Genomic DNA, 228,725 nt, shown 5'->3' with positions numbered 1-228,725 from the left:
GCCTGGCGCGAAAGCGAGCGTATGCGGAAGGCATCGCCGGTCCACTCCCAGACGTTGCCGGCCATGCCGAAAAGGCCGGAGCCATTGGGCTCGAAAGCTTTGACCGGGCTGGTGCCGAGATAGCCGTCAACCTCTGTATTGGTATGCGGGAAAACTCCCTGCCAGATATTGGCATAGATGGTTTCGTCGTCAGGCTCCGCGTCGCCCCAAGGAAAGCGCGGGTTCTCGAGCCCGCCGCGCGCGGCGAGCTCCCATTCGGCCTCAGTCGGCAAGCGGCCGCCGCACCAGGCGGCGAACGCCCGGGCGTCGGACCAGGAGACCTGAACCACCGGATGATCCATGCGATCGCTGACGTGCGACCCGGGGCCCTCGGGCGCCGACCAGCAGGCACCATCGACTTTGACCCACCACGGCACCGGCCCCTGCGAGGGAGGCAGATTGCTCTCCTTGGGCAAGAGGCCGCGGAAGACCGGTGCCCAGCCGAAGCGTTCAGCTTCAGTCACGTAACCGGTTTCGGCGACGAAGCGGGCAAAGCGCGCATTGGTCACCGTCGTCGCTTCCAACCGAAAGGCCGCCAGTCGGACCGGTCGGCGCGGGCCTTCCCCATCAGCTTCGATCATAGGGCGATCGGTCCCGACAAAGCTCTGCGCGGCGGGAAAGAAGACGCGCTCGGGCTCGTCGACTGAACCGGGCACGACCGTGGCGGCCGTAGCAGGCCGGTCAATTGTCTCGCCGTCGCGCGACGGTGCACAGCAGGACATTGGGACTCCTAGCTAAACCCCGGCCAGCACTACCCGGCTGTCGTGCTCGGGCAGATCGCCGATTTCCGCCATTTTGGCGTCCAGCTTTGCCAGCATGCGCACGAAGACCTCACGGTAGGCCGGATCGCCGGCGCGGTTGTGGAGCTCGAACGGGTCCTCCTGGCAATCGAAGAGCTCCCATTCGGGCGGCTCCTCGCCCGAAAAGGCGCCGAGCTGATCCAGGGGATCGTTGTACCAGTAGATGAGCTTGTAGCGCGAGTCGCGCACGCCGTAGTGAGCAAAGGCGTTGTGGATGAAGTCCTTGTGCATCCAGTACCGGTGATAGGCGACATCCTGCCAGTCGCCGCCGGCGGCGTCTTCGAGCAGTGGTCGCATGCTGGTGCCCTGCATGTAGCTCGGAATGGGCGCGCCAGCATAGTCGAGGAAGGTCGGCGCGAAATCGACATTCATGGCGATACGGGCGGAAACGCTCCCGGGCGCGATCGCTTTCGGATAGCGGACCAGGAACGGCATCCGCAGCGATTCCTCATACATGAAGCGCTTGTCGAACCATCCGTGCTCGCCGAGAAAGAACCCCTGATCGGAGGTGTAGATGACGATCGTGTTGTCGGCCAAACCCTCCTCGTCGAGATAGTCGAGCATGCGCCCGACATTCTCGTCGATCGATGCGACAGTGCGCAGGTACCGTTTGATGTAGCGCTGGTATTTGAACTCGGCGAGTTCCCTTGGATCGGTGAAGGTGAAGTTCTTGCCGGTTGCAGCGTCGATCAGGGTCAGCGTGTCGCCGGGTTCGAGCTCAGGAACCTTGCGGTTGTTGACCATGGGATGGGGGAACATCAGATTGCCGACCTCGCTGCCGCCCTCGGGCTGCACGAGGCCGAGGTCGTCATAGGTCATGTCCGACTTGATGCGCATCTTGGCCGCCGCGGCGGCCGCGGCGCGGTTGGCGTAGTCGTCGTTGAAGCTCTCGGGCAGAGGCAGGTCCTCGTTCTCGTAGAGCGAGGCATGCTTGGGATGACAGCCGAAGTTGCGGTGAGGCGCTTTGTGGTGGCACATCAGGAAGAACGGCCGGGACCGGTCGCGGCGCTCGAGGAAATCGAGGCTGAGATCGGTGATGATATCGGTGGCGTAGCCCGGATGGACCTTGGGACCGTTCCGGTCGATGAAGGTCGGATCGTAGTATTGTCCCTGCCCCGGCACCACCGCCCATTCATCAAACCCTGTCGGCTCGTGCGCCCTGCCCTCGCCCAGATGCCATTTACCGAAGATGGCCGTCTGATAGCCGGTCTGGCGCAGGTGCTTGGCAACATTGGGCAGGCGATTGTCGATGTGGGTGTCGAGGGTGGTGACCTGGTTCACATGGTTGTAGGTGCCGGTCAGGATGGCGGCGCGGCTCGGCGTGCAGATCGAATTGGTGACGTAGCAATTGTCGAGCCGCATGCCCTCCTCGGCCAGCCGGTCGAGGTTGGGCGTGTGGTTGAGCCCGCTGCCATAGGCGGAAATCGCCTGGGCGGCGTGATCGTCCGACATGATGAAGAGGATGTTGGGCTGCACGGTCAGATACCTTGGAGCTAAAGGGACAAATTCAGTTGCGGGTGAGCGATAGGCCTTCGATGGCGAGGCCGTCGCCAGTAAAGAAGTGGGTGCGTCCGCTGAGGACAACGCCGACGGTAGTGCCAACGGGCGTGTTGGAGCCTCCCTCGACCCGCACGACGATCTCCTGGTCCCAAGCGGTTCGCACATAGACGAACTCGGCGTCGCCGAGCCTTTCGACCACGCTGACCTCGCCCGAGAAGGCCCCTTCGCCCGCCGATGCGAGACGCATCTGATCGGCCCGGATGCCGAGGACCGTGGGCACCGCCTTGGTCGTACCTGTCAGGGCCAGGCTGCTGCCGTCCTTGAGCACGACGCTACCGTCGGAGACGGTAACATCGAGGAAGTTCATCTTGGGCGAACCGATGAAACCGGCAACGAAGAGGTTGGCGGGCTTGTCGTAGAGATCCATGGGCGCACCGATCTGTTCGACCACGCCCTTCCTCAGCACCACGATCTTGTCGGCCAGGGTCATCGCCTCGACCTGATCGTGCGTCACATAAATCATGGTGGAGCCGCCGAGCTGGCGATGGAGCTTGGCAATCTCGAGGCGGGTCGCAACGCGCAGCTCGGCGTCAAGGTTGGAGAGCGGCTCGTCGAAAAGGAAGACCTCCGGATCGCGCACGATGGCCCGGCCGATAGCGACGCGCTGGCGCTGGCCGCCCGAGAGCTGGCGCGGCTTGCGGTCCAGCAACTCCTCGATCTGCAGGATACGCGCCGCCTCGGCGACGCGGGCCGCGACCTCTTGCCTTGGGCGCCCGTTCATCCGCAGGCCGAAACCCATGTTCTGCTCGACGCTCATATGCGGGTAGAGCGCGTAGGTCTGGAAAACCATGGCGACGCCCCGGTGCGACGGGTCGACGTCGTTGACCCGCTGGTCTCCGATATAGACGTCGCCCGCGGTGATCTCCTCGAGCCCGGCGATCATGCGCAGCAAGGTCGACTTGCCGCAGCCGGAGGGGCCGACGAAGACGACAAATTCGCCCTTTTCGATCTCGATATCGACACCGTGGATCACGGGCGTTGCGCCATAGTTCTTTTTGACGCTCTGGAGGCTTAGGCCAGACATGGGGAATCTCCGTATTCGACGACGCGGTCAGCCTTTGACGGCGCCCGCGAGCCCGTCGATGAAGTAGCGCTGGAGGAAGAGGAATAGGATCACCACCGGCAGGATGGTGATGGTGGAGGCCGCGGTCATGCCGCCCCAGTCGACGAAGTTCTCGCCCTTGAAGGCATAGACCCCGACCGAAAGGGTACGGATGGCGGGATTAGCGAGGGTGACGACTAAGGGAAGCAGGAAGTCGTTCCAGGCATAAAGCGTCTGCATGACCACGACGGTCACGATGATCGGGCGTGAGAGCGGGAGCATCACGTACCAGAAGGTCTTGACGAACCCGACGCCGTCCATCTTGGCGGCTTCCTCGAGCTCGTTGGGCATCTGGCTGAAATAGCCGGCAAAGAGCAGCACGAAGATGACGAACGAGCCACCGGAGGTCGCCAGCATCACGCCCCACAGCGATTGACCGATCCCGAGGCGTGTCAGGAGATCGAACACGGGAATGATGGTGTAGCCCTGGGGCACGAAGATCGTGAAGATGATGAGGGCGAAAATCAGCCCGCGCCCGGGAAACCGGCGGCGTCCCAGCACATAGCCCATCATGGCCGTTGAGATGGTGACGATCGCCACCGAGCCGACGGTGACAAAGAGCGTGTTGAAGAAATAGGCGCCGATGTTGGCTTGGTTCCAGGCCTTCACATAGTTCTCGAAGGTCGGCTGGCTGGGGACCAGGCCCTCGTTGGCGAAGATCATCGCGTTGGACTTGAGCGACGCCGAGACCATCCACAACAAGGGATAGATCCAGATGCAGCACACGGCCGCCAGCCCGGCCGAGACCAGCCAGCGGCGGACGCGCGGCGTGACAAGCGGCTGGCGGATGCCTTCGACAGCCTCAGCGGCCATTGGTCTTCTCCCGGTTGCGCAAATGCCGGACGGCCAGGATCTGCAGGATGGTCAAGCCCATGATGGAAGCTCCGAAGAAAACGCCTGCGGCACTGGCATAGCCGAGGCGCGGGATCGCGCCGGCCGTGGCAAAGGCGTTGCGGAAGATGTAGACCTCCATGACTTCCGAGGCGAAATAAGGCCCGCCCTGGGTCATCGCCTGGACCAGCGGGAAGACGTTGAGCGCGCTGATCGCCGAGATCAGTGCAATGACGATGGCGAACGGCATGATCATGGGCAGGACGACGAAGAGGGTCATCTGCCAGCTCTTGACGCCATCTAACCTTGCCGCCTCGTAGAGTTCGGCAGGTACGGTCTGCAGCGCCGCCAGCCAATAGACCATGGTCACCCCGACCCACTTCCAGACATAGATGGCGGCCAGGGTCCAGAGCACGAGCTTGGGATCGCCGAGGAAGTCGAGCGGCCGGGCAAGGAGCTGCAGATCGAGCATGGCCAGGTTGATCGGCCCGTTGAAAGGGCTGAGGATAATGCTCATGACAATGCCGATGACGGCAACGGGCGTAACGACCGGCAGGAAGATGAGTGTGCGGAAGAGCGCCGAGAGTCTCAGCAGCTTGTCGTTGAGTATGATGGCGAAGACGAGCGACACCAGCATCTGGATCGGCACCGTACTCGATGTGAAGAGGAAAGATCGTCCGAACGCATCCCAGAAATACTTGTCGGTCAGCAGCTCGGCATAGTTGGCCAGCCCGATGAATGTCTGATTGGCGTCAAACCCCGACCAGCGCAGCAGCGAGAAGTATTGGGAGGCGAACAGGGGATAGAGGATGAACATGCCGAAGATCAGCATGCCCGGCACAAGGAACAGATAATCTATCCGGCTCTGCCAAAGTCGCGCGGCAAAGGCCGGCCGCGTGGCCGTGGAGGAAGTGGTTGCCATCGCGAAACTCTTGTCATCATGGCCTGCCCGCCGAGCGGCGGACAGGCCATTTCCCTGGGAGGAAGGCTTAGAGCGCCTGGTAATCGGCAGTGACATAGTCTCTGCTCGGATCCCAATTGCCAAAGACGAGATCGTCGCGGCTGACCTGAGCCCCGCTTTCCTGCGCGGTCTTGAAGGCGGCATCCAGCGCCTGATTGGTGGCCGAGGTCAGCGCCGTCAACTGCTCCCTGATACCGCTCGCCTGGGCGGTGAACAGCCCCTGGACGGTCAGCGCCAGGCTCGGCGTTGGCTCCTGGTAGACACTGGCGACGGCAGCCAGTTCCGGATTGCGGGCAAAGGGATTGGGGCCAACTTTGATCAGGTCCTCAAACATGGCAAGCGCCCGCTTTGAACGTTCTGACATGCGCGACTGCGCCGCCGCTGCCGGGAAGACCGGCGGATCGGACGGTCCGACGACGTTGCCCCACTGGATCTGGCCCTGCTCGGTGCCGAGGTAGTGGAACACGTCAGCGGCGATCTGAGCGTTCTTCGACCTAGCGTTGATGAACATGGTGTTGGCCTGCGAGGCGAGACCGCCGGCGATGAGATTGGTACCCGTTGTGCCTTCGGGCGCCGGCGTCGGAGCGAGCCCGAAGTCGAAGTCCGGATTCTCGCGCTCCCATTGCGGCACGTTCCATGGGCCCTGGAGGATGAGGCCTGCAGCACCCTGCGGCATCATGGCACGCGCCTGCGGCGCATTGAGGCTCATGATGCCCGGGAAGATCGAACCGTCCGTGTTCATCGCCAGCAGCAGCTCGACGGCACCGACGAATTCGTCGCTGTCGAAGACAACCTCACCGGTACGGAAATCGATACCGAGACCGATTGAGGTATCGCCGCAGGGCTGGCCCGCCATCTGGGCGAATGCACGGGTGATGTCGGCCCAGCGGTTCACCTGATTGCCGCCCATGATCAAGCCATAAGCCCGACCGGCATTGTTCTCAGTCACCTTGCGTGCAGCCTCGCGGAAGGTCTCCCAAGTCAGCGGCGTCTCTTCGGGGTCGAAGCCGGCATCGTTGAGGTACTGGCGATTATAGAGAACATGGGCGCTGGTGACGCGTGCCGACGTGTAGGGCAGGCCATAGGTCTTGCCATCGAAGACGTTCAAGCCGTCGAGGAACGCGCCGTCGGGGAATCCTGCTTTCCAGCTCTCGATATCCGGGATCAGGTCGTCGAGCGGCTGGACCCAGCCTTCGTTGACGGCATAAGCCGGCGGCATATTCAGCGGCAGGCAGAAGGCGTCCTGGGCGGTGTTGTTGCGGATGCCGAGCGGCAGAACCTGGTTGATCTCGTTCCATGGCAGGCCGTCATAGACGACCTCGATGCCACGCTCCTGCGCATACTGGGCAAAGAACTCGCGGAAGAACACGGCCTTCTGGTCGCCGCTGTCGATCCAGCGGAACGGACCATCGGCGGAGATCGGCGCGATCGGTTCGGGAATGCCGAACTCCTGGGCCAACGCGCGGCCGGCGCCGGTCAGCGCCAAAGCGCCGAGCGCGGTCGAGCCTGCCAGGAAGCTGCGGCGGCTCATGGATGGAAATGGGGCTCTCTTCATGGGTTCCTCTCCCTTGCAAGGGGCAAACGAAGCGCGCTCGCCCTAGATTGTTTCGATGGGCGGCGACAGCAGGACTTGTCTGGCTGCATCTTTCGGGCTCCTCCTACCACGCTCCTGGCCTACGTCTTCGCCTGCGGCCCGGCACGGATTGATCACCGTCTTGGCCTTCGCCGCGATCTTCGGGTAGCAATTGCAGCTATAGAAAACAAATGCCATTGTGGGTGCAGCTGATACCGAAAGTTTATCGCTATGCTCGACCGAATGAACCTGCTGTTCCGCTTCCAGGCGATCGCCGAGGCCGGTAGCGTGCGCAAGGCCTCCGAAGTGCTCAACATCACCCAGCCGGCGCTCTCCCGTTCGCTCGGCCAGCTCGAACAGGCCTACGGCCAGCCGCTGCTGGAAAGGCATGCTCGGGGCGTCAGGCCGACAGGTTTCGGGCTGCGGCTCCTGTCCATCATCTCGCGCCTGTCGCGGGATTGGGAACTGGCCGAGCATGAGCTTGCGAGCGGCAATCCCGGCGCGGAAGGACGCTTGCGGATCAACGCGGGTCCGCTGTGGTCGGCGGTCGTCCTGCCATCGGTGATGGGTCAGTTGCACCGGATCCACCCTAACCTCACCATCGAGCTTAACCAGGGCGCCATGGAATCGGTTGCCTCGGAACTGCTGCTCGAGGGACGTATCGACGTGACATTCGGCGGTCTTTACGTGCATGAGCGGGACAACGACCAGCTCGCCACCCGGGCCTTCACCACCGTGCGGGACCGCATCATCGCGCGCGCCGATCATCCCATCCAATCCTGCGCGCCGGACGACTATATGGCTGTGCTCGACTATCCCTGGATCGTCTACACGGCCGATCCGATCTACGAAGCCGAGACGCTGCACGCGATCGTGGAACGCACCGGCTCGGCGCCCCCGGTGCGGGTTCGCTCGATGTCGCTGCTTGCAGTCATGCGGCTGCTCCAGGATGGAGACTATCTTTGCATTCTGCCCGACGTTTCGGTGCTTGGCCTCCCCGGCCGGCTCATCAGGCCCATTCCCCTCGAAATGGGTCGCCGCACGTCTCCTTCCGGCGCGCGCTACCGGCGCGCGATCGCCCAGTACGAGCCGCTGCAAAGGCTGCTCGACCTCTGCGCCGACTATTTTGCGAACGTGGAGAATCCGGCGTGACATGCTCCTCCTCCAACACATGATCGTCACTTGATTTTATGTCCTACATAATCGATTATGTCCAACATAAATTCAAGGGTGTTGATTTGTCCTTTCGAACCGAAGCTGTCGTCCAGGAGACAGGCGCTGCAGCAATCGCTCGCCAGTTGGGCAAGGAGATCCTGTCGGGACGATATCCGCCCGGGGCTACCCTCCCCGGTGAGATCGAACTCGCCCTGCAGTTCGCCGCCAGCCGCAACCTGGTGCGCGAGGCGCTCAAGTCGCTGGCGGCCAAGGGGCTGGTCGAGGCGCGCAAGAAGGCCGGCACCCGCGTGCGCCCGCGCGCCGAATGGCAGATGCTCGACCGGGAACTGTTGAGCTGGCGGCTGGAGAGTGGTCCCGAATTCGGTTTTGCCGTCGATCTCCTGGCCCTGCGCGAGGCGGTCGAGCCGGCGGCGGCAGCAGCAGCGGCTACGCATCAGGACAAAAGTATGATCGCCGAAATCCGTACGGCCTTCGGCGAGATGGTCGCGGCCGGGGCCGATAGACAGCGCTTCGCCGCGCCGGACTTGCGCTTCCACAAGGCGATCCTCGCCGCGTCGGGCAACGAGTTCATGATGGCGTTCGGTGGGATGATCGAGGCGGCGCTCGCCGCCTTCATCCGCATCTCGCTGCGCCACCGCGAGGCCCCCGGGCCCTCGATCCCGCTGCACGAGGCGGTGTTGACCGCCATCGAGGCGGGCGACGCGGAGGGCGCGCGCAATGCCATGCTCGCCCTTCTCTCCCGCACGCGTGAAAATATCGACAAGGATGCCGTCAGGTGACGTACAGCCGTCCGCATATCGTTCTCGTCATGACCGACCAGCAGCGCTTCGACACCATAAGAGCGCTGGGCGCCGGTCATATGGAGACGCCCAATCTCGATCGGCTGGTGCGCGAAGGGGTTTCGTTCGACAACTGCTTTGTCAACGCACCGAGCTGCGTGCCGAGCCGCGCGGCCCTGTTCTCGGGTTACAGCCCGCACAGCTCGGGCGTTTTGCGCAACGGCCAGACATGGGGCCGCACCTGGGTCGAGCTGCTGGCGCAGACCGGCTTCCATTGCGTCAACGTCGGCAAGATGCACACCATCCCCTACGACGCCCCGGCCGGCTTCCACGAGCGGTTCGTCGTCGAGAACAAGGATCGCTTCTATGAGGGGCGATGGTTCGCCGATGAGTGGGATAAATCCCTCACCCACCAGGGCGCCATCAAGCCCTCACGCGCCGGCTACCGGTCCCTGCCCGACTATCGCGACCGCCTCGGCGCCTTCGACTGGCCGCTCGAGGACCGGCAGCACTCGGACGTCTTCGTTGCCGAGACGGCCAAGTGGTGGCTGGAGACCCGGCCCAGGCCGGAAGCGCTGTTCATGCAGATCGGCTTCCCCGGTCCCCACCCGCCCTACGATCCGCCGGCACGATATGCGCAGGCCTATCTCGACAAGCCCGACCTGCCCGTCCCGACGGTCACGCAAGCTGAGCTCGACGCGCTGCCCGTGGGGCTCAAGGCCAAGCGGGTGCACGACGTCGAGATCGATCACGATGCCATCGCTTGGTCGCTGGACCCCAGCGACGAGCAGCTGCGGCGCCTCAGGGCCCATTACGACGGCAACGTCACCCTGATCGATGAGCAGGTCGGCCGGCTGATCGAGACGCTCGACCAGCGAGGCTATCTCGACAACTGCGTCGTCATTTTCATGTCCGACCATGGCGATAACCTCGGCGAGCACGGCCTGTCGCAGAAATGGTCGATGTACGACATGGTCACCCGTGTTCCGGCAATCGTCTGGGCGCCCGGGCGGTTTGCCGGCGGCCGGCGGCTCGACGGGCTCTGCCAGCTCTTCGATTTCGGCCCCACCATCCTGGACCTCGCCGGCATCACCCCACCTGCCGACTTCGAGGCGCAGAGCCTGCTGCCGGCGCTCGAGGGCGAGGCCTGGACCGGACGCGACGCGGTGTTCTGCGAGCAGGCCGGTGACGTCGCCATGGCCGACACCCGCCTGATCAGCATGATCCGCACCAGGACCGAGAAGGCCGTGCTGTTCCTCGGCTCCGAAGAGGGGCAGTATTTCGACCTTGCCGCCGATCCCACGGAAGTCGACAACCGGTGGGATGACTCTGCCGCACAGCCGCGCATTGGCGAGTTGCGCCGGCGGCTGCTCGAATGGCGGCTCGAGAGCTCGGTCCGGACCATGGACCGGACCGCCGCCTTCCGCTAAGCGCCAGCAATCCGCGCCATGCGCGTCGGCTCGGAGCGCATGACCGCTTGGACCATCTTTTGCAGGAGCTCGGCCTTGAGGCCCACGGCCTGAGGTTCTGACCAGAGATTGCAGATCTCGCCTGGATCCTCGACAAGGTCGAAGATCTCCCCGAAGTCAGCTTCGCGATAAACAGTGATCTTATGCCTTGCATCCACATAGGTCTCTACGTGTGGCATCACCGGGTTGTGCCGGTTCTCGCACAGCACGAAATCACGGGCGCGGGCCCCTCCGCGCCAGTTCTCCCACTGGGAAACGCCCTGCATCTGCCCCGGCACCGGCAAGCCCGCGGCGTCGAGGAAGCTGGGCGCCAGGTCGACGAGGCTCTGCAAATCGTCTGACACCCTGCCCGCCGGCACGGCCCCCGGCTGGCGCACGATCATGGGGATGCGCAGCATGTCCTCGTAGTGGAACGGGCCCTTGGCGATGAGACCATGCTGCCCGAGGAAATGGCCGTGATCGGTGGTGAACACTACAAGCGTATCCTCGGTCAGTCCCAATGCGTCCAGCTTGTCCAGGATGCGACCGATCTCAGCATCGAGGAAGCTCATCATGCCGTAATAGGTCGCTTTGTCCTTCTTCAGTTCCTCGACGGGATAGAGGTGACTTTCGCAGCCATGGGCGTTGAAGGGCTTATGCCAGTCGCCGAAATCGGGACTTGGCTGCTGCGTCTTGGCGAAATGCGGTGGGTTGCGGTCGTGCTCACCGGGCGTCACCTGATCGACGTCCATGTCGGCCGGGTCATACATCGAGGCCCACGGCTCGCTCAGCGTATAGGGCGGGTGCGGGTCGTGGAAGCTGGCCCAGAGGAAGAAGGGCTTGTCCGCTCCGGCCTGGGCGTCGAGATAGGCGAGCGTTCGCTCGCCGGTCCAGTGGGTATAGTGCAGCTCGGCCGGGAGTTGCCAGGACCTGTCCTGGCGCAGATATCCCCCGCGACCGACCACCCTTGGCGCCTTGCGCGAAGTTTCGCCGGCAACCGGTTGGAAATAATCCCTCCAGTCCGAGAGCCCCTGCTCTTCCAGCCAGATGGCGTAGTGCTGACCGGCATGGCTTTCGTCGGCGTGGTTGCGCGCCAGTTCCAGATGCTCGAACCCGTACCAGACGCGATTGAAGCCACGCCAGAAATCGAGGTCGCGCAGGACCGGCTGGCACTCGAGCGATTCCGACCCGGGCGCCGATGCCAGCGGCTGGAAATGCGCCTTGCCGATCAACGCGGTCGAATAGCCGGCGGCAATCAGCGCGTCCCCCAGCGTCGGGACGTCCTCGGGCAGCTTGACGCCGATCGTCCAGGCGCCGTGATGGGAGGGATACTGTCCCGTGATGATGCTGGCGCGCGACGGCGTGCAGACGGGCGCCGGGCAATAGGCCCGATCGTAACGGGTTCCTTCCCGACACAGCCGGTCGAGATTGGGAGTCTTCAGCTTGGGGTCGTGCACGCCCAGCGCTTTGTAGTGTTGCTGATCGGTGGTGATGAGCAGCAGATTCGGTCGTCTCATGTGTCTCCTCCACTGAGCCGCAAGCTAACTACAACGGCCCGAATGTGGATTCGAATTCCTCGCGTCAGTGATAGAGTTCGGTGATCGGTCCGACAGCTGCCTAAATTCTAAGCCAGTGGACACGGAGCGCAAATTTCCGGCATCAGGCCCGCGTCGCGCTCTTGTCACGCAGACAGGAATTTGTCAGACATATGTCATTCGACAGATCGGGAGGGAAGCCGGTCGGTCGAAGAATGGCGGCCTCAGGATTGCGGCACCCCCCTGGTGACGCCGCCACAACAGGGACGCCGGGACTTGGCTCTTCAAGACTTGGCTCAACAGGAGGGAACCTCATGAAAGCACTGCTCACTGTGGCCAGCGCGCTGGCGATGACGGCAGCGTTGTCCACGTCGGCGCTGGCGCAAACCACTGTCGTCGCGCCCGGCGGAGACACCAGCGGCACCTACATGGATTACATGAAGACGGTCTATGCCCGCGCCACCTTTGCCGAGTTGCTGCAAGTGCCGCTGACCAGCTTCGACAAGGACTATGAATTGACCGCCCTTGCCGCCGAAAGCTGGAGCCAGTCCGAGGATGGGCTGACCTGGACGTTCCAACTGCGGGACGGACTGGTGTGGAGCGATGGTGAGCCGCTCACTGCCGAGGACTATGTCTTCGCCCTGCAGCGCGCAGCCAGCACGGGGTATGATTTCGCCTGGTATTGGGACTTCGCTGGGGGCATCCAGAACTGGAAGGAAGTCACTGAAGGCACGATGGATGTCTCCGAGCTCGGCCTCAGGGCCGTGGACGACAAGACCATTGAAGTCACGACCACGGCGCCGAAACCTTACCTGCCGAGCGTCGTCAGCCTGTGGTATCCCGTGCCCAAGCACAAGGTCGACGAACTCGGCGACGATTGGGCGCTCAATGTCGACACCGTAGTTTCGTCGGGGCCGTTCCTGCTGGAGAGCTGGGAGAAGTCCAACAACTCCGTCGTCCTGACCAAGAACCCGGACTACACCGCGCCCTGGCAGCCTCAGGTCGACCGGCTCGAGGTCGACCCGACTCTCGCCGCGCCAGAGGTCGGCCTTCCAGCTTTCCTAGCCGGCGAAGTCGATTACACCACCCTCAATGCCGGCCAGGTGCCGGTTGCGCAGGCGCAGTTCCCGGATGGCATCCGCACCAATGCGGTGTTCGCCGTTTCCTACATCTCGTTCGACCTGGCGTCGGCGCCCTTCGACAATCTCGACGTGCGCAAGGCCTTCTACTATGCGATCGATCGCGATGAACTGACGTCGACCGTTCTTAGAAACATCGCCATTCCTGCCGGCTCGATCCTTGCGCCCGGTTACCCCGGCTACAACCCCGACACCGTCGCCCAGGCCGTGTTCGACCCGGACAAGGCTAGGGAGCACATGGCGGCGGCCGGCTATCCCAATGGCGAAGGATTTCCCGAGATCGAGATCTGGTACCGCGAGGAAGGCGGCTACAACGGCGCCATCATTCCCGCCATGTCCCAGTACCTGCAGGCTGAGTTCAAGGAAATCCTCGGCATCACCATGAACATCCGCGTCCTGCCCGGCCAGGACTGGATGCAAGGCCTCCTCAACAAGGAGAACAACATCTTCATCGCACCCTACGAGTACGACTATCTCGACCCATCGAACTTCTTCGGCATCTTCTACAATGGCGGTCGCCACGACCATCATGTGCCCGAATATGACGAATTGGTCGCGGCCGCCGACGCCAATCCGAACTGGGAAGAGCGTCTCGAACTCTACGAGCAGGCCGAGCAGGTGCTGATCGATAACGCCTCGATCGTGCCGCTGGTGCATCCGATCACCACGTCGGTCTACAGCGATGCGCTCGCGGGCGAGGCCGCCCAGCCCAATGCGGAAGGATTCACGCCGGCCGAACGTCTCGGCCACTATTTCTTCACCCACATCACGAAGTAGCCTCGAGGCAAAACCTGGTTTCCGGCCCTGCGGCCGGGAACCCCAGCTCAGGGCGGACGGATGAACCTTGTCGACATCAGCGGACTGACGGTCACCTTCAGCCAGTATGAAGGGCAGGTCCAGGCGGTGCGCGGCGTCAATCTCCACGTGGCCGAGGGTGAAAGCGTCGGGATCGTGGGCGAATCCGGCTCGGGCAAATCGGTCACCTGCATGGCGGTGATGCGGCTCCTGCGAGAGCCACAAGCCCGGATCGCCGCAGATCGGCTAGAACTCGCCGGTACCGACGTGCTCGCGGCCGACCGCAGGACACTCGCGAGCCTGCGCGGGCGGGCCGCGGCTATGATCTTCCAGGACCCGATGACCGCCTTCGATCCGGTCTTCACCATCGGCCACCAGATCATCGAGACCATCCGTGCCCATCGCCGGGTCTCGAAACCAGAAGCTCGTGCCGAGGCGGCGGACCTCCTGCGGCGGGTCGAGATCAAGAACGCCGAGACTGTACTCGGCTACTATCCCCATCAGCTTTCCGGCGGCATGCTGCAGCGCGCGATGATCGCCATGGCCCTCTCCTGCCGGCCCAAAATCCTCTTTGCCGATGAGCCGACGACGGCGCTCGACGTCACTATCCAGGCCCAGATCCTGCAGCTCATCAAGGAGCTGCAGGCTGAGTTCGGCATGGGCCTGGTCATGGTCACCCACGATCTCGGAGTCGTTGCCGAGACCGTCGACCGCGTCGTCGTCATGTATGGCGGGAAGATCATGGAACAGGGACCGGTCGAGGCGATCTTCGATGATCCCAAGCACCCCTACACCAGAGCGCTGCTCGCCAGCATGCCCGGCCAGATCGGCGGGCGCCGGCGTCTGACCGAGATAAAGGGAGCCTCGCCCAATCCGGCCAATCCGCCCTCAGGATGCCCATTCCATCCGCGCTGTAGCCTCGCCGATGCCGGCTGCGCCCGCGCCATGCCGGCGTTCGATGTGCTGACGCCCGGCCGTGAAGCCGCGTGCTGGAGGCTCCAATGACCGTTCCGGCTCTGGAGCTGCGCAACGTCAGCAAGGACTATCTCATCAAGGCAGGCGGTGGGCTCATCCCGTCCTACCGCAGGCATGCCGCCGTCGCCGGCGTGAGCCTGACCATTGCCCGCAACAGCATCGTGGGGCTCGTGGGTGAATCCGGCTCGGGCAAGACGACGACGGGGATGATGGCTTTGCGTCTCGTCAAGCCGACGAGCGGTCGCATCCTCGTCAACGGGGTCGATATCTCACAGCTCGACCACAAGGGCCTGAAACCCGTCCGCCGACAGATGCAGGTCGTCTTCCAGGACAGCTATTCAGCGCTCGACCCGATGATGACGCTCGCCCAGATCGTCGCCGAACCGCTCGACATCCACGGGGTCGGCTCGCCGCGCGAGCAGACCGATGAAGCGCTTTCCTGGCTGGAGCGGGTCGGGCTCGACCGCAGCTATGGCGGGCGCTATCCGCACGAGCTTTCGGGCGGCCAGCGCCAGCGCGTCGCCATCGCCCGGGCGCTGATACTCAAGCCAACGGTCCTCATTGCCGACGAGCCGACCTCGGCGCTCGACGTCTCGGTCAAGGCCCAGATCATCAACCTCCTGCAGGATCTGCAGGAGGAGATGGATCTTTCCATCCTCTTCATCAGCCACGACCTTTCCGTCGTCCGGTCGCTGACCGACCGTGTCGTTGTCATGTATCGCGGCCAGGTTGTCGAAGAGGCGGAAACCGAAGCCATTTTCAGCGACGCCCGCCATCCCTATACGCGCGCACTGCTCGACGCGATTCCGGCCGCCAACCCACGCGACCGGCGCGTGCGCCGGTTTCTGAGCGTCGAGGAGATCGAGGCGGCAACGCCGCGCCTGGCTCGCTCGGAACTCCCTGAGGCGGCCGAACCGTCCCAGACGCCGCAGCTTGTTTCGATCGGCCCGGGCCACCGCGTCGCCGCCATCGTGACACCCTAGGAGGAGATGCAGGAATGTTGCTCTACATCATCCGCCGGCTGATCTCGGTCGCCCTCACCTTCTTCGTCGTCTCGGTCATCATCTTCCTGATGATGCATTCCATCCCTGGCGGCCCGTTCGACGGCAACGACATGCCGGTTTCCGAGGCCGTGCGCGCCAAGCTGATGGCCCGCCTCGGGCTCGACCAGCCGCTCCATGTCCAGTACCTCAACTACATGTGGGGCGTTCTGCACTTCGATTTCGGCGTGCCCTATCAGAGCCCCGGGGAATCGGTCATCCAGCTTCTCTCCCGCGCCTGGGTGCCGAGCCTAGTGCTCGGTGGGCTCGGCGTCATCCTCGGCGCACCGCTCGGCATCCTCCTCGGCATGGCCGCCGCCTTGAACCGCAATTCCATCATCGACTATTTCGCCTCGACCTTCGCCACGCTTGGCCTGACCATCCCGGTGTTCGTGATCTCGATGCTGCTGATCCTGGTCTTTGCCGTCTGGCTCGACTGGCTGCCGGCGAGCGGATGGGGCAGCCCCGACCGCTGGATCCTGCCGATCGCCGCCTATGCCGCGATCCCGATCGCGACCTACGCCCGCTATACGCGCTCGGCCATGCTCGACTGCCTCAACCGGCCGTTCGTCACCGTGCTGCGGGCAAAGGGACTGAGCGAGAACCGCATCATCTTCCAGCACGTGCTGCGCAATGCGGCGATCCCCATGGTCACCGTGTTCCTGCCGATGTTCATCGGCACGGCCACCGGTTCGATCTTCGTTGAAACCATGTTCCGCGTGCCCGGACTCGGTGCCTATTTCGTCTCCAGCATCGAGGCGCGCGACTATCCGCTCGAGATGGCCCTGGTGCTGATGGTCACCCTGATGTTCTGCCTCGCCTATTTCCTCGCCGACATCGCCTATGCCTGGCTCAATCCGCGTATCCGTGTCGGGGGCGACCACTGATGGCTGTCGCCTTCGAGCCCGCCGCCGCTTCCGAGCCGGGAGCCACTCCCTACCGGCAGCGCAGCCCGTTGTGGTTCGCCTGGCGGCGCTTCGCCTCAAACAAGGCTGCGCTCGCCGGCGGCGGTGTGCTCCTCGTTCTCATTGTCATGGCGGTCCTTGCTCCGCTGATCACGCCGGTGCCGCCCGATGCGCAGCTCTTCCTCACGCAAGCGCTCGCCTTCCCCTCCTCGCAGCACTGGTTCGGCATCGACGATCTCGGGCGCGACTTCTATACGCGCATCGTCTACGGGGCGCGCGTGTCGCTGACCATCGGCTTTGCCGCGGCCGGGTTCAGCGTTCTCATCGGCATTCCACTCGGGGCGCTGGCCGGCTATTTCGGCGGTAAGACCGACTGGGTCATCATGCGCATCATCGAGCTCTTCTCTGTGGTGCCTTCGTTGCTTGCCGCCATGCTGCTGGGGGCGCTGACCAGAGGCGGGTTCTTCACCATTGTCTTCATCGCGGCGCTATTCGGCTGGGTGAATGTGTGCCTTCTGGTGCGCGCGCAGGTCAAAGCCTTTCGCGAGAAAGAGTTCGTGCGCGCCGCCCAGGCGCTCGGGGCCTCGCCCTGGTACATCATCCGCCGTCACCTCATCCCGAATTCGGTCTCCCCGATCATCGTCGGTTTCGTCCTCGCCATCCCGCTCGCCATGATGCTGGAGGCCAGCATGAGCTTTCTCGGCATCGGCGTGCCGCCGCCGACACCGAGCTGGGGGCAGATGATCAACATCGGGCTGAATTTCATGTTCTTCTACTGGCATCTGGCCGTCTTTCCGACGGCGGCGCTCGCCGTCACCGTGCTCACCACGACGCTTTTCGGCGACGGCCTGCGTGATGCCCTCGATCCGACCTTGAAGGGACGCTGAATTGTCTGAAAACCTGGCCCGACACTTCCTGCTGCGCGAAGATGTCGTCTTCCTCAATCACGGCTCCTACGGCGCCTGCCCCCGTCCGGTCTTCGAGGCATATCAGCGCTGGCAGCTCGAGCTCGAGCGCCAGCCGGTGGCTTTCTTCGATCCTGCGCGGGGGGCAACGGCCCGGATGCGCGACACGCGCGTGGCGCTCGCAGCCGAGCTCGGCACCGACCCCGACAACATCGTCGGCCAAACCAATGCCACCGCCGCCCTCAATCTCGTCGCCCGGTCTCTCGAGCTAAAGCCCGGAGACCAGATCCTGACGACCGACCACGAATATTCGGCGCTGGAAAAGACCTGGGCCTTTATCGTGCGTCAGACCGGTGCCGAGGTGGTGACGGTCGAAATCCCGCTGCCGCTCGTGAGCGAGGCAGAGTTCACCGAGACGGTTGTTGCAGGCTTCACCGATCGGACGCGCGTCCTCTACCTCAGCCATATCACTTCGCCCACGGCCCTGCTGTTTCCCATCGAGCGGGCTGTCGCAGCGGCGCGCGAGCGCGGCATATATACCGTGATCGACGGCGCCCACACCCCGGGGCACCTCCCGCTCCGCCTCGACGCGCTCGGCGCGGATTTCTATGCGGGAAACTGCCATAAATGGCTGATGAGCCCGAAGGGCTCGGCTTTCCTCTACGTTCGTCCCGAGTTGCAGAAGCTGATCGATCCGCTGGTCGTCAGCCATGGCTGGACCGCCGACAATAAGGTACCGGGGGTCACTGGTCCCTTCGGCAACACGCCTTTCGTCGACCAGCTCGAAATGCAGGGCACGCGCGACCCGGCCGCCTGGCTCACTGTCCCGGCAGCTCTTGCCTTCCGCCGGGACCACGACTGGGCGGAGGTGGCCCGACGATGCCAGGCTCTTGCCCAGGAGACGGCCCGGCGCCTTGCCGCACGCACCGATCTCGCACCGCTGTCGAGCCCGGAGTTCTGCGCCCCGCAGCTCGTTGCCATGCCTATTCCCGACTGCGACACGCTGGCCGTGCATCGGGCGCTGATGGAAAAGTACAGCATTGAAATGCCCGTATTCAAATGGCGGAACCGAGCCATCGCCCGGCTCTCGGTGCAGGGCTACAACTCGCCGGCCCAGATGGATCTCCTGCTCGACGCCCTGACCGAACTGCTCGACCTCGAGATGAAAGCGACGCTCATGGCCTGATGGCTGACAAGTCGGCGAAACTGTGGTGAAGGTGCCGGGACAAGGCACCTCGCCGGTCCAAGGAGGAGTGGGCGTGAAACGTGAAAGCCCGTTGAGCTATCTCGAGCCGCTCGACACCCGCGCGCGGGGCGTGGCCGTGCTCGACGCCCTCGCCGACATGATCGAGCGGGCGGGGCTTGGCATCGGCGACCGCCTGCCGCCCGAAGTCTCGCTCGCCGAAACGCTCGGGGTCGGCCGCTCGACTATCCGCGAGGCGCTCAACCGCTGGGAGGGCCTCGGTATCATCAAGCGCCGCCAGGGCGACGGCACGTATCTGACCGCACGCGTGCAGACCTCGCACGGGCTGGTGCCGACCATGGTGCGGCTCGAGGGCGAGGCGCTGCTGCGCCTCATCGAGGTGCGCCGCGCGCTCGAGAACGACGTTGTGCGCAAGGCGACCGTCCATGCCACTCCTGCCCAGCGCCGTCAGATTTCCGAGCTCTGCGCGCTGCTGCTTGCCGAGGTCGACGCCCGCCGCCCCTGGCGCAAGGCCGACGCCGCCTTCCACGGCGCCATCTACGATGCCTCAGGCAACCCGATGTTCGGCCAGATCCTCTCGCGCCTCGATCTGGCGCTGGAGCGGGCACACGAATCTCCGTTCGGTCGCGACGAATTCGGACTTGCCTCCTTTCCGCCGCACCGCGCCCTTGCCGATGCGATCCTCGCCAGCGATGCGGACGGGGCGGTGGCGGCGGTCAATGTCATCCTCGACAGCGTTGCCGGCGAGATCCGCAGTATCATCGCCGACACGCCCTCACGAGGCGGCTGACGCCCCGGCGGGTCACAATCAATCACCCATTCACCATCCGTAACCCTCCTGGCTCACCCTCGCACTGTCGAGCATCAACCGGGGAGCGGTTCCATGGAAGACGAGATCAAGCGCCGGGCGTACGAACTCTGGGAAGCCGATGGACGGCCGGCCGGGCAGGACCAGACCTATTGGTTCAAGGCCATAGCTGAGCGTGCCGAGGCCACCGCCAAGTCGATGAAGCCCGCGCGCAAACGGGCGCCGCGGGTGAAGAAAGCCGCCTGAGACTTGAGCCCATTCGCTTTAGCCGTGCATTGGGCAATTTCCGGTCACGGCAGATGCCTCGGCTCGGGCCAATCCGGCCCGAAGGCGTCCGCGACATATTGCCTCATAGAGCCGATACAGGCGCGGCAGGGCCTGTTGCGGACGACCCGAGGCCGTTCTGCCGCTTTGGCAAAAGATTCAATGTCGGCTATCGTTTGACCGGGGAGATTGTAGACCGGCGCCTATAAAGCGCCGACCGTCGGGCCGACACCGATCTGGAGGGACACAGGGGTCGTCGGCTTTCTATTCTCGTTGTCGCAGCGTCAAGCGAAGGGCGGCAGTGTCTCGTCCTTTCGCGCGTTGCCAGGAGAGGAGGAGAGTATGCAAGCAGCCTCGAGATTTCGGATCGGTGCGGTCGGCCTGATGCTGACCATGCTGGCGCCTTTTTCCAGCCATGCGCAGGAGCTCACCGGAGACCCGGCGAACGGCGAAACGGTGTTCCGCAAGTGCATGTCCTGCCATCGCGTGGGCCCGGATGCCCGCAACATGGTGGGGCCGGCTCTCAACGGCGTCGTCGGCCGCCAGGCGGGCAGTGTCGCTGATTTCAACTATTCCGACGCCATGAAAAATTCCGGCATCACCTGGGACGCGGCGAGCCTCGATGAATTTCTCGCTGCGCCGCGAGAAGTCGTTCAGGGTACGAAGATGGTCTTTCCGGGCCTTCCTGATGCCCAGGACAGGACAGACGTGATCGCCTATCTGGCCCAGTTCGATGAAGAGGGAAACATGACGGCGCCCGCACAATAAATCGCCGGCATATACTGTCGCGGGGATAATTCCCCTCCGCGGCAGAACTTCGCATTGACAAGCCATCAAGTCAGTGTGAGCATTCAAGATTATATGCCGCGACTCTCTTTGGTTGCGGATTACTGTCGTGCCTAGAGTCTGTTCCAAGCATACAGGTCACCGGGAGGGGTGATGCAAGGAGCGTGGCCATGCGAACGACCACATCGGCGATAGACAGCTGTCAAAGCTGGCTGGGACATCACCTCTTGGGGCTGGTCCTGGCGTTCGAGCCTCTCCCGCGGGAAGGGAGGTGAAGGCACGATGTTTTTTGCCATCGTCATGGTACTCATCGTCGTCGGGTCGGCAGCGTTTCATTTCTTGAGCCCCTGGTGGTTCACGCCGCTCGCCTCCAACTGGGGATATATCGACGACACCACGGTGCTGACCTTTGCCATCACCGGCGTCGTCTTTTCCGCCGTGGTGCTGTTCGTTGCCTATTGCCTCTGGCGCTTCCGGCATCGGGAGGGGCAGAAGGCGCACTATGAACCTGAGAACAAACGCCTGGAAGGTTGGCTGACGGCGCTGACCGCGGTCGGCGTCATCGCCATGCTCACCCCCGGGCTCTTCGTCTGGGCCACTTTCGTCGACGTGCCGGACGAAGCCTCCAGCGTGGAAGTCATCGGCCAGCAATGGCTGTGGAGCTACCGCCTACCGGGTGCCGACGGCACGCTGGGCGCCGCGGACAACCGGCTGGTCGGCTTCGACAACACGCTGGGGATCAGTCCCGAGGATCCGGCTGGGCAGGACGATCTCGTCATCGAAGGCGGCGAATTGCTGCTGCCGATTGATCGGCCGGTGCGGTTCCTGTTGCGCTCGGTCGACGTGCTGCACGATTTCTACGTCCCGGAATTCCGGGCAAAAATGGACATGATACCCGGCTCGGTCACCTATTTCTGGGTCACGCCGACCAAAACCGGGACTTACGAGATCCTCTGCGCCGAACTCTGCGGCACGGGGCATTCCTACATGCGCGGCACCGTCACGGTCGTTACCCAGGAGGAGTACGACGAGTGGCTGGCCGGGCAGATGACGTTCGCCGACCTTTCCACATGAGCGCGGCGAGGACATGAGGGGCAAGCCCCTCACGAGGAGGAATCGAGGAGACATCTATGGTCGACATTCCCCATGAAGCGAGCGAGAGTGCCCCGCCCGCCGAAATCGAGGAAATGGAGCTGCCGCACGCCCATGGCTGGTGGAGTACCTATGTCTTTTCTCAGGACGCCAAGGTCATCGCCGTGCAGTACGCGGCAACGGCCCTCGCCATCGGCGCGGTGGCGCTCGTCCTCTCCTGGCTGATCCGCATGCAGCTCGGATTTCCGGGCGTCTTCACCTTCATAGATGCCGAGCGCTACTACCAGTTCATCACCATGCACGGGATGATCATGGTGGTTTACCTGCTGACGGCCCTGTTTCTCGGCGGCTTCGGCAATTACCTCATCCCGCTGATGGTCGGCGCCAGGGACATGGTCTTCCCCTACGCCAACATGTTGAGCTACTGGATCTATCTCCTTGCCGTCATCGTGCTGGTCGCGAGCTTTTTCGTGCCCGGCGGACCGACGGGTGCAGGCTGGACGCTCTATCCGCCGCAGGCGATCCTCTCGAACACGCCCGGCCAACAGGGCGGCATCGTCCTGATGCTCGTTTCGCTGATCCTCTTCATTGCCGGCTTCACCATGGGTGGGCTCAACTACACCGTCACTGTCCTGCAGGCGCGCACGCGCGGCATGACATTGATGCGCATGCCGCTGACGGTGTGGGGCATCTTCGTTGCTACGATCATGGCGCTGCTCGCCTTCCCGGCGCTGTTCGTTGCGGCGGTGATGATGCTGTTCGACAAGCTTCTGGGCACCAGCTTCTTCATGCCGACGCTGGTCGAGTTCGGCGAGCAGATGAGCTATGGCGGCGGCAGCCCGATCCTCTTCCAGCACCTCTTCTGGTTCTTCGGGCACCCGGAGGTCTATATCGTGGCGCTGCCCGCCTTCGGCATCGTCTCGGATCTCATCTCGACGCACGCCCGTCGCAACATCTTCGGCTATCGGATGATGGTCTGGGCCATCGTCATCATCGGGGCCCTGAGCTTCATCGTGTGGGCGCACCACATGTATGTCTCGGGCATGAACCCCTATTTCGGATTTTTCTTTGCCACGACGACGCTGATCATCGCCGTGCCGACGGCGATCAAGGTCTACAACTGGGTCCTCACCCTCTGGCGGGGCGACATCCATTTCACTCCCCCCATGCTCTTTGCGCTGGCCTTCATCGTCACCTTCGTCAATGGCGGACTCTCGGGGCTCTTTCTCGGCAATGTCGTCGTCGACGTGCCGCTTTCGGACACAATGTTCGTCGTTGCGCATTTTCACATGGTCATGGGCGTGGCACCGATCCTCGTGATCTTCGGGGCGATCTACCACTGGTACCCGAAGGTCACCGGGCGCATGCTCGATGATACGATGGCCAAGTTCCACTTCTGGGTGACGTTCCTTGGCGCCTATCTCATCTTCTTTCCGATGCACTATATCGGGCTGATGGGCGCACCGCGGCGTTACTTCGAGTCCTCGGACATCATGTTCATGCCGGAATCGGCTATTGGCCTCAACGCGTTCATCTCGATCATGGCGTTTATCGTGGGCTTTGCGCAGATCGTCTTCGTCTTCAACCTGCTCTGGAGCTGGAAGCACGGCAAGGACGCCGGCAGCAATCCATGGCGGGCGACAAGCCTCGAGTGGCAGACGCCGCAGACGCCGCCGGGCCACGGCAACTGGGGCAAGGAACTGCCGGTCGTCTATCGCTGGGCCTATGATTACAGCGTGCCCGGAGCGGCCGAGGATTTCATCCCGCAGAACCAGCCGGCGACCGTAACCCATGAGGCGCCGGCATGAGTGCCATCCTCGTTTTCCTCGCCGTCCTGGCGCTTGCCGCGGGCTGGTGGCTGGCCCGGCAGGGGCTCATGGTCAAGCCATGGCTCCACGCCGATGCGGCTGGCGCCATCGCCCATGCGCCGCGGCAGCCCGCAGCGCAGATCGGGCTCGGCGTATTCCTCGCCGTCGTCGGATCGCTGTTCGCGCTCCTTATCAGCGCCTATGTCCTGCGTGCCGAGATGGGCGACTGGCAGGCGGTCGCCCTGCCCGCGATCGTTTGGCCCAACACGCTCTGCCTGCTCATCGCCAGCCTTGCTTTGGAATGGGCGCGCGTCGGCATCACACAGGATGACCTGGCCCGGGCAAGGACGAGCGTCCTCGTCGCTAGCGCGGCGGCACTGGCCTTCCTTGCCGGCCAGCTCTTCGCCTGGCGGCTGCTCGCGGCAGGCGGATATTTCGTCAACTCCAATCCGGCGGTCAGCTTTTTCTACCTGATGACCGCCGCGCACGGCCTCCACGTCATCGGCGGCATGTTCGCGCTGGCCAGGACCTTCGAGCGCATCTGGAACGGTGACAAGACGCAGCGCATACGTCTCAGCGTCGAGCTCGCGGCCACCTACTGGCTTTTCATGCTGTTCGTCTGGGTGATCCTGCTGCTGGTGCTTTCCGGATGGGCCGGCGAGTTCCTTTCGATCTGCGGACAAATCCTGTCGGGGAGTGGCATCGGATGAGCGACACGGGCACAACGCAACCGCACGCGGCTCCGACCCTCGAGCCGGGCCTGAAAGGCATCGTCGACGACTGGTCCTCGGACCAGCGCTCGTTCAAGACCGCCTCCTGGGGCAAGGTCATGATGTGGGTGTTCCTCCTAAGCGACACCTTCATCTTCGGAACCTTCCTTCTGTCGTACATGACCGCGCGCATGTCGACGACCATACCCTGGCCCAATGCCAGCGAAGTCTTTGCGCTCGAGATCGCCGGCGCACATTTCCCCTTGCTTCTCATCGCCATCATGACGTTCGTGCTCATCACGTCGAGCGGCACCATGGCCATGGCGGTCAACTACGGCTACCGACGCGACAAGAAGCGCACCACCGTGCTGATGCTCATCACTGCCTTTTTTGGAGCGATGTTCGTGGGCATGCAGGCCTTCGAGTGGACCAAGCTCATCCAGGAAGGGGTCAGGCCCTGGGGCAATCCCTTCGGCGCCGAACAGTTCGGGGCGAGCTTCTTCATGATCACCGGGTTTCACGGCACACACGTGTCGATCGGGGTGATCTTCCTGCTGATCATCGCCCGCAAGGTGTGGAAGGGCGACTTCGACACCGGCAAGCCCGGATTCATGACCGGCCGCAAGGGCCGCTACGAGATGGTCGAGATCATGGGCCTCTACTGGCACTTCGTCGATCTTGTCTGGGTCTTCATTTTCGCCTTCTTTTACCTCTGGTGAGCGCCATGGATCATGCAGCCACGACCGACACCGTCGCCGTTCCGCAAGAGGAGCACCAGCAGCATCCGATCAAGCTTTACCTCACGGTCTGGATCTGGCTGTTCGTCCTGTCGGTCGGCTCCTACATGGTCGACATCGTCAACTTCGAGGGTCTGTTGCGCTGGGGGCTGATCGTTACGCTGATGCTCCTGAAGGCCGGCCTCATCATCGCAGTCTTCATGCACATGGCCTGGGAGCGGCTGGCGCTCTCCTACGCCATCCTCGTGCCTCCGGTGCTCATCCTGGTGTTCGTCGCCATGATGGCCGTCGAGGCGACCTATACCGAGTGGATGCGGGTGTTTTTCCTCAACGGCGGGACCTGAATCCTGGAGCACGAGCTACCCGGGGTAAGGCCGCTTAGAGCCCGACGCGATTTGATGAAGTCGAACCGCGTCGGGCTCTACGTTTTTGTCAGGCGGGCTTCGCCGAACTTGCGGAACGCGCCGCGCGTGAACCGCGGGTGCGGGCGACGCGCCCGGCCTGCGGCACGATCATCTTGCGGTAGATGTGCCAAGTCGCGTGTCCCAGCACGGGCATGACGATAACGAGGCCGACGAAGGCCGTTGCCATGCCAAGCGCCAGCAGCAGCGCGACGATCAGGCCCCAGAGCAGCACCGGCATGGTGTTGGTGAGGGAGGCCTTGAGCGAGGTTTCGATGGCGGTGCGGGCGTCGATCTGCCGATCGAGCAGCAGCGGGAAGCTGACGACGGAGATGAACAGCACCAGCGTTGCAAAGAGAAAGCCGATGAGGTTGCCGAAAATGATCAGCGTCCAGCCTTCACCGGTGGTCAGGATTTCATAGAAAAGGCCGGTCAGGGATGCGGGCGTCTCGGAACCGAAGAGCCCGGTAAACAGCACTTGCGCGGTGACCAGCCAGGTGACGAACAGAGCGCCGAGAATGATCCCGACGGTTGCGATCTGTGGCAGGTTGGGCGAGCGTAGCGCCTCGAAGCCATATCTCCAGGAGGTGTCCATGTGCTGTTCCTGCCGACGGCTGATCTCGTAGAAGATGAGCGCTACGAAGGGTCCAAGCAGGGCAAAGCCGGTGGCCAGAGGATAGAGGAGCGGCAGGATGTTTTGCCCCGATACCCATACGGCCGCAACGACCATGACGATGGGATAGATCACGCCCGCAAAGGCGTAGTGCGAAGGATGTTCCCAGAAGTCGTCGAAGCCGTGCCGCAAGGCATCCCAGACATCGGCCGTGGTGATGTTGCGTATCTGCGGGGTTTCTACCGCCGCCACGGCGGTCGTACGCGATTGAGCCATAACCGTTCCTCCCAAACGAGCCATCGTCGGATGGTCGCCGGCTACGGGCCTAGCAAAACGCGCGGCCACGTAACCGCGACCTCAGCACACACCTCAGTATAGACAAATTGTCGCATCGTGCCAGCGGGGTAGCCTATTTCCAGCGCCTTTCTAGCGCCCGCCGAAACCGCCTGCGGTCAAGCCGGCAATGAAGGAGCGGTTGCCGAGGATGAAGACGGCGATGACCGGCGCCACGGCCAGCACGCTACCGGTCATCAGCAGCGGCCAATCGGTATTGTACTGGCCCTGCAGGGTGCTCAGCGCCACCGTGACCGTCTGCATCTCGACCCTGGTGGTGGCGATCAATGGCCAGAGGAAATTGTTCCACTGGCTGACGAATGCGAAGATGGCGAGAGCACCGAGCGCGGCGCGCGACAGCGGCATGACGATAAAGAGGTAGATCTGCCAGTGCTTGGCGCCGTCGATGCGAGCGGCTTCGATCAGTTCCCTGGGGATCGTCTTGAAATACTGCCGCAGCAAGAACGTGCCGAAGCTCGAGAAGGCGAACGGCAGGATCAGGCCCTGGTAGGTGTCGATCCAGCCCAGGGTACGCACCAGGATGAAGTTGGGAATGATCGTCACCTGCGGCGGCACCATCAGCGCGGCAAGGTAGATGAGGAAAAGCGCTTCGCGGCCACGGAACTCGAGGCAGGCGAACGCATAGGCCGCCATCGAGCAGACGATAAGCTGGGCAAGGGTGATGGCGATGCACACGATCATCGAATTGAGGAAGGCCCGGCCGAAGGGAATGGCCGAGAAAATCTCGCTGTAGTTGTCGAGTTTCGGATCGCCGGTCAGGAGCGTGGGCGGAAACTGAAAGACCTCGGCGTCGGGCTTGATCGACGTGCCCAGCATCCAGGCGAAAGGCCCGCAGGTGAGCACGACGCCAGTCAGCAGCACGGCGAAGATCAGCCATTCGACAGCGGTCTTGCGCCCTGCCCTAGCCATAGTGCACCCACCGAGTCTGCAGCCGGTACTGGACGAGAGTTGCCACGAGCACGATGAGGAAGAGCACCATGGCAGCGGCGCTGGCATAGCCCATCTGATAGAACTGGAAGCCGTTCTGGTAGATGTAGAAAACAAGTGTGTTGGTGGCGTTGGCCGGGCCGGCATTGGTCATCACGAACACCAGTTCGAACACCTGAAAGCTGCCGATGATCGAGATGATGAGAACGAAGAACGTCGTCGGCGACAGCAGCGGCAAGGTTATGTAGATCAGCCGTTTCCAACCCTTCGCTCCATCGATGGCGCCAGCGTCGTAGAGTTCCCTCGGGATGTTCTGCAGGCCCGCGAGGAACAGCACCATGGCGTAGCCGACGTTCTGCCAGACGGAGACGGTGATCACCGCGGGCATCGCCCAGGCGGTCGAGCCCAGCCAACGCGGCGGATCGCTGACGCCCACACTGCTCAGCAGGGCATTGATCAGGCCGAAATTGGTATTGAACAGCCAGGCCCAGACGAGCGCGGCGGCAATGGTGCTCGTCACCACTGGCAGGAAGTAGGCTACCCTGAAGAAGGTCTGTCCCATGATGCCGCGGTTGAGTGCCAGCGCGCAAAGCAATCCGAGGATCATCTGGGCGGGCACCGAGGCGAGGACGAAATAGGCGGTGTTGCCCATCACCTTGCCGAAAATGCCGTCGCGCGCCAGCGTCAGATAGTTGCCAAGGGCCACGAAGCGGGGCGGATTGAACAGGTCCCATTGGGTAAAGGAGATGAGGAAGGCCGCCAGCACCGGCAGGCCGGTGAAGGTCGTGAACAGGATGAGACTCGGGGCGAGGAACAGCCAGGCTACCCTCTCGTCCTGCCTGCCCAGCGGGACCCTTCGTGCCATCGATCAGGCGTCCAGCCCGAAGATGTGCGCGGCGTTGCGATAGAAGATCATGTCCTGCTGGTCTTGCGTCAGGCCCATCTTGTCGAAGGCTGCCTTCCAGCGCAGGAGGTCCGCCTTCATGCGCTTGAGGTCGCAGTCCGAGCCGTAGAGGAGCTTCCTCGGGCTGATCTCCTTACCGATATAGCCGCCCTCGATGATGTGGTGGTGCACCACGTCGCCGCCCGAAATGTCGAAATAGAGACGCGGGCGCCAGCGGGCGATGGCACAGGCTGTGCGGTAGTCCGGCCAGCCGAGGTGTGCGCCGATAATGAAGAGCTCGGGAAAATAAAAGGCGATGGTATCGAGGTAGATCGGCTGCATCCGCGCGCTCGAGAAGCCAAATCGCTCGCGCCGGATCTGTTGGCCGAGACGCTGCACCAGCTTTTCCTCCTCTTCCCCCTCTGGGGGCGCTTTCCAGGCGTCCTCCTTGTCGCCTTCGAGATAGTCGACGGGACCGCCGAGGATGCCGGTATGGAAGAGCAGCCGCAGGCCGCGTGCGGCGGCGGCTTCGTAGAAGGGATAATAGTCCTCGTGGTCGTAGTTCCTGGACACCCCGATCATCTTGATGCCGTGGAATCCGCGCTGATAGAAATCCTCGACCAGGGTCACCGGGTCGCGGTCGAGCTCCAGCCGGCCCATGGCGATCACGAGGTCAGGGCGCTGCTCCAGGGCCCGGGCAAGCTTTTCGTTGCCGCGTCCGGGATTGGCCAGGAGCGCGATCTTTTCAATCCCTGCGTCCTCGCAGAGGTCGGAAAGCGCCTCGAGAAATCCGCGCTCGGCGTCGCGGGTGAAGAGCTTGTCCCAGAATCCATAGTGGACGTGGGTGTCGATAACACGCATGGGAAAATCCTATGGCTTGAAGCTCAGGGCGGACCCGCGGCATGCCGCGAGCCCGGTTCGGTCACTGTGCGAGCCGCGCGTTGACATCGCCGGCGATGGCGGTGAGTGCCTCCTCGGCCGTCGCCTCTCCGCTCCAGACCAGATCGAGGGCCGGCTGGATGTAGAGATTGGTGACGTCGACGTAACCGTCGAATTGCGGCAGCGACACGCCGTGCTCGCTTTCGGCCACGAACACCTCGGCAAAGGGCGCGGTAAAGGCCTCTCGCACCGTCTCGCTGCCGGTCATGGCAGGCACGGCGGCGGCCTTGGCCGAAGCGAATATGACCTGCCCCTCTTCACCGGCGAGGTAGGAGAGGAAGTCCCACGCGGCTTCCTTGTTCTGGCTGAAGGCGTTCATCCCGAAGCCGGCGCCACCAATGCGGTTGACCCGGGTACCGTCCGGCCCGGTCGGCAGCGGCGCCACGGCCCACTCGAACGGCGCTTCTGCAAACGTGCCGAGCCGGGCCGCGTTGGTGATCGCCATGGCCGCCTGGCCGCTGACGAAGAGCTGCGTGGTGCCGCCGCTCTGGGCAGATTCCTGGAAGCTCGGCATGACCTGGTCCTCGTTGATCAGGTCGCCAATGAACTGGATGGCTTCCACGGCCTCAGGTTCACCCAGGAGATACTCGGTCGGTGCGAACGAATCATCGAAATCACTGCCGCCGTTCTGGCGCACCCAGATCGGCCAGTCGTTGGATTCCATCACCAGTCCATAGCGGGCAATGCGCCCGCCGTCGCGTTGCGTCAGTTGCAGAGCCGCTTCGCGCAGCGCGTTCCAGTCCCAACTCTCATCCGGATAGTCTATGCCGGCCTCATCGAAGGCGTCGCTGTTGTAGTAGAGCGCAATCGGAGCGCTGTCGCGCGGGATCGAATAGAGCTGGCCCTCGTAGGAGTGGCTCTTGAGCCCTTCCTGGTTATAGAGGTCAATCGGAAAACCGCTGTCCGCGATCCACTGGTCGAGCGCCTCCAATTGCCCGCGCGCGGCATAGGACGGCACGTTGGTTATGAAGAACACGTCCGGCCCCGCCCGCGCGGCGAGCTGAGTGTCGAGACGGGTGAAGTAGCCTGACCAGGGCGCATGCTGGACGGTGATGTCGATATCCGGATGCTCGGCCTTGTAGGTCGAAACGATCTCCTCGAAGGGCGGCAGTTCGGCGGGATCGCCCCAATAGGCGAAGACGAGATTGGTTTGCGCCTCCGCGGCGGTCATGGAAGTCGCCATGGCGGCAAGCGAAGCGGCAGTCACGAGTAGCAGTCTGTTCATCGCAGTTCCCTCCAAAAGTCAGTTCGTCGTTCCCGTTGCGGCCGGGCGATCCGGGCGCGGTCCGATCGCCCACGCTCCGGCTGGCATCGGCGCGAAGCGGGCAAGTTCCTCGGCCGTCGGGCAGGCGCGGCTGCCGGTGCCGGTCGTCGAGAGCGCGCCGCACGCCACCGCGAGCCGGGTCGCGGCAGCAAGGCCAGCCCCATTGACCATGCCGAACACGAAGCCCGCATTGAACGCGTCGCCCGCCCCTATCGTATCGACGACTTCAACGGACGGCGGCGCGATCTCGGTGGTGTCTTTCCCCGTCACCAGCAGCGCCCCCTCTGCACCGCGCTTGACGAGGAGGACGGGGACACGTTCGGCAAGCAAGGCAACGGCACGATCGAGATCGCGCGTGCCGGCAAGCGCCATGGCCTCCTCGGCATTGGGCGAGAACACGTCCGCCAGCGCCAGCAGTTCGCGCACGCCCGGTGTATCGAGAGTGAAGTCGCCGTCGCGGCAGTCGAGGAACACGCTGGCGCCCTGCTGCCTGGCGATATGGACGAACTCGATCCAGTCGGGTTCGAACCGGAACGTCTGCAGAAGCCAGTTCGGACGATGCAGGCGCAGGCAGGACAGGTCGGGCGGGCGCGGTTCGGGCGCGCTGTAGCTGATGAAGCCGCGCTCCCCGTCGCCCGAAAAAGCGGCGGAGACGCGCGGCAATGGTCCGTCGATCAATCGGAAGCCGCGCAGGTCGAGGCCATCGATGCGTGCCTGGTCGAGCACGTGAGTGCTGAAGATGTCGGAGCCGAAATCACAGCACCAACGGGTCGCGAGTCCCAGGCGCGTGGCGGCCAGCGCGATGTTGTAGGTGCCACCGGGAACGATCGACAGACCCGTGGCAAAGTGTTCAGCGCCGAGCCGGGGTGCGTCGCCGAGGCCGGAAAAGATGAGATCGCAGAAGTATTCGCCCGCCACCAGGACATCGCAATTGCTCGCCGACGTGATCATGGTCAGGCCCATCCGGTGGTGTAAGCGGCGTGTGCCTCGAGGTAACGGTCCACCAGCGGGCGCGCGCGCGAGTATGAGAGCACCAGAGGGTGTGCCACCAGGGCATCGACCGCAAGCTCGCGGTCGCGCTTGCGGATCGCCTCCACTGCCAGGCGTTCGTAGTTCTTGACCGATTGGACGAGGTAGGACTGCCTTTCAGGCATGCGGCCGAAATGCACCGGCTGAATGCCACAGGCGTCGACGTGGCAGTTGACCTCTACAACGTCGCCGTCGCGTAGGTCCTCGATGGCGCCGGCATTGGCCACGTTGAGGCCCGTGCGGACGCGCCGCCCCCCCGAGAGGGCCCCGATGACGTCGAGGGCGACGCCGGCATAGCCCTCGCCGTCGTCCGGATGGACGGCCGCGGTGCGGCTTCCATTTGCACCGCGCATGTAGGAGGCACTGCGCTCGCGCTCGTAGTCGAAGTAGAGGTCGAGCGCGGCCCCCGGATCTCCCGCCGTTTGGAGGCGCGGCAGCAGGCGCTCGTTGAGCGCCCTGATCTCTTCGCCGCGGCTGGCGTTCCTGAAGGAGGCCACGGCTTTCTCGGCATGAAAGAAATAATAGAGGTATTCGTTGAGCCACATGCCCTGCCGGCGCACAACGTCGGGCTCGAAGACGCGCTGCACGCTGCTGTTGAGGAACGCATCGTCGGCCAGCGCATCGGGCAGCAGGTCGCTGCCGGCGACCACCGCCGAACGTGTAAAGGAGAGGTGGTTGAGCCCAAAGAGTTCGGTGACGACGGTTTCCACTGGAACGCCCGCCCAGCGAGCGACGGCGCGCTGGGCGCTATTGGCGCTGTCGCAGATGCCGACCGCGCGCTCGAACCCCTCGTCGTAGAGCGCCTGGGTCACGAGGCCGGCTGGATTGGTGAAGTTGATGAGCCAGGCGTCGGGACAGAGATCGGCCATCAGCCGCGCATAGTCGAGAATGGCGGGGATCGAACGGAGCGCCATGGCAAAGCCCCCCGCCCCCGTGGTCTCCTGGCCCAGCACCCCGATGTCGAGGGCGATGCGCTCGTCGGCGATGCGCCCGTCGATGCCGCCCGGCCGGATGGTGGTGATGACAAAGTCGGCCCCGGTCAGCGCCACTGCGGCTTGCGTCGTGGTGGTGATGGCGACCCCTGCCCCTTCGCGCCCTCCCAGTTCGCGGCTGAGCGCCCCGAAGAGCTCAAGCTGACGCGCGTCGACATCCATCAGGCAGATTTCATCGAGGCCGATGTGCGCAGCGCGGCGCAGCGCGGACTGCACGAAGAGCGGCGCGCGAATACCCCCACCACCGATCAGCGCCAGCTTCACGACCAACCCCTGTTCTTGATGCTGCATATCTGGTTATATCCAGTTAGCTCGGACAGGAAAAGAGGACGAAGAGGCAATCCACAGCCATCGACTGGACCTTGCGGCCGTGCCGCTTCGCAAGCGAGGGCATCCGGGCTATGTGCTATCAAGGTGTTGAAGGAACCGGCGTGACGCTGGTCAGTGTTTTCAATGGCAAAGGCCATCAGCCGCGACGATCCGCGTCCGCTCTACAAGCAGGTCAAGACCCACATCCTCAACACGCTCTATGGTGACGGGATGCCCACCCACGCCAAGATCGCCTCCGAGCGCGAACTGGTGGATCAGTTGGGGGTGAGCCGGATCACCATCCGGCAGGCCATGAAGGAGCTGGTGCTCGAGGGGCATCTGCAGGCTCAGCCGGGTAAGGGTTTCTACGCCACAGGCCGGCCGCGGCGAGGCTACGAGCTGGAGCTCTTGCGCAGCTTTACTGAAACGGCCCTGGCCCACGGCAAGACGCCGGGCAGCACGTTGCTGACGGCCGAAACAACCGTGCCGCCTCCAGCGATCGTAGAGGGATTGGGGCTGACGGCAAGACAGCCGGCGATCTCGCTCAAGCGCCTACGGCTCCTCGACGGCAAGCCCGTCGCCATATCGCACGACTGGATCCCGGCCGAACTCGCGCCGGACCTCCTTGCGCTCGATTGGCGCACGGGCAACCGCTCGCTCTACGCGGAGCTGCGCACCCGCTACGGGATCGTGCCGCACCACGGCCAGACCCTTTTGAGCGCCGCCCTTGCCGGCAAAGAGGAGGCCACGCTTCTGCGCCTCGAGCGTCCTGCTGCCGTGCTGACGGTCGAGCAGATTGCCTATGACACAGCCGAACGGCCGATCAACATGACCTACACCGTCCACGAGCCCGCAACCTACCCGTTGCGGTTGGAGCAGGGTTAGATCACGCGTCCATCGGCAGCAAAGAGATGCGACCGGCCCGGCTCGAAGGCGAGGCCCACCGCATCGCCGATCCGAGCCTCGGACTCGCTTTCGTCCTCGACGACGATGTTGCCGGCTGCAGTATCCACGTAGAGGATCGTGGCATTGCCCAGACGTTCGACCATGCTGATCCGTCCGTCGATGACGGCCGAGGGATCAGCCGGTGCCGTAGGCGAGACGTGCTCAGGGCGGATGCCGAGTTCGAGTGTCCCGCTGGTTTTGCCGGCGCCATCGTGCCGGGTTTCGACCGACAATGATCCGGCGCCGGCAAGATCGACCGACACCGCCCTGCCCTCGCCGCCATTGGCGGCGGCGGGCAGGAAGTTCATCGCCGGCGAGCCGATAAAAGCGGCGACGAACTTGTTCTCGGGGCGGTGGTAGAGGTCGAGCGGCGAGCCGACCTGGGCGATGCGGCCGGCATCGAGCACGACGATCCGGTCGGCAAGCGTCATCGCCTCCACCTGGTCGTGGGTCACATAGATCATCGTCGTTGCCAGCTCCTGGTGGAGCTTGGCGAGCTCGAGGCGCATCTGCACGCGCAGCTTGGCGTCGAGGTTGGAGAGCGGCTCGTCGAACAGGAACACCTCCGGGTCACGCACCAGCGCCCGTCCGATAGCGACGCGTTGGCGCTGGCCGCCGGAGAGCTGGGCGGGCTTGCGCTCGAGATAGGGCTCAAGCTGCAGGAGGGTTGCCGCCTTTTGGGTTTTCTCGGCGATCTCGGCCTTGGGCGCACCGGCGATTTCGAGGCTGAAGGCGATGTTCTGGCGCACGCTCATATGCGGGTAGAGGGCGTAGGACTGGAAAACCATCGAGATCTGCCGCTTGGCCGGCGGTACCTGCGTCACGTCGCGCCCGGCGATCACCACGTTGCCGGCGGTGACCGTCTCCAGACCGGCGATCATGCGCAGCAAGGTCGACTTACCGCAGCCGGACGGGCCGAGGAGAGCGCAGAACTCACCGGCCTCGATGGCAAGGCTCAAGTCGCGGATGACCTCGACGGTGCCGAATTGTTTCGACAGGCTCTTCAACTCGACGTGCGGCATCGATCCCTCCCGCAGCTAGTTCTCGCGGATCCAGACGGCCATCGGCCCCGGCTCGCGATTGGCCCAGATGTAGTAGGGCACGGCCGTCAACGTCACCGGCTGCGGCGTCGGCGGCGTGGCCCGGTAAAGATCGCCGTTCCAGTCGTCGGCCGCAACCGTTACGCCTTCAGCCTCGAGCACGGTGATGCCGTCGAAAAGATCGGCACGTTCCCTGGCGGCAATGCCAGCCGACCGCGGTAGGACGAGATCCGGCACTGCGATGGGATTGTCTACCTGCTCGAGGCAATAAACCAGCGGACCGCGCTTCAATGTCACCCTGTCCTGGTCCATCCTGACCTTCGGATTGGCGAAGACACGATGGGGGTGCATCGGCAGGTCGAGCTCGACAACGTCGCTCGCGCGCCAGTCGCGACTGATGGTGAGGTAGCCGCTACGCGTATTGGCGGCGACATCGATCTTCTCGCCGTTGATTGTCGCCGTCGCGCCCTCGGCCCAGCCGGGAATGTGCAGCTTCAGATCGAACGCTCCGCTTCCCTCGGGGTCGAGCGCGATGCGGATCCGGCCCGACCACGGATAGTTGCTCGTCTCTTCGACCCGCACTTTGCGGCCGTCCATATCGAGGTCGGCGCGGTTGCCGCCGTAGAGATGGACAGCGACGACGTTCTCGCCGACCGAGTAGAAATAGCCGCCGATGGAGGCCACCAGCCGCGAGACGTTCATCGTGCAGCAGGGGCACGGATGCCAGGGCCAGCGGCGGTGGGAGCCGTCGCTCTCGAGCTTGTTCTCGTAGAAATAGTGCTCGCCGTCGCGCGAAAGACCCGAAAGCGCCCCGTTGAACAGGGCCAGTTCCATGATGTCGGCATATTTGCCGTCAAGGTCGAGGTTGAGCATGCGTTGCGCCCAGAAGATCATCGCGACGGACGCGCAGGTCTCGGCATAAGCGGTATCGTTGGGCAGATCGTAATCGGTGGTGAAACCCTCGTTCGAGGCCGAGGGACCAAAGCCGCCGGTCACGTACATGCGGGTCGAAGTCACGTCGTTCCACAGCACCTCGCAGGCGCGCTTGAGCTCTGCGTCACCGAGTTCGGCGGCAAGGTCCGCCATGGCCGTATACATGTACATGGCCCGAACGGCATGGCCCACGACCTTGTCCTGCTCGCGCACGGGCTTGTGCGACTGGCTGTATTGGTGGTTGCCGAAGCGGTAGAAATGGTAGTTCTTCGGGTCGTCGCCGCGCGCCACGGCCTCGATGTCGAAATAGTGCGGCTCGCGTCCGCGCTCGTTGATGAAGTAGGCGGCAAGGTCGAGCTGCTTCTTGTCTCCGGTCAGGCGATAGAGCTTGACCAGCGCGATCTCGATCTCCTGATGGCCCGGATAGCCGCGCTTCTGTCCCTCACCAGTGCCGAACGTCGTCCGGATGTGATCGAGGTACCGCTCCATGACGTCGAGCATCTTGCGTCGACCGGTCGCCTGGAAATAGGCGATCGCACCTTCAAGCAGATGCCCGCAATTGTAGAGTTCGTGCCGGTCCCGCAAATTGGTCCAGCGGTTCTCTATCTCGTGGCCCTGGTACCAGAGGTTGAGGTAGCCGTCCTTCATCTGGGCGGCTTCGAGCTTGTCGACGATGTCGTCGATCTGGGCTTCGATCGTCGCATCGCGCCGGTGGCGCAGGGCATACCCCGCCGCCTCGATCCATTTGCCGATGTCGGAATCCCAGAAAAACTGGGTGGTGAAGCCCTGCGCGTTGCGGGGAATGCGTAGCGCCGGGGGCGGATCGAGAAGCGCCAACGACTCGAGCAGGCCCTCACTCTCGAGCTTTTCATACTGGCTGGGGATGGTGCGGGTCAGCACGGTTTCCAGCCGTTCGCGCCAGAACGCGCCCGTCAGAGAAACCTTGGTGAAATCGACCGGTGCGAACTTTCGCATTCAGGTGCTCCTGGCCTCTTGGAATAGTGTCTTGGCTTGCGCGCCGCAGCTCTCGCGCACCATCAGGGTGCAGGGCAGCCGCTCGACGCCGGAAAAATGCTCGCCGCCGATCATGCGCAGGATCCGCCGTCCGGCCTCCTGTCCGAGCGTCGAAAGATTCATGTCGATGCTCGTCAGGCGCGGCCGTGCGGCTTCGACCATCACGCCCCAGTTGTCGAAGCCGACGACGCCGACTTGCCCTGGAACGTTGAGGCCGCGGTCGCGCAGTGCATCCAGAATGCCCCGGGCGATCTGGTCGTTGCCGGCGAGAATGCTGTCGGGCGCGGCAGCGGTACTAGAGAAAAGAATATCGACCGCTTGCCGGCCCCACTGCTCGGACCACTCGCCTGGGAGGAAGAAGTCGTCGCGCCAATCGAGACCTGCCTCGGCGAGTGCTCGCCGATAGCCGTCGCGACGCAGGCGCACAGCCTCAAACCGCTCGGGACCGGTCACGTGGGCGATCCGGCGGCCGCCCGTTGCGACAAGGTGCCTGGCGCCCAGATAAGCGCCGCCTTCGTCGTCGGGCAATAGACAGAAGGAGCGCGGGTCGTCGCTCTGGGAAAAGACAAAGACGGTTGGAAGGTCACCGAGATTGACCCCGACGCTCGGCCGGCGGTCGGCCCTGCGGGCGGTGAACACCAACCCGTCGACGCGCTTGCCCATCAATTGCTCGAGATGCTCGCGCTCGCGTTCGGGATCGTCGGTGGCGTTGCACATGAAGACGGCGATCCGCTCGTCATGGAGCACGCTTTCCAGCCCTTCGAGGATCGGCATGGTGAAGCGCCCGAAACTGTCGTTGGAGATGAGCCCGACGGTGAAGCTCTGCCCGCGATGCAGCGCCTGGGCGAGATCATTGGGGCGAAAACCCAGCGCCCTTGCCGCCTCGGCCACCCGCTCGCGCGTCTCCTGCTTCAAAGTGCCGGCATTATTGAGCGCCTTGGAGACCGTACCGATGCTCACCCCCGCCGCGCGCGCCACGTCGCGGATGGTCGGACCCGACCGCTGTGAGCGGTCGAGGCGCGTGGCCGGTGCCGGATCGGGAGGAAGCTTGTTCATGGTGATCGGGCTACTTCACCGCGCCGCTCAACAGCCCCGAGACGTAGTAGCGCTGGAGCAGCAGGTAGACGCCGATGCACGGCACCACCGACACGATGACGCCAGCCTGCAGCGCGCCCCAATCAACGACGCCGAAGATGCCGGTCGACACGCCCGTCAGCATCACCGGTACGGTGAAGCTCGTCTCGCGGCTCATGAAGATGAGGGCGGCGATGAACTCATTCCAGGACATGATGAAGGCAAAGAGCGAGACGGTGACCATGCCCGGCAGCACCAGCGGCAGGAACACGCGGCGCAGGATCTGCAGGGACGAACATCCGTCCATCACGGCCGCCTCCTCGAGCTCGCGCGGAATGCCCTCGAAGCTGTTGCGCATGAGATAGACCGAGAACGGGAGTTGGAGGATAGTGTGGACGATGGCGAGGCCCACATGGGTATTGGTGAGCTTGAGCGTTGAGAACATCAGGTAGAGCGGCGTCAGCATGGCCTGATAGGGGATCATCATGCTGGCCAGGATCAGGAGGAAGAACACCTCCTTGAAGGGAATTGCATAGCGCGCCAGCGCGTAACCGGCCGGCACAGCCAGCGCCAGGCAGAAGAGGATCGTCAGCGTCGCAACAACCAGACTGTTGGCCACATAGGTCCACAGACCCGCCTGGTAGTTCGCGACCGTCTGGTAATTGGCAAGGCTCAGCGAGCGCGGCAGGTATTGCGGCGGCACGGCCGCGGCTTCCGCCGGAGGCTTGAGTGATGCCAGGAAGGAAAGCACGAGGGGCGCCAGCATCAACGCGATGATGGCGAGGCAAAGCGCGCCCACCAGATAGCCGACCGAGCGGCTGCCGCCGACGACGCGGGCGTCGGTCGCGCCGGTCGCAATATTGGTTGCGGGAGAAGCGATCTCGGTCATGCGGATTCACCCCGGCGCTGCAGGGCGATCTGTAAGGCTGCGCCCGCCATGATGACGACCATCAAGATGACGGAGAGTGCGCTGCCGTAGCCCAGTTTGAAGTAGACGAAAGAGTTCTGGTAGATCCAGTAGACCGAGGTGAAGGTCTGGCCACGTGGCGCGCCGCCGGTCATCAGGTAGAACTGGTCGAAGGCGAGCATCGAGCCGATGGCGCTGATGAGCGTGGCAAGCAGGATGGCGCGCGCGCTCAACGGCAGGATGATCCGCCTGACCCGCTGCCAATACGTGGCTCCGTCGATCATCGAAGCCTCGACGATCTCATGGCTGATCGATTGCATGCCGGAAAGCATGATGATCATGCCGAAGCCGACCACCTTCCAGACCACCGACACGATGACTGCCGTCATGCCCAGATGCGCGCGGTTGAACCAGACCATCGGCTGCTCGATGGCGCCGACGTCGACCAGCGCCTTGTTGAGGAGACCCACCTGCTGGTCGAAGAGCCACACCCAGAGAAGGCTTGAGCTGGCAAGCCCGATGACCACGGGCAGGAAGACGACGCCGCGCGCTATCTGATTGAGCGCCCGGTTCTGCATGGTGAGCAGGGCCAGGAGAAAGCCGAGGACCATCAGGATCGGCGTGATGATCAGCGTGTAGCGAACCGTGAACCAGAACGACGTCCAGAACGAGCGGTCGGAAAAGGCAAGGAGGTAATTGTCGAACCAGACGAACTCGCCGCCGCCGAGAAGCGACTCGCTCGTCATCGAGATCATGACGAGCTGGACGAGTGGGTAGAGGACGAACACCGCGACAAACAGCAGCGCCGGCGACAGATAGAGAAGGCCCACATACTTATTGTTGGTGGCGAGCATCGGCTGCGCTCTCCCAAATCGGTCGGCTCAATGCGATGCTCCGGCCGGGCCAAGCCCGACCGGAGCTGGTGCGTTACTCACTGGCGATCTGGAGCATGCGTGCGCGCGCCTCTTCGATCGCGCCGTCGACGTCCCCGTCGAAAATGGCTTGCTGGAGCATGTTGATCCACGGGCTCGAATCCGAGTTCACCATGTCGGCGAAGTGGAACACCCACGGCACGTAGCCGACCGCAAGCGCTTCGGCGGTCTTCTGCACCTTCTCGTTGCCGGCGAAGTATTCGTTGTCGGCAAGATCGGTGCGGGTGGTGAGAATGGCGTTCTTGGCGAGGCCTTCGAGCTGGGCTTCATCGGAAAGCACCCAGGTCACGAACTCGCGGGCCACTTCCTCGTTTGCCCCACCCGTCGGGATGGCCACCACGTCGCCGCCGACGAACGCTGAGACCTGACCCTCCTCGAGGCCGGGCAGCAGACCGACGCCATAGTCGAACTCCGGAAATTGCCGCTCCATCAGCGAGAGCAGGAAGCCGCCGGAGCCGGCAATGCCGATATTGCCGGCCGTGAAGGCCGAGACGAAGTTCTCGCCCGCATCGACCTCGGCGCTTTCGGGGATCAACCCCTCTTCCCACATCATCCGATACTCATCGAGCACCACGCGCACCGCTTCGCCTTCGAGAGCGGCGTCCTCGCCGTTGCGGGGCAGGATGTGGGCGCCTCCGGCCACCATCAGCGGGGAAGTAACGAAGATGTTGCAGCCCGGGCAGGAGCCGGCGAAATAGAAGCCGTAGGTGTCATCGCCCAGCGCGCCGATCTGCGTGGCCATCTCGTGAATCTCATAGATGGTCTTGGGCGGCACGTCAGGATCGAGCCCAGCCTCGCGGAAGAGCTCCTTGTTCCAGACGAGGATCGACACGTCGGGCGTAAAGCCCACGCCATAGATGCGATCCTCATACGTGGCGATGTCCTTGTAGGCCTCGACGTGAGTCTCGTAGTTGGGGTCCGAGCTCAGTTGATCGGTGAGGTCGGCCAGGAACCCGGCACGCATGAAGTCGGGCATGTAGATCAGATCGAACGAGATGAGGTCCGGCGCATCCCCTGCCCGCACGCTCGTTGCGAGCTTCGTGACGAGCTGGTTGTCGGGAATAGCAGTCAGCTCGATCTGGGCCTCGTGGGTCTGGTTCCAGAGGTCCACCATCAGTTGACCGGGATCGGCGGCGCTTTCGCGCACCCACATCGACAGGTTCTGGGCAAAGGCAGTGGTTGTCATCATGGCGGTCAAGCCTGCCGCAACGAGCGGCAGCGCGACGGCCAACGTCTTGGAACGTCTCATAAATTCCTCCCATGGATGCGCGGCATGGCATCGCCATTCTCGTCCCGCGCATATTTTTTCGGAAAAGCTTTTCCCTCGTCACACAGTACGCGGCAGTGCCTCCTCAGCTTGCCGTCACGTGTCGAAATAGAGTTCGGAAAAGCTTTTCCGAAATAAGACTGGCATAGTGGGCAACGACTGGCAAGGCGTTTTCACCAGAGCGAGATACGAATTTGACCGAATAAGTTGGTTGCCATAACTCTTTGTCGTCACGGGATTTTTTCCATCCCCTCTAAGATCATGGCACTTTTTGACAGTCTCATCGCCTCAGTGACAAGCCTAGGGTGCGTCCCCAAGTTCGCGCAGACGCTGCTGCAGGAATCGCCGTTCCGGCTCCTGCAGAGCCAGGGCAAGGGCTCTCTCATAGGCCTGGCGCGCGGCATCCGTTTCACCCGCGCGGCGATAGAAGTCGGCCTGAGCGGCATAGGTCAGGTGATAGTCGGCAAGGTTCCCCTCCTCGATCAGACCATTGACGAGGGCGAGCCCGGCCCGGGGTCCGTCGCGCATGCCGACGGCGACCGCTCGGTTGAGGCGCACCACCGGCGAGGGCGCCGCCCGCATCAGCACGTCGTAGAGGCCGACGATCTCGCCCCAATCGGTGTCCTCGGCCGTCCCTGCCCTTGCGTGGACGGCCGCAATCGCGGCCTGTAGCGTATAGGGGCCGATCTGACGCGTGGCGAAAGCCCGGTCGATGAGGTCGAAACCTTCGGCCATCAGTGCCTGATCCCAAAGCGTACGGTCCTGGTTGGCCAGAAGCACCACTTCGCCGTCGGGGGTCGTGCGCGCCGGCCGGCGCGATTCGTGCAGCAGCATCAGCGCCAGCAGCCCCATCGTCTCGGCCTGCGGCAGGAGATCGAGCATGAGCCGCCCGAGCCTGATCGCCTCGCCGGAAAGGTCGGTGCGGGTCAGCGCCTCGCCCGAATGAGCCGAGTAGCCCTCGTTGAAAACCAAATAGATGACGCGCAGCACGGCATCCAACCGTTCGGGCAGCGCCGACAGCTCCGGCACCTCGTAGGGGATCCTCTCCTCGCGGATCCTGGCCTTGGCCCTCACGATACGCTGGGCGAGCGCCGGCGGCCGGGCGAGGAATGCGCGGGAGATCTCCTCGGTCGTCAACCCGCAGAGTTCGCGCAAGGTCAGCGCCACCTGCGCCGGCTGCGGCAGCACGGGATGGCAGCAGGTGAACATGAGCCGCAATTGGTCATCCTTGATGGAGGTCGCCTCCATGTCCTCCCCCTCCTCCGCGTCGGCGGTCAACTGATCAGCGATTTCGGCTTCCATGGCGTTGAAACGGGCGCGGCGGCGCAGCTTGTCGATGGCCTTAAAGCGCCCGGCCGAGACGAGCCAAGCGCTCGGATTGCCTGGCATCCCCTCTCGCGGCCAGCGATCAGCGGCTGCGACGAACGCATCATGCAGCGCCTCCTCGGCGAGATCGAAATCGCCGAGGAGACGGATGAGCGTCGCCAAGACCTTCCGCGAATGCTCACGATAGGCGCTTTCGATCAGGCCGTCGCTCGCAGTGGAGGCCGCCGCGCCCATGGTCATATCGGGCGCACCTCGACGGCCCCGATGCGCGCGAGCGGGATGCCCTTGGCGATCTCGATGGCCGCAGCCATGTCCCTGGCCTTGATGAGGATGAAGCCGGCAACATGCTCCTTGGTCTCGACATAGGGACCGTCGGTCACGCTCGCCTCTCCCTGGCGCACGCGCACCGTCACGGCGGTGCCCAGATCCTGCAGCGCTTCAGAGAGGATATAGTTTCCCTGGGCTTCCAGCTGCTTGTCATAAGCCATCGAGTCGCGGTCGATGGTCTTCCAGTCCTCCTTGCTCAAGGTGGCTTCGATCTCGGAGTCGGCGCAAACGAGACAGAGGAACTTCATTTTTCGATCCTTTCGAGATGACCGACGGGGCGGACCTCGATCGAGCCGACACGCGCGAGCGGCATGCGGGCGGCGAGCGCCACGGCTTCGTTGAGATCGCGCGCCTCGATGATGTGGAACCCCGAGAGGTGCTCTTTGGTCTCGGCGAAGGGACCGTCGGTGGTCGAGAGCGTCCCGTCCCAGGTCCTCACCGTGATAGCCTCATTCGGCATCTTCAGCGGCTCCGAGAAAAGATAATTGCCGCTGGCGCGCAACTCGTCGTCGTAGTCGAGCATGGCATTGCCGAAGCCATCGCGCTCGTCCTGCGACATTGGAGCGAATTTGGCATCGTCGAGATAGATCAGGAACATGTACTTCATCGGCGCCTCCACGGGTGAACGATATCCCTGGTCGAACGGCCTCGGCCACATTCGACATGAGCAGTTCCGATTTTTCTTTTGTTTTTTATCGGCGTCGACTGTCGAAAGCAGCATCGCTCATTCGGCCAATTGCGAAACTCATCGCAAGGAGATGACCGATGCTTGAGATCCTGCTCGCTACCCACATCAACCAGATCGACACGTTCTATCGTCCGGCCCAGCGCCAGCAGATGGAGGAGGCCTTTTACCGCGCGGGCCCGGATATGGCCGTCTTTGGACGGGTCGCCCGGTTCGTTGTGGCCTGCCTGCTGCTGACGCCGCTGGTCTCGCTACTAGCCGACAACATCAGATAGCGCGGTCGCTTTCGACGTCGAAGAGATGGATGTTCTCCGGCGCGATCGAAAGACCCATTGTGTCACCGGCCGAGAGCGGGCTGCGCCCGTGGACCACCACGGTGATCTCGGGATCGGTGTCACTCGAGATATAGGTCACCGAGCCCGTCGACTCGACGACCCCAACCGGCAGGCGCAGAGCCGCTTCCTGGGTCTGCGTCACCGTCAGGTGCTCGGGGCGCAGACCGGCCGATACATTTCGGCCGGGTTCAAGCGAACGTCCGAGGGAAAGGCGCGACGCACCCGGCAGGTCGAGCACGATCCCCTGCCCGTCCTCGCTGACTGTCGCGGGCACGAAGTTCATGGCCGGCGAGCCGATGAAGCCGGCAACGAACCGGCTTGCGGGCTTGTCGTAGAGATCGAGCGGCCGGCCCTGCTGCTCGATGACCCCATCGCGCATGACGACCACGTGGTCGGCCATGGTCATGGCCTCCACCTGGTCGTGCGTCACATAGACGGACGTCGCGCCCAGCCGGTCATGAAGCGCGCGGATCTCCTTCCTCATATGGACGCGCAGCGCAGCGTCGAGGTTGGAGAGCGGCTCATCGAACAGGAACGCCTTGGGGTGGCGGATGATCGCCCGGCCCATGGCGACGCGCTGGCGCTGCCCGCCGGAGAGCTGGCGCGGAAAGCGACCGAGAAGTTGCGACAGGCCCGTCGTCCTTGCCACATCCTCGGCCGCTTTCAGCGCCTGGTCTTTCGGTGTGCCCTTGAGGCGCAAGGAATAAGTGAGATTCTCGGCCACCCGCATATGCGGGTAGAGCGCATAGCTCTGGAACACCATGGCGACGTCGCGTTTCCTCGGCGGCACGCCATTCATCACCTCGCCGGCAATCTTCATCGTGCCGCCTGTGATGCTCTCGAGGCCCGCGAGCGAGCGCAAAAGCGTCGACTTTCCGCAGCCCGAGGGACCGACGAGCGCGACGAAAGCGCCCTTCTCGATCGTCAGGCTGATGTCCTTCAAGGCATGGAACTGCCCGTAATGCTTGTCGACCCCGACTAGTTCGATCTGCGCTTCATTGCTCATTTGAGGGCTCCCGAGGTCAGGCCGGACACGATGCGGCGCTGCAAGAGGACGAAGATGGCGAGGATCGGCGTCACATAGATCGAGGCGTAGGCCATTATGTTGTTCCACTCGGTGGTGTTGGGGCCCATGAAGGCATTAAGCCCCACACTCGCTGGCTGCAGGTCGACCGCCTGGATGATCGACTTGGAATAGACGAATTCGCCGAACGCCTGCATGAAGATCAGGATGGCCGAGACGAGGATTCCGTTGCGGGCGAGCGGCAGGGCGACGAACCAGAACGCTCCAATGCGCGAATTGCCGTCGACAAGCGCGGCTTCCTCGAGCTCGGAGGGCACGCTCATGAAGGTCGCGCGCACCAGGATCACGAAGAACGGCATGGTCTTGGCCGTCAGCGCCAGGATAACGGCGAAGCGCGGCGTGTCGAGCAGCCCGAGCTGCGAGAAGCCGACGAAGATCGGCGTGATCATCAGGGAGGCCGGCAACACCTGCAGCATCAGCACGAGGAAGAGCGCGATATCGATCCAGATATTCCGATAGCGCGCCAACACATAGGCGCACCCTGTACCGAGGATCGCCGTGAGGACCATTGTGCCGGTGGCGATGACCACAGAATTCCAGAGGAACCGCCCCATGCCGCGCAGCCCCCAGACGTACTGGAACACGCCCCATTGCGGGTCAATTGGCACAAAGGCCGGCGGGGTGGCAAAGATCTCCGAGCCGGTCTTGAGGCTCGTCACGTACATCCAATAGAGCGGAAAGAGGTAGAGCGCCGCGAGCGTTAGGGCAGCGAGCAGCAGTCCGCGCTGGGTCCAGGTCGTTGTCATCCGCGCACCTCATGCCGGGTGGAGCGCACATAGATAGTAGCCGCGATCATCACGACGAGGATCATCACGGTCGAGATGGTTGCGCCGCGCGCGAAGTCGTATTGGCGGAAGGAGAGCTCCCAGGCCCAGTACTGCGCAACGTTCGAGGAGTTGTTGGGCCCGCCTGATGTGATCGAGGCGAAGAGGTCGAACTGCTGCAGCGTGAAGATCAGACCGAGCGAGACCACAGCGCCGATGGTTGCGCGCATCATGGGCAAAGTGATTGTCCAGAACCGCTGCCAGGCATTGGCCCCATCGAGCGCGGCAGCCTCATAGAGGTCCTTGGGGATCGAGGCGAGCCCGACCGCCAGCAGGATCATGTTGAACGCGGTGCCCAGCCAGACATTGGCGATGATCACCGCCCAGAGCGAAAAGGCGATGTCCGAGCGCCAGAAGATATTCTCTGAAATCAACCCGATGCTTTTCAGGACATAATTGAGGACGCCGAAGTCGCCTGCGAGAATCCAGTTGAAGATGGCGCCGACGACGAGGCCGGGCATGACCCAGGAGACGAGGAACAGACCGCGTATATAGCCGGCTCCGGGGAAATCCATGGTGAAGAAGAGCGCCAGCGCGAAGCCGATGAGGAACTGGCCGGCGATGGAGGCGACCACGAAGACCACGGTATTCCTGAGGATCGGCCAGGTCTCTGGTTGCGAGAAGACCGCAACGTAGTTGTCGAAGCCGACCCACGGCCGCCAGAAGGTGCCGAGGCTGAACATGTCGACCTGCTGAAAGCTCATCACCACGTTGTAGACGAGCGGCAGGCCCGAAAGAGCGATCAGAAAGGCGAGCGGCACCGCCACCAGCAGGATGTCGAAGCCCCTGCCGTCGCGCATGCTGGCAAGAAACCGGGATATGGGATTGGCCTCCCGGCGCCGATCCGCGATAGCGGTCTGCGATATATCCATGACCGAGTTCCTTCGTTCGCCTTGGCTCGCCACATCGAGCCAAATTGCCGAATGCCTGCTCCCGCTGAAAATCGGCTGCCGGGTCGCCCCGGCAGCCAGTCGGGAGGAGTGGTTATCCGAGGATGCCGTCGATGGTGGCCTGCGCGTTATCGAGGGCGTCCTGGGCCGACATCTGGCCGGTCAGCGTGGCCTGGATGGCATCCTGGATGGCCTTGGAGATCTTAGGCCATTCTGGGTGCGGGCCGCGCGGCTGGGCGTATTGGAGCTGCTCGAGGAACACCTTGAGGGCGGCGTCCTTCAGCGGCTCGCCGGTCTCGGGCAGCTCGATGTCGGAGCGGGCCGGGAGCTGACCCCATTCCGGGAACAGGCGGTGATCCTGGCTCGCGAAATATTCGAGCGCCTGGAACGCTTCCTCGGGATGCTCGCTGGTCGAGAAGATCGCCCAATTGAAGTCGCCCATGGCCGAGGAGCGCGGTGCGCCCTCTTCCGGGACCGGCAGTAGCGCCACACCCCAGTCGAACTTGGCCTCCTCGAGCATGCGGTTCAGTTCCCAAGGGCCGGATATAACCATGGCCGCGTTGCCGGAGTTGAAGGTGCCAGTCGAGTCCCACTGGCCGCGCGTCAGCGTATCAGGGGAAGCCAGCTTCTCGTCGATGATGGTCTTCCAGATCTCCAGCGCCTCGACGGCGCCTTCGGTATTGATGTTGTCATAGCCGCCGCCGGCCATCTGCGCCCAGGGCAGGAACTGGAACGTTCCTTCCTCGTTCGCCTTGGCCGAGAAGGCGAGGCCATAGACATTGGCGGCGGGGTCGTTGAGGGTGCGAGCAGCATCCACCAACTCATCCCAGGTTTCGGGCGGATCGTTGGGATCGAGGCCTTTCGCCTCGAACATGTCCTTGTTGTAGTAGAGGGCGATGGTGTTGGTTGCCTTGGGCACGCCGTAGAGGCGCCCGTCCCAGGTTACCGAGTTCAGCGGACCGGGATAGTAGTTGTCCGGATCGATGACCTCGGACTGGGCGACCATGTCGGTGATGTCGAGGAAGGCGCCCCGCGAAGCAAACAGCGCGTGCTCGGGGTTGTCCACAGCGATGATGTCGGGGGCCTGACCAGTGGCGAAGGCACGCATGGATTCGCTCACCACGTCGTCGAACTGGATCTGCCGGTACTCAACAGTGATCCCGTTGTCCATCTCGCTGAACTCACGCGCGAGATTCAGCGCCGGCTGGTTCTCGTCATCGAGCGACCAGACGGTGATCGTCACGTTCTCCTGAGCAAAGGCCGGCCCGGCCAGCATGGTCGCGCCGAGCAGCAATGCTCCAAACAGTCTCTTGTCCATGGTTTCCTCCCTTTGGACGATGGACGAATTCCGGCCGTCAGGCCGAAAGCTTGAGCGAGGGATCTCCCCCGCCATAGGCCGCCTCGGCATCGACAAAGTCGCCGCCGCGACAGGTCTTGAGGTAGTTGAGGGCGCGCACCTGGCCGGTCATTTCGAGGGTGTCGCGGTAGACCGGATCGTGCCAGCCCTCGATGTCGATCGAGCCCGACCAGCTGGCAAGGCGCAGTTCGGAGATGATGTCGGTCCAGTTGCTGTCACCGAAGCCGGGCGTTCGCATGAACACGAACTTCTCCTTACCGAAGATGCCGTGCTCGCGGATCACGTCCCAGCGCACCGTCGCGTCCTTGCCGTGGACGTGGAAGAATTTCTTGGCCCACTTCCTGATCTGCGGCAGCGGGTCGATGAGGTAGACCAACTGGTGGCAGGGCTCCCATTCGAGGCCGATATTGTCATCCGGCGTCTCGTTGAAGATCAGTTCCCAGGCGTCGGGGTTGTGGGCGATGTTCCAGTCGCCGGTCTGCCAGTTGCCGTCCATGGCGCAGTTCTCGAAGGCGATCCTGACGCCCTTGTCGGCGGCGCGCTTGGCCAGTTCCGACCACACCTGCCCGTACCGCGGCAGGCTATCAGTCAGCGGTTTGTTACGGATCCGTCCGGTGAACCCAGCAACGCATGTGGCGCCGAAATGGTGGGCGTTGTCGATGCAGTCCTTCCAGCCCTGGAGCGTCTCCAGGTCCATCTCCTGCTCTTCGAGCGGATTGCCGAACATGCCGATGGTCGAGATGGTGATGTCGCGGTCCCCGATCGCCTCGCGGCAGCGCTTGCCAAGCTCGGCAAGGTCCTGGCCGTTGGTCGTCTGCCAGAAGAACGGCTCGAAGCTCTCGAAGCCGAGATTGACGATCTTCTTGATCTCCTCGGGCGCCTTACCCGCGGAGGCTGAGATCATGGTGCCGATGCGGATGGATTTTGCCGGGTCGCTCACGTTTCAAATCTCTCTCAAATCGTTTCGTTCAAATCAGACGGCTATCTCGACGCGCTGCCTCGAGCGAGCGCTCTCGATGGCGCCGAACACCATGGCCAGGCTCTTAATGTTGTCGTTGCTCGCGGTTTCCGGCAGTCGGCCGGCCTCGATGGCATCGAGGAATTCGGCGATGACGCTGGCATGGCCGTGCGTCTGCCGGGCATCCTCGGGATCGGGGACGGCGACTGGCGAGACCTCGCGGAGGAACCCGCCGTCACCGGTCACGGTCTTGGCGTCGAATGCCTCAGCGCCGTCCCAGAGCAGCGTGCCCTTGGTGCCGATGAACCGCCAGGCGCTCTCCCAGCTCGTGTTGGCCCCTTCGGCGACCCAGGAGCCGCGATAGGTAAAGACCACGTCGTCGGAAAACTCGAAAATAGCGTTGGCCGCCGCACCGTGCGCATACCAGGAGCCGCGCGGATTGGTCTCGTGGCAGTAGACGGCGAGCGGCGTCTTGCCGGCCATGAAGCGGGCGGCATCGAGCGTGTGGATGGCCATATCGAGAAGCAGAACGTTCTGCATCTCCTCGCGAAAGCCGCCAAAATGCGCGCCGATGAAGAAGTCGCAGTGCAGGCCCGTGAGCTCGCCGATGGCGCCGCCCTCGAGGAAGCGGCGAATGCGGCGGACGCCCGAAATGAAGCGGCGGTTCTGCACGACAGCATGGATGCGCCCGGCGGCCTCGGCCTTGGCGATCAACGCCTGCCCGGCCGCAAGGGTGGTCGCCATGGGCTTCTCGCTCAGCACGTGGCAGCCATGGGCGAAACCGGTTTCTGCAATCGCCTCGCGTGCCGACGGCACGACCACATCGAACAAAAGGTCCGGGATGGTCTTCGAGAGCACGTCGTCGAGATCCGCACCGATCACGGCATCGGTGAGGCTGAATTCGAGCGCGCGCGCCTCAGCAGCCTTGTGGTCGAGATCGACGAGGCCGACGACCTCTACCCTGCCCTTGAGCAGCTCGCTGCCAACAACGGCCGAAAGCCAGCCTTTGGACATGGCGCCGCAACCGACGAGTACCGCACGAAACGTCACGAAGAACCTCCCACAGGAGCCTTCCAGCGACCCGGCCTGTTGTTGGGGCTCGTTATCGCAGTTGCTCCGTAAACGTTTACGACGCTATATTCGGCAGCCTAGACGTGTCAATAGGGCTTCGTAAACGTTTTTGGCGACACTGGAACGGCCTGTGGGAGTTCGGAGAGAAGTATGAAGGGTATCAAGCGCTTGGCGCAGCATCTTGATATCTCCATCGGCACGGTGTCGCGCGCCCTGAACGGCAAGCCGGACGTCAACGAGGAGACGCGCAAACGCGTATTGGACGCCGCCGCCAAGCTTGGCTACGCGCCCAACCAGGCGGGCCGGTCCCTCCGACGTGGAACCACAAACGCCATCGGTTTCATGATTGAAACGAACGAGGAAACGGAGGCCAACAGCGACAACTTCTTTCTCGGCGTCATCGCGGGACTGACGGGCGCTCTGTTGCGGCACAACCTCGATCTCGTGGTCCTGCCCTGCTCGGTGAACGAGGACCCACACGACTATCTTCAGCGTATCGTCGCGCGGCGTCTGGTCGATGCCGTCATCATCTCGGCCACGCAACGCGAGGATCGTCGGATCGACCTGCTCAAGGCTGCCCACGTGCCCTTCATTGCCCTCGGGCGAACGGGAGGTCCGGACGAGCATGCCTGGATCGACCTCGACTTCGAAGGGGTCGCTCACGAAGCTGTCGCGCGGCTCGTTGCGCGCGGACACAAGCAGATCGCCGTGGCCATTCCGGATACTGACATCAACCTCGGCTATGTCTTCCGCGATGCGTTCATCGATGCGCTTGCGCGCCACGGACTAACGGTCGACCCTTCCTTCATCATTCGCGCCAGGTCGAGCGAGCATGGCGGCTACACCATCGGTAACGCGATCCTGGCCATGGAGGACCGCCCGACGGCCGTCGTGCTCGTCTACGAGATGATGGCGATCGGGCTTTATCGCCGCCTCAACGAGGCCGGCCTGACGCCGGGGCAGGATCTGGCCATCGTCGGCTTTCGCGAGGGGCCTCAATCTCAGTTCCTGTCACCTGCCCTCACCTGTTTCCGCATGTCACTGCGCGATCTCGGCATCGGGCTGGCGGAGGGACTTCTCGCGACAATGCCTGACTATGCAGACCTCTATCCTGCCGGTCCGATGCACAAGCTCTGGCCGATGGAACTGGTTGAAGGCGAAAGCGACGGGATGGTGATAGATAGATAGTGTGGCTGCCTACCAGACGATCGGATGCGTCTCGCCCGTTGCCACGTTGACGAACCCCTCGGGGGCCAACGGCGACGGGGCGACCAGCGCCCAGCGCCAAGGCGCGCAGGTGAGCGTCGCAAATGCCAGCCGCTCAGGAAAACCCGGCCACCAGCGCGGCGAGAAGGTCGGCTCGTACATCCAGTCGATGCCATCGGCGGCCCGATAGAGCGCCTGCATCTCAGCATCGAGCTCTTGTGCCGGCCGGCAGGTCATCAGGCCGCCGACCTCGTAGGGCACAGTCGCGGCGAGCTGTCCCTCACGCACCAGCGCCCAGCCGCCCTGGGTCTGGCGCAGCGCGTTGACCGCCTGCGCCATCGCCGCATCCGATGAACCGACGACCCAGATATTGTGCTTGTCGTGCCCCATGGAGCAGGCAAGTGCGGTCTCGGGTGTACTCGGCCCGGTGCCGAGCCAGAACATTTTGGCGACCCTGCCCTCGCCCGAGAAACGGTCGACGATGGCGAACTTAGTCACGTTTCGGCTGGCGTCGCGCTGAACCTCCCCATCCCGAGCCGGCAGCTCCATGGTGATGAACTCATCCGCCCAGTGGAACGGGCGCAATACCGCGGCCTGCATGGTCTCTCGACCCGGCGCGGCGGGAATGGCGAAGTCGGCGGCGGTTAACTCGCGGGCAATGTTGACCGTCTTCGTCGCCCAATCCGGCCAGTCGATCCTCGGGATGGGCTCAAGGTATTTGCCACCTGCCGCCACTTGCCTGCCGTCCGCCCAGACTTTGGCGATCTCAAGGGTTGGCACGTCGGCGAGCAGCACCATATCTGCAAAGCGCCCCGGCGCGATCGCGCCGACCCAGGGCGTAAGCCGCATGTGCCTTGCCGGGTTGATCGTCACCAGCTGGATGGCAGTCTCGGGCCTCAGCCCCGCTTCGATCGCCAGGCGCACATTGTGATCGGTGGCGCCAATCTTCAGCGTATCGGAAGCAGAGCGGTCGTCGGTGCAGAGCGCGAATTGCGACCAGTCCTCCTGCCCCTCGGTCAGAAGCCCAGCGACGATTTCCTTCAACGAATGCGGGCGCAGCTCCATGAAGAGGCCGCGCCGAAGTTTGTCGCGCACCTCCTCGCCCGTCCAAGCCTCGTGGTCGGAAGCCATGCCGGCCGCCGCAAAGGCATTGATGTCGTTTATGGCGCGCATGCCGGCCGCGTGCCCCTCGACCACGCCACGGGCTTCGAAGGTCGCCCGGATCATGCCCCAGAGCCGCTCGTGCGAGGGGTTCTCCGGGTTCCATACCGCCGGCCAGTCCATCACCTCGTCGAGCCCGGCGACCATCATCTGGCTTTCGAGGAACGCGCGCTGCTCGTCATAGCCGAAATGGCCCCCGCCCCATTCATAGGCAGTGGGCGGCACGGCCGAGCCCGGCAGCGGAAAGATTTTCATCGGGCTGCCGGCACGACGCGCGGTCAGCCAGAATTCCAGGTTTCTGTCGCCATTGACGTTGGAGAATTCGTGGCTTGCCTCGCATGTCCAGGTGTTGCCGTGCGGCAGCACCAGTGCCGCTTCCCATTCCGGCGTCAGGTGGCTGGATTCGATATGCTTGTGCACCTCGCCGAAACCGGGCACCGCGGCAAGATCCGGCTCCTCGACGCGTTCAATAACCTCGCCGGGATAGGCACCGGCCGGCCCGACCCAGGCGATGCGCCGGCCGGAGACGACGATCTCCTGGTCCTCATGCCAGCGGCGGCCATTGACATCGAGGAGTCGCCCGACCCGAAGGCTCCTGTCCGCCGGCCGCTTGCCGAGCGCAACGAGAGCCAGATGCTGGCGGATGGCCACCTCGTCGGTGGCGTTGATAATAAGGTCGTCGGGTAGAGGCGGGATTTGTCTCGACTGTGTCATTTGCACCAAACTTCCGGTCTTCTCGGGGTAAACCGCTTTCCCTGCGCCTGGTCAAATGGGTTCTCGGAACACCGCCATCTTTGTCGTTCCGCCGACGTCATCGCCATGGTCTTTTGGCCGCAGGCAGTTCGTGCGACACGTATGGATCGCCGGAGATCCTTCGTGCATAACCGCACCTCACCCGCGACACCAACATTTCGCTGCCGGTTTTCCTTGATCCACAGGGCATGCTGGATGCGCGTAAGGCAACAAGAAAGGCTGCATGAGTGGTGCATAACCGCCTGATCCTGGATACCGATGGGGGCGTCGATGACGCCCAGGCCCTGTTGATGCTGATCGCCAACGGGCGCGCGCCCGACGCGATCACCACAGTTTTCGGCAATGTGGGGCTCGACGCCGCCACCCGTAACATTTTGTCGACGCTTGCCGTTGCCGATATCGATATTCCCGTCCACGTCGGCGCCGAACGTCCGCTGACGCAGCCGGTCATCGACGCCAAGTATATCCACGGCGAGGACGGCCTCGGCGGTGCGCCGCGTCCGGCCCATGCGCCGCAGACAGCCGGCATAGACGCCATCGGGTTTCTCCGCCGGACCTTGCGCGAAGCGGCCGCCGGAGGCGAGAAGGTCGATATTCTGATGATCGGGCCGCTGACGAACCTGGCGCTCGCCCTGCGCCTCGAGGCGAACATCGTTTCCGGCATCGGCCAACTGACTATTATGGGCGGCTCGGTCTACGGGCGCGGCAACACGACACCAGCGGCTGAATTCAACATCTACGCCGATCCCGAGGCTGCTGCCGTCGTCTTCGGGGCCGATATCGAGACGGTCGTCGTTCCGTGGGAACCCTGCGTCACGCACTATATGGTCGGCGCCGATGTCGACGCCCTTTTCGCGCCCCTGCCCGAGTGCCCGGCCAAGGCGTTTTCGCAGGCGCTTGCCCGTCATGCGCGGCAGACGATCGCCGGCTATGGTGGGGGCGACGCCTTCCGCTTCGTCGATCCGTTCGCCGCAGCCGTAGTCATCGAACCCGAGATCATCACCAAATCGATCACCGCCTCGGTCGACGTTGCGCTCGCTCCCGGCATCACCCGCGGTATGACCGTCGTCGATCCCTCGGGCCGGCTGGGCACGCCCATGGTCACCCTTGTCGAGGAGGCCCGCATCGAGCGGCTGGTGGCGCTCTACCAGGCGTCCATCGCCTACGCTCCCACCCCACGCGCGAAAGTCGCAACCGCATAGTCGCAATGAGCGCTCCTCGGTGCCGCCTTCCAAGGCCGCACCGACGGGCTTCGTCAACCTGCAGACGGGCTGTCTGGTAACACAATGGCTACACTTGCCAGCCGCGGCATTCTCGGCACCTTCTTTCACGCTCCCGACAGGGGCGCGATCGAGGTTCTGGAAGATACTCTCATCCTCCTTGATGAGACGGGCGCGATCACGCAGGTGTTCGGACCCGAGGATCCCGGTTACCGTTTCGAGCTCGACCGGCTGGACAACGAGGTCCTCTACCTGCCCGAAGGCACCTATGGTCTGCCGGGCTTCGTCGACCTCCACGTCCACGCGCCGCAATATCCGCAGCTCGGCCTCGCGCTCGACGAGCCGCTGGAGGTGTGGCTGCACAAATATACCTTTCCGCTGGAGGCGCGGTATGCCGACCTCGATTTCGCGCGGCAGACCTACGAGACGCTGGTTGCGGACCTGCTGGCCACCGGCACGACCACCGCGCTCTACTTCGCCACCGTCCACCGGGAGGCGACGCAGGTTCTGGCCGACATCTGTATCGAAAAGGGCCAGCGCGCCCTTGTCGGCAAGGTGGTGATGGACGATCCGGCCGCCTGCCCCGACTATTATCGCGACGCGACGACGGAGGCAGCGCTGGCGGATACCCGCGCGGTCATCGAGTACATAAAGGGCCACACGCAGAACGCTCAGGGCCGCGTGCTGCCGGTCGTCACCCCGCGCTTCATCGCTTCCTGCACCGACGAAGGGCTCGCCGGACTCGGCAAGATCGCGGCGGAAACCGGCTGCCACGTGCAGACCCACTGCTCGGAGAGCGACTGGGCGCATGGGCACGTGCTCGCCCGCTACGGCCATACCGACGCCGAGGCGCTCGACCGCTTCGGCCTCGTCACTCGCAGATCTGTCTTGGCTCATTCCAATTTCCTGACCGATGCGGACATGGACCGGTTGGTGGCACGCGGCGCGGCCGTCGCCCATTGCGCGCTCTCCAATGCCTATTTCGCCAACAGCGTCTTTCCGTTGCGGCAGGCCCTGGAAAAGCAGCTGCATGTCGGCCTCGGCACCGACATCTCGGGCGGCCCCTCCGCCTCGATGTTCGAAGCCTGCCGCATGACAGTTGCTGCCTCGCGCATGCTCGAGGACGGCGTCGACGCAGCACTCCCCGCCGCGAAGCGTGGCCGCCCGGACTCGCGCATCGACCTTGTCACGGCCTTTCACCTTGCGACCGCCGGCGGCGGCATCGCCCTTGACCTGCCCATTGGCCGTTTCGCCCCCGGCTATCGGTTCGACGCCGTTGCCATCGACTCCACCGCTCCCCAGGGCGGCATCCGCCTCTTCGGCGAGACGCAGCCGCAGGCGATCTTCGAAAAGCTGCTTTATGGGGCAACGCGCGCCAATGTTGCGGCGGTGTGGGTAGACGGGGAACAGGTCGTCGGGAGCCCCTGAGAGCGGGGAATCGCACAAACTATCCCCACCCCCCGAGTCATCCCGGCGAAAGCAGGGATCTCTGTTGGCAATGCCGGCAACGGAAACAGAGGTTCCCGCTTTTCGCGGGAATGACTCCGAGTGGGTGGTGTTTTCGCGGCTAACGCCCAGTCCTCAGGCGATAGAGTGGCTCGCTTGCGTGGTCCCGGTCATCGGCTAACCGCGCATGCGGTCCCGCCATTCCCGCACGCCCACCGGCTCGATGCCGAACTCGGCCATCAGCTCACTCGCACGTCCGCTGCGGAAGAACTCGTATTCGCCGATCCGTATCGCCGCCTCTTCTGCAATGAGCTCGATGTCGCCGGGTGCATTGAAATGCAGGGCCAGCCAGCTGAGGCCTTGGGGCACGAGGGCAAAGAGATCGCGATAGGCTGCCTCGATACCCGCCGGCCACTCCCAGGGCGTTTCGAGCTGCAGGTCGACGACCGGGTTTCCGCGCTGCTGTGCCCTCGCCGATGCCGCATCGAATTCGGCGGTGGTGACGGGCCCGACATAGTCCATCACCGAAAACGTCAGGTAGTCCTTCATGATGAGGATCGGCAGACGGTAGTCGGCGCCCAGCCGCTCGTAGATGGCGACGAATTCGGGCATCATCGCCGTTCCCATGTGGCAATCGAGGTGCGTCACACCGATCCCCGCCGCCAGCGCCGCATCGATCTGGGCGCGCAACTCCCGCTCAACCGCACCCGGATCGGCGTGACGCCGCACGTCAGGCACCTCGGACCAGAAATAGCCGTCCGGATCGGTCAGCCCGTCGTTCGAGATGCCGGTCAGCGGCCGCCAGCGGTACGGTCGCATGTCGGAGTTGAGGGTCAGGTGCACGCCGAGATCGAGGTCCGGGTTATCGCGCGCCAACGCGGCGATCTCCGGGAACCACGGGCACGGCACCATCACCGATCCGGCGGTGCATACGCCTGTGCGGCTCAATTCAAGGAAGGCGGTATTGGCGCCGTGGCTGACGCCGACATCGTCTTCATGGACAACAACGAAACGCGAGGTGGATCGGGAGGACATCTTCGGCACCCTTTCTCGTGGGCCGCAGCGATATGCGCAGCCTTCATCGAGTTCGGGGGACCGGGCGCCTTGGCGCCAGATTCCAGGACGCTTTCTGCCGACGTCCCTTTTTCGCTCCAAGTACAGTTTGAATCTGCAATGGGTGGAATGCAAGGCGGTCGGGACCGGTCCTGTCAGCCTCCTGACAAGCTCTGACAGTCCGGCGTGCCATACCTCCAGCATCGACCGGAAAGGAAGGAGACCGCTATGGCGCAGACACTCGAAATCGTCACCTTTCGGTTACGCGTTGGTCATGAGGCCGGGTTCGCGGCAGCCAACACCGTGGTCAGTGATTGGCTCGCGCGCCAACCGGGTTTCGTGTGGCGGCACCTGGCCTACCGCAAAGCCGGCGACTGGTGGGTGGATACAGTCCTCTGGGAAAGCCGCGCCGCCGCATGGGCCGCGGCTGAGAAAATCATGAAGGAGCTGGGCGAGACGCTGGCCATGCGCGCCATCGACCCGGACAGCATCGATATGTCCCATGCCGACGTGGTGCTTGCCTATCCAAGCCAGACGCTTTCCATTCCGGCCAACGACGCGGCCTGATCCCATGCCGATGTGGCATCACTCTCTTCGTCGCCTGATGTTTCGGATCACTTCATTCGTGCTAAGCCAGCCTGGCTTGAAGATGGAGCGATCCTCATGTCCAAGGCCGAGCGGCTGTTCAATCTCGTCAACCTGCTCAAAGGCCGGCGCACCGCCGTCACGGCCCGGGCGCTCGCCGATATCCTCAGCGTTTCCGAGCGCACCGTCTATCGCGATATCGGCGCACTCGCCGCTCAGGGCGTACCGGTCTCAGGGGATGCTGGTGTTGGCTACCTACTGGCGCCGCACACGCATCTGCCGCCGCTGATGTTCTCGCCCGAGGAAGCCATCGCCATCTCCATCGGCCTCAAATTCGTGAGGGCCTTCACCGATCCGGACCTGGCGAGCGCGGCCACCACCGCCGAGCAGCGCGTCAAGGCCGTGCTGCCGGACGGGGTCAAGGCCGACCTCGAGCGCCTGCCCTATCGCATTCCCGTGCTCGAAAGCGGCGCGGCGGAGCGCGAGCGGCACCAGCGCGTACGACATGCCGCGGCAGAGTACTTGAAGCTGAGAATCGACTACCGCGACGAACACGGCAATCCCAGCGACCGGGTGATCTGGCCTCTGGCGCTGGTCGGCTGGGGCGATCACTGGACGATCCTTGCCTGGTGCGAGACCCGCGTCGCCTATCGCAATTTCCGCCTCGACCGCATCGTCGACCTCACGGAAACCGGCGAGACATTCCAGACGACGGAGACGATCAATGTCGCCCACTACTACCGCACCGAGTTCGGCTGGGATGATTTTTGAGGAGGAGCTCGACGCGCTCGTCGGTGGCCTGGATCCATCGATCGTCGCCCTGACGCGCGACCTCGTCGTCATGCTCCTGCGCATCCGTCCCGATTTCGTTCCCCGGGTGCGGACCGGCTGGCGCTCTGTCAACTTCCGTCATCCGCGCGCCGGGTTCGTGTGCGGGGTCTTCCCGTCTCCCGGCCGCGTCGTCCTCGTCTTCGAGCATGGCCGGCTGCTTTCCGACCCGGATGGGCTTCTCGAGGGGGACGGCAGCCGAGTGCGGTATATTCCACTAGTGCCGGGCGACGCACTTCCTGAAACGGAGATCGCGCTGCTCATCGCCGAGGCCATTGCGCTCAGGGCCTAAATCCAAGAAGAAGGGAGGCCGGAGCCTCCCTATTTGTATTCTGCCCTACTCGGCCGGCGCCGGACTGGCGTCCAGTTCCTCGATGCCTTCGGTCCGGTCGTACGCCTCCTGGTCGAGGATGCCCTGGCGCTTGGCGACAATGGTGGGCACCAGCGCCTGGCCGGCGACGTTGACCGCCGTGCGGCCCATGTCGAGGATCGGATCGACCGCCAGCAACAGACCGACGCCCTCGAGCGGCAGGCCCAGGGTCGAGAGGGTGAGCGTCAGCATCACCACAGCGCCCGTAAGGCCTGCGGTTGCGGCCGAGCCGAGGACGGAGACGAAGGCGATGAGGAGGTAATCCTGCGGTCCAAGTGGGAGCCCATAGAACTGGGCAACGAAGATCGCTGAGATCGCCGGATAGATCGAGGCGCAGCCGTCCATCTTGGTGGTCGCGCCGAGCGGTACGGCGAAGGCGGCATATTCGCGCGGCACGCCGAGGTTCTTTTCGGTCACCCGTTCGGTCACCGGCATGGTGCCGACCGAGGAGCGCGAGACGAACGCCAACTGGATCGCCGGCCAGGCGCCCTGGAAGTAGCGGATCGGATTGAGCCCGTGGAGCGAGAGGAGTGTCGGATAGACTGCGAGCAGCACGATGGCGAGACCGATATAGATCGCGGCCGAGTACCAGCCGAGCTGGGCGAGCGCGTCCCAGCCATAGACGGCGACTGCATTGCCGAGAAGTCCGATGGTGCCGATCGGCGTCAGGCGTATCACCCACCACAGCAGCTTGTGGATGACCTTGAGGAATGAGCGCGTGAAGGCGAGGAACGGCTCGGCTGCCGGTCCGACGCGCAGCGCCGCCACGCCGACGACGATCGAGACCACGAGGATCTGCAGGACGTTGAACGAGAGGCTCGTCGTCGCGCCGCCATCGGTGACACGGGTCGAGGCCTGCAGGCCGAGGACGTTCTGGGGGAAGAGGCCTTTGAGGAAATCGAGCCAGGAGCCGGTGGTCGAAGGCGCCCGTGCTGCCTCCTGGGTGACACCGGCCGTCAGGCCCGGCTGGATGATGAGACCGAGTGCGATGCCGATGACGACAGCGATCAGCGCGGTAATGGCAAACCAGAGCAGCGTCTGCCAGACGAGGCGCGCGGCGTTCTGCAGCTCGCGCAGGTTGGCGATCGAGGCAACGATGGCGGTAAAGATCAGCACCGGCACCAAGGCGCGCAGCAGCTGAACGAAGAGCGAGCCGACCGTCGAAAGCGTCTGGGTCAGCCAGTTGGGGTCACCGGCTTGTGTCGGCCCCATCTGCCTGGCGATGTAACCGAGGACAAGGCCCAGCACCATTGCGGCGAGGACCTGGAAGCCGAAGGAGGCGTAAAAGGGTTTGGGCGCTCGGGCGGCGCGGGATACGGAGGGAGTGGACATGGAAGGCACCTGTTCTTGTCGAGGCAATGCCCAGAAGGACCGCGGGCCGCCTCCAAAAATTGAGCACCAGCATATACTTCCACGGGCTCCTTCGCGCCGTCCAGATTTCCAAGCAATGGGCTACGGGTAAAATTTTCCACCGGCAGAACGGCCCGGCGACGCAACGGCTTGGCGGAATTGGCCCAGCCTATCAAAGACATGAACGACTCGTCGCGGCAAAAGAAAAGGGGCCGGTTTCCCGGCCCCCTCGCAAAACAATTTGCGTTCCAGCTTAGCGCTTGGAGAACTGGAAGGAACGGCGGGCCTTGGCGCGGCCGTACTTCTTGCGCTCGACGACGCGGCTGTCGCGGGTCAGGAAGCCGCCCTTCTTGAGGACGCCACGCAGTTCCGGCTCGTAGAAGGTCAGCGCCTGCGAGATGCCGTGACGCACGGCGCCGGCCTGGCCGGAAAGGCCGCCGCCCGAGACGGTTGCGACGACGTCGTACTGGTCGACGCGACCGGCAACGCCAATCGGCTGCTGGACGATGAGCTGGAGCACGGGACGGGCGAAGTACGCAACGAAGTCCTTGCCGTTGACGGTGATCTTGCCCGAGCCGGGCTTGACCCAGACGCGGGCGACTGCGTCCTTGCGCTTGCCGGTGGCATAGGCGCGACCATACTGGTCGAGCTTCTGGACGTGGACCGGGGCTTCGCTCGCGGCGGGCGCGACGGTCGAGGTGCCGAGGTCTTCGAGGGTATTGAGGGTCTCGGCCATATTATTTCACCTTGACGTTTTTGGCGTTCATAGCGGCCACGTCGAGCTTGACGGGCTGCTGGGCTTCATGCGGGTGCTCAGTGCCGGCATAGACGCGCAAGTTCTTGAGCTGGGCGCGGGTCAGCGGCCCACCCGGCATCATGCGGCGCACGGCGTTCTCGAGCACGCGCTGCGGGAAACGGCCTTCAAGCAGCTCGCGCGCGGTGCGGTCCTTGATGCCGCCGGGGTAGCCGGTGTGCCAGTAGAAACGGTGCTGGTCGAGCTTGCGGCCGGTCAGCTTCACCTTGTCGGCATTGATGACGACGATGTTGTCGCCCATGTCCATGTGCGGGGTGAAGGTCGGCTTGTGCTTGCCGCGCAGGCGGGAGGCGATGATCGAAGCCAGGCGGCCGACGACGAGGCCTTCGGCGTCGATCAGGACCCACTGCTTTTCGATCTCGCTCGGTTTTGCCGAGTAAGTCTTCATTGTTTTGTCCTTGGTCTAGATGCGCTGCTGCCGGCGACTGCGACAGGCGGGCGACGGCGAGTTTCGCGGCCATTTAGAGGCGCAGAGCGAGGTCGTCAAGCAAAAAGATTAAGTCTATATTTTTCAGCGTATTAGGTTGCGGTATTATAGTACCACAAATCTAAACCGTTGCAGTGCGCTGCATATCGGCGATGTAGAGCACAGTCATGCCGACCAGCATGAAGGCCATCGCCTGATGCGTCACGGCCAAATGAATCGGCACGGCAAGAACGAGCGTCGCGATGCCCAGTCCGACCTGCGTGAGGACGATGCCGGCGATCCCTATGAGCCATGCATGGGCACCGGCAAGGCCCCCTGCCCGCGCCCGCCTCCACAGTGCGAAGCCGACATAGGCGACGATCGCGTAGGCGATCAGCCGGTGGTTGAACTGCACGGTCAGCGCATTCTCGAACAAATTGCGCCAGGCCGGCTGCATTGCCCCGAGCCCCTCGGGAATGAGCGCACCGTCCATCAGCGGCCAGGTGTTGTAACCCATGCCGGCATCGAGCCCGGCGACGAACGCGCCGGCCGCGATCTGGATGAAGAGCAGCACGGCCAGGATAATGGCGAACGCATAGTCGCCGCGCCGCACGATACCGCCGACCCTGCCCGGCGTGATCCGGCGCGGCACATAGATCAGCGCCATGAAGAGGAGCGCAGCAGCGCCCAGATGCGCTGCCAGCCGGTATTGAGACACCGAAGTCAGTTCGGAAAGTCCGGACGACACCATCCACCAGCCGAGGAACCCCTGGAACCCTCCCAGCAGGAAGAGGCCGAAGAGCGGCCAGGCGAGCGTTCGAGGCAAGCGCTTCTGAATAAGGAACACGGCGAACGGCACGATGAAAAGGAAGCCGAGGAGACGCCCGAGCAGCCGATGGAGCCATTCCCAGAAGAAGATCACCTTGAAATCCGCAAGGCTCATCCAGGAGTTGAGGACGCTGTATTGGGGAATCTGCTTGTAGGCCTCGAACTCGGCCTGCCAATCGGCCTCTGAGAGCGGGGGCACAATGCCGGAAACAGGCTTCCAGCTGGTGATCGACAGGCCGGATTCGGTCAGCCGGGTGATGCCGCCGACAACAAGAATGAGGAGCACGAACGCCGCAAGCCCATAGAGCCAGATGCGTACCGGCCGCAGACTATCGTCGGCGATCCTCGTCTCGCTCATTGCGGCATTTTGCACGGCGGCCACGGCCAATTCCCGGTATCGGTCGATCCGGGTGAGTGGTATGCCCACCGCCAGACCGATGCAACAGCCGCAATTGACGCACCGTGACCCAATCGAACCGCAAACTCCTTGGTACCTTTCTCCTCGTCGGCTCGATCGTCGCCTGGGCGGTGCTGGCGACCGCCCTCTACCTCGTCGCCCTGGTCGACATGCCCTGGTGGGTCCACATCGCCTATTTCTGCATTGCGGGCTTCGGCTGGTTGTGGCCGGCCATGGTGATCATCGCCTGGATGGCGCGACCCGACAGCGCGCGCTAGCCGCAACTAGGCGCCGGCGCGGCCGAGCCAGGTAAAGAGCGCTCCGCTTGCGAAAACATCGACATAGCGGCGGGACTGGAACAATCCATTGAGCGAAACGCGCGGAAGCGCTGTAGGCGTTTCGAGATGATGCGGGTAGAGCCCGCCCGGTCGAGTGGTGACGGCGGAAGCGAGGCCAATGTCGCTTGCCAGCTGGTATTCGCGCTCGTCGGCCGAGAGTGGTCCGCCCAGTGGATAGGAGAAATGCCTGGGCTTGCGGCCGAACCTTGCGCCGAGGATGTCGACAGAATGGGCAATTTCCTCGCGCGCCGTATCGAGCGGCAACTTGGCCAGTTCGTAGTGATTGACCGTGTGAGCACCGATGGTGCAGAGCGGATCGTCGGAAAACTGGCGCAGCTCCGCCCAGTCCATTATCAATCGACGGCAGTGGGCCTGGAGGTCGAACCTGTAATATCCGGCTAACTGATGCAGCATCCCGAGCCGCTCCGGCTCGGCTTGCTTGCGCATGCGCCAGTAGAGGGTGTCAAACGCCTTCTGCTTGTCCTCGAGCGTGGCTGCGGGAAGACGCTCGGCACCCACGACCACTTCGTCGTTGGCCGAAATGATGTCTTCCAGCGCCTGCCACCAGAGCTCGCCCGTTCCATCTACGAACCCGGTCGGGACGTAAAGGGTGAACGGGCAATCCTGCCGGCGAAGGATCGGCAGCGCATATTCGAGGTTATCGCGATAGGCGTCGTCGAAAGTGAAGACAGCGAAGCGCCGGCCGGGCTTCGCCTCGGCCAGCCGCTCAATCGCCTCGTCGAGGCTGACGATGTCGACGTCCAGCGCCCGCACACGCTCGATGCAATAATCCAGGAAATCCGGCCGCACCTGCAGGATGGCATTGGGTGAGAAGGACGCGGGACGGTCCGGCAGCACGCGATGCAGAGTGAAAATCACGCCGCGGCATTTGGAGAAGCTGCGGGTAATGGCGGGCAGGCGCGAAAGCCATAGCGCCTCGAACATCGCGCGGATAACGGTATATTTGAAACCCACGCTGGCCTCACGCAGCGACGCTGTCTGGGGTGCGCACCAGATCGGCCTCGCCGTAGCCGGCAGCGGCCAGTTCCTGGCGGAGATCCTCGATGTCGCCGGCTTCAGCCTCGTCCCGCGACACCAGGACCAGGCGGTCGGCGACGTCGGCAAAGGCCGGCAGCGTCGAGGCCATGCCGAGCTTGCCGGTCATGACGATGACGACTTCGTAGATGTCGCTCAACGCCTCGACCAGCGTTGCCGGGCGGGTGGAGCGGCGGTCGAAGAACGTCCCCTGCCCCCACGGCACCTCGGCAAAGTTGCCGTCGGCGGACTTGTGGACGACATCGCCGAAGCTCGCCGCGCCGGTGCTGAGATCGGCAATGCCCATTTCGCCGGACGTACCGGCGCCGGCTGCATCGATCAGAGCGACGCTGACGCCGCGCCGCAGCGTTTCATCGGCGAGCACTTCGGCCAGCATCTCGCTTTCGGCAGCGTCACGATGGCCGGCGAGCACGACGATTCGACAGCGCCCGAGCGCAAGGTCCGAGGAGAGCCGCGCATGGTCCTCGAGAAAGGCTCCGCCGGTCGTCGCGCCGACAGTCTCGGAAGCCAAGGACGGCGCAACCGCCGGCTCGTCGGCGAACTCGGCCGACGGTTCCTCTTCATCGCCAAGACTATCGGGTTCATCGGCAAGGGCATCGATATCGGGCGCAAGATCGTCCTCAGGCGCGCCGAATTGTGCGCTGTCCGGGCGGGACTCGTCGCCTTCGTTACCGACCTCCTCCACATCGACCTCGTCGGCCTCGACTTCCTCGACCATCGCCGGCACATAAGGTTCGGCGGGGTAGACGTCGTCTTCAACCGGCTCGCCCACCTCCGGCTCCTCGCGCGATCCGGCATAGAGATCCTGGGAGGGGTGATCGGCCAGGTCGTCAGCATAGACCGGCAGTTCGATCGGGGCTTCCTCTGGAGTGGCATCCTCCACCGCTTGGTCTTCATCGACCGGCCGACCGGTCTCCCGGATGGCGCGGCCGGAGATCAACTCGGAGAAGATGACAATGCCCACCTGGCTGACCAGTGCGACCACGCCGACCGCAGCCAGGATCAGTGTCGTTTGCGGAGCGGCCGGGCTGGCCGATGGCGCCGCCTCGCTGACGACACGCACGTCCGGGAGCGCCGAATTGGTATCGGTGCGCGAGGCAGCTTCACTGTAGCGGCGAAGATAGCTCTCGAGCAGGCTGCGCTCGGCTTCGGCCTCGCGGATCAAGCCCTGGAGAGTGACGGTTTCGCGCGTGGCGGTCGAGGCCGAGCCCTTGAGCGTCTCCAGTTCGGCGCGCAGCGACTGTTCCGTGCTCGCTTCGATCTCAGCTTCCGCCTCTAGGGCAGCAGCGATGCGGCGAGCCTCCTCGCGCAGCTGCGCGTCGAGCTCGCCGATCTGGGCAGCGACTGCCTGAACGCTGGGATGGTTGGGCAGGAGCGTTGCCGAAAGCTGCGCACGTTCACCCTGCAGCCGCGCCCGCTCTTGGGTCAGTTGCTGGATGACTGCCGAATCCTGCACGGCGGGCACGGTCTCGATCGATTGCCCCCGCTCTATCAGCCCACGGATCATCGCGGCTCGCGAAAGCGCCTGGTTCTTGCGTTCCTGGGCTGTGGAGATCTGGGTGGATATCGTCGACAGCTGCTGATCGAGCAGACTGGTGTTGTTGGTGCCACTGAACAGGTCGTTCGCGACCCGGAACTCGGCGACTGCCTTTTCAGCCTCGGCGACGCTAACGCGAAGCCTGTCGATTTCCTCCCGCAGCCAGTCGGACGCCTCAGCGGTGTCGGAAAGGGAAAGCTGCGCGCGCCGCCTGACATGCGCGCTGGCAATGGCGTTGGCGAGCCGTGCGGCAAGATCGGGATCGCGCGAACGCACAGAGATGTTGATGACCCGCGAGTCGCGCTGCTGCACGACGCTCATCCGCCCGAGAAGGGTCGTCAGCACCGCCTCGTCGCTTGCCTGTGTGGTGGCTGGGCTGCGGCCCAGAAGCCGAGTAACAAGGGCGCCGACGGAAAAGCCGCCATCGCCACCATTGAATTCCGGCACCGAGTGCAGGTCGGTCTCCTCGATCACCCCAAGAAGCGTGTCGCGGGATTTCACCAGCTCGATCTGGCTGGAAACCACGCCGGCCTCGCCACCGCTGAGGGTCGGGGCCGGTTCGTCGGTAGCGCGCACATAGATGTTGGCGCGCGGCTCGACGAGGATTGAAGCGGTCGATTCGTAGAGGCGCGGGGTGAACAGCAGCACGACATAGGTCACCGCCAAGGCCAGCAGGGTCAGGACAATGATGCGCGGAGCCCTCGCCAATACGGCCGCGACAATCGCGGCCATATCTATCCTGGCGTCGCGCGCCGCCTGCCAATCGTTGCTCATCGCGGTCCTCTGGTGCGGTTGCAGCACTATCGCGAACCCATAGTAAGCAATCAGTTAAGATCGATGCATTCGGCAACTCCCGGCCGGCGCTGTAAGCAAAGTATTAACCACGAATTGCCGAGAATGCAGTGCCTCGACCCGGCGGGATTCTTTATGCGCTTCATGCACTTTGCCTTTGCCGTCCTGCTGCTCCTGCCGCTCGCTGCCTGCGCGACGACAGGACCGGCGGCCTATCTGGTGGAAACCAGCGGTCCCTATACGCTCGACTCGGGAGACGTGGTGCGGGTGACGGTCTACGGGGATGCCAATCTCACCAACACCTACCGCGTCGATGACAGCGGCGCCGTCGCCTTCCCGCTCGTCGGGCCGGTCAATGTCCGGCACCAGACGACAACGGCGGCCGCCGCCCGACTCGCGGCAGCCCTTGCCAACGGCTACATGCGCAATCCTGACGTTGCGGTGGAGGTCGCCGAATACAGGCCGTTCTTCGTCCAGGGCGAGGTGATCAATTCCGGCCAGTTCCCCTACGCCCACGGCATGAGCGTGCGCGCCGCGATCAGCCTTGCCGGCGGTTTTACCGAGACGGCCGACCGCTCGCGCGCCATCCTCTATCGTCGACAGGGACATGAGATGGCGCGCGGAATCGTCGATCTCGATTTTCCCATCGCGCCCGGCGACACCATCGTTATCGAAGAACGTTGGTTCTGATGGCAGCCACTGGCGGGCGCAGCCTGCGGGTCCTCCAGGTCATGCGGGCGCCCGTGGGCGGTCTCTTCCGCCATGTGGCCGATCTATCGGTCGAACTCAGCCGGCGCGGCCACGAAGTCGGCCTCGTCGTCGATTCGCTTGCCAGCGACTCGCAGACGCAGGAGAAGCTCGCCGCGCTCACCCCCAGCTTGACGCTCGGGGTCCATCCTTATGTCATGCCGCGCCTGCTCGGCCCTGGCGACCTTGTCGTGCCGCTGCAACTTGGCGGTCTTGGCCGGAAGCTGCGAGTGGATATCCTGCATGGCCACGGCGCCAAGGGCGGGTTCCACGCCCGGCTGGCCGCCCGGCCGCGGCGCGACTCAGGCACGCTCTATACGCCCCATGGCGGCGTGCTGCACTTCAGCACCACCTCCTCTTCGGGAAGACTCTTCCATCGCCTCGAACGCCTGCTGATGCGGCGCACCAGCGCCATCATCTTCGAAAGCAATTATGCCCGGGCGACCTATGCGAGTGCCATCGGCGAGCCGACCTGCCCGGCGAGCGTCGTCCACAATGGACTGCGCGAAGACGAGTTCGACCCGGTCACCCCCGATGCCGATGCGGCCGACTTCGTCTTCATCGGCGAATTGCGCCGGCTCAAGGGCGTGCACGTGCTGCTCGAGGCTTTCGCCGGGGTGACGAATGCAGGCGGTGAGCCCGCGAGTCTCTTCGTCGTCGGCGACGGACCGGACCGGCGGGAATTCGAGGCCATGGCAGCCGATCTGGGGGTTGCCGGACGGGTGGTCTTTGCCGGAGCCGGCCCCGCGCGACAGGCCTTCCGGCGCGGACGTTGCGTCGTCGTGCCGTCGCTCGCAGAATCCTTGCCCTACATTGTCATGGAAGCCGCGGCCGCCGGCCTACCGGTCCTCGCCACACGGGTGGGAGGTGTCCCCGAGATCTTCGGACCGGCCGCCGACCGCTTGGTGCCAGCCGGCAACGCCGAAGCACTTCGCAAATCGATGCAACGGGTTATCCTGGAGAGTTCAACCGCTGCGGCAGAAGCAGAGGCTTTACGCAGGAACGTCGAGGAGAACTTTTCTACCTCACGTATGGCCGACGCTATCGAGGCACTTTATTTCGCATCGATCGGTAGAGGCTGAAGGCCCATTTTCACCGACTTTTCACCCATTCTGTCCATAGTGGCTTCGCAAATTTGCGAGTTCACGGCGACAGGATGTTCCGACTAGACCCCAAGCAGGCCGTGATGGAGCACGTCTCCGTTGGCAAGGCGGCCGGCGAACCGATCTCGAAATTGTCCGCGGCCGCCGAAGCGATCATCGCCTCACCCGTCGAGCGGACCGTCTCGGGTGCGGTCATTGCGGGCATCGCCCAGATCGTGGAAGCGGTGCTGTTGTCGCTCCTCGGCTATGCGATCTACCGCGGCTATATCGGCGGGGGCGAGGACACGTTCTACGTTCCCGTCATCCTGGCCACGGCTTTGCTTGCCAACATCGCATTCCATGTCGCCGACACCCACCGTATCGCGTCTTACCGGTTGCTCATCGGTCAGATCTCGCGGGTACTCGCCGCCTGGGCCATTGTCGTCGTCGTGCTGACGGTCGGCATCTTCATTTTCAAGGCCTCGGACCAGGTATCGCGTGTTTGGCTCGTCACCTGGTTCGCAGCGGGCGCGCTGCTGCTTTCGGTCTACCGCGTCGCGCTCAGGGCCCTCGTGCTGCGCTGGACACGGATGGGGCGCCTGAAGCGGCGCACCGTCATTGTCGGCGGCGGCAAGGATGCAGGCGATCTCATCGACCAGATCCACGCCGGCGCCAGCAACGACATCAACCTCCTGGGGCTTTTCGACGACCGTGTCGACGAGCGTTCCCCCGAGACGGTCGCCGGCTGCCCCAAACTCGGGCGTGTTGCGGACCTGGTCGAATTCGCCCGGCGCACGCCCGTGGACCTGGTCATCGTCTCCATGCCGCTGTCGGCGGAAAAACGCCTGCTCGAGATGCTGCGCACGCTCTGGGTACTGCCCGTCGACATACGCCTTTCCGCCCATATGAGCCGGCTCAAGTTCACGGATCGCGCCTATTCCTATCTCGGTGATGTGCCGGTCTTCGACATGGCGGACCGGCCGATCTCAGACTGGAACCTCGTCTTCAAGTGGGTGTTCGACAAGATTGTCGCCATCATCGCGCTGGTGTCGCTTTCGCCGGTGATGGTGGTGACCGCCATCGCCATAAAATGCGAAAGCAAAGGGCCGGTGTTGTTCCGGCAGAACCGGCACGGCTTCAATAACGAGATCATCCGCGTCTACAAGTTCCGCTCGATGTATACCGACCGCACGGACGCGGCGGCTTCGACACTCGTCACCAAGGATGACCCGAGAGTGACCCGCGTCGGCCGATTCATCCGCAAAAGCTCGATCGACGAACTGCCGCAGCTTTTCAACGTGCTGAAGGGAGATCTCTCGATCGTTGGTCCGCGCCCGCATGCGATGGAAGCCAAGGCCGACAACGCCCTCTACTACGAAGCCGTCGAGGGCTATTTCGCCCGCCACAGGGTGAAGCCGGGCATAACCGGCTGGGCGCAGGTCAACGGCTGGCGCGGTGAAACCGATACGATCGACAAAATCATGCAGCGGGTCAACCACGACCTCTACTACATCGAGCACTGGTCGATCCTCTTCGACCTCTACATCCTGCTGATGACGCCGGTCTCGCTGATCTCCAAGAACGAGAACGCCTACTAGAGCGTCAGGGACCACAGGTCACGACCTGCGAGATAGCGGGCGGCCAACTCGGCAGTGCCGTTGGCAAAGCCCGGCTCATGGCCCCTTGCCAGTTCTGTGTCGTTGTGCGAGCCGATCCAGGCGAGAAGAGCCATGCGGCGCAGCAGCACCATGGTATCGAGTGCTGCTATATCCTCACGGGTCACAGCGCGTTGCGGCAGGTAGCCGCGCAGCCACGCGTCCTTGAGCGAGGCGATCTCCGGCTCTGTTTCATGGAACGAAACGGCCGCGGCAAAATCGTAGGCGAACCAACAGAAACCACTGTCGTCGAAGTCGATGAGCGAGACGCGCTCCTCGTCGACGAGCAGGTTGCCCAATCTCATATCCGCGTGGATCAGCCCAAAGCGATCGGCATCGGTTCCGTAGGCGGCAAGATCGGCGCGCAGCCGCTCGTCCAGCCGGTCGAGCACGGTACGGACAGAGCCGTCGACGCCGGGCGCCGACCGCCAATCGCCCCACAGACCGTCCGAGTCTAGCACCTGGTCGGCGCTCCAGACGTGGCGGGTGAAACCGGAGGGTCTTGCCCAGTTCGCAGCATGCTCGTGCATGCGCGCGGCATAGCCGCCCAGGATCTCGAAGATCGGTTCCAGGCCGGAGCCGAAGCTCGGCTCCCTGCCCTCGATGTGGCCAAAGAGCACGCAGTGCCGCAAGTGCCCGTCCTCATCGATCGACTGCAGCAGAAGGTCATCGTGGCCGGCCAGCGGCTGGGGCACGGGCAGGCCGGTGTCAGCCCGCAGCGCGTCAAGCCAGGTAAGTTCGCTTTCAATCGACTGCGTCGACTGATAGCCGGGTCGATGCACACGAAGACAGTAGCGGGCGCCGTCGGCTGCTGTGATCGCGAAGGTGTGATTCTCGGAGAAGTTGACGAGCCGAATACCGACGGCCGGTGCGATCGGCCATTGTTTGAGCGCGCGAACAGCGAAAGCGGGTGAGGGATGCATCTTGAAGGACCGCTCCTGCCTGAAAGCCTGTTGGCCGACAAGCCGGCAGCCCGATCACTGGGCGCGGCGAAGGAAGAATGGTCGGAGCGGCCGGATTTGAACCGACGACCCTTTGTCCCCCAGACAAATGCGCTACCAGGCTGCGCTACGCCCCGACGCCCGGAGACATAAGGAAATGGGCGCTTTGACGCAAGAGGGCAATTTCGGCTCTGTGGAACAAAAGCCGGAAAAATGATCTGCGCGGTAACGCCGTGCTCCCTCGATACGCCTGTTGGCCCAATGCGGCCTCGCGTGTATGACGGATCCATGACAACAACGCTCTTCAAGATATTGGCCTGGTCCGCACTTCTGGCGATCGTGGCCGCAACACTCTCTCCCATAGAAATGCGCCCGAGGCTTGCCATGCCGGTGGATCTGGAGCGGCTGGCCGCCTTCGCAGTTATCGGCCTGCTGTTCGCCTTGGCTTACCCCCGCAGGATCTGGATCGCCGTGGCGATCGTTGCCATTGGCGTGCTCGGCCTGGAATTGCTGCAACTTGTTCGCCCCGATCGGCATGGCCGGGCCGAGGACGCGCTGGTGAAAGCGGCGGGTGCGTTGGCGGGTCTCGGCACCGGGTGGATCATCGTTCAGTTCAGACTGTGGCAGGGGAAGGCTGGATGACAGAACCTTCACCCTGAGCGATTGTCGTCGCTCTTGACCGAAGCTCCAGCGCCGGGGGCAGCGATGAGTCGATTCACTGAAAACTGGGTCTACGGCGGCACAGCGGCAGCTGGCATGCTTTGCCATCGCCGTTGGCCTTTTCTAGCTTATTGGAGCCACGCTGTCTGCCGTGTTTCTGTTGATGCCGGCCTACATGCTCCATCAGTTCGAAGAGCATGTTGACGACAGGTTCCGCAGGTTCGTCGATCAGGAGCTTGGCAACGGACGCCCCGTCCTGACGAGGCTGGATATCTTCCTGATCAACGTGCCGGGGGTATGGGGTATTTTTGCCGGCTCCTTTGCACTCTCTGCCACAGTGGCCCTCGGCTACGGCCTCATCCCGGCCTATTCGGCACTCATCAACGTCTTCATGAACGTTGCGCCAGCGATAAAGATGCGTCGCTACAATCCAGGCCTAATCTCGGCGCTGCTGCTTCTCCTGCCCACCTCAATCTGGGCAATCACGCAGTTGTCGCAGGCCGAAGGCGTCACGTGGCCGTACCACGTGCTTGGCGTCGGTCTGGGTGCCGCCATCCACATGGGGATCATGGCGCTTGCCGCCAAGCGCCTTCGGAGCGGCATGCCACGGCCGGCGTAGACGCCGTGGCCTGTTCAGGCGCGCATCTCTATCCGGGCGGACTAATAGCTGATGACTTTGTCGCACTCGGCGGTGAGTTGCACCAACTTGTTGGGCATGCCGGGCGAAGCGCCGCGCAGGGCGATGTCCTCGGGTGCAATGTTGCGAGCCTTTGCAGACAACCCTGAGAAATAGACCTCCGCAGTACCTGCGTTGATGGCCTCTAAGTGCTCTGAGAGCTTTCCAGTGCCGATGCCTTGCACGCTGGCCGCGCCCTCGGCCGTGAGGAGGCTCACGCCGTCGCCGGCGACAAACAGCACGAGTTGATGTCCCTCTTCGATGACTGTCCGAGCGACGAGGAACGCCAGAGCTGCCTTGGTTGGGTCGCTCGGTCCCACGGTCACATGCACGAGTATCCTAGCCATTTTCTCCTCCTTGTGCGGGCAGAATAGCACCTACCCGCCGATGGAGAAGGCCGGAACTAACCCAACCTGACGAAAGAGCCTGCGGCTCCAGGTGCGTCCGGTATGGCAAAGTCCCCCGCCCGCGCCACCAGGGTGTCGTAGAACACGGTAAGGCCGGGCTCGATCCGGCTCGCCAGGGCCCGGCACTCGGCAAGCAGATCCGGCTCTGGCCTCCTGGCCAGGCGGGCGCAAAGCGCCTCGTGCTTTTCCCTCAGTGCCGTGAACGCGGGCGAGCCAGCCAGATCTTTCCCGCCGACGAGGAGGTGGACGGGCTGGCGCTCGGCGACCCCCTTTAGACTGACGCAGCCGCCAGGCAGCAGCGCCATCTCCGGGACTGCCTCCGCCGTCGTCCCGGCAAGCAGGATGTCGTAGTGAACGTGCTTGCAAGCGTCCTCGATGCGCGCGGCGAGATTGACCGTGTCGCCCACGCACGAATAGTCGAAGCGATCATGCGATCCCATATTGCCGACCAGTGCCTCACCCGAAGCGACGCCGATGCCGATGGCGATCGGCTGCCGCTCCCCTAGATTGTCGCCTGTGTTGAGCGCCGCGACCGCCCGGCGCATGGCCAGAGCCGCCCGGCAGGCGTGCTGCGGGTGTTCGGGCACGGCAAGCGGGGCGTTCCAGAACGCCATGATGGCGTCACCCATGAATTTGTCGATGGTGCCGTTCTCGTCGGTGATGCAGCGGCCGAGCCCATCGAACAGGGTGGTGAGGAGGCGCAGGAGTTCCTCGGGGCGCAGACGTTCGCTGATCGCGGTGTAGTTGCGAACGTCGCAGAACATGACCGAGAGATCCTTGACCTCGCCGCCGAGTTGCAGGGTGTCGGCTTTCTCCTCGATCTCGGCAAGGAGCGAGGGGGCGACGTAGTGGGCGAAGGCATTGCGCAGCCGGCGCCGATCGGCGTCGGTGACGGCGAAGCGGAAAAAGACCATGGCCGCGTAGAGGACGACAGCGCCAAGCAGCAGAAAAGTTGCGTCGAGCAGCACGCCGAAGTTCGAGAAAGCGACCCAGGAGGCAGCGGCGCCGCCGAGGGCGGCGAGAAAAGAGACGATGAGCCCGACCTTGGGGCCGGCAAAGGTCACCGCAAGCACCAGCACCACGCCGACTGCCGCAAAGAGTAACATTTCGAACCCGCCGACCCAGTCGGCGCGGTGGAGATACGTTCCGGCAAGAATCTGCTCGAGCGCCTGGGCGTGGATCGAGACCCCGGCCACAGGCTCGCCGAGCGCGGTGCGCCGGATATCGAAAAGACCCGCTGCCGAGGTCCCGACGAACACGATCCGGCCCGCAACACTTCCGGCAAGGTCGACGTGGCCATCGGCGAGGATATCGCCGGCCGAGATGGTGGTGCCCTGCCCTGCTGGACGATAGTAGAGGCGCAGGGCTCCGGAAGCGGTTGTCGGCACTGTCCACTGGCCGAGACGCACGCTTTCGAGGATGCCGGCGTCCGCCGTATCGCCGAGGACGACAATGGTCGTCTCGCCGGCGGCGACGCGCAGAGCTTCGAGGGCAAGGGTCGGGACAATCGTCTCGCCCTGCCTCCAGACAAGCGGCAAGGTGCGCACCACCGCACCGGAATCGTCCTGGCCGAGGCTGATGACGCCGAGCCCGGTAGAGGCGGTAGCAAGCCCGGGCAGCGGCTGCACGACGCCCCGGAGCGGATGGATGGTCACCGGCTGTGCACCGCTGACGGCAATGCCGGTCTTGAGCGGTACGCTCCCGCTTGCAGCGCCGGGTCGATCGCTGAGCCCCAGGACACTGGGCGTGGCAGCGAGGGCTGCGGCAAATTCGTCATCGAAGTCGGGCCCGCCCGGAATGGTGCGGCTCGGCGAAGCTCGGTCGGGTTCGGCAAAGAGCATATCGAAGGCGATGGCGGCCGCCCCCATCTCCCCGAGCCGTTCGGTGAGCGTTGCCAGAAGGTCGCGGGGCCAGGGCCACTGGCCATGCGCGCCGAGCGAGGTTTCATCGATGTCGACCACCAGAACGGGCAGATCGGCTGCGGGACGCGGCTGCAGCTGTTGATAGTAATCGAAGGCAGTTTCACGCGCGGCGACCAGCGGATAGGGCTCGCTGGCCCGCAAGACCGTCAATGCGGCAACGAGGGCGAAGCCGAAGAGAATGGCGGCAGAACGACCGTTGAGCTTTCGTCTCGGCTTGGACATGTGCCCCTCAACACGCGCCGGCACCAATGCGGCGCTCAATCGGCCCGGATTTCGACGGAGGTCGGCGTTATCGCCGAGAAGACGCGTCCCTCCCGCCGGAAATCGCTCGGCGATTTGCCGGCGATCTTGCGGAAGGCCTTGTTGAAAGCGCTGAGCGAGCCGAAGCCACTTTCCATGGCCACCTGCAATACGCTCGCGCCATCCCTGAGCAGGTGCGCCTGGGCGTAGGACAGGCGCAGGAGCGTCAGGTACTCGTTCATCGTCATACCCGTCGACTTCTTGAACACGCTCATGGCGTATTTGGGATGGAGATCGGCGGCTGCGGCGATATCCATCGAGTCGATGTCCTGCATGAAGTTGGCGGCGATGAAGTCGCAGATGCGCGCTACGGCGCGGGAGGACTGCTGGTCGGATGCTTCGCTCTCGCGCCCATTCTCGCACTCGCCCACGATGCGGTATGGCTCGAAGCGCACGCGTTCTATGCGCAGCAGCAGTTCGTCGACCGCGTGCTGTGCTTGCGCCGTACTGCCATGGCGGGCCCAGCTATACCAGCGGGCGAAGTTCACCCTGTCCGCTTCATCGGTAGCGGACGTTACGAGGACCGCGCCCTTCATCAGGCGGCCAGCAATGTCGGTAGGCAGGCGGAGGCGAAAGAAGTGGACGAGCGGCAAATGCGCCCCGGCGTAGAGGACGTCATCGGAGGTATCGTCCAACTGATGGGGCTGGCCTCCCCAGAACAGGCAGAGTTCGCCAGCGTTGAGAGTCAGATCGTGGTCCCCCATGATGTAGTGGACCGACCCTTCGACGACGAAGTTCACCTCGACTTGGGCGTGCCAGTGCGGCTTCAGCATGATGGGCGGGCGGTTATGGAACATCTGCAGGGCCGTCGGCAGGCCTTCGACACTGCTGGCACCCGGCTGATAGATCGCTCTAGTCGGCAAGGTGAGCTCCACCACGTCCATTTGCCCTGCCCTCGAGTCCAGTTCCGACAGCACCTTACTTTTCGCCAAGTGCTCGCTCTCCTCAACCGATATCCAGCGAATGGGCATCTTACTTTTCGCCCAGTCCGCGTTCCCTTTGTCAGGGACACGTTCCCATAACACGCTACTGTACCCGTGCTTGCAAAACGCGGGCAAACGAAAAGGGAGGACTTCATGTCTAGCATCGCACTTCGGTGGCGCCGCACGCTTGCCGTCGCGCTCACCGGCGTCAGCCTGTTCAGCGTCACCGCCGCTTCGGCAGCCGAAATCACCGTCTGGTGCTGGGACCCGAACTTCAACGGCGCGACCATGGAAGAGGCATTCTCGCGCTATCAGGCCGAGCATCCGGACGACACCATCAATGTCGTGATCTTCGACAAGGCCGCCATGGAGCAGAAGCTTCAGGCTCAGCTCGCTTCGGGCACCACCGAGGGCCTGCCCGATATCGTGCTCATTGAAGACTATCGGGCGCAGAAATACCTGCAGTCGTTCCCCGGCGCATTCGAGCCGCTCAACGATCACGTCGATTATTCGACCTTTGCGCCCTACAAGGTAGAACTGGCGACCGTCAATGGCCAGACCTATTCCTTGCCATTCGACTCCGGCGTTACCGGATACTTCTACCGCTCGGACCTGATGGAAGAGGCCGGCTATACCGCCGAAGACCTCGAGAACATCACCTGGGATCGCCTGATCGAGATCGGTGTCGACGTCAAGGAAAAGACCGGCGAGACCCTGCTGCCGATCGATCCGAACGAGGCCGGATGGCTGCGCATCATGATGCAGTCCGCAGGGACCTGGTATTTCGACGCCGAGGGCAATGCCACCATCGTCGACAACCCGGCGATCAAGGCCGCGCTCGAGACCTACCAGCGCTTGGCTGCCGCTGACATTTCCAAGCCGGTTTCCGGCTGGACCGAGTACACCGGCAGCTTCACCTCGGGCGACACCATCTCGACCTATTCAGGCGTGTGGATGACCGCCACCATCAAGTCCAACCCCGATCAGTCCGGAAACTGGGGGGTTGCTCCCATTCCGCGCCTCGACGGTATCGAGAGCTCGGTCAACGCCTCGAACCTGGGCGGATCGAGCTGGTATGTGCTGTCCTCGGCTCCTCAGAAGGACATGGCGATCGACTTCCTCGCAGAAATCTGGGGCAAGGATGTCGACTTCTACCAGAAGATCCTCGTCGATCAGGGCGCGCTCGGCTCGCTGATGGCGGCTCGCGAAGGCGAGGCCTATCAGGCCAGCGACGAGTTCTTCGGTGGCCAGCCGGTGTGGCAGAACTTCTCAACCTGGCTCAGTGAGATTCCGTCGGTCAACTACGGCATCTTCACCGAGGAAGCCGACGCAGCCGTGGTGGCGCAGATTCCGGCGATCACCGGCGGTGGCAATATCGATGAGATCATCGCCGCCATCGACGCCCAGGTCCGTCAGCAGATCCAGTAACACCTGGCAATACCGGTGGCGGCCAGACCGCCTCCGGCCTCCCGCGATCCCGCGCCAAAAGGCGCGGGATTGTCGGCAATGGTTGGCAAGAGCCACTCCCATTCTGATTGAACCAGAATGGAAGCTCTGAGCTACTGAATTGGCGCGTTTCCGAACCGCAGAGGTGGCACACTTTGGCTGAAGACGCTCTAGAGACGCGGGGCCGACAGGTGACGCGATCGAACCTGGCACGCAGTGAGCAGTTCAATGGCTGGGCGTTCGTCATGCCCGCCCTGGTGCTGCTCGGTATCTTCATGGTCTATCCCATCCTCTGGTCGCTCTGGATGAGCTTCCAGGTCGGGCGCGGGATGAACTTCAGTTTTGGCGGCCTCGCCAACATCATTCGACTGACCCAGGATCCGGTGTTTCTGAGAGCGCTCAGCAACACCATGCTGTTCCTTGCCGTGCAGGTGCCGATCATGCTGATCCTGGCGCTGCTCTGCGCCAGCGCGCTCAACGACAGCAAATTATGGGGCCGCGGCTTTTTTCGCACGGCGATATTCCTGCCCTGCGTCACCTCGCTGGTGGCCTATGCGGTCGTCTTCAAATCCATGTTCGCGCAGGATGGCATCCTCAACCAGATGCTGATGGGCCTCAACTTCATATCCGGGCCCATTCCTTGGTTCTCCGATCCGTTCTGGGCAAAGGCCGTGATCATCTCAGCCATCACCTGGCGGTGGACCGGCTACAACATGATCTTTTACCTGGCTGCCATGCAGAACATCGATCGCTCGATCTATGAAGCGGCCAGGATCGATGGCGTGCCGGCCTGGGCCCGGTTCTGGTACATCACCGTTCCGATGCTCAAACCGGTGATCCTCTTTACCACCGTCATTTCCACCATCGGCACTCTGCAGCTCTTCGATGAGCCTAACCTGCTGACGCAGGGTGGACCGTCGGATTCGACGCTGACGCTCTCGATGTACATCTACAATCTGAGCTTCAGGTTCATGCCCAGCTTCGGCTATGCGGCGACGGTCTCCTATGTGATCGTGGTCCTGGTCGGTATCCTGAGCTTCCTGCAGTTCCTGGCCGCGAGGGACCGGCGCAGATGAGCAATCCAATCGCCCTTCTCGGCCGCACCGCACAATACGTGCTGTTGTCGTTCGCGGCCTTCATCTCGATATTCCCGTTCTTCTGGATGGCGGTGGGCGCGACCAACACCTCGCCCGATATCGTGCGCGGCAAGGCCACTCCCGGCAGCGCACTCCTCACCAACATCGTGACGTTCTTCACGTCCGAAGACCTGCCGCGTGTCCTGTTCAACTCGTTCTTCATCGCCGGCGTCGGAACGGTGCTGACGCTGCTGGTCTCGTCGCTCGCCGGCTACGGCTTCGAGATTTTCCGGTCGCGCGTGCGCGAGAAGGTCTTCGGCGGGATGCTGCTGATGTTGTCGATCCCGTTCGCGGCACTGATGATCCCGCTCTTTGTGATGATGGCCAATCTCAAGCTCATCAACACCTACCAGGCGATCATCCTGCCTACCGTGGCGTCGATCTTCATCATCTTCTACTTCCGGCAGGCGACGAAGGCTTTTCCAACCGAGTTGCGCGATGCGGCGCGCATCGATGGCCTCAAGGAGTGGCAGATCTTTCTCCACGTCTACATGCCGGTGATGCGTTCGACCTATGCGGCGGCGACGATCATCGTCTTCATGACCCATTGGAACAATTATCTGTGGCCGCTCATCGTGCTGCAGACCAACGACATGAAGGTCCTGACCCTCGTGGTGGCAAGCCTCACCTCCGCCTACAACCCCAACTACGGCACGGTCATGGTCGGCGCGATCGTCGCGACGCTCCCCACCCTCGTCATCTTCTTCCTGCTCCAGCGGCGCTTCGTCGAAGGCATGCTGGGCGCGGTCAAATAAGGTCAACACCATGAGCAGCGTTAAGCTAAGGGGCGTGCGCAAGTCCTTTGGGTCGGTCGAAGTCATCAAGGGCGTCGACCTCGACATCGACAGCAAGGAGTTCGTCGTCTTCGTCGGACCATCGGGCTGCGGCAAGACCACGTTGCTGCGCATGATCGCAGGGCTCGAGGGGATCACGACCGGTGATCTCGAGATCGGTGACGCGCGGATGAACGAAGTCGATCCGTCCAAGCGCGGTATCGCGATGGTCTTTCAGTCCTATGCACTCTACCCGCACATGACGGTGCGCGAGAACATGGGCTTTGCCCTGCGCTTTGCCCGTGTGCCCAAGGACGAGATAGCGAGGCAAGTGGAGGGTGCCGCGCGCATCCTGGCGCTCGAGCCGTTGCTCAACCGGTTCCCGAAGGAACTCTCCGGCGGCCAGCGGCAGCGCGTCGCCATCGGCCGGGCGATCGTGCGTCAGCCGGAGGTGTTCCTGTTCGACGAACCGCTGTCGAACCTCGATGCGGAACTGCGGGTGCACATGCGCATCGAGATCGCGAGGCTGCACAAGGAACTGAAGACCACCATCGTCTATGTGACCCACGACCAGGTCGAGGCGATGACGCTGGCCGACAAGATCGTGGTGCTGCGTGACGGCATCATCGAGCAGGTCGGACGTCCGCTCGACCTCTATGACGATCCGGCTAACCAGTTCGTTGCCGGCTTCATCGGCTCGCCGAAAATGAACTTCCTTTCGGCCCAGGTGAAGGAGGTCGGCTCCGGCGGTGTAACTATCGGCCTCGTCAACGAGGGCGATGCTTCGTTGCGCATGCCGGTTGCTCCCAACGGGACCAAGGTCGGCGACACCGTGACACTCGGCATAAGACCGGAGCATTTCGGCGACGCCGGCCAGGGCGGCGCAGATCTCACAGTGGCCGTCGACGTTGCCGAGCACCTGGGCTCGACCAGTTACATCTATGCCAACACCACTTCCAGCGAGCAGATCATCATCGAACGCGAGGAGTCCCGCTCCGAGATCGGCATGGACCAGGTCACGGTCTCGATCTCTGCCGAAAAGGCGTTCCTCTTCGACCAAAACGGCGTCCGGCTGCGTTAAGCCGCGCCACTACACATCTAGAAAAAGGAAATTTGTCATGACTTCCGGCACACAAAAAGTGCGGTGGGGGATCCTCGGGCCGGGCAGCATTGCCAAGGCGTTTCGAGGCGGCGTCGCCGGCTCCAAACTCGGCGAACTCGTGGCCATCGCCACTCGTAACCCCGGCAAACCCGGGCTTGGCGAAGAATTTCCGGGCGCGCGAGTCCTCGAGGGCTATGACGCACTGCTCGCCGATCCTGAGGTAGACGCCGTCTATATAGCCCTGCCCCATCCCTATCACGCGGAATGGGCGATCAAGGCGGCCGAGGCCGGCAAGCACGTGCTGGTCGAAAAGCCCTTGGCGCTCAGCGCCTTCGAGATCGACGCTGTGTTCAATGCTCACCGCAAGGCCGGCACATTCGCGGGCGAAGCCTTCATGTACCGGCTGCATCCGCAAACCCGCAAGCTCGCTGAGCTCATCACGTCCGGCGTCATCGGCGACGTGCGCATGATCCAGTCGAGCTTCGGTTTCCAGATGCCGCGGTTCATGCCCGAACATCGGTTGTTTGCCAATGACCTTGCCGGCGGCGGCATCCTCGATGTCGGCGGCTATCCCGTCTCGATGTCGCGGTTTATCGCCGGTGCAGCCGCTGGCAAGCCGTTCCTCGATCCGGTCAAGGTCTCGGGTGCTGCGCATCTCGGTGAGGAGAAGACCGACGAGTGGGCGGCTGCGGTGCTGACGTTCGAGAACGGCATCATCGCGCAGGTCTCTTGCGCAGTCTTTGTCAATCTCGACAACATGCTGCGCATCCACGGTTCGCTCGGACGCATCGAAGTGCCGGACTTCTGGTTCGCCGGCGGCAATCGCGATCAGGGCCTGGGCAAGATCGACATCATCCTCAACGACGGCAAACGCGAAAGCACCAGTGTCAACGAGACCGGCCACGTCTACTCCTTCGAGGCGGACGCAGCCTCGCAGGCAATCCTCGAGGGTCGGCAGGAGTTCGCTGCGCCCGGCATGACCTGGGCCGACAGCCTTGGCAATGCACGCGTGCTCGACAAGTGGCGGGCCGACAGCGGCCTCACATACGGCATCGAGACGGCGGCCAAACGCGTCAACACGATTTCCGGGCGGCCCCTTGCCGCGCCCGGCAACGCCATTCCGCACCGCCAGATCCCGGGAATCTCCAAGTCCGCATCCGTCGCGGCGCTTGGCTTCGAAGACTTCAAGACCTTCGCCAGCGGCGCCATCCTGCTCGACGGCTACTACGAAGCGGGCGGAAATATCTTCGACACTGCCTTCATCTATGGCGGTGGCTATACCGAGAAGCTCCTCGGCGAATGGCTCAAGAACCGGGGCGTGCGCGAGCAATCGGTGGTCATCGGCAAGGGCGCGCACTCGCCGCTCGTCTATCCCGACGTCATCAGCAAGCAGCTCACCCAGTCGCTGGAGCGACTGCAGACCGACTATGTCGATGTCTATTTCATGCACCGCGACAACCCGGATGTCCCGGTGGGCGAGTTCGTCGATGCCATGGACGCCGAGGTCAAGGCCGGACGCATCCGCGGCATCTTCGGCGGCTCCAACTGGACCAAGAAACGCCTGGACGAGGCCATCGCCTATGCCGAGAAGACCGGCAAGACCAAGCCCGGGGCGCTGTCGAACAACTTCTCGCTCGCCGAGATGATCGACCCGATCTGGGCCGGGTGCGTGCAATCGTCGGACGACGAGTGGCGCAAGTGGCTGATCGAGCGGCAGATCCCGAATTTTGCCTGGTCGAGCCAGGCGCGCGGGTTCTTCACCGACCGGGCGGGACGCGACAAGCGCGACGACGAGGAGATCGTGCGCTGCTGGTATTCGGAGGCCAATTTCGGCCGCCGTGACCGCGCGATCGAATTCGCCAAAAAGATCGGCGCCAACCCCATCCATGTGGCGCTGGCCTATGTGCTCGCCCAACCCTTCCCGGTGATCCCGCTGATTGGGCCGCGCCGCCTGGTCGAGCTCGAAGACTCGATCAAAGCCTTCGGCATCAAGCTGACACTGCAGGACGTGGAGTGGCTGCGCAACGGGTAGGTCTATCCGTGGCGGATATAAAGCAAGTCCCCGCGCAAGCGGGGACTTTTGTTTGCGGCGTTAGAATCGCCAGCCAGCCGGTTACATTCTTGTGTCTTCTTGCGTGTTGCTGCTTCCTGCCCTACCTTCCCTCCGTGCAGATGACTGCACGTGCGTTCTCAGGGCGGGGTGAAAGTCCCCACCGGCGGTGATGGCAGCAATGCCCAAGCCCGCGAGCGCCGAGCCAAATAGCGGTTCGGGACAGCAGATTCGGTGAGATTCCGAAGCCGACGGTCATAGTCCGGATGAGAGAGAACGGGATGCCTGTGCCGGCCTGCCGGCGTTCGGTCACTGCCGGACGCGGGCTACCGCTCCTTCCCGTAACCCTTGGGAAACTGGTTACGGAAAGGACAGGACATGAACCAGGTTTCCTCCTCCAACGCCTCGCTACTCGGGGCCACCTTTATGCTCGGCGCAGGGATCACCTTCGCCATCATCAACGTCATCACCCCGATCGTCACCTGGCAGATGGGTGTGCCGTCGACCGCCGTGGTCTTCTGGCAGTACGTGATCGCCACCGTCTTCGCCCTGCCGCTGATCTGGCGGATCGGGTTCGGAGCGCTCAAGACCAGACATCCGGTCGCGCACGAGGTGCGCGCATTCCTCTCGGCGCTCGGCGTCCAGTTCTTCGCCTTCGGCTTTGCCAGCGGCGTTCCCGTCTGGCAGATGGTGGCGCTGTCGATGACAGGGCCGTTCTTCATCATCGCCGGGGCGACGATCTTCCTCGGCGAGAGGTTGACCGTCCAGCGTCTGGGGGCGACGATCGCCGGGTTTGCCGGCGCCCTGCTCGTCTCGCAGATCGGCTCGGAGCAGTTCACCTGGGCCTCGATCCTGCCGGTGCTGGCCGCCGCCTGCTGGGGGACCGTTTCGGTGATCACCAAGTACCTCACGCGCGACGAGGCGCCGGAGTCGCTGACCCTTTATATGCTGGTGCTGATCACACCCAACCACTTCCTGATCGGCCTCATCCTCGGCATAGCCGTCGCAATCCTGCCGGCAGGCGCCCTGCCCGCCAGCCTCGCGACCGGCTTCGACTTCATGTTGCCGGGAGGCGATGCCCTCGTGCTCATTCTGCTGCTCGGGCTGGTGACGGCGGCAGCGCAGTACTTCCTCAGCCTTGCCTATAAGGTCGCGGACGCCACCTATCTGCAACCGTTCGACGACCTCAAGCTCCCGCTCAACATCATCGCGGGCTGGCTGGTGCTGGGGCAGGTGCCCGGCATCCTCTTCTGGCCGGGCGTGCTGCTGATCATTGGCGCGTCGCTGTTCATCATGCGGCAGGACAGGGGCCGGTTGCCGACCGGCAGGTCGCCGATACCGGAAACCGCCTGAAGCTTCAAACGACCGGACCGTCGTGCAAGGCGGTGCGGTTGTGTTCAACCTCAAACAGGCCCAAGGTTGTCGAGCCCAGAGCGCGATGTGATTTGATTTGATCTAATCGCGCGCTCTAGCTTCTTGTTGTCGCGGGATTTTTCGCAAAAACCGGTTTCCACTTTTGCATCCCGCTCTAACGCCTCGGAGGACGATCATGGCCGAACAGGAACCGACCCCGACCGGCGAATTCCTGCGCCTGCAGCGCTATGGCGCGGCGACCGCGGTGGTGCTGCTGGTCGCCATTGCCGGGTTCTTCACCGGCGAACCGCTCGAAATCATTTTCCTTCGTGTGATGGCAGTGCCGCTCTTCCTCTTGGCCGTGGCCGGCATAGGCTTGATCTTCTCCTCAGAGGCGTCGCGGCGGCCGTGGACGCTCTACTTCATCGAACGCAAGGCGCTGGAGGGACTGGCTTACGCGGCGTTCCTCATCATCATCGTCTGGCAACCGACCTCGCAGATCGTGCCGCTCGCGATCAGCTTCGTCCTCGCCTGGATCGTGCTCGGCGCGGCAACGATGTTCTATGAGTCCAGGCTCTACAAAAGGCGCAATCCGGACAAATAAGCACTTTCTAGCCTTCTACCTCGACCCATCCGCCCTCGCCATGAGAGCGGGCCATGGCATGGACGGTGCGCTCGATCTCGAGACCCTGCGCAAAATCGATGACGCGGGCCGGTTGCCCAGTGATGGCGTTCAACAGCTCATGGGCTTCGACGATCTTCAGATCGTTGAAGCCAAGCCCGTGCCCCGGCGCGGGAATGAAGCGGTCGTAGGGCGCGTGGTGGGGAGCGGCGAGGATGGTGCGATAGCCCTGCTCCGTGGGGCGATCGGCGCTCGTATAGAGCTGCACCTCATTCATGCGCTCTTGATCGTAGACGATGGACCCCGTCGAACCGAAGATCTGCAGGGCGATGCGGCCCTTGCGGCCCCAGGCCGAACGATTGACGCAGAGGACGCCGGAGGCACCGTTCTCGAGTTCGAAAAGAACGCTCGCAACATCATAGGTCTCCACCGCACGACGACCGCCCTCGCGGGTGGGACGATCGGCATAGGGCTTGCTCATGTGGGCAAACACCCGGCGGACGCCGCCGAAGAGCACGCGCAGCAGCGAAAGCGGATGCACGGCGAAATCGTCGAGCGCGCCGTAACCTGAAGAGACCTCGCTCTTCCAATAAAAGAGCGCCTGCGGATCGGCCATGAAATCCTCATCCATCTCCACGCGGATATGGTTGACCGTACCAATGGCTCCTTCTTCCAGGAGCCCGCCGACGTGGCGGATCATCGGGTTCTGGATATAATTGTAGCCAAGGATGGCGATCCTGCCGGAGACCCTGGCAGCTTGCGCCATGCGCTCGGCGTCGGCGAAGGCGGTGGCCATCGGCTTCTCGCACCAGACATGCTTACCGGCCTCGAGGGCGGCAATAGCCATCTCGGCATGGAACGCATTGGGGGTGGTGATGGAAACAACTTCGACCTCGGGATCGGCGATCAGCGCGCGCCAATCGCTGGTTGCGCGAGCGAAACCGAACTCCTCGGCACGCCGGGCGGCGAGATCGGATGACACTTCGGCCAAGTGAACGAGGCGCGGTTTCGGCCCATCGCCAAATACTGCTTTAACCGAATTCCAGGCCAGAGCATGACATTTGCCCATGTAGCCGGTGCCGATGAGGCCAACGCCGATAGTGCCGTTCATTCGATTCTCCACCCTACTGAAATGTTTGATCCGCATATTCACAAATCGAAACGGATTTTCCAGTGATGCTTGATTGATCGTGCGGATTGGGGATGATGGTCCCGGAGCGACGCGATTTGCTGAACTCAAAATCGCGCGCTCTGCCTGTGTGTCGCGGGATTTCTTGCGAAAAACCGGTTCCCACGTTTTCGCATCGCTCTGGTGCTCGTTGAAGGAGATGATTTCGAGATGGCGGTCAACGCAGAAAAGATCGCGCCGCCCCAGGATTTCGAGGCGCTGCGGGCGGCCATTCTGGAGCGGCGGCGGGAATTGCCCAAGCGCCTTGTGCAAGTCGCCGCCTATGCGCTCGACAATCCGGACGAGATCGCCTTCGGCACGGCCGCCAGTATAGCCGAGTCGGCCGAGGTGCAGCCTTCGACGCTGGTGCGGTTCGCCCAGCAGTTCGGCTTCGACGGATTCTCCGGCCTGCAGCAGATCTTCCGGGCACGGCTCAAGGAGCGCACGTCGAGCTATGAGGAGCGACTGCGCACCCTGGAGCAGAATGGAGCCCCGCTTTCGGAGAGCGCTTCGATCTTCAATGGGTTCGTTGCCGCCGCGCATCGCTCGCTTGACGCGCTGGCCGGCAGTGTCAATGCGGCGGCGTTCGAGCAGGCTGTGGAGATCCTGGCAAAGGCCGAAACAATCTACCTCATCGCCAAGCGCCGCTCCTACCCGATCAGCAGCTACATGGCCTATGCCTTCGGCAAGCTGAAGGTCAAAAGCGCCCTGGTGGGGACGTCGGCCGGAATCGACGACGATCTCTTGAGCTTTGCCGGCCCCAGGGATGCCGCCTTTGCCGTGAGTTTTTCGCCCTATGCTTCGGAGAGTGCGGGGCAGGCGCGGGCCCTGGCGCTGCGCGGCGTGCCGGTGGTGTCGCTGACCGACTCGGTCTTTTCGCCGCTCGCCGAGTGCTCGAGGGTCTGGTTCGAGGTGGCAGAGGCCGACCATGCCGGCTTCCGTTCGCTTTCCGCCAGCATGGCCTTTGCCATGGCGCTGACAGTGAGCATCGCCGAGAAGCGACGAAGGGACGCCCAGGAGCGGCCAGGATAGAGGCTCGTGCAAGACAAAGCGGACAGCGATATCCACATTTAGAACGAACATTCCATGTTGACGAATTGTCGGAACCGGTGTTTCATTTAACTAGGCGCTGGCGCGCTCAAAGACACACGGCGGGCCATCCACGCCGCTCCGGGAGGGTTCATTGACCGACACACACCCATTCGAGGGCACGAAGATGCTCGACGTCATCACCATTGGCCGAGCCTCGGTCGACCTCTATGGCCAGCAGATCGGTACCCGACTCGAGGATATCGGGAGCTTCGCCAAATCGGTCGGCGGATGCCCTTGCAACATCTCCGTGGGGACCGCGCGGTTGGGGCTCAAGTCAGCGCTCATCACCCGCGTCGGCAACGAACAGATGGGTCGCTTCATCCGCGAGCAGCTCGCGCGAGAGGGCGTCGAGACAAAAGGAATTGCGACCGACACGGAGCGGTTGACGGCGCTGGTGCTGCTTTCGGTCGAGGCCGAGGGTGTCTCGCCGATGATCTTTTATCGCACCGATTGCGCCGATATGGCGCTCGACGAGGACGACATCGACGAGGCGTTTGTCGCCAGTGCGCGCGCCATCGTCGTCACCGGCACCCACTTTTCCAAGCCTCACAGCGCGGCCGCCCAGGAAAAGGCGATCCGCATCGCCAGGGCCCATGGCGGCAAGGTCGTCTTCGATCTCGATTACCGGCCCAATCTCTGGGGGCTGGCCGGGCACGAGGCCGGGTTCGAGCGCTATGTGGCGTCCGACGCCGTCTCGGCAAAGTACAAATCCGTACTTGCCGATTGCGATCTGATCGTAGGCACCGAGGAAGAGGTGCTGATCGCGGCGGGCGAAGCCGACATCCAATCCGCGCTGAGGACGATCCGCTCCCTTTCCTCCGGCACGATCGTCCTCAAGCGCGGCCCCATGGGCTGCATCGTCTATGACGGCCCCATCCCCGAAAATCTGGAGCAGGGCATCGTCGGCAAAGGCTTCCCCATCGAGGTCTACAATGTGCTTGGCGCCGGCGATGCGTTCATGAGCGGGTATTTGCGCGGATGGCTTAAAGGGGAGGCCCACGCGACCTCCGCCACCTGGGCGAACGCCTGCGGCGCCTTCGCCGTCTCACGGCTTCTCTGCGCTCCGGAGTATCCGAGCTGGGAAGAGCTCACCTACTTCCTGGAGCACGGCAGCACGCACAGGGCGCTGCGCAAGGACGCAGACCTCAATCACCTCCATTGGGCGACCAACCGGCGCCGCGAGATCCCCGAACTGATGGCGCTGGCCATCGATCACCGCAGCCAGCTGGAAGACCTCTGCGCGGGAGACGAACGCAAGCTGGCACGGCTGCCGGCGTTCAAGAAGCTGGCGGTCAAGGCTGCAACGCAGATTGCGGCGGGACGGGCCGGCTTTGGCATGCTGATCGACGACAAGTACGGGCGCGATGCGCTGTTCGCCGCCGGCACGCTCAACGACTTTTGGATCGGAAAGCCGATCGAGCTGCCGGGCTCGCGGCCGCTTACCTTCGAGTTCAGCCAGGATCTCGGCTCGCGCCTCACCGACTGGCCGGTGGAGCACTGCATCAAGGTGCTGTGTTATTATCACCCCGACGATCCGGACGAGCTCAAGCAGTTGCAGACGGAAAAGCTCCGCTCGGCCTATGAAGCGGCGCGCAAGGTCGGACGGGAAATCCTCGTCGAGATCATCGCCAGCAAACACGGGACGATGGACGACGGCACCGTGGCGCGAGCGCTGAACGAACTTTACGATGCAGGCCTCAAGCCCGATTGGTGGAAGCTCGAGCCGCAGGCCAGCCGGGGCGCGTGGAGCGCCATCGATGCGGTGATCGAGGCGCGGGACCGCTATTGCCGGGGCGTGGTGCTGCTCGGCCTCGATGCCCCGCAGGAGACGCTGGAGGCGGGCTTCACGGCGGCGCGCACCTCGCGCAAAGTCAAGGGTTTTGCCGTTGGGCGCACGATCTTTTCCGAGGCGGCCAAGGCCTGGCTCAACGGAACGATGAGCGACGACGCGGCAGTCGCCGACATGGCGACGCGCTTCGGGGCGCTGGTTTCGGTTTGGCAGAGGCTGCGTGAGGTGGAGGCGGCCTGATCCGAAGCCGCTCTACCACCCTTCACCCCGCTTTTGGCACCTCAGGCCAACGGGGTGAGGGTGCGCCATAATGATAGTATGTATCGAGTCATCGGCTTGGCCGGTGACAATCGGGTTGGGAGAGTTTCGGCTATGGGCCAGAAGACGATCAGACTGACAATGGCACAGGCCGTAGCTCGGTTTCTGACTGCGCAGAAGACCGAGATCGACGGAGAAATCGTGCCGATCTTCGGCGGTGTTTTCGCCATTTTCGGTCATGGGAACGTGGCGGGCGTCGGCGAGGCGCTCTATGCGATCAGAGATCAGTTGCCGACCTATCGCGGCCAAAGTGAGCAGGGCATGGCGAACGCCGCCGTCGCCTACGCCAAGGCGAGCTTCCGCCGCCGGTTCATGGCCTGCACAAGCTCCATCGGGCCCGGTGCCCTCAACATGGTGACATCGGCCGCCCTTGCCCATGTCAACCGACTGCCGGTGCTGCTGCTGCCGGGCGACGTCTTTGCCAACCGTACGCCCGACCCGGTCCTGCAGCAGGCCGAGGATTTCGGCGACGGCACCGTGTCGGTCAACGACGCCTTCAAGCCAGTCAGCCGCTATTTCGACCGCATCACGCGGCCCGAGCAGATCATTCCGGCGCTGCGCCGCGCCATGCAGGTGCTGACCGATCCAGCCGAGTGCGGCCCGGTCACCCTCTCACTCTGCCAGGACGTGCAGGCGGAAGCCCATGACTATCCGGAGAGCTTCTTTGCCGAGAAAGTGTGGGTGCCGCGCCGGATCATGCCGGATGCCGACGAGTTCGCGCAGGCGGCCGCGGCGATCCGGGCGGCCGAAAAGCCGGTGATCATCGCCGGCGGCGGCGTACTCTATTCGCGGGCGAGCAGGGTTCTTGCCGGTTTTGCCGAAACCTTTGGCATTCCAGTGATGGAGACGCAGGCCGGCAAGAGTTCCCTGCCCCACGACCATCCGTTGAATATGGGGTCGGTCGGCGTGACGGGAACCTCGGCAGCCAATGCGCTGGCGAGCGAAGCGGACCTGGTACTGGCGGTCGGCACGCGGCTGCAGGATTTCACCACGGGTTCGTGGGCGCTGTTCGGCAACGAGAAACTCGAGATCATCGGGCTCAACGTGCAGCCGTTCGATGCGGCAAAGCACGATGGGCTGCCGCTGGTAGCGGATGCGCAGGTCGGCCTCTCGGCGCTGGTACAGGGGCTGACCGGATGGAAAGCCGATGCGGCATGGACGCAGAAGGCGCGGGACGGGAAGGATGAGTGGTTGGTTGCGGCCGACAAGGCCACCGCAACGACCAATGCCGAACTGCCCTCGGACGCGCAGGTGATCGGCGCGGTGCAGCGGGCGCGACCGGAGGCGACGCTGGTCTGCGCGGCCGGGGGCCTGCCGGGCGAGCTGCATAAACTGTGGAAGGCGGGCAAGCCCGGAAGCTACCACCTCGAATACGGTTTCTCGACCATGGGCTATGAGATCGCCGGCGGGCTGGGCGTCAAGCTCGCGCGTCCGGATGACGATGTCGTGGTGATGGTGGGCGACGGCAGCTACATGATGCTCAATTCCGAGATCGCCTCCTCCATCATGCTCGGCGCCAAGATCACCATCGTCGTTCTGGACAATTCCGGCTATGGCTGCATCAACCGGTTGCAGATGGCGACGGGCGGAGCCAACTTCAACAATCTCTTGAAGGACACCCACCATGTGGCTCTGCCGGGAATCGATTTCGCCGCACACGCCGCCTCTATGGGTGCCAGATCCCGCAAGGTCGGCTCGATCAGCGACCTGGAGCAAGCGCTCGACGAGGCGAAGGTCGACGACCGCACTTCGGTCATCGTCATCGACACCGATCCGCTGATCACCACCGAGGCCGGCGGTTTCTGGTGGGACGTGGCAGTGCCAGAAGTGTCCGAACGGCCGCAGGTCAACGAAGCGCGCGAAGGCTACGAGAAGGCACGCAGGGCGCAAAGGGTCGGTTGACCTCGGTCGCCTGCCCCGGCCAGTGCGACCTGACCTTGATTTCCTGTTCTTTTGGAGTGACGAATTGAAAGCCAAGCTTGGCATGTCTCCCATCGCGTGGTGGAACGACGACCTTCCTGAACTAAGCGACGACGTGTCGCTCGAGGAGTGCCTGCGGCAATCCCGCTCGGCCGGGTTCACCGGCATGGAAATGGGCCGGCGCTTTCCGAGCGACCCGCAAGTGATGCTGCCGATCCTCAAAGCCGCCGACGTGACGCTCTGCGGGGGCTGGTTTTCGGGGACCCTGGTCGACGAAAACATCGAGGCGAATAAGGACCGCATCGCGCCTATGATCGAGCTCTTCAAGGCGGTCGATGCTCCGTGCATCGTTTACGGGGAGGTCGGCCGCTCGATCCAAGGGGACCGGTCGAAGCCTCTCGCGACCAAGCCGAAGCTCGCCGATGACGAGATGATGGCCTATGCGCGCAGGGTCACCGCCTTCGGCGAATGGTGCGCCGAGCAAGGCATGCCCCTTGCCTATCACCACCATATGGCTGCGGTGGTCGAGACCGAGACCGAGCTCGATGCGTTCATGCGCAATTCCGGCGAGGGCATTCCGCTGCTGCTCGATGCAGGGCACCTGGCATTTGCCGGCGGAGACGTGCTGCGGGCGATCGACAACCATCACGCGCGCATCACTCATGTGCACGTCAAGGACGTGCGCATGGAGGTGATCGATGGACTTGACCGCACCAGGCAGTCGTTCCTCGACGCGGTCGCGCTCGGTGCGTTCACCGTTCCCGGGGATGGCTCGCTCGATTTCGAGCGGATCGTCCAGAAGTTCGCCGATTATGGCTATGAAGGCTGGTTCGTTGTCGAGGCCGAGCAGGATCCCAGGAAAAACCCGCCCCTCAAGATGGCCGAGGTCGGCCACAAGGAACTGATGCGGGTGATGACGGCGGCCGGCTACACCGTCGAAACGCAGGGCTTTCCGAACCGGTGATCTTTCCCCACGCGGCGCGATGGACTATGTCCTCATCAAGAGCCCAGAGGGCTCCTCAGGGAGGCAGTCTGTTTGAAAGCGAATGATGTCAACTGGTTCCGTCCGCTGTGGCGGCGGGTGCTCATCACCGGGATCGTCGCGGTCTGGTGCGTTTGGGAATGGGTCTTCAACCAGGACCCGTTCTGGGGCGTGCTGACTGCGGCATTGCTGGCCTATGCGGCTTACAACTTCTTCTACGCCTTTCCCAAGGAGGAACCCGAAGATGGCAACGACACCCAACCTCCGCCTCCGCCCGAAGGGTGACCAGGGCCTCGTACACGATGTGACGCCGGAGAACGCAGGCTGGACCTATGTCGGCTTCAAGCTCTACCGGCTCAATGCCGGCGACATGGCTGAGGCCGAGACGAGCGACAAGGAGGTCTGCCTGGTGCTGGTGTCGGGCAAGGCCCGGATCACCGTCGACGGCCAGGATTTCGGCGAGCTCGGCGCGCGCATGAGCCCCTTCGAGGGCGAGCCCTATGCCGTTTATGTGCCGGCGGGCGCGACCTGGCGGGCGGAAGCGACGACCGCGCTCGAGCTTGCCGCCTGCGCGGCGCCGGGGGTGCGTGGTGTTTACACGGCGCGCGTCATCGCGCCCGGGACCAGCCCGCAGATTACTCGAGGCAAAGGCGCCAATACACGCTACGTAACCAACATCCTGCCCGAAACCGATCCGGCCCATTCACTGCTGGTGGTGGAGGTGATCACTCCCGGGGGGAACACCTCGTCCTACCCGCCGCACAAGCACGACGTGGACAACCTGCCGCACGAGAGCCTGCTGGAGGAGACCTACTATCACCGGTTCAACCCGCCGCAGGGGTTCGCCATGCAGCGGGTCTACACGGACGACAGGAGCCTTGACGTTGCCATGGCCGTCGAGGACGGCGACGTATCGCTCGTGCCCAGGGGATATCACCCGGTGGCGGCAGTCGCAGGCTACGACTGCTACTATCTCAACGTGATGGCCGGACCGCACCGGACGTGGAAGTTCCACAACGCGCCCGAGCACGAGTGGCTACTGCAACCCTGAAATCAGCGGAAGGGGTTGAGGACCGACAGACGATCCTTCAGTCTTCGTACAAATCGGCGCGCCCGAATTTCCAGCCCTTGGGCACGGGACGTTGCAAAGCGCGGATTCGCGCAATGAGTTCCTCGCGGCTCGTATCCTTTCGATCGCGGTCGTATCCTTACCGGCGACTCGAACATTTGCCGTGATTTGAACGGTTACCTCGTCACCCACCCGAAGCTGGAGCGTACGCGCGACATCGGCAGGGATGCGAACGGTGAGGCTGTTGCCCCATTTGGCGACCTTCACGCGACACCTCCGGATGTACACTCGGCCAGTATACATCCGGAGCCTCTGACGTTCAAAATCAGCCGACGATCTGGCTCACCTTGACCGCCCTGCCCTCGGCGACGGATTTCAGCGCCGCTTCAGCCAAGGCAAGGGCGATGAGGCCATCCTGCCCGCTCGGAGACGGTTTGGACTTTGATTCAACGGCCTCGATGAAAGTCCTGATTTCGTTGGCATAAGCCTCGGTGTAGCGGGTCATGAAGAAATCGTGCAGCGGCGGCCGGGTGTAGCCCTTGGCCGTGGCGATCTCGATCGAGACGGGGCGCTGGTTTTCGGCGGCAGCGGAGCCCTTGGAGCCGTGCACCTCGATGCGCTGGTCGTAGCCATAGGTGGCGCGGCGTGAGTTGGAGATGGTGGCGTGCCTGCCCGAGGCGGTGGTGAGGATAACGCTGGCGCTGTCGTAGTCGCCAGCGTCGCCGATGGCCTGGTCGACGAGGACGGACGCGTGGGCGGTGACGGTCTCGATGTCTTCGCCCAAAAGGAAGCGCGCCATGTCGAAATCGTGGATGGTCATGTCGCGGAAGATGCCGCCCGAGCGCTTGATGTAGTCGACAGGCGGCGGACCCGGATCGCGCGAGACGATGGTGACCATTTCCACATCACCGATGTCGCCGGCATCGATTGCGGCGCGCACCGCCATGAAATGCGGATCGAAGCGGCGGTTGAAGCCGACCATGAGAGTGGCGTTGGTCTCGGCTACTGTCTCGAGGCACGCCTTGACCCGGGCGACATCGAGGTCGATTGGCTTTTCGCAGAAGATCGCCTTGCCGGCCCTGGCGAAGGCCTCAATGAGGTCGGCGTGGGTGTCGGTGGGGGTGCAGATGACGACGGCGTCGATGTCGTTGGCCGCCAGGATCTCGTCGATCGTGCGCACCTCGCATCCATAGGCGGTCGAGATGTCGTTGGCGGCCTGCTCGAAGGCGTCGGCGACGGCGACGAGCTTTGCCTTTGGGTTGCCGGAAACGGCCCTCGCATGCACCTTGCCGATGCGACCGGCGCCGAGGAGGCCGAAGCGTACAGTCATATTAGTCCTCTCTTTTTTACAAAAAGGAGGCCGCTCGTAAGCGGCCCGGAGGTGGGAGGTGAAACCTGACGACCCTCGATCGGGAGAGATGGATCTCAGCTAAACGAACGCCGCTTCCTCGTCGACACCGGATTTGACGCCAGTGATCAGCGAGACGATCTCGTTGCCGTCGGTCTTGTCGCGATCGACCGCACCGACGATCTTGCCGCGGCGCCAGACCCAGATGCGATCGACGAGATCGAGCACCTGCCGCAAATTGTGGCTGACGAGGATAAGCGGAATACCACGCTCCTTGAGGCCGCGGATGATGTTCTCGACCTGGGCGGTCTCCTGTACGCCGAGCGCAGCGGTGGGCTCGTCCATAATGATGAGCTTGGAGGCAAAGGTTGCTGCACGGCTGATCGCGACGCATTGCCGCTGACCGCCCGACATGTTGCGGATCTTGTTCTTGAGATCGGGAATCTTCACGCCCGTGGTCTTCAAGGCGCTCAGCGCCTTCTGGCCCATGGAGCGCTCGTTGAGGATCGAGAACGGGCCGAGGTTGAAATAGGTCTCCTCACGCCCAAGGAAGAGGTTGGACGGCACGTCCAGATCGTCGGCCAGGGCCAGGTTCTGGAACACTGTTTCGATGCCGTGGTCGCGCGCCTCGATCGGGTTCTTGAAGGAGACCTCTTCACCATCGAAGAAGATCTTGCCCGAGGTCGGCTGCTCGACGCCGGTGATCTGGCGCACGAAAGTCGACTTGCCGGCGCCGTTGTCGCCGACGATGGCGACATGTTCGCCATCGCGCAATATGAAATTGGCATCATCGAGGGCGTGTACGCCGCCATAGTGCTTGGTGAGGGCTTCGGTCTGCAGGATGATCCTGCCGTCGTCAGCGGACATTATCGCCTCCTCCTTGATCAGATCCGGCCGCGCATGCGCTGGCGGTAGACGTCCTGCACGACGGCTATGACGATGATCGCGCCCTTGATCATCTCCTGGTAGTAGGCATCGAGCCTCAGGAAGGTGAAGCCGGAGATGATGACGCCGAAGATCAGCATGCCGAGGGTGGTGCCGATGATCGAGCCGCGCCCGCCCGAAAGCGAGGTGCCGCCGATGACGGCCATGGCGATGGCATCGAGTTCGTACATCACGCCGGCGCCGGCCTGGGCCGTGAGGCCACGGGCGGCAAGCACGATGCCTGCGAGCGCGGCCAGACCACCGGCGATGCCATAAACCAGCATCAGGTGGTGCTCGACATTGATGCCCGAGACGCGGGCGGCCTGCTCGTTGGAGCCGATAGCGTAAGTGCGCCGGCCGTAGACGGTGAAGCGCAGGATAAGCGAGAACAGCACCGCGACCGCGATGAAGATCAGCACTGGGTTCATGCCGGCGCCGATAGCGGCGAAATCGTCGGTCGGGAACGAGACCGGCTGGCCCTTTGTGTACCACTTGGCAAAGCCGCGGGCGGTGACCATCATTCCGAGTGTAGCGATGAAGGGCGGAATCTTGGTGTAGGCGATGAGGGCGCCGTTGACGAAGCCAGCGGCAAGGCCGCAGAGAAGCCCGACGCCGACGGGGACGATGACGGGTAGATCGGTCAGCGCAGGAAAGACGGCGCGCTCATAGGTCGACACCTGCGCCAGGCTCATCGCGATCATGGCGGTTGCCCCGACGAGCGATCCCGACGAAAGATCGATGCCACCGGTGATGATGACCTGGGTCACGCCAACGGCGATGATGCCGACGATCGACACCTGCAGCACCATGATCGACAAGCGCTGAAAGTTGAGGAGGAAGCTATGGCCCTGGAAAATCCAGCCGAGCGCCTCGAAGACCAGGGCGATGAGGATCAACCCGATGAAGACGTTGAACTCGGCCGGCCATTGAGGCCGGGACTTGTCCGGCAATGACGCGGTTGTGCCGGTTGTAGCGACTTGTGCCATGATCTCCCCCCTTCGGGCCCGTGGCCCCGTTCTGCAAGGTGGCCCGTGCATGGCGGCACAGGCTCGGGATCCTATCTTACGCCCGGATGACATCCCGCGCGAACAGGTTCACGGGGCGGACTGCAACTTCGACCTTCCCCGTTTCGATCAATCGGAACGGTGCTCTACGCTATTTGAATTGTCGCGCTTTCGAACCGCAAAAGTGGTGTCCACTTTTGCTGAAAACGCTCTGGTGGATGGCGGCGGAACCGCCGCCATCGCTGGTATCCGCAGTGCCCGTGGGCGCTGCGTCCATCGGCCGATCAGTTGGCCGACATGTACTGGTCCATGTTCTCGGGCGTCACCAGTTCGAACGGGATCCACACCTCGCGATCGACTTCCTCGCCACGGGCGAGGGCAAGGGCGGCGTCGACCGAGCCTTGGCCCTGACCGGCCGCGTTCTGAAAGACGGTGACGTCAAGGTCTCCGGCCTGCATGGCCGCAAGTGCATCCTGAGTGGCGTCGACCCCGCCCACGATCATCTCTTCCATCGATACGCCAGCCGCCTTCAGCGATTGGATGGCTCCGATGGCCATCTCGTCATTGTTGGAGACGACGGCGTCGAACTCGATGCCGGCCGAGAGCCAGTTGGTCATAAGGTCGGCAGCCTGGGTACGCTGCCAGTTGGCGGTCTGCTCCTCGACGATCTCGATGAAAGAGCATTCATCGGTGGCGATGACGTCGTGGACGTCCTGGGTGCGCTGCCGGGCAGCCTGGTTTGAGAGCTCACCCATCAGCACCACGATTCTGGCGCCCTCGCCCTTGCCGGCCTCCTGCAGCAGGCGGCAGACCTCCTGGGTTTCGAGGGTACCCGAATCCACCTCATTGGAGGCAACGAACGCCTGGTTGTCGGGCAGGTTCTCGAGGTTGACCGGCTGGCGATTGACATAAACCAGCGGGATGCCGGCCTGATCGGCGAGCGCGCTCATGGCTTCGGTGGCATCGGTATCGACGGGATTGACGATGATGGCGTCGACGCCAGAGGCGACGAAGTTCTGGATCTGGTTGAGCTGCTTGCCAACGTCGTTCTGGGCGTCCTCGATCTGCACGTCGACGTCGTCGAGGCTATCGGCATAGGTCTGAATGCCGTTGCGCAGGACGGTCAGGAAGTTGTCGTCGAAGAGCGCCATCGAAACGCCGATGGTCTCGGCAGCGGCCGAACCGGTCATCAAGGTCGCGGCAAGGCCGGCCAATACGAACTTCTTCATTGCTTTCTCCTCCACAGAGCGGGCGTCCGGCGGCACCCCCTTTTTCCGGAATGTTCCCTGAAACGGGAATTCTGGTTCAGGCCGCGCGGCGCGCGAGGCCCTCGATGATGTAGTCGGCACTCCGCCTTATGGCGGCGGCCGGATCGGCAAGAGCGCGCAGCTCCTCCGCAAAAGGCTCGAATGACAGGATCGCGTCGCAGCCGGCGGCGCGCAAGGCGGCGATCTGATCGAGATTGCCGAGCCGGTCAGCGGGTCCAACCAGCAGGCGGTGGGCATCGCGCATGTCGGAAACAGCGACCTCCGGATGGTCGACGCCGGAGATATGGACGAGACCTGTCCTGTCCGGGAACATCGCGGCTTCGCCCGCCAGATAATGATGGAACGTGTCATGGGTCAGGGTGAACACCCCGGCCCCGTCTGCTGCCCTTATGGCGGAAACAGCCTCGGACTTGCGACGCAGCGAGCAGGCCTCGAAACCAAGGCACTCGACGAAGCCAGCAAGGCCGCGAGATGCCAGGATCGGCTTCAGCCCAACGAGAGACTCGGTCGCATTGGCCACGCGTTCGGCATCGGCCATGCGTGTGCCGTCATTGGCGGCGACAAGCACCAGCGCCCTTGCGCCGCATTTGGCGGCATAGTCGGCAAGCGCCTCGGCCTCGCTGGCGCGATCAGCTGACCAATGATTGAATTTTTGCAGGGCATTGATGGAAATTATGTCAACGCCTTCATCAGCGGACCATCGACGCACCGTCGAAGCCGGCGTGCCGTCGAGGATCGCCTGGCCGGCGATATCGTTGCGGATCTCGACCGACGACATGCCGAGATTGCGCGCGAGGGCGAAGAACTCCGGCAGGGACAACTGCGGCGCCACCATGTGGTTCAACGCAAAGCGAATGGGCCGGTCGTTCAACGTCGCTGTCTCCCTGTCGCGCCGGGCCTTTTGCACAGGTCCGATCCCTTTCTTGAGTAAATGAAACACAGGTTCCGTTTATTTGTCAATGCGGAATTTTCGTTCCAAAATTCGAGCACGAGCGGGCAGTTCGCGAGAAATCTGCGGAACAAATGGGCGCTGCAACGTTACAAAAAGACGACCTGATCGATCGAGCGGTCTCCCGTTCAAATGTTTTCAGATACGAATATGTCAAACGGCAGAAAGGTCTGGCCGACGGACTCGGCTTGCGGGCGGGCGAGCGCGCCGGCCATCAAATCGACAAGTGCCTGGGAGAGGGCCGCCAAGGGCGTGGCAATCAAGGCGGTCGCGATATTGTCGGCGAGCGCGGCATGGGTCACGGGATTGATCTCGTTGCACACCAGCACAACGCGACCGGCCATGCTCTCCTCGCGCAGGGCCGATATGACGCCCTCGGTACCGCCACCGGCGAGATAGATCGCGACGAGATCAGGGTAGCGCCGCAGGATGTCGAGCGTCGCCTCGTGGGCGAGACCGGCATCCTCGAGTGAGACCTGCGTGTCGATTATGGCAAGGTCCGGAGCGGCCTCTCGCAGATAGGAGCGGAAGCCTATCTCGCGCATTTCGTGGCCATGGAAGCGATGGCTGCCGACGAAAACAGCAACCTTTCCGGCGGTCGGCGCGGCCTTGGCCACCAGCCAGCCGGCAGTGCGGCCGACCTTGCGGTTATTTGTGCCGATATAGCCGCGGCGGACACCCGTGGCGAAGTCCGAGAGCAGGGAAAAGACCGGTTTTCCGGAGGCTTCGACGTCTGCGACGGCCGCGGTCACGGCCGGATGGTCGATCGCCACCATGCCGATCGTATCGACATGCGGCGCCAACTCCCCGAGGTTGGCGACGATGTCCGACGGCTTCTGCGACGGCAGAAACCGTATCGTGGGCTGGGCGCGGAAGTCGGCATGTGGCACGAGCGTCGCCTGATCGAGGGCGCGGGCGAAGTCCTGATAGAAGAGCTGATCAGGGCGCTGGAGCAGGAAACCGAAACGGTAGAGCGGCAGCGCTTCCTCAGCGCGCCGGCGGATGAGCCCGAGCCCGTGATAGCCGATCGCCTCGGCTGCCTCGTAGACGCGGTGGGCCGTCTGCGGGCGTACCGGCAGGCGGGCATTGAGCACCCGATCGACGGTGGCAACGCTCACCCCGGCCTCGCGTGCAAGATCGGCGACGGTGGGGCGTCTGGCCATTGTTCCCTTCCCTGACGGACTCCATCAGAATGATGCTGACGTTCTGAGGGTTTTGATAGAAATTATCATAGCCACATTGCCTCGGCGCGGCAATGTGGCTTAGCAATCGAATGGATGGTTGCGCACCGTCACCGGAGGAGGACCATGAGTACCGTTGCCAGCAAACGAGACTACAGCCTCATCGGGCGCGACGCGCAGGCGGCCGTGGAGAATGGCCTGGCGGCCGCCGAGTGGTACCACACCGACATCGAACGCAAGCAGATGAAGGAGCTGATGAAGCGCACCGACGGCCCGGCCATGCGCGACACCGTCATCTGGCTCGGCTCGCTCGTCGTGCTCGGCGCATCGGGCATTGCGCTCTGGGGCACGTGGTGGGCGGTGCCGGTATTCCTCGCCTATGGCGTACTCTACGGCTCGGCCGGAGACTCGCGCTGGCACGAATGCGGGCACGGCACGGCGTTCAAGACGCGCTGGATGAACGACGTCGTGTACCAGATCGCCTCGTTCATGATGATGCGCAATCCCGTCACCTGGCGCTGGAGCCACGCACGGCACCACACCGACACCATCATCGTCGGACGCGATCCGGAGATCGCGGTAATGCGGCCGCCCGATCTTGCGCGGGTAATCCTCAATTTCTTCGGCATCCTCGATGTCTGGCATGCCGTGATCGACATGGGACGCAACGCAGCGGGAATCGTTTCGGCCGAGGAGAAGACCTTCATCCCCGAGATGGAGCAAGCCAAGGTCGTGCGCGTGGCGCGGATATGGGTTGCCATCTATGCAACGACAATCGCGCTTTCGATCTGGCTCGGCTCGATCCTGCCGCTGATGCTGATCGGCCTGCCGCGTTTCTACGGCGCCTGGCACGCGGTGATGACAGGCCTGCTGCAGCACGGCGGGTTGGCGGACAACGTCACCGACCACCGGCTCAACAGCCGCACGGTCCACATGAACCCGATCAGCCGCTTCATCTACTGGAACATGAACTACCATGTCGAACACCACATGTTCCCCATGGTGCCCTACCACGCGCTGCCGCGGTTGCACGCGCTCATCAAGCACGACCTGCCGGCGCCCAACACTTCGATCATCGACGGGTACCGCGAGATGATCCCGGCTTTCCTGCGCCAGCTGCGCTACGAGGACTATTACCTCAAGCGCGAACTGCCGCCGACGGCCAAACCCTACAGGGACGAACTGCACGCGGACCCTGCCCCGCAGGCGGCCGAGTAAGAGGAGTGACTGCAATGGCGAACTGGATCGAAGCGTGCGCCGCCGACAATATCGAGGAAGAGGACGTGATCCGCTTCGACCATGGCGGGCGCGTGTTCGCCATCTACCGCAGCCCCGAGGACGAGTATTTCGCCACCGAAGGCCTCTGCACGCATGAACATATTTGCCTCGCTGACGGACTGGTGATGGACGAGATCATCGAGTGCCCCAAGCACAACGGGCGTTTCAACTACAAGACCGGCGAGGCCAAGGGCGCGCCCGCCTGCATCAACCTCAAGACCTATCCGGTCAAGGTCGAGGATGGGGCGGTTTTCGTCGCGGTTTAGGGGTTTGAGTTGTCGCAAGACCGTCGGGAGGAGACAGCCGTGAGCGAGCGTTTCGTGATCGTCGGCGCCGGAGAATGCGGTGCACGGGCGGCGTTGGCGCTGCGTGAGCAGGGCTTTGCCGGCGCCGTGACGCTGATCGGGGCGGAAACGTACCTGCCCTATGAGCGCCCACCGCTTTCCAAGCAGGCGATGGCGGGCCTGGAAACCCCGCTTCCCAAGACCATTGCCTCGACCGAGCGGCTGACAGAAGCGGACATCAGTTTTTGCGGCGGCACCTGGGTGACGGCGATCGACCGGCCGAACAAGCGCCTTGTGCTTTCGGGCGAGGAGACGCTCGGCTACGACAGGCTGCTGCTGGCGACGGGCTGCGTGCCCCGCCGGCTGCCGGTGCCAGGGGCGGATGCGGCATCGATCGCCTATCTCAGGACCTATGACGACGCACTGGCGATCCGCTCGCGGATCGAAGGCGGCGCGCATGTCGCCATCATCGGCGGCGGGTTCATTGGACTGGAGCTGGCGTCGAGCGCGCGCCGGCGCGGGGCGGAGGTGACGCTGATCGAGGCTTTGCCGCGGCTCTTGACGCGGGGGGTGCCGGAAAGCCTGGCGCGGCGTGTAGAGGACGAGCACCGAACCCATGGCGTGCGGATGATGTTCGGAGATGGGATCGCGGAGTTGCGGTGCGACGCGGCAGGCACGCAGGTCGTATTGACGAGCGGAAACGAGATCGCCGCCGACCTCATCGTCGTGGGCATCGGGGCGGTGCCGGTGACCGGGCCGGCGGAAGCGGCGGGACTTGTCGTCGAGAATGGCATTGCGGTCGACGAGATGTTGCGCACCAGCGACCCCGACATCTTCGCGGCGGGTGACTGCTGCTCCTATCCGTTGCCGATTTATGGCGGCAGACGCGTGCGGCTCGAAAGCTGGCGCAATGCGCAGGACCAGGGGAACCTCGTCGCCCGCAACATGATGGGCACCAATGAGGCGATCGCGAGCGTGCCCTGGTTCTGGTCGGACCAATACGAGCTGACCCTGCAGATAACGGGACTTGTCGATGAAGGGCACGAGACGGTGACGCGAGCGCTAGGGGACGGCGCGACGATCCACTTCCATCTGGCGACAGACGGGCGGCTGGTGGCGGCGAGCGGCATCGGCCCGGGCAATGCGGTGGCAAAGGACATCCGGCTTGCCGAGATGCTGATCGGGCGCGGCGCACGGCCGGATCCGACGGCCCTGGGAGATGCCGGTGTGCGGCTGAAGGGCCTGCTGGCGGCGTAATAACAATCGACTACATCCGGGGACTGGAGAACATCATGGGTCGCACACGGCCGACGGTAGCTGACATCCGGGCGTTGAAGGGCGTAAGGCAACTCACCATGCTCCGGGTCGAGACGATGGAGGAGGCCGAGGCGGCCGAGAAGGCTGGGGTCGACATGATCTCGGTGCCCCCTGCCCTGGTCCTGCGACCCGACTTTCGGGACGCGGCGCCGAATTGCTTTGCAGTTCCGGGCCTCGAATACGGCGACTTCGTCACCGCCGAAGATTATCTGCGCGGCGCGTTCCAGGTGCTCAAGGCCAGCGCCGACGCGGTCTACTGCGCCGCGAGCTACAAGACCGTGCGGCGGCTGCGCGAGGAAGGTATCCCCGTCTGCGGTCATTCGGGCCTGATCCCGTCGCAGCGCACCTGGACGGGCGGGTTCAAGGCGGTGGGCAAGACGGCCGAAACCGCCATGCTCGTTTGGCAGCAGGTCAAGGCGCTCGAGGAAGCGGGAGCCTTTGCGGCCGAGATAGAGGTGGTGCCGAGCCCCGTCGCCGCGGCGATCAGCCAGCGCACGTCCCTCGTCATGATCTCGATGGGCGCAGGCGCCGGGTGCGACGCGCAATATCTCTTTGCAACGGACGTCGTCGGCAGCAATAGAGGACACGTGCCGCGTCACGCCAAGGTTTACCGCAATTTCGCGGCCGAGTACGAACGGCTGCAGGCCGAGCGAATCGCGGCGTTCACTGAATATGTTGCCGATGTGCGCGGGGGAGCTTATCCCGAGGCGCGGCACGAAGTAGCGATCGAGGCCGAGGAACTGGAGGCGTTCCTCGTCGAAATCGGCTAGAGCAGACGCAACACGTCGAACCGCGTCATGTCGGTGCGCTTGCTCGCCGGGCGGGATGGATTTCGTACAGGACTATCGAGGACACAAGATGAGCAATGCAGCGGCACAAGTGCAGGCGAACCCGCCGGAAACGGCCCTCAAGCAACCGACCTATGTGCTGACGCTCTCATGCGCGGACCGACCGGGGATCGTCGCGGCCATTACCACGGAGCTGGCGGCGCTCGGCGGCAACATCGCCGAAAGCAACCAGTTCTGGGACCGGCAAACCGGCATGTTCTTCATGCGCATTGCCTTCACCATGCCGGCGGGGATCGGTCGCGAGAACATTGAGCGGGCGTTGAAGCCCGCCGTCGAACGGTTCGGCATGAAGACGGCCATCGCCGATCAGGCCACCAAGCCCAAGATGATCATCATGGTCTCCAAGTTCGACCATGCGCTGCTGCATCTGCTCTATCAGATCCGTGTCGGCTGGCTCGACGCAGAGGTGGCCGCGATCATCTCCAACCACGCCGATGCCGAGCGGATCGCCAAAGCCGAGGAGATTCCCTTCCACCTCTGGCCGGTGACCAAGGACAACAAGGCCGAGCAGGAAGGCAAGGTCATCGACCTGGTCAAAGAGACGGGTGCGGACCTGGTGGTGCTCGCGCGCTATATGCAGGTGCTTTCCGACAATCTCTCGAACCGGCTCTTCGGCAAGGCAATCAACATCCATCACTCGTTCCTGCCGAGCTTCAAGGGCGCCAAGCCCTACCATCAGGCGCACGAGCGTGGGGTCAAGCTCATCGGGGCGACGGCACACTACGTGACGGCCGCCCTCGACGAGGGGCCGATCATCGAGCAGGAAACGGCACGGGTGACGCATTCGATGAGCCCGGACGACCTGATCGCGGCAGGACGCGATATCGAGAGCCGGGTGCTGGCACGAGCCGTCAAGCTCCACCTTGAAAGCCGGGTGATGCTCAACGGGCACAAGACGGTGGTGTTCGGGTAGGCGCAGTCGAGCGTCGAACCCGAGGACGCGCACTTAGTCCTTGTCGCGCTCGGCTTCCACGGCCTTCGTATGCTTGGCGTCGGCATCCGCCACCCAGCTGCTGAATTTGGCAAAGAGTCGGGCGAACTCGACGAGCTCGTCCTCAGGCCAATCGCCAAGGGCGTCGGCGAAGCGGCGCCACTTGTATTTGCGCACCGCAAGAGCATGGCGGCGACCAACATCGGTCAGTTCGAGGCAGATGCGTCGGGCATCGGCCTGTGAGGCGACGCGCCGGACGACGCCGGCCTCGACCGCGTCGGCAACGATACGGCTGGCGCGGGAGGGATCGACATTGAGGCGTTCGGCGACGGTACCGACCGTCACCTCATGCTCGCTGCCGCTGCAGGATTCAACGATCGACATGACGTCGAAGACACCCGGATCCAGATCGAGCTCCAGGTCGCGCATGGCCATCCGCATCAGCTCGCGCCGGGCCATGGACCGGCGAATATTGCCCATGATCGTGTCGATGGTGACGACGGCCTCGGCCGCCCGCCGCGACATGCCGTGATCGGTGAGCTGCAGGAGATGGTGGTCCCGGAGCCGATCGTCCGGCTTTTTTTCCCTGGCGGTGTTGTCCTTGCTCATGAAGCGGCTCATATCAACTCTTTGTCGTGCTGCAAAGCGGAGCGGCTCAAAGCCAGGCAGGCGCAGGTTTGATAATATGTGCTATTGACATATAATTGCCTCTAGCACATTTTCGCGCGACCATCCATTAAAGAGTTTGTCATGACCGATATGGTTGCCTCGCAAGGCCTTTCCCATTCCCGCAAAATGACGATCTACATCGCCCTGCTCGTCGGCCTCTTCATGGGGGTCCTCGATGCGCAGATCGTGGCGACGGCATTGCCTACCATCGCTGCCGACCTCGGCAAGCTCGAGCTCTTCGGCTGGGTGGGCGCCGCGTATCTCCTGGCGACGGCAGCGGTGACGCCCTTCTACGGCAAGCTCGGTGACCTGTTCGGGCGCAAACGCGTGTTCATGGTCGCCATCGTCCTCTTCGTCGTGGGCTCGCTCGCCTGCGGCCTCGCCTGGTCCATGGAGTCCCTGATCGCCGCCCGCGTGTTGCAGGGCCTTGGCGGGGGTGGACTGATGACCTCTGCCTTCGGCATCCTCGCCGACCTCTTCGAGCCACGCGAACGGGCAAAGTACCAGGGTATGAGCTCGGCCGTGTTCACGGTTGCAAGCCTTGTTGGGCCGGTGGCGGGCGGCGTCATCAGCCAGACTGTCGGTTGGGAATACATTTTCCTGATCAACCTGCCGATCGGCATCGGCGTCATTGCCGTTCTGATCTGGGCCATGCCCAATTTCGACACCGGGCGCAAACCCAGCATCGACTATCCGGGTGGATTCCTGCTGGCGGCCGCCGTGACGGCGACGGTGTTCTGGGCCGAGGAGGCACTCGGCGGCGGTTATGGCGGCGTCATGAGTTATCTGCTGCCGGCTGTCGTGCTCGCGGCGCTCACCGGGTTCGTGATGGTCGAACGGAAGGCAGACGAGCCAATGGTGCCGCTGCATCTGTTTGCCAACCGCAGCATCTCTCTGGCGCTGATCATCTCGGTGGTCTCGGGCGTCGCAACGCTCGGCATGCTCAACTATTTCGCGCTGTTCCTGCAGACCGTGACAGGGCTGCCGCCTGCACTGGCCGGACTCCTCTTCCTGCCCTCCTCGATCGGCTCGCTCATCGCCTCGATCGGCTCGGGCTATTTGGTCTCGCGATCGGGACGCTACAAGGTATTCCCCATTGCCTCGATGGCGCTCGGTGCCGTTGTGCTGATCGGGTTCAGCATGGTCCATGCATCGACCCCCCTCTGGGTGATCGGCGTTCTGATGTTCTTCTTTTCAACGGCTATCGGACTGCAGATGCAGACGCTGATGACGGCAGTGCAGGCGGCCGCGCCGATGCGCGACGTCGGGGCGGCGACCGGCACCATCACGCTTGCCCGCATGATCGGCGCCTCGCTCGGGCTTGCGGCCAATGGCGGATTACTGACCGCGGCGCTGATGCGCGGCCAGGAAACGATCTCGGCCGCAACACTTGCAGCCATGCCCGGACCGATGACGGACATGACGCCGGCGGCGATCGCCACTCTGCCTTCGGCGGCGGCAAGCGAGGTGGTCGAGGTTTTCACCACCGCGTTCGGCACCGTGTTTTATTTCGGGGCCGCGCTCTTTGCAGTGGGATTCGTCTGCGCACTGCTGTTGCCCAACGTCAAGCTCGAGGGACGTCACAAAGAGCCGGCGGGCGAGAAGCCGTCAGAGCGCACTCCGGCCACGGTGCCGGCAGGCGAATAAGCAAATGTGCTAGAGCGGGATTTTCGCATCCCGCTCTTATGTTTCGCGGGCGCGCTCCAGGATGCGCTTGCAGTCGAGGAGCTCCTTGAGGACGTCCGAGAGCTTGTCGCGCGCTTCGGTGTCGAGTCCGGCGCTGGCGGTCAAGCGCGCCTCCTCGAGCTCGGCTTCGTCGCCGACTGCCTGTGCCTGCTCGATCATGGGCAAGAGTTCCTCGACGGGCTTGCCTTCGCCGACCGCGATGACGTAACGCGGCCCCTGATCCTTGAGGATGCGCTGCACGCCTTTGATAGTGAAGCCCTGATCGTAGAGCAGGTGACGGATACCCTTCAAAAGCATCACGTCGTCGGGGCGGTAGTAGCGCCGCCCACCGCCCCGCTTCAGCGGCTTGATCGTCGAAAAGCGAGTCTCCCAGAAACGCAGCACGTGCTGGGGAAGGTCAAGCTCTTCAGCGGCCTCGGAGATCGTCCGGAAGGCGTCGGGGGACTTGTCCAAACCGCACTCCAGAATGCTTTATTTTCCAGTGCGAACCATAGATTTGTTGATCTTGGATTTCAACACATTGCTGGGTTTGAACACAAGGACCTGACGCGGGAGGATCGGAACCTCCTCACCAGTCTTGGGATTCCGCCCGATCCGCTGGTTCTTGGAGCGGACTTGAAAGGAGCCGAAGGACGACAGTTTGACGTTTTCCCCCCGCACCAGAGCATCGCTGATGAGATCGAGCACGCGCTCGACGAGCTCCGCCGATTCGGTTCTGGAAAGGCCGACCGTGCCATAAACGACTTCGGCCAAATCCGCCCGAGTCACCGTCTTCTGAGCCATTCGCACCCCCGCTTCGCCACAAGGCCAATGCACGGTCCACGGCACCGTGGATCGGCTGCCGGGCCATCTTTGTTGTCGGCACGATCTCGACGTCGCTAAGGCCCGCACGGCGGGACCTTGTTGGCGTTTCCTCAACCCGTAGAGAGACTAACGCCTTGAAACGGCTAAGGTCAATGCGCGAGATGGCCTTACCGAGCGCACCGGATCAACCGGTGGACAAGCTCACCAGCGGATGAGCGATGCGCCCCAGGTGAAACCTCCGCCCATGGCCTCGAGCATCACCAGATCACCGCGCTTGATGCGGCCATCGGCAACGGCGACACTCAGCGCCAGAGGCACGGAGGCGGCCGAGGTGTTGGCGTGCCGGTCGACGGTCACGATAACCTTCTCGGGTGGTAGGCCAAGCTTGACTCCTGCGCCGTCGATGATCCGCCTGTTGGCTTGGTGCGGCACGAACCAATCGAGGTCGTCGACGGTCACGCCCGCCTGATCAAGCGAGGATTGCACCACGTCGGTGATCTTGCCGACAGCGTGGCGGAAGACCTCGGGACCCTGCATCTTAACGTGACCGGCAACACCCGTCGAAGACGGGCCGCCGTCGACATAGAGCTTATCCCAGTGGTGGCCGTCCGAGCGCAGGGCTGAGGAGAGAACCCCCCGGTCCGCCTCGCCGTCGGCGATCTCGACGCGCTCGAGGACAGCGGCGCCGGCGCCGTCGCCGAACAGTACGCAAGTCGACCGGTCGGTCCAGTCGAGAAGGCGCGAGAAGGTTTCGGCACCGATGACGAGGGCGCGCCGGGCAAGACCGTTCTTCAGGTAACTATCGACGACGGCAACGGCATAGACAAAGCCCGAGCACACGGCCTGGATGTCGAAGGCAGCGCCGTGGTGGATGCCGAGCTTCATCTGCACCATGGCCGCGGCGGCCGGAAAGGTATAGTCGGGCGTTGTCGTGGCCACGACGATCAGGTCGATGTCCTCGGGACCGACACCGGCCTGGGCCATGGCGGCGCGCGCAGCATGGACGGCAAGGTCCGAGGTCATCTCGCCTTCGGCCGCGATATGGCGCTCGCGAATGCCGACACGCTGGACGATCCACTCGTCCGAGGTGTCGACCATCCTGGCCAGGTCGTCGTTGGTGAGGACTTTCTCCGGAAGATACCCGCCGACACCGCGGATTATAGTACGCGTTTTCACGCCGGTTTTGCCTCCGGTTGATTTTCTACGGGCGTCGCAGGCTTGACCGGAAACTGGCGTAGACCCTCATCGATCTTGTCGATGAGGCGGCTGCGCGCCATTTCGTAGGCAAGGCCGAGGGCGCTCTTGTAACCGATTTCGTCGGTGCCGCCATGCGATTTGATGACGATGCCGTTGAGCCCGAGGAAAACCCCGCCGTTTACGGTGCGCGGATCGAGCTTGCGCCGGAGCGCATCGAGCGCCTGGCCAGCGAGCAGCGCGCCGACCCTGGACAGGAAATTGGCCTTGAGCGCATTGCGCACGTAGCTGCCGACCTGACGGGCGGTGCCCTCGGCGGTCTTCAAGGCGATATTGCCGACGAACCCTTCGGTCACGACGACGTCGACGGTGCCCTTGCCGATATCGTCGCCCTCGACGAACCCGTGGTAGCGAAAGCCCGCGCCGCTAGCCACGGACAGCAGGCGAGCCGCCTCCCGGATCGAATCGAGGCCCTTTACCTCCTCAGTGCCGACATTGAGGAGGCCGACGACAGGCTGCTCATCATCGAAAAGGGCGCGCGCCAGGGCGGCGCCCAGGATGGAGAAATCGACAAGCTGCTGGGCGTCCGCGCCGATGGTGGCGCCAACGTCGAGCACGATGATATCGGACCGCAGAGTCGGCCAGATAGCGGCGATACCTGGGCGGGAAATGCCCTCGATCGGGCGCAGGCACATGGTGGCCATGGCCATCAGGGCGCCGGTGTTACCCCCGGAGATGCAAACGTCCGCCTCGCCGTCCTTGACCGACTGCAGCGCCGCCCACATGGAGGAGTTGCCCCGCCCCTTGCGCAAGGCCTGGCTCGGCTTTTCGTCCATGGCAATGACATTGTCGCTGTGGCGAATGGTCGAAACGGGTTTGAGCTCGGCGAATTCCTCGAGAAGCGGGCCAAGCTCCTCCTGGCGGCCGTGGAAGATGTAGCTCGTGTTCTTGCGCTCCCGCAGCGCCAGCTGCGCGCCGTGAAGGACGATTCGGGGACCATTGTCGCCACCCATGGCGTCCACCGAAATGCGAATTCTGTCGGTCATTTGCGCCTGTTATCGAACCCGAGATTCGGGCGTTGAAACCACATGGGACAAGGCGTTGGCATGGCCGGTGGTTCCGTTTGAGGTTAGCGTTACGCGGCGAAAACGAGATTCCGATGGCCCTGCGCAACGCTGCGGTGAACATAACTCATCGCCGGGTTGGCGCAAGTCCCGCCGCTCGCGCCCGCGGTCGGTCGGTTACTCGTCGCCCGATCGCGGCTTCAAGCCCTTCAGACGCGCAAAGGGCGAAGTCTCTGCATCGTCAGGGTCCAACTCCAGCGATTCCAGGCTCGCACCTGGCGCGCGTGGATAAGGATCGATGGCGAGAGCCAGTGTTTCGACCAGCAGTTCTGTCAGGTCCAGTTCAGGCCCGTCGAAGTAGTCGGGCGGATCTTCACCCTCAAGGTCGACAAACGTCTCGGAGCCCGGCTCGGAGCCGCGCGCACGCTGTGAGGTGGGCAGGAAAACGCGGTCCACTGGCTCGTCGATCTCCTGGGTTACCCGCTCGGCGGTGACGACACAGGGTTGCACCACTGTCGCTTCGATCCGCCCGGCTGCGCGCAGGCCGCCCCGGAAGCGGCTAATCTTGATCTCGGCGGTCAGACGTTCAAGGGCCGAGATCTTGAGCCGCTCGGTCAGCCGCGCAAGGGCCTCATCGTTGGCCTTGACCGACAAGGTCCGTCCGGCAGGGGGAATCTGGTCGATGCGCAAAACTGCGTCAGGCAGCAGCGGGCTCAGCGGCCGGCTCATCAGGGCACCTCGAACGTCAGGACACCGGAGCGGATGGCCTCGACAGGTTGTGCGGCGAGCGCACGGTCCGTTTTGACGAGATAGTCGGCAAGATGCGCGGCGTCTTCGGTCTCGACGTCATCGAAGATGTTGCGGGTGAGGACGGCACGGAGGGCCGTGGTATCGCCTGCGTCCATGGCCTGATTGATGGCGGCGAGGAGCCCGAAGAACAAATTGCCCATCTTCTGGATCTTCTTGGGTACGCCGATGTCGGTGACGCCCATCTCGCGCAGGGACCGGTCCATATCCTTAAAGAAGAGGTCGAACACCGCCTGGGCGAACTCGCGCTGTCCCGCATCGTCGCCGCGCAGGCGACGGAAGAGCAAGACGAGATGCAGGCTGATCATGTCGAAGCGCCCGGTGACGGTGTCGGGCACCGACCACTCGGCATAGAACCTCGCCTGCCGGGATTGCGCCACAATGGCGCTATAGACGGCGTAAACCGACTCGGTATCGGTTCTTTTGCGGAACAGCGACAGGATCATAGGTTGATTTCAGCATGTTGCGATGTGGGGCCGGCATCGACGCACCTTCGGGCCGAGGCCAGCTTGCCATCGGAGGTCCTGGCCGCTACACATGCCCGCGACCGGAGCCGTTCCACACGGAACGCTGCCGTTGCGCCACGCCTATAGTCGAGAGCCTTGGGGAAAGTCAAATACATGCCGTTGTTCGTCGTTTCCAGGCGTCTCGCGCCGATTGCCGCCGCCGCCATTGTCCTCGCGCTCGCCGGCTGCTCGGCCAGCAACAGTCTGGTGACGCAGCGCACCCAGGGCTATGAGATCGACGAATCGGCGCTGGCGCAAATCCGACCCGGCCAGAGCCAGGATCTGGTACGGATCGTGCTGGGTACGCCGCAGTTCACCAACCAGTTCAGCGGACAGTCTGCCTGGTACTATGTCGAGACCAAGGTCAACACCACGGCGTTTGGGCTCAACATGGTGCAATCGCGCACCGTGCTAGCGGTCTATTTCGACGAGCGTGGCCGCGTCGCGCAACGGGCGGTCTACGGGCTCGAGGAAGGGCGCGTGATCAACGTCGAGACCCGCCGCACGCCCTCGTTCGGCGAAGATCGCACGTTCATCCAGTCGCTGCTGTCGTCGGTGGGACTGTAGCGGACCATCGAAGGCGTAGTGCCGATTTTGACCGGCGGCGTTTGCGTCGCTCGGGCGCCTTCAACGCCCCTTCCCTCAGGTTGATGCTTTCAAGCGACCGCCTGGCGTCACCGGCTAGTGCCCTACTCAGCAGGCTGCAGGCGGCGGCGGGCGATATCGCCCCAGCCGAGCAACAGGATGGCGAAGGCTGCCACGGGAATGGCGAGGATGTTGATCGCCTCCCAGCCGATGAGCTGGAGCAACAGCCCTGAGCCGATGGAGGCGACGGCCATGGTGCCGAAGACCACCTGCTCGTTGACTGCCTGCACGCGGGCGGCCTCCTGCGGCCGATAGGCGCCAGTCAACAAGGCCGTGGAGCCGATGAAGCCCAAATTCCAGCCGAGGCCCAGCAGGATGAGGGCTGCGTTGAAGTGCGCGACGGTTATGCCGTTGAGCGTGGTCACCGCACAGGCGATGATGAGTGCGAGGCCGATGGCGGCGGTCAAGTGCGCACCGATGCGCTTGATGATCGATCCGGTGATGAAGCTCGGTGCGAACATGGCAACGATATGCCACTGGATGGCCCCGCTTGCCGCATCCGGCGAATGGCCGCAGACATAAACCATGGCCAAGGGCGCCGCGACCATGATCAGGGTCATCAGTGCGTAGCTGACGGCGGCGCCAACTATCGGAACGACAATAGCGGACGTGCGCAGGAGCACAGCGAGCGGCCGACCCGCCGGCTCGGCGGCACCCGGCTGACGGGTCGGCGCAAGCCGCGTCTGACTGAGGACGCCGATGGAAACAAGAGCGAGCCCGGCCATGACGAGATAGCCGGCGGCAAAGGGCGCGCCCGGCACCCAGTCGCGCGAGATGTTGCTCAGTTGCGGTCCCAGAAATCCGGCTGCGACGCCGCCGAACATGACCCAGGAAATGGCCGGCCCTTTCATGTCCTCGGCGACACTGTCGGCGGCGGCGAAGCGGATCTGCTGGAAGGCAGCGGCGGTGGTGCCCATGACGAAGAGCGCCGCGCAAAAGAGATAGAAATTCTGGATGACGACCGCGAATGCGGCGAGGACCGCTGCCGGGATAGCGAGCATACCGGCCAGCATGAAGCCGCGGGTGCGGCCGAGACGGTGGACGAGATAGGTCGCCGGCGAAGTACCGAAGGCGAGGCCGATGACCATTGCCGTCACCGGTAGCGTGGCAAACGCCCGGCTCGGCGCCATCGACGCAGCGGTCAATGCTGCGATGGACATGACGATGGCCTGGCTGGACCCGCCGAGTGCCTGCGCGACCGAGAGAAGCGCAATGTTGCGGACGGACCGGCTGCGGGAGAGGATATCAGTCACGGCTGGAGACTCCGCTTTTTGGTCGTCCATCTGGCCCTGCCGCTAAAGCTCGGCCCCTGCCCGCCGGGCTATGGCATCGAGCGTGGCGTTGACGAGCGCGGCGGCATCGTCGTCGTGGAAGGCCTTGGCGATGTCCACGTATTCGGTGATGACGACGCGGGCCGGAATGTCCTTGCGGCGGGTGAGCTCGAAGGTGGCGGCGCGCAGGATGGCGCGGATAGTGGCATCGACGCGCTCGACCGGCCAGTCGTCGGCCAGTGCCTTGTCGACGGTCGGATCGATAACGAGCTGGTGCCGCGCTACGCCGTTGACGATCTGGCGGAAGAAGTCGGCGTCGGCGGGCAGATACTGCTCGCCCTCGATCTCGCGGCCGAGGCGGTAGGCGCCGAACTGGGCCAGTGTCTCCTCCAGCGTAATGCGACCGACATCCATCTGGTAGAGCGCCTGGACGGCGGCGAGGCGCGCCGCGCCGCGCTGATTGGCCGGACGGATGGTCAGGGGATCGCGCTTGGCGGGATCTGGGTTTTTGGGGGACACGGGACTCACGCTCCGAGGCGAGCGCGCAGCTCGGCCATGGCGAGGGCTGCGCGAGCGGCCCCGCCCCCCTTGTCCTGCTCGGCGATGCGGGCGCGGGCCCAGGCCTGAGCTTCGTTCTCGACCGTCAGGATGCCGTTGCCGAGTGCAATGGCCTCGTCGACGGAAAGCTGCATGAGTGCGCGGGCGCTTTCGCCTGCGACGATCTCGTAGTGGGTGGTCTCGCCGCGGATGACGCAGCCGAGGGCGACGAAGCCGTCATACTCGTCCGGCTGGCCATCGAGCGCCATGGCGATGGTGGCGGGGATTTCGAGGGCTCCGGGAACGGTGACGACATCGAAGGTCGCACCGGCATCCTCCAAGACGGCAGTGGCGCCGCGCAGGAGCTCATCGGCAATGTCATTGTAGAAGCGCGCTTCGACGATGAGGAACTGCCGGCCCCGGGCGGAGCCCGGTTCAATGGGAAAGGTGCCGCCCGCGGACGCCATCGTATCGATCCTAACTGCGAAAGTCGCCGAGTGTCTCGATGAGACGCGCGGCATAGCGCGCCATCGGATCAACCTCGATGTTGACGAAATCGCCCACCTCATAGTCGCCCCACGAGGTGACTGCAACCGTATAGGGAATGAGGTGAACCGAGAAACGATCCCCGTCGACCTCGTTGACGGTCAGGGACGTCCCATTGAGGGCGACGCTTCCTTTTTTGGCGATGAACGGGGCGAGATCGGCCGGGACTTTGAAGGTCAGGGTGATCTGCTCGCCTGTCGCGTCCTTTCCGACGATCTCGGCCGTGCCGTCGATGTGGCCGGAAACGATGTGGCCGCCGAGCTCGTCGCCAACTTTGAGTGCCCGCTCGAGGTTGATGCGGCGGCCAGGCCGCCACCTGCCGACATGTGTGACCGCGAGAGTCTCGAGCGCGGCGAACACCTCGAACCAGTTCTGCTCTCCGTCCCTGCCCTTGCCGGTGACCGTGAGGCAGATGCCGTCATTGGTGATCGAGGCGCCAAGGTCGATGGTATCGGCGTCGTAGCGGCAGGCAATGCGTAGCAGGCGCCCATCGTTGCGGTCTTCGGCTTCTACGAGGTGGCCGACATCGGTGACGATTCCAGTGAACATCTTCAGGCTTTCCCGACTTTTTCGAAGGTGCGCAGCAAATCTTCACCCAGGCGCTGGCGGTCGATTTCGCCGAAGCCCGCGGCGGCGAGACGTTCGTCCATCGTACCCTTGCCGGTTGCCGGAACCCCGTCGGGCCCGACCGTTACGGTGCCCTCGATCAACTCAAAGCGGTCGACGAGATCGTCGGCAAGAAGCGCTTCTGCAAGGGTAGCACCGGGTTCGACGAGGAGACGAGCGATGCCCTTGGCATGGAGCGCCCGGAGGGTTTCTGCGAGGTCGGGGCGACCGTCTTCGCCGGGCACACGAACGACCTCGACCGAGGCGGGCACGGCCATCTCGCGGCCCGATTCGACAATGACAGCAACACGATGGCCGGAAAAGCCGCCAATCAGATTCGAGCGCTTGTCGATGCCGCGATTGCCGGCAAGGATCACGCGGAGCGGCGTGCGCCGCTCCAGACCCGGCAGCCGCACGGTCAACTGCGGATCATCGATCTCGGCGGTGGCACCGCCGACGAGAACGGCATTGGACATGGCACGCTGCAGATGCGTCCAGCGACGGGCGTCCTCGCCGGTAATGGCGACCTTGGCCACGTCGCGCCGGCCGATCATGCCATCGGCGGAGACGGCGAGCTTTGCCGTAACGAACGGCCGACCGAGGGCATGGCGGGCGGTGTGGCCCTCATTGAGCCGCACCGAGGGCGCGTGATCGATGACGGCGACCTCGATGCCACTTGCATGCAGCCGCCTGATGCTTTCCCCGCGCGTGCGCGGATCCGGATCGGGCATGCCGATAACGACGCGGGCAATGCCGGCGCGCACCACCGCATCTACGCAGGGTGGCGTGCGACCCCAGTGGTGGCAAGGTTCGAGAGTGACGTAGAGGGTGGCGCCCCGGGCGCGTGCGCCGGCAGATTCCAGTGCCAGCGGCTCGGCATGGGGCCGCCCTCCCCTCGCCGTCACGGCGCGGCCGACGAGTATGCCTGCGGATGGATCCACCACGAAGGCTGCAACGGTCGGGTTATCGGCGGTGGTGCCAAGAAAAGGCTCGGCGGCGCGGGCGGCGGCATCGAGCCAGCGGAGGTCCTCGGGCGTGGCGGCGCTCACTCGTCCTCGATCCTCATGACCTCGTCGGTGCTGGCGAGCTGGGAGAGGAAGGAGCGGAAGTCGTCGGCGGAGGCGAAGTTGCGGTAAACAGAGGCAAAGCGGACGAAGGCGACGTCGTCGAGGCTCTTCAATCCCTCCATGACGAATTCGCCGATCTGCTCGGAGGTGACCTCGACATCGCCGAGGCTTTCGAGCTGGCGCACGATACCGGAGATCATGCGCTCGACCCGCTCAGGATCGACCGAGCGCTTGCGCAGCGCCGTATAGACGGAGCGAGCAAGCTTTTCGCGGTCGAAGGGGACCTTGCGACCGGACTTCTTGACAACAGTCAGGTCACGCAACTGCACCCGCTCGAAGGTGGTGAAGCGACCGCCGCAGGCATTGCAGATGCGCCGGCGCCGGATGGCGCCGGAATCTTCGGTCGGACGGCTGTCCTTGACCTGGGTGTCGTCGTTGCCGCAATAGGGACAGCGCATGGCTTACTGGGCGTAGATCGGGAAACGGTCGGTCAGCGCCTTCACCTTCTCGCGCACAGCCGCTTCGACTGCGGCGTTGTTCTCGTCGGCATTGACCTCGCGCAGCCCATCGAGCACCTCGACGATCATCTGACCGATCTGGCGATATTCGGCCTCGCCGAAGCCGCGCGTGGTACCGGCGGGTGTGCCGAGGCGGATGCCGGAGGTGACGAAGGGCTTTTCCGGATCAAACGGAATGCCGTTCTTGTTGCAGGTGATCCAGGCGCGGCCCAGCGCCTGCTCGGCACGCTTGCCGGTGGCGTTCTTCTTCCGGAGGTCAACCAGCATCAGATGGTTGTCGGTGCCGCCGGAAACGACATCGAGGCCGTTCTCGATGAGGGTGGCGGCGAGCGCGCGGGCGTTGGCGACCACTTGACGGGCATAGGCCTTGAACTCGGGCTGCAGTGCTTCCTTCAGGGCCACGGCCTTGGCGGCGATCACGTGCATGAGCGGGCCGCCCTGGAGGCCGGGGAAGACCGCGGAATTGATCTTCTTGGCAATGTCCTCGTCGTTGGAGAGGATCATGCCGCCGCGTGGACCGCGCAGGGACTTGTGGGTGGTGGTGGTGACCACATGGGCGTGCGGGACCGGCGAGGGATGGACGCCGCCAGCCACGAGCCCCGCGATGTGGGCCATGTCAACCATCAGATAGGCGCCGATCTCGTCGGCGATCTCGCGAAAGCGCTGCCAGTCCCAGATGCGCGAGTAAGCGGTGCCGCCGGCAAGGATAAGCTTGGGCTTGTGCTCGCGGGCCTTGCGAGCCACCTCCTCCATGTCGAGGAGATGGTCGTCCTGGCGTACGCCATAGGAAACGACCTTGAACCACTTGCCGCTCATGTTGACCGGCGAGCCGTGGGTGAGGTGACCGCCCGAATTGAGGTCCAGCCCCATGAAGGTGTCGCCCGGCTGCAAGAGGGCGAGGAACACGGCTTGGTTCATCTGGCTGCCGGAGTTAGGCTGCACGTTGGCAAAGCCCGCACCGAAGAGCTCCTTGGCCCGTTCGATGGCCAGATTCTCGGCGATGTCGACGAACTGGCAGCCGCCATAGTAGCGCTTGCCTGGATAGCCTTCGGCATATTTGTTGGTCAGCACCGAACCCTGCGCTTCCAGCACGGCCCTGGATACGATGTTCTCCGAAGCGATCAGCTCGATCTCGTGCTGCTGGCGACCGAGTTCCTTGCCGATCGCATCGGCAATCTCGGGATCGGTCTCGGCGAGCGAGGCGCTGAAGAAATGCGGGAAGAGCGGAAGGCTGGCGGCAGCGCTCATTGGCGACTCCTGGGCGGTAACCAATATGTGGTGCTGGAGGGGCGATACGGACGCAGCCTCTAGCATAAAGGGGCCCAACAGTCCAAGCGTGACAGGCCAATTGCGGCCACGTTTTTCTTCTAGCCAAGGCAACCCTGCGCGCGCGGACGGCATTTTGCCAACAGGCCGGCCGAGCGACAGGGCCAGCCGGGGGGCGGAAGGAGAATCGACATGAAGAAGAGCTTTGCAAGAATGGGCGTCATCGCCCTTGCCGCAATGCTCGGCGTGACCGGCGCCATCCCTGCTCAAGCACAAAGCTTCGGCTACGGCGAGCGCGACCGGGTGATCGGCATCTATTGCGACCGCTACGACGATCGTGACTGCCGGAACCGTGACAGATGGGACGACGACGATTACCGCGTGTTCTACCGGAGCCGGCGCAGCAACCTCGACGGCATCGCAGCGGGGATTTTCGGGCTGACGTTCGGCGCCATCCTCGGCAGCGCCCTTTCGCAGCCGCGGGTCAACGACCGCGTCATCTACCTCGACGATGCACCCGCTTACGGCTACGACAACAGCTACGAGGCGCATGTGGCGGCCTGCTATTCGCGGTATCGCTCGTATGACGAGGAAACCGACACGTTCCTCGGCTATGACGGCTATCGACACCGCTGCCGGCTTTGAGCACCTCGAACCCGGCGCCGCGATATTGAGCGCTTGCGCTGCCCGATCTCTCCCTCACAAGGGAGGGGACGGGTTGCGCGCGTGTTGAAGGGAGGGCGTAAATGGTTTCGGCCGAAGTCCAGGTGGAAACTCTGCTCGACAGCCGATCGGAAGCCATGCGGGCAAAGGATATCGAGCGGCTGATGTCGGTCTACTCGCCCGACGTCGTCTATTTTGATGTCGTTCCTCCCCTCCAGTACATCGGCTCTGCTCAGTTGCGCGATCGATTCCTGCATTGGTTCGGCGGCTGGCAGGGAGCCATCCGCCAGGAGATCCACGACCTGCGCATTTCAGCGAGCGGGGACATCGCGGCCACGAGCATGCTTATCCGTGCCGGCGGAACCTTGAAGAGCGGCCTTGAGGTCGATCGTTGGTTGCGCACGACCTCCTGCTGTCAACGATCGGATCGCGGATGGCAGATTGCGCACGAACACGTCTCCCTGCCTGTCGACATGGCAAACGGTCGGGCAGTCATGGACCTCATTCCCTAGCAGTCAGTCAGCCGCCGAGTCCGCCTCTCGGCATCCAGAAGTTCGCGAGAGCGCCGGAGCCTTCGGCGATATCGGACCATCGGCGCACGTTGAAGTCGATGACAGCAAGGGCGGCGGTGGGAAAGCTCGCTTCCATGACCGCGAGAGCCTCGGGGTCGCCCATGCCGCAGAGGGCGAGGGCGCTCGACTGGACGGCGCTGTTGTGGCCAACGAGCATGAGCGAGGCAACCTCCCCGCCCTCCTCGCGAATGAGGTCGACGTAGTCCTCTTCCATGAGATCATAGAGACGACGCTTGCGCAGCACCTCGGGTGTTGCCCCGGCATCGACCAGTGTCGGCAGGATCAGATCGAGGGTTTGAAGGGTGCGCACCGCGCTCGAGCAGATGATGCGACGCGGCAGCCAGGTGTGCGCGCGGAGCGCCTGACCGAGCACCTCAGCAGCGCGCCGGCCGCGCGGGGCGAGCGGACGATCGAAATCTGCCAGGCCCTTTTCCTTCCACGAGGACTTGGCATGACGCAGCAGGTAGAGGCGCAGCATTCAGAACAGCCGACGCGGCGGTTCGTCCGCCGTTTCGGAAAGACGCTTGTTGAGTTTGGCCAGTGCGGTGGCCTGCATCTGCCAGCGGGTCGCCGCAAGCGGCGCGATGACAACGACTTCGATGTTGGTGTCGCTGTCGATGGCCGACACCCGCATCTGCTGGCCAATCTGGACGAACTCGTAAAGGACCTCGCCCACGCCCGCTCCTATCCTATCAGGCCTCGAACGCCACTTTGCCCTGGGCGTCGAACTGGTAGACGTCGTCGCGGAACGAGACTGTCCCCTGACGGTTGGCCCAGGCGGTGATGTAGGTGGTGTGGATCGGCACCGGGTTCTTGAGTGCTTCGTCGATCCGTTCATTGGATGCGAAAGTGGAATCGACCCGCGACAGGTCCCAGCCATTGTCGCGCAGCAGCCAGGTAACGAGCTGATTGACCCCCTCGACGCGCACGCACCCAGAGGAGTGGAAGCGCGCGTTCTCGCCGAACAGCGACTTGGTGGGCGTGTCGTGCAAGTAGACGTCGTAGGGGTTGTGGAAGTTGATCTTGCAGTGCCCCATGGAGTTCTCGGCGCCCGGCTCCTGGCGGAACATATAGTTCACCGCCTCGTCGGTCTGCCAGTTGATCTGGGTCGGCGAAATCTCCTGGCCTTTGCCGTCATAGATGTGGATGCGGAACTTGGTCAGATATTCCGGGTCCTCATTCATGTACTTGATGAGGTCATTGCGGATGATCGACTTGGGGACGTGCCAGTAGGGATTGAAGTTGATCTGGTGGACCTTGCTGGCCAGGATCGGGGTCGCGCGCTCGACCCGGCCGACGACAGCGGTATGCCGCTGGACCACATAGCCGCCCTCGACCGCCTCGATGGTGGCGGCAGGGATGTTGACCACCACATAGCGCTCCGACAGGTTCGGAGCCATGTTGGTGACGCGCTGCAGGTTGAGGTATAGCTGGTTAAGACGGGTGGAGGCCGGCACCGCCATGGCATAGAACGTTGCCTCGTCCACCTCGCCGGTCAGCCGTAAGCCGTGGCGGGCCTGGAAGGTGCGGATGGCTGCGTCCGTGACCTGGTCGACGATATTGTCGACGCGCTCGGCAAAGGGCATGTCGCCGGAGGACATCAGGCGGCGCTTCAAGGCGATGACGCCTTCGCGGTCGTTTCCAAGACGCAGGCCGTAGACCTCGCGCGGGACATCCTCCCAGCCCCCGGCTGCGACGAACGGCTCGTACTGCGAGATGGCAAGCTGGAGATTATAGGCCGTGTCGTAAGAAAGAATCGGCTCGGTGGTCTCGATCAAAGCCTGGGCGGCCGCGGAAGCACCGGCGGGGTCCGCCTCGCGCAGCACCCTGTTGCGCGCGAACATGTCCCAGATGGACTCGGCCCGCGCCATGGACGGCGGCAGGACTGCAGAGGCCCCGGCCAGAGCCATCGACCGGAGCAGAGAACGTCTATTCAACCGCATGCATTCACCCGAATTTGCCGCTCAACTTCAACGAGAGTGGGTACCACCGGCATTCCGACGCGACAACGCCGGTCAACCAGCTGTGAACCATCCGCAAGGACACGATACAAAATGCGTGGAATTGGTTTCCAAACCACATACGTGCAAGCTTGATACGTGCTTTTGCGGCACAAATAAGAACAGCTGGCGGCCCGGCTGAATTGGCAGCGGCCACTGTGGCCGACACGTCACACTCCGATCGCCGGAAACGCTAACGGCCCCTCCTTCTGGAAGGGCCGGTGCGGCATGGGACCTTGGAGGAGGTCAGAGTTTATAGAGGATCTGGTCGACCCAAAAGCGCTCCAGGCGGGCGAGCGCCTTGTTGAGGCCTTCGAACTCTTCGTCGCCGAGACCACCCACCTTGTCGATGGATTTCAGGTGCCGGTCGTAGAGCTCATCGATCACCTCGGCGACTTCCTCGCCCTTGGGAGTAAGCTTGATGCGGACCGAGCGGCGGTCGGTGCGCGAGCGCTCCTGATAGATATAGCCAGTCTCGACGAGCTTCTTAAGATTATAAGAAACATTCGAGCCCAGGTAGTAACCGCGCGAGCGCAACTCGCCGGCGGTCAGCTCCGCATCGCCGATGTTGAACATCAACAATGCCTGGACGGGATTGATGTCGTCCCAGCCCATACGATCGAACTCGTCCTTGATGAGATCGAGCAGCCGGCGGTGCAGGCGTTCGACCCGGGAAACAGCTTCAAGATAGGCCGGCTTCAGGCTCGCCTGGCCTTCCGTGACCGTCACCTCTGCGGTGTTGGATTTTGCTGCCATTTTTGCCTCACTGTTACTCTGCGCGATTGTTCGCGTCTCGATGGGGCCAAATTACGCCGTTCCGAATAAGGTAGGCTTAAGCGGCACACTTAAAACTATCTTACTGAAAAAGTTCGGGAATTTGGCTTTACGATTGGTTACGAGGGGTGAGACAATTGTAACCTAAACAGAGCGTAAACAGATCGGCGCAGCCGATTGAACGACCTCGTCAATCACCGGCTTGGGCGCGACGCAAACGAATGCCGAGCACGAAGATGATGATGATCGAGGCCAGGAGGACCAGGCGTACGGCAAAGGCGACGGCGCTCATTTCGATGTCGGGATTGCCGATGAGATAAAGGCCGAGCTCGACGCCAGTGGCGCCGACGAGCAGCACCGCGCCCCAGCTCGCCTTGATCCACAAGCCGACGGCGGCAAAGAGGCGTGCCAGCGAAAATATGCCGAGATAGACGAAGCCGGCGAGACCCATCGTGGCAATGGGACTGACAGCGCCGAGGCTGACTCCAAGGAGACGGGCCGCATCGCTGAGGCCGAGGGCGAGGCTGATCAGGGCAACGACGCGGATGTAGTAGCCAATATAGGGTGCGTTGTACTCCATGGCGCCTGTTTAGCCGGGCGGCGCGCCTGCGACAAGCTCGCGCTATCCCGCGGGCTTTGTCCGACGCTCCTGCCCTGCTAGACAGGCTTCGGGTTCAAGACGAGTGGAGTGCGCGGCATGGGGCAATGGATGAAGCACGACATGGAGTTCCTGGCCGGACGGCGGCTGCGGCGTGGCCGTGCGCATGGCTGGAGCCGGGCGATGGTGCGTGAGACGGCGCTGGCGTCGGCCGACCTCATCTGGCCCATCTTCATCATCGAAGGCGAGAATGAGAGGACGCGGATCAAGACCATGCCCGGCGTCGAGCGGCTGAGCGTCGACCTCGCCGTTGCCGCTGCAAGGGAGGCGCGCGATGCTGGCATTCCGGCCCTGGCGCTCTTTCCCAACACACCGGATCACCTGCGCAGCGAGGGGGCCGAGGAAGCCTACAACCCGGACAATCTGATGTGCCGGGCGCTCTCGGCGATCAAGGACGCGGTGCCCGATATCGGGCTGATCGCCGATGTAGCGCTCGACGAATATTCCAGCGATGGTCAGGACGGGCTGGTGCGGGACGGCGTGATCCTTAACGACGAGACGGTCGAGGTGATGGTCCGCTCGGCGCTGGTGCAGGCACGCGCGGGGGCGGACATCATCGCGCCCTCCGACATGATGGACGGCCGCGTCGGCGCTATCCGAGCCATGCTCGATGCCGAGGGTTTCGAGGACCGGCAGATCATGAGCTACGCAGCCAAATACGCCTCATGCTTTTATGGTCCGTTCCGCGAGGCGGTGGGCTCGGGCCAGCGCCTCAAGGGCGACAAGCGTACCTACCAGATGGACTATGCCAATTCCGACGAGGCGTTGCGCGAGATCGCCCAGGACCTGGAGGAAGGGGCGGACTCGATTATGGTCAAGCCCGGCCTGCCCTATCTCGACATCGTGCGGCGGGCAAAGGATGCCTTCAACGTGCCGATCTATGCCTATCAAGTCTCGGGCGAGTTCGCGATGATCGAATTCGCGGCCGCCGCGGGCGCGCTCGACCGGGATGCGGCGATCCTCGAGAGCCTGCAAGCCTTCAAGCGGGCGGGATGCAGCGGCGTACTCACCTATTTTGCGCTGGAAGTGGCGCGACGGCTCTGAATGTTCGCAGTCACAAATTTGTGCCCTGGGTTCTTGCACAGGGGCTTGGCCATACCGAAATCCTGGCCATGACCAATGATATGACCGCCAGCCGCTACCTGCCCGATCCGGAGACCGCCCCCGAGCTGTTCGAGGGGGTGCTGACGCGCCGGGTGATCGCCTACCTCATCGACCTCGTCTTCATAGGGACGCTGACGGTCGCGTTTGCGCTGGTGGCATTCATCGCCGGGTTTCTGACGTTCGGGCTCGCGTGGCTGAGCCTCCTCATCGTCGTCCCCGGCGCCCTCATCCTCTATTATGCGCTCACGCTCGGCTCGCCCGCACGCGCAACGATCGGCATGCGCATGATGGATCTGGTGCTGACCCCGACGCGCGGACAGCCGCTCGATGGGCCCATGGCGTTCCTGCACGCGCTGGTCTTCTATATCACCTTCTGGATCTCCTGGCCGGTATCGCTCCTCTTCGTACTGTTTACCCCGCGCCGGCAGATGATCCACGACCTCATAACCGGCACGCTGATGCTGCGGCGCTCGCCTATGGTGCGGCATTGGCAGAGGCAACGTTCTGCCCAGTACTGAAGTCGTTGCGGGCCGGTTTCCGGGAGAGTAAGCTTTCCGCGGGTGAACAGAGCGCCAGATGACGGAACATACTCCCGAAAATACCCAGCTCTTCCTGACGGCCGCTATGCCGTGCCCGTATCTGCCCGGCCGGCAGGAGCGCAAGCTCTTTACGCATCTGACAGGACGGCGCGCAGCGAGCCTCCACCACATCCTTTCAGACAACGGGTTCCGCCGCAGCCAGAACCTCATCTACCGCCCGGCCTGTGAGGGGTGCTCGGCCTGCCAGTCGGTGCGGATCGTGGCGCAGGATTTCCAGCCGTCGGGTCGCTTCCGGCGGGTGCTGCGCACCAATGCGGACGTTACCGTCGAGGTGCGGCCGCCGCAGGCGACAGCCGAGCAGTTCGACCTCTTCAAGCGCTATCTCAGCGCGCGCCATTCGGGTGGCGGCATGACGCAGATGGGTTTCCTCGATTATGAGTACATGGTCGAGGACACGCCGGTGCAGTCCGTGCTGGTCGAGTACCGGCTGCGTGACCATCCGGACCAGCCACTGATCGCGGTGGCGCTGACAGACGTGATGCCCGATGGGCTATCGATGGTCTACAGCTTCTTCGATCCCGATCAACAGCGCCGCAGCCTCGGCAATTTCGTCATCCTCGACCATATCGGGCAGGTGCTCTCGGCGAACCTGAGCTACGTCTATCTCGGCTATTGGGTCAAGGACTCGCCGAAAATGGCCTACAAGGCCGAATTCAAGCCTCTCGAAGTGCAGCATGGCCCACTGGGCTGGATACCGCTGGCGAACGTCTAGCTTTTCCCCGAACCTCTCCAGGTGGGCGCCCCTGGTAGCGCGACGCCGGCAAAGCCCGCCGCCGCGATCCGGTCGCAGAGCGCGGACCACTCGCATCCCGTGCATGCCTGCCGCACCTCACGGGCAGCGAAGCGCCGGCGCAACTTGTCGACAGTCTCCGCCGGTAAGCGCAGGCGGGCACCGGGCGCGACCGACACGCCCAGCGCCTGTCCAACTCCGATGGCCGCCAACGCATCGCGCTCGTCGACGCTCGCACGAAGGCAATGCGGGTCCGCTCCGGCGAGAAGGGGCACGCAGATATCGTCCGGCCCAGAGACGATCTCCACGTCGGCGCCCGCCGCCAAGAGGCGGACGACGCCATCGTAGTTGGCTGTAAAGGCGGGACCATAGCCTTTGCCGGCATAGGTCAGCACGCACAACAGGTGGTGCGGGCGCAGACGAACGATCATGCGCGGAGGCGAGCGCTCATGCCGCGATGCAGTGCGGCAAGCGCTGCCGCGGCCAGGGCCGACTTCAGAATGGCGCCCAGCAGGAAGGGTGTCACACCGAACGCGACGGCACCCTCGAGGCCGATCATGGTGCCGAGCCAGGAGGCTCCGGCCAGCAGACAGAAGGCATTGCCCAGGATTGCTGCGCAGAACGCGAGAAGCGGACGCGATCCGTTCCAGCCACGCTCGGCCAGCCAGCCGACGAGCGCCGCCACAAGCGGAAACGAGGCGAGATAGCCGGCGGTCGGGCCGACGAAATGCGCAGGCCCGGCGGCTCCGCCCGACAATACGGGCAAGCCTGCCATGGCCTCGGCGAGCCAGGCGACAACAGCGAGAGCGCCGAGCCGCCAGCCATAGAGTGCGCCGAGCGTGGTGACGGCGAAGGTCTGCATCGTCATCGGCACGGGTACCATCGGCACCTCGATATAGGACGCCAAAGCGAGAAACACCGTGCCGAGCACCACCGCTCCGGCTTGCCAACCGAGCGGGCGGTCACGCAAAGCGAGGGGGCTGGGGGGAACGGTTTGGGCATGTCCCTGCATTATCGGATCTCCATCTTTCGAAATTATCTATAATTTTTATTCCTGATCTATAATGTGATGATACATAGGCGCGGCGGCGATGCAAGGCGCTATAACGCACCGGTGCCAACGGCTCCCGATAGTTTGCGGAAGAGGCTGTTATGATCAGCCGACGATGGCAAAGGCCTCGCGCGTGTCACCCGAAGCCGTCCGCAACGGACGTTTGCCGACCCAGCGCACATGCCGAGCCAGCGTGGCGGCGGCGGTCTCGACGTCGCCCTTGCGCAATGCGGCGAGGATGGCGCGGTGGTCCTTGTCGGTCGGCGCTTCCCACTCGGAGCGCCAGGCAACAAACAGGAACCGGGCGCTGGCGGCGTGGAGATCATCGATGGCCGTCAGCAGGCGCGGCATGCCACACGGGGCGATAAGAGTGCGGTGGAACGTGCGGTTGGCCTCCTCCCAGGCACGCACATCCCGGGAACTGTCGCCTGCGCGGATAGCTTCCTCGGCGGCGCCCAAGATGGCACTCGTCAGGTGGGGCGCAGCGTGCCGCAACGCGAGCGCCTCCAAGGCGGCGCGCATTTCGGCCACTTCCACCACTTCAGCCCGATCGAAGGAGGCGACGCGAACGCCGCGACGCGGCTCGCTGACGGCAAGGCCCTGGGCCTCGAGGCGCCGGAACGCCTCACGCACCGGAACGTGGCTCGCCGCGAATTCCTCGGCAATCCGGTCCTGGCGCAGGCGCTCACCTGGCTCGAGCTCGCCAGCCACGATCCGGTCGGCAAGAACGCGTGCGATGCGCAAGGCAAGAGTTTCGCGGGAGGAACGAGCGGCCATCGTTTATAGATAATTTTCCGTCGCCGGATTGTCGAGGGCAGCCCTACCCCACGAACCTGTTGTTCCTCGGGAACCCGTTGGGCGGTTGGCGGCCGGCGGCGGCGCGGTCTCCCAGCCATTCGGCCAGTTCTTCCATCGGCTTGACAAAGGTGCGGCCGGAGGAATCCTTCCAGGTGAGGCCGTCGGCCGCATAGAAGACCTTGAGGTCGGAAATGCCGCCATCCTTGTAGCGCTGCAGGCGCACGCCCTTGCCGCGCGCCATGGCCGGCACCTGAGTGAGCGGGAAGACGAGGAGCTTGCGGTTCTGGCCGATCGTCGCGACACGGTCGCCGTCGGCCCGAACAATGAGCCTCGCCTCATCGGTGCCGGAGACATTGAGAACCTGCCTGCCCTTGCGGGTATTGGCAACGAGGTCGTCCTCAGTCACGACAAAGCCGTTGCCGACGGCGGAGGCGACGAGGCGCTTGGCGCCGGGCCTGAAGACGAAAAGATCGACGATATCCCGGCCTTCCTCGATGTCGACCATCAGGCGCACTGGCTCGCCCTGACCGCGCCCACCCGGCAACTTGTCGCCGGCAAGGGTGAACACCTTGCCATCGGTGGTGAGCATCAGGAGCTTGTCGGTCGTCTCGGCCTTGACCGAGAGTTTGAGGCGATCCCCAGTCTTGAAGCCCTTCTCGTCGATGTCGTCCGTATGGCCCTTGAGCGCGCGGATCCAGCCCTTTTCGGAAAGGATCACCGTGATCGGTTCACGCTCGATGAAGGCGGTCTCGACGGCGGCCATATCGGCATCGGGCGCCTCGGCGAATTCGGTGCGGCGCGCACCGAGCGCCGTATCCTTGCCGTAGGCCTTCTTCAACTCACTGATCTCGGTGGTGATTGCACCCCACTGGCGCTTGTCGGAGGCGAGCAGCGCTTCGAGATGCCCCTTCTCAACGGTCAGGTCCTCATGTTCGCGACGCAGTTCCATTTCCTCGAGCTTGCGCAGCGAACGCAGGCGCATGTTGAGGATGGCTTCGGCCTGAACGTCGGTGAGCTCGAAGGCGGCAATGAGAGACGCCTTGGCATCGTCCTCCTCGCGGATGATGCGGATGACCTCGTCGAGGTTGAGATAGGCGATGATGTAGCCGGCGAGCACCTCGAGGCGGTGCTCGATCTGCTCGAGACGGTGCTGCGAGCGGCGGACGAGGACTTCCTTCCTGTGCTCGAGCCAGGCCTTCAGCACCTGCGAGAGGCTCATGACCTTGGGCACGGCGCCCTTGTCGAGCACATTGAGGTTCAAGGGGAAGCGGATCTCGAGATCGGAGACCTTGAACAGCTGCTCCATAAGGATGACGGGATCGACTGTACGGGCGCGCGGCTCGAGCACCAGGCGGATGTCATCGGCACTCTCGTCGCGCACGTCCTTGAGGAGCGGGAGCTTTTTTGCCAGCAGCAGCTCGGCGATCTTCTCGACGAGCCTGGCCTTCTGGACGCCATAGGGGATTTCGGTGACGACGATCACGTATACGCCCCTGCCCGTCTCCTCGACCGCCCATTTGGCGCGCAGGCGGAAGGCACCTCGCCCGGTGGCGTAGGCATTGGCGATCGAGGCTTTGGATTCGACGAGGAGGCCACCTGTCGGGAAATCAGGACCAGGAACGAAGCGGATCATATCCTCGGCAGTTGCCTCCGGATGCATGATCAGGTGGGTCGCCGCATCGCAAAGCTCGGCGACATTGTGCGGAGGGATGGAAGTCGCCATGCCCACGGCGATGCCGGTCGACCCGTTGGCGAGAAGGTTCGGGAAGTTGGAGGGGAGGACAATCGGCTCCTCGTCCTCGCCGTCATAGGTCGGCTTGAAATCGACCGCGTTCTCGGCCATGCCCTCAAGGAGACGGGTGGCAACCTCGGTCATGCGGCTTTCGGTATAGCGCATGGCCGCTGGGCTATCGCCGTCGATGTTGCCGAAATTGCCCTGGCCGTCGACAAGGGGATAGCGTTGGGCAAAATCCTGCGCGAGGCGCACCAGCGCGTCATAGATCGACTGGTCGCCGTGGGGGTGGAACTTACCGATGACGTCGCCGACGATGCGCGCGGACTTCTTGTAGCCCTGGCTCGGGTCGAGGCGCAGCAGGCGCATGGCGTGGATGATGCGGCGGTGGACCGGCTTTAATCCGTCCCGGGCATCGGGCAGCGCGCGCTGGGTGATGGTCGAGAGGGCATAGGAGAGATACCGCTCCTCGAGCGCCGACTTCAGATCGACGACGCGCTTGTCGTCGCCATCGGGCGGAAGGGTATCGGCATCGGACATAAGCGGGCCTCGAAAGAAGACGAATCAGGAACGGAGTATAGTGCGGTGGGGGCGGGAGCGCAGGGTTTTGGCGCCTTATTCAGGGCTGATGCGTCAGCATGTCCACAAGCCTGTCCCGTGTCGCCGCCGGCTGCAGCCGCCGCGGCAACCAGACGTGTTCGGCAAGGAAGTAGCCGGTCAGGCGGAAGGCGGCCGCGAGGTCTTCGGGACCGCCATTGCCACGGTCGGTGAGGCAACGCGGCAGACGCAGGAGCTTGTCCTTATAGGGTTCGCCAGCCGCGCGGGAGACAGCACGGCCCGAGCGCGGCGAGACGTAGGCAAGGTCCTCGGTGACGCCGGTGGCCGCGCAACTGGAAAGGTCGAGGCCGAAGCCGAGCTCGTCGAGGAGGACGAGCTCGAAGCGGGCAAGCGCGGCGCCATCGACGGCGTTGTCGAGAAGGTCGAGGGCCAAGGCCAGCAGGCGGTCGTGCGGATCGCGTTCGGGCAGGAGCCGCAAGTGGTCGCAGAGGAGCTGGCTCAGATAGAGCTTGGTGCGATCGGCGATAAGCGCCGCGGCGCGGGCCTGAAGAAGCTCGATCGCGAAGGTACCGAGATGGTCTTCGAGACGGGCACGCCAGACGAGCTGGACAGTGTTGCCGGGCTGGAGGGTGGCGGCGAGCCTGGACGACCGTCCACCGCGTACAAGACCGAGGCAGCGCCCGCGGCCGACAACCATCGCCTCGGCGATGACGCTCGTCTCGCCATGGCGGCGCACGCCGATCAACAGGCCTTCACCGATCCATTCCATTGGCTCAGCCCCGCCCGTGGCCGGCGAGGCGGTGGTCCAGCCAAACCAGCACCCAGCCAGCAATGAGGAAGCAGAGGGCGATAACGGCGACGCTCATCGCGACCTGACGCGCGCCCTTGGCCGCAAGGTCGATGAAAGGGTATGCGAAGTGCCCCTCGGCGCTTCCGCGGAGGAGCGCATAAGCGAAATAAGCGAGCGGAAAGGCAGCCCAAAGCAGCGGCTCGCGCCACCGCAGATTCCCCTTAGGGACGGAAGCCAGCCAGTAGAGCGGAACGAGGATCGGCGTGACCTGATGCAGGAGGATGTTGGCGAGCGCCGCACCGGCAGTGAGCTCGCGCAGACCCTGGAGCAGGACGCCATAGACTACCCCGACAAGGACGATGGCGAGCGCCACACCCGCTACAGTGCGAGCCGAAGCGTTCCAGTCGAAAGCGATGGTGGAGAAGACCAGCGCCACGACGAGGTTGGCGAGAACGGTGAAATAGCCGGCAAGAACCCAGACGGCGGCAGGGAGCGAGCTGGATGCGGAAAGCTGCGCCTCCAGGTGGATACCGATCCCCACCCATGCCGCAGCGGCGATCAGCGCCGCAGCGAGACGGCGCAAACCGATCAACGGGCCTTCACCGATCCATTCCATGTTCTTTGTCCGTGCCGCGCAGTGTGCTTGTGGCGCGGCTCCTCCAGTTACCAAATCCACCGTGTGATCAGAAGCGCAATGAAGAGCGCCACGGCGAGCCAGAGGCTGGCGATCATGATCAGACCAGCGCGGCTGACAGGCTTTCCGGAGCGCTCGGCAGCCACCTGCCGGAACTCGCACATGAGATCGGGGGGCACGAGCTTGACGGCCAGCATGATGCCGAGCGGCACGATGAGAAGATCGTCGAGATAGCCGAGGACCGGAATGAAATCGGGGATAAGATCGACAGGCGAGAGCGCATACGCGGCCACGGCTGCTGCGACAATCTTGGCGAGGAGCGGCGTGCGGGCGTCGCGAGCCGCGAGCCAGATGGCGACCACGTCGCGCTTGACGGCGCGCGCCCATTCTCCTGCCCGCTCAAGAAGCTGATCTATCGCCGGCATCTCTGCAGGTCACCTGTCACCGCTTCCCGTGGGGATACTCCAGCCCCATCTCGCGATAGCGCTCGGGGTCATCCCCCCAGCGCTGGCGCACCTTGACGAAGATGAAGAGGTGGACGGGCACTTCGAAAATATCCATCAACTCCTTGCGCGCCTCGGCACCGATGGCCTTGATCGCCTGGCCTCCGGCGCCCAGCACGATTTTCTTATGACTGTCGCGGGTGACGTAGATGACCAGGTTGATCTTGTAGGAGCCGTCCTTCTGGACAGCGAAGCTCTCGGTCTCGACGGTGGCGTTGTAGGGGATTTCCTCGTGGATGCGCAGGAACAGCTTTTCGCGCGTCACCTCGGCCGCCGTCAGCGCGAGAGTGAGGTCGGTCAACTGGTCTTCCGGGAACATCCAGGGTCCGGGAGGAATGTGCTTGAAGCACCAGGCGAGGAAATCGGCGACGCCATTGCCCGTCAGTGCCGAGATCATGAAGGTCGTCTCGAAGCGCTGATGTGCGTTGATGGTCTCGGAGAGTTTCAGGAGCGTCTCGCGCTTGACGAGATCGACCTTGTTGAGGATCAGCACCTTGGGCTGGCGGATGTTCAGAAGCCCTTCGAGAAGAGATTCAACTTCGCCGGTCAAACCCCTTTCAGCATCGACGATAAAGGCGACAAAGTCGGAGTCCCCTGCCCCGGTCCAGGCGGCCTCGACCATGGCGCGGTCGAGCCGACGCTTCGGCGCGAAGATGCCTGGGGTATCGATGAAGACGACCTGCCCTTCACCTTCTGTGACAACACCACGGATCTGGGCACGGGTGGTCTGCGCCTTGTGGGTGACGATCGACACCTTGGTGCCGACGAGCGCGTTCATCAGCGTCGACTTGCCGGCATTGGGAGCGCCGACCAGGGCAACGAAACCGCAACTTTGCTGGGAAATATCGCTCACAGCGTCTCCTTCCACACATTGTGCGCGACGAGGAAGCGCTCGGCCGCCTTGTGCTCGGCGATCTTCTTGGAGGGGCCGGAGGCGGTCACCGGCTCGTACCCGGGCGCGGCGACGGCGATGGTGAACTGGGGAGCGTGATCGGGGCCGGTTCGCTCCATCTCAATGTAGGCGGGCGGCTCGAGACCGCGGGCCTGGGCCCATTCCTGGAGCGTCGTCTTGGCGTCGGCGCGGGTCAATCCCGTCTCCCCGATGTGGTCGGAGAACACGCGTTCGACGAACTCATAGGCCTTGCCGAGGCCGCCATCGCAATAGATGGCACCGATCACCGACTCGGTAACGTCGGCAAGGATCGCCTCCTTGCTGGCGCCGCCGGTTCGCGCTTCGCTGTCGCCGAGGTTGAGCTCGGCACCGAGATCGAGCTGGCGAGCGATGATGGCGCAGGTCTCCTTGCGCACGAGGGTATTGAGCGAACGCGACAACGCACCCTCGTTGGATTTCGGGAACCGGCGGTAGAGCATGTCTGCAATGACGAGGCCGAGGACCCGGTCGCCGAGGAATTCGAGACGCTGATAAGAGCGCTCGATGCGGCGTGAGGGAGCGACGGCACTCGAATGGGTCAGGGCGCGGTCGAGGAGATCGCGATCGGCGAAGCGGTAACCGAGACGGGCCTCGAGCCTTTCATGCGAACGCGCCCTGCCGCTCATTGCACTCATTGATTGACGGATTCGAACATCCGATCCCAGCGCACATTGGCCGGCCACTGCCAGATCTGCCAGGGCGGAATGTTGTCCTTGATGGAGAAGAACCGCGCTTCGGCCTTGGCGATGAGATTGGTGGCGGGCACGTAGCCAACGGAAGCCAGCACCCGGCTGTCGGCGGAGCGGTCGCGGTTGTCGCCCATCATGAAGTAATGGCCGGCGGGCACGACATATTCGGGCGTGTTGTCGAGCGGAGCGTTGTCGGAGATTTCCTGGATAGTATGGCTGGTGCCTTCCGGGAACGTCTCGCGGTAGACGATGACCTCGCGGCTATCGCCTTCGCTGTCGGTATCGAGGGTCCGCCCGATCTCCTCGCGTTCGACCATCTCACCATTGATGTAGAGCCGGCCCTGACGCATCTGGATGCGGTCGCCAGGGAGCCCGACAACGCGCTTGATGTATTCGATGTTCTGGGGAACGGGCCGGAATACAGCGATGTCGCCGCGGTTGGGCTCGCGCCCGAGGATGCGTCCGGAGATCGGCAGCTCGAAATCCAGAAGCGTGAAATCGCCGTAGCGGCCGAGCGAGAAGGAGTGCTTGCCGTAGCCCCAGACGAACTTGTTGGCGACGAAGTAGTCGCCGATCATCAGCGTCTGCTGCATAGACGCCGTTGGGATGGAGAACGGCTGGAATATGAAGGAGCGGATGACGATGGCGATGAGAAGCGCCTCGACGATAACGACGATCGTATCCCACCATTCGGCGGCGGCCGATTTCGGCTTGTTGGCGGTGTTCTGATCGGGCTGAGTCATCGTTGTTCCTTGGTATTGGAGCGCATCCCGAAACCGGGCATTCAAGGCGCACTCCGAGGCGGCAGCGTTACGGCTTTGCGCTCAGCCGGTCAACCGGCAATGCCTCGATGACGACGAAGGCCTGAGCAAGGCCGGCATCGTCGGTGATGGTCAGGTGGATGTGGGGTTCGTGGCCATCGGGAACAAGGCGGGCGAGCGCTCGGGCCGCGCCATTGGTCAGGTGCAGGGTTGGCTTGCCCGAAGGCAAGTTGACGACGCCCATGTCGCGCCAATAGACGCCGAAATTAAGGCCGGTGCCCAAAGCCTTCGAACAGGCCTCCTTGGCCGCGAAACGTTTGGCGTAGGACGCGGCGCGGGCGGCGCGCCGATCGGACTTCCTGCGCTCGATTTCGGTAAAGCAGCGCAGGGTAAAGCGCTCGCCGTAGCGATCGAGAACGTGCTGGACCCGGTGAATCTGGATGAGGTCGGAACCAAGGCCGATGATCATGGGCAGGCTCCGATGACCGGGACAAGGGCATGTCTTGCGGCTTCCGGAGGACTCCCCCCCTCCCAACCTCCCCCACAAGGGGGGAGGTGTCGAATTGTGCTTGCGGCAAGATTCCGCAAAGCCCAATGGCCCAGCACCTCCCCCCTTGTGGGGGAGGTTGGGAGGGGGGTGAACCCAGTGCCGGTTTCGAGCCGGATCACGCCAGTCCCCTGCTCCCGGGCTTGACCGGCGGTATGGCCGCAAGGTCAGGCGGCAGGTTATCGGGAGCGTAGGCGGGGACTTCGAATTCGAGGAGAGAGATGAGCGGCACGCCGAGATCGGCTTGGCCGCCCGAGCGGTCGATGATGCAGGCGGCAGCCACGACATCGGCGCCCAACGCCCTGACACAATCGATGCACTCGCGGATCGACAGGCCCGTCGAGACGATGTCTTCGACCACAATCACTTTCTCACCCGGTTCGATCCAGAAATTCCGGCGCAGCTGGAACTGGCCATCGACGCGTTCAGTGTAGATGGCGGGCAATCCCAGGTGCCGGGCGGTCTCGTAGCCGGGAATGATGCCGCCGACGGCCGGTGAGACGACTTGGGAAACGCTGCCGAAACCTTCAGCGCGAATCTTGTCGGCGAGCGCCTTGCAGAGGATCTCGGTCTTGTCCGGGCGGCGGAAGACCAGGGTCTTTTGCAGAAAGAGGGGCGAGCGCAGGCCCGAAGAGAGGATGAAGTGCCCCTCGAGGATGGCGTCGCAGGATTTAAAGACGGCGAGGACTTCGTCTCTGGTCATGCTGGGCTCCGACTTTGATCTACTCGTCGAATACCGCCCTGCCACCCTGCCCACAAGGGGGAGGCTGCGAAGCATGACGCTACGCCCTCGTTGGTCGAAGCCGCGAAGCGGCACCTCACCGTCAGGGCGATGTCAGTGCGTCGTGCCGTCCCACTCCAGGGTCGAGATCATGGCCGCTTCCGCCGGACCGCCGCGCTGGACGGCCGAGAGACCGGGGCTGCGCTTCAAGGTGGCGAGCACATCGGTCAACTGGGCGAGGTCGCGCACCTCGATCTCGAAGATCATCTGGTGGAAGTCCGGCGAGACCATGCGCATCACCAGATTATTGATGTTGGCATCGCACGCGGCGATGGCCGAGGAAATCTGGGCAAGCGAGCCCGGGCGATTGACCGACTCCATAGTGATGACGGTCGGGTAGAGCTTGTCCTCGCGTCCGGCGATATCCCAACGCACATCGACCCAGGCGACGTCGCTGTTGTGCATGGCGATCAGTGCGTCCGAATGGATCGGATAGACGCGCATGGGCTGATCGGGCTCGAGGATGCCGACCAGGCGGTCGCCGGGCACGACGCCCTCGGGAGAAACCTCGAGGGGGATATGAAAGTCGAGCTTGGCGAGCGCGGTCTTGGCGCGTGGACCCGCCTTTTGGCCGCCGGGCACGCGGAACTTGAACCAGTCGGTCGCGCGCAGAGCGAACCAGCCATCGGCCTTGTCGGCGACGGGCAGATCGATCTTCTTGCGCCGGCGCCTCAATCCCTTGACCTCGGCGAGCTCGGTGGCAAGGGATTCGCTGCCGATCTTACCCTCGCCGACGGCGATCAACAGATCGCGCTTACTGGCGTGGCCGAGGCGCTCTGCGAGTTGCTTGCCTTCGGCCTCCTCGAGCAGCACGCCTTCACGCTCGAGCATCATCGAGAGCACGTGCTCGCCGAGCGCATAGGCGCGCTGGGCGGCCGCATGGCGCACGGCGCGGCGGATGGCGGCGCGCGCTTTGCCTGTGGCGGCAATGCCGATCCAGTTGGCAGGCGGCAGGTGGTTCTGGTCGCGGATGATCTCGACTTCGTCGCCCGAGCGCAGCTGCGTGACGAGCGGCAGGATGGCGCCGTTGATCTTGGCGCCGACGCACGTATCGCCGATATCGGTATGGAGCGCATAGGCGAAATCGATGGGGGTCGCGCCGCGCGGCAGCGCGATGAGGCGCCCGCGCGGGGTAAAGCAGAACACCTGATCCTGAAACAGCTCGAGCTTGGTGTATTCGAGGAAATCCTCGGCCGAGGCGCCGGTCGTCAGGTGGCCGATGGTCGAGCGCAGCCAGGCATAGGCCTGGCTTTCCTTTTCGAGCCGGCCCATGTCGGCCGAAACGCCGTCCTTGTAGAGCGCATGGGCGGCAATGCCGAGCTCGGCGACCTGATGCATCGCCTCGGTGCGGATCTGCAGCTCGACGCGCTGACGGCCGGGACCGACGATGGTGGTGTGGATCGAGCGGTAGTCGTTGTGCTTGGGGACGGAGATATAGTCCTTGAAGCGGCCGGGCACGACCTTCCAATGGGTGTGGACGATGCCGAGCGTGTGGTAGCACTGATCGACCGTGCCGACGATGACGCGGAAGCCGATCATGTCGGACAGTTGTTCGAGCGCGATCTGCTTGCGCTCGATCTTGTTGAAGATCGAGAACGGCGACTTCACCCGGGCGCTGACCTTGGCCTCGATGCCCTCGGCCTTGAGCTTCTCGGTCAATTCCGAACTGATGGTGGCGATGGTCTCGCGGTACTCGGACTGCATCTCGCCAAGCCGACGGGTGATGGCGTCGTAATGGTCCGGCTGGAGGATGCGGAAGGAGATGTCCTCGAGCTCGGAGCGCATGTCCTGCATGCCCATGCGCCCGGCCAGCGGCGCATAAATATCCATGGTCTCCTGCGCAATGCGCACCCGCTTGTCGACGGGCATGTATTGCAGGGTCCGCATGTTGTGCAGCCGGTCAGCGAGCTTGACCAGGAGCACGCGCACATCCTCGGAGATGGCGAGCAGGAGCTTGCGCAGGTTCTCGGCCTGAGCCTCCTCGCGGGAAACGAGGTTCAAGCGCTCGATCTTGGTGAGGCCATCGACGATGGCGCCGATCTCGGCACCGAATAGCTGGTCGATTTCGGCACGGGTGGCGTCGGTGTCCTCGATGGTGTCGTGGAGAAGCCCAACGGCGATCGACGCATCGTCAAGCTTCAGGTCGGTGAGGATCGCGGCCACCTCCAGCGGATGATTGAAAAAGGGATCACCGGAGGCGCGCTTCTGCGAGCCATGCTTTTGCATGGCGTAGACATAGGCCTTGTTTAAAAGCTGCTCGTCGACATTGGGGTTGTAAGCCGCTACCCGCTCGACGAGTTCATACTGACGCATCATGAGTCGATGCGCGCCCCTTGCCGCGCAAATTCAGAGCCACCGGCGCTCTGACGGGATCAGAGCGTCGGCCCTAGTACCTTGTTGTCGCAACGTTTCTTGCTAAAGCCGGTGTCCGCCTTTTCGCACGTTGCTCTAGATCATGCCCCGGCGGTGACTGTCAAACAATCGGGCAAAAACGAAAAAGGCGCCCGGCTGGCCGCCGGACGCCCTCGATATATAGACCTTAGCGACCGCCGATCAATCGTCGCGGCGCTCGGGCGGGGCGAGACTTTCGATGGAGCGCAGGAGTTCTTCTTCGCTCATGGTATCGAAAGCGATCGAGTCGTCGTCACCGGCGCTCTCGATCATGGGCGCGGCATGCTGTTCGGGCTCATCCACTTCGACGTACTTCTGCAGCGAGTGGATCAGATCCTCGTGCAGGTCATCGGGAGAAATGGTGCCGTCGCCGATCTCACGCAGGGCCACAACCGGGTTTTTGTCGTTGTCGCGCGGCACGGTGATCTGTGAACCCGAGGAAATCATGCGCGCGCGATGCGCGGCCATGAGGACGAGGTCGAACCGGTTCGATACCTTTTCAATGCAGTCTTCAACGGTGACGCGAGCCACGGACGTCTCCATGCCAGTTTGGGAATGAACGCGCTCCATACACGAGCGAGCCGCCAGATACAAGTTTTCCCGCACTAGTTGCATCACCAAATCGCGCGACGCTTGCGCAGGAATGCGCAATCGTGCGAATAGCGCATTTATCGGATGGGGAGCCGATATGCCCGGATTGCCAGAGCCTGCCGGCGCATGCACATTTGCTAGGGGTCAGCCCACGGGCCGGCTGGTCCGATGAGGAGAACGCCCAGTTGGCAATTGACCCGCGCGAAAAAACCGTCCTGTTCATAGACGGCGCAAACCTCTACGCAGCCTCCAGAGCCATCGGCATCGACATCGACTATCGACGGCTGCTAACCGAGTTCCAGAGCAAGGCTTATCTTCTGCGGGCCTACTACTACACGGCGCTGGTCGAGGACCAGGAATATTCCTCAATCCGACCGCTGATCGACTGGCTCGACTATAACGGGTATACAGTCGTGACCAAGCCGGCCAAGGAATTCACCGACGCGGCCGGCCGGCGAAAGATCAAGGGCAACATGGACATCGAACTGACGGTCGATGCCCTGGAGATGGCCCAGTATTTCGACCACATGGTTCTGTTTTCCGGCGACGGAGACTTTACCGCGCTCGTCGCTGCGTTGCAGCGCAAGGGCAAACGGGTGACGGTGGTTTCGACACTCACCACGCAGACACCCATGATCGCCGACGACCTGCGGCGCCAGGCAGATTTCTTCCTCGACCTCAGCGAGTTGGCCAAGACCGTCGGCCGCCCACCAGCGGCCCAGCGAGAGGCGACCCCGGTCGAGAGCGACGAATAGCCCTCTGCTCGGCAAGCAAGCGCGACAAAACGCGTCTCTCCAACCGCCCTGAGCCGATTTCTTGCACCTCGAACCTTCTCACGACTGCCCGCTCTGCCCGCGCCTTGCCGCGTTCCGCGAGGCCAACCGGGCGCTCTATCCCGATTTCTTCAATGGACCGGTGCCGGTCTGGAGCGGAAAGCAGGCACGGCTCGTCATCGTTGGGTTGGCCCCAGGACTCAAGGGCGCCAACCGGACCGGCAGGCCGTTCACCGGCGATTATGCCGGCGACCTGCTTTATGCAACGCTGAAGAAATTCGGATTGGCCACGGGAGAATACCGTCAGCGTCCGGACGATGGGCTGACTCTCGGTCCAGTGATGATCGTCAACGCGGTCAGATGCGTGCCGCCGCAGAACAAGCCGACGCCGGCCGAAATTACGACATGCCGCCAGTTCCTGGTCGGCGCGCTCCAGGCCGAACGGCGGGCAAACGTTTACCTGGCGCTGGGGCGGATCGCGCATGAAACGCTGCTCAGGACCCTCGGCGCACGCCTCGCCGCTCATCCTTTTGCGCACGGAGCCGAACACGGGCTAACGGGCGGCCAGACGATTTTCGACAGCTACCACTGCTCCCGCTACAACACGAATACCGGAGTGCTGACGACTGAGATGTTCGAAGACGTGGTCGGGCGGGCGGCAGAGCGGGCGCTGACCTGAGCAGGACTGGAGCCTTTCCCGTTCCGATTGAACCGGAACGGGAGCTCCAAGTTATTGAATTGTCGCGTTTTCGAACCGCAAGAGTGGCACCCCGCTTTTGCTGAAATCGCTTAGCCCTGCTTGAGCAGCCGCGACTTTTCCCGGTTCCAGTCGCGGCTCTTCTCGGTCTCGCGCTTGTCGTAGCTCTTCTTGCCCCTGCCGAGACCAAGCAGAAGCTTGGCCTTGCCGTGCTCGTTGAAATAGAGCTTCAACGGCACGATGGTGTTGCCGGCGCGGGAGACTTCCGCGTCGAGGCGCGAGAGTTCCTTCTTGGAGATAAGGAGCTTGCGCGGGCGCTTCTCCTGATGGTTGAAGCGGTTGGCCTCCAGATATTCTGGGATATGCGCATTGATCCACCAGAGCTCGCCGCGCTCGGGCGAAGCGTAGCTCTCGGCGATCTGGGCCTTGCCGAGGCGCAGCGACTTGACCTCTGTACCAGTCAGGACGATGCCGGCCTCCAGGGTATCGGTAATGTCGTAGTCGAAGCGGGCGCGACGGTTCTCGGCGACGAGCCCGTGGCTGACATAGCCCCGCTTTTCCTTGTTAGCGGTCGCCATTTGTCGTCCTAGGCCGCAAGGCGATTTGAATGGATCAAATCGCCTTGCGGCCTAGCCTTTCTTTGTCGCGGGATTGCTCGCGAAAAACCGGCACCCACTTTTTCGCATCCCGCTCTAGTTGAGAAGCCCAGCATGGACCATCGCCGCATCGATGGCTTCCTCGGTCAGCTCCGATATCGGAACGAGCGGCAGGCGCAGTTCGTTGCGGCAGAGGCCGAGGCGGGCGGCGGCGTATTTGACGCCGGTCGGGTTTGGCTCAAGGAAGAGGTTCTTGTGCAGGTGCACGAGCTTGTCCTGTACGGCGAGTGCGTCGGCGTAGTTGCCCTGCTGGCAGGCATTCTGCATCTGCGCGCAGAGGCGCGGGGCAATATTGGAAGTCACCGAGATACACCCCTGCCCGCCATGGGCATTGAATCCCAGCGCGGTCATGTCCTCACCCGAGAGCAGGATGAAATCCTCGCCGAGCGTGGTGCGCGTCATGCTCGCCTTACCCATGTCAGCCGTGGCGTCCTTGACCCCAATGATATTGGCGTGCGCCTCGCGCAGGCGCGCGATGGTGTCGACGGAAACGTCGACCACGGTGCGGCCCGGAACCGAATAGAGAAAGACCGGAATGCCGACCGCCGAAGCGACAGCCGAAAAATGCTGGAAGAGGCCTTCCTGGTTGGGCCGGTTGTAGTAAGGCACCACGGACAGCACCGCATCGGCGCCCACCTTCTCGGCAAACCGCGCGAGTTCGACTGCCTCGGTCGTCGAGTTGGAGCCGGCGCCGGCAATGACCGGCACGCGCCCGGCCGTCACCTCTACGCAGATCTCGACGACACGCCGATGCTCATCGTGACTGACGGTGGGGCTTTCGCCCGTGGTGCCGACCGGCACCAGACCGTGCGTGCCCTCGGTGATCTGCCAATCGACGAAGGCCGAAAAGGCTTTCTCGTCGACCGCCCCATTGGAAAAGGGGGTCAAGAGCGCCGTAATCGAACCTCTGAACATTGGTATGGAATTCCTGTTGTTGTGTGCCACAGTTCAGCCGCCGGCGAGTGTCAACGTCGTCGGCGGCTGAGGGCTGCGAAGAAGTGCGGCACCATACTTTGCGACGCCGCCGACCACAAGCGCGGAAGGCGTCTCTCGGAATGGAGCACGCGACGTCCTGAAACCAATTATTCACCGCGAACGGGTAACGTCCGGTTAACCGCAAGGACGGGGCACCTTGTTGGATCGGTATCGGGGACCAACAGGAAGACGCCATGAGAGGCAGGCTGATCGTCGGCCTGGTTGCAATTCTGATGGGCGCGGCGGGCCCTGCCCCGGCGCCCGGTGCATTGGCCAATGACGCGATAGACCAGCTTACGACAAGTTCGGTCAATGCGAGCGCTGAAAGTGAGAGCGACCCGAGGGGTTCCGCTCAGTTTCGAGCCGCCCTGGAGCTGCTGCTGGATGGGAAGGCCGCCGAGGCTTACCAAAGCGCCAAGGCACTGGCGAATCCGGTGGAGCGGCGGGCGATCCAGTGGGCGGCGATCCGCGTTTATCCCGGCGAGATCGACCATCAGTCCATCACACGGTTTATGGCGGATGCGCCGGATTTCGCACCCGAGAACCTTTATCGCGCGCAGGTCGAACAGTCGCTGATCGAGAGCGACGCAACGCCCGACACGATCATCGACGTCCTGGGCGGGCAGGTGCCGGAGACGATCGACGGCCGGATCGCGCTCGCCCAAGCTTATCTCGCGGTCGGGGAGCAGGAGCGGTCGCGCCGTCTGGCGCGGGCCATATGGGTCGAGAACTTCCTTTCGAGCGAGCAGGAGGCACAGGTCTCCCAGACGCTCGCTGCGATGCTGACCGATGCGGATCACTGGGACCGGGCCGTGCGGCTGATGATGCACGACCGCGTCCGCGGCGCCGAACGGCTGATGGAACATTTCACACCGGCGCAGAAGTCGCTGGTCATTGCCAGAGCGGCAACGTCGCGGCGGCAAAGCGACGGCAAGGCGCTACTCGATGCCGTCGACACCTCGCTTCACGACCATCCCCTCTACGTCTTCACGCGCGTGCAGCGGGCGCGGCTCGCCGGGCTCCACGAACAGGCGCTCGACTGGCTCGATAAGGCCGAAGGCGACGTGCCGGAGGTGGCTGAATGGTGGTACGAACGGCGCACGATCACCCGGGCCCTGCTCGCCGAAAGCCGGCCTGACCTCGCCTATCGCGCGGCGGCCGGCTACTCGCAGGGCCCCGAGGGCCGCGTGGTCGAAGCACAGTTCCACGCCGGTTGGATTGCGCTCAGCTTCCTCGATAACCCGCAGGCCGCCAAAGCGCATTTCGAGGCCATGGCGGCGCTCGCCACCTTGCCCGATACCATTACCCAGTCCCACTTCTGGCTGGCGCGCGCCAATATCGCGCTCGGCGATTTTGGGGCGGCGGACGCCGCCTACGCAGTCGCGGCGAAATACAGCACGGTCTACTATGGACAGTTGGCGCGGGGGGAACTGGGGCTTGCCGATGTGGCGCTACGTCCCCTGCCCGCTTTGGGAGACGCAGAACCCCCGTTTGCGCGCGAGGAGATCGTGCGGGCCGTGAGGTTGCTTGCCGCCAACGGTCGGGACGCGTGGGCGGCCCTACTGCTCGATCAATGGGCGGAGGACCTTGCGGATGGCGCGCAGATGGTTCTGGCGGCGCGGCTTGCCCAGGAGATCGGCGCGCACCAGGTCGCGATCGCCATAGCCGGAAAGGCCGAGAAGCGCGGCTTTGCCCTAGACCCGTTCAGCTTTCCGCGCGACGGACTGCCGGCGGATGTGCGGTTCGCGGCCGACAAGGCGGCCGTCTATGCCGTGACGCGGCAGGAGAGCCTTTTTCAGCTCGACGCGATCTCGCATGCTGGCGCGCGCGGGCTTATGCAACTGATGCCTGGCACCGCGCGGGACGTCGCCCGCAAGGTTGGCCTCGATTATTCGAGCGGGCGGCTGACGCGTGATGCCGCCTACAACGTCTTGCTCGGTTCGACCTATCTCTCCGATCAACTCGAGCGCTACGACGGTTCGCTGCTGTTAGCTGCGGCGGCCTACAATGCTGGGCCAGGCAATGCCAACAAATGGATCAGCTCCTTCGGCGATCCGCGCGCAGCTAATGTTGACCCGGTGATCTGGGTAGAACTCATCCCGTTTCAGGAGACGCGCAAATACGTGCAGCGGGTGCTGGGCAACTACCTCGTCTATCGGGCTCGGCTGGGGGACGAAGCCCTGGCGCTTGCGGAGGCGATGCGCAGAATTCCCTGAGCGTACGGGATGTGATGGGAATCAGGCCGATCGCTTCTCGTCTTTTGGGGCTTTTGCTAGTTAGCGCCCAGTCTTGTTCTCTTCTGGAAGTGATCGTGGGCCACTAATGCTCCTACCTACCGATGTCATACTCGCGCCTCGAGTTTGTGGCCGTCGCAGTGCCCCATGCCCGCCTGCACATCGCATTGCGTTCTTTGCCCATGACCTTTCGAGAAAAGTCTGCGATTTTCAGGAACCAAGCCCGAACGGAAGCAGACCAAGCCTTGCGCCTCTTCGCCAAACCCAAGCCACCAGAAGACCATCCTGCTTTCTCAGACCTGCCGGTTACCATGGTGACGCTGGAGCACGGCGGATTGCAGGCGGCCGTGCATGTGGCGGGTGCCTTGGCGCCTGGGCGGGTGCCGCTCGTCTGCGTAGCTGGCTACCACCGCAACATGAGCGACTTTGCCGATTTCCTGCCGCTCTGGCGGCGCTTTGCCGGCGAGTGCCCGGCCGTGCTGATCGACCTGCCGGGACGCGGGCGATCCAGCCACCGGCTGCGCTCGGCAGACTACGGCTCACCTCGCGATGCACAAGAGATCGCACAGATCGCGATGGCGCTCGGCATCGAGCGCGCGGTATTCCTGGGTCAGGGGTATGGCGGACAGGTGCTGATGCTGCTCGCCGCCCAACACCCGCGGCTGATGTCCGGATGCGTGCTGATCGACGCGGGACCTGTGACTAGCCCGCGCGGTATCGTGCGGCTGCGCAACAATATGCGCTATATCGACGGCCTGCGCGGGCGCAAGCAGGTAATGGCCGGCTTGCGACGGATGCTGGCGGGAGACCATCCGGGCACCGGTGACGATCGGCTCGAGCAACTGGCGCTCCGCACACATTGGCTCGACCGGCGCGGGCGGGCACGGCCACTCTACGACCCTGCCCTCATCCGTGCTCTCGACGCGTTCAGTCTCGACGATGTGCTCGCCGCGCAATGGCCGCTGTTCGATGCGCTCGGCTCGGTGCCGCTGATGCTGCTGCGCACCCAACTGACCGACCAGCTCCACCGCGAAACCTTCGAGGAGATGGTGCGGCGGCGACCGGATGCGCCCGCGCTGACCATCGTCGGACAAGGCTCGCCGGCACTGCTCGATGAGGCCGACGAAGTTGCCGAGATCGCGCACTTTGCTAAACAAGCAAGCGAGCACGAAATGGCTGCGTGAGCTGGTGAACCCGCTCATTCGCCGGCGAGCTAGAGCTCACGTTCCGAGTGGATCGGAACGTGAGCTCTAAGTCCTTGTATTGTCGCGTTTTCGAACCGCAAAAGTGGTGTCCATCCCGGATCAAGTCCGGGACAGGCTTTTTGCTGAAAACACTCTAAGTCTTCGATCTGTCGCGCTTTCGAGCAGTGGGGGTGGCCGCCTTTGAGAGCGCCTTGGCCTGTTCGATCCAGTTCTCCCGCTCGATGCGCCCCTTGAAAGCGAGGTGCTCGTCCAACCACGCGGCGTTCTTCTTCGACCATCGCGCGATCTGGCTGAAGTGGAAGATGCCGAGCTCGTTGAGGGAAGCCTCTATGCGCGGGCCTATGCCCTTGATCTGCTTGAGGTCGTCCTTGAAGCCGTCACGGGGCGTATCAAGGGCGGCAGGGCGCGGATCCGCCGGCGGACGCGAGCGTTGGGCGCGCGCGGAGGTGGCGTCCACCGACGCAGCCTCTTTCTGCTCTGCCGGCAATCCGGGCGGAGCAGATTCGGTCTGCAGCGGAGTAACTTCAGCAGGCGAATCCGGCGGAACGGAAGACGTAGCGCGTGCGCCCCTGCGCTGGGGCGCGAATCGGCGCAATGCATAACCCAATCCGCAACCGAGAAGGAATGCCACGAGCAGCAGCAGCGCGGTTTCGATGATGTAGGTCAGCCCGGTCATCGGCTCACCGGGTCGACGAGTTCGAACGGGCGCGCCAGCCGGCGACAACGCCGACCAGCAACGCGGCCAGCAGGAACGGCCAGGACACCGATAGCGACTGGACGAAGCCGTGCATGGGAGCCACTCCTATTCGGGGCTATCGAGGGAGACAACTATGCGCCGGTTAAGCTGCTTGCCCTGCGGCGTATCATTGGGTGCGACGGGGGCACTTTCGCCATAGCCGACAGCATAGAGGCGGTTGGGAGCGATGCCCAGGCCGACAAGTGCGGTAACGACGGCCTCGGCCCGCGCCACCGAAAGCGCCAGGTTGGCCGTAGCCGCGCCGTCAGCGTCGGTGTGGCCTTCGATGTAGACGGGCAGATCGGGGCAGGCGGCGACGTAGCCGGCCAGCTCGGCAAGGACCGGTTCCGACGTCGGGGCGAGGGCGGCCGAGCCGGAACGGAACAGAATAGCGTTCTGCGCCGAGAATAACGCCAGGTGCAGTCGGCACTCCTCAAGAGCTTCAGCCGGTACGGCGTTCTGAGAGGACGCGTCAGGGGCGCTTTGCCCCAGCGCCATTTGCTGCCCGTCGGCCGGCATTGCGGGAGGCTGCGCCCGCTCCACGGCAACCGACCAGGCGGCAGCGTCCGTTGCCGCCCGGGAAAGAGCAGCGTTAAGGGCTTCCCGGCCACGATCCTCGGCAAAGGTGCCGGAAACGGACCACTGTGCGCCGTCGAAGGCGACGCGGCCTTCGGCCAGAACGGCGAGCGCGTCCATGGCCGCTCGCGTGTCGAGAATGAAGCCTTCAGGCGCCCCGGCGGCGAACTGGGTCGTGTCGACGGCGCCCTCGCCTGCCCGGATCATCAGGACCCGGCGTAGCGGCTCACCGGGCACATGGCCGGCAAGAGTGACGACGCCATCGGAGGTCCTGTCGGCGGACCAGACATAGGGATCGGCCACCGGAAGCGGCGGTGCGGCGGTGATCTCACCAGCGGGAACCGGTGCCGGCTCAGCCGTGGAGGTGGCCACCTCATCCGGCGTCTCATCGCCTTCGGCGACAGGCGGGACAGACGGTGGCAGGATTTCGTTGCGGGCCAGAACGAAACCGGCCGGGACGCCGGCCGCGTAAGAAAGCGTCGCGTGATCCTCAAGCGTAGAGGCGGTGCCGGCAAGGGTGAGCACGTTGCTGCGCAGGCTGAAGCGACCCTCGCTCATGCGGGCAAGACGTTCGAGGCCGAAAGTGAGCGCTTCAGCAAACCCCTCCGGCTCGCCGCCGGCCAATTCCAGGCTCGCCGGATCAACGGCGGGATCGGCGGCTAGCGCGTCGCGCGCCGATTGGCTCGGAACATAGCCGTCGAGGATCACCCTGCCCTCCGGCGTGCGGCGCGCCGTCAGCCAGAAATCGGCGACAGCGGGCGGTGGCACGTCGATGAAACTGCCGGTGCGCCGGGACGGTGCGGCATTAACCTGGGCAGTCCTGAGTTCGGAGCGCGAGGAAGACAAAAGCGAGACGCCGGAATCGGTTGCATGGATTTGCTCAACCGGAAGATCAACCTCTGACGTCTGCGACGGGGCGGCGCGAACCTGTACCACCAACGCAAGAATAGGCGCCATGCACAACCAGACGACCTTTTTCATAGCAGTTTCGAAAACCCTATACCCAATAGTCCCAGTTCCGGTGACCCGGAGGAAAATGCAACGGCGCCATCCGACGCTGCATCGATGCAGACGCACGCTAAAGAGCGAATCAGGCAATGGGAACCGGCATTTGGCACGTTGAACAGGCCAATCAAGGTTCGGAGGCGCCGGACCGCCGATCCTCCCTCAGAAAGCAGAAAGGCCCGGCAGAAGCCGGGCCTTTCCGTTCGCCATTAAGCGACCCAGAACTTACTGGAAGGACTTGGCAGCGGTGAATTCACCGCGGTAGCCGCCCTCGTCGTTGAACTCGACCTTGGCAGCGGAGGTGAAGCCGCCGCCCGGAGCCCAAGCAACACCGACATCACCGAAGATGAGGTTTTCGTCGATGTCGCGGGGAGAGGCACCGGCACCGCCATTGCCGAACACGCCGTCACCGAAGTAGGTGCCAACACCGGCGGTGAGGGTGATCGTCTCGGTAACGGCAGCCGAAGCGCCGAGACGGATGCGAACGGTGTCGGTCTCGCCACCGGTTTCGGAGTTGAAGTCGTCACGGAACCAGGCCGCATCGAGGTTGATCGACACGCCGTCAACGACGGTTGCCGAAACCTTGCCGCCGATGCTGAAGTCGGTCTGGTCGTCGAAGTTCGCCACTTCACCCGACAGGGCGACAGTGAACATGTCGAAGGTGGCTTCAGCCGAAGCAAGTGCGTGCAGCACGCTGTAGCCGAGGTACTTGAAGTCGTCGTCGTAACCGACAGCAGCGCGGACCTTGACGATATCGAAGGTACCGGTGACGCCTGCGTGGACGGCGAAGGAGTCGACGTCGCCGTCGAGAACGCCATAGGCAATACCGGTCAGGTGAGCGGTGAGCGACTCGCTGGCGTAAGAGACGACACCGATGAGGGTGCCGGCTTCGGCACCGAGACGATCGGTGCTGTTGTTCGATTCATCGCCAGCATCTGCGCTGTCGATGTCTTCAAGACCGACACCAACCGAAACGCCGTTGCCAAGATCCGAGACGATCTGGATGGCGTGACTGCCGAACCGACGATCGTCGGCATCGATCAGAACACCACCGCCGTCGATCTTGTCGCTCATGAACAGGAAGCTGTAGGGCTGATCGTCGTCCATATTGGCGATCGAGCCGTCCTTGCCCCGCTTGCGCTTACCGGCCATGAGAACGGTGGAGTCGCCAACGCGGACATAGGCTTCCTGGATCTGCACCCCATTGGTGTGATCGCCACCGGCTTCGGCATCGACGCCCTCGTTGCGAACGCGCCACTCGTCGATCGAACGAAGGGTGATGATCGCAGCAGCGGGACCGAAGTCGCTGTCGGCAGTGGCAACCGCCGTCAGATAGGCGCGAGCGCGGCTGTCCCAATCGAGGTCGAGATCATCGTCGAGCGGATCCGAGTCCGGCCCAATCGGATCGATGATGCCGTCATAGGTTTCAGCCATCTCGAGGCCGGCGCGGAAATCGCCGTAGCGCAGACGGTAGTCGACGCTACCCGAGATCTGCAGGCAGTTGGTGTCGGACGAGATGGTCAGGCCCGACAGGCCGAGTGCGTCGCAGACGTCCAGCGAGGTAAGCACGCCCAGGTCGGCAGCGAAGCCAGCGGTCGAGAGACCGGCGGCTGCGACAGAACCGAGGAAAAGGCTCTTGAGTTTCATTAAGTGACCTCCAAAGTCAGTCATTCTTGGTGCCGGTTACCCAGCGGTTTGTCGAAACGCGACCACACTTGTTGTGGTGCAGTGTGTTGCCGTCGCGTTGCGACCGACAAACGACCCCATGCATGGATTCGCATTCGCCACTCTACGCAAGCTGACCCCCGACGCAATGTGACAAGGCCCGTTTTGCCACAGTCATGACATGGTTGCGCCCGCGTTGTTGCAGATTCAGCACACTCTTGGAAACCAAGCGTTAATGGGGCTAAACACCTCCTTAACGTCGGGTGCTGCAGCCGCGTCCGTCCTTCCCTTTGCCATAAAGGAGCCTGAATGTCCGCCAGAGTGGAATCTGTCAGTCGTGCCGGAGAACATGGGGTCTCCAAGCTGCCTGCCGAGCTCATCGAACTGATCGCCGGACACGGCGTTGCCGGCGATGCCCATGCCGGCGTGACGGTCAAGCACCGCTCGCGCGTCGCCAAGGATCCAACCCAACCCAACCTGCGACAGGTGCACCTCATCCATGCTGAACTCTTCGATGCCATCGCGCCGCTCGGGCATCGGGTCGCGCCGGGCGAGCTTGGTGAGAATATTCTGACACGCGGCATCAACCTCCTGGCGCTGCCGGCGGACAGCGAGCTCAGGATCGGTGAGTCGGCCGTGGTCAGGGTGACGGGGCTGCGCAATCCTTGCGCCCAGATCGAGGCCTTCCAGTCGGGCCTCCTGGCGCAGATGGTTGAGAAACGCGCCGACGGCGCGCTGGTGCGCAAGGCGGGCGTCATGGGTATCGTGCTGAACGGAGGTCGGGTGCGACCGGGCGATTCTATCGAAATTTCACTGCCGGAGGGACCGCACCGGCCGCTCGGGCCGGTGTGAACTAAAACGAAGACCAGCGTTCTGTCGCCCGCCGGAGAGCCGGCGGGAAGTTTCTGGCGGAAGGCTTGCAGACATGACAAGAAGGGACGGCAGCATGGGTCAAGGCAAGGTCGCGCTGGTGACCGGGGGAAGCTCGGGAATCGGCCGGGCAACGGCGATTGGGCTGGCCAAGGCGGGCTATCGCGTCGCCATCTGCGGGCGGCGCACGGAAGCGCTGGCCGAAACGGCGCGGGCGGCTGGCAATGCCTTCGCCCAGACCTGCGACGTGACCGATCCTTCGGAAGTCGCTCATTTCTTTTCAGAGGTGCGCGAACAGTTCGGGCACATCGATGTGGTGTTCAACAACGCGGGACGGTCGGCGCCGGCGACTTCGTTCGGCGACGTGGATGTCGCCCTCTGGCAGTCGATGATCGACACCAACCTCAATGGCGCCTTTTACGTGGCGCGTGAGGCTTTCCGCACCATGCGCGACCAGCACCCGCAAGGCGGGCGGATCATCAACAACGGCTCGATCTCAGCCTATGTGCCGCGACCGGGGGCAGCGCCCTATACGGCGTCCAAGCATGCGATCACCGGGCTGACCAAAGCCATCTCGCTCGACGGACGCGGCTATAACATCGCCTGCGGGCAGATCGATATCGGGAACGTTGCCACGGATATGACCAGCATCATGACCACCGGTACGCTGCAGGCCAACGGCACCATCATGCCTGAGCCGACTTTCGACGTGCGGCACGTGGTCGACGCCGTGATCCACATGGCTGGGCTGCCCTTGGAGGCAAATGTGCAGTTCATGACGGTGATGGCAACGACGATGCCCTATATCGGGCGGGGGTAGACCCTCACCGACCCCTCGCGAATCTGCGTTCGCCTTCGATCCACACCGCCTCGACATCGAGGTCCGGCGACAGGTGAACGAGGCTCGCAACGCAGCCTTCGCGCAGGCTGCCATGAGTGCTGCTGATCCCCATGGCTTCAGCGGGATAAAGGCTGGCCATGCGCAGGGCCTCCTCCAGCGGCAGGCCGATCGTTTTATGCATGAACCTGACCGCGTCGACCATGTCGAGATCGGCGCCGGCCAGCGTGCCGTCGGCGAGGCGCAAGGCGCCGTCGGCGCGGGTGATGGTGCGTCCGTTGAGGGTCAGCGTCTTAATGTCGGTGCCGGTCTGAGACATGGCGTCGGTGACGAGGAATATGCGTCCGGGTCCGCGCTTGGCGCGCAACGCGACTTCGATCGAAGCGGGATGCACGTGTATGCCGTCGGCGATGAGCCCGGCATGGACTGCGTCATTGCCGAGCACGGCGCCGACGACGCCCGGTTCGCGGTTACCGAGCTGGCTCATGGCATTGAAGAGGTGCGTGGCCATGGTGGCGCCGGCGGCAAACGCGGCAGTCGCCTCGGCGTAGCTGGCATCGGAATGGCCGATGCTGATTAGAATGCCGGCGGCGGACATGGCGGCGATCTGCTCAGCCGTCACCGTCTCGGTGGCGACGGTGACCAGCAGATTGGGTAGCGCGTCTCGAGCCGCAAGGATGCGGGTGAGGTCCGACTGATCCATCGGTCGGATCAGCGACCCGTCATGGGTGCCCTTGCGGGCGAGCGCCAGGTGCGGACCTTCGAGATGAAGGCCGAGGAAGCCGGGGACACGCGCCTCGACCGCGGCGGTTCCGGCTGCAATGGCGCGCTCGTTGATCTCGACGGTGTCGGTTATGAGCGTCGGCAGCAGCGCGGTGGTGCCGAACTGGGTGTGCGCGGCGCAGATGGTGCGGATGGCCTCGAGCGTGGGGGCGTTATTGAACAGCACCCCTCCCCCGCCATTGACCTGCAGATCGACAAAACCGGGGACAAGCATGCCGCCGCCGACATCGATGCGCGCAGCATCCGACGGCACCGCCTCGATAGGAACGATACCGGCGACCAGGCTGGCCTCCGTTAGAAGCGCCGACCCCTCATGCCAAGCATGCCCGTCGAAGATGCGCTCGGCAACATACGCGGTCAGCGTCATACCGTCTCCGTCACCTTCTTGAGCATGGGCGGCGCGTCGGGGTTGAGGCCGCGATGATGCGCCAGGGCTTCGACGAAGCCGTAGAAGGAGACGATGAGCGCCAGAGGATCGGTGATGGGATGGCCGGTGGCGGCGAAGGGGAGCCGGCTGGCGGCACCCGGCAGGTCGGAGGTGAGGAACGCCTTGGCGCCCTTGCCGGCGAGGGCATGGGCCATTTCAGCCACCGAGGACTCGGCCGCGTCGCGGGCGGCAAGCGCCAGCACCGGAAAGCCCGGGGTGACGATGGAGACCGGGCCATGCATGACCTCGGCCGAGCTATAGGCTTCGCCCTGAATGCCGCAGGTCTCCTTGAACTTGAGCGCGGCTTCGTTGGCGATGGCCCAGCCGGGGCCGCGCCCCAGGACATAGAGCGCGTCATGGCCATCGAGGGCCGCGATCAGTTCGGACCAATCGCAGGCGACGGCCCGCTGGAACGCTTCGGGCAATGCGGCGACGGCCGCAATCAGCTCCTCGTCGCCCGCCCATCGGGAGAGGATGGCGAGCCCGGCGACGACGGAGGTAACGAAGGTCTTGGTAGCAGCAACGCTCTGTTCGACCCCGGCCTCAAGATCGACGGTAAAGTCGACCGCTTCCGTCAAAGGGGAGCCGGCGGTGTTGGTGACGGCAATAGTCGTCGCGCCGCCTTCGCGCGCGGCGCGAGCCATGCCGACGATATCGGGGCTTTTGCCCGACTGTGAAATGGCGATGGCGACGGCGCGGTCGAGTTTTAACGGAGCTCCATAGATGGAGGCGACCGACGGGCCGATGGAGGCGACTGGAATGCCGAGGGTCAGCTCGATGGCGTATTTGAGATACGAGGCGGCATGATCGGAAGAGCCGCGGGCGATGGTCGCAACCACAGGCGGCTGCCGGTCGCGCAGCACCGCCGCGGCCTCGGCGACGACGTCTGCGCTCCCCTCGAGGAAACCGGCCACGACCTGCGGGATTTCCTCGATCTCGTGACGCATATGGGTCCGATTGATCACAGCTGACCGCTCCCTTGGGCTGAAGAATCGCCGATGCGCAGCTCGGCAACGAAGTCATAGGCGTCGCCCCGATAGACCGAGCGGGTGAATTCAACCACCTTGCCGGTGGCAAGATAAGAGATACGCTCGATATAGAGACCGGCCGACCCGGCAGGAACCGCGAGCAAGTGAGCCTCGGCCTCATCGAGATTGGCGGCGCGAATGCGCTGGATGGCGCGCACTGGCCGATTGCCGCTCTTTTCCAGATGCGCGTAGAGCGAGGTGGTGATCACCGACGGATCGGGCAGGACGGCGGTCGAAAGCGTCGCCCGCTCGATGGCGAGCGGCGTTTCGCCGGTGAGCCGCAAGCGGGCGATGCGTGAAACCCGGTCGCCCGAGGAAAGGCCGAGAACAATGGTCTCCTCAGGCGAAGGCACGTAGACGCCACGATCGAGCCATTGCGAGCGCACCGACATGCCGCGGCGCGCCATGTCCTCGGTAAAGGAGGTGAGCTGGGAGAGCGACTGCTCGACGCGCGGCGTACGGGGTGCAACGAACGTTCCCGACCCGTGGCGCTGAATGACGATACCGTCCTTGACAAGTTGCTGGACGGCCTTGCGCACCGTCACGCGCGACACATCGACCCGCATCGCCAGATCGCGCTCCGACGGCAGCGCGTCGCCAGGCTTGATATCGCCCCGGGTGATCGCCCCCTCGATCCAACGCTTGAGCTGGAGGTAAAGCGGCCCGCCGGTCGGCACGATCACCGGTTCCGATCCGAAGAAACTGTCCGAAACTTCCGCCACCGATCCTCCCCGCCTGGCACGTGGCCGGCGATGCCTCAATACCGCGGCCATTGCAATACCGGAAGACGCCGGATCACGCAGGGCGAGTCTCGGCCAATGATACCAATAAGATACCATTTTCTCAACCCGGGCCTGCGCCGCCGAAGACTCCGGGGTCACGAGACGCATTTGCTGCAAGGCTTTGGCCGCTCTTGACCTCGCCATGCTGCCATCGTCCACATGGCTGAAACAAGTGGTATTTTTTTGGCATTATCGAAATTGCCGAACTACCGATGCGGCAAAACGAACGGCCTGTCCGAGGGGCCATCGCATGGGGCACGGAGCCGGGCACAGGCACGGTGTTCCCTTCTCCCCTTGAGGGAGAAGGTGCCCGACCCTGGCTACGCCGTAGCGAAGCTCCGGCTTCGCCCAGGCGAGAGGGCGGATGAGGGGTTTGCGATGATGCAAAACGCACCCGACCTTGTGCTTTTTGCAGCATCGCAACCCCTCACCCTGATTTTCGCTGAACGCGAAAAATCGGTCCCTCTCCCTCAAGGGGAGAGGGGGCGGGCCATATGCGATGCCAATTCTACCGACGGTCGGTCAGGCGAGTTCGACCATGACAGTTGCGATCTCGAACGGCCGCAGGGCAAGGCGGACAGTGTTGTCCTCAACCTCGAGCGGCGTGCCGCCCTCCTCCATCAGATTGACGAGCCGAGCGGACTTCACCGGCATGCCGAAACGGATGGTGGGGTTGGCGCGACGGTTGGCGTGCTCGAAGACACGCAGGACCAGGGCATCGCTCTTTTCGGCCTTCTTGACCGTCTCGATGGTGACGGTCGGCACATCGACGCTGGCGAACGAGAAGGTGGCATCGGCCCCCTGCCCGGCGCCTGCTACGTCGCCGAGGACGGCGACCGGGTTATTGAACCGTTCGGCGGCGCGGTGCACTTCGTGGAGGTCTGAAAGGCCTTCGTGCACGAAGAGCGCATAGCGCAGGCGATGCTCGCCGATGTCGGCGTCGGGGCTGGGGTGGGTCGAGCCGCGCACCAGGGTCAGTCGGACGAGCTGCTCGACGGCGTCATAGGCATATTTGCAGTCGTTGAGCAGCGCGGCGCCGAAGTCGGGTTCGGAAAGATCGACCCAGCGATGCATGGAGGCCTCGAAGCGGGCGCGGTCCCAGCTGGTGTTGCGGTGGGTAGCGCGCTTGACGTGGCCGAACTGGATCTCCGAACGAATCTCCGAAACGTTCATGTCGAAGGGGAATAGCGTTTTGACCACCGTCTGGCGCTCGTGCCAGTCGATGTAGGTGTCGAACTCGACCTGCCGGACGCCGTCAACGAGCGAGATGACCTGCACGAAGCGGGATTTCTGGTAGCTGCGCTCGACGCGGATGGCGGCCCGATACGGTCCCTCTTCGACCACCTCGATTTTGGTCTGCCCGTCGGCGAGCGGCCAGGACTGCTCCTCGAAATACCAGTCGATGTCCCAGGCGTCCCAGTTCATCGACTTGTCCTCATAGGCAACGAGGCGATTGGCGGTCTTGCCGTTCTCAATCAACTCGCGGCCGCTGGCCTTGTCGACAATGGAGGTGATCTCGCCCTTGTCGTCAAAGCCGACGCGGATGAGGGCGTTCTCGAGATGGGTCTTGGAGACCGACAGGTTCGTCGCCGGGGCCGCACCGCCGGCAGAGAGACCGGCGCCAGCCCAACCCAATGCCGGAAGCGTTGCTACCGGGGCGGCGTAGCGGGTTTCACCGGCGGCGCCAACGAGCTTTTGCAGCGGCGCGGTCTTTCCGGCCTGAGCAAGCGCTTTACCCTCAAGACCCGGGCCTTCAAGGGCGGCGAGCTCGCCCGAGCAGTCCTGCGAGGTGAAGTTGAGGAGGCGCAGCTCGCCGGCAGCCGGCTTGCTGGCCGCCCGGGCGGCGGTGACCCATGGGCCGTTGGCGGAGTCGAGGGTCGAGAACAGCATGCCGTATTCGGCATCGGAGTCGGCATAGACCTCGGGAATCGAGGTGCCGGGCAGGATGTCATGGAACTGGTTGATCAGCACCAGCTCCCAGAACTCGTTGAGCTTTTCGGCCGGGTAAGCGAGGCCGGCCTGGGAAAAGGCCATGCTGGAGAGGAACTCGAGCTCACGCAGGCGCCGTTCGGCCTTGCGGTTGTTGGCCTTGTTCTTGGCGACCGAGGTCAGCGTGCCACGATGATACTGGAGGTAGAGCTCGCCGTTCCAGGTGGGGAAGCGGTTCGCGTTCTCCTCCATGCGCTCACCGAGACGATCGAGGAAGGGAACGAGGCCTTCCATCCGCACTTTCGGGGCCCCGGGAATGCCGCGCTCGAGGCGCAGGCCGCGCTCGATCATGGCGCGGGTCGGGCCACCGCCGCCGTCGCCGTAGCCATAGCAGACGAGGACCTCGTCGCTGACGGCCTTCGGCTCGTAGCGCTTCCAGGCGCCCATCACCTCGCTGACCGAAAGATCGGAGTTGTAGGTGGTGAAGATCGCATCACTCTCCATCCTCTGGGCGGTGATCAACTGGGCCTTGGTGACGGTGCCGTCGATGCCGCGCCAGAAGAACGTATCGTAAGGGTGCCGGTCGGTATCGTTCCAGGAGAGCTTGGAGGTGACGAAGTAGTCGAGCCCGGACTTTTCCATGATCTGGGGCAAGTTGGCCGAATAGCCGAAGGTATCGGGAAGCCATACGCATTTGGGCGTGACGCCGAACTCCTCGATATGGAAGCGCCGGCCGCGCATGATCTGGCGGACAAGGGATTCGCCCGAAACGATGTTGACGTCCGGCTCGACCCACATTGCCCCTTCGATCTCGAACTGGCCGGATTTGACCTTCTTCTTCAACCCTTCCCAGATCTCGGGGTAGTCGGTCTTGATGAAGTTGAACAGCACCGACTGGTTGTACATGAAGACAAAGCCAGGGTACTCGGACATGAGATTGAGGACCGTGGCGAACGAACGCCCAGTCTTGTCCCGGGTGTGCATGACGCGCCAAAGCCAGCCGACGTCGAGATGGGTGTGGCCGACGGCGGTGATGACCGGCTGCACCTCGGTATCGGTGAGCTTATAGATTTCGGCGGCAATCTTTTCCGCTTCGCTGAGGGAAGCCTCCAATTCAGGTGTGACCGCGCCGCGTCGGTCGAGAGCGCGCAGGGCCCTGTCGACGAGGTTGAGGATGGCGTGGCGGCGCGCGTCGGTCTGCGGCAGGTAGGTGGCGACCTGGAATGGAGTCACCAGGTCATAATAGAGCTGCTCGACCTGCTCGTTGCGCACCAGGTATTCGACGTGGAAGCCCGCGAGCGGGCGGTCGAAGAAGGTGAAGGCGTTGACGAGGAGTGTGTGCTTCTCACCTGCCTTGGCATCACGAGCGATGACAAGCTCGTTGTGATTGCCATCGAGCGCCTGGGCGATGTGCCCGTCGAGATAGGCCAGGCACTGCGGATCGGTCGAACCCGGACGGTTCTGCCATTGCGAAGTGAAGCGCAGGACGAACGTCTTGCCGGCGGCTTCCGCTGGCACCTCGATCTCGGCAGCGAACCAGGTGTGGCCCTGCTTCTTCGACCAGACGGTACGCTGGGTGAACTCCGGCCAGCCGCGCCAGTCGGCGCCGAGCGCCTCACCGGCGTTCTCCACGTCCTCATTGTAGCGCCAAGCGACTTCCCCGGGCACGGGGGTCAGGATTTTGCGGGCGAGATCGTCGCAGAGGCGGGCAAGCTTGCCTTCCTGCTTGGTATCATCGGTCAGAAGGCCGAGGCGCTGCGCAAGGGGATTCACGAAACTCATCCTTTAACTCCAACACCGGCGAAACCCGTGTTCATGTTTCGCCGCAACAGGAAATACACGCCGACCGCCGGCGCTGCGTAAACGATCGAAAAAGCTGCAAGGAAGCCGTACTGGATCGCTCCCTGTTGACCGAAGGCGGCGTAGAGGCCGACCGACATGGGAAAGCCACTCTCGGTGCGCGCGAAGATTAAGGGCAGCAAGAACTCATTCCAAGCTCCCGTGAAGGAGAAGAACCAGACAACTGCGATGCCGGCGCGCGAGAGCGGCAGGACGATCCGCCGGATAATCTGCCAGAGGGACGCACCTTCAACGAACGCGGCCTCCTCCAACTCTATGGGAACCGTGTCGAAGAAGTTCTTCATGAGCAGCAGGGTGAACGGCAGGTTGAGAATGGTGAGCGCGACGATGACGCCCCCGGTATTCAGAAGGCCCGTGTTTCGGGCGGTGAAATAGAGAGGCACGATGACACCGGTCGCCGGCAGCATGCGCAACAGCACCAGCGACCACAGGAACGCGTTGCGCCCGGGAATGTTCAGCCGCGAAAGGGGATAGGCGGCGGCTATGGCGACGACAACCGTCAGCGTCGCCGTGCCAGCGGCCAGAATGATGGAATTGATGAACTGGCGGCCGGCATTGCCGGAAAGGGCATCGGCGAAATTATCGAGGCCGATCGTCTGCGGCAGCACAAGCCGGCCGGTTGCGGCCGGATTGAAGGCGTTGAGGATCAGCCAGGCGAAGGGGCTGACCCAGATGATCGCCACAAAGGCGAGCATCAGCGCGTTGACGCGCGAGGCAGTGGCATTGGGTCCCATCACTTCGGCTCCCGGAGCATGCGCAGATAAAAGAGCGAGAGGACGCCGACGATGGCGAGCATCGCAACTGATATGGCGCTGCCATAGCCGAGCTTACCGATTGAGAAGCTCTGGTCGTAGAGGAAGATGGCGAGCACCGTGGTCTGACGGCCCGGGCCACCGCCGGTCATGGCATAGATCAGCGGGAAATAGGTGAAGGTCCAGATGGTGATGAACAGGAGGTTGGTGGCGATGTGCGGGCGGATCATCGGCAGGATGACGCGCCAAACGCGCTGAAGCGGCGTCGCGCCATCGACCTTGGCGGCCTCGACCACCTCGCGGGGGACAGCATCGAGGGCGGCCGAGAATAGAAGATAGGACCAGGCGGTCCCTTTCCAGATATTGGCAACTATGACGACCGGTAGCGCATAGGAATTGATGAAGTTGATCGGCTCGAATCCTAAGGGCACGACGATAAGTGCGTTGATAAGCCCAGTCTCGGAGGTCGTTGCCGACCAGAGGAAGGCAGCAACGATGTCGGGCAGGAGCCAACCGAGCATGATGGCGACCTCGAGGACCGGCCGCACGCCCGAATTGTCGTTGCGCAGCGCCGCGGCGAGCACAAAACCGATCACGCTCTGACCGACGATTGCCGAGAAGAAGACGAAGATGCCCGTCGTCCACAGCGCCTCGAGGAAGCCGCGGCGGGTAAAGAGACGCTCGTAGTTGTCAAGGCCGACCCATGACCACTCGACGGACTTGCGCCCGACCAGCTCGAGATCGGTAAAGCTGAAGCTGAAGGCCCAGAAGGTGAAATAGAGAAGCGCAGCGATGAGGACGAGCGCCGGCACCATGCCGGCCAGCAGCAACCAGCGGCCCGACGAGAGCATGGGTGAGGTTTTTAGTATGGGGGAGGTTTTCAGCATGGACGAGCCTCGCTCGTCCTTCTCAAGGGCTCACACCGATACGAGACCATGCGACCTCCATGCGGATCAGGAAAAAATGCGGCGGCGCCGGGGCGTTCTGCCCAGAACGCCGCCGCCTCGGGAGGTCAGGAGGTCATTCGTAAGTGATCACGTTCTCTTCGCCGAACTCGTCGACGAGGGCGGCGTGATACTCGGCCACGGCGTCTTCGACGCTGAGACCTTCGAGGATGTCGGCGGTCATCTGCTGGACGAAAGCGGAGACGACCTGGTAGCCGGGATAGGTGTCACGGCCGGTGGTATCGGCAGCGAGCTTGGTGGCTTCGGCCAGATATGGGTCTGAGGCATAGGCCTCGGATTCAGCGATGTCCGTGCGCACGGCCATGCGGCGGTTAGCTACGGTCCATTCGCCGAAGTTGCCGGCATCGAAGATGGTGGTCACCAGCTGCAGGGCGAGATCCTTGTCGGCCGCATTGGCTTTGATGCCGATGGTCCAGCCGCCAGAGATGTTGGTGGTCGCCTTGGCGCCAGGCTCGCCCGAACCGGGCCAGGGCGTCCAGCCCATGATCTCGTCGCGTTCCTCCTGGCTCGGCACATTGTCGCCGTTGCAGTCCCACATGCAGACATTTTCCCACGAGCCGCTGGCAAGAATACCAATCTCGCCGGCCAGGAACGCCTCGCGCGTGGCCGCGCCGACATCGGCGGCATAGTTGATGTCGGCGGAGGCGAGTTCGCGCTCGATATAGACGTCGTGATAGAGCTCGAGCGTGCGCCGGATTGCCGGGCTATCGCCGATCCACTTGCCCTCCTCCCAGTTGCGCAAGCGGTTGCGATCGTCTTCGGGCACGTCGGCGCCGAGCAGGGCCATGTAGAAGCCCTGCATTGTGGTCGCCTCGCTCTGCTTGGTGCCGGCCGGCAACAGGAAGGCATTGTCTATGCCGGTCTCGTCCTTGATGGTCTGGGCGGTATCGATGATGTCCTGCCAGGTCTTGGGCTCCCACGGCACGGGGATTCCCGCCTGCTCGAACACGGCCTTGTTGTACCAGAGCATGCGCACATCGGTATCGGTCGGCAGCGCATAGACCTGACCTTCATAGGAGGCGACGTCGAGCAGCCCCCGCAGGTAATACTGGTATTGATCCCAGCCGGCCGCCTGCTCGTCGAGCGGGTGCAGATAGCCGGCGGAGGCGAGTTCGGACACCATGAAGCTGTCCATCTGTACGACGTCGGCGGCGGTGCCGGCCGAGAGGTCGAGCGCGATACGCTCGTCGTAGCCCGCGCCGGGCAGTTTGACGGCGTTGACCGTCTCGCCGGTTTCGGCCTCGAAATCCTCGATACCCGGCTCGACGAGCGAAGCCAGCCACTCGGCGTACATGATGGAAACCTCGGCGCGCGCCGGGACGCTCGCCGCCGCGACGAGCGAGAGCGCAGTGACGGTGGTCAACAGATACCGATCGATCATGAATTTCTCCCTCAGGGTCGACCGCGCTTGCCGCGCGGCGATTGCACGCGCCGCCCTCACGACGCGGGGAGCAGCTAAGCCGATAAATTGCAACGTTGCAATACCCTCGACCGCCGGCAGCGAGAGAAAAAATGCAACGTTGCAAGGTGCTGACCCGCCATAGTGGGATCAGATCGAGGCCGGGACTGTATTCAGGCGCTCTCGAATGGCTGCAACGTGCCTGAGAGAACCTCGGCGCGAGGGTCACCGACATAGCCGCCGCTCAGGCGTTCCAGGAGCATGGCGCAGGCGCGGTGGGCAAGCGTGGAGGGGGCAACGCCAACGCGGGTGAGGCGCGGCCGGACATACTGCATGGCCGGCTGATCGCCGAAAACGCAAATAGCAATGTCGTCGGGGACGCGCAAACCGCGGTCGTGGAGGGCAGCAAGGCCCGCGATGGCCATCAGGTAGTTGGCAAAAAAGATCGCCGAGGGCATGCGTCCTGCATGATTGTCGAGCAGCCATTCCACCGCTCCGCTCCCGGATGGCTCGAGGTAGGTTCCCTCGTAGCGCAGGTGCGGATCGGCGGCGGCTCCGTGGTCGGCAAGACCCTGCTCGAAACCGTCGGCGCGGGCCATCGCCTCGGCGAAATAGGTCGGCCCGGTGACATGGGCGACGCGCCGGTGTCCCTTCTGCGCCAGGTAGCTTCCCATGGCGTAGCCCCCGCCATAGTCGTCCACCTTGATGCTGTCGACGGCGTGGTTGTTGAGCTGGCCGATGAACACCGCCGGCATGTCGATCTTCAATAGCTCGTCATGCATCCCGTGCAGGGCGAAATCGCCGACGATCAGGCCGTCGACCCTCTTGTTGCGGATCTGGCGCAGGTACTGGCGGTTGTGCTCGTGCGGGTGCCCCCCCGGTACATCCGAGTTGAAGATCATGGTGTCGAGGCCGACAGCCTCGAGGTCGGACTGGGCGGTCTTGACGAGCTCAGGATAGAAAGGGTTGCGAATGTCGGGAATGAGGAGCGCAACGATATTGGTGCGCCCAGTCCGAAGGCTCTGGGCCTGCGGGTTGGGCACATAGCCGAGTTCCTCGACGGCCTGCATCACCCGCTCGCGCAGGTGCACCGAAACGCGGTCGGCGTGATTGAGCACGTGCGATACCGTGGTGCGCGAGACCCCTGCCCGCTCGGCGACTTTCGAAATGGTCGTCATTACGCATCCGCTGACATTGGCCACCTGCCCGCCGTCGTTGTTCCGCCACCGGGCAATTGTTGGGTATCACAGCTAACCCCGGGGTGCAAAATCGATTTGCAAATTGATTTGCAAATGCATTTGCAAACGAGAATTTGCCTGTTATGTTGAGTCTCGCCTGATGAGCCGGAACGGCCACGGGCACTCGAAGTGCGCCCGGATTCATGCCGGTCGATTCGCAAAAAAAGGAGAGCCTTGCATTCAGAGCGCGTTAAGCGCGGGCCCTAGAGCGCCCCTTTATCGACCGGGTCGCGCCGATCGCCACTCCAAACTTCATCCAATTCGCATCTTTCGCGGGCGGGCAATGCACTGCCGCCTGAACCGAACAGGTTTTCCCATGAACGCACCCTTCTCCGGCCTCGACGTGAACCTCGGCAACATCTACCGCCTGTCGAATGCCAAAACCCGCTCGATCTCGCCGGAAAACTTCACCGGCGAGAAGGGCAAGGGCGGCATGGCAACCGAGGGTACCGGCGCCGGTTGCGCGCGCGGGCTCGGCCAGGGTTGGAAGGTTTCCCCGTCCATCGAGATCCAGCCGGGAGAAACCCGGGTGCTCGCCGATATCGAGGGACCAGGCGCCATCCAGCAGATCTGGCTGACCACGGCGAACCTGCGCTGGCGGGACCTGATCCTGCGCATCTATTGGGACGACCAGGAACACCCGTCGGTCGAGGCGCCGGTCGGCGACTTCTTCTGCTCGGGCTGGAATCGGTTTGCGCAAGTGACGTCGCTCGCCGTCTGCGTCAATCCGGGGCGCGCGTTCAATTGCTACTGGCAGATGCCGTTCCGCAAGAGCGCGCGGGTGACCATCGAGAACCGGGATCCGGACGATCGCGGCATCATCTACTACCAGATCAACTACGCCCTCAACGATGTGCCGGAAGACGCGGCTTATTTCCACGCGCAGTTCCGCCGCACCAACCCCCTGCCCTTCAAAGAGGACTACACGATCCTCGATGGCGTCAAAGGCCAGGGCCAGTATGTGGGCACCTACATGGCCTGGGGCGTCAACAATTCGGGCTGGTGGGGCGAAGGCGAAATCAAATTCTTCATGGACGGCGACGGGCAATTCCCGACGATCTGCGGCACCGGCACGGAAGACTATTTCTGCGGCGCCTATAACTTCGACGGAGGCGTCGTCGACGCCAACATGACGAGCGCCTATCGAGAGTTCAGCACCCCTTACGCCGGCCTGCCGCAGGTGTTGCGGCCGGATGGAACCTATCAGTCGCAGCAGCGGTTCGGCATGTATCGCTGGCACATCCCGGACCCGATCCGGTTCGACCAGGACCTGCGGGTAACCATCCAGGCGCTCGGCTGGCGCACGGAGAAGCAGAACCGGCGCTACCTGCCGCTGCAGGATGACATCGCCTCGGTCGCCTACTGGTACCAGACGCTGCCGACCGCGCCGTTCCCGCAGCTGCCCGACCGCGACTACCTCGAGATCATCTGAGGGCACGGAGGCCAAGCGGAAGGACCAGAAGATGCGGTTGCTGCGCTACATTGCCGGACGGCTCGTCGTCTACGCCCTTGTCGTCGTCTTCGGGCTGACGGTCTTGTTCTTCGTGCCGCGGCTCGGGCCGACCGATCCGATCGAAGCGATGCTGGCCAAGGTCGCTTCGCAAGGCGCCTATATGGACGCCTCGCAGGTCGACGCGCTGCGACAGTCGCTCGCCGACACGTTCGGGCTCAGCGGCTCGCTCCTCGAGCAGTACTGGGCGTTCATCAAGCGCATCCTGCTCACTGGCGATTTCGGGCCGTCGCTCTCGATGTACCCGACCCCGGTGATGGAATTGATCATGAACGCCCTGCCCTGGACGTTCGGGCTGCTCCTGACCTCGACGTTGATCGCCTGGGTGCTGGGCAATTTCGTCGGGCTGCTCTCGGGCTGGAAGCCGGAGAGCTCCTCGTCGCGGGTGATGGAGGGGGTGGCTATCTGCCTTTATCCGATCCCCTACTACATCCTCGCGCTCGTCCTCTCGATCCTCTTTTCCTACATCTGGCAGATCTTCCCCCTGACGACGACCATCCGCGGCGCGCCGTGGAGCTGGAACCTCGTCACCTCGATCCTATGGAACTCGTTCCTGCCCGGCGCCTCCATCGTCATCGTAGTGTTCGGCTGGTGGGTGATCAGCGTCAAGGCGCAGACCACGGCACTCAAGGAAGAGGAGTTCGTGCGCTATGCGCGGCTCAAGGGTCTTGGCGATGGCCGCATCCTCGCCCGTTATGTCTTGCCCAACGCCATCCTGCCGCAGATCACCTTTCTCGCGCTCCAGATCGGCCTGATGTTCAACGGCTCGCTGATCACCGAGATCCTCTTCGACTATCCGGGACTCGGGCTCCTCATCTACACGGCCGTGCTGCAGGGCGACTTCAACCTGCTGATGGGCACGATCAGCCTCTCGGTTATCGCGGTCGCCACGGCGACCATGGTCATCGACCTCATCTATCCGCTGATCGACCCGCGCATCCGGCACCGGTGACACGACATGCGGATCCTTAAACTCTTCGAAAATGCACCGTTCCGGCTCTATCTTGGGCTGTTCCTGGTCGCGCTCTTCGTCCTGGTCGGAGCGATCCTGCCCTGGTTCGCGCCGGCCGATCCCCTCGTCTGGTACACGACGCCGCGCAACCAGGATCCGAGCTGGACCTATCCGCTCGGCACTACGAGCCTTGGCCAGGACGTCTTCTGGCTCCTCACCTGGGCGCTCAGGAACTCGCTGATCCTGGGGTTGCTCGTCGCGTTCTTCTCAACGCTGATCGGTGTCTTTCTCGGTCTTGCCGCCGGCTATGCCGGGGGCTGGCTCGACCGGGTTCTGTCGTTCCTGATGGATGCGCTGCTCTGCATTCCGTCCCTGCCGATCCTCATCCTCATGGCTGCGCTCTTCGGCGGGCAACTGGCATTGCCGATCGTCGGGGTCGCGCTCGTGCTCTTCAACTGGCCCTATCCTGCCCGGCAGGTGCGCGCCGTGGCCCTCACCATGCGCGAGCGCGAGTTCGTCAACGTCGCCTGGTTCTCGGGGGAATCGAGCGTACGGATCCTCGTGCGCCACATCTTCCCCTATATCGCAGGCTGGTCGGCGGCCAACTTCATCAACACGGTGCTGGTCGGCATCTCAACGGAGTCGGCGCTGGCCGTCATCGGGCTCTCGAGTGCGCAGCAGGCGACGCTCGGCACGATGATCTACTGGGCGATCAATTACCAGGCGCTGCTCGCCGAGCGGTATGTCTGGGTCGGGGCGCCGGTGCTTGCCATCGTCCTCATGTTTATCGGCCTCTTCCTCGTTTCCTCGGGTCTTTCCATGCGGTCGGCAGCCCGGAGGATGAGCGTATGATCAAGGTCGACAACGTCACCGTCGGCTACGGCACGACCGCCTTCGTCAAGGCGGTGGATAGGGTGAACCTCACCATCAACGACAACGAGATCCTCGGCATCGCCGGGGAATCGGGATCGGGTAAGTCGACGCTGATGCGCGCGATCTACGGGGATTTCTCCACGGGCCTCCGCATCGCATCGGGCACCATAACGGGGCGGTTCGCCAGGAACGGAACCGGCGCCGTGACCGAAGCCGAGAGTCACGACTTCGGACAGCTCTGGTGGGACCAGATCAGCTATATCCCGCAAGGCTCGATGAGCGTGCTCAACCCGCTGATGAAAGTGGAAAAGCAGGTGGTCGACGGGTTGCCGAAGCGTGAGCGGCAAGGCAACCGGGCGGAGCTGCGGCGCCGGATCGCGACGTTCCTCGAAGGCTTCGGGCTCGAAGAGAGCGTGCTCGACGCATTTCCGCACCAGCTTTCCGGCGGCATGCGCCAGCGGGTGCTGGTCGCCATCGCCGCGTTCGTCAATCCGCGGCTGATCCTGGCAGATGAACCGACCACGGCGCTCGACGTGGTGGTTCAAAAAAAGATTCTCCTGATGATGGTCGAAATCCAGCGCCGGCAGCGCAACTCACTTGTCCTCGTCTCGCACGACCTCGGCGTCCATTACCAGATCACAGACCGGCTGGTGGTGATGTACCAGGGCAAGATCGTCGAGGCGGGGCCGACGGCGGGGATCTTCGCCAATCCGCAGCACGAGTACACGCAGACGCTCATCGCGTCGCTGCCTCGGATCGATGGCACCCGGGCGGAGGCGCGGCGATGAGCGGCGCACCCATCCTCGAGGTCGAGCGGATCGGCCGTATCTACCGCCGGGGCGGGATCTTTGGCGGCAAGCCATTCTACGCCGTCGACGACGTCAGCTTCACGCTGCCGGAGACGCCCAAGGTCTTCTCGATCGTCGGGGAGTCCGGGTCGGGCAAGACGACCCTAGCGCGCATGGTCCTGCGCCTGGTCGAGCCGACGGATGGTACGATCCGACTGATGGGCCGGCCGCTGACCGGCACGTCGAAGGAGCGGATCGACAACCTCGAGTTCCGCCGGCTGGTGCAACCGATCTTCCAGAACCCGTTCGAGGCGTTCAGCGCGTACCTGCCCATCGGGACCTACCTCATTCGCACCGCGCTCAACCTCAAGATTGCGCGCTCCGAGGCCGAGGCGGTCGAGGCGGCCGATGCCGCGCTGCGCTCGGTCGGCCTCAGCTATGAGCGGATCAGGGGCAAATACATCCGGCAGTTCTCAGGCGGGGAGCTGCAGCGCATCAGCGTCGCACGAGCGCTCATCCCCAACCCCAAGCTGATCGTCGCCGACGAGCCGGTGTCGATGGTCGATGCGTCGCTGCGGATGTCGATCGTCAATCTCTTCCGGCAGATCGTCGAGGAGAAGGGCGTATCGTTCATCTACATCACCCATGACCTGTCGACCGCCTATTACCTCTCGGACCACGTCGCCATCATGAATGCCGGCCGCGTGGTCGAGCAGGGCGCGCCGGGCGACATCCTCGCCTATCCCAGCGAGGCCTATACGCGCGAACTGATGGCGGCGATCCCGACCATCGGGGCGCGCTGGACCGAGCTCGACGAAATCGACCGCCACTACGCCCACGAGCGCACGCGGGACGGCAAGAGTGCGGACAAGCACCACCAGGAACACTCTTAAATTTCCAGTCACCCAGGAGGAGAACGTGACCAGAGACCCCCGAAACGACAAGCGCGCCAGAGGCACACTGCTGGCGCTCGGCATGGCCGCCGCACTTGGCGGCACGATGCTTGCCGGCTACGCCCCGGCAGCATTCGCCCAGGAGATGACCGACGTCGGCACGCCGCGGGCCGAAACGCTGATCGTCGACATGCTCAATGCCCGCGTCGGCAACCCGACCAACATGAACATGTACCAGCAGGGTGTGACCGTGAACCACGGCATGCACCAGCTCGCCCTCTCGCAGCTCTACGACATCGACACGGCCGCCGGTACGCAGATACCCGGGCTCGCCGCCGAGATGCCGGAGGCGCTCAACGAAGACTTCACCCGCTTCCGCGTTCCGCTGCGCGAGGGGCTGACCTGGAGCGACGGTGAGCCCTTCACCGCCGACGACGTGGTGTTCACCGCCGAGATGATCCGCGATACGCCGGCGCTCGCCTACAGCGCCGCCTTCATCGACGCCATCGCTTCGGTGACCAAGGTCGACGACCATACGGTCGAGATCGAGACCACACGCCCGACACCGCGCCTCTCGATCGTCCTCGGGTCGGTTATCTACGGTAACGCCTTCCACGTAGTGCCCAAGCACATCTGGGAGAACGAGGACCCGGCGACCTTCGCCAACTTCCCGCCGGTGACGATCAGCGCCTACAAGTACATGGACCACGATCCGAACGGCACCTGGTTCCTGTGGGAGAAACGCGAGGACTGGCAGAATACCGAAGTCGGCCAGATGATCGGCGAGCCGAAGCCGCAATACGTGCTCTTCCGCAGCTACGGCACCGAGGAGCGGCGGGTGCTGGCGATGGCCTCCAACGACATCGACATCCTCACCGACATCTCGCCGGAAAGCCTCGACATCCTCAGAAATCAGAACGACAAGGTGCGCGGCTGGTTCACCGACTTCCCCTATGCCAATCTCGATGACCCGTGCGAGCGCGGCATCCATTTCAACACCTCGATCGCGCCCTATGACGATCCGCAGACCCGCTGGGGCCTGGCGCTTGCCATCAATGCGCAACGGGCCAGCATCGCTACCTTCTCGGGCATGATGCGTGCCTCCCCGCTCGCCATTCCGCCGACCAGCGTCCTGATGGACACCTACCACCAGCCGATGTCGCAGTGGCTGGCCGAGTTCACGCTCGAAGATGGCTACAAGCCGTTCGATCCGGACTATGCGATCCGGCTCGGCGAGCAACTGCGGTCGGAAGGCGTCGAGGGGATTCCGGAGGATCCGGAGGCGCTGCGTGAGCTGCTCGGCGTCGGCTGGTGGAAGCACGACCCCGAGCAGGCCACCAAGCTCCTGCAGGATGCCGGCTTCACCAATGACGGCGGCCAGTGGAAGAAGCCGGACGGAACGCCGTTCACCATCACCATCCTCGCTCCGGCCGATTTCGAGGTGCAGTCACAGCGCCTGGCCTTTGCGGTCGCCAACGAATGGACGCAGTTCGGCATTCCGACGAACGTGCAGCAGATGCAGGCGGGCGCGTTCTTTACCGCCGAGAACACCGGCAACTACGAGGTCGGCTCCTATTGGGGTTCGTCCTGCGCCATCACGCCGGATCTGTTCGTGCGTATGGAGGCCTGGCACAAGGACTATGTGCGCGAGAACGGCACCCCCGCCTCGCACAACCAAGGCCGCTATGTCGACGAGGAGCTCTCCGCCCTTATCGACGAGCTCCGCGCGATCCCGGCCGATGACGAACGGATCGTGCCGCTGGGCACCGACATCCTCAAGGAACTGGTCGAGGGCCTGCCGGTGATCGAGATGTTCGGCACCTCCAAGTTCGTGCCGGTCAACGAGACCTACTGGACCAACTATCCTTCGGCCGACAATTACTATGAAGGCCCCTGGTGGTGGTGGTCGAACTTCAAGTTCATCAACGCCCAGCTGGAGCCGGCTGCGGCCGATTAGCGTTCCTCCCCGAGCGGACCCGGCAACGGGTCCGCTCAAACTGTCCACCCCATCTGGTATGGAAGATTGTCGTTGACATCCTGAACGTTCCGCACAAACATTGCGCCGTCTTGAGCGGGACCAAATTCCCCAGGATCGGCCGGAGACACGTCATGGGCCTCGAGCCCAGCCACGGTATGTCGGTAAAGCGTGCGCTACGCGGAACTTCGCCAGCCTGACCGAAAACCAACGGGCCGGTGCTTGTTTCGACCTTCTGAGGAACCCGTCGAAGAACTCAACTGTGCGGTCGCGGTTGATGGACGGGTTTGCCCTTCTCCATTCATCCGCCGACCATTCGAGCCGCGACCAAACGGGGCCACGGTTGTGTGTGCAAGGGAGGAGCCGGCAAGGCATGATCAAGCGTCCTGACACGCAGGCGATGCATTTCGGCACCTGGCCACATGGCCGGAAAGCCTGAGCCCGCCATGCGCATGTCGGCGGGTCTCCTCGAGCAACTGCGCGCAACCGATCCCGCCAGCCGGGTCGGTGCTCCGCAATCGGAGGTGGACGCTGCGGTGCTGGACGAGTTCCTAGCCGCGGGCGTCAAGTTTGCTGCTTCCTCGCCGCAGATGGAAGCGCGCTATTACGATGCGATGCGCGAGCTTATCGCCTGCATCCGGCCAGCGGCCAGCGACACTCCGATCCTCAACGAGGGTGGCATCTATCTCGGCTGCTGGCTCGAAAGCACCGGCACCATCAACGCCGAGTTGCTGTCGCGGTTTGTGCCTTCGGTGGCGCAGGCGACCTTCGCGGGCTTTGCCGAGCATCAGCGCGAGGATGGGCTTTTTCCCTATAAGCTTACCGCCGGCGGACCAGCCTTCTCGCAGATCCAGATGGTGACGCCGCTGGCCCGGTCGGTCTGGAACCACTACCTGCTCAACGGATGCGACCGGTCGTTCCTATCCCGTATGTACGCGGCCATGGCATGGCATGATGCGTGGCTCGCCGGCCACCGGGATACGCGTGGCACCGGCGGCGTCGAGGCCTTCTGCGCCTATGACACCGGCCACGACCTTTCGGCGCGGTTCTGGCATGTGCCGGATTCACCCTATGGCAACGACCCAGCGCTTTGGAACCGGCACAACCCGATCCTGCCGTTGATCGCGCCGGACCTGACGGCGAACATCGCCTGCCAGCGAGGGTATCTGGCAATGATCTCCGAGGAGCTGGGTGGGGATGGCACCGAATGGCGAGAGAAGGCGAAGCGTAGCCAAGCAGCGCTTCACGAGCAGTGCTTCGATGCCGAGGACAATTTCTTCTATGATCGCGATCGGCTGGGGCGGTTCGTCAAGGTGCAGTCGGACGTGCTGCTGCGGGTGCTGGCCTGCGAAATCGGCGACGACGCCTTCTTCGCGCAAGCGCTGGAACGATACCTGCTCAATACGCGCAAGTTCTTTGCCAAATACCCGTTCACCTCGATCGCCCTCGACGATCCGCGGTTCGACCCGGCGTTCGATTACAACAGCTGGTGCGGCCCGACGAACTTCCTCAGCCTCATCCGCGCGCCGCACGCCTTCGAGCACCATCGCCGGCATGTGGAACTGACCTGGGTGATGCAGCCGACGCTCGCCGCCCTCTTCCGCTCGCAGCGGTTCGCGCAGACGCTCCATCCTTTCACCGGTCGCGAAGGGTTCACCGAGGCCTATTCGCCGGCGATCCTTTGCCTCCTGGATTTCGTCGAGCGGCTCTGCGGCATAGTGCCGAGGCCCGATGGCGAGCTCTGGTTCAACGGGCTGGTGCCGGAGGCGGGCGAGCATCGGTTCGTCGACCATGAAACCGCCTATAGCCGCACGGTCGACGGACATCGGTTCGAGCTCGTCAACCAGTCGGCCGGGTGCATGGCGCTTCGCGACGGCGAGTTGCTTTTTATGGCTCCGGCAGGCGTGCGGGTCGTTACCGACCGCGCCGGGGCGCTCCGATCGATCGTCGGCCTCAGCGCCGACACCATCGAGGGACCACTGCAGACGCCGCAGGGTACTGTTCAGTTCCGCACGGGGCCCAATGAGGAACTGCGTCTCGAGGGGGATCGCCTGGTGCGTGCGCACGGGCCGGACCTGGTGCCGCCGACCTATTGAAGGAGCAAGCATGGCCGCCGGGAGGTCGGGCGGACTGAACACCGACAACGATGATGTACGTAGCTCAAAGGGAGGGAAACCATGAGCCGACTGACGAGGAGACGTTTTATTGGCACTGCCGCAGGGGCTGCGACACTTGCCGCGTTCGGCCGTCCGGCCTTCGCGCAGGACCGGACGCGCATCCGCCATTTCTGGTGGGGAAACCCCGATCGTGACGAACGCACGTTCCGGGTCATCGAAATCTTCAACCAGAAGCATCCCGACATCGAGGTGGTGGGCGAGACGCTGGGTTTTGCCGACTATTTCACCCGACTTACCACCCAGATCGCCGGCGGCAACATGGCCGACGCCATCCAGATGGGCTATGGGGTGATGTTCGAATATATCCAGCGCGGCGCCATCCTGCCGCTCGACGACCATGTCGGCTCGACGCTCGACCTCACCCAGATCGACGAAAGCGCGCTGCAGGCCGGCACCGTCGACGGCAAGCTCTATGCCCTTTCCATCGGCGCCAACTCGCATATGGCCATGTACAACACGCGCCTCTACGAGGAGGCAGGGATCACGTCGGGCGACGGGTTCGATCCCTATGGATGGACTTATGACGACGTGAAGCGCATCGGCGTTGCCGTCAAGGAAGCCACGGGCGTTGCCGGTACCGACGACAACACCGCCGACTACCAGAACTTTTCCGACTTCGTCGGCCAGAAGGGCGCCGAGCTCTACAAGGCCGATGGCACCTACGGCGTGACGCAGGAGATCGTCGAGGAATACTGGACCATCTGGAAGGACATCCGCGATGCCGGCGCCACCCCGCCGGGACCGGCCTCGGCTGGCCTCGTGGGGGCCGAGATGGCGCAGTGGGGGATCATTACCGGCCAGTCGGCGACATCCTATGCATGGTCGAACCAACTGGTCGGCGCGCAGGAGCTGATGCAGGACACGCTGGGCGCCGCGATGTATCCAAACACGCCCGAGATGATCCCGGGCTCCATCGTTCAACCCAGCCAGTTCATTTGTCTCTCGCGCGATACCGTCGATGCGCAGGCGACCACCACCTACATGGACGCCTTCGTCAACGATCCGGAGATGACGGCGGTGCTGGGGCTCGAGCGCGGTATCCCCGCCAACTCGCAGGTGCGCGAGGCGCTGGTGCCGACACTCGAGGGCGCACAGGCGCTGTCGGTCGAATTCTTCGACAACATCCAGGGCAAGACCATGGCCCTGCCCCCGCCGCCGCCGAGCGGCGCCAACGAGGTGGAGCAGACCTTCGAGCGCATCGCGGTCGGCGTGCTGCTCGACCAGGTGAGCATCGCCGACGCCGCCGCCGATTTCCTGCGTCAGGCCGAGGCGATCCTGCGTCGCGCCAGCTGATGGCCAATGGCCGCCGGGCCCTGGTTCGGCGGCCCCACCGCAACCGAACCTGGAGCCAATGCATGCAGAAGTTCCTGCGCAAGAACGCACCGGCCTATGTCTTTCTTGCCCCGTGGCTCATCGGGTTCTTCCTGCTCGCGATCTTCCCGATCCTCGCCTCGCTCTATCTGTCGTTCACCCAGTACGACGTGGTGCGGCCGCCCGAATGGGTGGGTATTGAGAATTACCAGTACATGTTCGAGTTCGATTACCGGTTCTGGAAGTCGATGCAGGTGACCTTCACCTTCGTCGTCATCTCCGTGCCGGCCAAGCTCATCTTCGCGCTTGCCGTCGCCATGCTTCTCGACAAGGGCATCCGTGCAGTCGGCTGGTACCGCGCGCTCTTCTACCTGCCCTCGATCCTTGGCGGTTCGATCGCGGTCGCCATCCTCTGGCGACAGCTTTTCGACTACAACGGCGTCATCAACTCCGTCCTGCGGTTCTTCGGCGGCGACGGCCCCTATTGGCTCTCGGACCCGCGCTATTCGCTGTGGACGCTGATCGTCCTCGCGGTCTGGCAGTTCGGATCGCCGATGCTGATCTTCCTTGCCGGGCTTCGCGCCATTCCGCAGGACCTCTATGAGGCCGCCGAGATCGATGCGGCCGGCCCTGCCCGCAAGTTCTTCGCCATCACCGTACCGCTGCTGGCGCCGGTCATCTTCTTCAACCTCGTGCTGCAGATGATCGAAGCGTTCAAGTCGTTCTCGGGCGCCTTCATCATCTCTGGCGGAACAGGCGCGCCGCTCGATAGCCTACTGTTCTTTACCGTCTATCTGTTCAATGAAGCTTTCTCCTATTTCCGCATGGGTTATGCCTCGGCGCTCGGCTGGGTGCTGCTCCTCATCATCGCCGCCTTCACGGCCATCGCGTTCTGGACCAGTAAGTACTGGGTCCACTACGAGAACGAGAGGGGCTAAAGCCATGACAGCGACCGTTATGGACCAGGATACTGCCGCGATCGCCGCGACCCTGCGCGAGGCGAAGGCCAAGCGTGCCCGTCGCGCAGCGACGCTCAAGCACATCTTCCTCGTCGCCGCCTCGTTCGTGATGATCTATCCGCTGCTCTGGATGCTGGCGAGCTCGTTGAAGCCCGACAACCAGATCTTCGGCCAGCTCGGCCTCGTGCCCGGAGAGCCGCAGTGGGAGAACTACGTCCTCGGCTGGAACGCCCTGCCGGTGAGCTTTACTAATTTCTTCTGGAATTCGGCGGTGGTGACCGTGCTCTCGGTCATCGGCAACGTGATCTCGTGCTCGTTTGCCGCCTACGCCTTCGCGCGGCTCGAATTCAACGGCAAGACCCTGTGGTTCGCGCTGATGATGATGACGCTGATGGTGCCCTACCATGTCGTCCTCATTCCGCAATACCTGCTGTTCCTGCAACTGGGCTGGGTCGACACTTATCTGCCGCTGGTGGTGCCGCGGTTCCTGGCGTCCGACGCTTTCTTCATCTTCCTGATGATCCAGTTCTTCCGGCAGTTGCCGCGCGAACTCGACGAAGCGGCGATGATCGACGGCTGCTCGCCGTTCAAGATCTACTGGGCGATCATCCTGCCGCTCTCGATTCCGGCGATGGCGACGGCGGCGATCTTCTCGTTCATCTGGACCTGGGAGGATTTCCTCGGGCCACTGGTCTATCTCAACGACATCAAGGACTACACGGTGCCGCTGGCGCTGCGCATGTTCCTCAGCCAGGACAGCGTCTCCGAATACGGGCAGATGTTCGCCATGTCAGTGCTCTCCATCCTGCCGATCATCCTCTTCTTCGTCGTCTTCCAGCGCCTCATCATCCGCGGCATCGCCATGAGCGGAATGAAATGATGCGTATAGGCTTTTTTGTCGTCGCGGGATTTTTGCGAAAAACCGGTTCCCACTTTTTCGCATCCCGCTCCAGTTCAAGGACGCATAGATGGCATCCGTTACTTTAAGCAGCGTCGTCAAAGCCTACGGAAACGTGCCGGTGATCCATGGGATCGACCTTGCCGTCAACTCCGGCGAATTCCTGGTGCTCGTCGGCCCGTCAGGCTGTGGAAAGTCGACGCTTCTGCGCATGATCGCCGGGCTCGAGGAGATCAATGACGGCACCATCGCCATCGGCGAGCGGATCGTCAACGACCTGCCCGCCTCGCAGCGCAACCTGTCGATGGTCTTTCAGTCCTACGCGCTCTATCCGCATATGAGCGTGCGCAAGAACCTTGCATTCGGCCTCACTAACCTCAGGATGCCCAAGGACGAGATCTCCCGACGGGTGACCGAGGCTGCGCGTATCCTGCAGATCGAGCCGCTGATGGAGAGGAAGCCGCGCCAGCTTTCGGGCGGGCAGAAGCAGCGTGTGGCGATCGGCCGGGCGATCGTGCGCGAGCCGCAGCTCTTCCTTTTCGATGAACCGCTGTCCAACCTCGATGCGGAACTGCGGGTGCAGATGCGGGTGGAACTGGCTGGGCTCTACCAGCGGCTCGGCACCACAATGATCTATGTGACCCACGACCAGACCGAGGCCATGACCATGGCCACGCGTATCGTCGTGCTCAACAAGGGCGTCGTCGAGCAGGTCGGCACGCCCTACGAGCTCTACAATTTTCCCTGCAACAGGTTCGTTGCGACATTTATCGGCTCGCCCAAAATGAACATGCTGGAGGCAACGACGGCGGACGGCGCGGCCGAGATCGCGGGTATCGGCAAGCTGAAGCTCCCGACCGGCATCCCCGCAAAGGGCCCGGTCAGTATTGGCATCCGGCCCGAGCAAATCGCCATCGGCGACGGCGGCGACCTCGCCATCCCAGGCAAGGTCTCGCTGGTCGAGTATCTGGGCAGCGAGATTTTCGTCTATGTGCAGCTGGCATCGGGCGAGCGGCTCCTCGTGCAGGCGCCGGGCGATGCCAGGATCCGAAACGGCGAGCCAATAACGTTGTCGATCAGTGGCCACCAGGCGCACTATTTCGATGCGAACGGGCAGCGGATTGGACCGAAGGGCAAGCGCCAGGGCTGAGTGTGGCGGCCTGGCGCACGCACCGTGCCCTCAGCAAAGCAAACGGCGCCGGCGGGTGCTCCTTTCCAAAATTTAATCTGACAGCAACAGTCAAGAAAGGTTGCGGCCATCAGCTTGCCCCGAGGGGGCAGCCTGTGAGTCATCCGGAGTGCGAGGTGCAGTTCGGGCCGGAATCCAGGCCGAGCCCGCACACCCGCGCCAACAGGAGACCACATGCTTCCCAACACGATCCGCCTCGAAACCATCTGGGCCCCAAGGGTGCTGAGCATCCTGCGTATCATGGCCGCACTGCTGCTCCTGCAGCACGGCACGCAAAAACTCCTCGACTTTCCCGCGGCCGAATTCATGCCCTCGTTCCCGTCCCTGTTCTGGTTTGCAGGCGCCATCGAACTCGTCGGTGGGACGCTTCTAGCGCTGGGGCTGTTCACCCGGCCCGTCGCCTTCACCCTCTCCGGCCAGTTGGCCGTCGCCTACTTCATGGCCCATGCCCCGCGCAGCTTCTTCCCGATCGAGAACGGCGGAGACGCGGCGGTCCTCTATTGCTTCATCTTTCTCTTGCTCGCCGTCGCCGGCGGTGGGTCATGGTCGCTCGACAAGCTGCGCCAGCAAGGTGCCGGCCGCACTCCCGCCGCGGCGGCGTCGCAAGCCTAGCCAACTGCCGCCCGTCGGGTGTCGATTGCCCGACGAGGCGGGGCCGGTTACGATTTGCTCGCCCAGCAGGAGACGCCAGTGGCCAGCAGCTCGAAATCGACCGGCCCCGCCCCGGGCCATAACCTCGCAACCATCGAACAGGCGGTCGGCGCCTTCAGTCTGCTGCGCGAGTTCTTCGAAGGCGCGATCATCGTCGATGCCGACACGCGCATCACCTGGATCGACGCGCGCTATAGAGAGCTGTTGAAGCTTGCGCGGGATTTCGATCCTATCGGCCTGCCGGTCGAAGAGGTCATCCCGCATTCGCTTTTGCGCCGCGTCGTCGAGACCGGACGCCCGATCCTTCTCGATATCATGAACTTCGACGACCGCCAGTTCGTCGTCTGCCGGATTCCACTGAAAGACGAGGACGGCCGGGTCGAGGGTGCCATCGGCTTCGTCTTCTATGACAATGTCGATTATCTCGCCCCGATTCTCGAAAAATTCGAGCACCTGCAAAAGCAGCTCACCCGCGCCCAGGCAGCGCTGACGCGCGAGCGGCAGACGAAATATTCGCTGTCGAGCTTTGTCGGCGTCAGCGAGGCGGTTCGGGATATGAAGGCAATGGTGCGGCGCTTTGCGCTGCGCGACGGGGCGGCGCTGATCCTGGGAGAAACCGGCACGGGCAAAGAACTGCTCGCTCATGCCATGCACCAGCAGTCCGACCGAGCGGATGGACCCTTCGTTGCCGTCAACGTCGCCGCCATTCCCGAAGCGCTGCTGGAGGCCGAATTCTTCGGCGTCGCCCCCGGTGCTTTCACCGGGGCAGACCGCAAGCCACGCAAGGGAAAGTTCGAGCTCGCTCATGGCGGAACGCTCTTTCTCGACGAGATCGGCGACATGCCGGCAGCGCTGCAGGCGAAACTGCTGCGCGTGCTGCAGGAAGGCGAGTTCGAGGCCCTGGGCTCCAACACCGTCAAGAAGGTCGACGTTCGCATCATCGCTGCGACTTCGCAGGCGCTGGAGGAGCGGCTCGCCGACAAGTCCTTCCGGGCCGACCTCTACTACCGCATCGCCGTCCTCACCATAAACGTGCCGCCACTGCGCGACCGGCTCGAAGACATCGGCCCGATCTGCGATGCGTTGCTCGAGCAGACACCGCGGCCGCGCGACCAGCACGGCTGGAACATCCAGCCCGAGGCGATCGCGTTGCTGAAGCAGCACGATTGGCCGGGAAATGTACGCGAACTGCGCAACGTCCTCGAGCGCGCCGCCGCCATGGCGCCGAGCGAGGTGATCGATGCGGCACTGATCAGCCGGGCCCTGCCCTCTCTGCCGGGGACCAACCCATCCAGGCGCGATGGCGCAGCCGACCTTGCCACCAGGCTCGCGGCCGCGGAGCGGCAGGCGCTGCTCGACGCCCTGGACAGCAGCCATGGCCGCAAGGTCGAGGCGGCGCAGCGACTCGGTGTTTCGCGCTCGCAGTTCTACGAGAAGCTGCGGCGCCACAAAATCGACGCCTGACTGTCCGGAATCCCGGAAACATTCATATCAGTTGTCCGGATTTCCGGTCATCCTGCGCGCAGTGGCGGCGTGGAAACGCCGGAAAACCGGCCTTGGCACGGAACCTGCAACGCGATCTCCAACGAGACTGGACCACAAGGTCCGCGATAGGGTTGGGAAACGTGAGCGAACCAAGGCGAGTGGCATTGGTGACCGGCTCGACAAGCGGCATTGGCTTGTCGATCGCCCGGAGATTCGCCAGCAGCGGCTACGACGTGGCCGTCAACAGCTTCGAGAGTGAGAGCGAGGCCGGCGGTGCCATGGCCGAGATCGGCGAGGCCGCGGCGGTTTGCGTTCGCTATTTTGCCGCCGACCTCGCAGACGCGGCGCAGAGTGCGAACCTCGTCGATGCGGTGATCGGCGCCTTCGGTCGGCTCGACGTCCTCGTCAACAACGCCGGCATCCAGAAGGTCGCGCCGATCGAGGCGTTTCCGCCCGCCGACTGGGACCGGATCGTCGCCGTCAGCCTCGATTCAGCCTTCCACACCATTCGCCGCGCGGTGCCCGATATGGCCGCACGGGGCTGGGGACGTATCATCAACATCGCTTCGGCGCATGGACTGCGCGCCTCGCCGTTCAAGTCGGCCTATGTGGCCACCAAGCACGGAGTCGTCGGCCTCACCAAGACCGTGGCGCTGGAGACCGCCGAGAAGGGCATCACCGTCAACGCCATTTGCCCCGGCTATGTATGGACGTCGCTGGTCGCCAAGCAGGTCGCCGACCAGGCCCGGGTGCACGGCATCAGCGAGGACGAGGTCATCCGCGAGGTGATGCTCGCGCCGCAGCCGACACGCCAGTTCGTGCAGCCCGAGGAGATTGCGGAACTCGCGGCGTACCTCTGCACCGACCACGCGCGTTCGATCACCGGCTCGGCAATTTCCATCGACGGGGGCTGGACGGCCAAATGAGCAGCCTTGCCAATGGAACAGACGACATCATCCTCTCGGCCAAGGCGCTGACCAAGCGCTTTGCCGGGTTCATCGCCGTCAACGGCGTCGACCTCAACGTGCGGCGCGGATCGATCCACGCCCTGATCGGACCGAACGGCGCCGGCAAGACCACGTGCTTCAACCTCTTGACCAAATTCCTGCAGCCGACCTCCGGCGCTATCCGTTTCAACGGCCGCGATATCACTGCGCTCGCACCGGCCGCCATCACCCGGCTCGGAATCGTGCGCTCGTTCCAGATCTCGGCGGTGTTCCCGCGCCTGACGGTCCTCGAGAACGTGCGAATTGCTCTGCAGCGGCGGCGGGGCGACAGCTTTGACTTCTGGCGGCCACAACGCGTGCTGTCCGCCTATGACGAGGAGGCGCTCTCTCGCATCGAGGAAGTTGGTCTGACCCCCTTTGCCAATGCGGCTGCGGGGGAACTGCCCTATGGACGCAAGCGGGCGCTCGAGATCGCCACCACGCTCGCGCTGGAACCGGAGATGCTGCTGCTCGATGAGCCGATGGCCGGCATGGCGCAGGAAGACGTGGCGCGGGTCTCGGCGCTGATCCGGCGCATCTCGGCCAACCGCACCATCCTGATGGTCGAGCACAACCTTTCGGTCGTCGCCGACCTTTCCGACCGCATCACCGTGCTCGCGCGTGGCGAAGTGCTGGCCGAAGGCAGTTATGGCGAGGTTTCGAAGGACCAACGCGTGGTCGAGGCCTATATCGGAGCCGGCCATGAGTGAAGCGATGGCTATGACCGAACCTGCGACGGCGCCGTTCCTGTCGGTGCGCGACCTCGAAGGCTGGTACGACGAGAGCCATGTGCTGCATGGCGTCGACTTCGACGTCAATGCAGGCGAGGTGGTGACGCTTCTCGGGCGGAACGGCGCCGGCAAGACGACGACGCTGCGGGCCATCATGGGAACCCTCGCCAAACGGCGCGGGTCCGTCCGCTTCAATGGACGCGAGCTGATCGACCTGCCCCCGCGCGCCATAGCCCGAGCCGGCATCGCCTTCTGCCCGGAGGAGCGCGGCATCTTCTCGTCGCTCTCGGTCGAGGAGAACCTGATGCTGCCGCCAACGGTGAGCCAAGGGGGTCTCAGCCGCGAGGACGTGCTCGCCATGTTCCCCAACCTCAAGGAGCGGCTTTCGAGCCAAGGCACCAAGCTTTCCGGTGGTGAGCAGCAGATGCTGGCCATCGCCAGGATCCTGAGGACCGGCGCCAAGTTCCTGCTGCTCGACGAACCGACGGAGGGCCTCGCGCCGGTCATCGTCCAGCAGATCGGCCGGACGCTGTCCGAGCTCAAATCACGCGGCTTCACCATCGTCCTCGTGGAGCAGAATTTCCGCTTCGCGGCCTCGATCGCGGACCGGCACTACGTCGTCGAGCAAGGAAGGGTCATCGACATGATCCCCAACGAGGAGCTCGAGGCCAACATCGGCAAACTGCACGCCTATCTCGGAGTGTGAGAGGCGTGCCAAACATCGAACGGGAGGAGAACCGAAGATGAAACTGAAAACTCTGGCACTGGCCGCTCTGGCCACAACGCTGATGGCGGGTTCCGCCATGGCGCAGACCGCCATCAAGATCGGCGTCCTCAACGACCGTTCGGGCACCTATGCCGACCTTTCGGGCGAGGGCTCGGTCGTGGCCGCACGCATGGCCGTCGAGGATTTCGGGGCCGCCGACAAGGGCATCGACGTCGAGATCGTCTCGGCCGACCACCAAAACAAGCCGGACGTCGCCTCGAACATCGCCCGTCAGTGGTACGACCAGGACGGCGTCGACGTAATCGTCGATGTGCCGACCTCTTCGGCTGCCCTTGCAGTCAATGAAATCAACCGGGAAAAGGGCAAGATCTTCCTCAATTCCGGGGCAGCTTCCACCGATCTGACCGGCACCGCCTGCGCGCCGGGAACCATCCACTGGACCTACGACACCTACGCGCTCGCCAATGGCACCGGCAAAGCCATGGTCGACGCCGGCTACAAGGACTGGTTCTTCCTGACTGCAGACTACGCGTTCGGTCACTCGCTCGAGGAAAACACCACCAAAGTGGTCACCGAATCCGGCGGCACCGTCGTCGGCAGTGTGCGGCACCCGTTCCCGGGCACCGACTTCTCGTCGTTCCTGCTCCAGGCCCAGTCGTCGGGTGCCGACGTCATCGGGCTGGCCAATGCCGGCGGCGACACCGTCAACTCCATCAAGCAGGCATCCGAATTCGGCATCACCCAGTCGGGCCAGGCGCTGGCGGGCCTGCTGATCTTCATCACCGATGTCCATGCCCTAGGTCTCGAGACCGCGCAGGGACTGGTGCTCACCGAAGCCTTCTATTGGGACCTCAATGACGACACCCGCGCCTGGTCCGAGCGGTTCTCCGCCGAGATGGGTGGCTCGAAGCCGACCATGGTGCATGCCGGCGTCTATTCTTCGGTGCTGCACTACCTCAACGCCGTTGAAGCCACAGGTGGCAAGGATACCGAAGCGCTGATGGCCTGGATGAAGGAGAATCCGAGCGAGGATCCGGTGATGGGTACGGGCACGGTTCGGGCAGACGGCCGGCACATGCACGACATGTACCTGTTCCAGGTCAAGACCCCGGCCGAGTCGACCGGCCCATGGGACTACTACAAGCTCTTGGCGACCATTCCCGCCGAGGAGGCCTTCCGCCCGCTTGAAGAAGGCGGCTGTCCCCTGGTCGAGTAGTAGGTTCAATACATCGGCGCCCGGAGCTTCCGGGCGCCGCCCAACGCATAGGTTCTCGCCATGTTCGAGCTTCTCGGCATTCCCCCGCAGGCTCTTTTCGGCCAGCTCCTGCTCGGGCTGATCAACGGCTCGTTCTACGCGCTCTTGAGCCTTGGCCTCGCGGTGATTTTCGGCCTGCTCAACATCATCAACTTCAGCCACGGGGCCCAGTACATGATGGGGGCGTTCGTGGCCTGGATGCTGATGACCTATGCGGGCATCAACTACTGGTGGGCGCTGCTGCTCGTCCCCATCATCGTCGGAGCGAGCGGTGTCGTCATCGAGCGGCTGATGATCAGCCGCCTCTATCATCTCGATCACCTCTACGGGCTGCTCCTGACCTTCGGTCTTGCCCTCATCATCCAGGGCCTCTTTCGCAACCGGTTCGGCGTCTCGGGTCTGCCCTACGCCATTCCCGCTGAACTCACCGGGGCGCAGAATCTCGGCTTCATGTTCCTGCCCAACTATCGCGGATGGGTGGTGGTTGCCTCGGTCGTCGTCTGCTTCGGCACATGGTTTGCGATCGAACGCACCCGGCTTGGCGCGTGCCTGCGTGCCGCCACCGAAAACCCGACGCTGGTCGGCGCCTTCGGCATCAACGTGCCGCGCATGATCACTTTGACCTACGGGTTCGGCGTGGGGCTCGCGGCCTTCGCGGGCGTGCTCGCCGCGCCGATCTACTCGGTCAACCCCAATATGGGTGCTGACCTCATCATCGTCGTCTTCGCCGTCGTCGTCATCGGCGGCATGGGGTCGATCCTCGGGGCGATCGTGACCGGCTTCGGCCTCGGCATCGTCGAAGGCCTGACCAAGGTCTTCTATCCCGAGGGATCGGCCGTGGTGATCTTCGTGATCATGGCACTGGTGCTGCTCGTCAAACCCGCAGGTCTCTTCGGGAGGACCGCGTGATGACGAGCGACACGCAGACCCACTATGAGAGCGCAGCCGAGGCGCTGCCCATTGGCACGCCACGCCACCACGTGGTGATCTTCGGCGTCCTCCTCGCCTTCCTGATCGTGGCGCCGCTCGTCCTCTACCCCGTCTTCCTGATGAAGGTCCTGTGCTTTGCGCTCTTTGCCTCGGCCCTCAACCTGTTGCTCGGGTTCGGCGGGTTGCTCTCCTTCGGTCACGCGGCCTTTTTCGGCTCGGCGAGCTACGTCTCGGCCCATGCCGCCAAGGTCTGGGGCCTGACACCGGAACTTGCCATCCTCGCAGGCACCGCCGCCGCAGCGGTGCTCGGCCTCGTCATCGGCGCCCTCGCCATAAGGCGTCAGGGCATCTATTTCGCCATGGTGACGCTGGCCTTTGCGCAGATGGTCTTCTTTTTCGCCCTGCAGGCTCCGTTCACCGGCGGTGAAGACGGCATCCAGGCGGTGCCGCGCGGACATCTCTTCGGTCTCCTCAACCTCGCGAGCGACATGACGCTCTATTTTGTCGTTGTGGCCATCGTGTTCGGCGGTCTGCTGGCCATCTATCGCATCATCCATTCGCCCTTCGGGCAGGTGCTCAAAGCCATCCGCGACAACGAGCCGCGCGCGGTCTCGCTCGGCTACAAAGTCAACCGCTACAAGCTCGCCGTCTTCGTGATGTCGGCGACCCTTGCGGGACTTGCCGGCGCGACCAAGGCCCTGGTCTTCCAGCTTGCCTCGCTCACCGACGTCTACTGGACCATGTCGGGCGAGGTTGTGCTGATGACGCTGATCGGCGGCATGGGTACGATCTTCGGGCCGCTGGTCGGCGCAACGGTGATCGTGGCCATGCAGAACTATTTCGCCGGGTTGGGAGCATGGGTGACGATCCTGCAGGGGATCATCTTCGTTGTCAGCGTGCTGCTCTTCCGCGAAGGCATTGTCGGCGTCGTCGCCCGCTGGATCAAAAAGCCGCTTTAGAGACCCATCATGACCGTGCCCTCCGTCGTCATCGTTTCCGCACGTCGCACCCCCATCGGCAGCCTTGCCGGTGCTCTGGCGCCTGTTGCCGCTCATGAGCTCGGGGCGACTGCCATCCGTGCGGCCGTCGCCGACGCCGGGATCGAAGCGGCGGACATCGAAGAGGCGGTGCTCGGGCAGGTGCTGACAGGCGGGCTCGGCATGAACCCTGCCCGGCAGGCAACGCGCCTTGCCGGCCTCCCCGATGGCGCGCCGGCGGCGGTGGTCAACCAGGTTTGCGGTTCGGGACTTCGGGCGGTGGCGCTCGCCAGCCAGCAGATCGAAACCGGCTCGGCGCGCATTGTGCTTGCCGGTGGACAGGAGAGCATGACCAACGCGCCGCATTTCGTTGCGGTCCGGCAGGGCAAGAAGCTCGGCGACCTCGCCCTCAGAGATTCGGCGATGACCGACGGGCTTACCGACGCGTTCTACGGCTATCCCATGGGCAACACTGCCGAAAACGTCGCGCGCCAGCACCAGATCGGGCGCGAGGCGCAGGATACTTTCGCGCTTGCCTCGCACCGCAAGGCCTCCGCTGCGGCGCGGGAGGGGCGCTTTGCGCGGGAGATCGCAACGGTGACCGTGGCGGGTCGCAAGGGCGAGGCGATCGTTGCCGAGGACGAGCATATCCGTCACGAGGCAGACATGGCGGCGATGGCAAAGCTGCGCCCGGCCTTCATCGAGAGCGGCACGGTGACTGCCGGCAACGCCTCTGGCGTCAATGACGGCGCTGCCGCACTGGTGCTGATGGCGAGCGATGAAGCCGAACGGCGCGGCACCGCTCCCCTCGCCCGCATCGCCGGCTGGGCGCACGCCGGCATTGACCCGCAGGTGATGGGCCTCGGCCCGATCCCGGCCAGCCTCAAACTGCTCGACAGGCTCGGCTGGCAGCCTGCCGATGTCGACCTCTGGGAAATCAACGAGGCATTCGCCGCACAGAGCCTCGCCGTCGTCAACGAGCTCGGGCTCGATACCGAACGGGTCAACGTCAATGGCGGGGCCATCGCGCTCGGCCATCCGATCGGCGCGTCCGGTGCGCGTGTGCTCGTCACCCTGCTTCACGAGATGGCGCGTCGCGGTGCCAGGCGCGGTGTTGCCACGCTCTGCATCGGCGGCGGCATGGGCATTGCGCTGGGGGTGGAGCGTGACTGACATTGGCACCATCGTCTGGCAGCCTTCGCCCGGGCGGATCGCCTCGACGGCGCTGGCGCGCTTCGCGCAGGAGGCCGGGTTCGTTCCGACCGACTATGCGGGCCTGCTCGACTGGTCGATCAACGAGCCCGAGGCCTTTCACGCCAAGCTGTGGGAAACGTTCGGCATCATCGGCTCCCGTGGCGAGACGATCCATGCGCCGGGCGCGGACCTGCGTGCCACGCGCTTCTTTCCCGAAGCCATGCTCAACTACGCCGAGAATCTGCTGCGCGAGCCCGACGAGCGCCTGGCGATCATCGCCCATCGCGACGACGGCACCCGCCGCACCCTGACCCGGCGCGAGCTTCACGACCTCGTCTCGCGCTGCACGCAGGCGATGCGTGCCGAGGGCGTCGCCCCCGGCGACCGGGTGGCCGCGATCGTGACCAACGATATCGAAGCCATCGCTCTTTATCTGGCAACGGCTGCGGTCGGCGCGGTCTGGGCCTCCTGCTCGCCAGATTTCGGGCCGGCCGGTGCCACGGACCGGCTGGGACAGATCGCGCCCAAGCTGCTGGTTGCCGTGACCCGCTACGGCTACGCCGGCAAACTCATCGACACGACCGCCACCATCAATGCCGTAGCCGACGAGACGCGACCAGCGCGCGTCGTGCTCATCGGCGAACAGCCCGAGGGAGCGGTCTATCCGACGTCGGCCACTGAGCTTGCCGGCTGGATAGCGCCCTTCGAGGCAATGCCCATCGACTATTGCCGGCAGGAGTTCGACGCGCCGCTTGCCATCCTGTTTTCATCGGGCACGACCGGCAGGCCCAAATGCATCGTGCACGGGGCCGGACGTCTGCTGCTCGCGCACATGAAAGAGCAGCAGCTGCATTGCGACCTCAGGTCCGGCGATCGGTTCTTCTACTACACCACCTGCGGGTGGATGATGTGGAACTGGCTGGTCACTGGCCTTGCCTCCGGGGCAACGCTCGTCACCTATGACGGCAATCCGGCCTGGCCGACACAGACGCGGCTTGCGGACCTCATCGATCAAGAGGACATCGCCGTCTTCGGCACCTCGGCCAAATATATCGATGCCTGCCGCAAGACCGGACTGCGGCCGATCGAGACCCATCGGCTCACTCACCTGCGCACGGTGCTGTCGACCGGTTCACCGCTGCTCCCGGACGGGTTCGACCACATCTACGCCAACTGGAAGCGCGACGTGCATCTGGCCTCGATCTCGGGCGGCACGGACATCTGTGCGTGTTTCCTCGGCGGCGTTCCAACCCTGCAGGTGCGCCGTGGTGAACTGCAGGGCGCGATGCTGGGTATCGACATCGCGACCTTCTCGGCGGAAGGCCGACCTGTAGAGGGTCGTCCAGCCGAACTCGTCTGTCGCAACGCCCATCTTTCGATGCCCGTGGCCTTCTGGAACGATCCCGGCGGCACGCGCTACAAGGCCGCCTATTTCGACCGCTTTGCCGGCGTGTGGACGCACGGCGACTATGTCGAAAAGCGGCCGTCAGGAGGCTATGTGATCCACGGCCGGTCGGATACCACCCTCAACCCCGGCGGCGTGCGCATCGGCACGGCCGAGATCTACCGGCAGGTCGAGGCCATCCCAGAGGTTCTGGAGGCTGTCGCCGTCGGCCAGGACTGGGAGGGAGACCAGCGCGTCATTCTCTTCGTGCGGCTGACTGAAGGAACAAGCCTCGACGAGAACCTCGTGAGGACCATCCGCCAGCGCATCCGCAGCGGAGCGACGCCGCGCCACGTTCCGGCGCGCATCATTGCCGTTTCCGAGATCCCGCGCACGCGCTCGGGCAAGATCTCCGAGATCGCCGTGCGCGATACCATTCACGGCAGGCCGATCGGCAATGACACGGCGCTCGCCAATCCGCAGAGCCTGGCACTCTATCGCGATCTGCCCGAGCTTTCGGCATAGCGCCAGGGCTGCCAGTTCCTCTACCGCCGCGGGCCACCATCTGCGCCATGGACGTAGCGCGTACCGCTCCTTATGCAGGTATGGGTGGATCGGCAGATGCCAATCTGCGCCATGCCAAGCTGAGGAGGTGTCGAAAATGGAGTATGTCAATCTCGGCCGTACGGGCCTCAAGGTGTCGCGCCTGTCGCTCGGTTGCATGACCTTCGGCTCGCCCGAATGGCAACCATGGGTGCTCGATGAAGCTGCCTCTCGGCCGATCATGGAAAAGGCGCTCGAGCTCGGTATCAACTTCTTCGATACCGCCGACGTGTATTCGAAGGGCGTGAGCGAGGAGATCGTCGGCCGGGTGCTGGCGGGGGTGCCGCGGCACAAGCTCGTCATCGCCAGCAAGCTCTACAACCCCATCACCGACGACCCCAACGACCGGGGGCTGTCGCGTAAGCATGTCTTCGAGGAGGTTGACGCGAGCCTCAAGCGGCTGGGCATGGACTATATAGACCTCTACCAGATCCACCGTTTCGACTACGAGACACCCCTCGAGGAAACGCTCGACGCCCTCAACGACGTCGTGCGCGCCGGCAAGGTGCGCTATCTCGGCGCCTCCTCGATGCATGCCTGGCAGTTCATGAAGGCTCTGGGTCTGCAGCGCGCCAGTGGATGGGCACCGTTCGTTTCCATGCAGAACCACTACAATTTGATGTACCGCGAGGAGGAGCGCGAGATGCTTCCGCTCTGCCGCTCGGAGGGCATCGGTGTCATCCCGTGGAGCCCGCTCGCCCGCGGGCGATTGGCCGGACGTGGAGACGATGCGACGACACGCGCGCAGACGGACCAGGTTGCCATCCGGCTCTACGACCGTACGCGCGAGCAGGACGACGCGGTGCTCGCCGCAGTGCGCCAAGTCGCAGAGCGGTACGGTCGCCCGCCTGCGCAGATCGCCTATGCCTGGGTAGCCTCCCGGCCCGGAATCACCGCGCCGATCGTCGGCATCTCAAAGCTCCACCAGTTCGACGACGCTGTCGCCGCCCTCGAGGTTTCACTGAGTGACGAAGACGTGGCAGCTCTCGAAGCGCCTTACCGGCCCAAGCCTGTAGCCGGCCATCAGTGATGGTCGGAAAGGCCTGATACGAGAAAACGGCGGTCAACGACCGCCGCCCCTACACTGTCTCGGACGCGTTCAGCCCTTGGCTGCGACGACCTGAATCTCGACCAGAACGTCGGGCGCAGCCATGCGCGACTCAACGCAGGCTCGCGCCGGCGTATGACCCGGCTCCACCCAGCCGTCCCAAACCGAGTTCATCTCGTCAAAGCTTGCAATATCGCGCAGCCAGATCGTGGCCTTGAGCAGGTTCTGCTTGCTCGAACCGGTTTGAGCCAGGAGGTCGTCGATGCGCGCCAGGATCTGGGAGGTCTGCTCGGCAACCGACGTGCCCTTGCGGTCATCGGCGACCACGCCGGCCAGATAGATGGTGTCGCCGTGCACGACCGCCTGGCTCATGCGCGGGCCGACATCGATGCGTTCAATTGCCATTTCGGAGCTCTCCGTTCGTCTCTAAAACCAAACTTCTAGAGGTCAGGCCGGGTGTTCAGCCCCACCTCGACGACAGCCCTTACAGCGTTCTCGTCCGCCCCGACAAGCTGCGGACTTGGCTGGCGCACCACGGGGGACGCAAAACGATCATCGCAGACGTGATTTGATAGCACCGGTACCGACCCCCGTACGTTATATCTATCCGGTCACATCCGCACGGAAGGCTCAGGTGAGAGGCGACACGATAACGAAACAGGTCGAGGACAGTCGCCGACCCATACAGCGGCGCATGCCGCGGGACGAACGGATGGGGACGATGCTCGACCAGGCCGCCTCGGTGCTGGCTGACGAGGGCTTCGCGGTTTCGACCCGAAGGCTCGCAACCGCGCTCGGCGTCACTCAGGCCCTGATCTACAAGCACTTCGACTCCAAGGAGGCTTTCGTCTCGGCGGTGCTCGCTCGGGCTTTCGGCGGCGGCGGGCGCGAACCCGTTGTCCTGCGCGACGAGAGCATTCCGCTCGGCGAGCGCCTGGTTGCCTTCTACACGGGAAGAACCGACAAAGCAGCCGGTACCCGCATCAGGCTCTTCGTCCGGGCGGCCCTCGAGGGCTGGCCCGTCCCGACCCGCCGCGGCACCGAGCTCACGCACCTGGTGTTCGAGCCGGTGATCCGCGCTTTGCGCAAGGAGGCCGACCTGCCCCCGCTCGAGGCGCTGTCTATGATGCGCGGCGAGCGTGAGCTCGTAATGATGCTGCATGGCAGCATCGTGTTCCTCTCAATCCGCGAGCATGTCTACCACATGCCGATGCCCGACGATCGCGATGCCGTCGTCCGGCTCCAGGTGGACATATTTCTTTCCGGCGCGATCCAAGCGCTGCGTCGCGTCCATGCCGGCGAGGCCGGCGCTAGCCTGCTGGTCGAGCAACTGGCGCCGAGCCGGGAAGCCAAGTGACGACCGCTGCTTGAGCGCGAAGCTATTTCGCGCGGTCGGCAACGTTCTGGAAGTAGGTGAAGGTGAAGTCCTTGCCCGTGCGCCTGGTGTGGCAGGCGAAACAACCGGCTGTGTTGGTTTCCGGGTTGAGGGTGCCGTCAGGAAGGAAGGCGGCATAGTCCCAGTCGCCGTTCGGCGCCACCTCGAGGCCGACCGACTCGCCCCAGCCTTCCTGCTTCTCCATGACAAAAATGGCCGTGAAGTCGCCCTCGGGGATCATTCGCCCGTCGGCATCCAGCACCGGATTTTCATCCGCATCGACCTTGGCGTTCCTGTCGGCCATCACGAGCACGGTACCATTCGGCGCCGGTTGGCCGGGCTTGGCCTCAGCGTCCGCTTCGGGCTTTACATATATGAAGCGGACGCGCTTGCGATCGGCCCGATCGACCTGGTTGTAAAGCACCCATTCGGTTTCGAAGTTCTCGGGGAAGGCGATGCGCTCGGGGCCGGCGACGAGCGGCCCGGCGAGGATGAGGCCGGCAATCAGGGCGCCGGCGCCCAGGAATGAGGATAGTACCGGGGCTTTCATGGGACGACCTCCACCTTGAGGATCATATGCTCGTGGAAGGTGCACTCGACATCGAAAGTGCCGGGCTTCAGGAGGGTCAACTCGCGTTCCTCCTCGGGCTTCTGAGTGCCGAGATCGAGAGCGAAATCGACGGTCGGCACGAACACACCGTGATCGGTACCGTCGTCATTGACGAACCGAACGGTGTCTCCAACGCGCGCCGTGAGGTTGGCCGGGTGGTAGACGGAGGCCGCCATCGTCACGACATGCGTCTCAGCCGCCTCGGCCAAAACGGGGATCTGAACAACAAGTGCTGCAAGTGCCAAACGCATGAACATGCACGAACCTCTTCGGTGAGAGTCTTCGAGAATGGCTACACTTGAAGCGTCTCACCATGACGATAAGTTGTCAATCGACAACTTACGACCTTGCCGATCAGAGTGGCGCTACTGTTGGCCGGCTCGTCATACCGAGCCGCCGCGAACTGATCGAGCTTTGCCAGGAGCAGTACCTCAGGCACGTGGGAGCTCGGTCGAGACGTGAACAAAACGCGCTGCACCCTTTGAGGACGTGAAATCTTTCTCGCTGCTGTTAGCGTTCGCCGTCGTTGCACAGGAGAAATAGATGGGTACCGATCTTCGTGAAGAGATTAATAACTCGGCTGAACTCTGTCAGTTGCGGCCTGTTGGATCCCCGGCGGGCGTTGAGCCCTTGGTTTGGCGACGCGCGGTGCAGGGGCGCATCGAGGGTCACCTGATGGCTGTCGAAGCCCTTATGAGCGCACTCGATAGCATGGACAGCGATCCGGACTTAGAACCTGATAGCGACTACGAACTCCAAGGTGATGAGGAATACAGCCTAGGCTGGACTTGCAAAGAAGTGAGTACCGGCAGGTATGTCTCCCAAGGTTACCATGGCGGTGATTTGGAATACGAGCACGATGGTCTGGAACCCGATTGCGATAAAGAAAGCAACGGAGATTACGAGGAGGATCACCGCGGTTTCCCGGTCGAACTTCCACACGGCCCGCGTGGAAGTTAGTCAGTGATTTGCGACGTTTTGATCATCAACCACCGGCCCGACGATGGACATGACGCCGCGCCGAGCCACCGTCGCTAAAGAGTTCGTGAGGATGAAAAGCTGGCGAGAGACCCGCTAGCCCGGCGAAGCAAGTCCGCTTTGCTCAGGAAACGGCAGTGAAATCACGGGAAGGATCAGGCGGCTCGGCAAGGCCGGGCCGCCGTGAACGGCGTGAGTGGCCGTGACGAAATCCTCTTTCGTCGCCCATACCGAGAGCGCTCCCGATTGCGGGTTGCGGTCAAACCGCGGGAAGTTGGATGAGGCGATCTGCAAGCGGAACCTGTTGCCCCTGCGGAACAGGTGGCTGATATGGCCCAGCCGTACTGTCACCTCGGTCGGACCCTCGCTGCTCACCTGCTGGCGATAGATGCCGTCGACGAGGCCAATGCTCCGGCCGCTACTGTCCACTTCGCAGAGGCGCGCGACCCAGTCCGCGCTTGCGCCCGAAGACGAGACCCAGAGGACAGCCTCGACAAGGCCGGTGACCTCGAGATCCTCCGCCATCGGTTCGGAGGTGAAGACCAGCACGTCCTCGCGACGCTCGATCTGCGCCTGGTCCTTGGGACCTGAATTCTTGCCCAGCACCAGGCCCGGCAGGAAATTGGCGCCGCCGACCGTCGGTACGGGGTTTAGCGCGTCGGAGAGGTATGACCGCGACCAATCGGTTTCACATGCCGCCTCACGTAGTTCGGTCCCGGCGAGGAACAGTTCGCGCCCTGTTGTGCCCGGAAGCGGCCAGTCGGGCGCGGCATGCCAGGAGTTCGAGCCGGAGCGGAAGTAACGCACCATCGGGGTTGCGGGCAGCTCGCCCGCGGTGGCGGCGTCGAAGAAGGCGAGCTGTTCATCCGACAGTTGCGCTGTCGAAGCGGCGTAGCCGAGCCAGAAATCGCCTTGCCAGTCGGTGGGGTTGCCGTGCGACCACGGCCCGATGATCAGCCGGTCCGGCACATCTTCGGCTCGTCCCCAGCAGCGGCGCGCCGTCTCGAAGAGCTCAATGGCGCCCTCGACGAAGAGGTCGTTCCAGCCGCAACTTACGAGGAACGGCAGGCGGGTTTGCGCGAGCGCATCGAGATGCTCCCGATCCGCAGGGGTCGAGATCGCCCGGTGGTTGTCGAACCAGTCTGCCGCATAGGGCGCCAGTGCAACGAGATCCTCGTCGAGGATCGGCAGGCGCGAGAAGGCGGCCAAGGGATCCTGCCGCAGCTCGGCAAGCAGCCGGGTGGCGCGGGAAGCATCCTCGGCCGGCATCGTGTCGAGCCGGCGCTGCAGGTCCTCCGGCGCGAGGGACTCGATGATCCAGAGCAGGAGGAATGCGAGTTCGCTAGCGCCGGAGCGATAGGTCCAGGTCTCGCCATGGCGGGCGGTGGTGAGGTGCGGCGAGACCGCCACCAGTCCCTTGGGATTTCCAGAGGCCGCAAGCACCTGGGTCGCACCCACATAGGACGCGCCGAACATCACCACCTGCCCGTTGCAGAAGTCCTGCTCGCGCAGCCAGGCAATCGTATCGGCCCCGTCCTCGGTTTCGCGCGAGAACGGCACGAACTCACCGTCCGAACCATAGCGACCGCGCGTGTCCTGAACGACAATCGCGTAGCCGCGCCGGAGGGCGGCCTTGAACTCGAGCGCACTGATGTACTGGGTGCCGAAGGCATCTTCCTTGCGGTAGGGCGTGCGCTGCAGGATGACGGGCCACGAGCCTTCGCCGGGCAGCCAGATATCGGCGCGCAGGATCGTGCCGTCACGCATCGGAATCTCGACGGAGTCGAGAAGGCCGAAGGCCTGTTTCATCGACGTGGCTCCTAGGAACGGATGAAGCGCTGGCGGACCTGATCGAACGACACGGCAAGGATCAGGAGCGTACCCGCGGCGACCTGCTGCCAGGTCGAGTTGATGTTCATCAGGGTCATGCCGTTATTGAGGACGCCCACTATCAAGAGGCCGAGCACAGTGCCGAACATGCTGCCCGTCCCGCCCTTGAGCGAGGTGCCCCCGAGGATGATGGCGGTGACCACGGCAAGCTCGAGCCCCAATCCCGTGGTGCCCGATGTCGAGCCGAGCTGCGAGGCACTGACGAGGCCGGTGACGGCCATGCAAAGCCCGGAAATGACGAAGGCGAGAAAGAGCGTTTTCTTGGTGCGGATGCCAACGAGCCGGGCCGCGTTCTCGTTGGCGCCGATGGCGTAGATCGTGCGGCCAAATACGGTGCGGGAAAGGACGACCGCCACGGCGATGGCAATGACCAGGAACAGAAGCGCCGAGAGCGGGATATCGAAGAACGGGCGGGCGATCGCCCAGTCGAACCCCGTGACCCTGACGCTGCTCGCCCCGCCGATGGAGAGGGTCAGGCCACGGAAGATCGCCAGCGTACCAAGCGTGGTGATGAGGGCGTTGACACCGACCACGGTGACGAGAAAGCCGTTGAGCATGCCGATGCCCATACCGACCAGGATAGCGACCCCGGTTGCGGGTAGGATCCCGAGGCTTTGCGCGGCAAGCGCGAACATGAGCGCCACGAACGCAGTGCCGCTGCCGACGGAGAGGTCGAACTGGCCGGCGATGAGCAGGATGGTCCCGCCGGCCGCGAGGATGCCGGTGATAGCGAGCGCCGTGACAATGTTGACGATGTTGGGCCAGGACAGGAAGTAGGGCGAGTTCACGGTAAAGAAGGCGATTTCGGCCAAGAGGAACACCAGCAACGCAGCCCATTCAGGAGCCTTCATTCGCGCACGCGCCCCAAAGGTCGCCGCGGGCGACTCGACAGCAGTGGTTTGCACTTGATCAGGCATTGACGCCCCCTCCCGCGGCTTCAGTCAGACGCGCTGTTGAGATTTCTTCCTGAGGCAGGTGGGCGACCACCCTGCCCCGCACCATTACAACCGCACGCGTCGCCGCCTCGGTGATGTCTTCATAGTCCGAGCTGGCAATGAGGATGCCGTGGCCTTGTCGCGCGAGATCGCGCAGAACGTGGTAGATCTCCTGGCGGGCGCCGACATCGACGCCGCGCGTCGGCTCGACGAGCAGAAGGAGCCTAGATCCGGCTTCGAGCCAGCGGCCGAGCAGCACCTTCTGCTGATTACCGCCCGAAAGCGTGAGGATCTTCTCGGAACCATCAGGGCGCGATCTGACCTTCAGGTCCTTGTGCCATTGCGTAAAGGCTCTGGATTCTGCCGCGCGGGAGATGAACAGGCCTCGCGCCAGCCGCCGCCAGCTTGGCGCGCTGAGGTTCTCGGCGACGGTCCGGGTGCGCAACAAGCCCTCACTCGCCCTGTCGGCCGGCAGGAAACCGATGCCGCGGGCGATTGCCTCCCCAGGGTGGCGAAACGAGACATTCTCGCCAGCGACCTCAACCTTGCCGCCGGTATAGGGAACTGCACCAAAGATAGCGCCCGCAAGTTCAGGCACGCCCGAGCCCACCTTACCATAAAGGCCGACGATCTCACCGGGCGCCACATCGACATCGACGTTGCTGAAGCTGTCAGAGGTCAGCCCTTTGACCGCAACGAGCTTCGACGCGCCGCTGTCGACATAGGCGTGGTGGTCCTGATGAGCGGCGACAGGACGACCGACCATGGCCGCGACCACAGCGGGCTGATCGACCTCGTCGACCTTGGCGTCCATCGAAACGCGACCATCGCGCAACACGCACACCCGGTCGGCGATGGCGAACACCTCGTCAAGACGATGGGTGATGTAAAGGATCGTCGCGCCGCGCTCGCGCATGCGCTCGATGAGCGAAAACAGCCGCTTGGTTTCGGCATCCGAAAGCGCCGCGGTCGGCTCGTCGAAGATCAGGCAGCGCGACGCACCGACCGTGGCGCGGGCGATCTCGACGATCTGCCGTTCGCCGAGCCTCAGTTTCGAGACGGGCGCGTCGAGGGGCAGATCGGCACCGAGAGCGTCCAGTGCGCCCTGCGCCATGTCGCGCATGGCGCGGAAGTCGACGAACCCCATTCGGTTCGGCAGTGAGCCGAGGGCGATATTCTCGGCAACGGTGAGCGTCGGCGCGTCGGCGATTTCCTGTGCAATCAGCCTGATACCTGCGCCGCGTGACTGCGCGACGGTGCGGAACGCGACGGGGCTGCCATCGATGACGATGGAGCCGTTGTCCGGATGATGATCGCCGGCAAGGATGCGAACGAGCGTCGACTTGCCGGCGCCGTTTTCCCCCAGGAGCGCAGTGACGGAGCCCGAGGGCAGGTCAAGGTCCACGCCGTGCAGGACCTTGACCGGGCCAAACGACTTTCTGATTCCGCGAACGGAGAGAAAGATCGCTTCGCTCATGATCAGCAGCTCGTTTCCGGGTAGTACTCAGTCATGTTGTCCTTGGTGATAACCTCGTGCGGCACCAAAATCTGCTCCCCTATATTCTCGCCCCGAACCGCCTTGATCAGGTTGGGCAGGATCAGCTGGGCATACTTTTCGGGGAAATAGGCGGCGGTGGCGATGAAGTGCGGTGCCGTCCAGATCTGGCAGTTGCCAGGGTCGAAGTTCTGCACGCCGAGATAAAGGTTGTCGGTGCGGTTCTGGGAGCGGGCTGCCGCGAGTGCGCCGGTGATGACGTCCTCGTTGATGCCCACGGTGATGATGCGCTGCGCGCCTGGAAGTGCCGTCAGCGTGTCCGTCATCTGGCGTTGGGCGGTATCCGCCTGGCCGCCGGCACCGGTGTCGATGACGCGCACGTTCTGGACCTCGCCGCACACCTTGGCGAAGCCGTCCCGCATCCCGCCCATGCGCAGGTCGTTGACGATCCCCACGGCCAGTGACTCAAGAGAGACCCACGCATCGTACTGGCAGTCGAAGTTCTCCTTGAAGTATTGGCCGAGCGCGTAGCCGACGATCTCGCCGGCATAGGCGTTGGCGGCCCCGACGAATGCGGTCTGGCAGGGCTGCTGCTCGATGTCGATAGCGATCACCGGCACCTGCGGACCCTCGGCGCAGATATTGGCCGCGGCGGCAGCATCGGCCTGGAACGTCACCAGCCCATCGACGTTCTGGGTGCGGAACTGGCGGGCGCAGGCGAGCGCCGCGGCCGCGTCGAGCTTGGAGTCGCAGGTGATGAGATTGACACCGGCGGTTTCCGCTGCCGCTTCCATGCCCCGCTGTAGCGCCTCGGGGAATGGCACGCCGAGCGCGAGCTGGGTAAAGCCGATGGTCAACCCTTCGCCGCTTCCCACCTCGATCTCGGCGAACTGCGCGACCTCCGCCGGCGGCGTTATGCCGGCATCCTGCGCGATGGCCGGCAGCGCCGGGAGCCAGAGCGTGCTCCCCAGTGCGATCACTGCGAGTGACCGTATCCTGCTGAAGCCTTTCATTCTTTTGTCTCCTCCTCCTTGTTGAACTCTTCTTTTCAAGCGACCCGCGTGAAGCCGGGGCGGAACACACTCGGCAGCTTCGACCGCCGCGACAAGCCAGGCTCAACCCTTTGCTGTTCCTCCCAAAGTGCCGCGAGCACTTGGGTCGCGGCGGCGTCTTTGGCGCGGTCATTCAAAAACTGACTTTGATTGATACAATAACACTCGACCGGCACCTGGATACCCGGTACCGCTTGCGCTAAATGATCTGATACATACAAAAACTGATCGATGGACGAGGCAGACTACTTCACCTACCTGCCCGACAACGGGCTCTGCGAGGCCTGGGGGTGCACTGCCCTTTCCACCGGCCACACTCGAATCCTGCCGGGCTCAATCTACCCGCCGGTGCGCCACCCCGACGACCACCACTTCGTCTGGGAAAAGGGCCGAACGCTGCAGGCCTACCAGTTCGCCCTGATCAGCGAGGGCCGCGGCCGGCTGCAGGCTGCGCCCAATCCCGACCGGGTGCACGCCGTCGAAGCCGGCGACGTCATCCTACTGTTCCCGGGCGTCTGGCACCGTTTTGCGCCGGACCCGGATATCGGATGGGTCGAAAGCTGGATCGAGTGCCGGGGGCGCGCCTTCGATCGCGTTATGGACATGGGGCTGATGTCCCCGGAGCTGCCCATCTGGCGTGCCGGCGACCGCGCAGAAGCTGTTTTCCGGCAGGTGCATCGTCTGGCCAGGGATGATGCGCTCCTGCACCAGCCGACGCTCTCGGCCCTCGGGCTGCAGCTCCTGGCGCAGCTCTGTCAATCGCGGGAACTGCCCGAGCAGGGCCAGGTCCGCCTCGTCGAGCAAGCCCGCCGAACCCTGATGGAAAAGAGCGGCGATCCTCCAGCGCTCGAGACGGTGGCTCGCGACCTCGGCATCAGCTACTCCACCCTGCGCCGCCTGTTCCGGCAGCATGCAGGCATGTCGCTGAAGCAATACCAGACCGAGGTCAGGATCCGGCGCGCCTGCGAGCTGCTCCGAAACTCGGACAAATCGGTGAAGGCCATCGCCGGATATCTCGGCTACAACTCGGCCTTCCACTTCTCGGCCCAGTTCCGCAAGTCGACCGGTCTGGCGCCCTCCGACTGGCGGGAGCGGAACCGGGTGAAGGTGTTGTAGTGGCACCGCCTGTCTTCACCGCCGCGGTCTCCAGCGGTCAAAAAATTCAAAATGAACGCGGTTCTCAGCCAGCGTTCATCTCGAACCTGCCAAAGAACGTGCGGGGGCGCGGTGTACGCAGCTCCTACGAGGGAGAGGCTGATGCCGCAACTCGCCTCTCCCTCGTCTTATACCTGTTGGCGTGGATGATCATGCTACCTTCGCCAGCTCCAGGAGTTGCTTGCGCGTGTCCTTCCCAATTTTGAGCGTTCTTGTTTGGACACCGATGTGACGACGCGCTTGAGGTAGCTAGCGCTCTAGGCAGATGGCGACGCCTTGGCCGCCTCCGACGCACATGGTCGCAAGACCTTTACGCACGTTGCGGCGGAGCATCTCGTGGATCAGGGTCACCACAATGCGGGCACCCGAGCCGCCGAGTGGGTGTCCCAGGGCGATAGCCCCGCCGTTCACATTCGATCTAGCCGTGTCCCAGCCCATCTCCCTGTGAACGGCAATGGACTGGGCGGCGAATGCCTCGTTCACCTCGATCAGGTCAAGTTCGTGCGTGTTCCAACCCGCCTTTTGCAGTGCTCGCCGAGACGCCGGCACGGGCCCAAGCCCCATATCCATCGGTTCGACGCCGGCCGATGCGTAGCCGGCAATCCGTACCAGGGGATCGAGACCGAGCTCGCGGGCGCGACTTTCCGACATCACCAGCAAGGCCGCGGCCCCATCGTTCAGGCCTGACGCATTTCCCGCCGTCACCGTGCCGCCATCCTCAAAAATCGGCTTGAGGGCCTCGAGATCTGCCAGCGTCGTTTGCGGTCGCGGATGCTCGTCGGTTTCGACGAGGGTGGTGCCGGCCTTCGTCCTCACTTCGACCGGAACGATCTCGTCGGAAAAGACATTGGCTGACATCGCCGCGCCGGCCTTCTGCTGCGATTCGAGCGCAAACAGGTCCTGTTCCTCGCGCGTCACCTGATAGCGACGGGCGAGGTGCTCGGCGGTCACGCCCATGTGCACGCCGTGGAAAGCGTCGATCAGCCCGTCGACAAGCATCGAATCCTGCATGCGGATGTCACCCGTCTTGAAGCCGGACCGGGTCTTGTGCAGCACGTGCGGTGCCATGGTCATGTTGTCCTGGCCGCCGACGAGCACGATATCGGCGTCGCCGGCACGGATCGCCTGGGCTGCCATATGCAATGTGCGCTGGCCGCCGCCGCAGACCTGATTGACGGTCGCGGCCGGCACCGAAGCCGGGACGCCTGCGCCGAGCGCGGCCTGTCGAGCCGGATTCTGGCCAACGCCCGCCTGCAGAACCTGGCCGATCAGCACATCATCGATGGATGCGGGATCGATCCCGGCTTGTGCAAGGACGGCGGCGATGGCGCGCGCGCCGAGCTCCGTCGCCGGCACAGCGGAGAAACTTCCGCAGAACCGGCCGATTGCCGTTCTTTTCGCCGCGACAATGACTGCCCCTCGTGACATTTAAGTCCATCCTCTACCCTTGTGTCGGGCAACAAAAACACGGCAACCGGCTTGGCCGCTCATGCGCAATGTTGTACCGTTCGGTCCATAACGTTCTATAACAAGGCGCCGAGCCGGCCGCTACCCCGGCAGACCGATCCGGACACAGGGCGCGGTGGGGGAAGAGTGTGGCATCTGACATCGTCTGGACTCCGTCTTCCACCTGGATCGACGCCGCCAACATGACCCGCTTTGCCCAATCGGTCGGTTTAGGCGAAGCGGATTACGACACCCTCCACCGATGGTCCGTTAGCCACCCGGGTGACTTCTGGGGAGCGGTGTGGGACTTCGCCGGCATGATCGGCGAGAAGGGCGAGATTGCTTTCGAGCCGCCGCCCGAGGGGACAATGCTCGGCGCAAAGTGGTTCCCACAGGCGCGGCTGAACTTTGTCGAGAACCTGCTGCGGGGGCCGGACGAGACACTCGCCGTCATCGAGAGCGATGAAACCGGCATTACCCGGCGCATCACCATGGGCCGGTTACGGGACGACGTCGCGCGCATCGCCGATGGACTGCGGGACGTCGGCGTCGGCCCCGGTGACTGCGTTGGCGGCGTACTACCCAACAGGCTCGAGGGCCTCGTCGCGCTTCTGGCCACGGCGAGCGTTGGCGCCGTCTGGTCTTCGTGCTCCCCCGATTTCGGCGCGGCGGCGATTCTCGACCGGCTCGGCCAGATCGCTCCCAAGGTGTTGTTCGCCACGCGGCGCTATCAGTACGGCGGACGCCAGCACGATATCGGCGAACGCCTGCGAGAGGTCGTTGCGGGGATACCGAGCCTCACACGAGTGGTGTTGACCGACGGCGGCATCGGCGACGAAATCGCCGGTGCGTCGCGTTGGGAGGCATTCGGATCACCCAGCTCGCATCTGCGCTTCGAGCGGCTGCCCTTCTCCCAACCTCTCTACGTGCTCTACACCTCCGGGACGACGGGGAAACCGAAAGCGATCGTGCATGGTGCCGGCGGCGTGCTGCTGCAGCACCTCAAGGAGCATCAGCTCCATTGCGACCTCAAGCCCGGCGATGCCATCGGCTGGTACACCAATACCGCCTGGATGATGTACCACTGGCTGATCTCGGGGCTCGCGAGCGGCGCCACTATCGTTCTCACCGACGGCGCTGCGATTCCGAAGACGGATGACGGGTCTGATGCCGGACTGCTCTGGCGGCTCGCCGAATCCGCAGGCCTCACCCATCTCGGGGTCAGCCCCAAATTCATGCACGCCGTCGCCGAAGCGGGGTACCGGCCGCGGGATCGCGTCGATCTCGAAAAGCTGCGCGTGCTGATGAGCGCAGGCGCCCCCGTTGCGCCCGACCAGTACGACTGGACCTACGAGGCCATCAAGGACGACATGATGTTCGCCTCCATCTCGGGCGGCACCGAGATCATCGGGTGCTTCCTCATCGGCTCGCCTACCCTGCCCGTACGCAGGGGCCAATTGACCTGCAAGGCGCTGGGACAGGCGGTGCAGGTTCTGGATACGCGCAACGTGCCGGTCATCGGGCGCAAGGGTGAACTGACCTGCACCGAACCCTTCCCCTCCATGCCGCTGACCTTCTGGGGCGAAGGCGGCGACAAGCGCTACTTCGACACCTATTTCTCGCAACGGCCGGGCATCTGGACGCATGGGGACCTGGCCGAGGAAACCATCAACGGCTCCGGCATCATCTACGGCCGCACCGACACCACGCTGAAACCCGGCGGCGTGCGCATCGGCACGTCCGAGATCTATGCAACGGTCGAGAAATTCCCCGAGATCGCCGATTGCGTGGTGTTCGGGGCGCCGAACGGCAATGATGAGGAGATCGTGCTCTGCCTGCAGCCGCGCGCCGATGCCGGCATCTCACGCGAGCTCGCCGCGCGCATCCGCAAGGCCATTCGTGAAACCGCCTCGCCGCGCCACGTGCCACACCGCATCCACGCCGTTCCCGGTGTTCCCTATACGCTCAACGGCAAGCGCGTGGAGTCCGCGGCGCGCGCAATCATGATCGGTGAAATCGTGAAGAACCTCGACTCGCTCTCCAATCCGGAGGTGCTGGACGTCTATCGCGTTCTTGGCCGGGAAACCGCTCTGTGAGGCGGTCGCTCGGCGCGATAGTCGGGATCGGTGAGCTCGCTCCGAAGCGCAGGACCCACGGCGAGACCACCCTCGGCATGATTGCCGAGGCGGCGCGCCTGGCAGTCGCCGATGCGGGTCTGGAGCCGGCGGCGATCGATGGATTGCTGGTCGGCCCGCAGGTCGGAGAAACACCGCAACACGTGCCGGCAACCGTCTCGGAATATCTGGGGCTGATGCCCAACATGGCCGATGTGGTCGACCTCGGCGGCGCTTCCGGTGCCGGCATGGTCTGGCGAGCGGCCGCGGCCATTTCCGCCGGCATGTGCGAAGCGGTGCTGTGCGTGCTCGCCAATACCCGCGAGGAAACGGCGCCGCGCTCGCCGAACCGCAACCCGATCCGCGAATTCGACGTGCCGTTCGGCGCCTCCGGCGCCAATGCCGCCTACGCCATGATCAAACAGGCCCACATGGCCGAATACGGGTCGCGGGACGAGGATTTCGCCAGGATCGCTTCTGCCGCGCGCGCCAATGCTCAACGCAATCCGCAGGCCATCTTCCACGGCAAACCGGCGAGCGTGGAGGATGTCCTGGCTTCCCCGATGATCGCTTCTCCCCTGCGGCTGCTGGAGATCGTGATGCCGGTTGCCGGTGGAGCGGCAGTGGTCGTCGTTTCGCCTGACCGCGCCCGATCCCTGCCGCGAAGGCCGGTCCATCTGCTCGGCGCGGGCGAAAAGATCACGCACCGTGCCCTGTCGCAGGCGCCGTCGCTCACCTCCGGCCCGCTGAAACCGGCAATGGCGCGTGCGCTGGCCGGTGCCGGGGTGGACAAGGACGACCTCGACCTGCTGTCGCTCTACGACTGCTATACGATCATGGTGGCGACGACGCTCGAGGACCTCGAACTCTGCCCGCCCGGACGGTTCGGCGACTGGCTTGCCGATAGCGACCTCGGTCCCGAGGGCGACACGCCGCTCAATACCCATGGTGGGCAGCTCGGTTTCGGTCAGCCGGATCTCGCCGGTGGCATGACGCATGTGATCGAGGCGGTGCGGCAGCTGCGCGGCAATACGCCCGGCCGCCAAATCCCCGATGCGCAGCTTGCCCTGGTCACGGGAAACGGGGCAACGATGAGCGAGGCGACTGCCCTGGTCTTGGGAGACGAGCCGTGATCTCGCCCGATCTCCTCGCCGATCTCAAGGTGCCAGGCCCAACCGAAACAGCGCTCTCCGGCCCGTTCTGGGAGGCTGCCGAGCGTGGCCAATTGCTGGTGCAGCACTGCAGTGCCTGCAACCGCTCCATCCTCTACCCTCGCCGCATTTGCCCGCATTGCTGGTCGGTCGATCTCTCCTGGCAGGTGGCCAGCGGCCGCGCCACTCTGAGAACCTGGAGCTCGATCGTCCGGCCCGGTCATCCCGCCTGGGAACCAGCCGCGCCCTATACGGTGGCGCTGGCCGAGCTCGATGAAGGGCCGACACTTCTCACGCAACTGCGCGCCGAGCCCCAAGGGTTGTCGGCGGGCCTGCCGCTGCGGGTGGTCTTCATGCGCGTCGGTGGCCGGACCCTGCCGTTCTTCGAGCCGGCCTCATGAACACTGCGAGCGCCGCGTGGCGCACACTGGCGATCCTGGTCGTGGCGGTCATCCTCCCGATGACCACATGGTTTTCGGCGACCGCCGTTCTGCCCCAGCTTACGGAGTATTGGGCGCTCTCGAGCGACATGCGGACCTGGATGACCAACGGCGTGCAGTTGGGATTCGTCGTCGGCGCCCTCTCCCTCAGCCTTGTCAGCCTACCCGATATCGCGCCACTGCGCCTGCTGATGGCCATCGCCGCCGCTTTAGCGGGGGTCGCCAATCTTGGCCTATTGGTCGCGCCCTCGCCGGAGTGGGCAGTCGGGTGCCGCATTCTCACAGGGGTTGCGCTTGCCGGCGTTTATCCGCCGGCCCTCAAGCTCGTCGCCACATGGTTCCAGCGCGGCCGCGGCCTTGCCATGGGCGCGCTGATCGGCGGACTGACCTTCGGGTCCGCGGTTCCCCACCTGCTGCGGGCGCTCTCCCAAGGCGTGAGCTGGAGCTATGTCGTCGTCGGATCGAGCGTGCTCACATTCATCGGCGCGATCATTTTTCTGCTGAGGGCACGAGAGGGGCCCTACCCATTCAGCCGCGCGGTCTTCGATCCGCGCCAGATCGGGCGCGTCCTGCGCAATCGCGGCGTCGCCCTCGCCAATCTCGGCTATTTCGGCCACATGTGGGAACTCTACGCGATGTGGGGCTGGTTCCTTGCCTTCGCAGGCGCGGGCTTTGGCGGCGGCATGCTGTCGGCCTCGCAGCTCTCCCTGCTTGTCTTTGCGGTGATCGCGACGGGCGTCCTCGGTTGCCTTCTGGGCGGAGTCCTCGCCGACCGGATCGGGCGCACGGCAACCACAGCACTGATGATGATCACGTCCGGCGCCTGTGCGCTGCTTATCGGATTGGTTTTCACCGGACCGTTCTGGTTGTTCGTCGTGGTCGCCCTCATCTGGGGAATTTCCGTTATTGGAGACTCAGCGCAGTTTTCGGCGATGACCACCGAGGTTGGGGACTCCGACCTCGTCGGCACCGCCCTCGCCTTCCAGCTTGGTATCGGCTTCGCGCTGACCATGGTCAGCCTCACGCTGGTGCCGATAATCGCCGACGCTGTCGGCTGGCGATGGGCTTTCCTCGTGCTGGTGCCCGGACCGCTCCTGGGCACGGCCGCCATGCTGGTCCTGCGCGTGCTGCCCGAATCCGCACGTATCGCGCAGGGCCGCCGCTAAACCAGAGCAGGCTAGACGGGGTGATCGTGCTCAGCGAGCTTGACGAGGATCGGCATGGCGCGGGCGACCGCCTGCTCATGCTCGGGATGAGCGAGATACCGCTCCATTGCGTCCATGTCGTCGAAATGGGCGATCAGGCAGAACCGGAACGACCCCTCACGCTTTCCCAGATCTTCGGTCAACGACCAGTCGAGGATCTCCGCGATTTTTCCCGGCAGGGCATTCAGACTTGCAATCACCGCCTGCACCTCGGCCTCCGGCGCTTCAGCGGCATAGTCGAACAGCACAACGTGACGAATGGTCATGATGAAGCCTTTACGCCAATGGATTTGAGGTGCTTTTCCCACGGCAGGTCCACGCCTTCGTGCAGGTGCCCCCAGCGGCCGTGCTCGGGCATGACGCCATAATAGTAGACGGCAACCATCTCCTCGGTGACCTTGAGCGAATGGTAGTCGCCGGCTTTGGTCAGCAGCATGTCGCCCGGCCCAAGCTCATACGGCACGCCTTCGCTCATGGCATCGCCGCGCCCCGAGATGATGATCCAGTACTCGTTGCAGTCGTGGAAGTGAGGCTCGACCTCGGCCCCGACCTTGAGCTGGCTGATGCCGTAGTTCTGTGTCTCGCTCCAATCGGGAAAACCCTTCTCTTGGGGTGTCGTCTTAGGCATCGGATTTGCTCTCCGTGTGTTCGAGGCTTGCAAACAGCGCCTCGACGGCGGCTGCGGCAAATCCGGGGTCGTTGATATGCAAGTCCAGCTCCTCGAGGCGAATGCGCGGGTCGAGATGCGTCTTGAGAGCGCGCAGCAGCGACGCATTGGCTTGCGGGTCGAAAAACGGGCCGCCCTCGACGTCGAGCGCAGAAACGCCGCGCAAGGGGAAAAGCATGGTCACGGGACCGACCGCGGCATTGAGCTTTTGCGCGATCCGGCGGCCGATCTCGGCGTTCTCGGCTACATCGGTACGCATCAGCGTCACGTTGGCGTTGTGACGGTGGAAGGTGCGCGTGGCGAAGCGCTCGGGAACCGGCGCCATGAAGAAATTCACCATGTCGAGCGCACCCGGCGCCACGATCTGCGGAATGCCGATGCGACCCGCGGCTTCGAGCCGTGTCGGGCCTGCTGACAACGTGCCGCCAACCACCTCGTCGGCCCACTCGGTGGTGGTCAGATCGAGGACTGCCTCGAACATGCCGTCGGCGATGAGGTCTTCCATGGTGCGGCCGCCGATGCCGGTCGCATGGAAAGGAACGAGGGTAAAACCGGCTTCCTGCAGCAGGCGTTGCGCCTGCGCGATCGCCGCGGTCGTGACCCCGAACTGGCTGGCGGCGACGAGGCGGCTCCGCTGATCGGAACGCGGCTCCTCGAATGCCCGTGCCATCGCGCCCGCCGCTACGGCGGCATTGCGAAGAACGGGTTCGCTGATCGGGTTGACGCCGGCAAAGTCCACCACCGAATTGATCATGGTGACGTCCTTTGTGCCGACATATTCGCGCACGTCGGATGCCGCCACGGTCGAGATCATGATCTTGGGTGCGCCGAACGGCAGCGCACGCATGGCTGCGGTCCCGACGGCGGTGCCGCCGGACCCGCCGATCGAAACGAGGCCACAGATATCACCGGCGGCGTAGGCCCTGGCTGCCCATGTGGCCACACCACTCATCATGACGTCGATGGCCGCCGCGCGATCCCGGTCGCGGCGAAGGTCTTCGAGATCGCCGCCGCCCAGTTCTGCGATCGTCGTGGCCGGAACGTGCGGAGTGAAGCCTGGGGGTCCGGTGCCGAAATCGACGACCACCACCTCGATGCCGTCCTCGGCAACCCGTTCTCGTAGGTAAGCGGCTTCGGGAGCCTTGGTATCGAGCGAAACCACCAGCGCCAGGGCCTTGCGTCCGGGCATGGTCAATTCCGCGTCCGCAACTGCGTGAAGGCATAGGTGTTGGCGCGCAACGGCTCCTCGATGGGTAGCCGCTCCATGCTGGACGCGCCAACAAACCCGTCCACCGCCACCATGCCAAAGAGCGTCCTGGCGTCTTCCGGCCCGGCGATCGGACCGCCATGGGCGACGACGAAGACATCTTCGCGTCGGCTGCGGCTCGCTTCGACAATCGCCCGCACACCGGCCGCAGCCTCTTCAAAGGCCATGGCGTGTTGGGCACCGATTGCACCGCCAACCGTCAGGCCCATATGGGCAACGATCATGTCGACGCCGGCATCGACCATGGTACGCGCCTCGTCAGGCGTGCAGACATAGGCGGTGGTCAGGAGACCGAGGCCGCGCGCCAGCCGGATCATCTCGACTTCCTTGTCGAAACCGAGCCCGCCGGCTTCGAGATCGGCCCGCATGCGTCCGTCGATGACGGCAACGGTCGGATAATTGATGACGCCGGCAAAGCCCGCCTCGACGATCTTGGGCAGGAAATGCGACATGCGTCGCGTCGGGTCGAACCCGCAGACGCCGGCGATGACGTTGGCATCCGGCACAACCGGCATCACTTCACGCTCCCCCATCTCCATGACGATGGCGTTGGCGTCGCCGAACGGCAGATGACCGACCCAGGACGAAAGGCCCTGCATGCGAAAGCGGCCGGAATTGTAGATGAAGATGAGGTCGGCCCCGCCCTTGTGCAGGAACTTGGCCGATATGCCGGTGCCGGCACCGGCGCCGATGATAGCACGACCGTCGCGTCGCTTGACCTCGAGGGCCGCCAATATATCGCTGCGCCGGCTCATCTGCCCTTGCCGAAGAATTCTGCGGCCAGCGCCATGCGCATCGTGCCGAGGTTGTCGCGTCCCGAACTCCAGGGCTCCTTGCCGGTCCGGATCGAGTCAATGAAGTGGGCGAGCGGCAGGTTGAACAGCATGGTATCGCCGTCATAACGCCCCAGCCATTCATGCTCCTCCACCTGGCAGGCATAGAGCCCGTAGCCGTTCTCCAGGGTGTCGAGGAGGATCGTCTTGCGGTCGAACTCGAAACGCCATCGGCCCGGCCAGGGCGTGCGCGGCGCCTTGCTCACCAGGCTGCCGGAATAGGTGAAGGGAAAGGTGCCCCGGGAACCTTCCATCTCGAAGACCGCTTCGATGGCGCCGCCGCCGGCGTATTGGCTGCCGGCCGGCTGCCACTCGCGCGCATAGCCTCCCGTCGCCTCGGCATCGAAGATCGCGCGGCACATGTCGAAATGGTGCACGGCCATTTCCAGACCCATCGCATGCTGCATGCCGTGCTGATAGGGCTTGCCCGGCCAGTCGAGGCAGAATTCGCAAAAGACCGAGGCGATGCTGCCGTAGCGCTCGTCGCGCACGATCTCGCGCAGCAGGCTCGCACCGGGAAAGTACCTGTAATTCTGGCTGACCATCAGCGTCAGTCCTTTGTCCGCAGCCAGGGAAACGAGCTCTTCGGCTTCCTGCAAGGTGACGGTGAAGGGCTTTTCGACGAGAACGTGCAGGCCGCGCTCGAGGGCCGCCTTGACCGCCACGTGATGCGCAATCGAGAAAGCGGTCACCACAGCGGCGTCTATATCCATTTCGAGGGTCGCCTCGAGGTCGGTCGCCAGGGGCAGATGGCCAACTTCCTCGACGATCCACTCGGCCTGACGCTCGCTGCCGATGAGGGGGTCGACGACGGCGCCGAGCTCGGCTCCCTGCTGGTTGGAAATCACCTTCGCCCAGCCGCGGCCGAGACCACCCGCACCGACGAGCGCTACGCGCAGAGGCGCGGCATTGCTTGCTTCAGACACCATTGCTTCCATGTAACTAGCCCTTCAAGCCCGACATCGTCACGCCTTCGATGAAGTAGCGCTGGGTCAGGAAGAAGACGATGAGAACCGGAACGATGATGACGGTCGAAGCGGCCATCAGCAGGTTCCATTGCGACGTGTAGAGCCCGGTGAACTGGGCGAGCCCGAGTGCGAGCGTGTATTTGTCCGAAGAGTTGATGTAGACGAGCGGATCGAGAAAATCGTTCCAGGCATTGAGACCCGACAGGATCGCCACCACCAGCAGGACGGGTCTGCTTACCGGCAGGATGATGTACCAGAAGACCTGGAGCGGATTGGCCCCGTCGATTTCGGCGGCTTCATCCAGTTCCTTCGGCAGGTTCTTGAAGAACTGGCGCAGCAGGAAGATGAAGAAGACGTGGAAGCCGAGCCAGTGCGGCACCACCAGGGGCACGTAGGTATCGATGAACCCGATCCTCGACCACATGAGGAAGGTGGGCAGCAGGGTGATGATGTAGGGCAGCATCAGCGTCGAGAGCAGCACGCCGAAGACGAGATCGCGGCCAGGCCAGTTGAGCCGGGAGAAGCCGTAGGCTGCCAGCGAGCAGCTGACCAGTGTCCCGACCACCGACGGCACCAGGATCAGCATGGTGTTGAGGAAGTACTGGAAGAAGGGAATGACCGTCAGCGCTTCCGGGAAATTCTCGAAGCGGAAGGGCTGGGGAATCCATTCGGGCGGGAAGATGAAGATCTGCCCCATCTCCATGAACGAGGACCGCACCAGCCAGGCGAGCGGCAGCATCATCAACAGGCTGATGGTGATGCACACGAGCAGCGCGAAGCGGCGCTTGCCGACCCCCGGGCTCTTGCGCAGGATCATTTCCTTGAAGCTGGTCTCTTCCATGGCGCTCATCAGTTGTCGCCCCCGTGATAGAAAACCCAGCGGTGCGAGGTCCTGAAGACCAGGATGCTCAGGGCGCAGATCAGCAGGAACAGCGCCCAGGCCAACGCCGAAGCGTATCCCATCTGCTGCTCCTGAAAGGCCTTGCGGTAAATATAGAAGACGATGAACAGCGAACCATTATTGGGGCCGCCTTCGGTCATGATGAACGCCTGCACGAAGGTCTGCAGCGCCGCGACGATGGAAATCAGCAGGTTGAACAGGATGGTCGGGGTCATCATCGGGATGGTGACGTGCCAGAGCTTGTGCCAGGCATTGCCCCCGTCGATTTCGACGGCTTCGTAAAGCTGGTTGGGCACGTCCTGCAGCCCGGCCAGGAAGATGATCATCATCGGTCCCACGCTCCACATGCTCATGAACACGAGCGACGGGATGACCTGGCTTTCCTCGTAGATGAAGCGTTGGCGCGGCAGGCCGATGAGGTCGAGGCCGGCATTGAAGAGGCCAAAGTCCGGATTGAACATCCACAGCCAGAGGATGGAGCTGGCGATGATCGGAATGATCGAAGGCAGGTAGAAGAGCGTGCGGAACAGCCCGAGCGCCGGGATCTTGTTATTGAGCAGCATGGCGAGCGCGAAAGCGAAGGCCATGCTGACGGGTACCGAGAACAGGGAATAATAGGCGGTCACCCACAAGGATTTCCAGAACAGTGGATCGGCAGTGAGCATACGGGCATAGTTGTCGAAGCCGATGAAGCTCGGGGCGCGGGCGACGTTCCAGTCCGTGAGCGAGATCACGAAACTGGCAACGATCGGGACGATCTTGAGCAGGACGAACCCGCCGACCGCCAGCGAAACAAAGCCCAGGCCCCAATAGAGCTCGCGCCGCTGGCGCTTGCTGAGCCTGGATTTTGCCGTGGCGGAGCGGTCCAGGGACCGCTCCGCCAGCGCCGTACTGGAAGATATGTGCGTCATGCTGTCGGGAGCCTTCACCACCGGCCCTGCATCAGCGACGCCGCGTTGGCGACGGCCTCGTCCATGGCTTCCTGCGCCGACACCGTGCCGTCGAGCATCTTGGTGATCGCCGGATTGACCGCGTCGTTGAAAATCTGCCCGATATTGCGCAGCTGATAAGGCGGCACCTGCTCGCCGGTATGGTTGAGGCTGTAGTCGACGATCGCATCCAGGGCCTCGGGCGGATATTCACCCTCGGGCGAGGTCACCCATTTGTCGAGCCCTTCCTGCGTGGTGAAATAGGTCAGCTCGAGCGGTGCCCAGAGGCCGGATTTGAACAGACCCACCTCCTCGGGATTGGAGACGTACTGATAGAATTCAAATGCCTCGTCGGGATGCTCGGTCTGGGCGAAGATCACCTTGGGCGTTGAGATCAGGGGCGTATAGGGCGTGTCGAAGACCGGCAGAACACCGATGCCCCAATTCATGCGCGTATCGTTGAAATCGGTAACGCGCCACATGCCGTCCATGCTCATGGCGACCTTACGCGACTGCATGAGGATATCGGCCGCCGGCAGGGTTCCGGTCTGTGTCGGCGTCGGCGTCACGTGGTGCGTGTAGATAAGGTCCTGGTAAGCCTGCAACGCTTCGACGGCTTCCGGCGAATTGAGGGTCAGCTCGGTACCTTCTTCATTGGCGAAGTCGCCGCCGTTCGAAACCACGAACGGGTACCAACCCGCCCACCATGCGGGCATGGCGACGCCGAAGACGTCGATGTTGTTGGGGTCGAACTCGGGATCGGCGGCGGTGTTGCCGCTGCGGTCCTTGGTCAGGAGCCTGGCGTTTTCGACAAACTCGTCCCACGTCCAGGCGTCCTCCGCCTTGGCGGGCGGGTACTCGACCCCGGCGGCGTCGAACACGTCCTTGTTGTAGTAGATGAGCATGACACCGGTGGCGAGGCCCGTTCCCATCAGCGTGTCGCCGACCCGGTAGATCGAGTTCTTGAGGTATATGTCCTCAGGGGTGTCGCCGAGATAGGGACTGAGGTCGAGCAAGCGCCCCTCGGCTGCCCAGGCGAAAGCCTGGTTTTCACTGAGATAGGCAACGTCGGGTGCGGTATTCGAGGCCAGCATCGAGGTGATCTTCTCGACATAGCCGGTATTGGGAATGTGCTGGCCGGTGACCGTGATGCAGGGATGGCTTTCGTTGAAAGTCCTGATCGCGGTTTCCATATCGTTCTTTTCCGAAGCCGACCCCCAGAAGGTGAAGGTCAGATCGACCTGCTCGGCGCAATCCTGGGCCATGGCGCCGCCCGTTCCGGCAGCAGCCAGCCCTGCAGCAATGACCCCTGCTTTCAGAACAGCTTGATATCTGGACATCTCAAAACTTCCTCCCTTGAAAAGAACCGAACTCAGCCAGTTGCTTTGGTTGCCCGCGAACGCGTCACGCAGGCAATGTTTGTACCGATCGGTCAGTACATATGGTTAGAAGTGACCTCCGCCTTTGTCAATTGGCTTTGCCCTCCGCCCCCTGGCGGGTCGCGGGGGCGTCTGCGAGATCGAGCGGAACGGTATAAGTCGTGGCGGTGCCGGTGAGACAGACGTCGCCGGCGGCGTTGCGGACGGTCGTCTTCAACGAGACGATGGGCTTGTCCGCGCGTACGCTCGTCACCTCGACGCGCCCAGTGATCTCCTCACCGATTCCGACTGCCTTGGAGAATTTCCACTCGACGCCGAGGAAAACCGTTCCGGGGCCGGGCAGGTCTTCGGCGACAATGGCGTTGAGGATTCCCGAGGTCACGCCACCCTGTACGATCAATTTGCCGAAGACGGTGCGTTCGGCGAGGTCTCGATCGTAGTGCAGCGGATTGCGGTCGCCGGTCATCTGCGTGAACGCCTCGACATCCTCAATCGAAACGGTGCGCGACCGCTCGGCGCTGTCGCCGATAGCGGGCATGCCCTTGATGGTACCAATCCAACCGCCGGCCTGGTCTTGGCTGGTCATGAGACCTCCGCCCCTGCGGATTGTACCGATTGCCCGGTATAGCTGCGCTGTGCTAGGCAACCGGAAACGCAACCGCACATTCCAGGTCGGAATATGCAAACCATTGATTTAACGAACAATCCTGGCCTCCCTTGACAGTTCCTGGTCCAAACGACACGGAACTTGTGCCGTAATGACCGATCGGTACAATGGGAGGTATCGGAGGCGCGGTCAACCATATCGTCAAGATTGGAACATCGACCAGGACAGGCGGAGCGGGTTGCCTCGGGTGGCAGGACAGATGATGGACGGGAGCCGATGACTGTACAAACCAAGGACCCAAAGGGAGCTTCGGGCGAACGCAAGATCTCGCCGACGCGCCTCAAGGTGCTGCAGGTTGCAGCGGGCCTTTTTGCCGATCGTGGCTTTTCGGGCGTGGGCGTCAACGAGATCGGTGAGGCAACCGGGCTAGGACGGGGCGCGCTCTACTATCACATCTCGAGCAAGGAAGACCTGCTTTACGACATCACCACCGCCTACATGTCCAATCTCATCACCGACGCTCGAGCGATCGCCGCATCCGAGCCCGATGCGGTCACGCGCCTGCAAAAACTCAGCCGGGCCCTGATGATGACGATTTCAGAGCACCTGTCGGAAATGACCGTCTGCTTTCGCGAGCTTCACGCGCTGACCGCAGAGCGCAGGAAGGCCGTTACGGGCCTCCACTCCGACTACCAGGCGATCTGGAGCGAAACGCTGGCTGCCGGCGTAGCCCAAGGCGTATTCAGGCCCGTCCCCAGTGTCGTGCTCAAGGGGCTGCTCGGCATGTATTTCTATAGCTTTCTGTGGCTGGATCCGCGCGGCCCGCAGAATGCGGTCGAGATCGGCGATGCATTCGCCGAGGTCGTGATCAAGGCGGTGCGCGCCTCTTGAATACCCCACGAGACCTCTGGCGAGTTGACAGTCGGCGAGCCCCTCGATAGCTATACAGACCGATCGGTACAAGCACACGCAATGGCTGCGACCGTTCGCTCAGGGAGGGATCAGATGGCCAGCGTCGCCATAAACCGCGCCAACAAGTTCTATGGCGGCTTTCACGCCCTGAAGGGGGTTTCAGTCGACATCGCGGACGGCGAGTTCGTCGTCCTTGTCGGCCCGTCCGGTTGCGGAAAGTCAACGCTGCTGCGCATGGTCGCCGGACTTGAAGACATCACCGAGGGTGAAATCGAGATCGGCGACAGGGTCGTCAATGATCTTGCCCCCAAGGAACGCGATATTGCGATGGTCTTCCAGAACTATGCGCTCTATCCGCATATGACCGTGGCGCAGAACATGGCGTTCTCGCTGCGCCTGAAAGGCGTCGCCAAGGCCGACATCGACGCCAAGGTCCGGCGCGCGGCGGACATTCTCGGTCTCGAGGATCTGCTGAACCGGCAGCCGCGGCAGCTTTCGGGCGGCCAGCGTCAGCGGGTGGCCATGGGGCGCGCGATCGTGCGCGACCCATCGGTCTTTCTCTTCGATGAACCGCTCTCCAATCTCGATGCCAAGTTGCGCGTGCAGATGCGTGCCGAGATCAAGGAACTGCATCAGCGGTTGGGCACGACGACCATCTACGTGACCCACGACCAGATCGAGGCCATGACCATGGCCGACAAGATTGTGGTCATGCGCGATGGCATCATCGAGCAGATGGGCTCGCCGCTCGAGCTCTACGACCGGCCGGCCAATCTGTTCGTCGCCGGCTTCATCGGCAGTCCCTCGATGAACTTCCTCGAGGGAGAAACTACCGATCAGGGTTTCCGCCTGCGCGACGGCACGCTGCTTCCTCTCCCGCATCCTGTTGCAGGCGCCGTGACCTACGGCATTCGGCCTGAGCACCTGGAGATCGACGACAACGGGCTGCCGCTCGAGATCTCGGTGATCGAGCCGACGGGCTCCGAGACGCAGGTGCTGGGTCGCATCGGCGAGCAATCGGTCAACTGCGTGTTCCGCGAGCGGATCTCGGAAAAACCTGGCGCCAGCATCAGGGTCAGGCCGAATGCATCTGTGGTGCACCTCTTCGATCAGTCCGGCATGCGGGTCAACTAGGGGACCAGAACTACCGGCAGGCGGAGATCCTGTATGTTGGCCGCTCGCAAGGGGAACCTCGCTGATCCCCCGCGGCGCTCCTTATTCCCAAGCGAATTTTCACGCATCGCCCCTCCCCCGGGCGACCGGGCAAGCGCGCGGTCGCCCCCCTTCGTCCTGTCAATGAACGTTCACATATCTCTGGCTGGCGGGATCTGGCGGCGTTGTCGACTGGCCCTCCTGCGGTCCGCCGCCCTTGCCTCGCCCGAATGCAATTCCTTTGGCTTCGACGCCGAAGCCGGCCAGAAGCGCGACGGCCACGGCGACGATCGCAACCACCACTGCGAGTGCCAGGGCATAGTTGTTGCCATAGTGTTCGGCGAGGCCGGCCTGCAGGGTGACGTTCGCGGAGGCGAGCAGGTTGCCGAGCTGATAAGTGAAACCCGGGAAGGTGCCGCGGATTTCATCGGGTGAAAGCTCATTGAGGTGGGCGGGGATGATGCCCCAGGCGCCCTGCACCGCGAACTGCATCAGGAAAGCGCCAATCGCCAGGAGCACGGGTCCCGACGAATAGACCCATAAAGGGATGACGGGCAGTGCCAACAGGGCAGCGATCACGATACCCCGCCGTCGGCCGATCCTTTCCGACAACAGTCCGAAGGTGATGCCGCCAAGGATGGCGCCGATATTGTAGACGACGGCGATGGTTCCAACGGCGGTCGTCGACAGGTTCTGCTGCACTTCAAGGAAGGTCGGGTAAAGGTCCTGGGTGTCGTGGCTGAAGAAATTGAAGGCCGTCATCAGCAGCACAGCATAAACGAAGAGCCCCGCGTGCTCCCGGATCGTGGTCCATGTCCTGCCCCGCTCCGCCTTCTCCCGGCGGGCCAGGAAGACGGGGGATTCCTCGATCGTCGAGCGAATATAGAGCACGACGAGCGCCGGAAGCGCGCCCAGCATGAACATGCCGCGCCAGCCGACATAAGGGAAAAGCAGGAAGAAGACGAGCGAGGCGACCAGATAGCCCGCAGGATATCCAGCCTGCAGGAGGCCGGAGACGAGGCCGCGCATTTTCGGTGGAATGGTCTCCATGGTCAGCGAGGCCCCCACTCCCCACTCACCGCCCATGGCGATACCATAAAGCGCTCGCAGCACGATGAGCATGGTCAGCGACGGCGCGAACCCGGACGCGAATTCAAGCACCGAGTAAAGGAGGATGTTGGCCATCAATGTCGGCCGTCGTCCGAACCGATCGGCCACATAACCGAAGATCAGCGCGCCGACGGGGCGCATTGCCAGCGTGAGAGTGATGGCGATCGTCACACTCGCAACGTCGGTGCCGAAGTCGGTCGCCACGTATTTCAGGACAAAGACCAGTATGAAGAAGTCGAAGGCGTCGAGCGTCCAGCCAAGGAAGCTCGCGACGACGGCGTTGCGCTGCTGCTTGGTGAGCAATCGCAGATCGGATAGGGCAGACACGGCTTTCTCTCCTCTTGGCGGAACGGCGCGCTTTCCGGCGAGCATGGCTCGTCCGGTCCGCGCCACAGGCCGCCTTTCAAGAAGTGGGCCACAAGCTGCCGCAGCGCCGAGGATTGCTCGGCAGTTTGCCTAGAACCTTGTTCCTATTGGCAGATTCGGCTCCAAGGATCCGTCTGACGGGGCTTCCAATGCCGGCTCGGTGCGACGGCCCCGACCAAGGCGGTGGATTTCAACCGCCGTTTTGGTGGATGTTGTTATCGGCTGGATCAAAATCGTGTAGAGCCGTTGCACATAGGAGACCCCGCCTGGAATGGGTGAAGACCTGCTGATCATCGAGGACGATCCCATGCTCGGTATCGACCTCAAGCGCCAATTCGAACGCGGAGGCCGCAGAACCAGGCTGGTGCGCAGCCTCGGCGAGGCGGAACCATTCGTCACGGGACCCGGCCATGAGGGGCTAGTCGTCCTTTCGGATCTGCACCTGCCGGACGGCAACGCGCTCGATCTCCTGGAGCGGGCGCGAGCGGAAGGCGACACGCGGGAATGGATCTTCCTTACCGGTTTCGGCGAGGCGCCCGACGCCGAGCGCGCCAAGCGGCTGGGCGCATTCGATTTCCTGACCAAGCCCATGGATCGCGACCGGCTCGACCGCATTCTGAGCGCGGCCTATCGCGGAGCCCGCGCGCAGCGGCGGCTTGCCGACGAGACGTCGCAGCAGCAGGGCCGCTACAGCCCCGCCGCCTTCATCGGTCGCAGCAAGGCCGCGGCCCAAGTGCGGGACACGCTTTCGCGGCTAGCTCAGGCGCCATTAAGCGGCATCGTGATCGTCGGCGAGACCGGCACGGGAAAAGGCCTTGCCGCGCGTATCCTGCATCACAGCGGTCCGCGCACCGGCGGCCCGCTCATCGAGGTGAACTGCGCGGCACTGCCGCGTGAGCTCCTCGAGTCAGAGCTCTTCGGCCACGAGGCCGGCGCCTTCACGGGCGCCAAGGGCAGCCATCGCGGGCTGATGGAGCAGGCGCATGAAGGCGCGCTTTTCCTCGATGAGATCGGCGAGCTTCACATCGACCTGCAGGCCAAGCTGCTGAAGGCACTGGAGGACAAGGCCATCCGCCGGGTGGGCGGCGAGCGGTCGATCCCGGTCGACCTGCAGATCATCGCCGCCACCAACCGTAATCTGCGCGACCTGGTGGCGGAGAAGGGCTTCCGCGAAGACCTCTACCACCGGCTCGGTGTCTTCCAGCTCGAGCTGCCGCCGCTACGCGCCCGCAAGGACGATCTGGACGAACTCATCGCGGAGCTGATCCGCGAATTCAACGTCGTCTCCGGAAAACGCGTGCGGCGGGTGCCGGAGGCCGCCCGTAAGCTCCTTGCCGCCTATGACTGGCCGGGCAATGTGCGCGAGTTGCGCAACGTCATGGAGCGTTCGGTCCTGCTGTCGTCGGGCGAAGAGCTGCCGACCGAGTGGCTGCAGATCAGGCAGGACAATACCACCGCGATGGCTGAATCCGGCGACATCCTCCGCCTGCCCCTCGATGGGTCGGTGAGCCTCGACGACATGGAGAAGCGGATCATCGAAGCGGCGCTTCGACGAGACGGCAACAATGTCATGGCCGCCGCGCGGCGGCTCGGCATGACACGCGAGACCCTGCGGTATCGCATGGCGCGGCACGGTCTACGACGCACGACGACCGGTTGATTTCGCCCACCGGCGCGGTGGATAGTTTCCAGTCCGCGCCGACAAGCGCGAAGATTTTCTCGACTTTCCTGTGCAGTGCCAAGGACTTGATGGCTTTGGCCCACACCTTGCTCAGACGCGAGCAGCAGCCGGACGTTGGCTGCTGCCAGCCTGCACGGAGACGTTGATGTTCTGGTCTATCACGATCATGGCGACGCATCGAATTGCCCACAGCAAGTTGCGATCCCTCAACGCCACCTCTGCGCAGGTTTGAAGGCCGCCTAGCGTCAGGCCTTCGGAGCCCAGGCCCCGCGTGTGCCCTCGTGCGCGCGGGGCCTGGTGCGAGCCCGATTGCCTCACGTGGCCTTCAATCCAACCACTAAGGACTACATCACGGAGTAAAACCTATGCATCGTCGTCATCTGCTCCAGGCGTTCATTGCGCTCGGGGCATGCCCGATCTGCGCGCAGGCGGCCCAGGCGGCAACGGCCCACTGGAGCTATGAGGGCCATGAAGGCCCAGAGCACTGGGCCGATCTGGACCCGAATAACTTCGCCTGCTCCACCGGCACCCAACAATCCCCGATCGACATTGCGTCCGCGGTCAAGGCCGATATTCCCAACATCACGATCGGCTGGCGCAAGGGCGGCGGGACGATGGTCAACAATGGCCACACCATCCAGATCAATATGCCGGAAGGCAGCACGCTGACGCGCGGCGAGCGCACCTATGAGTTGTTGCAGTTCCACTTCCATGCCCCTAGCGAGCATCGGGTGAACGGGCAGCAATTCCCGATGGAGGCGCATTTCGTCCACAAGGACACGAGCAGCGATGCGCTGGGTGTCCTGGGCGTGTTTTTCACCCCTGGCCGTGCCAATGAGAGCTTCGCGGGCCTGGCTGCCGCGTTTCCGGCCGAGGCGGGTGAGGAAGTGGCGGTCGACGACATGGATCCCAATGGCATCCTGCCGGCCTCGCTCGCCTATTGGACCTATGAGGGGTCGCTGACGACGCCTCCTTGCACCGAGAACGTCGACTGGATGCTGGCGACCGAGCCCGTCCAGGTGGACGAAGCCGACATCGAGCGCTACACGGCGCTCTACTCCATGAACGCGCGGCCGATCCGTCCACGTAACCGGCGCTTCATCCTGAGCCTGGACTGAAGCGGAGAGTTGCAGCCACACGTTTCGCACATTGGGTTCCGCCAGCCAAAGTTTGGCTGGCGGGGCCGCCGTAGTGCGCCAACTCCCGGCACCGCCGCTTCTCCTTTGGCCGATCGGCCAGCACCCGGCGTCATTTGAACCTGGCCGAGCGGCAAAGCACCTCGCGCCTCAACCCGTCGTGCCGTCGCAGCCACGTTATGCGTGGGGGACGGCAATCGACGCGGGCACGCCTGCCCCGGTCGAGGTGGAGCCCGCCTCGTCTGGGGTCCGCTCGACAACAAAGTCCCGCCCTTCCCAGCTGTCCCGGCGAGGATAGTAGAAGGTGAACGCGATCGACTCGCAGCCGGCGAGAGTTTCGGCGGTCAAGGCAACGGCGTGCAACCCGAAGCAGGTTTCGCGGGACGCCTGATCGACCGTCTGCCGCCAACCGTCCAGGCTGTAGTGCAGCACGAAGGGCTCGGCGGCCTCGAAATGCAGATGCCGGCCGGCGGGCATCTGCATAAAGGGACTGCTTTTGCGCCAGTGCCATTGACGCGCCTCTGGCGGATGGCCCCGATAGCGCCGTTCCACCTCGTCGAGCAGCTCGGCCGGCCGTCCGGTTGCCTGTGTTGCGAGGAGCTTCAGAAATTCGGCATGGGCCCAGACGAGCGGCATGGCGCTCCCCGACGGCTTGCCGGGCTCCAGGCCGAGCCTGGGGATGGCATCGGTGTCCCAGACCTGTTCGGGCATGAGCCCGCCCTGCCCGCTCATATGCACCATGGCTTCGAGATAAGGGTCAACCTGTTGCCCCGCAGCCGCGGCGTAGTGGCCGCGCTCACCGGTCAGCAGCGGCCAGAGACGACCGATGCCGGTGCCGTCGAATGCCGAACCATCGGCATGCTCTCCGTACCCGTCGCCGTTGTAGCGGTGAAACGACGGTCCGCTCGGCGTTTCGACACGTAACATCTCGTCCACGACCCGAACGGTATTGAGAATCCGGTGGTCGTTCGGCGAACGCAACCCCGTCCTCACCAGGTAAAGGAAGTCCATCCCCACCAGGTCGGTCGCGGCAATCGCGCCTTGCGCGACGTTGCGCACAGTCACGGCACCTCGTATGCCACCGTCGGCGGGTTTCGGCGACAATCTCACATAGTAGCCGTCGACGCCGGTTGCGGCACAAAGTGTTCCGCCGGGGCAGTATGTCCAATCCTCGATCCGCTCATTCCAGCAGTCGGCGAGGGACAATATGTATGTGCGCTCATCCTCCTCGAAAAAATCGGCCGCGGCGACCAGAGCACAGACGGTGACAGCGAGGGTGAAGGGACTTGCCCCTGCATTCTCCTCCCACCGGTCCTGATCGGACATAGGGCCATTGCGCACGATGAAGCCGGCGGCTTTGCGCACCATCTCTTCGACGGGGGCGGAGTTGGTCAGGCGACCCAGGGCCTTCAGCTTGGCCATCAGAATGATGGGCAAGGCCACCTCATCCAGTTGCCGCCCGCTCCAGTATCCGGTGCCGTCAGGGAAATAGTTCTGCGCCCAGCTTCCGTCTTCCGCCTGGGTTCCGATCAGATAGGCGAGCGTTCGCGCCGCATCATCCACCTGGCCGACGGCGATCATGGCCAGGGCGGCTTCAACCGTGTCGCGGGTCCAGACCAGGTGATAGCCGCCGGGATCGTCGTGGCTGCTGCCCCACGGAACGCTCAAGCTGGCGACAACGGCCCCGGCAAACGTGCGGTCCTCGTGGATCTTGATGACGGAGGCGGAAATGCCGGCGGCGCGGTGCAGCTCCGGCGACAGGTAAGGCAGGGTCAGGGTTTCCCCCCAGCTTTCCCACTGGCCTATGAAAATGGAGCGCACGTCGTCGTAGTCGTCGGCGAGACTGGAGCGCGCCAGCGTACGGGCGCCCGCGACAGTCTTGGCAAAGCCGAGGGCAAGGGTCCCGCTGCCCGCCGCCAGTTCACCCGTCAGCGCGACATTGCCGTCGGCCGCCCTCGGATAGGTCCAGGTCATGGCGCCGTTCGTGTCGAAGTCCTGCCAGCCGTCCGAGACGCCCACATACCCGGCACTGGTACATGAAAGGCCGCTGTTGTTGCGCAGGCAGAGCGCAGTTTCCCCCTGCCGCGCCCAGAGGTCTTCGCCGGCGAAGGCGCTGTTGATGGGTTCACCGTTGAGGTGAGGTGCGAGCAACGTGTAGAGCTTGAAGCCTTCGCCATCGAGCTTGTAGCGGATCAGCAGCACGTCCCGAAGCGGGTGAGCCAGAAACTCCAGTTCGAGCCTGTATCCGTCACCTTGATGCACGACGCTTGGGAGTGGCACGAACGCCTCCGGCGTCGATATCCGGTAGTGCTGCACGCGCTTGACCTCGTGCCAACCGGCCTTTCCGGCGACGACGAACCCCAGATCTCTTATCTGTGGACGTCCGGTGGAGGGCCAGTAGACCTCGTTGAGGATGCCGTGGCCCAGAGTCGCCCAGAGCCGGCTACCGCCCAGTGCGGTGGTCACCATGTCCTTTGCACTTGAAGCCCAGGTCGGCCGGATGCCCGGGGCGCCTGGCGCATCGAAATCTTCGCTGCTCATCTGATCCTCGCGTTGTTCGTGTGGAACACCGTCACCCGCCATGGGCGAAGTCGGCGAAATCGGTCATGCCGCCGTCAACAAAAAGCGTCGTGCCGGTGGCGTAGCTGGCAAAATCGGATGCGAGGACAGCCACCATCCTCGCGATCTCTTCGGGCTCTGCGAGCCGACCCATCGGGATCTTGCGCTTCAGGTCCGCGAGCCCAGCCGCGTCGCCCCAGACGTTGCGGTTGATCGGCGTCTTGACGGCTCCTGGAGCCAAGGCGATCACCCGCACGCCATGGGGTGCCGCCTCCTGCGCCAGGGTCTTGGTCAGCATCGAAACCGCTGCTTTCGAGGCCGTGTAGGCGCTGAACCCGCCCCAGGTGATCATCTCGTGAACCGACGACAGGTTCACGATCACCCCGGCCCGCTGCGCCACCATGCGCCTCAGCGCTTCGCGGGAGCAGAGAAAGGCGCCGAAGAGATTGACGTTGATGACCTTGCGCCATGCTCCGACGTCTGCCTCCCAACCCAGGGCGGAATGGCCATCGATGCCGGCGTTATTTACCAGGATGTCGATGCCGCCCCATTCCTGCGCCATCCGGGCCATCATGCTGGAGACCTGGGTCGCGTCCGAAATATCGGCGTGAACGGCGAACGACCGACTGCCCTTGGCACGGATTGCAGCAGACACAGATTCCGCCGTCTCCGCGCGCTCCAGATAGTTCACGACCACATCGGCGCCCGCATCGGCCAGCATCAATGCGGTGGCCTCGCCGATGCCTGAGTTGGCGCCGGTTACCAAGGCCCGTTTGCCTTTCAAATCCAGTGCAAGCATTGATCGTGCTCCTTGCTGTCAGGTGATCGGCGACTGTCATTCGCAGCCACGATCGGGTGGACACCGACGACAACGCAAATTGCAGGCCAAATACCCGAAAGGCTGCGCCTTGAGGGCGTTATGTCTCTGTAAGACGTCCGCGGCTTGGGCGGAGTGTTCAAGTCCACCGTTCTCCGGTTATATCGACCACTACGTCCCGCTCTGTGTCGAGCGCTCCGGCAGGAAAATTGCTAACGTGGGCAAGCGAACAACGAGGCGACGACGCGAGAGATGCCAACCGATGAACTCGAGACACTCCTGGCACAGGCCATCGGAGACCCGGCTACGATCCTTTCCACCGCAATTCGGGTCGCCGTCGTCTTCGTCATCATCCTCTGGCTGTTGAAAGCGTCCGGCAAACGGGTTCTGGGGCAGTTCACGCCCTTCGACCTGGTGGCGCTGCTGCTGATCTCCAACGTCGTCCAGAACGCCATGCTCGGTCCGGATATGAGCGTCATCGGCGGCTTGCTAGGTGCCGCCGTCATCCTGGCGCTCAACCGGCTGGTCTCGAGCGATGATCGGCTGAGGCACTATCTCGAGGGCAGCCCAACCGTGCTGGTCGAGAACGGCCGGCTCCTCGATGAAAACCTGAAGCTCGAGCGCGTCAGCGCAGAGGAAATGGCCTCAGCGCTACGCGAGCACGGGGTTTCGTCCATCGACGAGGTGACGTCCGCGGTGCTCGAGATAGATGGCACCATATCCGTCTGCCAGAAGGGGCTGCCGTCGGTAAAGAAATTGCGGACCGTACGCTCCACGCGCAATCGCTAGAGCCGCTTTTGCAGTTGGGGGCCTCGCGGAGGAAGGATCGGCGAGGCCCAACAGTCGAAAGCTCTTAGGCAGCCTCGAGTATCTCGGCCGACGTGGCGTCGAGCCGCTCCATGATGCTGCGAGCGCGTTCGACCTCTGCGGCATCGCCGTGTGCGATGATCAGATACTTGTCCGCCTTCAGGTCCGTTTCATAGCGCACGATGCTGTGCCTGGGCACACCGAGGCTGTAGAGCGCGGCGCCCAGGGCCGAGAGGCCGCCGACCACCACGGCGCCCTCAAGGGCGCCGATGAGCGCGGGCACGAGCGGCCCGGCGATGGCGAGCGGTCCGATTCCCGGAACCCAGAAGAAGGCAACGCCAACCAGCAGTCCCCATGCGCCGCCCCATAGCGCGCCAGTTCCGCCCCAGACCTTCACCCGGTCACCGGTCGAGTAGAAGCCGATCGGCTGCTCCTCGCTGTGATAGCCTTTGCCGACGATCGACAGCTTCTTCATGTCGAACCCCGACTGCTCGAGATCCTTGACCGCGTCCTCGGCCCGCTGGTGGGTTTCGAAAATTGCGATGACCGCATTTTCTTTTGACATGATCTTGCTCCGTGTTGATCGGTTTGCATTGACCAGGGCTCGAGCGACCTTAGTGTCGTCGCCTGGTCACCAAACGAGGAGCAAGGGTTGGGCCAAGATCTCTAAAATGCTGTCGGCGCCCGATAATTTCAATCCCCGGGTGATGTCCACTGCCTGAGATGGTGGATTTGCACCACCAACCCCCATCCAAAACAGCCAATCCGCATCCGATCCTGCCTCTGTGGGCGCTATCCGGCACCAGATCCCGGTTGGCCCGCTTCTTGAATGGCGGCTCGCAGGCCGCGAGACACGACGCCCTTCGCTGGTCTATGGACGCCCAATGAACTAAGCTCGCTTTGTCGCGGACGTCGGCCCAGAGGACATTCCCGCCGTGATGCCAAACCCTCCTGCTCCATTGTTCCGATATCAGCCGATCCTCCTGGCGCTCGGTTTCGCCTTGCTGGTGGGAGTCGCCGGAATCTCGATGTGGCTCGTTCAGCAGACGCGTTCGGACGCAGAGCAGGCGATTCACGCGTTGGAGATCAAGGAGCAGTTGGCGAGTCTGCAGGGCCTGGTCTGGCGGGCAGAGAGCCACCAGCGCAGCCTGCTGCTTTCGGGCGAGCCATCCTACGGTCGCGCCTTTCGCGATGATGCGGAAGCGGTGAGGCTGGCGCTCAGCGAGCTGGAGGCGGCGTCGGCAGGAAGCGCCGATCCCGAACGATCATCCCTGCTCGCGAGACTGAGCACCGCCATCGACGCCGAACTCGCCTCCCTGGAAGGAGACGCGGCCCGAGGCCGCCTGACCGTCCCCGCCGCATTGCCGGCGGAGACGAACGCGAATACCGCACAAGCGCTGTCGCCCACGGAGGAGGTTCGCGCGCTCATCGCGCAGTTGTTGCAGCAGGAACAGCATCTGCTGACGGGTGAAATGCAGGCGTCGAACGAGAGAACGCGTCTCCTGCTGATCGCTAGTCTGGCTGGCGCGACCATCATCGCAGTCCTTGCCGCCGGCTCCATCGCCATGGTTCATCGATCCACCGCGCAGCTGTTGGCGGCCCAAGGGGCGCTGAGGCAAACCAACGAGTCTCTTGAGGAAACTGTCGCCCGGCGTACCGCCGAGCTGCGCCAGGCGAATGAGGAGATCCAGAACTTCGCCTATGTGGTGAGCCACGATCTGCGTGCGCCGCTCGTCAACATCATGGGTTTCACCGGTGAGCTCGAAGCTATCCGTAAGGATTTGCTTGAGCGGCGGCACGTGGGTGTGGCGGGCCACGACGCGACATCGGCGCCAGAGGATCAACTGGGCCGGGATTTCGATGAAGCCTTGCACTTCATCAAGACGTCCATCGGGCGCATGGACCGGCTCATCAAATCCATCCTGAAGCTTACGCGCGAGGGGCGGCGAGAATTTCGCCTCGAGCCGATCGACATGACCGGATCCGTGCGCTCCATAGCCGACGGGCTTGGCTATCAGGCACATGCGGTCGGGGCATCCATCGAGATCGAGGAGCTGCCGCCTTTAGTAGGTGACAGGCTCGCTATCGAGCAGATCTTCGGCAATCTCCTCGACAATGCACTCAAATACCTGCGCCAGGATGTCCCCGGTCGCATCGTTGTCAGCGGACTAACCACCGCAAGCGGTCTGATATACGAAGTCCGCGACAATGGGCGGGGGATTGAAGCCAAGGACCAGGCGCGGATATTCGAGATCTTCCGGCGATCCGGGGCGCAGGACCAACCCGGTGAAGGCATTGGGCTGACACATGTCCGCACGCTCGTGAGCCGCCTTGGTGGCACCATCACCGTCCAGTCTCAACCAGGTCAGGGAAGCATCTTCAGGGTGACTTTGCCCAGCCGCCAACCGGCCTCTTCAGGGGAGCCAGTCCATGAGTGAGCATGTCACGATCGTCATGATCGAGGACGATGAGGGCCACGCGCGGCTGATCGAAAAAAACATCCGCCGTGCAGGGGTTCGAAACGAAATCGTGCAGTTCTCCGACGGCACCAGTGCCCTCGAATACCTGTTCGACACAGAGGGGCAGAACGCCGGGCACACTGGCCGGGCCCTTCTCATTCTGCTCGATCTTAACCTGCCGGACATGTCCGGGATAGACATTCTCAAGCGTCTCAAGGCAAGCGAGCAGCTCAGGCGATCCCCTGTCGTGGTCCTGACGACGACCGATGACCGCCACGAAATCCAACGCTGCTACGATCTGGGTTGCAACGTCTACATAACCAAGCCCGTAGACTATGAAAGCTTTGCCCACTCGATCCGGCAGTTGGGCCTGTTCTTTTCCGTTATCCAGGTACCCGACACAGCATGACCGGCTCCGGTTCGATCAGACTTCTCTATATCGATGACGACGAGGCCCTGGCGCGGCTCGTCAGCAAGCACTTCGGCAGAAGGGGGTACGAAATCGAGACCGCCGCAAGCGGACGGCAAGGGCTGGCGCGCCTGCGAGAAGGCACCTTCGATGTCGTGGCTCTCGACCATTACATGCCCGGCCAGGATGGCCTTGAAACGTTGAAGGCGATCCAGGCCGAGCCGGCACCACCACCTGTCGTCTATGTCACCGGTACTGAAGAGGGGCGCGTTGCCATCGCAGCCCTGAAGGCCGGCGCCGCCGACTATGTCATCAAGGACGTCGGGGGCGAGTTCCTTCTTCTCCTCGAGGCTGCAATAGAAGGCGTCCTGGCGGATGAGAAGCTGCGACGGGATAAAGAGGCGGCCGAGGACGAAGTTCGAGCAGCACGGGATCGCTTCGAAGCGCTCGCGCTCGAAAGAGCCATGCTGCTTCGCGAAGTCAACCATCGCGTGGGCAACAGCCTCCAGCTCGTCTGTTCGTTTCTGCACATGCAGCGCACGTCCGACGTCAATCCGGAAGCCGCGGCTGCGCTCGCAACCGCATACGGCCGCGTGATCGCCATCGCGCAGGTCCACAAGCGCCTCTATACGTCGGACGATGTCCGCTCGATCTCGCTGGACCAATATCTGCACACCCTCACTGCCGATATCGAGTCGTCCTCGGGCACATCCGGCGGATGGCTGTCGCTTACCGCAGATGCAGTTTCCATCGACCCTGATCGCGCCGTCGCCGTCGGCATCATCGTGACCGAGCTCGTCATCAACGCGATGAAGTACGCCTACGCCGACGAGACCGGACCGGTACGCGTGATCCTGCAGAGATGCGCGGAACAGAGCATTCGACTCTGCGTCGAAGATGATGGTGCGGGTTTTTCGCCACCGCAGTCCACGTCGACAGGAATGGGACGCCTTATCGTTGCAGCGATGGCCGACAAGCTCGGCGCCACCGTCACTCAGGATACGGAACATCAGGGCACGCGCATGGTTCTGGAGTTCCCCAAAGAGCAGGCCATCGCCAGCTCGCCCCCTCCTCACGGCCCGCGAGCATCTTGACTGGCCCGCTGATTGGGCCAGTATGCAAGTTGACGAGTCCATCTACCGGGTTTCCCATGCTGTTTGGCGCCATCGCTGACGATCTGACCGGCGCTACCGATCTCTCGCTGACCTTGACGCGCGCCGGTATGCGCGTGTTGCAGGTGGTCGGCGTCCCCGGATCGACATTCCATGCTGGGGCAGCCGATGCCGTCGTCGTTTCGCTGAAGTCGCGCACCATCGCGCCGGAGCTTGCTGTCGAACAGTCCCTTGTCTCGGCTCAGGCGCTACTCGCCGCCGGTGCCCGGCAACTGTTCTTCAAATACTGCTCGACCTTCGATTCGACCGACAAGGGCAATATCGGTCCGGTGACCGATGCACTGCTGGCGTTTCTCGGCGAAACGCGCACCATCGCCTGTCCCGCCTTCCCCGCCAACAGCCGCACCGTCTACAAAGGCCACCTCTTCGTCGGCGATAAGCTGCTTTCCGAGAGCAGCATGCGCGACCATCCGCTCACCCCCATGCGCGAGTCCGATCTGGTCAGACTCCTGCAGCGCCAGAGCCGTACGCCGGTGAGCCTCATCCCGCACGAAAAGGTCCGCGCCGGCGCCGCCCGCCTCGAGGACGCGCTCGCCGCTCTCGATGGCATCGCCATCGTCGACGCCATCACCGACGCAGACCTGATCGAGATCGGGCGCGCCTGCCGCGGGTTGAAGCTCGTGACCGGCGGATCGGGCGTCGCCATGGGTTTGCCGGCCAATTTCGGCGACGAGCTAGGCAAGGGCGAACGCACGCCATTGTCCATGCCCAACGGCCGTAGCGTCATTCTCGCCGGCTCCTGCTCGGCGGCGACGCGCGGCCAGGTCGCTTATGCCAAGGCCACGGGCATACCGGCAATGGCCGTCTCTCCACTCGATATCGCAGCCGGCCGCATCGTGCCGGGCGTGGCTGTGAACTTCGTCATGGCGCAGCCGTCGGCCCGCCCCGTTCTCGTCAACTCCCGCGCCGAACCGGAAGAGGTCGCGGCCGCTCAGCAGGCCTTGGGTGTCGAGAGAGCCGGCGCCCTGGTCGAGGCTTTTCTGGCCGAGGTGGCAACTGCCCTCGCACGCCAAGGCGTCGACCGGTTCCTGGTTGCTGGCGGCGAGACCTCCGGGGCGGTCGTCGGCGCCCTCGGCGTTAGGTCGCTGGAGATCGGTCCCGAGATCGATCCGGGCGTGCCATGGACGCTGGCGCGCAACAGCGACGGCACGCCCTTCGCACTGGCGCTGAAATCGGGCAATTTCGGCAAGGACGATTTCTTCCTCAAGGCCTGGACCCTGCTGCCATGACCGCCACCATCAGCCAGGCGACCCGCGAGCGGGACGCCATCTGCCGCGTCGGCAAGTCACTGTTCGATCGCGGCCTGACCGCCGGCTCCACCGGCAATATCAGCGTGCGCCTCACCGACGGTTCGACCTTGATGACGCCGACCAACTCCTCGCTCGGCGACCTCGATCCAGCGCGCCTCTCGCTGCTCGACCCCGACAGCAACCACGTCTCCGGCGATAAGCCGACTAAGGAAGCCTTCCTCCACAGCTGTATGTACTGCGAGCGCGAAGGCGCCAACGCTGTCGTCCACCTGCACTCTACCCACTCCGTCGCCGTCAGCGTCCTCGACGGTCTCGACCCTGCCGATGTGCTGCCACCGCTCACGGCCTATTACGTCATGCGCATCGGAAAGCTGCCGCTGGTGCCCTATTTCCCACCCGGAGACGTGGCCCTTGCCCGCGCGGTCGAGGCGATGGCCGGCGAGCACCATGCCCTGCTGCTCGCCAATCACGGCCCCGTCGTCGCCGGCGCCACGCTCGCGGAGGCCCAGTATGCCGTCGAGGAGCTGGAGGAGACCGCCAAGCTGTTCCTGATGCTCGAAGGTCGCGCCATTCGCCCGCTCACGCCGGAGCAAGCGGTAGCGCTCCGCCCTCGTCGATAGGCGCACCAACTGGCGGTGGCGGCGAGGTAAACCCCACCGGCGTCGAATATCTTGCCCAGCGGCGGCAGCGATACCGTCGCCGAACGGCCGGACACGATCTCATCGCGCGCGTGGAGCATGTTCAGGCAGCGGCCCTGTTGCGGTTGCTGATGGCGAGGCGGAGGCCGATGTCGAAGGCCGCCTGAATGGCGCCCGGATTGGCTTTGCCCTGTCCGTGGATGTCGAAAGCGGTGCCATGCGCCGGGGTGGTGATCGGGATCGGCAGCCCGCCGTGTATCGTCACCCCGCGCGAGAAGCCCATGAGCTTCATCGCGATCTGCCCCTGGTCGTGGTACATGGTGACGATCGCGTCATAGTTCTTGGCGCGCAGGAATATCGTGTCGGCCGGGAACGGCCCTTCCACCGGGAAACCCATTTGTTGGGCCTCTTCTACGGTGGGATTGATGATTTCGATCTCCTCGCGCCCGAAGCTGCCATTATCGCCATTGTGCGGGTTGAGCCCGCAGACCGCGATGCGCGGCCTGGCAACGCCCGTCGCGGTCAGCGTCGAATGGGCAAGGCGGATACCGTCGAGGATGCGGTCGCGGGTGATGAGCGCCGGCACGTCCTTCAGGGCAACGTGACTGGTGACGCGGCTGGTCCAGAGATCGTCAAGATAATTGAGTTCACCATGCGGCACGTTGGCGGCGCCCAACAGGTGCGCAAACCACTGGCTCTCGTCTTCATGGGCGAGCCCCGCCTGGTGCAGCGAGCTCTTGTTCAGCGGCCCGAACAGCATGCCGTCGGTAACGCCGGCAGTGGTCAGCTCGATGGCGCGTTGCAGCGTGTCGAGACTGTAGACGCCGCCATTCTTCGTTGCCTCGGCGCGGGCGAACGGCGCAACGCTGCGGCCGCGATAGTTCCACACCAGAACGCCGTCGGCAGGAGCGCGTGACGGCTTCTCGTCGGTCACCTCAAACGGGAACGAAACGCCGGCGATCTCGATGCCCGTTTTGAGTTCCGCGCGATCTCCGACAACGAGGAAGGCGGCGCGGCTGCGATTGTGGTCAGCGGCAATGAGCTTGGCGATGAGCTCCGGACCAACGCCGGCGGGGTCACCAAGCACCGCAGCAATGCAGGGATTTGTCACGTTCGCTATCCTCCCACAGGCGGGTCTTTGCCCCGATTGGCCTCACCCAACCATAGGACAAATAGCTTGTCAACTGGTCCGGCCACAGTACCACTAGACCAGATGATCTGAACTTGCTACACATGGATGGCAACGGTATGGGGCAGCAGGGAACGGGCCGGATGGACGCGACATTGGACCTCAGGGATCTCAAAGCCGGTCTCTCCAAGCGCACGATTCGTGAGCAGGTCAGCCACCGGATTGCCGCAATGGTGCAGTCCGGACTGCTGCGGCCGGGGGATGGGCTGCCGAGCGAGCGCGAGCTGGCGGCGACCCTCGAGGTCAGCCGGGAGACCGTGCGCGGCGCGATCCAGATGCTCGCCGCAATCGGCATGGTCGAGATTTCCCAGGGCAGCCGCACGCGGGTCATCGGCACTGCCGATTTTCCGCGGGCGGCCAACACCCGCGACCGTGACCTGACGCGCGACACCGCCCGGCAGGTTTATGAAGCCCGCCTGGTCGTCGAACGGCCGACCACCCGCCTAGCCGTCGAACGCATCACTGATGCCGAGCTCCAGCGCCTGCGCCGGCTGGTGGAAGCCCAGCACGAGATGACCAACGACCCGGTACGCTTCCAGATTTCCGACGCCGAATTCCACGACGTCATCTACCGCGCAGGCGGCAATGCCATGCTCTCCGACTTCCTGCACGAAATGTATTCGATCGGCCTCGAATTCCGCCGCCGCGTCCTGCTGGAGGACGGCGCGGTTGCCAAGAGCCTCGACGATCATATCCAGATACTTGCCGCCCTCGAGCGGCGAGATGCAGATGCGACCATTGCCGCCGTCGAGAACCACCTCAACCGCATCCATTGCACGACGCTGGACGTAATCGACGCCAGTTGACCCGGTTGCCGGGCGTCTTGCTTCCGCGGAACCTTGGTCTGCCAGAGTACCAACAGGCCTCGCTGCGCCGTCACAAATCAACCAGCGGCACTGAAATGATCCAATGCGGCCTGCGCCACGGCGCGATCCTGAAGCGGGGTGCCGGAGCTCACTCCTACCGCCCCGACGACCTCTCCATCGACCTGGACCGGTAAGCCACCACCAACAATCATCAGCCTGCCACCTATGGCCGAGTTGATGCCATAGGCGGGACTTCCGGGCTGGCTGGCCTCCCCGTACTCGTGGGTCGCCTTGCGAGCTGCCGCGGCAGTGAAGGCCTTGTCGATGGCGATGACGATGCTTGTGATCTTGCCCCCGTCCATCCTTTCGAAGGCGAGGAGGTTCCCGGCGCTGTCGGCAATAGCAATGCACATCGGCACCCCTATCTCGAGGGCACGAGCTCCCTCCAGCAGTTTGCGAGCATCGCTCAGATCAAGCTCTCGGATTGTCTTCATGTCGTACTTCCACAAGTGAACTTCAGATGGCGGCCCGAGGGCCAGAGACGAATTCTCGCTTGCCTACGCCAGTCGCTCGAGACTTACGATCCTCTGCCCAGGCATTTCCACGATGCGGAAATGTCATTCCGAACCCTGGCCTGTGAATGGTTCTTCCGTTAGCTGTGCAGAGGAGGTGTGATGATGAGCAGAATGCGGGAGAAGTCGGAAGCTGCCCAACGTTCCGGTAGCGTCCAGTCTGTCGAGCGGGCACTTTTGCTACTCGAGTTGTTGGGCGAGGATGCAGAAGGATACAGGCTGACGGACCTCTCGGCGCGCGCCGGCCTGTCGCTCTCGACTGTGCATCGCCTGCTCACGACTTTGGAAAAGCGGCATTTCGTGCAGTTCGATCAGACGGATGGATTGTGGCACGTCGGCCGCAAGACATTTCAGGTCGGAGCAACGTTCGCGCAGCAACGCAATTTTGTTGCGCCTTCAATTCCCTTCCTGCGGCAGTTGCGCGACCAGACACGGGAAACCGCCAACCTCGGCGTCGCCGTTGACGGGCGCATGATCTTCCTCGCGCAGGTCGAGAGCCGCGAGATCATGCGTGCTATCACGCGTGTCGGAGGAAGCACCCCCATGGTGAACTCCGGCATGGGCAAAGCGCTGCTGGCCACCTATTCGCCGGCCGATGTCTCCGCGATCATTTCCAGTTACGGAATGCACAAGCTCACGGCGAACTCCCTGACACGGGCGGGCGACCTGAGGGACGACCTGACCCGCATCCGCAGACGAGGCTACGCCGTCGACAACGAGGAGTTCCAGACCGGACTGCGCTGCATAGCGGCAACAGTGTACGGCCAGCAGGGCGAGGCGCTGTGCGCAATCTCGGTTTCGGGTCTGGCGCAGAGGCTCGACGAGGACCGTACCGCGACTGTCGGTCAGTTGGTTGCGCAGACTGCGCGTGCGCTCACGGTGGCTCTGGGCGGACGCGTGCCGGACGACGCTCCAGAGTCTCCCGCTTAGAAAAGGCACCGCACCACATGGTGCGGCTCCGGCGCCATGCCGGTGGCCACCCGCCCTGCGCGAACTCAACCGGCACGAGTGAGCGGGCAGCGCCAGCATTGCACTAGTCTAACCCTCACCCTCCATTGGCCAGCGCTTCGGTTGCGGCGATGGCGGTCATGTTGAGGATGCCGC

At 63.7% G+C, this 228,725-nt stretch carries 221 protein-coding genes, 1 tRNA gene and 1 riboswitch (1 of these 223 running past the window's edge); of the genes, 103 read left to right on the top strand and 119 right to left on the bottom strand.

Features of this window, described 5'->3' with window-relative positions:
• The 6 genes from QQK18_RS18315 to QQK18_RS18290 all read right to left on the bottom strand — a co-directional run.
• Positions 1–761, bottom strand: the 5' portion of a protein-coding gene (locus tag QQK18_RS18315) for a formylglycine-generating enzyme family protein (RefSeq protein ID WP_284341809.1). Its footprint begins 169 nt before the window's first position; only the first 761 of its 930 coding nucleotides appear in the window; the start codon lies at positions 759–761; its stop codon lies beyond the left edge, outside the window.
• A 12-nt stretch (positions 762–773) separates the two neighbouring features.
• Positions 774–2,321, bottom strand: coding sequence for a sulfatase family protein (locus QQK18_RS18310; RefSeq protein ID WP_379995926.1), 1,548 nt, complete (start codon positions 2,319–2,321; stop codon positions 774–776).
• 25 nt (positions 2,322–2,346) lie between these two features.
• Positions 2,347–3,423, bottom strand: coding sequence for an ABC transporter ATP-binding protein (locus tag QQK18_RS18305; RefSeq protein ID WP_284341808.1), 1,077 nt, complete (start codon positions 3,421–3,423; stop codon positions 2,347–2,349).
• 27 nt (positions 3,424–3,450) lie between these two features.
• A complete protein-coding gene (locus QQK18_RS18300) occupies positions 3,451–4,314 on the bottom strand; it encodes a carbohydrate ABC transporter permease (RefSeq protein WP_284341807.1) in 864 nt (287 codons plus the stop codon).
• Positions 4,304–5,254, bottom strand: coding sequence for a carbohydrate ABC transporter permease (locus tag QQK18_RS18295; protein ID WP_284341806.1), 951 nt, complete (start codon positions 5,252–5,254; stop codon positions 4,304–4,306). The genes QQK18_RS18300 and QQK18_RS18295 overlap by 11 nt, the downstream gene beginning before the upstream one ends.
• Before the next feature lie 67 nt (positions 5,255–5,321).
• The gene (locus tag QQK18_RS18290) at positions 5,322–6,848 is read right to left on the bottom strand and encodes an ABC transporter substrate-binding protein (protein ID WP_284341805.1); all 1,527 of its coding nucleotides are present in this window, start codon (positions 6,846–6,848) and stop codon (positions 5,322–5,324) included.
• A gap of 249 nt (positions 6,849–7,097) precedes the next feature.
• On the opposite strand from QQK18_RS18290, the gene QQK18_RS18285 reads away from it, so the two are divergent.
• The 3 genes from QQK18_RS18285 to QQK18_RS18275 all read left to right on the top strand — a co-directional run bounded on the left by QQK18_RS18285 (position 7,098) and on the right by QQK18_RS18275 (position 10,251).
• A complete protein-coding gene (locus QQK18_RS18285; RefSeq protein ID WP_284341804.1) occupies positions 7,098–8,018 on the top strand; it encodes a LysR family transcriptional regulator in 921 nt (306 codons plus the stop codon).
• 86 nt (positions 8,019–8,104) lie between these two features.
• Complete coding sequence (locus QQK18_RS18280; protein WP_284341803.1) at positions 8,105–8,821, top strand: FadR/GntR family transcriptional regulator; 717 nt, start codon at positions 8,105–8,107, stop codon at positions 8,819–8,821.
• The gene (locus tag QQK18_RS18275; protein ID WP_284341802.1) at positions 8,818–10,251 is read left to right on the top strand and encodes a sulfatase family protein; all 1,434 of its coding nucleotides are present in this window, start codon (positions 8,818–8,820) and stop codon (positions 10,249–10,251) included. Before QQK18_RS18280 ends, QQK18_RS18275 begins: the two co-directional genes overlap by 4 nt.
• Here QQK18_RS18275 and QQK18_RS18270 read toward each other — a convergent pair.
• Positions 10,248–11,786 carry a sulfatase family protein gene (locus tag QQK18_RS18270; RefSeq protein ID WP_284341801.1) on the bottom strand — a complete coding sequence of 513 codons (1,539 nt, stop codon included), beginning with the start codon at positions 11,784–11,786 and terminating at the stop codon, positions 10,248–10,250. The two genes, QQK18_RS18275 and QQK18_RS18270, sit on opposite strands and share 4 nt — an antisense overlap.
• A 332-nt stretch (positions 11,787–12,118) precedes the next feature.
• Here QQK18_RS18270 and QQK18_RS18265 point away from each other — a divergent pair, with 332 nt between their 5' ends.
• The 14 genes from QQK18_RS18265 to QQK18_RS18200 all read left to right on the top strand — a co-directional run bounded on the left by QQK18_RS18265 (position 12,119) and on the right by QQK18_RS18200 (position 25,316).
• Positions 12,119–13,720 (top strand): peptide ABC transporter substrate-binding protein, encoded by a 1,602-nt coding sequence (locus QQK18_RS18265; protein WP_284341800.1) that lies wholly within the window; start codon positions 12,119–12,121, stop codon positions 13,718–13,720.
• A gap of 60 nt (positions 13,721–13,780) precedes the next feature.
• Entirely contained in the window at positions 13,781–14,743 is a 963-nt protein-coding gene (locus QQK18_RS18260) for an ABC transporter ATP-binding protein (RefSeq protein WP_284341799.1), read from the top strand.
• Positions 14,740–15,696 carry an ATP-binding cassette domain-containing protein gene (locus tag QQK18_RS18255; RefSeq protein ID WP_284341798.1) on the top strand — a complete coding sequence of 319 codons (957 nt, stop codon included), beginning with the start codon at positions 14,740–14,742 and terminating at the stop codon, positions 15,694–15,696. The genes QQK18_RS18260 and QQK18_RS18255 overlap by 4 nt, the downstream gene beginning before the upstream one ends.
• 14 nt (positions 15,697–15,710) lie before the next feature.
• The gene (locus QQK18_RS18250) at positions 15,711–16,640 is read left to right on the top strand and encodes an ABC transporter permease (protein WP_284341797.1); all 930 of its coding nucleotides are present in this window, start codon (positions 15,711–15,713) and stop codon (positions 16,638–16,640) included.
• The gene (locus QQK18_RS18245; RefSeq protein ID WP_284341796.1) at positions 16,640–17,545 is read left to right on the top strand and encodes an ABC transporter permease; all 906 of its coding nucleotides are present in this window, start codon (positions 16,640–16,642) and stop codon (positions 17,543–17,545) included. The genes QQK18_RS18250 and QQK18_RS18245 overlap by 1 nt, the downstream gene beginning before the upstream one ends.
• Position 17,546: 1 nt before the next feature.
• Complete coding sequence (locus QQK18_RS18240; protein WP_284341795.1) at positions 17,547–18,749, top strand: aminotransferase class V-fold PLP-dependent enzyme; 1,203 nt, start codon at positions 17,547–17,549, stop codon at positions 18,747–18,749.
• 73 nt (positions 18,750–18,822) lie between these two features.
• Positions 18,823–19,557: a FadR/GntR family transcriptional regulator gene (locus tag QQK18_RS18235; protein ID WP_284341794.1), complete on the top strand. Its 735-nt coding sequence runs from the start codon at positions 18,823–18,825 to the stop codon at positions 19,555–19,557.
• 93 nt (positions 19,558–19,650) lie between these two features.
• Entirely contained in the window at positions 19,651–19,821 is a 171-nt protein-coding gene (locus QQK18_RS18230; protein ID WP_284341793.1) for a DUF2934 domain-containing protein, read from the top strand.
• 402 nt (positions 19,822–20,223) lie between these two features.
• Positions 20,224–20,607 (top strand): c-type cytochrome, encoded by a 384-nt coding sequence (locus tag QQK18_RS18225; RefSeq protein ID WP_284341792.1) that lies wholly within the window; start codon positions 20,224–20,226, stop codon positions 20,605–20,607.
• A gap of 300 nt (positions 20,608–20,907) precedes the next feature.
• On the top strand, positions 20,908–21,699 hold the full coding sequence (coxB, locus tag QQK18_RS18220) for a cytochrome c oxidase subunit II (protein ID WP_284341791.1): 792 nt from the start codon (positions 20,908–20,910) through the stop codon (positions 21,697–21,699).
• A gap of 56 nt (positions 21,700–21,755) precedes the next feature.
• Entirely contained in the window at positions 21,756–23,525 is a 1,770-nt protein-coding gene (locus QQK18_RS18215; RefSeq protein WP_284341790.1) for a cbb3-type cytochrome c oxidase subunit I, read from the top strand.
• Entirely contained in the window at positions 23,522–24,235 is a 714-nt protein-coding gene (locus QQK18_RS18210) for a cytochrome c oxidase subunit 3 (RefSeq protein WP_284341789.1), read from the top strand. Before QQK18_RS18215 ends, QQK18_RS18210 begins: the two co-directional genes overlap by 4 nt.
• The gene (locus QQK18_RS18205) at positions 24,232–24,954 is read left to right on the top strand and encodes a heme-copper oxidase subunit III family protein (RefSeq protein WP_284341788.1); all 723 of its coding nucleotides are present in this window, start codon (positions 24,232–24,234) and stop codon (positions 24,952–24,954) included. The genes QQK18_RS18210 and QQK18_RS18205 overlap by 4 nt, the downstream gene beginning before the upstream one ends.
• A gap of 5 nt (positions 24,955–24,959) precedes the next feature.
• A complete protein-coding gene (locus QQK18_RS18200; protein ID WP_284341787.1) occupies positions 24,960–25,316 on the top strand; it encodes a cytochrome C oxidase subunit IV family protein in 357 nt (118 codons plus the stop codon).
• An 88-nt stretch (positions 25,317–25,404) separates the two neighbouring features.
• Here the strand turns inward: QQK18_RS18200 and QQK18_RS18195 are convergent, their stop codons facing one another.
• The 7 genes from QQK18_RS18195 to QQK18_RS18165 form a co-directional block, all read right to left on the bottom strand.
• Positions 25,405–26,262, bottom strand: a complete 858-nt coding sequence (locus QQK18_RS18195; protein ID WP_284341786.1) for a DUF2189 domain-containing protein — start codon at positions 26,260–26,262, stop codon at positions 25,405–25,407.
• Between the two features lie 150 nt (positions 26,263–26,412).
• Entirely contained in the window at positions 26,413–27,249 is an 837-nt protein-coding gene (locus QQK18_RS18190) for a carbohydrate ABC transporter permease (RefSeq protein WP_284341785.1), read from the bottom strand.
• A complete protein-coding gene (locus tag QQK18_RS18185) occupies positions 27,242–28,132 on the bottom strand; it encodes a carbohydrate ABC transporter permease (RefSeq protein WP_284341784.1) in 891 nt (296 codons plus the stop codon). The genes QQK18_RS18190 and QQK18_RS18185 overlap by 8 nt, the downstream gene beginning before the upstream one ends.
• Positions 28,133–28,135: 3 nt before the next feature.
• Positions 28,136–29,011, bottom strand: coding sequence for an amidohydrolase family protein (locus QQK18_RS18180; protein ID WP_284341783.1), 876 nt, complete (start codon positions 29,009–29,011; stop codon positions 28,136–28,138).
• Positions 29,012–29,072: 61 nt separating this feature from the next.
• Complete coding sequence (locus QQK18_RS18175; RefSeq protein ID WP_284341782.1) at positions 29,073–30,314, bottom strand: ABC transporter substrate-binding protein; 1,242 nt, start codon at positions 30,312–30,314, stop codon at positions 29,073–29,075.
• Between the two features lie 18 nt (positions 30,315–30,332).
• Positions 30,333–31,304 (bottom strand): carbohydrate kinase family protein, encoded by a 972-nt coding sequence (locus QQK18_RS18170; RefSeq protein WP_284341781.1) that lies wholly within the window; start codon positions 31,302–31,304, stop codon positions 30,333–30,335.
• A 2-nt stretch (positions 31,305–31,306) separates the two neighbouring features.
• Positions 31,307–32,665 (bottom strand): family 4 glycosyl hydrolase, encoded by a 1,359-nt coding sequence (locus QQK18_RS18165; protein WP_284341780.1) that lies wholly within the window; start codon positions 32,663–32,665, stop codon positions 31,307–31,309.
• Between the two features lie 162 nt (positions 32,666–32,827).
• Here QQK18_RS18165 and QQK18_RS18160 point away from each other — a divergent pair, with 162 nt between their 5' ends.
• Positions 32,828–33,568: a GntR family transcriptional regulator gene (locus tag QQK18_RS18160; protein ID WP_284341779.1), complete on the top strand. Its 741-nt coding sequence runs from the start codon at positions 32,828–32,830 to the stop codon at positions 33,566–33,568.
• Here QQK18_RS18160 and QQK18_RS18155 read toward each other — a convergent pair.
• The 9 genes from QQK18_RS18155 to QQK18_RS18115 form a co-directional block, all read right to left on the bottom strand.
• On the bottom strand, positions 33,565–34,650 hold the full coding sequence (locus QQK18_RS18155) for an ABC transporter ATP-binding protein (protein WP_284341778.1): 1,086 nt from the start codon (positions 34,648–34,650) through the stop codon (positions 33,565–33,567). The two genes, QQK18_RS18160 and QQK18_RS18155, sit on opposite strands and share 4 nt — an antisense overlap.
• A gap of 15 nt (positions 34,651–34,665) precedes the next feature.
• Positions 34,666–36,576: a glycoside hydrolase family 127 protein gene (locus QQK18_RS18150; protein ID WP_284341777.1), complete on the bottom strand. Its 1,911-nt coding sequence runs from the start codon at positions 36,574–36,576 to the stop codon at positions 34,666–34,668.
• A complete protein-coding gene (locus tag QQK18_RS18145) occupies positions 36,577–37,671 on the bottom strand; it encodes a LacI family DNA-binding transcriptional regulator (RefSeq protein WP_284341776.1) in 1,095 nt (364 codons plus the stop codon).
• A 10-nt stretch (positions 37,672–37,681) separates the two neighbouring features.
• Positions 37,682–38,578 (bottom strand): carbohydrate ABC transporter permease, encoded by an 897-nt coding sequence (locus tag QQK18_RS18140; protein ID WP_284341775.1) that lies wholly within the window; start codon positions 38,576–38,578, stop codon positions 37,682–37,684.
• Positions 38,575–39,450, bottom strand: a complete 876-nt coding sequence (locus QQK18_RS18135) for a carbohydrate ABC transporter permease (protein ID WP_284341774.1) — start codon at positions 39,448–39,450, stop codon at positions 38,575–38,577. Before QQK18_RS18135 ends, QQK18_RS18140 begins: the two co-directional genes overlap by 4 nt.
• Positions 39,451–39,523: 73 nt before the next feature.
• The gene (locus QQK18_RS18130) at positions 39,524–40,777 is read right to left on the bottom strand and encodes an ABC transporter substrate-binding protein (RefSeq protein WP_284341773.1); all 1,254 of its coding nucleotides are present in this window, start codon (positions 40,775–40,777) and stop codon (positions 39,524–39,526) included.
• Between the two features lie 318 nt (positions 40,778–41,095).
• A complete protein-coding gene (locus QQK18_RS18125; RefSeq protein ID WP_284341772.1) occupies positions 41,096–42,361 on the bottom strand; it encodes an RNA polymerase sigma factor in 1,266 nt (421 codons plus the stop codon).
• Positions 42,358–42,696, bottom strand: coding sequence for a YciI family protein (locus QQK18_RS18120; RefSeq protein ID WP_284341771.1), 339 nt, complete (start codon positions 42,694–42,696; stop codon positions 42,358–42,360). Before QQK18_RS18120 ends, QQK18_RS18125 begins: the two co-directional genes overlap by 4 nt.
• Positions 42,693–43,055: a YciI family protein gene (locus QQK18_RS18115; RefSeq protein ID WP_284341770.1), complete on the bottom strand. Its 363-nt coding sequence runs from the start codon at positions 43,053–43,055 to the stop codon at positions 42,693–42,695. Before QQK18_RS18115 ends, QQK18_RS18120 begins: the two co-directional genes overlap by 4 nt.
• Before the next feature lie 158 nt (positions 43,056–43,213).
• Between QQK18_RS18115 and QQK18_RS18110 the strand changes: the two genes are divergently transcribed.
• Positions 43,214–43,408, top strand: a complete 195-nt coding sequence (locus QQK18_RS18110) for a hypothetical protein (RefSeq protein WP_284341769.1) — start codon at positions 43,214–43,216, stop codon at positions 43,406–43,408.
• On the opposite strand, the gene QQK18_RS18105 is transcribed toward QQK18_RS18110, so the two are convergent.
• The 6 genes from QQK18_RS18105 to QQK18_RS18080 all read right to left on the bottom strand — a co-directional run bounded on the left by QQK18_RS18105 (position 43,401) and on the right by QQK18_RS18080 (position 49,631).
• A complete protein-coding gene (locus QQK18_RS18105) occupies positions 43,401–44,474 on the bottom strand; it encodes an ABC transporter ATP-binding protein (protein WP_284341768.1) in 1,074 nt (357 codons plus the stop codon). The genes QQK18_RS18110 and QQK18_RS18105 overlap by 8 nt on opposite strands.
• Positions 44,471–45,298 carry a carbohydrate ABC transporter permease gene (locus QQK18_RS18100; protein WP_284341767.1) on the bottom strand — a complete coding sequence of 276 codons (828 nt, stop codon included), beginning with the start codon at positions 45,296–45,298 and terminating at the stop codon, positions 44,471–44,473. The genes QQK18_RS18105 and QQK18_RS18100 overlap by 4 nt, the downstream gene beginning before the upstream one ends.
• Positions 45,295–46,197 (bottom strand): carbohydrate ABC transporter permease, encoded by a 903-nt coding sequence (locus QQK18_RS18095; RefSeq protein WP_284342057.1) that lies wholly within the window; start codon positions 46,195–46,197, stop codon positions 45,295–45,297. The genes QQK18_RS18100 and QQK18_RS18095 overlap by 4 nt, the downstream gene beginning before the upstream one ends.
• 163 nt (positions 46,198–46,360) lie before the next feature.
• On the bottom strand, positions 46,361–47,542 hold the full coding sequence (locus QQK18_RS18090; protein WP_284342056.1) for an ABC transporter substrate-binding protein: 1,182 nt from the start codon (positions 47,540–47,542) through the stop codon (positions 46,361–46,363).
• A 79-nt stretch (positions 47,543–47,621) separates the two neighbouring features.
• Complete coding sequence (locus QQK18_RS18085; protein WP_284341766.1) at positions 47,622–48,563, bottom strand: sugar phosphate isomerase/epimerase family protein; 942 nt, start codon at positions 48,561–48,563, stop codon at positions 47,622–47,624.
• A gap of 33 nt (positions 48,564–48,596) precedes the next feature.
• Positions 48,597–49,631, bottom strand: a complete 1,035-nt coding sequence (locus QQK18_RS18080) for a Gfo/Idh/MocA family protein (RefSeq protein WP_284341765.1) — start codon at positions 49,629–49,631, stop codon at positions 48,597–48,599.
• Between the two features lie 171 nt (positions 49,632–49,802).
• Here QQK18_RS18080 and QQK18_RS18075 point away from each other — a divergent pair, with 171 nt between their 5' ends.
• Positions 49,803–50,840, top strand: a complete 1,038-nt coding sequence (locus tag QQK18_RS18075) for a LacI family DNA-binding transcriptional regulator (protein WP_284341764.1) — start codon at positions 49,803–49,805, stop codon at positions 50,838–50,840.
• Positions 50,841–50,849: 9 nt separating this feature from the next.
• Here the strand turns inward: QQK18_RS18075 and QQK18_RS18070 are convergent, their stop codons facing one another.
• Complete coding sequence (locus QQK18_RS18070) at positions 50,850–52,733, bottom strand: adenine deaminase (RefSeq protein WP_284341763.1); 1,884 nt, start codon at positions 52,731–52,733, stop codon at positions 50,850–50,852.
• A gap of 266 nt (positions 52,734–52,999) precedes the next feature.
• On the opposite strand from QQK18_RS18070, the gene QQK18_RS18065 reads away from it, so the two are divergent.
• Positions 53,000–53,974, top strand: coding sequence for a nucleoside hydrolase (locus QQK18_RS18065; RefSeq protein ID WP_284341762.1), 975 nt, complete (start codon positions 53,000–53,002; stop codon positions 53,972–53,974).
• 84 nt (positions 53,975–54,058) lie between these two features.
• Positions 54,059–55,420: a guanine deaminase gene (gene guaD / locus QQK18_RS18060; protein ID WP_284341761.1), complete on the top strand. Its 1,362-nt coding sequence runs from the start codon at positions 54,059–54,061 to the stop codon at positions 55,418–55,420.
• Between the two features lie 195 nt (positions 55,421–55,615).
• On the opposite strand, the gene QQK18_RS18055 is transcribed toward guaD, so the two are convergent.
• Positions 55,616–56,473 (bottom strand): polysaccharide deacetylase family protein, encoded by an 858-nt coding sequence (locus QQK18_RS18055; protein WP_284341760.1) that lies wholly within the window; start codon positions 56,471–56,473, stop codon positions 55,616–55,618.
• Between the two features lie 246 nt (positions 56,474–56,719).
• On the opposite strand from QQK18_RS18055, the gene QQK18_RS18050 reads away from it, so the two are divergent.
• The 3 genes from QQK18_RS18050 to QQK18_RS18040 all read left to right on the top strand — a co-directional run bounded on the left by QQK18_RS18050 (position 56,720) and on the right by QQK18_RS18040 (position 58,196).
• Positions 56,720–57,058: a hypothetical protein gene (locus QQK18_RS18050; protein ID WP_284341759.1), complete on the top strand. Its 339-nt coding sequence runs from the start codon at positions 56,720–56,722 to the stop codon at positions 57,056–57,058.
• A gap of 96 nt (positions 57,059–57,154) precedes the next feature.
• Entirely contained in the window at positions 57,155–57,847 is a 693-nt protein-coding gene (locus QQK18_RS18045; RefSeq protein WP_284341758.1) for a helix-turn-helix transcriptional regulator, read from the top strand.
• On the top strand, positions 57,837–58,196 hold the full coding sequence (locus QQK18_RS18040; RefSeq protein ID WP_284341757.1) for a DUF1801 domain-containing protein: 360 nt from the start codon (positions 57,837–57,839) through the stop codon (positions 58,194–58,196). The genes QQK18_RS18045 and QQK18_RS18040 overlap by 11 nt, the downstream gene beginning before the upstream one ends.
• A gap of 45 nt (positions 58,197–58,241) precedes the next feature.
• Here the strand turns inward: QQK18_RS18040 and QQK18_RS18035 are convergent, their stop codons facing one another.
• The 4 genes from QQK18_RS18035 to QQK18_RS18020 form a co-directional block, all read right to left on the bottom strand.
• Positions 58,242–59,606, bottom strand: a complete 1,365-nt coding sequence (locus QQK18_RS18035) for a dicarboxylate/amino acid:cation symporter (protein ID WP_284341756.1) — start codon at positions 59,604–59,606, stop codon at positions 58,242–58,244.
• A 271-nt stretch (positions 59,607–59,877) separates the two neighbouring features.
• Positions 59,878–60,360, bottom strand: coding sequence for a 30S ribosomal protein S9 (gene rpsI, locus QQK18_RS18030; RefSeq protein ID WP_284341755.1), 483 nt, complete (start codon positions 60,358–60,360; stop codon positions 59,878–59,880).
• Between the two features lies 1 nt (position 60,361).
• A complete protein-coding gene (gene rplM, locus QQK18_RS18025; RefSeq protein WP_284341754.1) occupies positions 60,362–60,826 on the bottom strand; it encodes a 50S ribosomal protein L13 in 465 nt (154 codons plus the stop codon).
• 160 nt (positions 60,827–60,986) lie between these two features.
• The gene (locus tag QQK18_RS18020) at positions 60,987–62,054 is read right to left on the bottom strand and encodes a COX15/CtaA family protein (protein WP_284341753.1); all 1,068 of its coding nucleotides are present in this window, start codon (positions 62,052–62,054) and stop codon (positions 60,987–60,989) included.
• An 80-nt stretch (positions 62,055–62,134) separates the two neighbouring features.
• Here QQK18_RS18020 and QQK18_RS18015 point away from each other — a divergent pair, with 80 nt between their 5' ends.
• On the top strand, positions 62,135–62,347 hold the full coding sequence (locus QQK18_RS18015) for a DUF2842 domain-containing protein (protein WP_284341752.1): 213 nt from the start codon (positions 62,135–62,137) through the stop codon (positions 62,345–62,347).
• Between the two features lie 6 nt (positions 62,348–62,353).
• Here QQK18_RS18015 and QQK18_RS18010 read toward each other — a convergent pair whose 3' ends face one another.
• On the bottom strand, positions 62,354–63,382 hold the full coding sequence (locus tag QQK18_RS18010) for a polysaccharide deacetylase family protein (protein WP_284341751.1): 1,029 nt from the start codon (positions 63,380–63,382) through the stop codon (positions 62,354–62,356).
• 7 nt (positions 63,383–63,389) lie between these two features.
• Complete coding sequence (locus QQK18_RS18005; RefSeq protein ID WP_284341750.1) at positions 63,390–65,774, bottom strand: GumC family protein; 2,385 nt, start codon at positions 65,772–65,774, stop codon at positions 63,390–63,392.
• A 123-nt stretch (positions 65,775–65,897) separates the two neighbouring features.
• Between QQK18_RS18005 and QQK18_RS18000 the strand changes: the two genes are divergently transcribed.
• The 3 genes from QQK18_RS18000 to QQK18_RS17990 all read left to right on the top strand — a co-directional run bounded on the left by QQK18_RS18000 (position 65,898) and on the right by QQK18_RS17990 (position 69,219).
• Positions 65,898–66,482 carry a polysaccharide biosynthesis/export family protein gene (locus QQK18_RS18000; RefSeq protein WP_284341749.1) on the top strand — a complete coding sequence of 195 codons (585 nt, stop codon included), beginning with the start codon at positions 65,898–65,900 and terminating at the stop codon, positions 66,480–66,482.
• Entirely contained in the window at positions 66,482–67,621 is a 1,140-nt protein-coding gene (locus tag QQK18_RS17995; protein WP_284341748.1) for a glycosyltransferase, read from the top strand. Before QQK18_RS18000 ends, QQK18_RS17995 begins: the two co-directional genes overlap by 1 nt.
• A gap of 74 nt (positions 67,622–67,695) precedes the next feature.
• Positions 67,696–69,219 carry an undecaprenyl-phosphate glucose phosphotransferase gene (locus QQK18_RS17990; RefSeq protein WP_284341747.1) on the top strand — a complete coding sequence of 508 codons (1,524 nt, stop codon included), beginning with the start codon at positions 67,696–67,698 and terminating at the stop codon, positions 69,217–69,219.
• Here QQK18_RS17990 and QQK18_RS17985 read toward each other — a convergent pair.
• Together QQK18_RS17985 and QQK18_RS17980 are read right to left on the bottom strand one after the other, a co-directional pair.
• Entirely contained in the window at positions 69,216–70,199 is a 984-nt protein-coding gene (locus QQK18_RS17985; RefSeq protein ID WP_284341746.1) for a phosphotransferase enzyme family protein, read from the bottom strand. The two genes, QQK18_RS17990 and QQK18_RS17985, sit on opposite strands and share 4 nt — an antisense overlap.
• A 78-nt stretch (positions 70,200–70,277) precedes the next feature.
• Positions 70,278–70,354, bottom strand: a tRNA-Pro gene (locus tag QQK18_RS17980).
• Between the two features lie 151 nt (positions 70,355–70,505).
• On the opposite strand from QQK18_RS17980, the gene QQK18_RS17975 reads away from it, so the two are divergent.
• Entirely contained in the window at positions 70,506–70,859 is a 354-nt protein-coding gene (locus tag QQK18_RS17975) for a VanZ family protein (RefSeq protein WP_284341745.1), read from the top strand.
• Positions 70,860–71,028: 169 nt separating this feature from the next.
• Positions 71,029–71,496: an HXXEE domain-containing protein gene (locus tag QQK18_RS17970; protein WP_284341744.1), complete on the top strand. Its 468-nt coding sequence runs from the start codon at positions 71,029–71,031 to the stop codon at positions 71,494–71,496.
• Between the two features lie 41 nt (positions 71,497–71,537).
• Here QQK18_RS17970 and QQK18_RS17965 read toward each other — a convergent pair whose 3' ends face one another.
• The 3 genes from QQK18_RS17965 to QQK18_RS17955 are packed head-to-tail and all read right to left on the bottom strand — an operon-like array spanning position 71,538 to position 75,066.
• Positions 71,538–71,900, bottom strand: coding sequence for a DsrE family protein (locus tag QQK18_RS17965; protein WP_284341743.1), 363 nt, complete (start codon positions 71,898–71,900; stop codon positions 71,538–71,540).
• Positions 71,901–71,956: 56 nt separating this feature from the next.
• Positions 71,957–74,104 (bottom strand): CHASE2 domain-containing protein, encoded by a 2,148-nt coding sequence (locus tag QQK18_RS17960; RefSeq protein ID WP_284341742.1) that lies wholly within the window; start codon positions 74,102–74,104, stop codon positions 71,957–71,959.
• Positions 74,105–74,139: 35 nt separating this feature from the next.
• On the bottom strand, positions 74,140–75,066 hold the full coding sequence (locus QQK18_RS17955) for a helix-turn-helix domain-containing protein (RefSeq protein ID WP_284342055.1): 927 nt from the start codon (positions 75,064–75,066) through the stop codon (positions 74,140–74,142).
• A 192-nt stretch (positions 75,067–75,258) separates the two neighbouring features.
• On the opposite strand from QQK18_RS17955, the gene QQK18_RS17950 reads away from it, so the two are divergent.
• From QQK18_RS17950 to QQK18_RS17920, 7 genes are all read left to right on the top strand, one after another.
• A complete protein-coding gene (locus QQK18_RS17950) occupies positions 75,259–76,533 on the top strand; it encodes an ABC transporter substrate-binding protein (protein WP_284341741.1) in 1,275 nt (424 codons plus the stop codon).
• A gap of 263 nt (positions 76,534–76,796) precedes the next feature.
• Positions 76,797–77,627, top strand: a complete 831-nt coding sequence (locus QQK18_RS17945; protein WP_284342054.1) for a carbohydrate ABC transporter permease — start codon at positions 76,797–76,799, stop codon at positions 77,625–77,627.
• Entirely contained in the window at positions 77,624–78,442 is an 819-nt protein-coding gene (locus tag QQK18_RS17940; protein ID WP_284341740.1) for a carbohydrate ABC transporter permease, read from the top strand. The genes QQK18_RS17945 and QQK18_RS17940 overlap by 4 nt, the downstream gene beginning before the upstream one ends.
• A gap of 10 nt (positions 78,443–78,452) precedes the next feature.
• A complete protein-coding gene (locus QQK18_RS17935; protein ID WP_284341739.1) occupies positions 78,453–79,541 on the top strand; it encodes an ABC transporter ATP-binding protein in 1,089 nt (362 codons plus the stop codon).
• Between the two features lie 37 nt (positions 79,542–79,578).
• Positions 79,579–81,594 (top strand): aldo/keto reductase, encoded by a 2,016-nt coding sequence (locus QQK18_RS17930; protein ID WP_284341738.1) that lies wholly within the window; start codon positions 79,579–79,581, stop codon positions 81,592–81,594.
• Positions 81,595–81,744: 150 nt separating this feature from the next.
• Positions 81,745–81,894: riboswitch (FMN riboswitch) on the top strand.
• A gap of 96 nt (positions 81,895–81,990) precedes the next feature.
• Positions 81,991–82,965, top strand: a complete 975-nt coding sequence (locus QQK18_RS17925) for a DMT family transporter (protein ID WP_284341737.1) — start codon at positions 81,991–81,993, stop codon at positions 82,963–82,965.
• Between the two features lie 196 nt (positions 82,966–83,161).
• A complete protein-coding gene (locus QQK18_RS17920; RefSeq protein ID WP_284341736.1) occupies positions 83,162–83,569 on the top strand; it encodes a hypothetical protein in 408 nt (135 codons plus the stop codon).
• A gap of 7 nt (positions 83,570–83,576) precedes the next feature.
• On the opposite strand, the gene QQK18_RS17915 is transcribed toward QQK18_RS17920, so the two are convergent.
• On the bottom strand, positions 83,577–84,698 hold the full coding sequence (locus QQK18_RS17915; RefSeq protein ID WP_284341735.1) for a Gfo/Idh/MocA family protein: 1,122 nt from the start codon (positions 84,696–84,698) through the stop codon (positions 83,577–83,579).
• Positions 84,699–84,926: 228 nt separating this feature from the next.
• Between QQK18_RS17915 and QQK18_RS17910 the strand changes: the two genes are divergently transcribed.
• The 6 genes from QQK18_RS17910 (at position 84,927) to iolB (ending at position 91,907) form a co-directional block, all read left to right on the top strand.
• Positions 84,927–85,787, top strand: a complete 861-nt coding sequence (locus QQK18_RS17910) for a MurR/RpiR family transcriptional regulator (RefSeq protein WP_284341734.1) — start codon at positions 84,927–84,929, stop codon at positions 85,785–85,787.
• 184 nt (positions 85,788–85,971) lie between these two features.
• Positions 85,972–87,876 carry a bifunctional 5-dehydro-2-deoxygluconokinase/5-dehydro-2-deoxyphosphogluconate aldolase gene (locus QQK18_RS17905; protein WP_284342053.1) on the top strand — a complete coding sequence of 635 codons (1,905 nt, stop codon included), beginning with the start codon at positions 85,972–85,974 and terminating at the stop codon, positions 87,874–87,876.
• A gap of 132 nt (positions 87,877–88,008) precedes the next feature.
• Complete coding sequence (iolD, locus tag QQK18_RS17900) at positions 88,009–89,856, top strand: 3D-(3,5/4)-trihydroxycyclohexane-1,2-dione acylhydrolase (decyclizing) (protein ID WP_284341733.1); 1,848 nt, start codon at positions 88,009–88,011, stop codon at positions 89,854–89,856.
• Between the two features lie 64 nt (positions 89,857–89,920).
• Positions 89,921–90,838: a myo-inosose-2 dehydratase gene (gene iolE / locus QQK18_RS17895; protein WP_284341732.1), complete on the top strand. Its 918-nt coding sequence runs from the start codon at positions 89,921–89,923 to the stop codon at positions 90,836–90,838.
• A 72-nt stretch (positions 90,839–90,910) separates the two neighbouring features.
• The gene (locus tag QQK18_RS17890) at positions 90,911–91,141 is read left to right on the top strand and encodes a DUF3329 domain-containing protein (protein WP_284341731.1); all 231 of its coding nucleotides are present in this window, start codon (positions 90,911–90,913) and stop codon (positions 91,139–91,141) included.
• Complete coding sequence (iolB, locus tag QQK18_RS17885; protein ID WP_284341730.1) at positions 91,101–91,907, top strand: 5-deoxy-glucuronate isomerase; 807 nt, start codon at positions 91,101–91,103, stop codon at positions 91,905–91,907. Before QQK18_RS17890 ends, iolB begins: the two co-directional genes overlap by 41 nt.
• On the opposite strand, the gene QQK18_RS27595 is transcribed toward iolB, so the two are convergent.
• The 7 genes from QQK18_RS27595 to QQK18_RS17855 form a co-directional block, all read right to left on the bottom strand.
• On the bottom strand, positions 91,893–92,228 hold the full coding sequence (locus QQK18_RS27595) for an AbrB/MazE/SpoVT family DNA-binding domain-containing protein (RefSeq protein WP_379995695.1): 336 nt from the start codon (positions 92,226–92,228) through the stop codon (positions 91,893–91,895). The genes iolB and QQK18_RS27595 overlap by 15 nt on opposite strands.
• A gap of 22 nt (positions 92,229–92,250) precedes the next feature.
• Positions 92,251–93,255: an inositol 2-dehydrogenase gene (gene iolG, locus QQK18_RS17880; RefSeq protein WP_284341729.1), complete on the bottom strand. Its 1,005-nt coding sequence runs from the start codon at positions 93,253–93,255 to the stop codon at positions 92,251–92,253.
• A 99-nt stretch (positions 93,256–93,354) separates the two neighbouring features.
• The gene (locus tag QQK18_RS17875; RefSeq protein WP_284341728.1) at positions 93,355–94,140 is read right to left on the bottom strand and encodes an ATP-binding cassette domain-containing protein; all 786 of its coding nucleotides are present in this window, start codon (positions 94,138–94,140) and stop codon (positions 93,355–93,357) included.
• A 17-nt stretch (positions 94,141–94,157) separates the two neighbouring features.
• Positions 94,158–95,186 (bottom strand): ABC transporter permease, encoded by a 1,029-nt coding sequence (locus tag QQK18_RS17870; protein ID WP_284342052.1) that lies wholly within the window; start codon positions 95,184–95,186, stop codon positions 94,158–94,160.
• A gap of 299 nt (positions 95,187–95,485) precedes the next feature.
• Positions 95,486–96,430 carry a sugar ABC transporter substrate-binding protein gene (locus QQK18_RS17865; protein ID WP_284341727.1) on the bottom strand — a complete coding sequence of 315 codons (945 nt, stop codon included), beginning with the start codon at positions 96,428–96,430 and terminating at the stop codon, positions 95,486–95,488.
• A gap of 76 nt (positions 96,431–96,506) precedes the next feature.
• The gene (locus QQK18_RS17860) at positions 96,507–97,304 is read right to left on the bottom strand and encodes a TIM barrel protein (protein ID WP_284342051.1); all 798 of its coding nucleotides are present in this window, start codon (positions 97,302–97,304) and stop codon (positions 96,507–96,509) included.
• A 242-nt stretch (positions 97,305–97,546) separates the two neighbouring features.
• Positions 97,547–98,581: a LacI family DNA-binding transcriptional regulator gene (locus QQK18_RS17855; protein WP_284341726.1), complete on the bottom strand. Its 1,035-nt coding sequence runs from the start codon at positions 98,579–98,581 to the stop codon at positions 97,547–97,549.
• A 144-nt stretch (positions 98,582–98,725) separates the two neighbouring features.
• On the opposite strand from QQK18_RS17855, the gene QQK18_RS17850 reads away from it, so the two are divergent.
• The 5 genes from QQK18_RS17850 (at position 98,726) to purU (ending at position 103,239) form a co-directional block, all read left to right on the top strand.
• Positions 98,726–99,817, top strand: a complete 1,092-nt coding sequence (locus QQK18_RS17850; RefSeq protein WP_284341725.1) for a fatty acid desaturase family protein — start codon at positions 98,726–98,728, stop codon at positions 99,815–99,817.
• Positions 99,818–99,831: 14 nt separating this feature from the next.
• Positions 99,832–100,143 (top strand): MocE family 2Fe-2S type ferredoxin, encoded by a 312-nt coding sequence (locus tag QQK18_RS17845; protein WP_284341724.1) that lies wholly within the window; start codon positions 99,832–99,834, stop codon positions 100,141–100,143.
• A 39-nt stretch (positions 100,144–100,182) separates the two neighbouring features.
• Entirely contained in the window at positions 100,183–101,418 is a 1,236-nt protein-coding gene (locus tag QQK18_RS17840; RefSeq protein WP_284341723.1) for an NAD(P)/FAD-dependent oxidoreductase, read from the top strand.
• A gap of 35 nt (positions 101,419–101,453) precedes the next feature.
• Complete coding sequence (locus QQK18_RS17835) at positions 101,454–102,248, top strand: 3-methyl-2-oxobutanoate hydroxymethyltransferase (protein WP_284341722.1); 795 nt, start codon at positions 101,454–101,456, stop codon at positions 102,246–102,248.
• Positions 102,249–102,336: 88 nt separating this feature from the next.
• Positions 102,337–103,239 carry a formyltetrahydrofolate deformylase gene (purU, locus tag QQK18_RS17830; protein ID WP_284341721.1) on the top strand — a complete coding sequence of 301 codons (903 nt, stop codon included), beginning with the start codon at positions 102,337–102,339 and terminating at the stop codon, positions 103,237–103,239.
• A 33-nt stretch (positions 103,240–103,272) separates the two neighbouring features.
• On the opposite strand, the gene QQK18_RS17825 is transcribed toward purU, so the two are convergent.
• Positions 103,273–103,866 (bottom strand): MarR family winged helix-turn-helix transcriptional regulator, encoded by a 594-nt coding sequence (locus tag QQK18_RS17825; RefSeq protein WP_284341720.1) that lies wholly within the window; start codon positions 103,864–103,866, stop codon positions 103,273–103,275.
• A gap of 141 nt (positions 103,867–104,007) precedes the next feature.
• On the opposite strand from QQK18_RS17825, the gene QQK18_RS17820 reads away from it, so the two are divergent.
• Positions 104,008–105,573, top strand: a complete 1,566-nt coding sequence (locus tag QQK18_RS17820) for an MDR family MFS transporter (protein WP_284341719.1) — start codon at positions 104,008–104,010, stop codon at positions 105,571–105,573.
• 36 nt (positions 105,574–105,609) lie between these two features.
• Here QQK18_RS17820 and QQK18_RS17815 read toward each other — a convergent pair whose 3' ends face one another.
• The 6 genes from QQK18_RS17815 to QQK18_RS17790 all read right to left on the bottom strand — a co-directional run bounded on the left by QQK18_RS17815 (position 105,610) and on the right by QQK18_RS17790 (position 109,927).
• On the bottom strand, positions 105,610–106,065 hold the full coding sequence (locus tag QQK18_RS17815) for a MerR family transcriptional regulator (RefSeq protein ID WP_284341718.1): 456 nt from the start codon (positions 106,063–106,065) through the stop codon (positions 105,610–105,612).
• An 18-nt stretch (positions 106,066–106,083) separates the two neighbouring features.
• Complete coding sequence (locus tag QQK18_RS17810; protein ID WP_284341717.1) at positions 106,084–106,395, bottom strand: integration host factor subunit alpha; 312 nt, start codon at positions 106,393–106,395, stop codon at positions 106,084–106,086.
• A 222-nt stretch (positions 106,396–106,617) separates the two neighbouring features.
• On the bottom strand, positions 106,618–107,592 hold the full coding sequence (locus tag QQK18_RS17805) for a beta-ketoacyl-ACP synthase III (RefSeq protein ID WP_284341716.1): 975 nt from the start codon (positions 107,590–107,592) through the stop codon (positions 106,618–106,620).
• Positions 107,589–108,656 (bottom strand): phosphate acyltransferase PlsX, encoded by a 1,068-nt coding sequence (gene plsX, locus QQK18_RS17800; protein WP_284341715.1) that lies wholly within the window; start codon positions 108,654–108,656, stop codon positions 107,589–107,591. The genes QQK18_RS17805 and plsX overlap by 4 nt, the downstream gene beginning before the upstream one ends.
• Positions 108,657–108,851: 195 nt before the next feature.
• A complete protein-coding gene (locus tag QQK18_RS17795) occupies positions 108,852–109,403 on the bottom strand; it encodes a YceD family protein (protein ID WP_284341714.1) in 552 nt (183 codons plus the stop codon).
• On the bottom strand, positions 109,403–109,927 hold the full coding sequence (locus QQK18_RS17790) for a ubiquinol-cytochrome C chaperone family protein (RefSeq protein WP_284341713.1): 525 nt from the start codon (positions 109,925–109,927) through the stop codon (positions 109,403–109,405). Before QQK18_RS17790 ends, QQK18_RS17795 begins: the two co-directional genes overlap by 1 nt.
• A 174-nt stretch (positions 109,928–110,101) precedes the next feature.
• Here QQK18_RS17790 and QQK18_RS17785 point away from each other — a divergent pair, with 174 nt between their 5' ends.
• On the top strand, positions 110,102–110,554 hold the full coding sequence (locus QQK18_RS17785) for an outer membrane protein assembly factor BamE (RefSeq protein ID WP_284341712.1): 453 nt from the start codon (positions 110,102–110,104) through the stop codon (positions 110,552–110,554).
• Between the two features lie 122 nt (positions 110,555–110,676).
• Here the strand turns inward: QQK18_RS17785 and QQK18_RS17780 are convergent, their stop codons facing one another.
• From QQK18_RS17780 to glyA, 7 genes are read right to left on the bottom strand one after another with little or no spacing between them, the layout of a single operon-like run.
• Positions 110,677–111,885, bottom strand: a complete 1,209-nt coding sequence (locus QQK18_RS17780) for an MFS transporter (RefSeq protein WP_284341711.1) — start codon at positions 111,883–111,885, stop codon at positions 110,677–110,679.
• A 42-nt stretch (positions 111,886–111,927) separates the two neighbouring features.
• A complete protein-coding gene (nusB, locus tag QQK18_RS17775; protein ID WP_284341710.1) occupies positions 111,928–112,422 on the bottom strand; it encodes a transcription antitermination factor NusB in 495 nt (164 codons plus the stop codon).
• A gap of 5 nt (positions 112,423–112,427) precedes the next feature.
• Entirely contained in the window at positions 112,428–112,907 is a 480-nt protein-coding gene (locus QQK18_RS17770; protein ID WP_284341709.1) for a 6,7-dimethyl-8-ribityllumazine synthase, read from the bottom strand.
• Between the two features lie 10 nt (positions 112,908–112,917).
• Positions 112,918–113,535 (bottom strand): riboflavin synthase, encoded by a 618-nt coding sequence (locus QQK18_RS17765; protein ID WP_284341708.1) that lies wholly within the window; start codon positions 113,533–113,535, stop codon positions 112,918–112,920.
• A gap of 2 nt (positions 113,536–113,537) precedes the next feature.
• Positions 113,538–114,641: a bifunctional diaminohydroxyphosphoribosylaminopyrimidine deaminase/5-amino-6-(5-phosphoribosylamino)uracil reductase RibD gene (gene ribD, locus QQK18_RS17760; protein ID WP_284341707.1), complete on the bottom strand. Its 1,104-nt coding sequence runs from the start codon at positions 114,639–114,641 to the stop codon at positions 113,538–113,540.
• Positions 114,638–115,117 (bottom strand): transcriptional regulator NrdR, encoded by a 480-nt coding sequence (gene nrdR, locus QQK18_RS17755; RefSeq protein ID WP_284341706.1) that lies wholly within the window; start codon positions 115,115–115,117, stop codon positions 114,638–114,640. The genes ribD and nrdR overlap by 4 nt, the downstream gene beginning before the upstream one ends.
• Positions 115,118–115,120: 3 nt before the next feature.
• On the bottom strand, positions 115,121–116,425 hold the full coding sequence (gene glyA / locus QQK18_RS17750; protein ID WP_284341705.1) for a serine hydroxymethyltransferase: 1,305 nt from the start codon (positions 116,423–116,425) through the stop codon (positions 115,121–115,123).
• 210 nt (positions 116,426–116,635) lie between these two features.
• Here glyA and QQK18_RS17745 point away from each other — a divergent pair, with 210 nt between their 5' ends.
• Complete coding sequence (locus QQK18_RS17745) at positions 116,636–117,088, top strand: BA14K family protein (protein ID WP_284341704.1); 453 nt, start codon at positions 116,636–116,638, stop codon at positions 117,086–117,088.
• Between the two features lie 101 nt (positions 117,089–117,189).
• Positions 117,190–117,618 (top strand): YybH family protein, encoded by a 429-nt coding sequence (locus QQK18_RS17740; RefSeq protein WP_284341703.1) that lies wholly within the window; start codon positions 117,190–117,192, stop codon positions 117,616–117,618.
• Between the two features lie 7 nt (positions 117,619–117,625).
• Here QQK18_RS17740 and QQK18_RS17735 read toward each other — a convergent pair whose 3' ends face one another.
• The 5 genes from QQK18_RS17735 to QQK18_RS17715 all read right to left on the bottom strand — a co-directional run bounded on the left by QQK18_RS17735 (position 117,626) and on the right by QQK18_RS17715 (position 121,032).
• Positions 117,626–118,156 (bottom strand): SixA phosphatase family protein, encoded by a 531-nt coding sequence (locus tag QQK18_RS17735; protein ID WP_284341702.1) that lies wholly within the window; start codon positions 118,154–118,156, stop codon positions 117,626–117,628.
• Positions 118,157–118,354 carry a DUF6898 family protein gene (locus QQK18_RS17730; protein WP_284341701.1) on the bottom strand — a complete coding sequence of 66 codons (198 nt, stop codon included), beginning with the start codon at positions 118,352–118,354 and terminating at the stop codon, positions 118,157–118,159.
• Between the two features lie 16 nt (positions 118,355–118,370).
• Positions 118,371–119,615 carry a L,D-transpeptidase family protein gene (locus tag QQK18_RS17725; protein ID WP_284341700.1) on the bottom strand — a complete coding sequence of 415 codons (1,245 nt, stop codon included), beginning with the start codon at positions 119,613–119,615 and terminating at the stop codon, positions 118,371–118,373.
• A 309-nt stretch (positions 119,616–119,924) separates the two neighbouring features.
• Positions 119,925–120,434 carry a transcriptional regulator LdtR gene (gene ldtR / locus QQK18_RS17720; RefSeq protein ID WP_284341699.1) on the bottom strand — a complete coding sequence of 170 codons (510 nt, stop codon included), beginning with the start codon at positions 120,432–120,434 and terminating at the stop codon, positions 119,925–119,927.
• 208 nt (positions 120,435–120,642) lie between these two features.
• Positions 120,643–121,032, bottom strand: coding sequence for a DUF6163 family protein (locus QQK18_RS17715; RefSeq protein ID WP_284341698.1), 390 nt, complete (start codon positions 121,030–121,032; stop codon positions 120,643–120,645).
• A 117-nt stretch (positions 121,033–121,149) separates the two neighbouring features.
• On the opposite strand from QQK18_RS17715, the gene hemB reads away from it, so the two are divergent.
• The 3 genes from hemB to QQK18_RS17700 all read left to right on the top strand — a co-directional run bounded on the left by hemB (position 121,150) and on the right by QQK18_RS17700 (position 123,525).
• Positions 121,150–122,154: a porphobilinogen synthase gene (gene hemB / locus QQK18_RS17710; protein ID WP_379995671.1), complete on the top strand. Its 1,005-nt coding sequence runs from the start codon at positions 121,150–121,152 to the stop codon at positions 122,152–122,154.
• Between the two features lie 68 nt (positions 122,155–122,222).
• Positions 122,223–122,732, top strand: coding sequence for an RDD family protein (locus tag QQK18_RS17705; RefSeq protein WP_284341697.1), 510 nt, complete (start codon positions 122,223–122,225; stop codon positions 122,730–122,732).
• Positions 122,733–122,790: 58 nt separating this feature from the next.
• On the top strand, positions 122,791–123,525 hold the full coding sequence (locus QQK18_RS17700; protein ID WP_284341696.1) for an arginyltransferase: 735 nt from the start codon (positions 122,791–122,793) through the stop codon (positions 123,523–123,525).
• On the opposite strand, the gene QQK18_RS17695 is transcribed toward QQK18_RS17700, so the two are convergent.
• The 14 genes from QQK18_RS17695 to rpoZ all read right to left on the bottom strand — a co-directional run bounded on the left by QQK18_RS17695 (position 123,522) and on the right by rpoZ (position 136,240).
• The gene (locus QQK18_RS17695; RefSeq protein ID WP_284341695.1) at positions 123,522–123,974 is read right to left on the bottom strand and encodes a DUF1284 domain-containing protein; all 453 of its coding nucleotides are present in this window, start codon (positions 123,972–123,974) and stop codon (positions 123,522–123,524) included. The genes QQK18_RS17700 and QQK18_RS17695 overlap by 4 nt on opposite strands.
• Positions 123,971–124,555 (bottom strand): biotin transporter BioY, encoded by a 585-nt coding sequence (locus QQK18_RS17690; RefSeq protein ID WP_284341694.1) that lies wholly within the window; start codon positions 124,553–124,555, stop codon positions 123,971–123,973. Before QQK18_RS17690 ends, QQK18_RS17695 begins: the two co-directional genes overlap by 4 nt.
• 144 nt (positions 124,556–124,699) lie before the next feature.
• Positions 124,700–125,371, bottom strand: a complete 672-nt coding sequence (locus QQK18_RS17685) for a GntR family transcriptional regulator (protein WP_284341693.1) — start codon at positions 125,369–125,371, stop codon at positions 124,700–124,702.
• A 43-nt stretch (positions 125,372–125,414) separates the two neighbouring features.
• Positions 125,415–127,664, bottom strand: coding sequence for a DNA topoisomerase IV subunit A (gene parC, locus QQK18_RS17680; RefSeq protein WP_284341692.1), 2,250 nt, complete (start codon positions 127,662–127,664; stop codon positions 125,415–125,417).
• Between the two features lie 79 nt (positions 127,665–127,743).
• Positions 127,744–128,451, bottom strand: a complete 708-nt coding sequence (recO, locus tag QQK18_RS17675) for a DNA repair protein RecO (RefSeq protein ID WP_284341691.1) — start codon at positions 128,449–128,451, stop codon at positions 127,744–127,746.
• Positions 128,452–128,455: 4 nt separating this feature from the next.
• A complete protein-coding gene (locus tag QQK18_RS17670) occupies positions 128,456–129,088 on the bottom strand; it encodes a Pr6Pr family membrane protein (protein WP_284341690.1) in 633 nt (210 codons plus the stop codon).
• A 47-nt stretch (positions 129,089–129,135) separates the two neighbouring features.
• Positions 129,136–129,531 (bottom strand): YkvA family protein, encoded by a 396-nt coding sequence (locus QQK18_RS17665; RefSeq protein WP_284341689.1) that lies wholly within the window; start codon positions 129,529–129,531, stop codon positions 129,136–129,138.
• Positions 129,532–129,547: 16 nt separating this feature from the next.
• Positions 129,548–130,462 (bottom strand): GTPase Era, encoded by a 915-nt coding sequence (gene era / locus QQK18_RS17660; protein WP_284341688.1) that lies wholly within the window; start codon positions 130,460–130,462, stop codon positions 129,548–129,550.
• A complete protein-coding gene (rnc, locus tag QQK18_RS17655; RefSeq protein ID WP_284341687.1) occupies positions 130,459–131,166 on the bottom strand; it encodes a ribonuclease III in 708 nt (235 codons plus the stop codon). Before rnc ends, era begins: the two co-directional genes overlap by 4 nt.
• 5 nt (positions 131,167–131,171) lie before the next feature.
• Positions 131,172–131,972, bottom strand: coding sequence for a signal peptidase I (gene lepB, locus QQK18_RS17650; RefSeq protein ID WP_284341686.1), 801 nt, complete (start codon positions 131,970–131,972; stop codon positions 131,172–131,174).
• A 67-nt stretch (positions 131,973–132,039) separates the two neighbouring features.
• Positions 132,040–132,459 (bottom strand): holo-ACP synthase, encoded by a 420-nt coding sequence (gene acpS, locus QQK18_RS17645; protein ID WP_284341685.1) that lies wholly within the window; start codon positions 132,457–132,459, stop codon positions 132,040–132,042.
• 196 nt (positions 132,460–132,655) lie between these two features.
• Positions 132,656–133,240, bottom strand: coding sequence for an orotate phosphoribosyltransferase (pyrE, locus tag QQK18_RS17640; RefSeq protein WP_284341684.1), 585 nt, complete (start codon positions 133,238–133,240; stop codon positions 132,656–132,658).
• Between the two features lie 132 nt (positions 133,241–133,372).
• On the bottom strand, positions 133,373–135,634 hold the full coding sequence (locus QQK18_RS17635; protein ID WP_284341683.1) for a RelA/SpoT family protein: 2,262 nt from the start codon (positions 135,632–135,634) through the stop codon (positions 133,373–133,375).
• A gap of 237 nt (positions 135,635–135,871) precedes the next feature.
• Positions 135,872–136,240 carry a DNA-directed RNA polymerase subunit omega gene (gene rpoZ / locus QQK18_RS17630; protein WP_284341682.1) on the bottom strand — a complete coding sequence of 123 codons (369 nt, stop codon included), beginning with the start codon at positions 136,238–136,240 and terminating at the stop codon, positions 135,872–135,874.
• A 245-nt stretch (positions 136,241–136,485) separates the two neighbouring features.
• Between rpoZ and QQK18_RS17625 the strand changes: the two genes are divergently transcribed.
• Positions 136,486–137,055, top strand: a complete 570-nt coding sequence (locus tag QQK18_RS17625; RefSeq protein WP_284341681.1) for a LabA-like NYN domain-containing protein — start codon at positions 136,486–136,488, stop codon at positions 137,053–137,055.
• Between the two features lie 61 nt (positions 137,056–137,116).
• The gene (locus QQK18_RS17620) at positions 137,117–137,752 is read left to right on the top strand and encodes a uracil-DNA glycosylase (protein WP_284341680.1); all 636 of its coding nucleotides are present in this window, start codon (positions 137,117–137,119) and stop codon (positions 137,750–137,752) included.
• A 110-nt stretch (positions 137,753–137,862) separates the two neighbouring features.
• Here the strand turns inward: QQK18_RS17620 and smpB are convergent, their stop codons facing one another.
• Together smpB and dapA are read right to left on the bottom strand one after the other, a co-directional pair.
• Positions 137,863–138,348 (bottom strand): SsrA-binding protein SmpB, encoded by a 486-nt coding sequence (gene smpB / locus QQK18_RS17615; protein WP_284341679.1) that lies wholly within the window; start codon positions 138,346–138,348, stop codon positions 137,863–137,865.
• A gap of 114 nt (positions 138,349–138,462) precedes the next feature.
• Positions 138,463–139,341: a 4-hydroxy-tetrahydrodipicolinate synthase gene (gene dapA / locus QQK18_RS17610; protein WP_284341678.1), complete on the bottom strand. Its 879-nt coding sequence runs from the start codon at positions 139,339–139,341 to the stop codon at positions 138,463–138,465.
• A gap of 254 nt (positions 139,342–139,595) precedes the next feature.
• Between dapA and QQK18_RS17605 the strand changes: the two genes are divergently transcribed.
• Positions 139,596–141,617 (top strand): lytic transglycosylase domain-containing protein, encoded by a 2,022-nt coding sequence (locus tag QQK18_RS17605; protein WP_284341677.1) that lies wholly within the window; start codon positions 139,596–139,598, stop codon positions 141,615–141,617.
• Between the two features lie 263 nt (positions 141,618–141,880).
• Complete coding sequence (locus QQK18_RS17600; protein ID WP_284341676.1) at positions 141,881–142,819, top strand: alpha/beta fold hydrolase; 939 nt, start codon at positions 141,881–141,883, stop codon at positions 142,817–142,819.
• Positions 142,820–142,973: 154 nt separating this feature from the next.
• On the opposite strand, the gene QQK18_RS17595 is transcribed toward QQK18_RS17600, so the two are convergent.
• The 3 genes from QQK18_RS17595 to QQK18_RS17585 form a co-directional block, all read right to left on the bottom strand.
• Complete coding sequence (locus QQK18_RS17595; protein ID WP_284341675.1) at positions 142,974–143,516, bottom strand: NADH-quinone oxidoreductase subunit E; 543 nt, start codon at positions 143,514–143,516, stop codon at positions 142,974–142,976.
• A 126-nt stretch (positions 143,517–143,642) separates the two neighbouring features.
• Positions 143,643–144,998 (bottom strand): OmpA family protein, encoded by a 1,356-nt coding sequence (locus QQK18_RS17590; RefSeq protein WP_284341674.1) that lies wholly within the window; start codon positions 144,996–144,998, stop codon positions 143,643–143,645.
• 384 nt (positions 144,999–145,382) lie between these two features.
• Positions 145,383–146,804 carry a porin gene (locus QQK18_RS17585; protein ID WP_284341673.1) on the bottom strand — a complete coding sequence of 474 codons (1,422 nt, stop codon included), beginning with the start codon at positions 146,802–146,804 and terminating at the stop codon, positions 145,383–145,385.
• 327 nt (positions 146,805–147,131) lie between these two features.
• On the opposite strand from QQK18_RS17585, the gene QQK18_RS17580 reads away from it, so the two are divergent.
• Together QQK18_RS17580 and QQK18_RS17575 are read left to right on the top strand one after the other, a co-directional pair.
• Positions 147,132–147,674 carry an MOSC domain-containing protein gene (locus QQK18_RS17580; protein ID WP_284341672.1) on the top strand — a complete coding sequence of 181 codons (543 nt, stop codon included), beginning with the start codon at positions 147,132–147,134 and terminating at the stop codon, positions 147,672–147,674.
• A 94-nt stretch (positions 147,675–147,768) separates the two neighbouring features.
• Positions 147,769–148,512: an SDR family oxidoreductase gene (locus QQK18_RS17575; RefSeq protein ID WP_284341671.1), complete on the top strand. Its 744-nt coding sequence runs from the start codon at positions 147,769–147,771 to the stop codon at positions 148,510–148,512.
• Positions 148,513–148,516: 4 nt separating this feature from the next.
• On the opposite strand, the gene nagA is transcribed toward QQK18_RS17575, so the two are convergent.
• From nagA to QQK18_RS17535, 8 genes are all read right to left on the bottom strand, one after another.
• Positions 148,517–149,680, bottom strand: a complete 1,164-nt coding sequence (nagA, locus tag QQK18_RS17570; protein ID WP_284341670.1) for an N-acetylglucosamine-6-phosphate deacetylase — start codon at positions 149,678–149,680, stop codon at positions 148,517–148,519.
• A complete protein-coding gene (locus tag QQK18_RS17565; RefSeq protein ID WP_284342049.1) occupies positions 149,677–150,687 on the bottom strand; it encodes an SIS domain-containing protein in 1,011 nt (336 codons plus the stop codon). Before QQK18_RS17565 ends, nagA begins: the two co-directional genes overlap by 4 nt.
• Positions 150,688–150,701: 14 nt before the next feature.
• Positions 150,702–151,490 (bottom strand): GntR family transcriptional regulator, encoded by a 789-nt coding sequence (locus QQK18_RS17560; RefSeq protein ID WP_284341669.1) that lies wholly within the window; start codon positions 151,488–151,490, stop codon positions 150,702–150,704.
• A 582-nt stretch (positions 151,491–152,072) separates the two neighbouring features.
• On the bottom strand, positions 152,073–155,261 hold the full coding sequence (locus QQK18_RS17555; protein ID WP_284341668.1) for an alpha-mannosidase: 3,189 nt from the start codon (positions 155,259–155,261) through the stop codon (positions 152,073–152,075).
• On the bottom strand, positions 155,258–156,073 hold the full coding sequence (locus tag QQK18_RS17550; RefSeq protein WP_284341667.1) for a carbohydrate ABC transporter permease: 816 nt from the start codon (positions 156,071–156,073) through the stop codon (positions 155,258–155,260). Before QQK18_RS17550 ends, QQK18_RS17555 begins: the two co-directional genes overlap by 4 nt.
• Positions 156,073–156,978 carry a carbohydrate ABC transporter permease gene (locus QQK18_RS17545; RefSeq protein WP_284341666.1) on the bottom strand — a complete coding sequence of 302 codons (906 nt, stop codon included), beginning with the start codon at positions 156,976–156,978 and terminating at the stop codon, positions 156,073–156,075. The genes QQK18_RS17550 and QQK18_RS17545 overlap by 1 nt, the downstream gene beginning before the upstream one ends.
• A gap of 133 nt (positions 156,979–157,111) precedes the next feature.
• Positions 157,112–158,437, bottom strand: coding sequence for an extracellular solute-binding protein (locus tag QQK18_RS17540; RefSeq protein ID WP_284341665.1), 1,326 nt, complete (start codon positions 158,435–158,437; stop codon positions 157,112–157,114).
• Positions 158,438–158,628: 191 nt separating this feature from the next.
• Positions 158,629–159,633 carry a LacI family DNA-binding transcriptional regulator gene (locus QQK18_RS17535; RefSeq protein WP_284341664.1) on the bottom strand — a complete coding sequence of 335 codons (1,005 nt, stop codon included), beginning with the start codon at positions 159,631–159,633 and terminating at the stop codon, positions 158,629–158,631.
• Between the two features lie 376 nt (positions 159,634–160,009).
• On the opposite strand from QQK18_RS17535, the gene QQK18_RS17530 reads away from it, so the two are divergent.
• The 22 genes from QQK18_RS17530 to QQK18_RS17425 all read left to right on the top strand — a co-directional run bounded on the left by QQK18_RS17530 (position 160,010) and on the right by QQK18_RS17425 (position 185,171).
• Positions 160,010–161,125 carry a glycoside hydrolase family 172 protein gene (locus QQK18_RS17530; protein ID WP_284341663.1) on the top strand — a complete coding sequence of 372 codons (1,116 nt, stop codon included), beginning with the start codon at positions 160,010–160,012 and terminating at the stop codon, positions 161,123–161,125.
• Between the two features lie 31 nt (positions 161,126–161,156).
• Positions 161,157–162,155, top strand: a complete 999-nt coding sequence (locus QQK18_RS17525) for an ABC transporter permease (RefSeq protein WP_284341662.1) — start codon at positions 161,157–161,159, stop codon at positions 162,153–162,155.
• A 6-nt stretch (positions 162,156–162,161) separates the two neighbouring features.
• Positions 162,162–163,007 (top strand): ABC transporter permease, encoded by an 846-nt coding sequence (locus QQK18_RS17520; protein WP_284341661.1) that lies wholly within the window; start codon positions 162,162–162,164, stop codon positions 163,005–163,007.
• Complete coding sequence (locus QQK18_RS17515) at positions 163,004–163,816, top strand: ABC transporter ATP-binding protein (protein WP_284341660.1); 813 nt, start codon at positions 163,004–163,006, stop codon at positions 163,814–163,816. Before QQK18_RS17520 ends, QQK18_RS17515 begins: the two co-directional genes overlap by 4 nt.
• Positions 163,813–164,709, top strand: a complete 897-nt coding sequence (locus QQK18_RS17510; protein WP_284341659.1) for an ABC transporter ATP-binding protein — start codon at positions 163,813–163,815, stop codon at positions 164,707–164,709. The genes QQK18_RS17515 and QQK18_RS17510 overlap by 4 nt, the downstream gene beginning before the upstream one ends.
• Positions 164,710–164,734: 25 nt before the next feature.
• On the top strand, positions 164,735–166,666 hold the full coding sequence (locus QQK18_RS17505) for an ABC transporter substrate-binding protein (protein WP_284341658.1): 1,932 nt from the start codon (positions 164,735–164,737) through the stop codon (positions 166,664–166,666).
• 440 nt (positions 166,667–167,106) lie between these two features.
• On the top strand, positions 167,107–168,780 hold the full coding sequence (locus QQK18_RS17500; protein WP_284341657.1) for an MGH1-like glycoside hydrolase domain-containing protein: 1,674 nt from the start codon (positions 167,107–167,109) through the stop codon (positions 168,778–168,780).
• 81 nt (positions 168,781–168,861) lie between these two features.
• Entirely contained in the window at positions 168,862–170,154 is a 1,293-nt protein-coding gene (locus tag QQK18_RS17495) for an ABC transporter substrate-binding protein (RefSeq protein WP_284341656.1), read from the top strand.
• Positions 170,155–170,216: 62 nt separating this feature from the next.
• Positions 170,217–171,110: a carbohydrate ABC transporter permease gene (locus QQK18_RS17490; RefSeq protein ID WP_284341655.1), complete on the top strand. Its 894-nt coding sequence runs from the start codon at positions 170,217–170,219 to the stop codon at positions 171,108–171,110.
• A 19-nt stretch (positions 171,111–171,129) separates the two neighbouring features.
• The gene (locus QQK18_RS17485) at positions 171,130–172,011 is read left to right on the top strand and encodes a carbohydrate ABC transporter permease (protein WP_379995919.1); all 882 of its coding nucleotides are present in this window, start codon (positions 171,130–171,132) and stop codon (positions 172,009–172,011) included.
• An 88-nt stretch (positions 172,012–172,099) separates the two neighbouring features.
• Positions 172,100–173,179, top strand: coding sequence for an ABC transporter ATP-binding protein (locus tag QQK18_RS17480; RefSeq protein WP_284341654.1), 1,080 nt, complete (start codon positions 172,100–172,102; stop codon positions 173,177–173,179).
• Between the two features lie 213 nt (positions 173,180–173,392).
• Positions 173,393–173,830 carry a DoxX family protein gene (locus QQK18_RS17475; RefSeq protein WP_284341653.1) on the top strand — a complete coding sequence of 146 codons (438 nt, stop codon included), beginning with the start codon at positions 173,393–173,395 and terminating at the stop codon, positions 173,828–173,830.
• 78 nt (positions 173,831–173,908) lie between these two features.
• Positions 173,909–175,333 carry a sigma-54 interaction domain-containing protein gene (locus QQK18_RS17470; RefSeq protein ID WP_284341652.1) on the top strand — a complete coding sequence of 475 codons (1,425 nt, stop codon included), beginning with the start codon at positions 173,909–173,911 and terminating at the stop codon, positions 175,331–175,333.
• Positions 175,334–175,494: 161 nt separating this feature from the next.
• On the top strand, positions 175,495–176,280 hold the full coding sequence (locus QQK18_RS17465; RefSeq protein ID WP_284341651.1) for a 3-hydroxybutyrate dehydrogenase: 786 nt from the start codon (positions 175,495–175,497) through the stop codon (positions 176,278–176,280).
• The gene (locus tag QQK18_RS17460) at positions 176,277–177,050 is read left to right on the top strand and encodes an ABC transporter ATP-binding protein (protein ID WP_284341650.1); all 774 of its coding nucleotides are present in this window, start codon (positions 176,277–176,279) and stop codon (positions 177,048–177,050) included. The genes QQK18_RS17465 and QQK18_RS17460 overlap by 4 nt, the downstream gene beginning before the upstream one ends.
• The gene (locus QQK18_RS17455) at positions 177,043–177,777 is read left to right on the top strand and encodes an ABC transporter ATP-binding protein (RefSeq protein WP_284341649.1); all 735 of its coding nucleotides are present in this window, start codon (positions 177,043–177,045) and stop codon (positions 177,775–177,777) included. The genes QQK18_RS17460 and QQK18_RS17455 overlap by 8 nt, the downstream gene beginning before the upstream one ends.
• A gap of 37 nt (positions 177,778–177,814) precedes the next feature.
• Positions 177,815–179,014, top strand: coding sequence for an ABC transporter substrate-binding protein (locus tag QQK18_RS17450; RefSeq protein ID WP_284341648.1), 1,200 nt, complete (start codon positions 177,815–177,817; stop codon positions 179,012–179,014).
• Between the two features lie 60 nt (positions 179,015–179,074).
• The gene (locus tag QQK18_RS17445) at positions 179,075–179,962 is read left to right on the top strand and encodes a branched-chain amino acid ABC transporter permease (RefSeq protein WP_284341647.1); all 888 of its coding nucleotides are present in this window, start codon (positions 179,075–179,077) and stop codon (positions 179,960–179,962) included.
• On the top strand, positions 179,962–180,942 hold the full coding sequence (locus QQK18_RS17440) for a branched-chain amino acid ABC transporter permease (RefSeq protein WP_284341646.1): 981 nt from the start codon (positions 179,962–179,964) through the stop codon (positions 180,940–180,942). Before QQK18_RS17445 ends, QQK18_RS17440 begins: the two co-directional genes overlap by 1 nt.
• A gap of 9 nt (positions 180,943–180,951) precedes the next feature.
• Complete coding sequence (locus QQK18_RS17435) at positions 180,952–182,133, top strand: acetyl-CoA C-acetyltransferase (RefSeq protein WP_284341645.1); 1,182 nt, start codon at positions 180,952–180,954, stop codon at positions 182,131–182,133.
• The gene (locus QQK18_RS17430) at positions 182,126–184,063 is read left to right on the top strand and encodes an acetoacetate--CoA ligase (RefSeq protein ID WP_284341644.1); all 1,938 of its coding nucleotides are present in this window, start codon (positions 182,126–182,128) and stop codon (positions 184,061–184,063) included. The genes QQK18_RS17435 and QQK18_RS17430 overlap by 8 nt, the downstream gene beginning before the upstream one ends.
• Before the next feature lie 136 nt (positions 184,064–184,199).
• Positions 184,200–185,171, top strand: coding sequence for an aldo/keto reductase (locus tag QQK18_RS17425; protein ID WP_284341643.1), 972 nt, complete (start codon positions 184,200–184,202; stop codon positions 185,169–185,171).
• Between the two features lie 69 nt (positions 185,172–185,240).
• On the opposite strand, the gene QQK18_RS17420 is transcribed toward QQK18_RS17425, so the two are convergent.
• Positions 185,241–185,594: a RidA family protein gene (locus QQK18_RS17420; RefSeq protein ID WP_284341642.1), complete on the bottom strand. Its 354-nt coding sequence runs from the start codon at positions 185,592–185,594 to the stop codon at positions 185,241–185,243.
• A gap of 316 nt (positions 185,595–185,910) precedes the next feature.
• On the opposite strand from QQK18_RS17420, the gene QQK18_RS17415 reads away from it, so the two are divergent.
• Positions 185,911–186,546 (top strand): TetR/AcrR family transcriptional regulator, encoded by a 636-nt coding sequence (locus QQK18_RS17415; protein WP_284341641.1) that lies wholly within the window; start codon positions 185,911–185,913, stop codon positions 186,544–186,546.
• Positions 186,547–186,568: 22 nt separating this feature from the next.
• Here QQK18_RS17415 and QQK18_RS17410 read toward each other — a convergent pair whose 3' ends face one another.
• Entirely contained in the window at positions 186,569–187,114 is a 546-nt protein-coding gene (locus QQK18_RS17410; protein WP_284341640.1) for a cytochrome P460 family protein, read from the bottom strand.
• On the bottom strand, positions 187,111–187,431 hold the full coding sequence (locus QQK18_RS17405; protein WP_284341639.1) for a cupredoxin domain-containing protein: 321 nt from the start codon (positions 187,429–187,431) through the stop codon (positions 187,111–187,113). The genes QQK18_RS17410 and QQK18_RS17405 overlap by 4 nt, the downstream gene beginning before the upstream one ends.
• Positions 187,432–187,717: 286 nt before the next feature.
• On the opposite strand from QQK18_RS17405, the gene QQK18_RS17400 reads away from it, so the two are divergent.
• Positions 187,718–188,134, top strand: coding sequence for a hypothetical protein (locus QQK18_RS17400; protein WP_284341638.1), 417 nt, complete (start codon positions 187,718–187,720; stop codon positions 188,132–188,134).
• A 114-nt stretch (positions 188,135–188,248) separates the two neighbouring features.
• Here QQK18_RS17400 and QQK18_RS17395 read toward each other — a convergent pair whose 3' ends face one another.
• From QQK18_RS17395 to QQK18_RS17380, 4 genes are read right to left on the bottom strand one after another with little or no spacing between them, the layout of a single operon-like run.
• A complete protein-coding gene (locus QQK18_RS17395; protein ID WP_284341637.1) occupies positions 188,249–189,961 on the bottom strand; it encodes a CocE/NonD family hydrolase in 1,713 nt (570 codons plus the stop codon).
• Between the two features lie 11 nt (positions 189,962–189,972).
• Complete coding sequence (locus tag QQK18_RS17390; RefSeq protein WP_284341636.1) at positions 189,973–190,893, bottom strand: ABC transporter permease; 921 nt, start codon at positions 190,891–190,893, stop codon at positions 189,973–189,975.
• 58 nt (positions 190,894–190,951) lie between these two features.
• Complete coding sequence (locus tag QQK18_RS17385; protein WP_284341635.1) at positions 190,952–192,454, bottom strand: sugar ABC transporter ATP-binding protein; 1,503 nt, start codon at positions 192,452–192,454, stop codon at positions 190,952–190,954.
• Positions 192,455–192,456: 2 nt separating this feature from the next.
• Positions 192,457–193,485 (bottom strand): sugar ABC transporter substrate-binding protein, encoded by a 1,029-nt coding sequence (locus QQK18_RS17380; protein WP_284341634.1) that lies wholly within the window; start codon positions 193,483–193,485, stop codon positions 192,457–192,459.
• 270 nt (positions 193,486–193,755) lie between these two features.
• Between QQK18_RS17380 and QQK18_RS17375 the strand changes: the two genes are divergently transcribed.
• Entirely contained in the window at positions 193,756–194,640 is an 885-nt protein-coding gene (locus QQK18_RS17375; RefSeq protein WP_284341633.1) for a helix-turn-helix domain-containing protein, read from the top strand.
• 288 nt (positions 194,641–194,928) lie between these two features.
• Here QQK18_RS17375 and QQK18_RS17370 read toward each other — a convergent pair whose 3' ends face one another.
• Positions 194,929–196,107: an acetyl-CoA C-acetyltransferase gene (locus QQK18_RS17370; protein WP_284341632.1), complete on the bottom strand. Its 1,179-nt coding sequence runs from the start codon at positions 196,105–196,107 to the stop codon at positions 194,929–194,931.
• A gap of 167 nt (positions 196,108–196,274) precedes the next feature.
• Here QQK18_RS17370 and QQK18_RS17365 point away from each other — a divergent pair, with 167 nt between their 5' ends.
• Genes QQK18_RS17365 through QQK18_RS17350 form a run of 4 tightly spaced genes read left to right on the top strand, consistent with a single transcriptional unit; the run spans position 196,275 to position 200,996 of the window.
• Positions 196,275–198,221, top strand: a complete 1,947-nt coding sequence (locus QQK18_RS17365; RefSeq protein WP_284341631.1) for an acetoacetate--CoA ligase — start codon at positions 196,275–196,277, stop codon at positions 198,219–198,221.
• Positions 198,218–199,372 (top strand): thiolase family protein, encoded by a 1,155-nt coding sequence (locus QQK18_RS17360; RefSeq protein WP_284341630.1) that lies wholly within the window; start codon positions 198,218–198,220, stop codon positions 199,370–199,372. The genes QQK18_RS17365 and QQK18_RS17360 overlap by 4 nt, the downstream gene beginning before the upstream one ends.
• On the top strand, positions 199,369–199,791 hold the full coding sequence (locus QQK18_RS17355; protein ID WP_284341629.1) for a Zn-ribbon domain-containing OB-fold protein: 423 nt from the start codon (positions 199,369–199,371) through the stop codon (positions 199,789–199,791). Before QQK18_RS17360 ends, QQK18_RS17355 begins: the two co-directional genes overlap by 4 nt.
• The gene (locus QQK18_RS17350) at positions 199,788–200,996 is read left to right on the top strand and encodes an MFS transporter (protein WP_284341628.1); all 1,209 of its coding nucleotides are present in this window, start codon (positions 199,788–199,790) and stop codon (positions 200,994–200,996) included. Before QQK18_RS17355 ends, QQK18_RS17350 begins: the two co-directional genes overlap by 4 nt.
• Before the next feature lie 11 nt (positions 200,997–201,007).
• Here QQK18_RS17350 and QQK18_RS17345 read toward each other — a convergent pair whose 3' ends face one another.
• From QQK18_RS17345 to QQK18_RS17305, 9 genes are all read right to left on the bottom strand, one after another.
• Positions 201,008–201,301: a Dabb family protein gene (locus tag QQK18_RS17345; RefSeq protein ID WP_284341627.1), complete on the bottom strand. Its 294-nt coding sequence runs from the start codon at positions 201,299–201,301 to the stop codon at positions 201,008–201,010.
• Positions 201,298–201,663 (bottom strand): cupin domain-containing protein, encoded by a 366-nt coding sequence (locus QQK18_RS17340; RefSeq protein ID WP_284341626.1) that lies wholly within the window; start codon positions 201,661–201,663, stop codon positions 201,298–201,300. Before QQK18_RS17340 ends, QQK18_RS17345 begins: the two co-directional genes overlap by 4 nt.
• Positions 201,656–202,891 (bottom strand): Tm-1-like ATP-binding domain-containing protein, encoded by a 1,236-nt coding sequence (locus tag QQK18_RS17335; RefSeq protein WP_284341625.1) that lies wholly within the window; start codon positions 202,889–202,891, stop codon positions 201,656–201,658. The genes QQK18_RS17340 and QQK18_RS17335 overlap by 8 nt, the downstream gene beginning before the upstream one ends.
• 2 nt (positions 202,892–202,893) lie before the next feature.
• Entirely contained in the window at positions 202,894–203,724 is an 831-nt protein-coding gene (locus tag QQK18_RS17330; RefSeq protein ID WP_284341624.1) for a phosphoenolpyruvate hydrolase family protein, read from the bottom strand.
• Positions 203,721–204,728, bottom strand: coding sequence for a Gfo/Idh/MocA family protein (locus tag QQK18_RS17325; protein WP_284341623.1), 1,008 nt, complete (start codon positions 204,726–204,728; stop codon positions 203,721–203,723). Before QQK18_RS17325 ends, QQK18_RS17330 begins: the two co-directional genes overlap by 4 nt.
• A 16-nt stretch (positions 204,729–204,744) precedes the next feature.
• A complete protein-coding gene (locus QQK18_RS17320) occupies positions 204,745–205,620 on the bottom strand; it encodes a carbohydrate ABC transporter permease (protein WP_284341622.1) in 876 nt (291 codons plus the stop codon).
• Positions 205,620–206,582 carry a carbohydrate ABC transporter permease gene (locus tag QQK18_RS17315; RefSeq protein ID WP_284341621.1) on the bottom strand — a complete coding sequence of 321 codons (963 nt, stop codon included), beginning with the start codon at positions 206,580–206,582 and terminating at the stop codon, positions 205,620–205,622. Before QQK18_RS17315 ends, QQK18_RS17320 begins: the two co-directional genes overlap by 1 nt.
• A 14-nt stretch (positions 206,583–206,596) precedes the next feature.
• Positions 206,597–207,940, bottom strand: coding sequence for an ABC transporter substrate-binding protein (locus QQK18_RS17310; RefSeq protein WP_284341620.1), 1,344 nt, complete (start codon positions 207,938–207,940; stop codon positions 206,597–206,599).
• 127 nt (positions 207,941–208,067) lie between these two features.
• Positions 208,068–208,565 carry a MaoC family dehydratase gene (locus QQK18_RS17305; protein WP_284341619.1) on the bottom strand — a complete coding sequence of 166 codons (498 nt, stop codon included), beginning with the start codon at positions 208,563–208,565 and terminating at the stop codon, positions 208,068–208,070.
• Between the two features lie 297 nt (positions 208,566–208,862).
• Here QQK18_RS17305 and QQK18_RS17300 point away from each other — a divergent pair, with 297 nt between their 5' ends.
• Positions 208,863–209,477, top strand: coding sequence for a TetR/AcrR family transcriptional regulator (locus tag QQK18_RS17300; RefSeq protein WP_284341618.1), 615 nt, complete (start codon positions 208,863–208,865; stop codon positions 209,475–209,477).
• A 114-nt stretch (positions 209,478–209,591) separates the two neighbouring features.
• Entirely contained in the window at positions 209,592–210,632 is a 1,041-nt protein-coding gene (locus tag QQK18_RS17295) for an ABC transporter ATP-binding protein (RefSeq protein ID WP_284341617.1), read from the top strand.
• A 159-nt stretch (positions 210,633–210,791) separates the two neighbouring features.
• On the opposite strand, the gene QQK18_RS17290 is transcribed toward QQK18_RS17295, so the two are convergent.
• Positions 210,792–212,087, bottom strand: a complete 1,296-nt coding sequence (locus QQK18_RS17290) for an MFS transporter (protein WP_284341616.1) — start codon at positions 212,085–212,087, stop codon at positions 210,792–210,794.
• Between the two features lie 310 nt (positions 212,088–212,397).
• On the opposite strand from QQK18_RS17290, the gene QQK18_RS17285 reads away from it, so the two are divergent.
• Together QQK18_RS17285 and QQK18_RS17280 are read left to right on the top strand one after the other, a co-directional pair.
• Positions 212,398–213,786, top strand: coding sequence for a sigma-54-dependent transcriptional regulator (locus tag QQK18_RS17285; RefSeq protein ID WP_284341615.1), 1,389 nt, complete (start codon positions 212,398–212,400; stop codon positions 213,784–213,786).
• A 386-nt stretch (positions 213,787–214,172) separates the two neighbouring features.
• Complete coding sequence (locus QQK18_RS17280) at positions 214,173–214,925, top strand: carbonic anhydrase (RefSeq protein ID WP_284341614.1); 753 nt, start codon at positions 214,173–214,175, stop codon at positions 214,923–214,925.
• A gap of 195 nt (positions 214,926–215,120) precedes the next feature.
• Here the strand turns inward: QQK18_RS17280 and QQK18_RS17275 are convergent, their stop codons facing one another.
• Positions 215,121–217,484 (bottom strand): glycoside hydrolase family 15 protein, encoded by a 2,364-nt coding sequence (locus QQK18_RS17275; protein ID WP_284341613.1) that lies wholly within the window; start codon positions 217,482–217,484, stop codon positions 215,121–215,123.
• A gap of 31 nt (positions 217,485–217,515) precedes the next feature.
• On the bottom strand, positions 217,516–218,301 hold the full coding sequence (locus tag QQK18_RS17270; RefSeq protein ID WP_284341612.1) for a glucose 1-dehydrogenase: 786 nt from the start codon (positions 218,299–218,301) through the stop codon (positions 217,516–217,518).
• 270 nt (positions 218,302–218,571) lie between these two features.
• Between QQK18_RS17270 and QQK18_RS17265 the strand changes: the two genes are divergently transcribed.
• The gene (locus QQK18_RS17265) at positions 218,572–219,108 is read left to right on the top strand and encodes a DUF421 domain-containing protein (protein WP_284341611.1); all 537 of its coding nucleotides are present in this window, start codon (positions 218,572–218,574) and stop codon (positions 219,106–219,108) included.
• A gap of 64 nt (positions 219,109–219,172) precedes the next feature.
• Here the strand turns inward: QQK18_RS17265 and QQK18_RS17260 are convergent, their stop codons facing one another.
• Positions 219,173–219,691: a general stress protein gene (locus QQK18_RS17260; protein ID WP_284341610.1), complete on the bottom strand. Its 519-nt coding sequence runs from the start codon at positions 219,689–219,691 to the stop codon at positions 219,173–219,175.
• A 373-nt stretch (positions 219,692–220,064) separates the two neighbouring features.
• Here QQK18_RS17260 and QQK18_RS17255 point away from each other — a divergent pair, with 373 nt between their 5' ends.
• Genes QQK18_RS17255 through otnC form a run of 5 tightly spaced genes read left to right on the top strand, consistent with a single transcriptional unit; the run spans position 220,065 to position 225,036 of the window.
• Positions 220,065–221,564 carry a sensor histidine kinase gene (locus tag QQK18_RS17255; protein WP_284341609.1) on the top strand — a complete coding sequence of 500 codons (1,500 nt, stop codon included), beginning with the start codon at positions 220,065–220,067 and terminating at the stop codon, positions 221,562–221,564.
• Positions 221,557–221,994 carry a response regulator gene (locus tag QQK18_RS17250; RefSeq protein ID WP_284341608.1) on the top strand — a complete coding sequence of 146 codons (438 nt, stop codon included), beginning with the start codon at positions 221,557–221,559 and terminating at the stop codon, positions 221,992–221,994. Before QQK18_RS17255 ends, QQK18_RS17250 begins: the two co-directional genes overlap by 8 nt.
• Complete coding sequence (locus tag QQK18_RS17245) at positions 221,991–223,088, top strand: sensor histidine kinase (protein ID WP_284341607.1); 1,098 nt, start codon at positions 221,991–221,993, stop codon at positions 223,086–223,088. The genes QQK18_RS17250 and QQK18_RS17245 overlap by 4 nt, the downstream gene beginning before the upstream one ends.
• A 56-nt stretch (positions 223,089–223,144) precedes the next feature.
• Positions 223,145–224,395, top strand: coding sequence for a 3-oxo-tetronate kinase (gene otnK / locus QQK18_RS17240; RefSeq protein WP_284341606.1), 1,251 nt, complete (start codon positions 223,145–223,147; stop codon positions 224,393–224,395).
• Complete coding sequence (gene otnC, locus QQK18_RS17235; RefSeq protein ID WP_284341605.1) at positions 224,392–225,036, top strand: 3-oxo-tetronate 4-phosphate decarboxylase; 645 nt, start codon at positions 224,392–224,394, stop codon at positions 225,034–225,036. The genes otnK and otnC overlap by 4 nt, the downstream gene beginning before the upstream one ends.
• Positions 225,037–225,157: 121 nt before the next feature.
• On the opposite strand, the gene QQK18_RS17230 is transcribed toward otnC, so the two are convergent.
• The gene (locus QQK18_RS17230; protein WP_284341604.1) at positions 225,158–226,165 is read right to left on the bottom strand and encodes a 4-hydroxythreonine-4-phosphate dehydrogenase PdxA; all 1,008 of its coding nucleotides are present in this window, start codon (positions 226,163–226,165) and stop codon (positions 225,158–225,160) included.
• A 161-nt stretch (positions 226,166–226,326) separates the two neighbouring features.
• On the opposite strand from QQK18_RS17230, the gene QQK18_RS17225 reads away from it, so the two are divergent.
• Positions 226,327–227,049, top strand: coding sequence for a FadR/GntR family transcriptional regulator (locus tag QQK18_RS17225; protein WP_284341603.1), 723 nt, complete (start codon positions 226,327–226,329; stop codon positions 227,047–227,049).
• Positions 227,050–227,126: 77 nt separating this feature from the next.
• Here QQK18_RS17225 and QQK18_RS17220 read toward each other — a convergent pair whose 3' ends face one another.
• Entirely contained in the window at positions 227,127–227,543 is a 417-nt protein-coding gene (locus QQK18_RS17220; RefSeq protein WP_284341602.1) for a GlcG/HbpS family heme-binding protein, read from the bottom strand.
• A gap of 192 nt (positions 227,544–227,735) precedes the next feature.
• On the opposite strand from QQK18_RS17220, the gene QQK18_RS17215 reads away from it, so the two are divergent.
• The gene (locus QQK18_RS17215; protein WP_284341601.1) at positions 227,736–228,551 is read left to right on the top strand and encodes an IclR family transcriptional regulator; all 816 of its coding nucleotides are present in this window, start codon (positions 227,736–227,738) and stop codon (positions 228,549–228,551) included.
• The last annotated feature ends 174 nt before the right edge of the window (positions 228,552–228,725 follow it).

The organism is Devosia nitrariae (assembly GCF_030160115.1).
In the GTDB taxonomy this organism is placed as follows: domain Bacteria; phylum Pseudomonadota; class Alphaproteobacteria; order Rhizobiales; family Devosiaceae; genus Devosia; species Devosia nitrariae.
The sequence above is the reverse complement of the archived record's forward strand: the minus strand, read 5'-3'. Positions and strand labels throughout refer to the sequence as shown.

Coding starts and splice junctions, on each gene's coding strand:
- QQK18_RS17535 (WP_284341664.1), bottom strand. CDS start 159,633: ATGACGACCATTTCGAAAGTCGCCGAGCGGGCAGGGGTCTCGCGCACC.
- QQK18_RS17770 (WP_284341709.1), bottom strand. CDS start 112,907: ATGGCGTCCGCGGGCGGCACCTTTCCCATTGAACCGGGCTCCGCCCGG.
- QQK18_RS17735 (WP_284341702.1), bottom strand. CDS start 118,156: ATGCTGCGCCTCTACCTGCTGCGTCATGCCAAGTCCTCGTGGAAGGAA.
- QQK18_RS18260 (WP_284341799.1), top strand. CDS start 13,781: ATGAACCTTGTCGACATCAGCGGACTGACGGTCACCTTCAGCCAGTAT.
- QQK18_RS17445 (WP_284341647.1), top strand. CDS start 179,075: ATGTTCGAGCTTCTCGGCATTCCCCCGCAGGCTCTTTTCGGCCAGCTC.
- QQK18_RS17670 (WP_284341690.1), bottom strand. CDS start 129,088: ATGGAATGGATCGGTGAAGGCCCGTTGATCGGTTTGCGCCGTCTCGCT.
- QQK18_RS17960 (WP_284341742.1), bottom strand. CDS start 74,104: ATGTCCAAGCCGAGACGAAAGCTCAACGGTCGTTCTGCCGCCATTCTC.
- QQK18_RS17705 (WP_284341697.1), top strand. CDS start 122,223: ATGACCAATGATATGACCGCCAGCCGCTACCTGCCCGATCCGGAGACC.
- QQK18_RS17335 (WP_284341625.1), bottom strand. CDS start 202,891: ATGCCCGGACGCAAGGCCCTGGCGCTGGTGGTTTCGCTCGATACCAAG.
- QQK18_RS17875 (WP_284341728.1), bottom strand. CDS start 94,140: ATGTCCGCTGACGACGGCAGGATCATCCTGCAGACCGAAGCCCTCACC.
- QQK18_RS17250 (WP_284341608.1), top strand. CDS start 221,557: ATGAGTGAGCATGTCACGATCGTCATGATCGAGGACGATGAGGGCCAC.
- QQK18_RS18120 (WP_284341771.1), bottom strand. CDS start 42,696: ATGAAGTTCCTCTGTCTCGTTTGCGCCGACTCCGAGATCGAAGCCACC.
- QQK18_RS17260 (WP_284341610.1), bottom strand. CDS start 219,691: ATGTCAAAAGAAAATGCGGTCATCGCAATTTTCGAAACCCACCAGCGG.
- QQK18_RS18100 (WP_284341767.1), bottom strand. CDS start 45,298: ATGACAACGACCTGGACCCAGCGCGGACTGCTGCTCGCTGCCCTAACG.
- QQK18_RS18045 (WP_284341758.1), top strand. CDS start 57,155: ATGTCCAAGGCCGAGCGGCTGTTCAATCTCGTCAACCTGCTCAAAGGC.
- recO (WP_284341691.1), bottom strand. CDS start 128,451: ATGGAATGGATCGGTGAAGGCCTGTTGATCGGCGTGCGCCGCCATGGC.
- QQK18_RS17585 (WP_284341673.1), bottom strand. CDS start 146,804: ATGAAACTCAAGAGCCTTTTCCTCGGTTCTGTCGCAGCCGCCGGTCTC.
- QQK18_RS18245 (WP_284341796.1), top strand. CDS start 16,640: ATGGCTGTCGCCTTCGAGCCCGCCGCCGCTTCCGAGCCGGGAGCCACT.
- QQK18_RS18270 (WP_284341801.1), bottom strand. CDS start 11,786: ATGAGACGACCGAATCTGCTGCTCATCACCACCGATCAGCAACACTAC.
- QQK18_RS18110 (WP_284341769.1), top strand. CDS start 43,214: ATGCTTGAGATCCTGCTCGCTACCCACATCAACCAGATCGACACGTTC.
- QQK18_RS17795 (WP_284341714.1), bottom strand. CDS start 109,403: ATGAGCCGGCCGCTGAGCCCGCTGCTGCCTGACGCAGTTTTGCGCATC.
- QQK18_RS17810 (WP_284341717.1), bottom strand. CDS start 106,395: ATGGCTCAGAAGACGGTGACTCGGGCGGATTTGGCCGAAGTCGTTTAT.
- QQK18_RS17350 (WP_284341628.1), top strand. CDS start 199,788: ATGAACACTGCGAGCGCCGCGTGGCGCACACTGGCGATCCTGGTCGTG.
- QQK18_RS17550 (WP_284341667.1), bottom strand. CDS start 156,073: ATGGGACCCAATGCCACTGCCTCGCGCGTCAACGCGCTGATGCTCGCC.
- QQK18_RS17595 (WP_284341675.1), bottom strand. CDS start 143,516: ATGACCGGGCTGACCTACATCATCGAAACCGCGCTGCTGCTGCTCGTG.
- QQK18_RS17485 (WP_379995919.1), top strand. CDS start 171,130: ATGGACCAGGATACTGCCGCGATCGCCGCGACCCTGCGCGAGGCGAAG.
- QQK18_RS17385 (WP_284341635.1), bottom strand. CDS start 192,454: ATGAGCGAAGCGATCTTTCTCTCCGTTCGCGGAATCAGAAAGTCGTTT.
- QQK18_RS17400 (WP_284341638.1), top strand. CDS start 187,718: ATGGGTACCGATCTTCGTGAAGAGATTAATAACTCGGCTGAACTCTGT.
- QQK18_RS17540 (WP_284341665.1), bottom strand. CDS start 158,437: ATGATCGATCGGTATCTGTTGACCACCGTCACTGCGCTCTCGCTCGTC.
- QQK18_RS18215 (WP_284341790.1), top strand. CDS start 21,756: ATGGTCGACATTCCCCATGAAGCGAGCGAGAGTGCCCCGCCCGCCGAA.
- QQK18_RS18155 (WP_284341778.1), bottom strand. CDS start 34,650: ATGCCGCACGTCGAGTTGAAGAGCCTGTCGAAACAATTCGGCACCGTC.
- QQK18_RS18135 (WP_284341774.1), bottom strand. CDS start 39,450: ATGCTCGCCACCAACAATAAGTATGTGGGCCTTCTCTATCTGTCGCCG.
- QQK18_RS18200 (WP_284341787.1), top strand. CDS start 24,960: ATGGATCATGCAGCCACGACCGACACCGTCGCCGTTCCGCAAGAGGAG.
- QQK18_RS17545 (WP_284341666.1), bottom strand. CDS start 156,978: ATGCTGAAAACCTCCCCCATACTAAAAACCTCACCCATGCTCTCGTCG.
- QQK18_RS17245 (WP_284341607.1), top strand. CDS start 221,991: ATGACCGGCTCCGGTTCGATCAGACTTCTCTATATCGATGACGACGAG.
- QQK18_RS17985 (WP_284341746.1), bottom strand. CDS start 70,199: ATGCATCCCTCACCCGCTTTCGCTGTTCGCGCGCTCAAACAATGGCCG.
- QQK18_RS17745 (WP_284341704.1), top strand. CDS start 116,636: ATGAAGAAGAGCTTTGCAAGAATGGGCGTCATCGCCCTTGCCGCAATG.
- purU (WP_284341721.1), top strand. CDS start 102,337: ATGAGCAATGCAGCGGCACAAGTGCAGGCGAACCCGCCGGAAACGGCC.
- QQK18_RS17315 (WP_284341621.1), bottom strand. CDS start 206,582: ATGACGCACATATCTTCCAGTACGGCGCTGGCGGAGCGGTCCCTGGAC.
- QQK18_RS17510 (WP_284341659.1), top strand. CDS start 163,813: ATGAGCGGCGCACCCATCCTCGAGGTCGAGCGGATCGGCCGTATCTAC.
- QQK18_RS17910 (WP_284341734.1), top strand. CDS start 84,927: ATGGCGGTCAACGCAGAAAAGATCGCGCCGCCCCAGGATTTCGAGGCG.
- QQK18_RS17220 (WP_284341602.1), bottom strand. CDS start 227,543: ATGAAGACAATCCGAGAGCTTGATCTGAGCGATGCTCGCAAACTGCTG.
- QQK18_RS18210 (WP_284341789.1), top strand. CDS start 23,522: ATGAGTGCCATCCTCGTTTTCCTCGCCGTCCTGGCGCTTGCCGCGGGC.
- QQK18_RS17440 (WP_284341646.1), top strand. CDS start 179,962: ATGACGAGCGACACGCAGACCCACTATGAGAGCGCAGCCGAGGCGCTG.
- QQK18_RS18170 (WP_284341781.1), bottom strand. CDS start 31,304: ATGATCACGTCGGCGAGCAATTGCGATGTCCTGGTGGCGGGCGAATAC.
- QQK18_RS18250 (WP_284341797.1), top strand. CDS start 15,711: ATGTTGCTCTACATCATCCGCCGGCTGATCTCGGTCGCCCTCACCTTC.
- QQK18_RS17475 (WP_284341653.1), top strand. CDS start 173,393: ATGCTTCCCAACACGATCCGCCTCGAAACCATCTGGGCCCCAAGGGTG.
- QQK18_RS18290 (WP_284341805.1), bottom strand. CDS start 6,848: ATGAAGAGAGCCCCATTTCCATCCATGAGCCGCCGCAGCTTCCTGGCA.
- QQK18_RS17945 (WP_284342054.1), top strand. CDS start 76,797: ATGCCCGCCCTGGTGCTGCTCGGTATCTTCATGGTCTATCCCATCCTC.
- iolG (WP_284341729.1), bottom strand. CDS start 93,255: ATGACTGTACGCTTCGGCCTCCTCGGCGCCGGTCGCATCGGCAAGGTG.
- QQK18_RS17565 (WP_284342049.1), bottom strand. CDS start 150,687: ATGCGTCACGAGATCGAGGAAATCCCGCAGGTCGTGGCCGGTTTCCTC.
- QQK18_RS17265 (WP_284341611.1), top strand. CDS start 218,572: ATGCCAACCGATGAACTCGAGACACTCCTGGCACAGGCCATCGGAGAC.
- QQK18_RS17950 (WP_284341741.1), top strand. CDS start 75,259: ATGTCTAGCATCGCACTTCGGTGGCGCCGCACGCTTGCCGTCGCGCTC.
- QQK18_RS17855 (WP_284341726.1), bottom strand. CDS start 98,581: ATGGCCAGACGCCCCACCGTCGCCGATCTTGCACGCGAGGCCGGGGTG.
- nagA (WP_284341670.1), bottom strand. CDS start 149,680: ATGACGCTGACCGCGTATGTTGCCGAGCGCATCTTCGACGGGCATGCT.
- QQK18_RS18105 (WP_284341768.1), bottom strand. CDS start 44,474: ATGAGCAATGAAGCGCAGATCGAACTAGTCGGGGTCGACAAGCATTAC.
- QQK18_RS18145 (WP_284341776.1), bottom strand. CDS start 37,671: ATGAACAAGCTTCCTCCCGATCCGGCACCGGCCACGCGCCTCGACCGC.
- QQK18_RS17255 (WP_284341609.1), top strand. CDS start 220,065: ATGCCAAACCCTCCTGCTCCATTGTTCCGATATCAGCCGATCCTCCTG.
- ldtR (WP_284341699.1), bottom strand. CDS start 120,434: ATGGCAGCAAAATCCAACACCGCAGAGGTGACGGTCACGGAAGGCCAG.
- QQK18_RS17530 (WP_284341663.1), top strand. CDS start 160,010: ATGAACGCACCCTTCTCCGGCCTCGACGTGAACCTCGGCAACATCTAC.
- plsX (WP_284341715.1), bottom strand. CDS start 108,656: ATGACCGACAGAATTCGCATTTCGGTGGACGCCATGGGTGGCGACAAT.
- QQK18_RS17920 (WP_284341736.1), top strand. CDS start 83,162: ATGGCCGAACAGGAACCGACCCCGACCGGCGAATTCCTGCGCCTGCAG.
- QQK18_RS18195 (WP_284341786.1), bottom strand. CDS start 26,262: ATGGCTCAATCGCGTACGACCGCCGTGGCGGCGGTAGAAACCCCGCAG.
- rnc (WP_284341687.1), bottom strand. CDS start 131,166: ATGAGCGGCAGGGCGCGTTCGCATGAAAGGCTCGAGGCCCGTCTCGGT.
- dapA (WP_284341678.1), bottom strand. CDS start 139,341: ATGTTCAGAGGTTCGATTACGGCGCTCTTGACCCCCTTTTCCAATGGG.
- QQK18_RS18130 (WP_284341773.1), bottom strand. CDS start 40,777: ATGAGACGTTCCAAGACGTTGGCCGTCGCGCTGCCGCTCGTTGCGGCA.
- QQK18_RS18295 (WP_284341806.1), bottom strand. CDS start 5,254: ATGGCAACCACTTCCTCCACGGCCACGCGGCCGGCCTTTGCCGCGCGA.
- QQK18_RS18075 (WP_284341764.1), top strand. CDS start 49,803: ATGAAGGGTATCAAGCGCTTGGCGCAGCATCTTGATATCTCCATCGGC.
- QQK18_RS17860 (WP_284342051.1), bottom strand. CDS start 97,304: ATGGTGGCGCCGCAGTTGTCCCTGCCGGAGTTCTTCGCCCTCGCGCGC.
- QQK18_RS18140 (WP_284341775.1), bottom strand. CDS start 38,578: ATGACCGAGATCGCTTCTCCCGCAACCAATATTGCGACCGGCGCGACC.
- QQK18_RS17395 (WP_284341637.1), bottom strand. CDS start 189,961: ATGAAACAGGCCTTCGGCCTTCTCGACTCCGTCGAGATTCCGATGCGT.
- QQK18_RS18185 (WP_284341784.1), bottom strand. CDS start 28,132: ATGGCACGAAGGGTCCCGCTGGGCAGGCAGGACGAGAGGGTAGCCTGG.
- QQK18_RS18180 (WP_284341783.1), bottom strand. CDS start 29,011: ATGCGTGTTATCGACACCCACGTCCACTATGGATTCTGGGACAAGCTC.
- QQK18_RS18305 (WP_284341808.1), bottom strand. CDS start 3,423: ATGTCTGGCCTAAGCCTCCAGAGCGTCAAAAAGAACTATGGCGCAACG.
- QQK18_RS17990 (WP_284341747.1), top strand. CDS start 67,696: ATGTTCCGACTAGACCCCAAGCAGGCCGTGATGGAGCACGTCTCCGTT.
- QQK18_RS17915 (WP_284341735.1), bottom strand. CDS start 84,698: ATGAACGGCACTATCGGCGTTGGCCTCATCGGCACCGGCTACATGGGC.
- QQK18_RS17305 (WP_284341619.1), bottom strand. CDS start 208,565: ATGACCAGCCAAGACCAGGCCGGCGGTTGGATTGGTACCATCAAGGGC.
- pyrE (WP_284341684.1), bottom strand. CDS start 133,240: ATGACCAGAGACGAAGTCCTCGCCGTCTTTAAATCCTGCGACGCCATC.
- QQK18_RS17690 (WP_284341694.1), bottom strand. CDS start 124,555: ATGCAGGGACATGCCCAAACCGTTCCCCCCAGCCCCCTCGCTTTGCGT.
- QQK18_RS17370 (WP_284341632.1), bottom strand. CDS start 196,107: ATGTCACGAGGGGCAGTCATTGTCGCGGCGAAAAGAACGGCAATCGGC.
- QQK18_RS17635 (WP_284341683.1), bottom strand. CDS start 135,634: ATGATGCGTCAGTATGAACTCGTCGAGCGGGTAGCGGCTTACAACCCC.
- QQK18_RS18175 (WP_284341782.1), bottom strand. CDS start 30,314: ATGAACAGACTGCTACTCGTGACTGCCGCTTCGCTTGCCGCCATGGCG.
- QQK18_RS17495 (WP_284341656.1), top strand. CDS start 168,862: ATGAGCCGACTGACGAGGAGACGTTTTATTGGCACTGCCGCAGGGGCT.
- QQK18_RS18160 (WP_284341779.1), top strand. CDS start 32,828: ATGGCAAAGGCCATCAGCCGCGACGATCCGCGTCCGCTCTACAAGCAG.
- QQK18_RS17700 (WP_284341696.1), top strand. CDS start 122,791: ATGACGGAACATACTCCCGAAAATACCCAGCTCTTCCTGACGGCCGCT.
- QQK18_RS17490 (WP_284341655.1), top strand. CDS start 170,217: ATGCAGAAGTTCCTGCGCAAGAACGCACCGGCCTATGTCTTTCTTGCC.
- QQK18_RS17940 (WP_284341740.1), top strand. CDS start 77,624: ATGAGCAATCCAATCGCCCTTCTCGGCCGCACCGCACAATACGTGCTG.
- QQK18_RS17580 (WP_284341672.1), top strand. CDS start 147,132: ATGTCCGCCAGAGTGGAATCTGTCAGTCGTGCCGGAGAACATGGGGTC.
- QQK18_RS17965 (WP_284341743.1), bottom strand. CDS start 71,900: ATGGCTAGGATACTCGTGCATGTGACCGTGGGACCGAGCGACCCAACC.
- QQK18_RS27595 (WP_379995695.1), bottom strand. CDS start 92,228: ATGTATACTGGCCGAGTGTACATCCGGAGGTGTCGCGTGAAGGTCGCC.
- QQK18_RS17295 (WP_284341617.1), top strand. CDS start 209,592: ATGGCCAGCGTCGCCATAAACCGCGCCAACAAGTTCTATGGCGGCTTT.
- nrdR (WP_284341706.1), bottom strand. CDS start 115,117: ATGCGCTGTCCCTATTGCGGCAACGACGACACCCAGGTCAAGGACAGC.
- QQK18_RS17605 (WP_284341677.1), top strand. CDS start 139,596: ATGAGAGGCAGGCTGATCGTCGGCCTGGTTGCAATTCTGATGGGCGCG.
- rpsI (WP_284341755.1), bottom strand. CDS start 60,360: ATGGCCGAGACCCTCAATACCCTCGAAGACCTCGGCACCTCGACCGTC.
- QQK18_RS17825 (WP_284341720.1), bottom strand. CDS start 103,866: ATGAGCAAGGACAACACCGCCAGGGAAAAAAAGCCGGACGATCGGCTC.
- QQK18_RS18265 (WP_284341800.1), top strand. CDS start 12,119: ATGAAAGCACTGCTCACTGTGGCCAGCGCGCTGGCGATGACGGCAGCG.
- QQK18_RS18000 (WP_284341749.1), top strand. CDS start 65,898: ATGCAGTGCCTCGACCCGGCGGGATTCTTTATGCGCTTCATGCACTTT.
- QQK18_RS18300 (WP_284341807.1), bottom strand. CDS start 4,314: ATGGCCGCTGAGGCTGTCGAAGGCATCCGCCAGCCGCTTGTCACGCCG.
- parC (WP_284341692.1), bottom strand. CDS start 127,664: ATGTCCGATGCCGATACCCTTCCGCCCGATGGCGACGACAAGCGCGTC.
- smpB (WP_284341679.1), bottom strand. CDS start 138,348: ATGGCGACCGCTAACAAGGAAAAGCGGGGCTATGTCAGCCACGGGCTC.
- QQK18_RS17390 (WP_284341636.1), bottom strand. CDS start 190,893: ATGAAGGCTCCTGAATGGGCTGCGTTGCTGGTGTTCCTCTTGGCCGAA.
- QQK18_RS17685 (WP_284341693.1), bottom strand. CDS start 125,371: ATGGCCGCTCGTTCCTCCCGCGAAACTCTTGCCTTGCGCATCGCACGC.
- QQK18_RS17765 (WP_284341708.1), bottom strand. CDS start 113,535: ATGTTCACTGGAATCGTCACCGATGTCGGCCACCTCGTAGAAGCCGAA.
- iolD (WP_284341733.1), top strand. CDS start 88,009: ATGGGCCAGAAGACGATCAGACTGACAATGGCACAGGCCGTAGCTCGG.
- QQK18_RS17285 (WP_284341615.1), top strand. CDS start 212,398: ATGGGTGAAGACCTGCTGATCATCGAGGACGATCCCATGCTCGGTATC.
- rplM (WP_284341754.1), bottom strand. CDS start 60,826: ATGAAGACTTACTCGGCAAAACCGAGCGAGATCGAAAAGCAGTGGGTC.
- QQK18_RS18190 (WP_284341785.1), bottom strand. CDS start 27,249: ATGGCTAGGGCAGGGCGCAAGACCGCTGTCGAATGGCTGATCTTCGCC.
- QQK18_RS17905 (WP_284342053.1), top strand. CDS start 85,972: ATGCTCGACGTCATCACCATTGGCCGAGCCTCGGTCGACCTCTATGGC.
- QQK18_RS17865 (WP_284341727.1), bottom strand. CDS start 96,430: ATGAAGAAGTTCGTATTGGCCGGCCTTGCCGCGACCTTGATGACCGGT.
- QQK18_RS17425 (WP_284341643.1), top strand. CDS start 184,200: ATGGAGTATGTCAATCTCGGCCGTACGGGCCTCAAGGTGTCGCGCCTG.
- QQK18_RS17845 (WP_284341724.1), top strand. CDS start 99,832: ATGGCGAACTGGATCGAAGCGTGCGCCGCCGACAATATCGAGGAAGAG.
- QQK18_RS18150 (WP_284341777.1), bottom strand. CDS start 36,576: ATGCGAAAGTTCGCACCGGTCGATTTCACCAAGGTTTCTCTGACGGGC.
- QQK18_RS17435 (WP_284341645.1), top strand. CDS start 180,952: ATGACCGTGCCCTCCGTCGTCATCGTTTCCGCACGTCGCACCCCCATC.
- QQK18_RS17380 (WP_284341634.1), bottom strand. CDS start 193,485: ATGAAAGGCTTCAGCAGGATACGGTCACTCGCAGTGATCGCACTGGGG.
- QQK18_RS18005 (WP_284341750.1), bottom strand. CDS start 65,774: ATGAGCAACGATTGGCAGGCGGCGCGCGACGCCAGGATAGATATGGCC.
- QQK18_RS17450 (WP_284341648.1), top strand. CDS start 177,815: ATGAAACTGAAAACTCTGGCACTGGCCGCTCTGGCCACAACGCTGATG.
- QQK18_RS18040 (WP_284341757.1), top strand. CDS start 57,837: ATGATTTTTGAGGAGGAGCTCGACGCGCTCGTCGGTGGCCTGGATCCA.
- QQK18_RS18055 (WP_284341760.1), bottom strand. CDS start 56,473: ATGTCCTCCCGATCCACCTCGCGTTTCGTTGTTGTCCATGAAGACGAT.
- QQK18_RS17520 (WP_284341661.1), top strand. CDS start 162,162: ATGCGGATCCTTAAACTCTTCGAAAATGCACCGTTCCGGCTCTATCTT.
- QQK18_RS17695 (WP_284341695.1), bottom strand. CDS start 123,974: ATGATCGTTCGTCTGCGCCCGCACCACCTGTTGTGCGTGCTGACCTAT.
- QQK18_RS17320 (WP_284341622.1), bottom strand. CDS start 205,620: ATGAGCGCCATGGAAGAGACCAGCTTCAAGGAAATGATCCTGCGCAAG.
- QQK18_RS17665 (WP_284341689.1), bottom strand. CDS start 129,531: ATGCCGGCGATAGATCAGCTTCTTGAGCGGGCAGGAGAATGGGCGCGC.
- QQK18_RS17525 (WP_284341662.1), top strand. CDS start 161,157: ATGCGGTTGCTGCGCTACATTGCCGGACGGCTCGTCGTCTACGCCCTT.
- QQK18_RS18090 (WP_284342056.1), bottom strand. CDS start 47,542: ATGCTGGCCGGGCCGGCCTTTGCTCAGGAGAACGTGACGATCACCGTC.
- QQK18_RS18285 (WP_284341804.1), top strand. CDS start 7,098: ATGCTCGACCGAATGAACCTGCTGTTCCGCTTCCAGGCGATCGCCGAG.
- QQK18_RS18225 (WP_284341792.1), top strand. CDS start 20,224: ATGCTGACCATGCTGGCGCCTTTTTCCAGCCATGCGCAGGAGCTCACC.
- QQK18_RS17500 (WP_284341657.1), top strand. CDS start 167,107: ATGGCCGGAAAGCCTGAGCCCGCCATGCGCATGTCGGCGGGTCTCCTC.
- QQK18_RS17375 (WP_284341633.1), top strand. CDS start 193,756: ATGGACGAGGCAGACTACTTCACCTACCTGCCCGACAACGGGCTCTGC.
- QQK18_RS17715 (WP_284341698.1), bottom strand. CDS start 121,032: ATGGAGTACAACGCACCCTATATTGGCTACTACATCCGCGTCGTTGCC.
- QQK18_RS17995 (WP_284341748.1), top strand. CDS start 66,482: ATGGCAGCCACTGGCGGGCGCAGCCTGCGGGTCCTCCAGGTCATGCGG.
- QQK18_RS18070 (WP_284341763.1), bottom strand. CDS start 52,733: ATGACACAGTCGAGACAAATCCCGCCTCTACCCGACGACCTTATTATC.
- QQK18_RS18115 (WP_284341770.1), bottom strand. CDS start 43,055: ATGAAGTACATGTTCCTGATCTATCTCGACGATGCCAAATTCGCTCCA.
- QQK18_RS17330 (WP_284341624.1), bottom strand. CDS start 203,724: ATGAGCCGGCGCAGCGATATATTGGCGGCCCTCGAGGTCAAGCGACGC.
- QQK18_RS17955 (WP_284342055.1), bottom strand. CDS start 75,066: ATGGACGTGGTGGAGCTCACCTTGCCGACTAGAGCGATCTATCAGCCG.
- QQK18_RS17930 (WP_284341738.1), top strand. CDS start 79,579: ATGACTTCCGGCACACAAAAAGTGCGGTGGGGGATCCTCGGGCCGGGC.
- QQK18_RS17415 (WP_284341641.1), top strand. CDS start 185,911: ATGCTCGACCAGGCCGCCTCGGTGCTGGCTGACGAGGGCTTCGCGGTT.
- QQK18_RS17300 (WP_284341618.1), top strand. CDS start 208,863: ATGACTGTACAAACCAAGGACCCAAAGGGAGCTTCGGGCGAACGCAAG.
- hemB (WP_379995671.1), top strand. CDS start 121,150: ATGGGGCAATGGATGAAGCACGACATGGAGTTCCTGGCCGGACGGCGG.
- QQK18_RS17785 (WP_284341712.1), top strand. CDS start 110,102: ATGCCGTTGTTCGTCGTTTCCAGGCGTCTCGCGCCGATTGCCGCCGCC.
- otnC (WP_284341605.1), top strand. CDS start 224,392: ATGACCGCCACCATCAGCCAGGCGACCCGCGAGCGGGACGCCATCTGC.
- QQK18_RS17850 (WP_284341725.1), top strand. CDS start 98,726: ATGAGTACCGTTGCCAGCAAACGAGACTACAGCCTCATCGGGCGCGAC.
- QQK18_RS18205 (WP_284341788.1), top strand. CDS start 24,232: ATGAGCGACACGGGCACAACGCAACCGCACGCGGCTCCGACCCTCGAG.
- QQK18_RS17345 (WP_284341627.1), bottom strand. CDS start 201,301: ATGACCATTCGTCACGTTGTGCTGTTCGACTATGCCGCTGAAGCGCCG.
- QQK18_RS18230 (WP_284341793.1), top strand. CDS start 19,651: ATGGAAGACGAGATCAAGCGCCGGGCGTACGAACTCTGGGAAGCCGAT.
- QQK18_RS17575 (WP_284341671.1), top strand. CDS start 147,769: ATGGGTCAAGGCAAGGTCGCGCTGGTGACCGGGGGAAGCTCGGGAATC.
- QQK18_RS17420 (WP_284341642.1), bottom strand. CDS start 185,594: ATGGCAATTGAACGCATCGATGTCGGCCCGCGCATGAGCCAGGCGGTC.
- QQK18_RS17790 (WP_284341713.1), bottom strand. CDS start 109,927: ATGATCCTGTCGCTGTTCCGCAAAAGAACCGATACCGAGTCGGTTTAC.
- QQK18_RS17270 (WP_284341612.1), bottom strand. CDS start 218,301: ATGCTTGCACTGGATTTGAAAGGCAAACGGGCCTTGGTAACCGGCGCC.
- QQK18_RS17410 (WP_284341640.1), bottom strand. CDS start 187,114: ATGAAAGCCCCGGTACTATCCTCATTCCTGGGCGCCGGCGCCCTGATT.
- QQK18_RS17975 (WP_284341745.1), top strand. CDS start 70,506: ATGACAACAACGCTCTTCAAGATATTGGCCTGGTCCGCACTTCTGGCG.
- iolB (WP_284341730.1), top strand. CDS start 91,101: ATGGCAACGACACCCAACCTCCGCCTCCGCCCGAAGGGTGACCAGGGC.
- QQK18_RS18050 (WP_284341759.1), top strand. CDS start 56,720: ATGGCGCAGACACTCGAAATCGTCACCTTTCGGTTACGCGTTGGTCAT.
- QQK18_RS17835 (WP_284341722.1), top strand. CDS start 101,454: ATGGGTCGCACACGGCCGACGGTAGCTGACATCCGGGCGTTGAAGGGC.
- QQK18_RS17820 (WP_284341719.1), top strand. CDS start 104,008: ATGACCGATATGGTTGCCTCGCAAGGCCTTTCCCATTCCCGCAAAATG.
- QQK18_RS17555 (WP_284341668.1), bottom strand. CDS start 155,261: ATGAGTTTCGTGAATCCCCTTGCGCAGCGCCTCGGCCTTCTGACCGAT.
- QQK18_RS17460 (WP_284341650.1), top strand. CDS start 176,277: ATGAGCAGCCTTGCCAATGGAACAGACGACATCATCCTCTCGGCCAAG.
- QQK18_RS17215 (WP_284341601.1), top strand. CDS start 227,736: ATGCGGGAGAAGTCGGAAGCTGCCCAACGTTCCGGTAGCGTCCAGTCT.
- QQK18_RS17225 (WP_284341603.1), top strand. CDS start 226,327: ATGGACGCGACATTGGACCTCAGGGATCTCAAAGCCGGTCTCTCCAAG.
- QQK18_RS17515 (WP_284341660.1), top strand. CDS start 163,004: ATGATCAAGGTCGACAACGTCACCGTCGGCTACGGCACGACCGCCTTC.
- QQK18_RS18165 (WP_284341780.1), bottom strand. CDS start 32,665: ATGCAGCATCAAGAACAGGGGTTGGTCGTGAAGCTGGCGCTGATCGGT.
- QQK18_RS17925 (WP_284341737.1), top strand. CDS start 81,991: ATGAACCAGGTTTCCTCCTCCAACGCCTCGCTACTCGGGGCCACCTTT.
- QQK18_RS17480 (WP_284341654.1), top strand. CDS start 172,100: ATGGCATCCGTTACTTTAAGCAGCGTCGTCAAAGCCTACGGAAACGTG.
- coxB (WP_284341791.1), top strand. CDS start 20,908: ATGTTTTTTGCCATCGTCATGGTACTCATCGTCGTCGGGTCGGCAGCG.
- QQK18_RS17275 (WP_284341613.1), bottom strand. CDS start 217,484: ATGAGCAGCGAAGATTTCGATGCGCCAGGCGCCCCGGGCATCCGGCCG.
- QQK18_RS18255 (WP_284341798.1), top strand. CDS start 14,740: ATGACCGTTCCGGCTCTGGAGCTGCGCAACGTCAGCAAGGACTATCTC.
- QQK18_RS18125 (WP_284341772.1), bottom strand. CDS start 42,361: ATGACCATGGGCGCGGCGGCCTCCACTGCGAGCGACGGCCTGATCGAA.
- QQK18_RS17740 (WP_284341703.1), top strand. CDS start 117,190: ATGGTTTCGGCCGAAGTCCAGGTGGAAACTCTGCTCGACAGCCGATCG.
- guaD (WP_284341761.1), top strand. CDS start 54,059: ATGGCTACACTTGCCAGCCGCGGCATTCTCGGCACCTTCTTTCACGCT.
- QQK18_RS17310 (WP_284341620.1), bottom strand. CDS start 207,940: ATGTCCAGATATCAAGCTGTTCTGAAAGCAGGGGTCATTGCTGCAGGG.
- acpS (WP_284341685.1), bottom strand. CDS start 132,459: ATGATCATCGGCCTTGGTTCCGACCTCATCCAGATTCACCGGGTCCAG.
- otnK (WP_284341606.1), top strand. CDS start 223,145: ATGCTGTTTGGCGCCATCGCTGACGATCTGACCGGCGCTACCGATCTC.
- QQK18_RS17405 (WP_284341639.1), bottom strand. CDS start 187,431: ATGTTCATGCGTTTGGCACTTGCAGCACTTGTTGTTCAGATCCCCGTT.
- QQK18_RS17455 (WP_284341649.1), top strand. CDS start 177,043: ATGAGTGAAGCGATGGCTATGACCGAACCTGCGACGGCGCCGTTCCTG.
- lepB (WP_284341686.1), bottom strand. CDS start 131,972: ATGACTCAGCCCGATCAGAACACCGCCAACAAGCCGAAATCGGCCGCC.
- glyA (WP_284341705.1), bottom strand. CDS start 116,425: ATGAGCGCTGCCGCCAGCCTTCCGCTCTTCCCGCATTTCTTCAGCGCC.
- QQK18_RS17340 (WP_284341626.1), bottom strand. CDS start 201,663: ATGCCTAAGACGACACCCCAAGAGAAGGGTTTTCCCGATTGGAGCGAG.
- QQK18_RS18035 (WP_284341756.1), bottom strand. CDS start 59,606: ATGTCCACTCCCTCCGTATCCCGCGCCGCCCGAGCGCCCAAACCCTTT.
- QQK18_RS17935 (WP_284341739.1), top strand. CDS start 78,453: ATGAGCAGCGTTAAGCTAAGGGGCGTGCGCAAGTCCTTTGGGTCGGTC.
- QQK18_RS17280 (WP_284341614.1), top strand. CDS start 214,173: ATGCATCGTCGTCATCTGCTCCAGGCGTTCATTGCGCTCGGGGCATGC.